The organism is Streptomyces sp. NPDC096132, assembly GCF_044763345.1.
In the GTDB taxonomy this organism is placed as follows: Bacteria; Actinomycetota; Actinomycetes; order Streptomycetales; family Streptomycetaceae; genus Streptomyces.
Window position 1 is genome coordinate 229,042 of record NZ_JBIWGA010000001.1, and the last position, 229,165, is coordinate 458,206.

Consider the following 229,165-nt stretch of genomic DNA (forward strand, 5'->3'; position numbering starts at 1 on the left):
GGACTCCGTCCGGCGGGGAGGGCGTGAAGGTGGGGCTGTGTCTGGGGGGCACCTTTCATGGTTTCCAGCTCACTTGGTGCTCCGCCAGATGCGCCAGCACCGCGTGATTCGCCTCCCAGCCGTCCGGGAACTTCACGAGCGTTCCCAGCTGGACCGGCTCCGTCGACGGGTAGTCGTCGAGCAGGTCGCCCACTCCCGCGCGGCAGACCACGATGCACGCGTGCCGGTGGCGGGAGGCGAGGACGCAGAGGCGGCCCGTCTCCAGGTGGAAGGCGGTGGCGTCGGGGCGGCCGGAGAGGGGGTGGAGGATCACCGTGACGTCGAACTCCATGCCCTGGAGGCGGTTCGCCGTGTCCACGGTCACCTCCGTGACGCCGAGCTCCGCCAGCGCCGCCCGGACCGCGGCCGCCTGGTCCCGGTGGGCCGTGCCGACGGCGATCCGGTCGGCGGTCAGCGGGGTGGGGTCGGGGGAGCGCTCGGAGGTGGCCGCGCCGCCCCGGTCCAGCAGCCGCCGTACGACCACCGCGACCGCCCGTACCGCCTCGGGATCGGTGCGGGGCGTGTGCCGCGCGGGCAGCTCCAGCAGGCCCCAGCCCGACTCCGCCGCCTCGTCGATCACCCGGTCGGGACCGGAGCCGTCCGAGGGGACGCCGAAGGCCAGCCGGCGGTCGCCGTGGCCGGTGCCGCTGCGGAACGGGGTGTACGGGTAGAAGGCGTCGGAGACCAGGGGCGCGGCGGAGGCCGGGAGGCGCCAGGACACCGGCAGGCGGTGCTGGGGCAGCTCCGGGTTGTGCGCCAGCAGTGTCGTCACCGCCGAGGCCGACGGGTCGTACGACAGGCCGGCCCACTGTTCGCTGCCCACGATCGCGAACGGGTCGAGCTGCCCCGGGTCGCCCACGAACAGCGCCCGCTCGAACAGTCCCGCCACGGCCAGCAGCCCGTCCGACCGCATCTGGTACGCCTCGTCCACGATCGCGTGCCGCCAGGGCTCGTCGACCTTCACATGGGCCCACTTGGCCGCCGTCGAGATCACGACCGGAAGGCCGGCCAGCTCCGCCGCCTTCGCCGACTTCTTCACCTGCGGCAGCCCGTCCAGCGCCTTGTCGTACGGGTCGGCGTCACTGCTGTGCAGGCGGCCCACCGGCAGCTCGGGGCTCTTCTCGGCGAGCCGCAGCACCAGGTCGTCGACCTGCGCGTTGGTCTGCGCGACCACCATCAACGGGCGCCCCGCGTCGGCGAGTTCCAGCGCCGCCCGGACGACGAGCGTGGACTTCCCGGCGCCGGGCGGGGAGTCGACGACCACCCCGCGCGCGGTGCCGTCCAGCGTGTCGCGCAGGATCGCGTCGGTGGCGCGGGTCGCGGCGGTACCGGGGTCGAAGACGGCCTCGGTGGTCACAGGAGGTCCTCCTGGGTGACGGAGTCGGGGGCTTCGGGCGTCTGCTCGCCCGGCGGTCCACCGTGCGTCCACGGCGTCTCCTCCGGGTCGGGCAGCTTGGCGCCGCCGCGCTGCTCGTGTTCGAAGAGCGTGAAGCACAGCAGGTCGCCCTTCTCGGGCACCGACCCCTGCTCGGGCTCCTTGCCGCGGCCCATCTTGTCGACGATCCGCAGCACCAGGACGCCCTCGTCCTCGCCGTCCCGCTCCACGAACTCGGCCGCCTGCGGTTTCCCGCCCAGCGACCGGTACACCTTCGCCCGCTCCGCGAGATGCGGCCGGTCGTCCGTGCGTACGGTGACCAGCGGGCGCGGGCTGGGCCGCCTGCCCTCGCTGTACGCCATCACGATGTCGACGACCTCCCCCGCGAACGCCTCCCCGGCCAGCCGCCGCCCCGCCATCACCAGCGGGTCGTCCAGGGCCTCCTGCGCCTCCAGCCGGGCCTGTTCACGCTCGCGCGTGGCCAGCTTGTTCGCGGCGGTCACCGCGTCGTCGCGGCGGGGCTGCGGGGGTTCCCCGGCGGCGACCCGGTCGCGGTGGCCGGTGAACGACCAGCGGTCGCGCGTCCACCGCTCCTCGCCATGCGCGCCCTCGGGCAGCTCCCGCAGCAGGTCGAGGCCCCGCCACACGGCCTCCCAGGTGGGCAGGGTCCGGCTCAGCACCAGGTCACGGACCTCCCGCTCGGCGGCGGTCAGCGCGCCCAGCCGGTCGTCGGCCTCCAGGCCGTCCTCGGCGGCCGCGAGGGCGGTGCGTGCGCGGTCGTAGCGCTCGATGGCCGGGGCGAGCAGCTTGTTGTCGAAGGCGGGGTCGGTGGCCGGACCGGCCGGCGGGCACAGCAGCTGACCATCGGCGTCCCGGGCGAGCTCGGCCCGCTGGGCCGCCCCGGCGCCCGTCTCGCACGAGTGGGGGTCCCCCCGGTCGAGCGAAGCCGAGACCGGGGGAGGGTCGATCCAGGCGAGCAGCGCCCCCAGGTGCTGGTCCTCCAGGCTGGACTGCCCGGTCGCCCAGTGCCGGCCGACGACCTCGGTGAGCGCCAGGAGCAGCGACGACCCGGGGACCCGCGACCGCTCCCCGAAGTGCGTCAGCCACCGGCCGAGCAGCGGCACGCGCGGGGGCGCCGGATGCGGCGTCTCCGGGTCCTGCTCCGCCGTACGCCGGAAGCGCATGGAGCGGCCCAGGAGGCGGACGTAGTCGACGCCCGCGCGGCTCGGCACGATCAGCTGGGGGGCGTCGGCGCACAGCTCGACCTCGACCTTGACGCGTTTGCCGGTCTCCGGATCCGTCTCGTTGCGTTCGGCGGCCTCCACGGCGTCGGCGTAGGAGTCGATGTACGGCAGGACGACATCGGCCAGTTCGGCCAGGAACGCGAACCGCAGGTCGCGGTCGCGGGGCTGCGGGACGACGAGCAGGCGTGGGGCGTCCCTGTCGGTGCCGACCAGCGCGCCGAGCGGGGCGCCGGCCTCACCGGCGGTGGTGAGGGGCACGAAGACCAGCGGCCGGTCGGACAGATGCCGGTGCCGGACGGTGGCGGTGGGCTGGGCGCGGCCGGTGGTGACGGCCTCGAGACGGGCGAGGGTGGCGATCAGCGACACGGGTGCACCTCCGGGCGCGTGGGCTCGGAGCGGACGGCGGGGCTCACCGGGCGGTACCTCCGACCGCCATGGCGCCGAGGGCCTCTGCCGCCCGGGCCCCCAGGGCCTCCGCGCGCAGTGCGGCGGCTCTCCTGAGCGCCGTCACCGCCGGGTCGTCCGGGTCCCCGGCCTCGCCGCGCGCGGCGGCCAGGACGTCCTCGACCGTGGTCAGGCCGCCCAGTTCGGCGCGGACCGAGCGGCCCAGGGTGGTCACCGCGCCGGCCGCGCGGGAGCGGTCACGGCAGTGGAACGCCAGCTCGCACGCGGCCAGGCACTCCGGCGCGTACGTCGCCGGAACCGACTCGACGGCCGCGGTGAGCTGCTCGGCGGGCAGCTCGGGGGAGAAGCAGGTGCCCTCGGGGAGGGCGTCGGCGATGTCCTGGATACGGGTGAGCCGGGCCAACTGGCGGCTGGTGACCGCGCGCTGCTTGCGGATGTCCACGGCGGACGCGGTGGGCAGGTTGGAGAAGTCCTTGGGGCAGACGAGGAGGATCCGGTGGCGGACCTTCGGCGCCGGGTCGAGCCGGGCTGCGACCTCCTCCAGGGCCAGCACGTACACGGCGGCCTGGCGGGCGGCGGCGCCCACCTTCGCCGGGTCGGCCGAACCGTCCAGCATCGGGAAGGACTTGATCTCCACGACCGTCCAGCTGCCGTCCGGGTGCACCACCACCGCGTCCGGCTCGAGGAAGGCCGCGGAGCCGGCGACGTCGAGGGAGAGCATCGGGTGGTCGAGGAACGTCCAGGTGCCGACGGCGTGCTCGGTGGCCTCGCGCAGCGCCAGCGCCGTACGCGCCGTGCGGCCCTCGGGGCCGGAGGCCGCGAGGTCGGGGGTGCTCGCGGTGGCGGGCGGTTCGGCGCCGGGGTCCAGCCGCTCGTGCACCAGTCGCAGCAGCTCCGTGCCGCCGTCCGCCTTCACCTTCGCCTCGAAGGCGTTGCCGCGGGTGAGGGCGAACTGGGACTGTCCGAAGGCCGACGGGGAGCCCAGGGCTCCCGCCAGCGCCGCCTTGTTCACCCCGGCGCCGTCGAGGATGGCGCGCCGCTTGCAGCCCGGGTTCGCGGCGAGGGCCGCGAGGGCACGGGCGTCCAGCGCCTTGGCCGGTACGTCGGGGCCGCGCAGCTCAGCGAGCCGCTGCCGGAGCGCCGTCCCCCGCGTCCGAGGGGGAGGCACCCGGTTCGGTTCCTGGCCCGAACCGTGACTCGCGCTGCCGTGGAATTCGCTCACCCGTCGAAGTCTGGCATCCGCCACTGACAATCGAGGCCGCTGTGTCCCGAGAGGCCACCGGGGCGTCGACCGCGACGGCCGTCCCCGTGCCCTCCGCGAGGGCCGCCGAGGAGGACGGGACGCGGGCCGCGAAGGCCGTCCGGAGCCGGTCCGCGGTCCGCATCACGAGCGGCGTCAGCAGCAGCCCGACCCCCATCACGGCCGCGCCCGCGACAGCGTCGAGGAAGTAGTGGTTCGCGGTGCCCATCACCACGATCGTCGTCAGCAGCGGGTAGAGCACGGCGGCCGTCCTCGCCGTACGGGTGCGGCCGTGGCGCCACAGCATGACCCCGCACCACAGGGACCAGCCCACGTGCAGACTCGGCATCGCCGCGTACTGGTTGGTCATCCCGCCGAGGCCGCGCGGTGCGCTGGCCTCGCCGCCCCACCAGCCCCACGCGCTGTACTGGGCCATCGTGTCCACGAAGCCGTACTCCGCCGAGAGCAGGCGGGGCGGGCAGGTGGGCAGCAGGGTGAAGCCGATGAGGCCCATGAAGGTGGACGTCATCAGCCAGGTGCGGGCCGCCCGGTAGTGCAGGGAGCGGGAGCGGAACAGCCAGACCAGGATCACCGGGGTGACCAGGTAGTGCAGCGACGCGTACCAGAAGTCGGCCGGGACGCCGATCCAGGCCTCGCTCCGGAACAGGCGGTTCAACGGGTGCTCGGCGTTGATGTGGAGGAACTTCTCGACGCGCAGGATCGCCAGGCCGTGGTCGACGGCGGTGCTGACGTCCCCGCGCGCGAGCAGTCGGCCCGCCGAGTAGCAGGCGTACACCAGCAGGATCAGCGGCAGCTCGGTCCACCAGCGCAACCGGATCCTCGGGGCCGCCTCGGTGCCCGGTGTCTCGGTCTGCGGCATCCGATCGCCTCCCCCTTCGTGTCGCTGACTGGTCGCTGCGGCGCCCGCGGCGCGGGACGTGCCACTTTACGGCGTATGTGTGCGCCCACTCGGGGCGCCCCCGGCCCTCAAAGACGCTGAGATCGCCCCCCGGGTTGCCCCTTCACAGGGTGAGCGATGATGGAGGGGTTCCGCCTCCGTTTTCTCCCCTGGTCCGTCCCAGGGTTTTCCCGGAAAGGTCCCCCATGGCACCGCGCATCCTGCTGGCCCGGCACGGACAGACGGAGTGGTCGCTGGCCGGCAAGCACACCGGCAGGACCGACGTGCCCCTCCTGGAGGAGGGCCGCCGGGGCGCGAAGCTGCTCGGTGAGCGGCTGCACCGGGCGCCGCTCGACGGTCTCCCCGGCGTCGAGATACGCACCAGCCCGCTGGCACGCGCGCGTGAGACGTGCGAACTCGCGGGCTTCGGCGAGCGGGCCGCCCACTGGGACACGCTCATGGAGTGGGACTACGGCGCGTACGAGGGCATGACCCCGGCCGACATCCAGGCGGTCCGGCCGGGTTGGCTCATCTGGCGCGACGGCGTCCCGGAGGGGGAGTCCCTCGCCGAGGTCACCGCGCGCGCGGACGAGGTCGTCGCCTGGGCGCGGTCGGCGGACCGGGACGTGCTGGTCTTCGCCCACGGTCACATCCTTCGGTCCATCGGGGCTCGGTGGCTGGGGCTGCCGCTGGACTTCGCGGCGCGGATACGGCTGAACCCGACGTCGTTGTCGGTACTGGGGTGGGCGTACGGGGAACCGGCGATCGAGAGCTGGAACGACTTGGGGCACTTGGCTGCTGCTTAGTCCCATCCCCCCTAGCTGCGGGCAGGCGTGCCGCTGGGGCGGCACGGGGGGGCGCAGCGGCACCCTGCACGCGCGGGCAAGCGACCCACCCCCCCCCGGGCGACAGGGCCGGGCGTCTTGGTCACACCGTTCTCGGGACCGACGCGTGGCGGTCCAGGAACTCCTGGACCCCGCTCGCCCGACGGTGCGGTGCCAGCACTCTCGCCGTGCCCGCCAGCATCCCCTGGATCCGCGAGGACTGGACCTGGTCCAGCAGGTCCAGCACCCGCATCCCGGCCACCGCGGCCTCGTCGGGCCGGCCGCCCCGGGCCAGGTCGTCCGCCAGTTCGGCGGTGTACAGCGCGATGTTCCGGGTGAAGTGCGGGTCCTGCAGCGCCGCCGCCCGCCCCGCGTGCCACGCCGCCCGCGTCCAGTCGCCCAGCGTGGACCAGCACTGCGCCTCGAGGCCCGCCAGTTCGGCCTCGCCGTAGAAGCTCATCCACTCGGGGTCGGCGTCCGTGGCGCCCCGCTCGTAGAGGGCGTGCGCACGGGCCAGGGCCTGTTCGCAGCCGGCCCGGTCGGCGAGCCCCGCCCAGCCGCCCGCCTCGCGCAGCGCCAGGAGCGACATCAGTCGAGGTGACCCGAGGGGGCGTGCGACGCGCTGGGCGGCCTGCGCGGCGCGCACGGCCTCGCGGGGGCGCCCCGCATCGCGCGCGAGGAACGCGGTGTTGCAGAAGGCGTGCGCCTCCAGCGCCTGGTCTCCGGACATCCGCGCGGTGGCGAGGGCCTCCGCGTAGTGGGAGCGGGCGTCGTCGAAGCGGCCCGAGTCGTGTGCCAGCCAGCCGACGGAGATGGCGAGTTCCCCGGCGCCCGAGTGCAGCCGGTCGGCGGTGGCCTGACGGGTGGTGCCGGCGTCAAGGAGCGCGTAGGCCGCGCGGAGCGGGGCGGCCGCCCGCCGGTACAGGCCGTCGGCGCCGTGGCGGTCGTCCAGCAGGCGGATCCTGCGGACCGCTTCTTCCAGGGCACCCGCCTCGCTCGTGCCGACGCGGCGCGCCCGGTGCTCCGCCGCCGAGGCGACGGGGGCCCCGCCGCTCAGGGGGGTCCTCCCGCTCGAGCGGTGCCGGGGGTGGGGGAGGGCGAGCCCCACGGGGCCCAGCGAGGCGGCGGCCACGGTGGCTCCTCCGCCGGTCATGAATGCGCGACGCAGCACGTCGCTCTCCTCGTCGTTGTGGTGCGTGTCGTACGGGTCCTGCGTGTCATACGGCTCACACGCCCCGCGTGTCTCACCCGCCTCCCGCGTCTCACTGGTGGTGAGCGCCAGGCTGGTGGTGTGCGCGCAGGGCGCGTCCCCGGCGGCGCGCGCCCCGCGTCCGCGTACGGATGCGCGGGGCGCGAACCCCAGGTCGGTGAGCGTTCGGCCGGGGAACATGTGCAGGAACACCCGCTCGTACGCGTAGTTGGGGCAGCGAATCTCGCCTGCCTCGACCCGCCCGATGTAGCGCGCGTCGCAGCTGACCCGCTCGCCGATCTCGCGCGCGGCCCGCCGTACCAGTGCGGCGAACTCGGCCGGCGAGCGCTGTCCACGCAGGTGCCGGAAGGCGAGGTTGGGCCGTGGTGGCCGGTCGGGCCGGGGTGGGGTCACCGTTGACGACGCCATGGCCGGGTCCTCTCATGCGAACCGTCGAACCATGCCGGGATCATGGTGAGTTACCCGATTTTCGGAGCTGATCACCCTGATGTCCGGCGGGCAAGAACGTACCTGCTGTGATTGGGTCGCCACGCAGTGTTTGGCTACAAACCGGATATCTCATCCGGGATCTGCCATGAACTGCCATCCTTTGCGGCTGACTTCCGCCGTAGCCGTTGACGCGGTGGTGCGTTGAATGCTGTGGACTACAAGCGGGCTGCGCGGTGGAGGCCGGGATGGAGACCAGCCAGAGCAACGATCCTTGTACGCCGTCGGTGGCGGTCGTGCCGGTTGGTGCGGCGTGCGACCTCGTGACGGTGCCGACCCGGCAGGGACTGGAGGCGGTCGACATCCTGCGCCGGGGTGCGGGGGACGCGGTGGGACCCGTTCTCCACGACGACGGCGACGGCACCCTCGCCTTCCTGGTGCCGCCCGGCACCGCGGCCGCCTGGGACGTCCCGGGGAGCGTCTGCACGGAGACCGACGGGCGCGGACTGAGACCCGACCCCGAGCCCCCGGTGGAGGGCTCGGACTGGCTGCTGCCGCCCGGCGAGGCGGACCTCGCGACGGACCCCGCGGTGCTGCGGCGGGCGTTGGGCGAGGCGGCCCGGATGATCGAGGCGGCGGACAGTTGCCGGTGAGCGCAATCGGCAGTCCATGAGCCCCCGTCGGTCGGCCGTGCGCGAAGTCGCCCCCGCCGCCTGCGAAGATGCCTGCATGGCGAAGTCCAGGAACACCCGGCGCGAGCGCGGCGCCGACGCGGCCGCCGTCGTCGAGACCGTCGACGGTGGGCTCGCGCAGCTCCTGCCCGACCGGGACCGGGCACGGGCCTGGACGCTCCTCATCGACGGGGCACCGCAGTCGCACGTCGACCTCGACGACCCGGCGTACCTCTCCTTCGAGTACCAGCGCCGCCTCGGCCATGTCATCGACCTCGCCGCACCGCCCGGCCGTCCGCTGCACGTCGTGCACCTCGGCGGCGGCGCCTTCACGCTCGCCCGGTACGTGGCCGCCACCCGCCCCCGCTCCACCCAGCAGGTCGTCGAGCGGGACGCGGCCCTCGTCCGGCTGGTGCGCAGGGAGCTTCCGCTGGACCCGGGGGCGCGGATCAGGGTCCGGTCGGTGGACGCGCGGGAGGGGCTCGGCAAGGTGCCCGACGGATGGGCCGACCTGGTCGTCGCCGACGTCTTCAGCGGCGCCCGCACCCCCGCGCACCTCACCTCGACCGAGTTCCTCGACGAGGTCCGCAGGGCTGTGAGGCCCGGCGGTCTGTACGCGGCCAACGTCGCCGACGGCCCGCCGCTCGCCCATCTGCGCGGCCAGATCGCCACCGCCGCCGCCCGCTTCCCCGAGCTCGCCCTGGTCGCCGACCCGACGGTGTTCCGGGGGAAACGGTTCGGCAACGCCGTGCTCCTGGCCTCCGACCTCCCTCTGCCGATCGCCGAACTGACCCGCCGGGCCGCCTCCGACCCGCACCCCGGCCGCGTCGAGCACGGCAGGGCGCTCACCGACTTCACCGGCGGTGCCCTCCCGGTGACGGACGCGGCCGCGGTCGCCTCCCCGGCGCCGCCGCCCTCGGTGTTCCGGTAGCCGGGCGCCGCCTCGGCATGGTGGTTTTTGTCGGTTTCGGTTTCGGATCCCAGGGCGCCGGTTTCGGGTCTCAGAACGTCTGTACGTCGACCCGGGGCGGTCCGTCGTGCCAGGTGCAGAAGACCGAGACCCGCTGGGCGCCCGAGGCGAAGTCCACCCGGATCCAGGACTCCGTCTTCCACACCTGTACCGACCAGCCGGTGGCCGGTGTGGCGGACACGAGGGTCGCGTACGTCTCGGTGAGGTCGAGCACGACACGGCCGCCGTCGGTGTCGTAGCTCTTGACGGTGCCGGAGGGGCCGCTCTTCGACGGGGCCGGTGTGGTGGGTGTGCGGCTCGGCCTCGGGGACGTCGGCGACGGGGCCGTCGGGGGCGGGGTCGACGAGGGGGACGGGCTGGTGCTGGGGGAGGGCAGGGGCCCGGACTTCTGGGCGGTCGAGGAGGCCTCGCCCGCCGTCAGCGGCAGGGCGCGCGGAGGGTCGTAGGCCGTGCCCGCCATCACCGTGTGGACACCCCACCACGACAGCGTGACCGCCGCGCCCGTGGCGAGCGTCCAGGCCAGTACGTGTACGAGTCCTCTGCGCATCGCGGGCCATCTTGCCTCACCCGCCCCACGGGTGTCGCACGGCCGGGCCACCGGTTGTGCACAGAAGGCGAGTTGTCCACAGGCCCCGGCCGGGCTCCTCGGCATGGCGTACGGTGCGGCGCATGGCAAGTGTGCTCGTGGTCGAGGACGACCAGTTCGTACGCTCGGCGCTCATCCGGCATCTGACCGACGCCTCGCACCTGGTGCGCAGCGTCGGGACCGCGCTGGAGGCGCTGCGCGAGGTCGCCCATTTCCGGTTCGACGTGGTGATCCTGGACCTCGGACTGCCCGATCTGGACGGCTCCGAGGCCCTGAAGATGCTGCGCGGCATCACCGACGTGCCGGTCATCATCGCCACGGCCCGCGACGACGAGACGGAGATCGTCCGGCTGCTGAACGCGGGCGCGGACGACTACCTGACCAAGCCGTTCTCGGTGGAGCACCTGTCGGCGCGGATGGCGGCGGTCCTGCGGCGGGCCCGGTCCGGCGCGGGGGAGGCGCCGCCCTCCAGCGTCCTGAGGGTCGGCGGCCTGACCGTCGACCCGCTGCGCCGCCAGGCCGAGTTGGACGGCGATCGCCTCGACCTCACCCGCCGCGAGTTCGACCTGCTGGCCTTCCTCGCAGGGCGGCCCGGTGTCGTCGTCCCGCGCCGTGAGCTGCTCGCCGAGGTGTGGCAGCAGTCGTACGGCGACGACCAGACCATCGACGTCCATCTGTCCTGGCTGCGGCGGAAGCTGGGGGAGACCGCGGCCAGGCCGCGCTATCTGCACACCCTGCGGGGTGTCGGCGTGAAGCTCGAACCACCGGGGGAAGTGGGGCCCGTGCGATGAGATGGGCACTGGTCAAGGTCTGTCTGGCGGTCACCACGATGGTCGTGATCGCGTTCGCCGTCCCCCTCGGTCTCGTCATCAAGGAGATGGCCCGCGACCGCGCGTTCTCCAACGCCGAGCGGGAGGCCGCGGTCGTGGTCCCGGCCCTGTCCATCACCACCGACCGGGACCAGTTGGAGCGGGTGGTCGCCTCCGCGGGCTCGGACGACGGGATGGCCGTGCATCTGCCGGCGGGTGACGGCCGGTCCGCCGTCGACCTGGGCCGGCAGCGCGTCGCCGACGCCGACATCGCCGCCGTACGGAAGCTGGGGCGCGCCTCCACGGCCGAGGTGCCGGGCGGTTCCGCGCTGCTCCAGCCGGTCGCGCTGAGCCTGGGGACCGTGGTCATCGAGGTGTACGTCCCCGAGTCCGAGGTCACCAACGGCGTCGGCACGGCGTGGGCGGTGCTGGCCGGGGTGGGGGCCGCGCTGGTCGTCGGCTCGGTCGCGGTCGCCGACCGGCTGGGCGTCCGGATGGTGCAGCCGGCGCGGCGACTGGTCGAAGGCGCGCACGAGTTGGGGGAGGGGAAGCTGGGGGCCCGGGTTCCGGAGGAGGGTCCGAACGAACTGCGCCTGGCGGCGGTGGCGTTCAACTCGATGGCCGACCAGGTGGTGCAACTCCTGGCGAACGAGCGGGAGTTGGCGGCCGACCTGTCCCACCGGCTGCGCACCCCGCTGACGGTCCTGCGGCTGAACGCGGCCTCCCTCGGCGACTCCTCGGCCGCCGAGCAGACCCGGACGGCGGTGGCCCAGCTGGAGCGCGAGGTCGACACGATCATCCGCACGGCCCGGGAGGCCAAGCCGCAGACGACGGCCCCCGGGCCGGGGGCCGGCTGCGACGCGGCGGAAGTGGTGCGGGAGCGGATGGCGTTCTGGTCGGCGCTCGCCGAGGACGAGGGCCGCAAGGTCCGCACGGCCGGCGTCGACCGCCCGGTCCGCATACCCGTGGCCCGCGCCGACCTGGCCGCCGCCCTGGACGCCCTCCTCGGCAACGTCTTCCGCCACACCCCGGAGGGCACCGCCTTCGCCGTCGACGTCCACAACGGCGAGGACGCGGTCATCGTCCTGGTCTCCGACGCGGGCCCCGGCATCCCCGACCCCGAGGCGGCGATGGCCCGCGGCCGCGGTTCCGGAACCGCGGGCTCGACCGGCCTCGGCCTGGACATCGTCCGCCGCCTCGCCGAGTCGACCGGCGGGGACGTACGGATCGGCTCGTCGGTCCTCGGCGGCACCGAGATACGCATCTGGATCCAACTCGACGGCCGCGAGCCCGTCCGCAGAGGCCACCGGGGCACCGTACGCAGACGCCGCCGGGCGGTGGCCCGATGAGACCCGATGGAGTCCATGTAATTGGTCTCTACCTTTAACCGCCCCCGATGCCTTCCTTAAGCGCGCCCTAAGATCCTCAACCGCCGTCCCTATCAGGCGCTTTGCCCGGTTCGGCCTCGCTAGCGTGCTGCCGCGCCCCGCCCCGGGGAAGCTCCGTGAGCAGTGAAGGCAGGCACGTGATGAGTACGCATCGGCGCAAGGTCAGTGGCAGGAACAAGGTCGTCGGGGGTGTGGTCGCCGCGGCTGTGGTGGGTGGCGGGGCCGTTCTCGTCGCGGGCACCGCGCAGGCGGCCGGGGTCGGGGCCGCGTACACCAGGACCAGTGACTGGTCGACGGGGTACACCGCGCAGTACGTCGTCACCAACAACAGCGGGCAGACGAAGGCGGACTGGAAGCTGGAGTTCGACCTGCCGGCCGGCTCCGGGCTCAGTTCCCTGTGGAACGGCGAGTCCCGGGTGAGCGGGCAGCACGTCACCGTGACCCCGCCGAAGTGGGACACCGACGGCCTGGCCGTCGGGGAGTCGGTCACCGTCGGGTTCGTGGTCAAGGGGGCCGGGGACCCGGTCGGTTGTCGCGTCGACGGGGCGCGGTGCTCGGCGGACGAGGGGGCCACGCCCGAGCCGAGCGGACGGCCGACGCAGTCCGCGACGCCCACCGCCGGCCCGACGCGAACGGCGACGCCGACCCCGACGGCCACCGCCTCCCCGAGCGCGAGCGGCGGTACCGGCACGACCACCTCCGCCCGGTTCGCGCCCTACGTCGACACCTCCCTCTACCCCGCCTTCGACCTCCTCGCGAGCGCCGCCGCGACCGGCGTCAAGGACTACAACCTCGCCTTCGTGACCGACGGCGGCGGCTGCACGCCGAAGTGGGGCGGGGTGACCGACCTGGCGAGCGACGGCGTGGCGTCCCAGATCGGGGCGCTGCGGGCCAAGGGCGGTGACGTCCGGGTCTCCTTCGGCGGGGCGAGCGGCTCCGAGCTGGCCACCACCTGCTCCTCGGCGGACGCGCTGGCGGCGGCGTACGGGAAGGTCGTGGACGCCTACCGGCTCACCAAGGTCGACTTCGACGTGGAGGGCGGGGCGCTGCCGAACACGGCGGCGAACACACGGCGCGCGCAGGCGATCGCGGAGCTCCAGCGGAAGCACCCGGACCTCGACGTCTCCTTCACCCTGCCCGTCATGCCCGAGGGTCTGACCCAGGACGGCGTGAGTTTGCTCTCTGCCGCAAAGGCCAACGGTGTGAAGGTCGCCACTGTGAATGTGATGGCCATGGACTACGGTCCGGCTTACAGCGGTGATATGGGCACATATGCCGAACAGGCGGCCACCGCGACTCAGGCACAGGTCAAGAGCGTGTTCGGGCTGAGCGACAGCGCTGCCTGGAAGACGGTCGCGGTCACCCCCATGATCGGCGTGAACGACGTCGCCTCCGAGGTCTTCCGGGTCGAGGACGCCACCCAGCTCGTCGCCTTCGCGAAGTCGAAGGGGCTCGCATGGCTGTCGATGTGGTCGGCGACGCGGGACAGGCAGTGCCCGGGCGGGGCCAAGAACTCCGCCGACGCCACCTGCAGCTCGATCGTCCAGGGCGACTCCGCGTTCTCGAAGGCCTTCGCCGCCCTCAAGTGATCGCGGGAGGGCGGAGGGGGACGGCAAGTGATCAATCGGGTGATCAAGGCGTGTCGATTACGTTTCGACAAATGAAGCCAGTGCCTCTTGACGCATGACCGGACATACGGCTGTTATTGCGCCACCCCGTGTTCGGTCAAGTTGATTTCTGGTCGATTAAGACCGGAAGTTTTCAGTCAGGCCTCATGGCCGAACCTTGCTGTCAGGAGCCGTACATGCACGACCTCTCCCCCTCCGGCCGCCTCTCCCTCCCCTCCCCGAGCCGCCGCACCCTGCTGCGCGGCATAGGCGGCGCGGCCGTCCTCGGCGCCGGCATACCGCTGCTGTCCGCGTGCGGCGGCAGCGGCACCTCCTCCGACCCGAAGACCGTCACCCTCGGCTCCAACGCGTCCGACGCGGTCCCGAAGAAGGCCTTCGCCGAGATCTACGCGGCCTTCAAGAAGCAGTCCGGGATCGCGGTCGACGTCAACACCAAGGACCACAACACGTTCCAGGAGCAGATCAACTCCTACCTCCAGGGCACCCCGGACGACGTGTTCAACTGGTTCGCCGGCTACCGCATGCAGTTCTTCGCGGCCAAGGGCCTGACCACGGCCATCGACGACGTGTGGGCGAAGATCGGGGACAACTTCCCCGACGCCATGCACAAGCTCAGCAAGGGCGCGGACGGCAAGTACTACTTCGTGCCGCTGTACACGTACCCCTGGGCCCTCTTCTACCGGAAGAGCGTCTTCGAGCAGCACGGCTACACCGTCCCCACCACCTGGGACCAGCTGGTCGCCCTGTGCAAGCAGATGAAGAAGGACGGCCTCGTCCCGATCGCCTTCGGCGACAAGGACGCCTGGCCGGCCATGGGCACCTTCGACCAGATCAACTTCCGGCTGAACGGCTACGACTTCCATGTCGAGCTGATGGCCGGCAAGGCGTCCTGGACCGACGCCAAGGTGAAGGCCACCTTCGACCACTGGGCCGAACTCCTCCCGTACCACCAGGAGGGCTCCCTGGGCCGCACCTGGCAGGACGCCGCCCAGACGCTGGTGTCGAAGAAGGCCGGCATGTACCTGCTGGGCTCCTTCGTCGCTCAGCAGTTCACCAACAAGGCGGACCTGGACGACCTCGACTTCTTCGCCTTCCCCGAGATCAACTCGGAGTTCGGTCAGGACACCGTCGAGGCCCCCACCGACGGCTTCATGGTCTCCAAGGCCCCGAAGAACAAGGACGGCGTCGCCAAGCTCCTGGAGTACCTGGGCACCCCGGAGGCCGAGCAGATCTACCTCAAGGCCGACTCCAGCGTGGTCGCCGCCTCCTCCAAGGCCGACACCTCCTCGTACACCGCCCTGCAGAAGAAGGCGTACGAGATGATCTCGGGCGCCAAGAGCCTGACGCAGTTCATGGACCGCGACAGCCGGCCGGACTTCACCTCCACGGTCATGCAGCCCGCGCTGCAGAAGTTCGTCCGCGACCCCAAGGGGATCGACAGCCTGCTCACCTCGATCGAGCGCCAGAAGAAGACGATCTTCGCGTCCTCGTGAGGCGAGGTCCTTCCAGAAACATGAGCATCGACACCACGAAGACCCGGGAGGCGGCCGCCGTGCCGCCTCCGGGCGCCGCATCCTCCAAGAAGCGGGTTCCGCAGGGCCACCGGCGCCTGCTGACCCGCCGCGACCGGCTCACGCTCGGCCTGATGGCCGGCGTGCCGACGATCCTGCACGTGACCCTCGTCTGGGTCACGGCCCTCGCCTCCATCGCCCTCGCCTTCACCACCTGGGACGGCATCGGCTTCGACTCCATCAAGTGGGTGGGGCTGGACAACTTCAAGGAGCTGTTCACCAACAACCCGCAGTTCTGGCCCGCGGTCCAGCACAACGTCATCTGGTTCGTCGTGCTGATCCTGATCCCGACCCCGCTCGGGCTCTTCCTCGCGGTCCAGCTGGACAAGAAGATCCGCTTCAGCCGCGTCTACCAGACGGCCTACTTCCTGCCGGTCGTCGTGTCGCTGGCCGTCACCGGATTCGTCTGGCAGCTGGTCTACAACCCCGACACCGGCCTGATCAACAGCGTCATCGGGGCGAACAAGCCCGGCCACTACATCGACTGGATCGGCGACCCGAACCTCAACCTGTGGGCCATCCTCGTCGCCGCCTGCTGGCGGCACACCGGCTACATGATGATCCTCTACCTGGCCGGTCTGAAGGGCGTCGACCCGTCCCTGCGCGAGGCCTCCTCGCTGGACGGCGCGAACGAGTGGCAGACGTTCAAGAACGTCATCTTCCCGACCCTGCGCCCGACCAACACGGTCGTCCTGGTCGTCACGATCATCGAGGCGCTGCGCGCCTTCGACCTCGTCTTCGTCTTCAACAAGGGCGCCCAGGGCACGGAACTGCTCTCGATCCTGGTCACCAACAACATCATCGGCGAGTCCAGCCGCATCGGCTACGGCTCGGCGATCGCGGTGGTCCTCCTGGTGATCTCCCTCGCCGTGATCATCCCGTACCTGATCTCGACCTTCCGGAAGGAGCGGAGCGCATGAGCACCCCCACCCTGCCCCTCAAGCAGCGCACCCCCGTCCGCCCCGCCCGGATCCTGCTGCACACGTTCCTCGTCGTGACGGCCCTGGCCTGGCTGGCGCCCCTGCTGTGGGCGCTGTTCGCGGCCCTGCGCCCGTACTCGGAGACCAGCGAGAAGGGCTATGTCTCCTGGCCCGACAAGCTGAGCCTCGACAACTTCACCAACGCGTTCGAGCAGTCGGACATGATGCACTACTTCGGGAACACGCTGCTCATCGCGGTCCCGGCGGTGCTGCTGACCCTGTTCCTGTCGTCGTGCGTGGCGTTCTACGTCAGCCGCTTCGACTTCCGGGTCAACCTCTTCCTGCTCCTGGTCTTCACCGCGGGCAACCTCCTCCCGCAGCAGGTGATCATCACCCCGCTGTACCGCATGTACCTGCTGATCGACCTCCCCGGCATCACGGTCAGCGGCAAGCTCTACGACTCCGCGCTCGGCCTGGTCCTCATCCACGTGGCGTTCCAGTCCGGTTTCTGCGCCTTCGTGCTGAGCAACTACATGCGCTCCCTGCCGCACGAGCTGACCGAGGCCGCCCTGGTCGACGGCGCGTCGGTGTGGCGGCTGTACTGGCAGATCGTGCTCCCGCTGTGCAAGCCGGCGATGGCCGCCCTGGCCACCCTGCTGTCCATCTGGATCTACAACGACTTCTTCTGGGCGATCGTGCTGATCTCCACCGGCGAGAACATGCCGATCACCTCGGCCCTGAACAACCTCTCCGGCCAGTACTTCACCGACCCCAACCTGGTCGCCGCCGGCGCCCTGCTCACCGCGATCCCCACGCTGATCGTGTACTTCGCACTCCAGCGGCAGTTCGTCAGCGGCCTGACCCTGGGCGCCAACAAGGGCTGAGCCCCTTCCGCCGAGCCCTTTCTTCCGAAAGAGACCCCCGTGCACCACCCCTTCACCCCGGTGGCCTCCGTCCCCGTGGACCCGCGGCGTGCCCGCGTCCACGAGGAGGGCTGGCAGTCCTGGAGCCCGAGCGGCGCCTACGCCCTCGACGCGCGCCCCCACCGCCCGGCGAACGCCAACTGGGCGACCGTCTGCTACCGGCCCGGGGTCACCGTCCCGGCCGGGGTCTTCCAGGGCGAGGGGCTGCTCGCCCTCGACCCCGGCGACGGCTCACCGGTCCGGCTGTGGGCCGCGCCCGACCCGGTCCGCGAGGTGCCGTCCATCCGCCTCACCCCGGCCGGACCGGTCGCGGAGATCAGCGCCGACGGTCCGGTGAAGGAGTACACGGGCACCGACATCCAGTCGCTGCTGGCCGAGTGGGCCGCCGGTCTCGGTCTCGCGGCCCCCCGGCCGGCGCCCACCGTCTGGTGCTCCTGGTACGAGTACTTCACCGCCGTCACCGAGGACGACATCCACGAGAACCTCCGCGCGATGGACACCCTCGACCTGCCCGTCGACGTGGTCCAGATCGACGACGGCTACCAGAGGGCCCTCGGCGACTGGCTCACGCTCTCCGGCCGCTTCCGCTCCCGCGAGGGGATCGCGGACGCCATCCGCGCCCGGGGCCGCCGCGCCGGCATCTGGACGGCGCCCTTCCTGGTCGACCCCGGCAGCGAACTCGCCGCCGCACACCCCGACTGGCTCGTGCGGACCGCCGACGGCGGCTTCACCCACGCCGGCCACAACTGGGGCCACGACCTGCGCGTCCTCGACACCACCCACCCCGGGGCGGCCGCGTACCTGACGGACGTCTTCCGCACCCTGCGCACCGAGGGCTACGACTACTTCAAGGTCGACTTCCTCTACGCGGGCGCCCTGGACGGCGTACGGCACGCACCCGTGGACGCGATCACGGCGTACCGCTCCGGGATCGAGCTGATCCGCGAGGCGATCGGCCCGGAGGCGTACCTGCTGGGCTGCGGTGCCCCCATCCTGCCCTCGACCGGTCTGTTCGACGCGATGCGGGTCAGCCCGGACACGGCACCGCACCGCAAGCCCGAGGCCGGCGACTTCAGCCAGCCGGGCCAGGACCCGGCCGAGTTCACCGGCGCCGCCCGCCAGTGGCAGCACGGCCGGCTCTGGACCAACGACCCCGACTGCCTGATGGCCCGCCCGGCGGTGGAGACACGGGAGCGGTGGGCGGCACACGTGGAGGCGACGGGCGGACTGATGGCGTCCAGCGACCGTCTGCTCTCCCTGGACCTGTGGGGCGTGGACACCACACGCCGTCTGCTGTCGGGAGGCGAGTGATGGAACGCGAACTGAAGGTCCCCGGGATCGCGTACGGCGGCGACTACAACCCCGAGCAGTGGCCCGAGGAGGTCTGGGCCGAGGACGTGCGCCTCATGGCCGAGGCCGGGGTGAACATGGTCAGCGTCAACATCTTCTCCTGGGCGCTGCTGGAGCCCGCCGAGGGCGTGTACGACTTCTCGCGCCTCGACCGCATCCTCGACCTGCTGTACACCCACGGCATCGCCGCCGACCTGGCCACCCCGACGGCGGCCCCGCCGGCCTGGTTCTTCAAGGCCCACCCGGAGGCGCTGCCGGCGGACCGGGACGGCCGCGGACTGTCGTACGGCAGCCGCCAGACGTTCTGCCCGTCCAGCCCCGCCTACCGCGAGGCCGCGCTGCGGATCGCCCGCGCGCTCGGCGAGCGGTACGCCGAGCACCCCGCCGTCGTCATGTGGCACATCCACAACGAGTACGGCTGCCACAACGCGGAGTGCTACTGCGACACCAGCGCGCAGGCGTTCCGCCGCTGGCTGCGGGCGAAGTACACGGACCTGTCCGCGCTGAACGACGCCTGGGGCACCACCTTCTGGAGCCAGTGGTACTACGACTGGGACGAGATCATCCCGCCGCGCGCCACGGGCGCGGTGCCGAACCCGACCCACCGGCTGGACTGGCGCCGCTTCTGCAGCGACGAGCTGCTGTCGCTGTGCCGGGCCGAGCGGGAGGTGCTGGCGCAGGCCGCTCCCGCGATCCCCGCCACGACCAACTTCATGGTGATGTACAACTTCGACGCGCTGGACTACTGGCGCTGGGCGCCGGAGCTGGACGTCGTCTCCAACGACCACTACCTGCGGTCCACCGACCCCGAGTCGGAGATCGACATCGCGCTCAGCGGCGACCTGGTGCGCTCCCTCGCGGGCGGGCCCTGGCTGCTGATGGAGCACTCGACGGGCGCGGTGAACTGGCAGCCGGTCAACCGGGCCAAGACGCCGGGCGAGCTGCGGCGCAACGCGCTCGCCCATGTCGCGCGCGGCGCCGACGGCATCGCCTACTTCCAGTGGCGGGCGGCGAAGGCGGGCGCCGAGCAGTGGCACTCGGCGATGCTGCCGCACGCGGGCACGGACAGCGCGATCTGGCGGGACGTGGTGGCGCTGGGCGCGGACCTGAAGGCGCTGGCCGAGGTGCGCGGCAGCATGGGCACCGCCGAGACCGCGATCGTCTGGGACTGGGACGCGAAGTGGGCGCTGGAACTGCCCTCGCAGCCCAGCGAGCAGGTCCGCTTCCTGGAGCTGGTCCGCTCCTGGTACGAGCCGCTGTGGCGGGCGGGCGTCGCCGTGGACTTCGTCCGGCCGGACGCGGACCTGTCGGCGTACCGCCTGGTCCTGGCCCCGAGCCTGTACCTGGTGGACGACGCGGGAGCCGGAAACCTCACCGGTTTCGCCGAGCGCGGCGGCACGCTGGTGGTGGGCTTCCACAGCGGGGCGGTGGACGAGAACTGCCATGTGCGGCTGGGGGGTTACCCGGGCGCGTTCCGCGAGGCGCTGGGGGTGCGGACCGACGAGCTCTTCCCGCTGCTGCCCAGGGAGACGGTCGGCCTGGACGCCGGCGGCCGGGGAGCGCTGTGGTCGGAGCGGGTGCGACTGGCCGGCGCGCAGGCCGTGTCCTCGTACGCCGACGGCCCGCTGACCGGCGTCCCGGCGGTCACGCGCCACGGCTACGGCACCGGCACCGCCTGGTACATGGCGACCCTGCCGGAGCCGGAGACCCTGGCCGCGCTGCTCGGCCGCATCCGGGAGGAGGCGGGCGTGCGCCCGGTGGTGGACGCCGTTCTGCCCCCGGGGGTGGAGGCGGTGCGGCGGCGGGGAACCGACGCCGACTACCTCTTCCTGATCGACCACGGCGGGGAGGGCGCGCAGATCGCCGTCGCCGCCGACGCGGTGGAACTCCTCGGCGGCAAGCCCGTGCCGGACGGCTCGGTGTACGTGCCTCCGGGCGGAGTCGTGGTCGTACGGGAGCCGCGCGCGGAGTAGTACGACGGTGGAAAGGAGGCCCTCTTGTCGTCGGCTCGGGGGCCTCCTACCCTGCTCTTCGCGCATGGGTCACCCGTCGACGAGGGGGAGCTGCGTTGGCCACGGCACCGTCCGACGAAGAGATGCTCCAGGCCGTCGAACGGCGCGTGTCCCGGCCCGGCGTCACCACCCGGCTCACCGTGCCCGGCGCGGCGGCGCTCACCTGGCAGTCGGTGTTCGAGTGCCGGATCGTGCGGTCGGTCGAGCGGCGGACCGAGCGCCGGCGGCGGGTCAAGGGAAGGCAGAGCGGCCTGGCGAACCGGCCGACGTACACACATCTCGGCACCTACCCGGTGGCCCCGCCCGCCGACCCGGGAGCCCAGCGGCGGCTGGAACTCGTCCAGGAGGGATCCCTGGCGGAGGAGCCGTGCGAGGACTGCGTGGACGGCAAGCGGGACTGCGAGGCCTGTGAGGGACGCGGTGGCCGGCCGTGCCCCCGCCACATCGAGTGCGACGCCTGCCACGGCGGCCCCGACGCGTGCTGGGAGTGCGACGGCACGGGCCATCCGCGCACCAAGCGCTCCCGGGCGCCCCGCCCGCGCCCCGAGGGCGCCGAGGCACGGGCCGCCTGCAAACGCTGCCGGCGAGCGGACGTGGCCTGTCCGAAGTGCCTGGGGGAGCGCCAGGTGACCTGCCCCGTCTGCAAGGGCACCGGGACCGCCGGGTGCGGCACCTGCAAGGGCGCGAAACGCCTCCGGCACGAGGAGTGCGGCGGTACCGGCCGCTTCACCGCCTGGACCGAGGGCGTCGTCACCCACACCCCCGCCGCCGAGGAACTCAGGCCCGCGTACCCGCCGTTCAGCAAGCTGCGCAAGGGGCAGTGGCGCACGGCGGTGCTGACCAGCGCCGACGACGACCTCCCCGACTTCCTGGAGGACGCCCACCTCAAGCAGGCCGCGCCCTTCCTGGCGGTCAAGGAGGGCGAGGTCGGCCGCCGGGTGACCCTGCGCTACCTTCCGCTCGCCCGCGTCGAACTCCGCACCGACCCCGACCGCGTCTACTACGCGTTCCCCGAGGCATCCGGGGAGATCGAGGTCATCGGCCGCCCGAGCAGGCAACGCGTGACCGCCCTCGCCTGGGCCGCGTTCGCCGTCATCACCCTCGCGGCCCTGGTGACGCTCACCCTGTTGCGGTGACGCCGTTCCAGTCGACGAGCTGGACGATGACCCCGTTGGGGTCGGTCACCTGGAAGGCGCGCTCAGGGCTCCTCGCGCAGCGGCATCGTGATGGCGACCCCCTCGGCGGTCAGCCGGGCCAGCTCGCCCTCCAGGTCGTCGACGACGAAGGCGAGGATCACCCCGTCGGCGTGGTCGTCGCGCTGGTTCGCGGGGAGCGAGTCCAGGCCGCGCCGCAGATAGATGACGTTCATGCCGGCGTCCTCGCGCGCCAGCGACGCGAAGCCGTCGGCGGCCATCTGCTCGTGGAATCCGAAGTGGTCGGTGAGAAAGGCGCTGGACGCGGCCACGTCGTCGACGTTCAGGGACACGGCGGAGGCGGTGATCGACACAGGGGCTCCTTGGACCGGGATCGGACTGCTCATCATCTCCGTACACAGTACAGTGTACTGCGTACGGAGATGTTCCGCGGGGGTGGGCGCATGAGCGAGGATGGTCCCCGTGCCTGTCGACAGAAGCAGTGCCGGAGACCCGGCCCGCACCCTCGAGTTGCTCTGGCGCGTCCCGGCCGACACCCCGCGCCGCGGGCCGCAGCAGCGGCTGAGCATCGACGCCGTCGTCGCCGTCGCGATCGACCTGGCGGACGCCGAGGGGCTGGACGCGCTCACCATGCGCCGGGTGGCGCAGCAGCTGGGGGTGGCGCCGATGACGCTGTACACCTACGTGCCCGGCAAGGCCGAGCTGCTGGACCTGATGCTGGACGCCCTCTACGCCCGGATGCCCCGGACCGACACCTCCGGCCGGCCCTGGCGGGAGCGGCTGACCGCCGTGGCCGAGGAGAACAGGGCCCTGTTCGAGACCCACCCGTGGGCCGCGACGGTCTCCACCGGCCGGCCGCCGCTGGGGCCGGGGATGATGGCCAAGTACGAGCACGAACTGGCGGCGTTCGACGGATGCGGCCTCGACGACGTCGACCGGGACGCCGCCCTGACCTACCTGCTCGGCTTCGTACAGGCCAACGCCCGCTCGGCCGCCGAGGCCCGCGCCGCCCGCGCGGACAGCAGGATGGACGACGAACAGTGGTGGGCCGCCAACGCCCCGCTGCTCGCCAAGGTCCTCGACCCCCGCACCTACCCCACCGCCACCCGCGTCGGCACGGCGGCGGGCACCGCCCACGGCACCGCCCACAGCCCCGCCCACGCCTACGATTTCGGCCTCGCCCGCGTCCTCGACGGCCTGGCGGCCCTGATCGACCAGCGCGACGGCGCCCCCGGGAACGGCTCCTGAGAACGGCGAACCCTGGAAAAACGCCGGGGCGCGGCACGCCCCCACAGCGTGCCGCGCCCCTCCCCTTCCCCCGGGTCAGGCGGTCTCGAAATCAGGCAGCCTCGATTCAGGCGCTCTCGACGGACGGCAGCGTCCCCGTCCGTGCCGCCTCGCCGTACCACAGCGCGCTCGACTTCGGCGTACGGGCCAGCGTCGCGTAGTCCACGTACACCGCCCCGAACCGCTTCTCGTAGCCGTACGCCCACTCGAAGTTGTCCAGCAGGGACCACAGGTAGTAGCCGCGGACGTCCGCGCCGTCCGCGATCGCGCGGCGGACCGCCGAGAGGTGGCCGTGCAGATAGGCGACCCGCTCGGGGTCGTGCACGCGGCCGTCCGGGTCGGGCTTGTCGTCGTAGGCCGCGCCGTTCTCGGTGATGTAGAGGGGCAGCCCCGGCGCCTCCCGGGTGTACCGCATGATCAGCTCGTGCAGGCCCGTCGGGTCGATCGTCCAGCCCATCTCCGTGCGGTCACCGGGCGTCTGGTGGAACGCGACGTCGTCGGCGCCCGGCCACGGGGAGTGGTCGCTCGCGCCGTGCCCGTCCGTGCGCGGTCCCTTCACGGCCGCGTCCGCCGCCGACACCAGCGTCGGCGTGTAGTAGTTCAGGCCCAGCGCGTCCAGCGGCTGGTTGATCGTCTGCAGGTCGCCGTCGAGGACGTACGACCAGTCCGTCAGGGAGGAGGTCGCCGTGAACAGCGTCTCCGGGTAGGCGCCCCGCAGGATCGGGCCGTGGAAGACGCCGTTGGCGAGGTCGTCGATCTTCCGCACGGCGGCGAGGTCCGCGGGGTCGCCCGGCGACAGCGGGCGGACCACCGAGGAGTTGAGGCTGAGCGCCACCGTGTTGCGGGCCGGCATGACCGAGCGGAGCGCCGAGGTGCCCAGGCCGTGGGCCAGGTTCAGATGGTGGGCGGCCCGCAGGGAGGCCACCGGGTCGGTGCGGCCCGGCGCGTGCACGCCCGACGCGTACCCGAGGAACGCGCTGCACCAGGGCTCGTTGAGCGTGATCCAGTTCTCCACACGGTCGCCGAGCGCCTCCCCGACGATCTGCGCGTACTCGGCGAACCGGTACGCGGTGTCCCGCTCCGGCCAGCCGCCCGCGTCCTCCAGCTCCTGGGGGAGGTCCCAGTGGTACAGGGTGATCGCGGGCTTGATGCCCTTCGCCAGCAGCTCGTCGACCAGCCGGCGGTAGAAGTCCAGGCCCACCTGGACCGCCGGGCCGCGGCCGGTCGGCTGGACCCGGGACCAGGAGATCGAGAAGCGGTACGCCGACAGGCCCAGCTCCGCCATCAGCGCGACGTCCTCGCGGTAGCGGTGGTAGTGGTCGACAGCGATGTCACCGTGCTCGCCGCCGGCGGTCCTGCCCGGCGTATGGCTGAAGGTGTCCCAGATCGAGGGGGTGCGGCCGTCCTCCCGCACCGCCCCCTCGATCTGGTACGCGGAGGTCGCCGCGCCCCAGAGGAAGGCGGGAGGAAAGGTCACCGGGGTGATGGGCTCAGGCATGGAAGCGCTCCCATGTGTGGTCGTCGAGACCGACGAGGTTGGGGGGAAGTCGTACGGAGGGGGCCGGGGCGGCGGTGACCCGGCCCCCTCGGGTCGCAGGGGTCAGCCCTTCACCGCGCCCTGCATGATGCCGCCCACGATCTGCTTGCCGAAGACCGCGAAGACCACCAGCAGCGGCAGTGTGCCCAGCAGCGCACCCGCCATGATCAGGGACTGGTCGGGCGTGTACCCGCGGCCGAGGCCCGCGATCGCGACCTGCACGGTGGGGTTGCCGGTCTGGCTCAGGACCAGGAAGGGCCACAGGAAGTCGTTCCACGTCTGGACGAACGTCAGCATGCCCAGCACCGCCATCGCGGGGCGCGCCGCGGGGAACACCACGTGCCACACCACGCGCCAGCTGCTCGCGCCGTCCACCCGGGCCGCCTCGATGATCTCGTCGGGCAGCGCCTGGATCAGGTACTGCCGCATGAAGAACACACCGAACGCGCTCACCAGCGACGGCAGGATCACCGCCTGCAGCTGATCGGTCCACTCCAGCTTGGCGACCATCATGTACAGCGGGATGATGCTCAGCTGCGGCGGCACCATCATCGTGCCGATCACGATCAGCATCAGCGCGCCCTTGCCCCGGAACCGAAGCTTGGCGAAGGCGAAGCCGGCGATCGTGGAGAGGACCACGATCGTCGCCGCCGACGTCCCCGCCACGATCGTGGTGTTGAGGAAGGCCTTGCCGAGGTTGGCGTCGGTCCAGGCGACGTCCAGTTTCGTGAACAGGTTCGAGCCGAACCACAGCGGCGGGGGCGTCTGCGCCAGCCGGTTGTTGTCACGGGAGGCGGCGATCGCCGTCCACACCAGCGGGAACAGCGAGCCGATCGTGAACAGGATCAGGATGGCGTACGCGATCGGGCCGCCGTGCATCTGGCCGCCCGCCCGCGCGGACCTCGGTCGGCGCAGCCGGCGGGCCGCCGGCACGGCGTCCTCCGGCTCGCTCTTGGTCAGGGTCGTCGTCGTCACGGCCGGTACTCCTTAACTACTGGCGCGCAGCCGGCGCGAGATGACGTAGTTGACGATGCCGACGACGATCAGGATCAGGAACATCGTCCAGGCGATCGCCGAGGCACGGCCCAGGTGCTGGTTCACCCAGCCCTGCTCGTACAGGTACAGGCCGAGGGTCTGGAACTGGTGCTCCGCGCCGCCCGACGCACCCTTGTTCGCGTCGAACAGGAGCGGCTCGCCGAAGACCTGGCTGGCACCGATCGTGGAGACGACGACCGTGAAGAGGATCGTGGGCCGCAGGGACGGCAGTGTCACATGGAAGAACTGCTGCCAGCGGTTGGCGCCGTCCAGTGCCGCCGACTCGTACAGGTCCGACGGGATCGCCTGCATCGCGGCCAGGTAGATCAGCGCGTTGTAGCCGGTCCAGCGCCAGATGATGATCGTGGAGACCGCGATCTGGGACGGCCACTTGTCGTTCTGCCAGTCGATCGCGTCGATCCCGACGAAGTGCAGCGCCCAGTTGATCATGCCGTAGTCACGGCCGAAGAGCAGCACGAACACCAGGGAGGCGGCGGCGATCGAGGTCGCGTACGGGGCGAGCATCGCGACCCGGTAGAAGGTCGAGGCGCGCAGCCTGTAGTTGAGGATGTGCGCGAGCCCCATCGCCATCAGCAGCTGCGGGACCGTCGAGATGATGCCGATGGTGAGGGTGTTCTTCGCCGCGTTCCAGAAGAACTCGTCGTCGAAGATGCGCGTGTAGTTGCGCATCCCCACCCAGGTCATGTCGGTGGGGGCGGTCATCTCCACCTGGTGCAGCGACGCCCAGCCCGTGTAGAGCAGCGGGAACAGACCGAAGGCGAGGAACAGCAGGAAGAACGGCGAGACGAACGCGTACGGGCTCCAGCGGAGGTCCCGCTGCCAGCGGCGGGAGAGCCGGGCCCGGCGCCGCTTCTCCGCCTCCGTGGTTTCCACGGGCGGGCGGCCCGGGGCCGCGCCCCCCTCCTTCACGGGGGGCGCGGCGGTGTCGTGGCGGGTGGCCATACGGGTCACTTGTCCAGGTTGTTGTCGATGGTCTTGGTGGCCGTCTCCCAGGCCTCCTTCGCCGACTTGCCCTTCGTCACGAGGAAGACGCCGTTGTCGGACAGACCCTGCTGGATGATCTGGTCCTTCGGGCCGATCACCTGGACCGGGGCGGTCTTGGCGGCCTCGGCGAAGATCGTGCCGATCGGCGAGTCACCGGTCATCTCGTTCTTGGCACCGGTCACCTCGGCGGAGGTGTAGGTGCTAGGCGCGCTCGGGAAGTTGCCCTGCACCTTGAACAGCTTCGTCTGCTGCTCGGGCGCGGTCAGCCAGGTGATGAGCTCCTCGGCCTCCTTCACGTGCTTGCCGCTCTTCGGCACGGCCAGGAAGGAACCGCCCCAGTTCGCGGACTTGGGCGCGGTGGCCACGTCCCACTTGCCGGCGTCCTCCGGCTTCGCCTTGCCCTTGATGGTGCCGAGCATCCACGGCGGGCAGGCGATGGTGGCGAACTTGCTGTTCGCGATCGTCTGCTCCCAGGTCGGCTGGAACTGGGTCTGGGACTGGACGAGTCCCTCTTCGGCGGCCTTCGCCGTCAGGTCGAAGGCCGTCTTCACCGCCGGGTTCGACTTGTAAATGATGTTGCCGGAGGAGTCGTAGAACTTCTCCTTCTCACTGCCCAGGATGGCGTTGAGCAGACCACCGGGGGAGTCCATGAAGAAGGTGCCCGCCTTGGCCTTCTTCTTGTACTGCTCGCCGGCCTCGACGAACTTGTTCCAGTCGCCCGTCCACAGCTTGGCGACCTCCGCGCGGTCGGTGGGCAGACCGGCCGCCTGGTAGAGGTCCTTGCGGTAGCAGATGGCCATCGGGCCGACGTCGGTGCCGAGACCGATCGTCGCGCCGTCCTTGGTCGTGGCCTGCGCCCACTTCCAGTCCAGCCACTTGCTCTTGTCCACGCCGGAGATCTTCGACACGTCCACGAACTTGTCCGCCTGCGTGGCCACGACCTCGGCGATGTTGCCCACTTCGATGGCCTGGACGTCCATCAGGCCGCTGTTGGTGGTGAGGTGGTTGACGAGTGCGGGGTAGTAGTTCTCGTTCCGCTCGGTGACGTTCTCGGCGATCTTGATGTTCGGGTGGAGCTTCTCGTACTCGGTGTAGAGGCCGGCCTCCTTGAAGCCGAACGTGCCGAAGAGACCCAGCGTGATCGTGGTCTTGCCCTTGCCGCTGCCGGACGACGAACCGTCGGATGCGTCGTCGCCGCCGTCGTCGGCACAGCCGGCCAGCAGCCCGGCGCCCAGCGACACGACGGCCGCAAGGACCACCGCCCGACGGGCGGTACCGGTACGTGCGCGCATTACGTCCTCCTGTTGCCCTGACGTGCCGACCCCCCGGCCAACTGCATTGTTGGGCCCGTGTGTTTCTCGCTGCGGCTCGGGCGGGGAACGTGCGGGATGTGTATGTGTCAGGTACCGTGGGAGCGCTCCCACAAGTGATGTGTTGAAGAGTCGTCGGTTCGGGCGGGGGTGTCAAGGGTGGGGGCACGGAGAGATGCGTTCAGTTATCCGGCTGTTAGCTAACCCCGGAGAGTGGTGCACATTTGGCCCAGTTCGGCACAGAACCGACTGTTGGGCTCGGGGCGGGCCGACCGGCCGGGACTGTTAGATTCCAGGCCAGCGTGATGACGACGGCGGGAAGGCGGAGCCCATGGCAAGCCACGGAGCGCGAGGGCGGAGCGGCGGTCGGCCCACCCTCGAGGAGGTGGCCGCCCGCGCCGGAGTAGGTCGCGGCACGGTCTCCCGGGTGATCAACGGCTCCCCGCGGGTCAGCGACGCGACCCGCGCGGCGGTCGAGGCGGCGGTCGCGGAACTCGGCTACGTCCCCAACACGGCCGCCCGCGCCCTCGCCGCCAACCGCACGGACGCGATCGCGCTCGTCGTCCCCGAGCCGGAGACACGCTTCTTCGCGGAGCCGTACTTCTCGGACATGCTGCGCGGTGTGGGCGCCGAACTCGCCGACACCGAGATGCAGTTGCTGCTGATCTTCGCCGGTAGCGACCGCGAACGCCGCCGGCTGGCCCAGTACCTGGCCGCGCACCGGGTGGACGGCGTCCTGCTGGTCTCCGTCCACGCGGACGACCCGCTCCCCGACCTCCTCGCCCAGCTGGAGATCCCGGCGGTGATCAGCGGCCCGCGGTCCGCCGCGGAGACGCTCCCCTCGGTGGACTCCGACAACTACGGCGGCGGCCGCTCGGCGGTCGAGCACCTCCTCGCCCGCGGCCGCACCCGTATCGCCCACATCACCGGCCGCCTCGACGTCTACGGCGCCCAGCGCCGCGTCGACGGCTACCGCGACGCCCTGCGGGACGCGGGGTACGGGGTGGACGAGGGGCTCATCGAGCCCGGTGACTTCACGGAGGAGGGCGGCCACCGCGCGATGGCGGCGCTGCTGGAACGCGATCCCGCCCTCGACGCGGTCTTCGCCGGCTCGGACGTCATGGCGGCCGGCGCCCGCCAGGCCCTGCGCGAGGCGGGCCGCCGCATCCCCGAGGACGTGGCCCTGGTCGGCTACGACGACTCGGCCATCGCCCGCCACATGGACCCGCCCCTGACGAGCGTGCGCCAGCCGATCGAGGAGATGGGCCGGCGGATGCTGGACCTCCTCCTCACGGAGATCGCCGACCGCCGTCCGGCAGTGTCGCGGGGGCTGGAGCGGCGACAGGTGGTGCTGGCGACGGACCTGGTGGACCGGGCTTCCTCGTAGCGGCGGGTGCCGGCTTCAGAGGGACAGGCGCCAGCGGGTTTCGCCGTCGTGTTCCTCTTCGGTGGGGGAGAGGCCCGCCGCCGTGGCCACGCCTGCCGATGCCCGGTGGTCGGGGTGGATGTGGGCGGTGATCGTGCGGATGCCCTGGCCGCCGAGCCAGGTGACCAGTCCCTGCGCGGCTTCGGAGGCGAGGCGCCGGCCCTGCCACGGGGTGCCGATCACCCAGGCGATCTCGGCGTGGGTGTCGTCGGTCACGGTGGCCTGGACCGTGCCGGTGAGGTGAGCGCCCTCTCGTACGACCCAGTTGTGCCAGGAGACGGCGGGGTCGGGGGAGCCGGCGACGAGGCGTTCGTAACGTTCGCGAAGGGCTCGCGCGGAGCTGGGGGCGCCGCCGATGAAGGCGTGAAGGGCGGGGTCGGAGAGGACGGCGGCCATCTCCTGTGCGTGCTCCACCCGGAGGGGGAGGAGGGTCAGTCGCGCGGTGGTGATGGGCTCGGTACGCACTGGGAACTCCCGGGAAACGCATCAGCCGGCGACCTCCCCTGCGGGAAGTCACCGGCTGATTACTCAGGGTGAGTGACGGGACTCGAACCCGCGGCATCCTGGACCACAACCAGGTGCTCTACCAGCTGAGCTACACCCACCACGACCGGTGGTTGGACTTTCGTCGTTCCCGACCGGCCGAGAAAAAGTGTACAGGGTCCGAAGGGGTGCTCGCGCACGGCTTTTCGCCGGGCGCCCGCGCGGGTCTACTGCGCGGGCAGGACGTGCTTCGCGGCGATCGTCTTCGCGGTGTCCGAGTCCGGGCCGGGCTGCGGCACGAAGACGGCCTCGCGGTAGTAGCGCAGTTCCGCGATCGACTCGCGGATGTCGGCGAGGGCGCGGTGGTTGCCGTTCTTCTCGGGGCTGTTGAAGTAGGCGCGGGGGTACCAGCGGCGGGCGAGCTCCTTGATCGAGGAGACGTCGACGATGCGGTAGTGGAGGTAGCCCTCGAGGGTCGGCATGTCGCGGCCGAGGAAGCCGCGGTCGGTGCCGACGGAGTTGCCGCACAGCGGGGCCTTGCCGGGCTCCTTCACGTGCTCCCGTACGTACGCCAGGACCTGCTCCTCGGCCTCGGCGAGCGTGGTGCCGCCGGCGAGCTCGTCCAGCAGGCCGGACGCGGTGTGCATCTGGCGCACCACCTCCGGCATCGTCTCCAGCGCCTTGGCGGGTGGCCGGATGACGATGTCCACCCCCTCGCCGAGGATGTTCAGCTCGGAGTCGGTGACGAGGGCGGCAACCTCGATGAGCGCGTCGTCGGACAGCGAGAGGCCGGTCATCTCGCAGTCGATCCACACCATGCGATCGTTCATGCGACCACCCTAAAGCTGACACCCCCTTTTGGGATGCCCCACGTCCCTCGGCCCACGCCGGGGGAGGGGACGGGCAAGGGCGGCCGGGGCGTCTCCTCGCCCCGGCCGCCCTGGACCGTGTTCTGCGTGCCGCGTTCTACATGCCGTGTCTACATACCGCTGCGCTGCCCCGGCAGGCTCGCCCGTGCCGCGTACGCCTCACGTGCGTGGTCCGTCGGCAGTCCGGCCGGTGCGCTCATCGCCCCGGACGCCGTACGCCGGATCTGCGGAGGCACCGGGCCCGGCCCCTCCGGATGCAGCGCCGGCGCCGGTGGTGGCGACGACGGTTCGGCCTCCAGTGGACGCTCACCCTGCGGCCGGCGCGCCCGGTACGCCGCCCGGTAGGCGGCCGGGGACGAGCCGAGCTGGCGGCGGAAGTGCCCGCGCAGCGCCACCGGCGAGCGGAAGCCGCAGCGGCCCGCGACCTCGTCCACCGAGTAGTCCGACGTCTCCAGCAGCCGCTGGGCCTGGAGGACCCGCTGGGTGATCAGCCACTGGAGCGGTGCACTGCCCGTCAGCGAGCGGAAGCGGCGGTCGAACGTACGGCGGCTCATGTAGGCGCGTGCCGCCAGCGTCTCCACGTCGAACTGCTCGTGGAGGTGTTCCAGCGCCCAGGCGACGACCTCGGCGAGCGGGTCGGCGCCGATCTCCTCTGGTAAAGACCGGTCGAGATAGCGCTCCTGGCCGCCCGACCGGCGCGGCGGGACCACCAGGCGCCGGGCGAGCGCGCCCGCCGCCTCGTTGCCGTGGTCCGTCCGCACGATGTGGAGACAGAGATCGATTCCGGCCGCGGTGCCCGCCGACGTCAGGACGTCGCCGTCGTCCACGAAGAGCTCTCGTGGATCCACGTGCACCGACGGGTAGCGCTTGGCCAGCGTCGGTGCGTACATCCAGTGGGTCGTGGCCGGGCGGCCGTCCAGCAGGCCCGCCGCCGCCAGCACGAACGCGCCGGTGCACAGGCCCACGATGCGGGCACCCTCTTCGTGCGCCCGGCGCAGCGCGTCGAGCGCCTCCTCCGGTGGCGGAGAAGTGATCGAACGCCAGGCCGGCACGACGACCGTGCCCGCCCGCGAGATCGCTTCCAAGCCATGCGGCGCGGTGAGTTCCAGGCCCCCTGTGGTCCGCAGCGGGCCTTCCTCGCCGCCGCACACCAGCAAGCGGTAGCGCGGCACGCCGGCGTCCTGGCGGTCAATCCCGAACACCGACAGCGGAATGGAACTCTCGAAGATGGGGCCGCCGCTGAACAGCAGCACCGCGACGATCTCCTTGCGGCGTCGCCCGGAAAGCTTCCGGGCCGCGGCTTCCGGCGCGGCAGTGGAGTCGTGGCTCATCCTGCTAAGCCCCCCTCGGTGGTCGCGGCTCCTCGGTTGTGTCGCTCCTGCACGTTTCCCCTCGGTCCTGCACGAGTCCCCCGCCGTAGACAGTCAAGATCGAATCTACTGTGTCGCGTGATGCCGGCGTGGCCAGTTCAGCACCCGGCAGATTGTCGACTTGGCAACTTGGCGTGAAGCATTCGATCACGAAGCGTTGCACTCGGGGAGCGTGCAGGGAAGTGCGCCTCGTCGTGGTGGCCAATCCCCGTAGGGTGCGCAGGGCTTCCGAGGGCTTATCCGCGCAGGTGGCACGGGGGGTGGGGGGTGGTTACGGCAAGGGATGCGCGGGGGGCGGAAGTTGGCTGAAAACCATCGACCCGGTGCGTGAAAACCGGTCAACCGACCGGTGAGTTTCCCCCGGAGTGACGACCGCCACGGTGCGACCCCGTTCGGGTGCGCTGACGGCGCCCCGGGTGGTGCGCGTGCGGCGCGTGTTCCCCGGCGGGTGACCGGGCCGCGCCGCGCTCCGACTGGCGCAGGAGCAGCCGGCAGACGGCCGTGACGGCGGCCAGGCCGAGGGCGGTGCCGGCGGCGCCGGCCAGGGAGGTGCCGTACCAGAGGAGGACCACCGGGACGAGGAAGCAGGAGAAGGCCGCCCAGCGGATCAGCTCGGTGGTGCGCTCGTCGCCGGGGCGGCGGGGGGAGGGCGTGCGCGACGAGGGCATGGGGCGGGCTCCTCCCTGGGACGGCACGGCGGTACACGTGCTCAACGCGGCTACGGGCGGTCGGTCACTCCGGGTCGGCGATCGGTCACCGCGCCGGTCGTCGGTGACGGGTGATAAGTGAATCCTGTGCAAACCGCCTGTACGGGGCAGCAACCATTGCGTTACGGGCGCCTGCTCGTGCATGCTCCCTGGAACCCCCACCGAGGGTGCTCGGGATCTGGGCGTTGGAGGCGTGGCGCCGTACCCTTGGGGGTATGGGGTTGGGAAGACAATTCCCGGACACAGCTCCGCCGCTCACTGCCGTCCAACCCACATAGGATCGATTCGCCGAGACAGTCATGGCCGGTCACGAATTCTTCGAACCCGCGGACCGCAAGCGGCCCGTCGCCGACCCCACGGCGGCCGAGCCCCTGGCGGCGGAAGAGGCACGCCCCACCTGCGATCCCGCCTTCAAGCACGGCGTGGTCGTCGGCTTCGACGGCTCCACCTCCAGTGAACGCGCGCTCGCGTACGCCATCGGCATGGCCCACCGCTCCCGTGCGGGCCTGATCATCGTCCATGTCGCCAACCGGCTGCCGACCACCGTGTGGGCGGGCTGCGAGCCGCCGGTCTTCGTGGACGTACCGGACCACCGCACCGAGGTGCTCGGGCTCGAACTCGCCTGTGCGGACTACCTCGCCGAGGTGCCCTGGATCCTGGTCGAGCGCGGCGGTGACATCTGCCACGAACTCGAAGAGGTGGGGCGGGAGTACGAGGCCGACGCGATCGTCGTCGGCTCGACGCACGGCATCGTGGGGCGGATCTTCGGCTCGGTCGCCGGCCGGCTCGCCAAGCGGGCCAAGCGGCCCGTGATCGTGATCCCGTAGGTCACTTCCCGGCTCTGTCGTCCCACCGGGCTCTCCCCTCCCCGACCTCGCGACTCGCCCGGCAACTCCCTTGTGCGGCGCACGAATCCACCGACCCGTAGAGGTGTTTGTGTCCTTGTGAAGGGCATATATCGGTCACCGCGCACTGCATCACCGTATGAAGGGAGCCCGCCGTGGACAATGACGTCTCCGCGGGAAGCACCACCACGATCGTCGGCCGACTCGCCCTGGGCATCACCCTGTTGGCGTTCGGACTCGGGTACACCGACCTGATCGACGGCGTGACGGCGGCGGACGCCGTATCCATCGCCCACTACGTCGGCGGCGTAGCCCTGTTCGTCGCCGGCCTGCTGGCCCTCCGGGACCGCGACACGGCGAACGGCACCGCCTTCACCGTCCTCGGCGCCCTGTGGTTCACCTGGGCCGTCTCCGCCGGCGCACAGGCCTCCGACAACGCCGCCGGACTCTTCCTGCTTCTGTTCGCCCTTGTGGCGCTCTCCCTGACCGCGGCGGGCGGGGACCAACTCACCCGCGGCACCTACGGGTTGTTCCTGGTCGCGCTCGTCCTGATGGCTGTCGCGCGCTTCGCCGACAACGATTCGCTCACCAAGGTCGGCGGCTGGTTCGCGGTCGCCGCGGGCGCGGTGGCGTGGTACGCGGCGACCGCGGCGATGGCCCACTGGCCCACGGCACTTCCGCGGCGGGCTGCCGGCCGGGGTGTGACGGCCACCGGCTGAAAGGGCAGCCGAAGCCGGGGAGTTGGGCTTCCCCGGCGACCTGGACGGACCCCCGTGACTGGTGGCGTCACGCGGGGTCCGTTCGCTGTCCGCACCGAACCCGTTCCCTGTTCCGCACCGGTCCCGTTCCCTGTCCCACGCCTGGAGTTCACCCCTCCTCCACCTGCGCCATCGGGCCCGTGATCAGGTCTTTTCCAATATGGCGAAGCCCATGACACGACCTGACCCCGGCTTTAGCATCGCGGGATGCGTATCCCCCAGCTCCACGAAGCGAACGCCCGCATGCTGGCCCACGCACCATCCGTCCGGCCGGTCTCCACGGGCGACATCATCCGCACCCACCGCAAGAAGTTCCCCTACCGGGGCTACGTCGAGATCGACTCCCCGTACTGTCCGCCGTTCGTCATGTTCTGCGTGAACGACGACGCGGTCGCCCTGGACACCCTGTGGAACGGGAGGTTCGGCTATGAGCCGGGCAGCCTCGCCACCTGGTCCCGGCTGGCCGCGCGCAGCACGACGATCGCCGATGTCGGCGCACACGTCGGGTACTTCTCCATGATCGCCGCGCTCGCCGCCCCGAAGGCGAGGATCCACGCGTTCGAGCCGGTGGACCAGATCCACGCCCGGCTCTCCGTGAACATCCGGTCGAACGGCGTCCAGAACGTCAGGCTCCACCAGGCGGGCGTGTCCGGCGAGGAGGGATGGGCCGAGATCAGCGTCCGCTTCTCCGGGAACCTCCTGTCGACGGGCTCGACCCTGGAGCACGCGGCCGCCGACGCCGAGCTCAAGCGCATCCGGCTGCGCACGCTCGACGAGGTCTTCGCCGACACCGGACTGGACCTCGTCAAGATCGACGTGGAGGGCCACGAGATGTCGGTCCTGCGCGGGGGACGGCAGGTGCTGAAGCGGGACCGGCCGACGGTCCTGCTGGAGGCGCTGCGGGACGCGCCCCTGGAGACGCTCCTCGCCGAGTTCGACCCGCTCGGCTACGACTGCCACTGGGTCACCGAGGCCGACGGCACGCTCGTCCCCTGGCACGAGCCCCGGCCGCCCAAGACGCGGAACCTGCTCTTCACCCCGCAGGGCTGAGCCCCGGGGGGTGAAGAGCGGCGCCGGATCCCGTCGTACGGCTACTCGACCGTGACCGACTTCGCCAGGTTGCGCGGCTTGTCGATGTCCCGGCCCAGCGCCTTCGCCGTGTAGTACGCCAGCAGCTGCAGCGGGATGCCCATGAGGATCGGGTCGAGTTCGTCCTCGTTCTTCGGGACGACGATCGTCCGGTCGGCCTTCTCCTGGTGCTCGTGGGCCACCGCGAGGATCCGGCCGCTGCGGGCCTTGATCTCCTCCAGGGCCGCGCGGTTCTTCTCCAGCAGGTCGTCGTTCGGGACGATCGCGACCGTCGGGAGCGCCGGCTCGATCAGCGCGAGCGGCCCGTGCTTGAGCTCGGAGGCCGGGTAGGCCTCCGCGTGGATGTAGGAGACCTCCTTGAGCTTCAGGGAGGCCTCACGGGCCACCGGGTAGCCCCGGACGCGGCCGATGAAGAGCATGGAGCGGGCCTCGGCGAACTCCTCGGCCAGTTTCTTGATCTCCTCCTCGTGGGAGAGGATCTCCGCGATCTGCCCAGGCAGCTTGCGCAGCCCCTCGATGATCCGCTTGCCGTCGCGGACCGAGAGGTCGCGGGTGCGGCCGAGGTGCAGGGCGAGGAGGGCGAAGGCCACCGTCATGTTGGTGAAGCACTTGGTGGAGACGACGCAGACCTCGGGGCCGGCGTGGACGTAGATGCCGGCGTCCGCCTCGCGGGCGATCGCCGAGCCGACCACGTTCACGACGCCGAAGACCCGCGCGCCCTTGCGCTTCAGCTCCTGGACGGCCGCCAGCACGTCGTACGTCTCACCGGACTGGGAGACGGCCACGTAGAGGGTGTCGGGGTCGACGACCGCGTTGCGGTAGCGGAACTCGGAGGCGGGCTCGGCGTCGGCGGGGATGCGGGCCAGCTCCTCGATCATCTGGGCGCCGATCATGCCCGCGTGGTACGAGGTGCCGCAGCCGAGGATCTTCACGCGGCGGATCTGGCGTGCCTCACGGGCGTCCAGGTTGAGGCCGCCGAGGTGCACGGTGGAGAAGCGGTCGTCGATGCGGCCGCGCAGCACGCGGTCCACGGCGTCGGCCTGCTCGTGGATCTCCTTGTGCATGTAGGTGTCGTGGCCGCCCATGTCGTAGGAGGCGGCCTCCCACTCCACGGTGGTGGGCTCGGCCGTGGTGCGGGTGCCCTCCGTGGTGTAGGTGCGGAAGTCGTCGGCCTTGAGGGTGGCCATCTCGCCGTCGTCGAGCGTGACTATCTGGCGGGTGTGGGTGACCAGCGCGGCGATGTCCGAGGCGACGAACATCTCCTTCTCGCCGATGCCGAGGACGACCGGGGAGCCGTTGCGGGCGACGACGATACGGTCGTTGAAGTCGGCGTGCATGACGGCGATGCCGTACGTGCCCTCGACGACCCGCAGGGCCTGGCGGACCTTCTCCTCCAGGGTCTGAGCCTGGGAGCGGGCGATGAGGTGGGTGAGGACCTCGGTGTCGGTCTCGGAGAGGAACTCGACGCCGTCCGCCTCCAGCTTGCGGCGCAGGTCGGAGGCGTTGTCGATGATGCCGTTGTGGACGACCGCGACCTTGCTGTCGGCCGACATGTGCGGGTGGGCGTTGATGTCGGAGGGGGCGCCGTGGGTGGCCCAGCGGGTGTGGGCGATGCCGGTGGTGCCCTTGAAGCGCGCCGGGACCTTGGCCTCCAGGTCACGGACCCGGCCCTTGGCCTTGACCATCTTCAGACCGGTGGTCTTCGGGGAGGTGACGACTATGCCCGCGGAGTCGTAGCCGCGGTACTCCAGCCGCTGCAGGCCCTCCAGCAGGAGAGGGGCGACGTCACGCTTCCCGATGTATCCGACAATTCCGCACATGTAAGAGGTATCCCCAAGCTTTCCAGTGCCCGTAGGCGGCGACTCACCCGTAGACGATGCGCCGCAGTTGCCGGAGCGTGAGCTCCGGCGGGGCCACCGCACGGTATTGCAGGTCCGCCCCGATCCGTTCGAAGATCTCCGCGTTCACCAGGCCCTGGGCCTGCAGCTCGCGGTGGCGGCGACGGACGAAGTCCTCGGTCGTCTCGTCGAAGTAGGCGAGCACGTCCTGGATCACCCGCAGTGCCTCGCCCCGCTGGAGGGGCGTGGACCGCATCAGATGATCAACAAGTTCGTCGTGCACCCGGTAGATCCTGAGGTACGCGAGCGGGTTTCGCAAGAATCGTGCCCGATTTCGGGCAGGGCCCTGTTAAGAGGCCTTGGGTGAACCTTGAATGTGTTATGAGCGCCTGTTCGCGAACCGTCCATATGGCGTCCTGCGGTCCGTCGCCAGGGGCGACGAGTTTCAGACGTCATGGACACTCCTCGCATGGGCGTACCCGAGCAGCTCGCCGAGCGCATGAGCATGGCCGAGCAGCACGAGTACCTGCGCGCAAGATTCTCCCGCCGCACGATGATCCGCGGCGGTGCGGTCACGCTGGGCGCCGTCACCGGTGGCGCGTTCGTGACCGGCACCACGGCCCAGGCCGCCGTCCCCACCCGGACCGCGCCGAGCACCAGGACCACGCCGAGCACCGAGACCGTCGACGGCTCCCTCGTCGCCCCCTTCGGCCGCCACCTCGCCTGGGGCAACGACCCCCGCACGGAGATCACCGTCTCCTGGCAGGTCCCCGTCGCCGTGAAGAAGCCCTTCATCCGCATCGGCGCCCACCCCTGGGACCTCTCCCGCAAGATCGAGGCCGAGGTGCGCACGCTGTTCACCCCGGCCGGCGTCGGCGCGAGCGGCAACCACACCCAGTACTACCTGCACGCCAGGCTCACCCACCTGCGCCCCGGGAAGACGTACTACTACGGCGTCGGCCACGCCGGCTTCGACCCGGCCGAGCCGCACCTGCTGGGCACCCTGGGCACCTTCACCACCGCCCCCGCGCACAAGGCGCCGTTCACCTTCACCGCCTTCGGCGACGAGGGCGTCAGCTACCACGGCCTGGCCAACAACAGCCTCCTCCTCGGCCAGAACCCGGCCTTCCACCTGCACGCCGGCGACATCGCCTACGCCGACCCGGCCGGCGCCGGCAAGACCGCCGACACCGGCTTCGACTCACGGATCTGGGACCAGTTCCTCGCCCAGACCGAGTCCGTCGCCAAGTCCGTCCCGTGGATGCCCGCCTACGGCAACCACGACATGGAGGCCTGGTACTCGCCGAACGGCTACGGCGGCGAGGAAGCCCGCTGGAACCTTCCCGACAACGGCCCCGACGCCAAGAACCTCCCGGGCGTCTACTCCTTCGTCTACGGCAACACGGCGGTCATCTCGCTCGACGCCAACGACATCTCCTTCGAGATCCCGGCGAACCTGGGTATCTCCGGTGGCACCCAGACCAAGTGGCTGGAAGCCCAGCTGAGGAAGTTCCGCGCGTCCAAGGACGTCGACTTCGTCGTGATCTTCTTCCACCACTGCGCCTACTGCACCTCCACCGCGCACGCCTCCGAGGGGGGAGTGCGCCAGGAGTGGGTGCCGCTGTTCGAGAAGTACACGGTGGACCTGGTGATCAACGGCCACAACCACCAGTACGAGCGCACCGACGTCATCAAGGGCGGCGCGGTCACCAAGAAGCTCCCGATCGGCGGCACCGCCCACCCCGAGACCGAGGGCGTGGTCTACGTCACCGCGGGCGCGGCCGGCCGCAGCCTGTACGCGTTCACCGCCCCGCTGTCCTACGAGGGCCACGAGAACGAGGTCGACTCCGTCGCCTCCTTCATCAACACCAAGGACGGCAAGGTCAACGAGACGGTCGCCTGGTCGCGGGTCCGCTACCTCGACTACTCGTTCCTCCGCGTCGACGTCACCCCGGCCGCCAAGGGCCGCACGGCCACCCTGACCGTCCGCGGCATCGCCGAGACCGGCGAACAGGTCGACCACTTCACGGTGGCCCGCAAGGCCAAGTAGTCGCACCGTGCGCCCGGAAGGCGGGGCGCACCGGCCTCCTCCCGCAGGCGGTCCGCAGGCGCGTCACATCCGCCTGAGGACCGCCTGTTTGGCCATGGTGAACTCCTCGTCCGTCAGCACGCCGTCCCGGTGCAGGTCGCCGAGTTCGCGCAGGCGGCGCAGGAGGGCGTCGTGGTCGTCCGCGGGGGCCGGGGCGTCCGGCTCGGGTCCGGACGGTGTCAGGGCGGGCCGTACGGTGTCGCCGGCGGCGGAGGGATGCGGCAGCCTGGCCTGTACGGCTGCCGCGACCAGGGCCATCAGCGGGTCCTTCTTGAAGCCCCACAGTTCCACGGCGTTGGGGTCGTACTTCGGCGGGGCCTTCGTGGGCGCGTGCCGTACGCCGAACCGCAGATGGCCGTTCTCCAGGCCGATGGCCGGCTGCCACTCGACGCCCGTGATGTCCTCGACACGGATCGTGCGGGTCCCGGCGGAGGCCTTGGCGTCCTCCGTCTTCCAGTTCCACTCCAGGCGCACATGGTCGCCGTCGAAGCTCGCGGTGCCGTCCCCGGCGGAGAAGGACAGCGGCACGGACGGGCCCGGCAGCAGATACGCGTCCACCGGACCGGCCGGCACCCGGTCCAGGGTCAGCGCGTGGCGCACCTCGTCCACGAAGTACTCGGCGACGCCGTACCGGTCGGACTCGACGACCAGCTGGTACGGGTCGTGCGGCTCGGTCAGCCGGCCCCCGGTCGCGTGCAGCAGCGGATCGGCGCCGTCCCGCAGCCGCAGCCTCAGCCGCCCGGCCTTCTTCCCCTGCTCGAACGAGATCCCCGCCAACGCCCCCAGCGGGACGACCTGTTCACCCAGTTCCTTCCGCAGGAGGTCGACGCCCTTGTCCCGCCCCGGCGTCAGCCGCAGCGCGTCGCCGTCGAAGACCCAGGTGCCGTCCTTCTGAAGGATTTCCGCCATGGGGAAATTCTGGCACCGGCCCGTCACGGCCCGGCGGGATCGGGCCGCCGTCACAGCCCCAGCGCCTTCGCCTCCCCGTCGTCGAGCGCGAAGCGAACCGCCTTGCCGGAACCGGTGGTTGCCCGCATGACGACCTCTCCGGAACGCACCCCGAGCGCGATCCCCGGGTTGTCCTGGCAGACCAGGGTGAAGGTGTCGCCGGCCGCCCGCTCCGGCAGGAACGCCTGGTCCTCCGGGAAGGGCGCGTCGGCGCCCCGCTCGTACGCGCAGGGCCGCTGCTGCATCCCGTCGCCCGCGACGCGCTCGCCCGCGACGTCCAGGCAGAGCCGCGACGCGACGTTCACCAGCGCGACCGCGCCCCGCTCCAGGCGGACGACCCGCCACTGCTGCTTCTCGCCGTCGCCGTCGTCGTCGCAGTCGGCCAGGACGGGGTCGGGCGCGAAGCCGGGGCCGGAACCCGCGGAGCCGCCACCGTCGGGGCCGGTGACGCAGCGTCCGGTGGACACGCTCCGGAGGGTGACCGTGCCGGTGGAGGTGCCGGGCGCGGGCGAGGACGGCACGGACCCGCTGGGCGAGGGCGACGCGGAGGCGCCCGCGCCGGCCTCGGGGCGCTCGGCCCCCTCGGCGGACCCGGAGCCGGGCAACAGCTTCAGCACCCCCGTGGTCAGCACGGCCGTGACGACCACCGTGACCGCCACCGTCAGTACCGGCCGACCGCGTCGGCGGCCCTCCCGTCCGGGACCGAGGTCCTCGGCGGGGGCGGCGAGCGTGACGGTCCCGGCGGCCGCCGCCCGAGGCGCCTGAGCCGGTTCCGCCGACCGGGCCCTGCGGTACGCGGGTCCGCCCCACACCAGCACCTGGTCGACCAGCAGCCGCCGCACCTCCTGCGGACGGCCCGAGGCGAGCGTGCGCAGCAGCTCCAGGTCGTGGGCGCAGAAGCGGCAGGTGTTCAGGTGCTGTGCGAGATCGGCGGGCGCCTCCCGGTGCGTGCCGCGGGCGATGGCGCCGAGCATGCCGCCGTAGTGGACGCAGCGGGCGTCGCAGGTGCGGTCGGCGCGCACCCGCAGGAAGGTGTCGACCAGCCGGCCGCGGGCCGACCGCGCCAGGGTCCGGGCGAACTCCTCCGTCGTGTTCAGGATCCTGGCCGCCGACGCGGTCTCCCCGGCTTCCGCCAGGCACAGCCACAGCGCGGCCCGGGGCTGGTCGGCGAGTTGCTCGAAGGCGGCGAGGAGCACCGAATTGTGCTCCACGCGGCGCAGGGTGTCGGTGGGCCCGAAGGTGTCGGCGGCCCGCTTCGACCAGGCCCGGAACTCCGGGCGCAGCAGCCCGGCGCGCCCGTCGCGCAGCCAGCCGTCGGCGGTTCTTCGCACATCGGCGAGGAGGGCGGTCCGTAAGGAGGGCCCGGGTGTCTGCGCACCACGGGTGAGGATCTGGGCGGCGAGGTCGGTGGCGTCGCCCGGTTTCGCGCAGAAGGCGTCCGCGTAGGCGCGGACGGCCGGGGCGTGTTCCGGAAGCGGGGCTTGCTGTGCGAGGTGCTCGGACATGGTCTCGATTCCCCCCGGGGAGCGGGCACGGCAGGACCGGGACCGTAGTGGCGCTCCCTGTGAGAGGAATGTATGCGGACTGTGCGTTCGGGACGGGGCTCGGGAGGACCGTACTCCCGAGCCCCGTCCGTCGCGATCAGAACCCCGTGACGGGATTTTTCAGGGTTCCGATCAGCTGGAGGGCGCCCGACGGGTCCGCCAGGTCCACCATCTGCTGGTTGTTGCGCAGCTGGAGCCGGTTGAGGCAGGACAGGGCGAACTCGGGGGCGAACATGTCGTACTGGCGGAACTTGTCGGCGAGTTCGGGGTTCGCGTCCTGGTAGGCGCGGGTGACCTCGGCGACCGTGCGCCAGAAGTCGTCCTCGTCCAGGATCCCCTCGCCGGCCAGGCCGGCCGCGAGGAAGCGGAAGAAGCAGTCGAAGACGTCCGTGAAGACGGACAGCAGCTTCTTGTCCTCGGGCACCTCGACGCGGATCCGGCGGACCTCCGGCGGCAGCACCGCGTCCGGGTCCAGGACCGCGATCTCCTCGGCGATGTCCTTGTAGATCGCCCGCTGCACGACCCCGTCCCTGAGCACGAGGATCGTGTTCTCGCCGTGCGGCATGAAGACCAGGTCGTAGGCGTAGAAACTGTGCAGCAGGGGCGTGTAGTACGCCTCGAGGTAGTGGCGCAGCCACGCCACCGGGGTCAGGCCCGACTGCTCGATCAGCGCGCCGGCCACCGACGCCCCCTGGTGGTCCACATGGATCAGGGAGGCCATGGTCGCGAGCGACTCGCCGTCCTGGAGCGTCGGCACCGGGCTCTCCCGCCACAGTGCGGCGAGCATCTTGCGGTACGGCGAGTAGCGGTCCGTCGCCGCCTCGTACTCCAGGTGCCGGTAGCCCACGGCCGCCCGCTCCCGGATGATCGACAGACCGGTCGACTTCAGCACCGGGTCGTTGTCGATGAGCTGGGCCAGCCAGTCGTTGATCGCCGGTGTCGCCTCCATGTACGCCGCCGAAAGGCCGCGCATGAAGCCCATGTTGAGGACGGACAGGGCCGTCTTCACATAGTGCTTCTCCGGGTGGGACCGGTTGAAGAAGGTCCGGATGGACTGCTGGGCCAGGTACTCGTCCTCGCCCTCGCCCAGGCACACCAGGTTCTGCCGCGCGACCTCGGCCGCGAAGGTGACGCTGAGCTTGTTCCACCACTGCCAGGGGTGGACGGGGATGAGGAGGTAGTCGGCGGGGTCCAGGCCCTGGTCGGTGAGCTGCCGCTCGAACCGCTCGACGGTCTCCTCGCCCAGCTCCTGCCGTACGAACGTCCCGTACTCGATCCCGACACCCGCCGTGAACGCCGCCCGCGACCTGTGGGCCGCCAGCCACACCAGCCGGACCGGGCTCGCCGTCTCCGGGGCGTAGGACAGGTACTCGTGGACGCCGAAGCCGAGCCGGCCGTTGTTGGCGACGAAGCAGGGGTGGCCCTCGGTCATACCGGTCTCGATGGCCTGGAAGCCGCTCCGGACCAGGTCCGCCGAGGTGATCTGCGGCTTGGTGAGCTTGTAGCAGGTGCCGGACAGGGTGGAGGAGACCTCCTCCAGGTAGACCGGCAGGATCTCGTCGCTCAGCCCGAGGGCCTGCTTGAGCTCGATGAAGAAGTCCAGTGCGGCGAGCGGGAGTTCGGCGCCGTCACGGGTGCGGGTGATCGAGTCGGCGTCCACCTGCCAGTGGTCCAGGGCACGGCGTACGGCGCTGAAGCGGTAGTACGTCAGCCCGTCGTCGCTGCGGACGACGTACTGTCCGCCCTGTTGCTCGGGCGTGATGAGCCGCTCGTGGGCGAACTCCGCGAGAGCCTTGCGGATCAGCAGACGGTTGGCCTTCTCCCAGCGCTCGGGGGAGAGGTGGGCCACGGCGTCGGAGAGGCTCATGCGGGCACCCCCGTCGCGGCCGGGCTGGGCCTGTTCTCGAACTGCTCCCGGGTGCAGAAGCTCAGCAGTGCCCTCTTCTCCGGCTTCCGGATCTCGCGTGCGGCGACGAAGCCGACGGTCTCGTTCAGGGCGTGGACGGCCGTGTTGGCGACGTCCGGCTCGACGACGACCCGGGAGGTGGCCGGGTCCTCGAAGAGGTGCGCCATCACGGCGGTGATGACGGCACGGGTGAAACCGTGCACGGGAGCGTCGGTCGCCGGGGTGAGGAAGTGCATGCCGACATCACCCGGCAACGGCTCGTACAGACCGACCAGTTCGCGGTGGACGGGGTCGTACTTCTCCATCAGGAAGACCGGGGTGCCGTCCTCGTCGAGGCCGAGCAGCGCGTGGTGGTGCGGGTCGGCGGCGATCTCCATGTAGGCGCGCTCGACGTCCACCAGCGAGGCGTCCTGCATCATCCAGTAGGCCGCTTTGGGATGCGTCACCCAGGAGTGCAGCAGCTCGGCGTCCCGCAGCGGGTCGAGCGGGCGGAAGGTGAAGGTCATACCGAGAACTCCTGGAACGCGATGGTCTTCTCGACCGGGTAGTACTCGCTGCCGAGCAGCTCGCGGATGATGGAGCTGTTGCGGTACGGACCCATGCCGAGGTCGGGGGACGTGATGGAGTGCGTGTGCACGCCGGCGTTCTGCAGGAACACGCCCCGGCCGGTGGTGTCGATGGCGTAGTTGCGGGCCACGTCGAAGCGGCCGTGCTCGTCGAAGCACAGGCGGTCGCGGACCGGCTCCAGGAAGGCCGGCGGCTCGTAGTGGTAGCCGGTGGCCAGCACCAGGCCCTCGGTGGCGATCTCGTACTCCTTGCCCTGCTCGTCCTGGCGGAAGCCGAGCCGGTACTCGCCGTCCTCCCAACGGGCGCTGTTCAGCGAGGAGTTGGTGAGGAGACGGGTGGGGACGGGCCGGTCGCCGTACTCGACGTCCTTCTGGTAGAGCAGATCGAAGATCGAGTCGATGAGGTCCGAGTTGATGCCCTTGAACAGGCCCTTCTGCTGCTTCTCCAGCCGGTAGCGGGTCTCCTCGGGCAGCGCGCGGAAGTAGTCGATGTAGTCCGGGGACGTCATCTCCAGGGTCAGCTTGGTGTACTCCAGCGGGAAGAACCGCGGGGACCGGGTGACCCAGTTGAGCCGGTAGCCGTGAACGTCGATCTCGGCGAGGAGCTCGTAGTAGATCTCGGCGGCGCTCTGTCCGCTGCCGACGATCGTGATGGACTTCTTCGACTGGAGCTCGGCCTTGCGCCGCATGTACTCGGCGTTGTGGAACAGCCCGCCGTCCAGGCCGCGGCAGACCTCCGGGACGTACGGGGTGGTGCCGGTGCCGAGGACGAGCCGGCGGGCGCGGTAGACGTCCCCGTCCGTGGTCCGTACGGCGTACAGCGCGTCGGTCTCGTCGTACGTCACCTCGGCGACCGTCGTCGAGAAGCGCACGCTGCTCAGCTTGCCGGCCGCCCAGCGGCAGTAGTCGTCGTACTCGACGCGCAGCGGGTAGAAGTTCTCCCGGATGTAGAACTGGTACAGCCGCCCCTTCTCCTTCAGGTAGTTGAGGAAGGAGTACGGCGACGTCGGGTCGGCCAGGGTGACCAGGTCCGACATGAACGGGGTCTGGAGGTGGGCGCCGTCGAGGAACATGCCGGCGTGCCACTCGAAGTCGGGCTTGGACTCCAGGAAGACGCCGTCGAGCGCGTTGATGGGCTCGGTGAGGCAGGCGAGGCCGAGGTTGAAGGGGCCGAGCCCGATGCCCACGAAGTCATAGGCGCGGCTGGCTTCAGGAAGCGCGTTCAAGGGACTCTCCCAGGTACTGCTCGGCGTGGCCGGCGATCAGGTCGAGGACGGCGGCGATGTCGGCCGCGGTGGTCTCGGGGTTGAGCAGGGTGAACTTCAGGTAGTGGCGGCCGCCCACCTTGGTGCCCGCGACCACCGCGTCACCGGAGGCGAACAGGGCCTTGCGGGCGTAGAGGTTGGCGCGGTCGATCTCCGAGGGGTCGGTGACGGCCTGCGGGATGTAGCGGAAGACCAGGGTGGACAGCGACGGCTGTACGACGACGTCGAAGCGGGGGTCGGCGGCCAGCAGGTCCCAGCCCTCGACGGCCAGGTCGCAGACCTCGTCGAAGAGCTGTCCGATGCCGTCGGCGCCCATGGTGCGCAGGGTCATCCACAGCTTGAGCGCGTCGAACCGGCGGGTGGTCTGCAGGGACTTGTCCACCTGGTTGGGGATACGTTCCTGCACCATGCGGCGCGGGTTCAGGTACTCGGCGTGGTAGGTGGCGTGGCGCAGCGTGGCCGCGTCCCGGACCAGCACGGCGGACGAACTCACCGGCTGGAAGAAGGACTTGTGGTAGTCGACGGTGACGGAGTCGGCGCGGTCGATGCCGTCGATGCGGCCCCGGTACTTGAGGGAGGCGAGCAGACCGCAGCCGTAGGCCGCGTCGACGTGCATCCAGGTGCCGTACTGGGCGCACAGCTCGGCGATCTCGGGCAACGGGTCGATGGAGCCGAAGTCGGTGGTGCCGGCGGTGGCGACGACGGCCATGGGGACGAGGCCGGCCTTCTTGCAGCGCTCCAGCTCATGGGCGAGCGCGACGGTCTGCATGCGCTTGTCGTGGTCGACGGGGATCGACACGACCGCGTCCTGGCCGAGGCCCAGCAGTTTCGCGGACTTCTTCACGCTGAAGTGGCTGACCTCGGAGGCGAAGATGCGCAGTTTCGCGAGCGAGTCGGTCTTGGCCTCCTCCCGGGCGAGCAGCAGCGCCTGGAGGTTGGACTGCGTGCCGCCGGAGGTGAACACCCCGTCGGCCGCCGGGCCGAGGCCGATGCGCTCGGTCGTCCAGTCGATCAGTTTCCGCTCGATGAGGGTGCCGCCGGCCGACTGGTCCCAGGTGTCCAGGGAGGAGTTGACGGCGGACAGCACGGCCTCGCCGAGGACGGCGGGGATGACGACCGGGCAGTTGAGGTGGGCGAGGTAGCGGGGGTGGTGGAAGTAGATCGCGTCGCGGAGGTAGACCTCCTCCAGCTCGTCGAGCACCGCGGCGGTGTCGTGCAGGGGCTGGTCCAGGTCGATGCCGTCGATACGGGGTGCGAGGGCGTCGACCGTGACGCCGGTGAACGGACGGTCGGTGGCGGCGATTTTGGCGGCCACCCGCTCGACTCCTTCGGTCACGGAGCGGCGGTACTGCTCCGCGGTCGTGTCATTGAGCAGGTGCGAGCGCATGGGAGGGCCCTCCGGGGGTGGGGACGGGTCCGCTGCGGGACGGACTGAGGGGCGGAACCTCGGGTTCAACTTAGGTTAGCCTAACCTAATTAACGCCCGCGAGGCTCCACCCCTCTGGTGACTGTGATCACGTCGGTCACTCGTGCTCGCGGAGCTGTTCCTCCGTCAAACCCTGGCGCCAGTACCCGACGAAGGTGACCCGACGCCGGTCGACCCCGCGCTCCCGCACGAAGTGACGGCGCAACGCCTTCACCGACCCCGACTCGCCCGCGATCCAGACGTACGGGTGCGCGGCGCGGGGCAGTCGGGCCTCCTGCACTGCTTCGAGGGAGGCCCCGGCGCCGACCCAGGTGATCTCGGCGTCCGCCAGGGTCATCAGGTCCTGCACGTTCCCGGGATCGTGCACCTCGATCCAGGCGCGCACCCGCTGCCCCGACGGCAGCGACTCCAGGATCGACGAGATCGCCGGAAGCGCCGTCTCGTCGCCCCACAGCACCACCAGATCGGTGTCCCGCGGCGGCCGGAACCGGATCGCCCGGTTGTCCGCCACGGCGGGCCCGAGCAGCACCACCCGGTCCCCGGCGGCCGCCCGCGCGGCCCACGCGGAGGCGGGCCCGGCGGGCGTGTGCAGCACGAAGTCGATGTCGATCTCATCGGGATCCCGCCGCAGGGCCCGCAACGTGTACGACCGCATCACGGCCCGTACGTCGTCCGGCAGTTCACGCCAGCCCTGCCACCACCCGTCCCCGAGCTCGAAGGGAACAGCGGGCGCGTCCTGCCCCGGGTGCGGCAGAAAGAGGGACAGGGACTGGTCACGCCCGTCGGAGAAGAAGTACTGAAGGTCTTCTCCGGCGAACGAAACCCGGACGAGCGACGAACCGAGCCGCCGAGTCCGAACCACCTGGAGCGAGAAAAACCGGAACGGGGCGGCAACGGCCGTGGTCATGGGGGAACTCCTGAAACGTGGAGCAGATCAACTAACCCAGGGGCGCGGGGCTGCAGCGATATGCGGCTCCGCCGCGTGGGCGCGACCAGCCACAACCGGACCCGCAGCTCGCCCACGACGTCAGGCCACCCTGATCAGGCGACCTTCTTCGCCTTCTCGAGAGCCTCAGCAAGGCTCTCCAGCAACGGCACACACTTCGCGTACGAGAGAATCGGCTCCGGCGACCGCCCGATGACCTGCCCGGCCTTGACGGCAGGCAGCTTCTTCCACGTCGCCTCCGTGATCGCCGAAGGCTGCAGCGCCGAGGTCCGGTCGTCCATCATGATGATGTCCGCCGCGTACTTGTCGACGTTCTCCCAGGACAGCGACTCGTACCAGCCGCCCCCCTCCTTCTTCGCGCTCTCCGGCGGCTCGACGAAGTTCACGCCGAGGGCCTTGAAGTACTCCAGGTCGATGGAGAGGTTGCTGCCGGAGACGTAGAACAGCTCCGCGCTGGCGGACCCGGCCATCACCTTGATGTCGGGCTTCGCCTTCGCCGCGGCGCGCAGCCGCGTCGCCGCGGCCTCGAACCGCTTCTTCGCGTCGGTGACCTCGGCCGCGGTCATGTCCGCGCCGAGCGACTCGGCCAGCTCCCACATCCGCTCCAGGGGAGCGGTGAGCTGACGGTCGTACACGGAGATGCCGACGCTCGGGGCCAGCTTGGCGATCTTGTCCTTGGACGCCTCGGGGACGTACCAGAGGGTGCCGGCGTCGTCGAACATCGTGGAGATGAGGACGTCGGGCGCGAGGGCCGCGTACTTCTCGACGTTGAACTCGTCCCAGACGTTGCCCAGGATCTCGACCTTGGAGATGTCCATGTCGCCGGCCTGGACGTCGGCCTTGCCGTCGGTGGTCTTCGTCGGGCCGAACACGCCCTTGACCTGGATGCCGTAGTCGTAGAGGGCGGCGCCTACGCCGGTGAACGCGACAATGTTCGCCGGGATCCTGTCGAGCTTCACGGTGGTGCCGCGGTCGTCCTTGAAGGTCCAGGGACCGGACTTGGCGGAGGCGCTCGCCGAAGAGTCCGAGCCACTGCTTTTCGCGTCGTCGTCCCCGCAGGCTGCGAGCACGGCACCGAGGCCGAGGGCGCCACCGGCGGCGAGGATGCCGCGGCGGGTGAGGTGGTTGGCTCTGGCGTTGGGCATGAGAGTGGCTGCTTTCGAACGTGCGGATCACCGCCGGACAAGTTCGAAGGTAGGTTAGCCTAACCTCAGATCTTGTCCAGAGCAGGGGTGATGTGATCCCGAACCTGTGGGATGTCTGTGCACGTTCCGGTTCCGCCAACTTGCCTGCTTTGAAGGCAAGTTGGCGGTGTGAGAACAGCTCTTTCCGGTCAGCCGGCCAGGCCCAGCTCCCGGGCGATCAGCATCCGCTGCACCTCGCTCGTGCCCTCACCGATCTCCAGGATCTTGGAGTCGCGCCACATCCGGGCCACCGGATACTCGTTCATGAACCCGTAGCCGCCGTGCACCTGGGTGGCGTCCCGGGCGTTGTCGACCGCGATCGTGGACGAGTACAGCTTCGCCAGGGCCGCCTCCTTCTTGAACGGCTCGCCCGCCACCAGCCGTGACGCGGCGTCACGCCACGCCAGACGGGCCGTGTGGGCCTTCATCTCCATGTCGGCGATCTTGAACTGGATCGCCTGGTTGGCACCGATCGGACGCCCGAAGGCATGCCGCTCCCGCGCGTACTTCACCGACTCGTCCACGCACCCCTGCGCCAGCCCCGTCGCCAGCGCCGCGATCGCGATCCGGCCCTCGTCGAGGATCCGCAGGAACTGCGCGTACCCGCGCCCCTCCTCGCCCAGCAGGTTCGCCGCCGGCACGCGCACGTCGGAGAAGGACAGTTCACGCGTGTCGGAGGCGTTCCAGCCGACCTTCGAGTAGGGCTGGGCGACCGTGAACCCCGGGGTGCCGGACGGGACGATGACCGCGGAGATCCGCGGCCCGCCGTCCGGCTTGCGGCCGGTGACCGCCGTGACCGTCACCAGGCCCGTGATGTCCGTGCCCGAGTTGGTGATGAAGCACTTGGTGCCGTTGATCACCCACTCGCCGGTCTCCGCGTCGAGGCGGGCCGTCGTCCGCGTCGCCCCCGCGTCCGAGCCGCCGTCCGGCTCGGTGAGACCGAACGCGCCCAGGATCTCGCCGGAACACAGCCGCGGCAGCCACTCACGCTTCTGCTCCGGCGTACCGAACAGATGGATCGGCATGGCGCCCAGCGAGACACCCGCCTCCAGGGTGATCGCCACGGACGAGTCGACCCGGGCGAGCTCCTCCAGGGCGATGCCGAGCGCCAGGTAGTCGCCGCCCATGCCGCCGTACTCCTCCGGGAACGGCAGCCCGAACAGGCCCATACGGCCCATCTCGCGGACGATCTCGTACGGGAACTCGTGCCGCTCGTAGAAGTCGCCGATCTTCGGCGCGACGACGTCGTGCGCGAACTGCTCGACCGTACGGCGGAGTTCTTCCAGCTCGGGGGAGAGACGGTGGTCCATGTCGGGTCACTGCTCCTTGTGGGACAGGGCTCGGACGGTGCGGGAGGGGCTGGGTCGGCCCAGTTGTTCGGCCATCCACACGCTGGTGGCGACGAGACGGCCGAGGTCGACCCCGGTGTCGATGCCGAGGCCCTGCAGCATCCACACGAGGTCTTCGGTGGCGAGGTTTCCGGTGGCGGACTTCGCGTACGGGCAGCCGCCGAGGCCGCCCGCGGAGGCGTCGACGGTGGTGACGCCGTGCTGGAGCGCCGCCAGGGTGTTGGCGAGCGCCTGGCCGTAGGTGTCGTGGAAGTGCACACCGACGACGTTCGTCGGCACGCCCTCCTCGCCCAGCAGGGAGAGCAGTTCGAGGACATGGCCGGGGGTCGCGACGCCGATGGTGTCGCCGAGGCTCAGCTCGTCGCAGCCCATGTCCCGCAGCGCCCTGCACACGCGCACGACCTGGTGGAGGGGGACCGCCCCCTCCCAGGGGTCGCCGAAGCACATGGAGACATAGCCGCGGACATGGCCGCCCTCGTCCTTCGCCCGCCGCACGACCGGCTCGAACACGGCGAGCGACTCGTCGAGCGTGCGGTTGAGGTTGGCCTTCGCGAAGGACTCGGTGGCGCTGGCGAACACGGCGACCCGGCGGGCGCCGAGCGCCAGGGCACGGTCCAGGCCGCGCTGGTTCGGCACGAGCACCGGAAGCGCCACGGGCAGCTCGGCGACCTGGGGGAACAGGTCCTCCGCGTCCGCCAGCTGGGGCACCCACTCGGGATGCACGAAGCTCGTCGCCTCGATCGTGGTCAGTCCCGCCTCGGCCAGCCGCCGGATGAACTCGGCCTTCACGGCGGTCGGCACGGCGGTCTTCTCGTTCTGCAGTCCGTCGCGCGCGCCGACCTCGTGGATCCTGACCCGCGCGGGCAGGTCGGGGGCCGGCACGGTCATCGGGAGCCCCTGAACGGTCATTCCGCAGCCTCCTCGTACGGGGTGATGACGGCCAGCACCTGGTCCATGGCGACCGTCGTCCCCGGGGTCACCTCCAGTTCGGCGACCGTGCCGGCGTGCGGGGCGGAGATGACGTGCTCCATCTTCATCGCCTCCACCACCAGCAGACTCTGACCCGCCGTCACCTCGTCGCCGACGGCCACCTTCACGACCGTCACCGTCCCGGGCATGGGCGCGGTGAGCGAGTCGGCACCCAAGTGCGCGGCGCCGGTCAGCGCGGCGGCCACCGGGTCGTGGTCCCGCACGTGCCAGGCGTCGCCGTCCCGGCCGAGCCAGGTGCCGTCCGGCAGTGCGGCGAAGGTGTGGCAGACGCCGTCGAGCCGGAAGGCGAACCGGTCCTCGGCACCGGGCCGCGAGGGCACGCCCCCGGACCCCCGAAGAGGCTTCTCCGCGCCGGGCAGCAGCAGCTCCGTCGCGCCGTCCGGCGTGCGCCGCGCGCGCACGGTGACCGGCTCGTGGCCCGGCACCCGGAGGTGGTGCGGCGTCCACGCCCGCTCGCCGCCCAGGCGCCAGCCGTCCCCGGCCGCGAACGGGTCGGCCCAGCCGGAGCCCTCGGCGGGCACGAGCGCGGCCTGACGCGCCAGCGCCGCCGCCGCGTAGACCTCGGCGGGCACGTCGTCCGTGACGAGCGCGTCCACGTCCCGCTCCACCAGCCCCGTGTCCAACTCGCCCGCCACGACCGCCGGATGGGCCAGCAGCCGCCGCAGGAAGCCCGCGTTGGTCTGCACGCCCAGCGTGACCGTCTCCGCGAGGGCGGCCCGCAGCTTTCTGAGTGCCGTCGCGCGGTCCGGGCCGTACGCGATGACCTTCGACAGCATCGGGTCGTACAGGCTGCCGACCTCGGTGCCCTCGCTCAGCCCGGAGTCGGTACGGACGCCGTCGCCCTGGGGTTCGTACAGCCGCAGCACGGTCCCGCCGGACGGCAGGAAGCCGCGCGCGCCCTCTTTGACGGACACAGTCTCGGCGCAGATACGCGCCTCGATCGCGTGCCCGGTGAGCCGTACGTCCCGCTGTCCGAAGGACAGCGGCTCGCCCGCCGCCACCCGCAGCTGCCACTCCACCAGGTCGAGCCCGGTGACGAGCTCGGTGACCGGGTGCTCCACCTGGAGACGGGTGTTCATCTCCATGAAGTAGTACGAGGAGGGGTCGCCGCCGGGGACGATGAACTCCACCGTGCCCGCGCCCCGGTACCCGCAGGAACGCGCCGCCTGCACGGCCGCCTCGCCCATCGCCGCCCGCGTCCCCTCGTCGAGCAGGACGCTCGGCGCCTCCTCGATCACCTTCTGGTGCCGGCGCTGGAGGGAGCACTCGCGCTCGCCCAGGTGGACGACGTTGCCGTGGCCGTCGGCCAGGACCTGGATCTCGATGTGGCGGGGCCGGTCGATCCACCGCTCGACGAGGAGCGTGTCGTCGCCGAAGGAGGCGCGGGCCTCACGGCGGGCGGCGGCGATCTCGTCGGCCAGCCGCTCCGCGTCCCGCACCAGCCGCATGCCCTTGCCGCCACCGCCGGCGGACGGCTTCAGCAGCACGGGTACGCCGATCTCCCCGGCTGCGGCGACGAGCTGCTCGTCCGTGAGACCGCTGCCGCTCGACCCCGGTACCACCGGCACCCCGGCGGCCCGCACGGTCTCCTTCGCCCGGATCTTGTCGCCCATGAGGGCGATCGCCTCGGCGGGCGGCCCGATGAACACCAGCCCCGCGTCGGCGCACGCGCGCGCGAAGCCCGCGTTCTCCGCCAGGAAGCCGTACCCCGGGTGGACGGCCTGCGCGCCCGTCCGCGCGGCGGCCTCCAGCAGCCGCTCCACCGACAGATAGCTCTCGGCCGCCGGAGCCGGACCGATCCGTACGGCGGTGTCGGCCTCCCGGACGTGCCGCGCGTCGGCGTCGGCGTCGGAGAAGACGGCGACCGAGCGCACGCCCATCGCCCGCAGGGTGCGGATGACCCGGACGGCGATCTCGCCCCGGTTGGCCACGAGCACGGTGTCGAACATCGTCGTCAAGCCCCTCACATCCAAGCCCCTCACATCCATGCCCCTCACATCCGGAAGACGCCGAACCGGGGCTCACCCAGTGGCGCGTTGGCACAGGCGGTCAGCGCGAGGCCCAGCACCTGGCGGGTCTCCAGCGGGTCGACGACCCCGTCGTCCCAGAGCCGGGCGGTCGCGTAGTAGGCGTTGCCCTGACGCTCGTACTGGGCGCGGATCGGGTCCTTGAAGGCCTCTTCCTCCTCCATGGGCCAGGTCTCCCCGCGGGCCTCCAGCTGGTCGCGCTTGACCGTGGCGAGGACGGAGGCGGCCTGCTCGCCGCCCATGACGGAGATCTTGGCGTTGGGCCACATCCACAGGAAGCGGGGCGAGTACGCCCGGCCGCACATGGAGTAGTTGCCCGCGCCGTAGGACCCGCCGACCACGACCGTCAGCTTGGGCACGCGCGTGCAGGCGACGGCGGTGACCATCTTCGCGCCGTGCTTGGCGATGCCGCCGGCCTCGTAGTCCTTGCCGACCATGAACCCGGAGATGTTCTGCAGGAACACCAGCGGGATCCCGCGCTGGTCGCACAGCTCGATGAAGTGGGCGCCCTTCTGGGCGGACTCGGAGAACAGGATGCCGTTGTTGGCGACGATCCCGACCGGGTGGCCGTGGATCCGGGCGAAGCCGGTGACCAGGGTCTGCCCGAACTCGGCCTTGAACTCGGCGAAACGGGAGCCGTCGACCACGCGCGCGATGATCTCCCGTACGTCGTAGGGGGTACGGGAGTCGACGGGCACCGCGCCGTACAGCCCGTAGGGGTCCACCTTGGGTTCCACGACGGGCGCGACCCGCCAGGGGAGCGGTCCGCGCGCGGGGAGCGTGGCGGCGATGTTCCGCACGATCCGCAGGGCGTGCGCGTCGTCCTCGGCGAGGTGGTCGGTGACCCCGGAGACCCGGGAGTGCACCTCGCCGCCGCCCAGCTCCTCCGCGGTGACGACCTCACCGGTGGCGGCCTTCACCAGCGGCGGGCCGCCCAGGAAGATGGTCCCCTGGTTGCGGACGATGACCGCCTCGTCGCTCATCGCCGGGACGTACGCCCCGCCGGCCGTGCACGAGCCGAGGACGGCGGCGATCTGCGGGATGCGGGCCGCCGACATCCGGGCCTGGTTGTAGAAGATCCGCCCGAAGTGCTCACGGTCCGGGAACACCTCGTCCTGCATGGGCAGGAAGGCGCCGCCCGAGTCGACCAGGTACAGACAGGGCAGACGGTTCTCCAGGGCCACCTCCTGCGCCCGGAGGTGCTTCTTCACCGTCATCGGGTAGTACGTCCCGCCCTTGACGGTGGCGTCGTTGGCGACGATCACGCACTCGCGCCCGCTGACCCGCCCGATCCCGGCGATGACCCCGGCGGCCGGGGCCTGCCCCTCGTACATCCCGTCGGCGGCGAGGGGCGCGAGCTCCAGGAAGGGCGAGCCCGGGTCGAGGAGGCCGTCCACCCGGTCCCGGGGCAGCAGCTTCCCGCGCGCGGTGTGCCGCGCCCGCGCCTTCTCGCCGCCTCCCAGCCGGGCGGCGGCGAGCTTGCCGCGCAGCTCCTCGACGAGTGCGCGGTGCGCCTCCTCGTTGGCCCGCCAGGCCTCCGACGCGGGGTCCGCCGCGCTCGTCAGCTCCGGTGCCTGTTCCATCCTGCGGTTCCCCTCACCCAGTGATCGCCTGTTAATGAGCGTTAACCATTTCCATCAGGTTAACGACCGCTAACCTCGCTGTCTAGAATTACCTCCATGGCCACCAGAACCGACGCCCCCACCCGCCGCGAGCAGATCCTCAAGGAGGCCGCGCGGCTGTTCGCCGAGCGCGGTTTCCACGGCGTCGGGGTCGACGAGATAGGAGCCGCGGTCGGCATCAGCGGCCCGGGTCTGTACCGGCACTTCCCGGGCAAGGACGCGATGCTCGCCGAGCTGCTGGTGGGGATCAGCGGCCAGCTCCTGACGGGCGCGCGGCGCCGTCTGGCGGAGGCCGACGGGGATGCGGCGGAGGTGGTCCTCGACTCGCTCATCGAGGGGCACATCGACTTCGCGATCGACGACCGCCCCCTGATCACCCTGCACGACCGCGAGCTGGACCGCCTCCGCGACAGCGACCGCAAGCTGGTCCGCCAGCTCCAGCGGCAGTACGTCGAGCTGTGGGTGGAGGTGGTCCGGGAGATCTATCCGGCCCTCACCGAACCGGCGGCCCGCTCGGCGGTCCACTCGGTCTTCGGCCTGCTGAACTCCACCCCGCACCTGGCCCGCCCCGGCTCCCTCCCGGGCCGCGCGGCCACCGCGGCCCTGCTGCACCGGATGGCGCGGGGGGCGTTCGCGGCCGCGGGAGCGTGACGAGCGTTACGGGCGTCGTGCCCGGATGACTCTGGACGCCTCTCCCTACCCACCGGTACGGTAATCATCTGAGCAAGCGCTTAGATATGGACCCTTTGAGCCAGGTGGAGGTGGCGGCGGTGCGCCGTACGGTGTTCAACGAGGATCACGAGGCGTTCCGGGAGACCCTCCGGGCCTTCATCGAGGCCGAGGTCGTCCCCGTGTACGACGAGTGGTTCGCCGCCGGCCAGGCGCCGCGCGAGTTCTACCACAAGCTCGCCGAGCTCGGCCTCTTCGGCATCACCGTGGGCGAGGAGTACGGCGGCGCCGGCATCGACTCGTACAAGTTCGAGGCCGTGATGTATGAGGAGACCGCCCGCGCGGGCGTCCAGTTCGGCGGCTCCGGCGTCCACGTCCTGCTCGGCCTGCCGTACATCAAGCTGCTCGCCACCGACGAGCAGAAGAAGCGCTACCTGCCGAAGTTCGTCTCCGCCGAGGAGATGTGGGCCATCGCGATGACCGAGCCGGGCACCGGCTCCGACCTCGCGGGCATGAAGACCACCGCCAAGCTCTCCGAGGACGGCACGCACTACGTCCTCAACGGCTCCAAGACCTTCATCACCGGTGGCGTGCACGCCGACCGCATGATCGTCTGCGCCCGCACCGCCGCGCCCACCGCCGAGGACCGCCGCCACGGCATATCCCTCTTCGTGGTCGACACCAAGGCCGAGGGCTACTCCGTCGGCCGCAAGCTCGACAAGCTCGGCCTGCGCACCTCCGACACCGCCGAGCTGGCGTTCGTCGACGTCAAGGTGCCCGTCGAGGACCTCCTCGGCGAGGAGAACAAGGGCTTCTACTACCTCGGCCACAACCTCGCCTCCGAGCGCTGGGGCATCGCCTACGGCGCCTACGCCCAGGCCAAGGCCGCCATCCGGTTCACCAAGCAGTACGTGAAGGACCGCGTCGTCTTCGGCCAGCCGGTCGCCGCGTTCCAGAACACCAAGTTCGAGCTGGCCGCCTGCCAGGCCGAGGTGGACGCCGCCGAGGCCGTCGTCGACCGCGCCACGGAGGCCCTCGACGCCGGTGAGCTGACCGCCGCCGAGGCCGCCAGCGCCAAGCTGTTCACCACCGAGGTCGCCCACCGCGTCATCGACCGCTGCCTCCAGCTGCACGGCGGCTACGGCTTCATGAACGAGTACCCGATCGCCCGCCTGTACGCGGACAACCGCGTCAACCGGATCTACGGCGGCACCAGCGAGATCATGAAGACGATCATCGCGAAGGACATGGGTCTGTAAGGTCCCGGCAATTACTGGCCGGTACAAATAAACGCCATGAGCCAGGCACTTCAGGATCTCCTCGATCTGCTCGACCTCGAGCAGATCGAGGAGAACATCTTCCGCGGCCAGTCCCGCTCCGCCGTCGTCCCCCGCGTCTTCGGGGGACAGGTGGCGGCGCAGGCGCTGGTCGCCGCCGGGCGTACGGTCCCCGCGGACCGGCACGCCCACTCCCTGCACGCGTACTTCCTGCGCATGGGCGACCCGGGCGCCCCCATCGTCTACAACGTCGAGCGGATCCGCGACGGCCGCTCCTTCACCACCCGCCGCGCGGTCGCCGTCCAGCACGGCCGGCCGATCTTCGCGCTGTCGGCGTCCTTCCAGACGTACGAGGAGGGCCTCGACCACCAGGCCCCCATGCCGCCCGCACCCGACCCCGAGACCGTCCCCACCGGACAGGAACGACTGCGCGGCTACGACCATCTCGACCCGGTGATCGTCGAGCGGTTCATCGAGGCCCGCGAGGCGATCGACCTGCGGTACGTCGACGACCCGCCGTACGGCAGGTTCGGCGAGCCGCGCGAACCGCACAGCCAGGTCTGGTTCCGCACCAACGGCAAGCTGGCGGACGACCCGCTGCTGCACGTCGTCCTCGCCACGTACGTCTCCGACATGACCCTCCTCGACTCGATCCTCCTCGCGCACGGGCGCGGCGGCTGGGCCGTCGGGGACGTCGTCGGGGCCTCCCTGGACCACGCGATGTGGTTCCACCGGCCGTTCCGCGCCGACGAGTGGCTGCTCTACGACCAGGAGTCGCCGTCCGCGTCCGGCGGGCGCGGCCTCGGCCAGGCCCGCATCTACACCCAGGACGGACGGCTCGCGGTCTCGGTGATCCAGGAGGGCGTGGTCCGCGTCCCCCACGAGGACTGAGGGACGCGGAGGGGGCCGGGCCTACTCCAGGCCGGCCGCCGCCAGCAGGTACGCCACCATCGGGTCGTAGTGCCGCGGGGTGACGACATGGTCGTCGAGAGGGACCGCCACCTGCACGGTCCCCTCCGATTCCGCGATGAACAGACCGGGGTCGTTGCAGTCGGCGTACCCGACGGAGTCGATGCCGTGCCGGCCCGCGTACCCCGCCCAGCCGTGGTCGGCGACGACCAGGTCAGGCAGCGGGCGCCCCTCGCGCTCCAGCGCCGTCAGGATCGCCTTCATCGGCTCACCCGAGTGGGTGTGCCACAGCGTGGCGCCGTGCTCGAGCACCGCCACGTCCGCGACCTGCCACACATACCCCTCGTCCGTCCGCAGCCCGTCCGGGATGACGACGATCTCGCAGCCGGCCGTGCGCAGCGCGGCGGCGGTGGAGCGGTGCACATCGAGCAGACCGCCCGGGTGGCCGGTGGCGAACAGCACCCGCTGGCGCCCCTCGGCGGCCTTGCGCAGCCGCGCCGCCATCCGGTCCAGACCGTCGACGGTCAGCTCGGGGTCGATGGTGTCCTGCCCGTACCGGTACTCCGGATCGTCGTTGACACCCACCCGCTCCGCCATCACCGCGAGCACGTCCTGCTCGTCGCTCCAGCGGTCGCCGAGTTCCAGGCCCAGCCAGTAGTTGCGGTTGCCGTTCGCGAGCTGGCGGTAGTGGGAGAGGTTGTTCTCGCGCGGGGTCGCGACCTCACCCGCGATACGGGTCTTGACGAGGTGGTCGACGAGCTCGGCGCGGCTGGGGATCCCGGGTATCGGCATGGTCTCCATTGTGGGGCAGCGGCCTCGGCCCGTCGCCGCTGTTCCGAGCGCTGGGACGTGCGTCACTGGTCGGTCACGCGCAGGGCGAACCACAGTTCCATCCGGACGTCCGGGTCGTCCAGATCCGTCCCCAGCAGCGCCGCGCACCTGGCGATCCGCTGCCGCACGGTGTTGCGGTGCACGGCCAGCGCGACCGCCGTCCGGTCCCAGCTGCCGTGCAGGGACAGCCAGGTGCGCAGGGTCTCGGCGAGGGCCTGCCGGCCGGCGAGCGGCGCGAGGAGGGTACGGGCGTGGTCCTCGGCGGCGTCGGGCGGGACCAGGCCCGTGAGGCCCGCGCGGGATCCGTGCCGGACGAGGGGTGTGCGGGTCGCTCGGGCGCGGGCGAGGGCGCGGGTCGCTTGGGCGTCGGCGGCCGCGAGTTGGTGGGGTTCCGTCGCGTCGCTGACGCCGAGGGTCCAGCCGGGCTGGGGTTCTGGTGTGCGGCCGGCTGGTACGAGGATGCGTACGACGTCTTTGTCGAGATCGATCAGAGTTGAGCCGAAGGTGGCGCCTAGCGCGGTGGCGGTGAGCTGGTCTGGCGGGTGCGGGAGCGTTGTGGCTGGTCGCGCCCCGCGGCGGAGCCGCATATCGACAGGGCCCCGCGCCCCTGAGTTGGCCACCTCCCGTTGCGCAGAAGGCGAGGCGTGTACGACGAACCATCGGTCGCCGGTGTCCAGCAGGGGTGTCACCTCCTCCGGTGTCGCTCCCAGCAGTAGGCGTACGAGGGCCGACGTGCGGGCCGTGCCCGAGCCCGTCTCCTGGGCGCCCGTGAGGAGCGTCAGGAGGACCGCCGCCACCGAGGCGATGGTGTGGTCGCCGGGGGTGTGGGCGGGGGTGGCCACCGCCAGGACGAAGTCCTGGCTCAGAGCGTAGGCCGTGAGGTGGGTGCCGTGGGGCGTGGTGGCGCTGGCGGTGGCGGAGCCGCGGGCGGTGAGCTGGTGGGCCAGGTCGGACAAGGAGCCGTCGGTGTCCGGTGGCCCTCCCGCCGTAGCGATCTCCGTGCCCTCCGGTCCGTACAGCACCGCCCGTCCCCCGACCCGCTGGGCCAGCCGGTGCAGGACGGAGGGGACCGGGTCGGGGCGGGCGGCGGCGGAGGCGAGGCTCTGCTGGGCCTCGGTCACCCGGCGCAACTCGGCCGTGCGGGCCCGCTCCATCAGCTGCCAGACCGCGCGGGCCACGGTCGCGAAGGTGGTCCGCGGCGGCACCTCGATGAGCGGCAGCTCGTACGCCTCACAGGCCGCGACCAGCGCGCGCGGCACCGTGTCGTGCACCGGCGCCACCCCGAACCCGAGCGCCGCGCCGCCCGCCGCCACGATCCGCGAGACGTAGTCGTCGAAGTAGGTCCCGGATCCGGCCGCCTCCGGAATGTGCACCCCGGCGGTCAGCAGCAGCTCCCCGCCGAGCAGGTACGGGTACGGATCGGCCATCTCCGAGGTGTGCGCCCCGTGCAGGACCGTACCGGCGTCGGCGGGCCCGGCGATCTGCCGCAGCTCCAGGTCCTCCCGGGCCAGCAGCGCGGCGAGCGGGACCGGCGGGGTGAGGGGAACGGAGGGCTGCTCGGACACGTGTGCGTTCCCTCCACTCCATGGGTACCAGTTGGATGAAACGTACACTTCGCGGTCGCGTTCCGCCCACCTATCGTTGACGCAACCCGCAGAAAGAAGGCATTCGACCATGAGCAGCAACGAGACGCCCCGCGGCCCCGTCGACTCCTCCCGCATCCCGCGGTACGCCGGTCCCGCGACCTTCGCCCGGCTGCCCCGCCTCGACGAGGTCGGCCGCGCGGACGTCGCCGTCGTGGGCGTGCCGTTCGACTCGGGCGTCTCCTACCGGCCGGGCGCCCGCTTCGGCGGCAACGCGATCCGTGAGGCGTCCCGGCTGCTGCGCCCGTACAACCCGGCGCAGGACGCCTCCCCCTTCGCCCTCGCGCAGGTCGCGGACGGCGGCGACATCGCCGTGAACCCGTTCGACATCAACGAGGCCGTCGAGACGGTCGAGGCCGCGGCGGACGAGCTGCTCGGCACCGGCGCCCGGCTGATGACCCTCGGCGGTGACCACACCATCGCGCTCCCGCTGCTGCGGTCGGTGGCCAAGAAGCACGGCCCCGTCGCCCTGCTCCACTTCGACGCCCACCTCGACACCTGGGACACGTACTTCGGGGCCGAGTACACGCACGGGACCCCGTTCCGCCGGGCGGTGGAGGAGGGCATCCTCGACACCGAGGCCCTCTCGCACGTCGGCACGCGCGGCCCCCTGTACGGCAAGCAGGACCTCACCGACGACGAGAAGATGGGCTTCGGCATCGTCACCTCCGCGGACATCTACCGCCGCGGCGCCGACGAGGTCGCCGACCAGCTGCGGCAGCGCATCGGCGACCGGCCGCTGTACATCTCCATCGACATCGACTGCCTCGACCCGGCGCACGCCCCCGGCACCGGAACCCCCGAGGCCGGCGGCATGACCTCCCGCGAACTCCTCGAGATCCTGCGCGGCCTGGCGTCGTGCAACCTGGTCTCGGCGGATGTCGTGGAGGTGGCCCCCGCGTACGATCACGCGGAGATCACGTCGGTGGCCGCGTCCCACACGGCGTACGAACTGACCACGATCATGTCCCGTCAGATTGCCGAGGCCCGCTCGAAGTGACCCACGACCACGACCTGGTGCTCCGCCCGACGGCCGCGCAGACGGAGGCCGCACTCAATCCTCCCCCCGGCCGCATCGGCGGAGACCTGGTCGTGGAGACCCTGGCCGCGCTCGGCGCGACCACGGTCTTCGGCCTGCCCGGCCAGCACGCGCTGGGCATGTTCGACGCGCTGCGCCGCTCCTCCCTCCGGTACGTCGGCCTGCGGGTGGAGAACAACGCGGGCTTCGCGGCGGACGCGTACGGCAGGATCACCGGCGAGGCCGCCCCCCTGTTCCTGTCCACGGGTCCCGGCGCGCTGACGTCCCTGGCCGCGCTCCAGGAGGCGGCGTCCGCCTCCGCCCCCGTCCTGGCGATCAGCAGCCAGATCCCGAGGGCGGGTCTGGGCGGCGGCAGGCACGGCTATCTGCACGAACTGCCCGACCAGTCGGCCTCCTTCAGGGGCGTGGTGAAGTCGGTGCACACCGTCCGCACCCAGTCCCAGATCCCCTCGGCGATCGCGGAGGCCTGGAAGTCGGCGCTGACGGCCCCGCACGGCCCGGTGTGGGTGGAGATCCCCCAGGACGTGCTCCTGGCGGAGACCGCCGTCCCCGTGGTCACGGGCGGGGACGCCTTCCCCGAGGAGCTGCCGCCCCGCCCCGAACTGACCGCCGTGGCCGCCGACCTGCTCTCCCGCGCTGCCCGCCCGGCGATCATCGCGGGCGGGGGAGTGGTGAGGTCGGACGCCTCGGGCAAGCTGAGGCGGCTGGCGGAACTGATCGACGCGCCCGTCGTCACGACCTTCGGCGGCAAGGGCGCGTTTCCCTGGACGCACCCGCTGTCCCTCCGGTCCTGGCTGGAGGACCGCCACACGACCGACTTCCTGGAGGACGCGGACGTCCTGCTGGTGATCGGCTCGGGCCTCGGCGAACTGTCCTCGAACTACCACACCTTCACCCCCCGCGGCCGGGTGATCCAGATCGAGGCGGACCTCGGCAAACTGGAGTCCAACCACCCGGCCCTCGGTATCCACGCGGACGCCCGCCTGGCCCTCCAGGCCCTGCTGGAGACGGTGACTCCCCGCGAGGACCCGGAGGCCCCGGCCCGCGTACGGACCGTCCTGTCCCGCGTCTCGGAACGCATCGCGGCGCAGGAACTCACCCTGGAACAGGACCTGCTGGCGTCGATCCGCAGGGCACTCCCGTCGGACTCCCCGTCGTTCTGGGACATGACGATCCTGTCGTACTGGGCCTGGTCGGCCTTCGATCCCAAGGCCCCCAACACCATGCACTCCGCCCAGGGCGCCGGCGGTCTCGGCTACGCCTTCCCGGCGGCCCTCGGCGCGGCGGCCGCCGACCCGACCCGCCCGGTCCTGGCGGTCTCCGGCGACGGCGGCGCCCTCTACTCGATCGCCGAACTCGCGACCGCCAAGCAGTACGCCCTCCCGGTCACCTGGCTCGTCGTCGACGACGGCGGCTACGGCATCCTCCGCGAGTACATGACGGACGCCTTCGGCGAGACCACGGCGACAGAACTGACCCGCCCCGACTACGTGGCACTGGCGGAGTCGTTCGGCGTACCGGGAACACTGACGTCCCCGCAAACCCTGGAGGCGGACCTGACGAAGGCCCTGACGGCACCGGGTCCGTCGGTGGTCGTCCTCCCGGCCCTGCTGAAAATGTTCGCTCCGACGCACCTCGACTGAGGCATCCTTTGGCCGTGGAATGGGCTGAACTCTCGGGCGCGGACGTACCGGCCGTCGTGGACCTCGCCGTTCGCTGTCTGGCCGTGGACGGGGGGCTGTCTGTCGCCACGTCACCCGGATTCCTCGGGAGGCGGTACGTGGGTGAAGGCGTCGTGGCGATCGGCGCCTTCCGTGACGGGGGGCTGATCGCGTCGGGCTCGGTCCGGGACGCGCGTGGATCGACTGTGGTGACCGGACAGGTCGATCCGTCGTGGCGAGGCCAGGGGACCGGCGGCGCGCTTCTCGACCGGCTGCTGGAGGTGGCGCGGCGGCGGGGCGGGGGGCTCCGGGTGGAGACGGAGTCGCTGACCGCCGAAGCCGACGGGCTGTTCACCTCGCGGGGCCTTCGGCAGACGTTCGCGGAGGACGTCCTGCGGCGCGACCTGGCCGGGGTCCTCCCCGAGGCGGTTCTCCCGGCCGGGGTCGAGGTCGAGGAGTGGGACGACGACAACCAGGGGGACTTCTTCGAGGCCTACGGCGCGTCCTTCGCCGACCGCCCCGGCTTCCCCGGCTGGTCCCGGGACGAGTGGGTCGACTGGACGGCCGGGGACGACGACTTCCGCCCGCGGTACTCCTGCCTGGCCCGCTCCGCCGACGGCTCCCCGCTCGGCTTCGTCACCTGCGCCCGGGACTTCCTCATCCAGGTGGGCACGGTCCCGCCCCGCCGAGGCCACGGCCTGGGCCGCGCCCTCGCACTCACCGCCCTGACCCGCATGCGGGCCGCCGGCGAGCCCGAGGTCTTCCTCGACGTCAACGTGAACAACCCCGCCTCCGCGGCCCTCTTCGAAAGCCTGGACTTCACCCCGGTCGCCCGCAGGGCCCGCTACGAGCCCTGACGCGGACCGGGACGCCGGGCCGAGCGGGCTGCCAGCAGGTGCTGGAGGCCTGCGGGGGCACGCTGAGACGCTGGTGCATGTGCACGACATCGCCGAGGGCGTGGGGGTGGGCTGGGCGCCGGACGCCGGTCTGTGCGACCGGGTGCCTCGCCGGCTCTTTCCCGACGCCCCGACGGACACCGACCGGTGGCCCACCCTGCGGTGGGCCACCGGTCGAGGCGAGAACCCGGGGCACGCGCGCCGCGCGCGGTGGCGCTGGTACGCGGAGCCCCGGAGCGGTGAGCGACAGGCGTCAGCAGCCGCCCGCGCCCACCCCGTCGATGCGGCCGCCGAAGTCGCCGAGGTAGCGGGAGCGCCAGTCGCCGTTGAAGACGTCGCGCTTCTCGACCGGGCCCCAGTTGATGAAGCAGGCGCGGGTGGAGGCGACGAAGGAGCCGACGTGGTCGTGGAGGTTCGGCGGCATGTCGCGGTAGCCGCTGCGGGCCGTCCACTCCCAGCTGCTGCCGCCGAAGTTCTCGCCGCTGTAGAAACAGATCGAGCCGTCGTTGCAGGTCGGGACCGCGGCGGCGGTGGCACTCCGGGCGGGCAGCGCGAGGGCGGTCAGGGCGAGGACGGCGGCGAAGGACCAGGTACGAAGCTTCATGGAGATCTCCGGGAAAGGGAGTCGGGATCGTCCCGGCGGAGCGGCCGGGCGGTCCTCATGCTTCCGGCCGGGCCACGCGACATGCCCGGCCGGAAGATCCACATCACCGGTGTGAGGTAACTGGTCGTTCCATAGGAACAACCTGGGGCCACCTGCGCTCAGCAGAACCAGAAGAAGATCGTGTCGTCCTTGCGCCCCAGGCGCTGTGCCGTCTCCCACTCCTCCGCCTCGAACCGCATCAGCTCGGCGAACCTCCCCGCCGTCTCCGTGAACTCGCGGTCCAGCCGGTTCAGCACCCCCTCGTACGCCTCCGCCAGCGCCCCCGCCCGCTGCGCGGGCAGCACGCCGATCTGCGGCACCATGTCGCCGGGATGCGGCAGCCGCAGCGGCGGGCCGCTGAAGAGGAAGGACGCGGGCCGGATGTCCGCCGGGACGCGGTGCCGGGCGAGTTCGGAGTCCAGTGCGAAGAACCAGGACGGCCGGCGCCACGCCCCGAGGTCCGTGGTGTCGGAGAAGTGCGGGGCCACGACCTCGTGGAAGGCGTACGTGTACGCGGGGCACAGGTCCACGCTGGGCGGGGTGCCCTCGACCAGCTCCTCCAGCGCCCGGCCCACCGACACCTCCAGGTCGATGCCCTGCTCCCGCATCCGCGCGTCGGCCTTCTCGCACCGCTCACGCACGATGGCGAACATCCGCTCCTGCTCCTGCGTTCGCTCCACCGCGGTGAGCAGCCGGATCACGCTGCGCATGTCACCGGTGCTCATCTCCAGGCAGTAGCTCACTGGTTCGTCCTCCCCGTCCCGACGCCGGCCCCGGCGATCATCATGACCATGATCCACCAAGACGCCCATGACACAGGGCCCTCCCGGAAACACTCCGGGAGGGCCCTGTCGTGGGGTATGCGGCGCCGTGTCCTACCAGATGGCCTCGACCCACTCCGGGTGGTCGATGAACGGGTTGCGGTTGTGCTGGTAGGTGTCGTAGATGACCTGGTTGCGCTTCTCCTCGAAGGCGCTCGGCGGGTCCTCGTCGTTCCAGGCCTTGAGGACGGACAGGCGGCCCATGTACGGGTTGCTGCCGTTGCCGACACTGTCGTTGGGCTCCAGGTTCGGCCAGCCGTCGTCGCCCTCGTAGCGCACGGCCATGTAGAGGATCATGCGGGCCACGTCACCCTTGTCCGCGTCGCGCGGCTCGAAGGAGTTGGAGTCGACGAGGCTGCCGCCGCCGTTGGTGACGGTGCTGCCGCCGTTGTCGAAGTCCAGGTTGCCGCGGGTGCTGTTGACCTGGACGTCGCAGGCACGCAGGTGGTGCAGGTCCGTGCCGGGGCCGATCGCCTCGCCGAAGTCGCCGTGGGACTTGGCCCAGGTGTGCTCGCGGTTCCAGTCGCCGACGTCGCCGCCGTTGAGGGACTTGCTGCGCGAGACGCCGCTGTACAGCAGGAGCACGTTGCTGCTGTTGTTCGGGTCCTGGTCGGTGACCTTCAGCGCGTTCCAGACCGCGGAGTACGAGATCTTCGTGACGTTGGCGCTGATGATCGTGTGCAGGGACGACTTCAGGCTCGTACCCGTCTTGCCGACCGCGTTCTTGTAGTACGTCGAGTCGTACGCCGTCGTGGTCGCCGCGGCGGGGGTCGCGGTGAGCGCGGGCACGGTGAGGCCGGCCAGGACGGCAGCGGTGGCAAGGGCCACCGACTTCCATCGGCGTGTGCGTGTCGCCAGCATGTGGGGTGTCCGATCTACGCGGGTTGAATGGAGGCGGCAATCGGGAGCGTGACATGAGCATGCACCCTTGTAAATGGACCGTGCGTGTCCATTCGGTGACCGGGAACGGCAAATCGCCCCTTGTCTACGCGAGTTGACCGTGTGTGAACATACAAAAACGGCCCCTGACGGGATGTCAGGGGCCGTTGGTGCCGTACCGGTCAGCTCAAGTCAGCTCACGTCGGACGGGTCCAGGCGGTAGATCGAGGAGCTGGAAGAGCTGGAGGAGTTGGACGAGCTGGATGCACTGGACGAGTCCGAACCGGACGACGAGTTCGAGCTGTACTCGCTCTCCTTCACCGCCGTCCCGTGCTCCTGCACCCAGCTGGTCAGCTCCTGGTTCTGGCTGTTGTTGCCGCCCATCCCCATACCGCCGCCGAGCTGGATGTAGTGCAGCTCGCCCTTCTTCACCAGTTCCTTGAGCCTGGCCAGGGTCATCGCGTTGTCCGAGCCGGTGAAGCCGAACATCGAGATGACGGGCTTGCCGGTGCTCAGGATCATCTGGCCCGCGCTCTGTGAGTTGGACACCGCGATCAGCCACGTGGCGCCGTCCTGGTGCTTCTCCAGGTACGAGATGAGCTCGCTGTCGGCGCCGCCCATACCGCCGCCGCCCATACCGCCGCCGCCCGTGCCGCCACCGGGGCCACCGCTCGTGCCGCCGCCCGGAGCCGAACCGTTCTCGCCGCCACCCTGGGCGCCGCCGGGGAACTCCCCGTTCATGCCGCCCTGCTGACCGCCCTGACCCCCGCTCGGGGCGCCGCTGGGAGCGCCGCCCCCCTGGGGAAGCTCACCGCTGCCGCCCCCCGGCGTCATCTGGCCGTTGCCGCCGCCGGGGAACTCACCGCTCGCCTGGCCGCCGCCCTGCTGGGTACCGCCCGGCATCTGCCCGCCGGGACCGCCCCCGTTGCCACCGCCGAAGCCGCCCCGGCCGCCACCGCCGCCGGGACCGCCCATGCCGCCCCCGGTGGAGGGACCCGCGGTCGGATTGGTCCCGCCCATCATGCCGCTGGAGCTGCCGAAGGCCGGCGAGGCCGCGTACGCCGTCGGACCGGCGAGCGCCGCCACGATCGCCGCGGCGACGGACGCGCCGAGCAGCCGCAGCCGGGTGCCGGAGCTCGCGGACCGCAGCACGAACAGACCCACGATCGCGAGGACCATGACGACACCGATGACCGGCCACAGCCAGGTGTTCCAGCCGGTGGCCCGGCGCAGCAGCACGATCGCCCAGATGCCGGTCACGGCCAGCCCCGCGGGCAGCACCCACGACCAGCGGGCGTCACCACCGCGGAAGGCGCGCCACAGCATGACCCCGCCGCCACCGGTGAGCGCCGCGATGCCCGGGGCGAGCGCGGTCGTGTAGTACGGGTGCATGGTGCCCTCGGCCAGGGCGAAGGTGAAGTAGTGCAGGACGGTCCAGCCGCCCCACAGGACCAGCGCGGCACGCGTCAGGTCGGTGCGCGGGGCGCGGCCGCACAGCACCAGGCCGGCTACGAGCGCGATGCCCGAGAAGGGGATCAGCCAGGAGATCTGGCCGCCGAGGACGTCGTTGAACATGCGGCCGATGCCCGCCGTCCCGGCGAAGGTGCCGCCTCCACCGCCGCCGCCGCCGCCGTTGCCCTCGCCGCCGAGGACGCGGCCCAGGCCGTTGTAGCCCATGATCAGGTCCCAGGCGCTGCCGTCGGTCGAACCGCCGATGTAGGGCCGGTCGTCGGCGGGCACCAGGGACACGGCCGTCGCCCACCAGAAGCTGGAGACGGCCAACGCCACGGCGGCCAGGGCCAGGTTGACGACCTTCTTCTTCCAGCCCAGCTTCGACGCGTACACGTACACGGCGAAGACGGCGGGCAGGGCGATGTACCCCTGGAGCATCTTGGTGTTGAAGGCGAGGCCGAAGCACACCGCCGAGCCGATGAGCGGCAGCAGCCGGTCGTCGCGGGTCGCGCGCAGCGCGAGGGCGGTACCCGCCACCATCAGCAGGACCAGGATGGTGTCCGGGTTGTTGTCGCGGTTGATGGCGACGGTGATCGGCGTCAGCGCGAGCACGAGCGCCGCGATCGCGGCGGCCGCGTGCCCGAACACCCGCTTCACGCAGGAGTGCAGGATCCAGATCGTGCCCAGCGCCGCAGCGATCTCCGGTGCCATCATCTGCCAGGTACCGAAGCCGAAGATCCGGCAGGACAGGCCCATGATCATGAGCGCGAACGGCGGCTTGTCGACGGTGATGAAGTTCCCGGCGTCGAGCGAGCCGAAGAACCACGCCTTCCAGCTCTGCGTACCGCTGTAGATGGCGGCGCTGTAGAAGCTGTTGAGGCTGTTGCCCGACAGGTTCCAGCCGTAGAGCACCGCCGCCAGGATCATGATCGCGATCAGCGCGGGCAGCGACCAGCGCGGCGCCTTGTCCGGCGGAGGCGCCGCGGGGGCCGTCTCGGCGGGCGTCGGCGGCGGCCAGTCGGGGGACACGGTCGTGTGCGTGGGGAGTGGATCGGTGGCAGATGTCACTCTCCGGATGCTGTACGCCGGTTGTGGGCGGCGGCTGTGCCGAACCTGGCCGCAGCCTGTGAAGACGCACAGGACCCGGTAACGGGTTGCCCAGGCCTTGCCCAATCCCCCGGGCTCGTACAACCATTCCTACGAACTGGTGAGTCAACTGGGCATGACTCACCGCATCCCGAAACGCAGGAGAGGACTGGTCGCCACGGCACTCGGCACCGGAGTCCTCATCACCGCAGTGGCGGCCGCCGCGCCCGCCGCGGCCGCCACCCCCACCGTCAGCTGTACGTCGAACAACGCGACGCTGGCCACCAAGCTGAAGAAGGACATCACGGCCGCCCTCGCCAACCGCAAGGGCACGATCGCGGTCGGGCTCTACGACCGCAGCACCAACACCACCTGCACCCTGCGCGCCTCCACGGCCTACGACTCGGCCAGCGTCGTCAAGGTGACCGTCCTGGCCACGCTGTTGTGGGACGCGCAGAAGACCGACCGCGCGCTGACCAGCCGTGAGAAGTCACTCGCCACCGCGATGATCACCAAGTCGGACAACACCTCCACCTCCACCCTGTGGAGGCAGCTCGGCGTGACGAAGGTCAAGAACTTCCTCACCGCCGCCAGGATGACCCAGACCAAGCCGGGCGCGAACGGCTACTGGGGCCTCACCCAGATCACCGTGACCGACGAGCAGAAGCTGCTCAAGCTGCTGACGGCGCACAACACGGTCCTCACCGACGACTCGCGCTGGTACATCCGCAAGCTGATGGGCTCGGTCATCTCCTCGCAGCGCTGGGGCACCCCGTACGGCCGCCCCTCCGATGTCACCTGGCACGTGAAGAACGGCTGGCTCTCGCGCGCCACGCACGGCTGGCGCGTCCACAGCGTCGGCACCTTCAAGGGCGGCGGCCACGACTACATGATCACCGTCCTCACCCACGGCAACAGCACGATGAACTACGGCATCACGACCATCCAGGGTGTCGCGAAGGTCATCCACAAGGACCTGGCCGCGTTCTGAGCGAGCTTTCACGCCTAGGGGGTGTTGTGAAAGTCCCGCACAGCACCCGCGGCGCCCGGCACGCTCCCTTGCCGCACCACACGTCACCGGCCCCGCCCACGGTGACGCCCATGCGCCTGCGAACCGTACTCGCCACCCTCACCGCCGGCCTGGCGGCGGCCGCCTCCCTGACCGCCGCCGGGACCGCGCAAGCCGACGCCCGGGGCAACAACGCCTGTTCGCCCACGGTCTCCCTCGACCGCTTCTCGGACGTCCTCGACAAGACGACGTACGACGGCACCTTCGTCGGCAACTTCTCCGCCCTCGCCCTGGACCTCCCCCACTCTCGGCTTCGCTCGAGCGGGGGGACCCCCACCGGCTCCCTCGCCGCCCTCTCCGACCGCTCCGCCCTCTTCGGCCTGGACGCGAGAACCCTCGCGCCGAAGTCGGTCGTCCCGCCGGCCGACGAGATCGGCGCCGCGCTCGACAGCGAGGGCCTCGTCATCGACCGGGACGGCACCCGCCTCATCACCTCCGAGACCGAGCCCTCCGTCCGCCGCCACAGCGCCGACGGCCGGATCCTCGACCGCCTCCCGTTCCCTCCTCGCTCCAGGTGGCCCCCGCCGGCCGCGCCACGACCAACCAGACCTTCGAGGGCCTGACCCTCCTCCCCGGCGGCCGCACCCTCCTCGCGTCGATGGAGTACGCGATCTCCGGCGACAGCACGGGCGCCGTCCGCTTCCAGACCTGGACCAGGACCAGGGCGAACCACTTCCGCCTCGCCGCCCAGTACGCCTACCGCACCGACACCGGCCTCGGCGTCCCCGAGGTCCAGGCCCTCCCCGACGGCCGCCTCCTCGTCCTCGAGCGCGGCTTCACCTCCGGCGTCGGTCCGTCACCTGCCCGTCACTCGGAGCGACCGCCAAGCCGGTGCGCGTCTGACGCCATGAGGGCAGCGCCGCCAAGGGGCGCGGGGCTGTATCGATATGCGGCTCCGCCGCGTGGGCGCGACCAGCCACAACGACGCCGCACTCGCCGTACGACCGCACTCACCAATTGTTGCGGCGGGATGAAATCTCCGGCTGTGGACGTTGGTGCCTTCCGGTAGAGCAGGCCAAAAAATCGGAGGGCACCGGCGTGACGGAGAAACGGGGATGGGTACGACGCCTCGCGGGATACGCCTGGCGGTACCCGAGGGACGTCGTCCTCGCCCTCGGCTCGAGCCTTGCCGGCATGGCCGTCATGGCGATCGTCCCCCTGATCACCAAGGTGATCATCGACGACGTCATCGGCGACCACACCCGGGACATGGCCCCCTGGGCGGCCGCCCTGATCGCCGCCGCCGTCCTCGTCTACGCCCTCACCTACGTCCGCCGCTACTACGGCGGCCGTCTCGCCCTCGACGTCCAGCACGACCTGCGGACGGAGATGTTCGGGACGATCACCCGGCTCGACGGCCGCCGCCAGGACGAGCTGTCCACCGGCCAGGTCGTCGGCCGCGCCACCAGCGACCTCCAGCTGATCCAGGGCCTGCTCTTCATGCTCCCGATGACCATCGGGAACCTCGCCCTCTTCGTGATCTCCCTCGTGGTGATGGCGTGGCTGTCCGTGCCGCTCACCCTCGTCGCCCTCGCCGTGGCACCCGCCCTCGCCTGGATCGCCAAGCGCAGCCGCGCCAAGCTCCACCCCGCCACGTGGTACGCCCAGGCCCAGGCGGCGGCCGTCGCGGGCGTGGTCGACGGGGCCGTCAGCGGCGTACGCGTGGTGAAGGGCTTCGGGCAGGAGGACCAGGAGACCGGGAAGCTCCGCGAGGTCGGCCGCCGGCTGTTCGCGGGCCGCCTGCGCACCATCCGCCTGAACTCGAGGTACACCCCCGCCCTCCAGGCCGTCCCCGCCCTCGGCCAGGTCGCCATGCTGGCGCTGGGCGGCTGGCTGGCCGTGCGCGGCCACATCACGCTAGGAACCTTCGTCGCCTTCTCCACCTACCTCGCCCAGCTCGTCGGCCCGGTCCGCATGCTCGCGATGGTCCTCACGGTCGGCCAGCAGGCCCGCGCCGGCACCGAACGCGTCCTGGAGCTGATCGACACCGAGCCGTCGATGACCGACGGCACCAAGGAACTCCCCGCCGACGCGCCCGCGACCGTCGAGTTCGACGACGTCTCCTTCGGCTACGCCGGCGCCCACGGCACGACCAGTCCCGTCCTCGACGGGCTCAGCTTCGAGATCCGCCCCGGTGAGACCCTCGCGGTCGTCGGCTCCTCCGGCTCCGGCAAGTCGACGGTCTCCCTGCTCCTCCCGCGCTTCTACGACGTCACCCGGGGCGCGGTCCTCATCGGCGGCCACGACGTCCGCGAGCTCACCCTCGACTCGCTGCGGGCCGCGATCGGCCTGGTCCCCGAGGACTCCTTCCTCTTCTCCGACACGGTTCGCGCCAACATCGCGTACGGCCGTCCCGACGCGACCGACGAGCAGATCGAGGCCGCCGCCCGCGCCGCCCAGGCCGACCGTTTCATCGCGGAGCTGCCCGACGGCTACGCCACCAAGGTCGGCGAGCACGGACTGACCCTCTCCGGCGGCCAGCGCCAGCGCGTCGCCCTCGCCCGGGCGATCCTCACCGACCCCCGTCTGCTGGTCCTGGACGACGCCACCTCGGCCGTGGACGCGGCGGTCGAGCACGAGATCCACGAGGCGCTCAAGCAGGTCATGCGGGACCGCACCACGCTCCTGATCGCCCACCGCCGCTCCACCCTCAACCTCGCCGACCGCATCGCCGTCCTCGACAACGGCCGGCTCGCCGACCTCGGCACCCACGAGGAGCTCCAGGAGCGCTCGGCGCTCTACCGCCGCCTGCTCACCGACCCGGACGAGCTGGGCGGCGTCTCGCCCGGCCACGCCCAGCCGCCCACCCCGGCGGAGGACACGACCGTACGCGATGAACTGGACGCCGAGTTCGACGCCGAGCGCGGGGTCACCCCCCGGCTGTGGACCGGCGACCGGGAGCCGAAGGACACCGCCCTGGAGGGCATGCCGGCCACGCCCGAGCTGCTCGCCCAGGTGGAGGCGCTGCCGCCCGCGTCCGACACCCCCGACGTGGACGAGATGCGGGCGGTCACCCCCGAGGAGTCGTACGGTCTGCGCCGGCTGCTGCGCGGCTTCGGCGTCCCGCTGCTGATCAGCCTCGGTCTGGTGGCCGTGGACGCCGGGACGAGCCTGCTCCTGCCGGTCATGATCCGGCACGGCATCGACGACGGCGTCACCCGTATGGCGCTGGGCGCCGTGTGGACGGCGTCGCTGCTGGCCCTGCTCGCCGTGGCCGTGCAGTGGGCGGCCACGACGGGCGAGACCCGGATGACCGGCCGCACCGGCGAACGCGTCCTCTACAGCCTCCGTCTGAAGATCTTCGCCCAGCTCCAGCGCCTCGGGCTCGACTACTACGAGCGGGAGCTGACCGGCCGGATCATGACGAGGATGACGACGGACGTCGACGCCCTCTCCACCTTCCTCCAGACGGGCCTGGTCACGGCCTTCGTCTCGGTCGTCACCTTCTTCGGCATCATGGTCGCCCTGCTGGTGATCGACGTACAGCTGGCGCTGGTCGTCTTCGCGACGCTCCCGCCGCTGATCGTCGCCACGTACTTCTTCCGCCGGGCGAGCGTGAAGGCGTACGAACTGGCCCGTGAGCGGGTGTCCGTGGTCAACGCCGACCTCCAGGAGTCGGTGTCCGGGCTGCGGATCGTGCAGGCCTTCCGGCGCGAGGGCGACGGCGGCCGACGCTTCGCGGAACGCAGCGACAGCTACCGCCGCGCCCGCATCCGGGGCCAGTGGCTGATCTCGATCTACTTCCCGTTCGTGCAGCTGCTGTCGTCGGTGGCGGCGGCGGCCGTACTGATCGCGGGCGCGGGACGGGTGGACGCGGCGACCCTCACCACCGGCGCCCTGGTCGCGTACCTCCTCTACATCGACCTGTTCTTCGCCCCGGTCCAGCAGCTCTCCCAGGTCTTCGACGGCTACCAGCAGGCGACGGTGTCGCTGGGCCGCATCCAGGAGCTGCTGCGTGAGCCGACGTCCACGAAGTCGGCCGACGAACCCCTCGAAGTGCTCTCCCTGCGCGGCGAGATCGCCTTCGAGGACGTGCACTTCGCGTACGGCGGGGAGGAAGAGGCGCTCGCCGGGATCGACCTGCGCGTCCCGGCCGGCCAGACGGTCGCCTTCGTCGGTGAGACGGGCGCCGGCAAGTCGACGCTGGTCAAGCTGGTGGCCCGGTTCTACGACCCCACGTCCGGCCGGGTGACGGTCGACGGTACGGATCTGCGTTCCCTGGACATCACGTCGTACCGCCACCGTCTGGGAGTCGTCCCGCAGGAGGCCTACCTGTTCCCCGGCACCGTCCGCGACGCGATCGCCTACGGCCGTCCGGACGCCACGGACGCCGAGGTCGAGGCGGCGGCGCGGGCGGTCGGCGCCCACGAGATGATCGCCACCCTCGACGGCGGCTACCTCCACGAGGTCGCCGAGCGCGGCCGCAACCTCTCCGCCGGCCAGCGCCAGCTGATCGCCCTGGCCCGCGCGGAGCTGGTCGACCCGGACGTCCTCCTCCTCGACGAGGCGACAGCGGCCCTGGACCTCGCGACGGAAGCCCAGGTCAACCAGGCCACCGACCGCCTCACAGGCCGCCGTACCACCCTCGTCGTCGCCCACCGCCTGACCACGGCGGCCCGCGCGGACCGCGTGGTCGTGATGGACCACGGCGGGGTGATCGAGGACGGCACGCACGACGAGCTGCTCCGCCTCGGCGGAAAGTACGCCGTCTTGTGGCGCACCTTCGTGGGGGAGGACGAGCCGGCGGCGGTCTGATCGGCGGCACGCACGACGAGTTGCTCGCGCTCGACGGACGCTGCGCCCGCCGCCGGCGGACGTTCGTCGGGGCGGCCGAACCGGAGGAGCCGGTCGGCGCGTCCAGGTGACGGTCGTGCAACCATCCGACATATGTCGTGCGTCCGTACATCAGTACGGGGATTGCGCGGGGGCGCGCATACGGCGGACGTGGGAGGGGACGGGGACCGTGAGCAGTGGTGCACAGGGTGCGCGGAAGGCGATACGCCGACGGCTGGGGGCCGTGGTGGCCGTGCTGACCGCCTCCGGTGTGCTCGCGCTCGCCGCACCGGGCATCGCCCACGCCGCGCCCCCGTCCTGCGCGGGCATGCGGAAGATCCGGACGCTGACGTTCGACAGCGGTGCCGTGCGCATCCACAAGAGCGGCGGCTGGATGTGTGCCATCACCGTGCAGAACAACCCCGGCACCGAGCGGCGGATCGCCGTCGGTCTGCAGTCGCGCGGCCACGTCGCCGTGAACAAGGCGCGACGGCACACCCGTAGCTCCCCGTGGGCGCGGGTCTACGCCGGACACAGCTGTGTGCGGGTGACGGCAGCGGTGGCCCACGACGAGTACAGCTCCGGCTGGATCTTCTGCTGAGTTCGAGCCGATCCTGGCCGACGCCTCAACCCCCTCTGGTGCGACGGGTGTTGACCCGGATAACTTCCGGTGCACATCTGTCTCACAGGGAAGGGTGCACGCGCATGCGCAAGGCGCTCAGATGGCTGCTGGCGCTCACCGTGCTCATAGGCACGCTGAGCACGGCCGGTGCGGCGACCGCCGCGGAGCCGGAGCCGACGGACATCAAGGACCGGCTTCTCTCGATCCCCGGCATGAGCCTGATCCAGGAGAAGCCGTACCCCGGCTATCGCTACTTCGTCCTGAACTACACACAGCCGGTGGACCACCGGCACCCGTCCGCGGGTACCTTCCAGCAGCGGATCACCGTGCTGCACAAGGACGCGAGCCGCCCCACGGTCTTCTACACCGGCGGCTACAACGTCTCCACCACCCCCAGCCGCCGCGAGCCGACCCAGATCGTCGACGGCAACCAGGTCTCCATGGAGTACCGCTACTTCACCCCGTCCCGCCCCGCCCCGGCCGACTGGTCCAAGCTGGACATCTGGCAGGCGGCGAGCGACCAGCACCGCATCTTCAAGGCGCTGAAGAAGATCTACTCGAAGAACTGGATCTCCACGGGCGGCTCCAAGGGCGGTATGACGGCCACCTACTACGAGCGCTTCTACCCGCACGACATGGACGGCGTGGTGGCCTACGTCGCCCCCAACGACGTCGTGAACGACGAGGACTCCGCCTACGACCGCTTCTTCGCCTCCGTCGGCACCAAGGAGTGCCGCGACCGGCTGAACGCGGTCCAGCGCGAGGCACTCGTCCGCCGCGAGCCGCTGGAGAAGAAGTACGAGGCCTACGCCGCCGAGAACGGCTACACGTTCACCACCATCGGCAGCCTGGACCGCGCCTACGAGGCCGTGGTCCTCGACTACGTCTGGGGCTTCTGGCAGTACAGCCTGCTGTCCGACTGCGACACGATCCCCGCGAACGCCACGACCGCGACCGACGACGAGATCTGGACGTCGATCGACACGATCTCCGGCTTCTCGTTCTACACGGACCAGGGCCTGGAGCCCTACACCCCGTACTACTACCAGGCGGGCACCCAGCTCGGCGCGCCCACCATCAACTTCCCGCACATCGAGAAGAAGTACATCCGCTACGGCTACCAGCCGCCCCGGAACTTCGTCCCGCGCGACATCTCGATGCGCTTCCAGCCCTGGGCCATGCGTGACGTCGACACCTGGGTGAAGCACAACGCCCGCCACATGCTCTTCGTCTACGGCCAGAACGACCCCTGGGGCGCGGAACGCTTCCGCCTCGGCAAGGGCGCGAAGGACTCGTACGTCTTCACCGCCCCCGGCCTCAACCACGGCGCGAACGTCGCCGGCCTGACCACCGACGAGAAGGCCCTCGCCACGGCCCGGATCCTGGACTGGGCGGGCGTCTCGTCCACCGCGGTGGCCCAGGCGAAGCCCCTGGCGAAGTTCGACTCGAAGCTGGACGTCCGCGACGTGGAACGGGAGCCCGCGCTGCGTCCGTGACGTGATTCAGACCGGCCGCGCGCACCCCACCGCGGGGCTGCCGCCGAGCTGGACGTAGAGGGCCGTGGACGCCGGGCAGTTCGCCCGGGTGTCCACGGCCTTCGCCACTTCGTACTGGGGTGCGTGGGTGCCCGAGCCGTCGCAGGCCGTTTCGCGGACCTGGCCGTTTCCCGTGCCGTGGACGCAGTCGCCGACGATGGTGCGCGGGCCGCCGCCGGCGCCCGGGTCGCCGGGGTGCGGGGGCTGGAGGTTGCGCATACAGGCGTAGCCCTGCGCGATGGCGCCGTGCTCGGCGGGCTGTTCGCCGATGTGGAGGACGAAGTCGGTGGTCGGCGGACAGGGCGGACCCGTCCCGGCCTTGCCGTCGTGCCGGGCGGTGACCCGGGCCGCCGCCCGCTCACCGGCGCACGGCACCTCGGTGAAGCTGGTCGTGCCGAAGGAGCTGCACTCGCCGGCGTCGAGGAAGACCCTGCCGAAGCCGGAGACGACCGTCGGCGCGCGGGGTGTGGGGGTCGCGGTCGGCGGGGGCGACGGGTCGTCGTCCGCGGCCGCCTGGCACCCCGTCAGGAGTGCGGCCAGCACCAGCCACCCCGTCCATGCTCCGTCGCGCATCGCAGTCCCCCACGTGCCCCTTCCCGCCCCCGCCCCCCGACCAGCGTGACCCGCACCGCCGGGCGCACGCCACCGGCGTGGGGTGCTTTGCGCGTGGTGCGGGGGGTGCGTCCGACGGACGGCGTACGCCCGGTACGCCCGGTACGCGCGCTGCCCAAGGCCCGTCGCCTCGGCTCGGTACGGGCTCAGTACGTCAGGCCGTGGCCGAGGGGGTACAGCTCGCGGGCGGGGTCGTCCGCTCGCTGGACCGGTACCGGGAGCCTGCCCCGCGGCCGTACCGTGCCGGCGATCACGCGGGCGGCGGCCCGCAGTTCGGCGTCGGACCAGGAGTAGGTCGCCAGACAGGCCCGTACGGACGGGAGGTGGGCCACGTCGTACGGGTTGCGGACGGCGACCGCCACCACTGGGCGGCCGGTCGCCGTGAGCCGGTCCGCCAGGGTGCGCTGCGGGCTCGCCGCGGTGACGTTGCAGGTCGTCGTCACGACCGCGTCGGCCTCGCCCGCCGCCGTCACCGCCCGCGCGATGGTCTCCGCCGAGGGGTCCGTGCCCGTGGACAGGGCCGTCGCCGTGAAGCCCAGTGCGGTGAGGGCGGCCGCCAGGACGCCGGTGGGCGGGCCCGTGGTGCCGGAGGGGGAGACCGGGTCGGCGCCCACGACGAGGAGCCGGGGGTGCGTGCTTGGCGAGAGGGGCAGCAGCGGCCCCTCGTTGACGAGCAGGGTCGTCGTCCGCTCGGCGATCCGCTCGGCCTCCGCGAGATGCTCGGGCCGGCCGACCACCCGGTCCACGGCGTCGGGATCGGTGTAAGGCTCGGCGAGCAGCCCCAGCCTCTCCTTCAGCCGCAGGATCCGCAGCACCGACACATCGAGCCGCTCCTCGGTGAGTTCCCCGTCCTGTACGGCTCGCAGGACCGCGTTCCAGGCGAGGCCGAGGTCGGGCGGGTCGAGGAGCTGGTCCACGCCGGCCTTGAGGGCGAGCACCGGAACCCGTTCGTCGCCGTACTTGGTGCGGACGCCCGCCATGCCGAGCGCGTCGGTGACCACGACCCCGTCGTAGCCGAGGTGTTCGCGCAGGATGCCGGTGAGGACGGGGTGGGAGAGGGTGGCCGGATCGCCGGAGGGGTCGAGGGACGGGACCAGGAGGTGGCCGGTCATGATCGAGTCGATGCCGGCCGCGATCGCCGCCCGGAAGGGGGCCGCGTCCAGCCGCTCCCAGACCTCGCGGGAGTGGGTGATGACCGGGAAGCCGGTGTGGCTGTCGACCGCGGTGTCGCCGTGCCCGGGGAAGTGCTTGGCGGTGGCGGCGACCCCGGCGGCCCGGTAGCCCCCGGCCTCCTCGGCGACCAGGGCGGCCACCGCCTCCGGGTCGGCGCCGAACGAGCGCACGCCGATCACCGGGTTGGCCGGGTTCACGTTCACGTCGGCCACGGGGGAGTAGTTCTGCCGGACGCCCATCGCGCGCAGTTCGCGGCCCGCGATCCGGCCGAGGGTGTGGGCGTCCCGCAGGGATCCGCCGGCTCCCACGGCCATCGCGCCGGGGAACAGGGTGGCCGGCCGGCCGATGCGGCAGACGATGCCGTGTTCCTGGTCGGTGGAGATCAGCACGGGCAGACCGCGGGGCTGCTGGAGGGAGGCGCGCTGGATGCCGTCGGAGAGGTCCGCGATCTGGCGTGGGTCGCGGGTGTTGTGCGCCCAGGCGAAGTAGATGATCCCGCCCGGACGGTAACGGGCGATCAGCTCGGCTGCCGTGCGGACACCGAGTTCCTTCAGGTTGGCGTCGATGTCGGCCTGGTCGGGCTCGGTCGCCGAGTGGCCGTGGACCCGGGCGACGAACAGCTGGCCGACCTTGTCCTCCAGGGTCATCCGGGCGAGGAGGGCGGCCGGTCGGTGCTCGTCCGCGCGGGCCGCACCGCCGACGGCGAGGGCCGCGGTGACGCCCGCGCCGGCGGCGAGGACGGTACGTCTGGAGGGCATGCGCGCTCCTTCCGGAGGGGGTCCGGTGGCGCACGCTACCTGCGAGGGGGCCGCCATCGGCGCATTGGAGGGGGGCGCGCCGATGGCGGCAATGCCGTCGGCCTCCGTGCGGCGGAGAGGGTGGGTCAGCGATCGCAGCCAGCAGCGAGGGCCGACACCGCACGAGGTGACTCTCCGGCGGCTCGCGGGTTGGACGAGCGCGAAGGGAGGCGGGTTCCCACCGGCGTACGGATTCCCGGAATTCGGTACGGGGGTGGAGGGAAGGGGCTGGTGGGGGATCTGAGGCGCGGTCAGCGCGGAGGGCGCGGTCTGGGTGCGGACCGTGTGGTGCGGACCGTGTGGTGCGGACCGTGCGGTGCGGACCGTGCGGTGCGGACCGTGCGGTGCGGACCGTGCGGTGCGGTCAGCGCAGACCGTGCCGGTCGGCCCACGCGGAGATCGCCGCCGCGATCTCGGCCGGCCGGTCCTCCGTCGCGTGGTGTCCGGCGGGACCGCAGTGCACCGTCTCCAGGGAGGCGACGTGCGTGGCACACCAGTGCGCCGTCTCCGGCCCGATGAGCAGGGTGGGCGAGCCCTCGAAGGTCAGCAGCAGCTTCGGCACGTCCTGGCTCTTCGCGAGCCACGCGTCGTACGCCTCGATACGGGTGACCAGTCCGGCCGGTTCCCCGCCGAGCGGCATCTGCCGGGCCCAGGACAGCAGCGGGCGGCGGCTCTCCCGGGTGGGGTACGGCGCGAGGTAGGCCGCCAGGTCGGCTTCGGAGGCCGGGGTGAGGACACCGCCGGTGTACGCCTGCCGTACGAAGAGGTTCTCGTCGAGCATCGCCTCGCCCGCCTCGGACCGGATCGCCTCGGAGCGTGCCCGGGCCTGGGGCGTCAGCTCCTCCCAGGCCAGCGGCTTGACGATGGTTTCGAAGAACGCGATGCCGCGCACCCGCTCCGGGTGCCGCGCGGCCCAGTCGAAGGCGAGCGCGCCGCCCCAGTCGTGACCGACCAGCACCACCCGGTCCAGGCCGAGCGCGTCGCACCAGGCGTCCAGGTGACGGGCGTGGTCGTCGAAGGTGTAGGCGAGGTCGGGCTTGCCGGAGCGGCCCATGCCGAGCAGGTCGGGGGCGAGGAGGCGGCCCGCGCCGATGCCGGGGAGGACTTGGCGCCAGGTGTGCGAGGAGGAGGGGTTGCCGTGGAGGAACACGAAGGCCGTTTCGTCACCGGCCTTCGCGCCGGCTTCCTCGTGGTGGAGGAACGAGTCGAGCACTGGTGTCGTAGGCATGCTCGTTACGGTACATGGATATTATATCCATGGCTACTATTTAGGGGGTTGCTGGTGGGCCGACACCCTCGGCCACCACTCCCGCAGCACCCGTACCGTCTCCGCGATCGCCGGCCGCCGGGCCGCCCCAGCCCGCCACAGCGCGTACAGGCGGCGTACGGGCATCGGGTCGAGCGGGACCTCCACCACCCCCGCCGGCAGTGGGCCCCGGCCGAGCCGTGGGATGAGGGCGACGCCCAGGCCGGCGGCGACCAGGGCCACGAGGGTGGGATTCTCCTCGGCGGTGTGGACGACGTCCGGCTCGTGGCCGGCCGTTCGCAGGGTGCGCACCAGCCAGTCGTGGCAGACCCGGCCGGGCGGCTGGCAGATCCAGCGCTCGCCGACCAGCTCCTCCCGCCGTACGGCCGTACGCCCCGCGAAAGGGTGGCCCTCGGGGACCAGCAGGTCGCACAGGTCGTCCCCGATCACGGCCTGCTCGACGCCTGCCGGGGCGGGCAGCGGGGCGATGTCCCAGTCGTGCGCCACGGCGAGGTCCACCGCGCCCTTCGCGACCAGGTCCACCGACAGATGCGGGTCGACCTCGCCGAGTCGTGCGTCCAGGGCCGGATGGGCGCGGGCGAGTTCGGCGAGGACGGAGGGCAGCAGGCCGCGCGCCGCCGACGGGAACGCGACGATGTCCAGCCGCCCGGCCGGCACCCCGCGCCGCTCCTCCAGCTCGGTCTCGGCGCGCTCGACGATCGCCAGCAACTCCTTCGCCGTGGCGGCGAGCTGGAGCGCCTCGTCGGTGAGGCGGATGCCCCGGCCCTCGCGCTCCAGGAGCACGGTCCTGGTCTCCCGTTCCAGTTTGGCGATCTGCTGGGAGACGGCGGACGGGGTGTAGCCGAGCGCGGCCGCGGCCGCTCCGACCGTGCCGTGGACGGAGACGGCGTGCAGGGCGCGAAGGCGCTGGAGATCGAGCACCGGCGATCCAATCGGTAGCGTTGCTTCATCCGACGATGCAGTAATCATCGCTGGTGCTTCACGGTCGGGGCGGGTGATCCTCGACGCATGCGACCCGCCCACCTCGCCCTCGCCGTGCTCGTCGCCGCCGTCTGGGGCGTCAACTTCACCGTCATCGAGATCGGCCTCGGCCACTTCCCGCCCCTGCTCTTCTCTGCCCTGCGCTTCCTGGTGGCCGCCCTGCCCGCCGTGTTCCTCGTCGGCCGCCCGAAGGTGGCCTGGAAGTGGATCGTGGCGGTCGGGCTGACGCTGGGCGTGGCGAAGTTCGGGCTGCTGTTCGTGGGCATGGACCAGGGCATGCCGGCGGGTCTGTCCTCGCTGGTCCTGCAGATCCAGTCGGTGTTCACGGCGGCCGTCGCCTTCGCCGTACTCGGTGAACGCCCCACCCGTCTCCGGCTGCTGGGCATGGCCGTGGCCCTCGCCGGGATCGGGGTGGCAGCCGTGGACGAGGGGACCTCCGGTCCGCTCGGCGCCTTCGCGCTGGTCGTCGCGGCGGCGGCCTGCTGGGGCGTCTCCAACGTCCTCACCCGCAGGGCGTCCCCGCCGGACCCGCTGAACTTCATGGTCTGGGTGAGCACGGTCCCGGTCCTGCCGCTGCTGGGCCTGTCCCTCCTGACCGAGGGCCCGTCGCGGGACCTGGCCGCCCTGCGCGCCCTCGACTGGCAGGGCGCCGGCACGGTCGTCTACGTCGCCTGGGTCACCACGGTCTTCGGCTTCGGGGCGTGGGGCTGGCTCCTGCGCCGCCACCCCGCCTCCACCGTGGCCCCCTTCTCCCTCCTGGTCCCGGTCTTCGGCATGTCGTCGGCGGCCCTGTTCCTCGGCGAGCCGGTGAGCGTCCTGCGCTGGTGCGCGGCGGCCCTCCTGGTGGGCGGCGTGGCCCTGACCTCCCTGGCACCGGCCAGGACGGCCCCCGCGCCCACCCCGTCGGTCGTCCATCTCGTGGACTTGCCCACATCCGGGGGTTCCCGCACGGGATCATGACGGCATGGCCCTCGTCGACATCCCCGGTTCCAAGTCCATCACCGCCCGTGCCCTGTTCCTCGCGGCCGCCGCCGACGGTGTCACCACCCTTCAGCGGCCCCTGCGTTCGGACGACACGGAGGGCTTCGCCGAAGGACTGACCCGGCTCGGCTACCGCGTCGGCCGCACCCCGGACAGCTGGCAGGTCGACGGCCGCCCGCAGGGCCCCGCCGTCGCCGAGGCCGACGTCTACTGCCGGGACGGCGCGACGACCGCCCGCTTCCTGCCCACCCTCGCCGCCGCCGGCCACGGCACCTACCGCTTCGACGCCTCCCCCCAGATGCGCCGCCGCCCCCTGCTCCCGCTCACCCGCGCCCTGCGCGACCTCGGTGTGGACCTGCGGCACGAGGAGGCGGAGGGTCACCACCCGCTCACCGTGACCGCGAACGGCGTCGAGGGCGGCGAGGTGGCGCTGGACGCCGGCCAGTCCTCCCAGTACCTGACCGCACTCCTGCTGCTCGGCCCGCTCACCCGCACCGGCCTGCGCATCACCGTCACCGACCTGGTCTCGGTGCCGTACGTGGAGATCACGATCGCGATGATGCGGGCGTTCGGCGTGGAGGTCGGCCGGGAGGGCGGCACGTACGTCGTCCCGCCGGGCGGCTACCGCGCCACCACCTACCCGATCGAACCCGACGCCTCCACCTCCAGCTACTTCTTCGCGGCCGCCGCGCTCACCGGCGGCGAGGTCACCGTGCCGGGCCTCGGCGAGGGCGCGCTCCAGGGCGACCTGGGCTTCGTGGAGGTGCTGCGGCGGATGGGCGCGCTGGTGGAGGTCGGCGTGGACCGTACGACGGTGAAGGGCACAGGCGAACTCCACGGCGTCACCGTCAACATGCGGGACATCTCCGACACCATGCCGACCCTCGCCGCGATCGCCCCCTTCGCCTCGGGACCGGTGCGCATCGAGGACGTCGCGAACACCCGCGTGAAGGAGTGCGACCGGCTCGAGGCCTGCGCGGAGAACCTCCGCCGGCTGGGCGTGGACGTGGCGACGGGTGAGGACTGGATCGAGATCCGCCCCGGCACGCCCAAGGGCGCGGAGATCAAGACGTACGGCGACCACCGCGTCGTCATGTCCTTCGCGGTGACCGGCCTGCGCGTCCCCGGAATCTCGTTCGACGACCCGGGCTGCGTCCGCAAGACTTTCCCCGGTTTCCATGAGGCGTTCGCGCGGCTGCGGAAGGACATCGTCGGGTGAGTTTCACACTGCGGGGGCCGGTTCTGGAGGGCGCGCTGGTACGCCTGGAGCCGCTGGAGCACCGGCACGCGGCCGAGTTGGCGGTGGCGGCGGAGGAGAACCGGGGAACGTACGAGTTCACCTGGGTGCCGAGGGCCCACGAGGTGCCCGCCTACATCGACGCCCAGCTCGCCCGCGCCGCGACGGGCCGTCTCGCGCCCTACGCACAGGTGTCCCTCGCCTCGGGGCGGGCGGTCGGCGCCACCTCGTACTGGGAGCCGCGCTGCTGGCTGTCGGAGGACCGGATGGACGCGGTGGAGGTCGGTTTCACCTGGCTCGCGTCCTCCGCCCAGGGCACCGGGGTGAACGCCGAGGCCAAGCTGCTCCTGTTCCGCCATGCCTTCGAGGAGTGGGGTGTCTCCCGCGTCGACCTCAAGACCGACGCTCGCAACAGCCGCTCCCGCGCGGCCATCGAGAGCGTGGGAGCCCGCTTCGAGGGCGTCCTGCGCAACTGGTCGCGCTCCTGGGCCCCGGGCGAGGACGGCCGCCTGCGCGACTCCGCGGCCTACGGCGACCCGCTGGGCCTCCCCACCGAACTCCTGCCCGGCGCCGCCCACCTCGACCTGGACGCCGGCTACGGCTCCTGGCCCTCCGTACTGGAGTGGTGCCTGAACCCGGACACGAAGTTCGGGGTCCGCCCGGAGAACTGACTCCGGACCCGGCCTAGGCCGAGTCGTTCAGCAGCCGGCCGAGGTGCTCCCGTCCGCGGCCCAGCAGCCCCTCCAGCGGCGCGGCGTCCGCGTACCACCGCTTCTCGTACTCCCAGCACAGCCACCCCTCCCAGCCGTGCCGGGACAGCACCTCCACGCAGTCCGCGAGCGGCAGCACGCCCGCGCCCAGCGGCAGCGGGGTGGTGTCCTCGGCCGAGGCGATGTCCTTGACCTGCACATATCCCAGATACGGCGACAGCGCGGCGTACGTCTCCTGCGGCTGCTCACCGCCCAGCCAGGTGTGCATCACGTCCCACAGGGCGCCCACCTGGCGGTGCCCGACCAGCCCCAGCACCCGGATGGCGTCGGCGCCCCTCCGATGGGAGTCATGGGTCTCCAGCAGGATGCGTACGCCGAGGTCGGCGGCGTACTCGGCAGCGGTGCCGAGCCTGCGCGCGGCGACGGCGTCGGCCTCCGCGGGACTCTGGCCGTCGGCCCCGCCGGGGAAGACCCGCACGAAGGGCGCCCCGAGATCACGGGCGAGACCGACGAGCTCCCGCACCTCCTCGATCACCGGCCCGTCCGCCCCGGGTGCGGCCACCCGCGCGTACCCCGCGACCCCCAGCACCTCCACCCCCGCCGCCTTGAACTCGCCGGCGACCTCGGCCCGTTCGCCCGGCCCCAGCCCCGGATGCACCGGCTCCTCCGGATGAGCACGCAGCTCCACCCCGTGATAACCGTGCACGGACGCGAGCCGCAACACATCGGAGAGCGGCAGCCCGGGGACACCGAGGGTGGAGAAGGCGAGTTTCATGCTCACCACTGTCACTCGGGGCCAGGCGATTGGCTACATCTCGGCGGGGTCCGCCTGCCGACGCGGCCCGACTCATCGAGCGTCTCGGGGGCTGGCCTCTCGGCACCGGCCGGCATCATCCAGCCCGTCCGGCGTTCACGGCCGGATCCTGCTGTCCCGATGCCTCGTCCATGCGGAGGGGGCTGGCCTCTCGGCGCCGGTCGGGCATCAGTGCGCCGGTCCGGCGTGCGCGGCCGGGTCTTGCTGTGCCGATGCCTCGTCCATGCGGAGGGGGCTGGCCTCTCGGCGCCGGTCGGGCATCAGTGCGCCGGTCCGGCGTGCGCGGCCGGGTCCCGCCGTCCCGATCCCCCGCCCACCCGTAGGGGCGGTCGCCTCTCGGCGCAGGTCGGCATTAATCAGCCCGTCCGGCGTTTGAGGACGAGGCCCGTTCAGGGCCGAAGCGGGGGACCGGGGGCGGCAGCCCCCGGGGACGGTCACCCCGCACCGGGCGCGGAACGAGAGAGACCGCGCCCTAACCCCGCGGCACCCCCGACGACCCCCGAACCATCAGCTCCCCCCGAACCGTCGCGATCCCACCCGGCGGCGGCTCCTCGCGCCCCATCGCGATGCGCCCCGCCCGCGCACCCGCCTCCGCCAGCGGCAGCCTCACCGTCGTGAGCGAAGGCACCGCGTCGATGCTGAAGGGCAGGTCGTCGAAGCCCGCGACGGACACGTCCTCCGGGATCCGCAGCCCGGAGTCCCGCAGCGCCGCGCACGCCCCGAGCGCGACGGAGTCGTTCGCGGCGACGACGGCCGTCAGCGTCGGGTCCCTGCGCAACAACTCCAGCGTCGCCTCGTACCCCGCCCGCCGGTCGTAGCGCCCGTGCACGGTCCACCGGGGGTCCTCCTCGATGCCCGCCGCGACCAGCGCCGCCCGGTGCCCCTCCAGCCGGTGCCGGGTCGTCGTCCGCTCCTCCGGCCCCGCGATGTAGCCCAGCCGCCGGTGCCCGAGGCCGATGAGGTGCTCGGTCAGCTCCCGCCCGCCCCCGCGGTTGTCGAAGGTGAGCGCGATCGCCGAGGTGTCCGGCGCCGGCGGCCGCCCGCACAGCACGATCCGCGTCCCCGCCTCGCCCAGCTTGCGCAGCTTCGCCGCCACCGCCGCCGCGTGCGGCTCGTTCTCCATGGCCCCGCCGGTCAGCACCACGGCCGCGGCCCGCTGCCGCTGGAGCAGGGTCAGATACGTCAGCTCGCGCTCCGGCGAGCCCCCGGTGTTGCAGACCACCGCCAGCCGCTCGCCCCCGGCCCGCCCGCCCGGTCCCCCGATCTCCGACTGGATCGCGCTCGCCATGATCCCGAAGAAGGGGTCGGCGATGTCGTTGACCAGGATGCCCACCAGGTCGGAGGTCGCCGCCGCCAGGGCGCTGGCGGGCCCGTTCAGCACATAGTCCAGCTCGTCCACCGCCCGCAGCACCCGCTCGCGGGTGGTAGCGGCGACGGGGTAGTTCCCGTTCAGCACGCGCGACACCGTCGCGGGCGAGACCTGCGCGCGGGCCGCCACGTCCGCCAGGGTCACCGTCATTTCGTCGTCCTCCGGTCGCGCATCTCGTCGTACGTCCTCATACGTCCACGTAACTCATACGTCCACGTAAGACAGGCCGGCCGCGGTCACGGTTCCGGGCACACCGAGCGGACCGTTCCAGCGTGTCGAGCAGACCTTAAGGCCGCAGCCCCCGTTTGTTCGCCCCCTCGAACAACTCGAGATGGACACGGTCTTGTCCGGACCGCTGGTCAGAGGCTAGCTTCTTCTTGGATAGAAAGCGCTTGCTGTAACGCTGATCAGGAAGAGGCGTACGCGGCGCGCACAACCGCGTACAACGCCTACGAAGGGACCGACGTGACACGCAAGACGGTGCGTATCGCCATGAACGGCGTGACCGGGCGCATGGGCTACCGCCAGCACCTCGTCCGCTCCATCCTCGCCATCCGTGAGCAGGGCGGACTCGACCTCGGCGACGGCACCGTGCTGTGGCCTGAACCGATCCTCGTCGGCCGCCGCGAGCACGTGCTCAAGGCGCTGGCCGAGCAGCACGGCCTGGAGCACTGGACCACGGACGTGGACGCGGTCCTCGCCGACCCGACCGTGGACATCTACTTCGACGCCCAGGTGACCTCCGCCCGCGAAGAGGCGATCAAGAAGGCGATCGCGGCGGGCAAGCACATCTACACCGAGAAGCCGACGGCCACCGGCCTGGAAGGCGCCCTGGAGCTGGCGAAGCTCGCCGGCGCGGCCGGCGTCAAGCACGGCGTCGTCCAGGACAAGCTCTTCCTCCCCGGCCTGCTCAAGCTGAAGCGGCTGATCGACGGCGGCTTCTTCGGCCGGATCCTGTCCATCCGCGGCGAGTTCGGCTACTGGGTCTTCGAGGGCGACTGGCAGGCCGCCCAGCGCCCGTCGTGGAACTACCGCGCCGAGGACGGCGGCGGCATCGTCGTCGACATGTTCCCGCACTGGGAGTACGTCCTGCACGAGCTGTTCGGCCGGGTGAAGTCCGTCCAGGCCCTCACCGCCACCCACATCCCGCAGCGCTGGGACGAGAGCGACAAGCCCTACGACGCGACGGCCGACGACGCCGCGTACGGCATCTTCGAGCTCGAAGGCGGCGCGATCGCCCAGATCAACTCCTCCTGGGCGGTCCGCGTCAACCGCGACGAGCTGGTGGAGTTCCAGGTGGACGGCACCGAGGGCTCCGCGGTCGCGGGCCTGCGCAACTGCCGCGTCCAGCACCGCTCGGCCACCCCCAAGCCGGTCTGGAACCCGGACATCCCCGCCACCGAGGTCTTCCGCGACCAGTGGCAGGAGGTCCCGGACAACGGCGAGTTCGACAACGGCTTCAAGGCCCAGTGGGAGCTGTTCCTCAAGCACGTCTACGCCGACGCCCCCTACCACTGGGACCTCCTCGCCGGCGCCCGCGGCGTCCAGCTCGCCGAGCTGGGCCTGAAGTCCTCGGCCGAGGGCCGCCGCCTCGACGTCCCGGAGATCGCGCTGTGACCATCCAGCTCCCCGCCCCCGACGGCACGCTGCGGACCTACGAGCCCCGCACCGAACCCCTCGCCGTCACCCCGGGCACCCCCTTCACCTCCCGTACGGTCTTCTCGGCGGCGCACGTCGTCGCCGACCCCTTCGCGGACGTCTCGCCCGACTCACCGGCCGCCGTCGACTGGGACGCCACGCTCGCCTTCCGCCGCCACCTGTGGTCGCACGGGCTCGGCGTCGCCGAGGCGATGGACACCGCCCAGCGCGGCATGGGCCTGGACTGGGCGGGCGCGGCCGAGCTGATCCGCCGCAGCGCCGCCGAGGCGAAGGCGGTCGGTGGCCGTATCGCCTGCGGCGTCGGCACCGACCAGCTCACCGGCCCGGCGTCCCTCGCCGAGGTCCGGGCGGCCTACGAGGAGCAGCTCGCCCTCGTCGAGGCCTCCGGCTCCCAGGCGATCCTGATGGCCTCCCGCGCCCTGGCGGCGGCCGCCTCCGGCCCCGAGGACTACCTGGAGGTCTACGGCCACCTCCTCCGCCAGGCCACCGACCCGGTGGTCCTGCACTGGCTCGGCCCGATGTTCGACCCGGCGCTGGAGGGCTACTGGGGCTCGTCCGACCTGGACGCGGCGACGGACACCTTCCTCGAGGTCATCGCGGCCCACCCCGACAAGGTCGACGGCATCAAGGTCTCCCTGCTGGACGCCCAGCGCGAGATCGACATCCGCCGCCGCCTCCCGCAGGGCGTCCGCTGCTACACGGGCGACGACTTCAACTACCCCGAGCTGATCGCGGGCGACGAGCAGGGCTTCAGCCACGCCCTGCTCGGTATCTTCGACCCGCTGGGCCCGCTGGCGGCGGAGGCGGTCCGCGTCCTGGACACGGGGAACACGGCCGGCTTCCGCACCCTCCTCGACCCCACGGTCGCTCTCTCCCGCCACCTCTTCCAGACCCCCACCCGCTTCTACAAGACGGGCGTGGTCCTCCTGGCCTGGCTGGCCGGCCACCAGTCGCACTTCACGATGGTCGGCGGCCTGCAGTCGGCCCGTTCCCTCCCGCACTTCACCCGCGCCTACGAACTCGCCGACGGCCTGGGCCTGTTCCCCGACCCGAAGCTGGCCGAGGACCGTATGAAGACCCTCCTCGCCCTGTACGGAGTGACCCAGTGACCGGCTCCCTCTCCCGCTTCTCCATCAACCAGATGACGGTGAAGCAGCTGTCGATGCCCGAACTGGTCGCCGCCTGCGGCGACCTGGGCGTCACCAACGTCGGCCTGTGGCGCGAGCCGGTCCAGTCGTACGGCCTGGAGGCCACGGCGAAACTGGTCCGCGACGCGGGTCTGACGGTCACCACCCTGTGCCGGGGCGGCTTCTTCACGGCGATCGACCCGGACGAACGCGCCAAGGCCCTGGACGACAACCGCCGGGCCGTCGAGGAAGCCGCGACCCTCGGCACCGAGGTCCTGGTCCTGGTCTCCGGCGGCCTCCCGGCGGGCTCCAAGGACCTCCACGGCGCCCGCGAACGCATCGCGGACGCCCTGTCGGTCCTCGGCCCGTACGCCGAACAGCACGGTGTTCGGCTGGCCATCGAACCCCTCCACCCCATGTACGCCTCGGACCGCTGCGTGGTCTCCACCCTCACCCAGGCCCTGGACCTCGCGGAACGCTTCCCGGCCCACCAGGTCGGCGTCACCGTGGACACGTACCACATCTGGTGGGACGACCAGGCTCCCGCCCAGATCGCCCGCGCGGGCGCCTCCGGCCGTATCCACACCTTCCAGTTGGCCGACTGGACCACCCCTCTCCCGGAGGGCGTCCTCAACGGCCGGGGCCAGATCGGCGACGGCGCGATCGACATGCGCGAGTGGAAGGCGTACGTGGAGGCGGCGGGCTACACCGGCCCCATCGAGGTCGAGCTCTTCAACGACGCCCTGTGGGCGCGGGACGGCCGCCAGGTGCTGGCGGAGACGGCGGAGAGGTTCCTCCAGCACGCTCTCTGACCTCGCGTCACAGGAACACGCGGACGGCCGCCGGATGTCTGGAAACGTCCGGCGGCCGTCTGACGTCCCGTCGCTTTTGCAATCGCTCATGCGAGAATATGTTCGACGTACTGTGGTGCGAGAGTCGCGAGCGACGGGGGAGCAGGGGAGCCTGGAGGAGGCGGCCTCGGCGGCGGGGACGATCACCCCAAACCCTGCGGTGAACTGCGGTGTCTCGCCTGCCGGCTCGCCGAGTGACTGCGGGACGTCAGGCGGGTCGCGGAGAGCCGGGGAGCGCGGCTGGAGCAGAGGGACGCCGTCCGCCCGAGCTGAGCGGGCGGACGGCATTGCCTCGGATGGCTAGAACCGGTCCACCAGCCAGCTGCCGAGCTCCTCCGTGATCTCGGTGTGCGCGGTGGTGGTCGACGAGCAGAGGAATTCGTCCACGTCGCTCTCGGCCGGATCCAGCGTGTCGATCTTCGCGTACAGGTCGTCCTGCCGGTCGAGGTCGCGGATGGAGACCGCGCTCACCGCCGGTACGAAGCACACGTCCTCGTGCCGCAGGTCCACCACGGTGCCGAGCTTCTCCAGCGCGTCGGCCAGGAGCTTGTACGAGTGCAGCGTGCCGCCGGGCGCCCCGTCCAGCTCGGGGAAGCCGCTGGTCTTGACGGTGTGCTGGGCGGGCGGGAGGTTCCGCTTCAGCTCGGCCACCGTCACGTCGTTGCCCTGCGCCTGGATGTAGAAGGTGGTGCCGGGGTAGAACCGGTCGAGCTTCAGGGCGATGTCGCCGGGACGGAGGTCGGGCAGGCCGACACCGTCGCCGCGGCCGTTGGCGACGGCGAGCAGGCGCGGGATGCGGGGCCACGAGCCGACCCGGCGCAGCGCGTCGAGGAACTCCGTGCGCAGGGGGTCCTCGTGCGGCTCACCGTCGTACGCGTCGACGTGCCGCCAGAGCATCTGGCGCGCGGCCGGGCTCTCGATCTGCCGGCGGAAGTCGTTCGGGAGGGGGATGAAGTACGAGAACGCCTGGAGGCCGATGGGGATGGCCGCGCCGCGGTGGGGGCTGTCGTACGAGAAGTACGTCCGGGTCTGGTGGTCCATCCGCTGGGTCTCCAGCTTGGCCAGCGTGTACCGGGTGATGATGCCGCCCATGCTGAAGCCGCCGACGACCAGCGGTTCGTCGCCGATCCGGCGGCCGATGGCCTCGAAGATGGCGGCCTCGACGGTCCGCGCGTTGTCCAGGAGGGACGCGCTGCGCTCCTCGAAGCCGACCAGGATCACGTCCCGGCCCTGCGAGCGCAGTTCGGAGACGAAGGGGTAGGCGCCGTTCTGGAGGCCCCCGTAGAGCCAGTCGAGGTCGCTCGGGCCGAGGTTGAAGCCGTCGGCCATGATCACGGGGCGGCGGAGTTGTTTGTTGTCCTGGCCGTAGTAGACGTGGGCCTTGCCGCCGGGCAGGGTCCAGGTGTCGTCGGGCCGGGGCGCCGGGGGTGCCGTGGGCACGGAGCCCAGCGGGGTGCCGAGGGTGAACGTGTCGAGGTTCGGCTCGGTCTCCTGGGGCATGGTCGTACTCCTCGTGGGGAGGGGAGAGGGGGACGACCTCATGATGGTGCACATTTCGGGCATATCGCCTGTCGGAAAATTTTCAGAAGCCGTGCAACCCTTCCCGGCCCCCGCGTGTCGTACATGGCGTCGGGACTTCTGGAGGGGGATCTGGGGGGATCGCGGGGGTACCGACAGTTGGAGGGGGCAAGCCGAGGGGCCTGGTCGACGGACCGGGCCCCTCGAAGCATCTCCGGACGAACGGGCCTGAGGGACGGGCCAGAGGAACGGGCTGGAGGACCGGCTAGAGGAACGGGCTAGAAGAACACCCCGCACCGCAGCAGCACGTTCGCGTACGGCCGTGCCTCGCCCGTGCGGACCACCAGCCGCGCCCCCGCCGACAGCACCTTCAGTTCCTCGTGCGAGACGTACGCCAGTCGGGTGAAGTGCCGCTTCAGCAGCGCTGCCGCCGCGGGATTGGCCTCCCGCACCTCCGAGGCCGCCGTCGCGCCCTCCACCACAAGCTCGGAGAGCAGCCCCTCCACCACCTCCGCGAACGACGGCACCCCCGCCCGGAACGCGAGGTCGACCACCCGCGGCCCGTCCGGTATCGGCATGCCGGCGTCACACACCAGCACCCCGTCCCCGTGCCCCAATTCGGCCAGCGCCCCGGACAGATGACGATTGAGGATCCCGGCCTTCTTCACAGGGCCTCACCCCGCCGAGCAGCCCCGGCCGCGTTGTCCGACCCGCGGCCGGGGGTCCGGCCCGTGGCGGAGCCACTGTCGGATGCAGCGTCCCCCGGGACGGCACAGCACAGGGAGTCGACCTCCTCCGCCGTCGGGAACGACTCCTGCGCCCCCCGCCGGGTCACGGCCACCGCGCCGACCCGCGCCGCGTACGCCGCCGCCTCCGCGAGCGACGCGCCCGCGCCCAGCTTCCACGCCAGCGCCGCGGTGAAGGAGTCACCCGCGCCCGTCGTGTCCACGGCGTCCACCTTCACCGACGGGATCCGTACGACCCCTTCCGCCGACGCCACCAGGGAGCCCTCCGCGCCGAGCGTCACCACCACCGACTTCGGCCCCTTGGCGAGCAGGATCCGCGCCCAGTCCTCGGGCCCCCCGCTCGTCCCCGCCTCGCCCATGATGACCTTGGCCTCGTGCTCGTTGACGATCAGCGGGTCGCAGGCCGCGAGCAGCACCGCGGGCAGCGGGCGCGGCGGGGAGGGGTTCAGCACGAAGCGGCTGTCGGGCGACAGGCTCGCCGCCACCGCCACGACCGTCTCCAGCGGGATCTCCAGCTGCGCCGACACCACCCGCGAGGTCTGGAAGAGGCAGGCCGCGGCCCGGACGTCCTCCGGTGTCAGCCGGCCGTTCGCGCCCGGTGACACCACGATGCTGTTGTCGCCCGACGGGTCCACGGTGATCAGCGCGACGCCCGTCGGCGCCCCGCCCACCAGCACGCCCACCGTGTCGACCCCGGCCGCCCGCTGCGAGTCGAGCAGCAGCCGGCCGTGGGCGTCGTCGCCGACCCGGGCCAGCAGGGCCGTACGGGCCCCGAGGCGCGCGGCCGCCACGGCCTGGTTCGCGCCCTTGCCGCCGGGGTGGACGGCCAGGTCGGAACCGAGGACCGTCTCACCGGCCCCGGGCCTGCGCTCGACGCCGATCACCAGGTCGGCGTTGGCCGACCCTACGACCAGTAGGTCGTAGTCGTACATGAGAGAACTCCCCTGATATGTGGCTCGGGGCGGACGGTCGCCCCCGGGTGTCTCCACCCGGGGCGACCGCCCGCCCGCTCGCCGATGTCAGCCGCTGAACCCGGCCACGTTCTCCTTCGTGACCACCTTCACCGGCACCTTCACCGTCTCCTCGACCTTCTTGCCCTGCAGCGCCTTCAGCGCGTTGTCCACGGCGATCCTCCCCAGCTGGGACGGCTGCTGCGCCACGGACGCGTACAGCGTCCCCTGTTCAACGGCCTTGAGCCCGTCGGGGGTTCCGTCGAAGCCGACGACCTGGACGGTCTTCCCGGCCTTGGAGCCCAGCGCCTTGATCGCGCCGAGCGCCATCTCGTCGTTGGCGGCGATGACGCCCTGGACGTCCGGGTGGGCCTGGAGCAGGTTCGACATCACGTCGAGGCCCTTGGTGCGGTCGAAGTCGGCGGGCTGCTGGGCCAGCACCTGGATGCCGGGGTAGGCCTTCAGACCCTTGGCGAAGCCCTCCGCGCGCTCCCGGGCGGCGGAGGTGCCCGCCTGGCCCTGCAGGATCACGATCTTGCCGGTGCCACCCAGCTTCTCGGCGACCGTCCTGGCGGCGAGCTCACCGCCGGCCACGTTGTCGGAGGCGACCAGCGCGTCCACGGTGGCCTTGTTGACGCCCCGGTCGACCGCGATGACCGGGATCTTCGCCTTGTCGGCGGCCTTCACCGAGTTGCCGGCCGCGTCCGAGTCGACCGGGTTGACGATGATCGAGTCGTAGCCGGAACTGGTGAAGTTCTGCAGCTGGTTGGCCTGCTGGGAGGCGTCGTTCTGCGCGTCGGTGACCGTCAGGTCCACGCCCAGCTTCTTCGCCTCGGCCTTGGCGCCGGCCTGGATCTGCACGAAGAACGGGTTGTTGAGCGTGGACAGGGCCAGTCCGACCTTCGGGTTGGACGCCGACGAGCTGCCGCCGTGCAGGAAGGAGGTCGCGCCGACGATCGCCACGGTCACCACGGCCGCGAGACCGTACGTCGCCGCCTGCCGGCCCTTGCCCCCGCCGAGCCCGGCACCGGCCGCCACCGGGGTCGCCCCGGCCTTGCGGCGGACCGTGTCCAGCAGCACCGCCAGCGCGATGACCACACCGATCACGACCTGCTGCCAGAAGGCGGAGACGTTCAGCAGGTTGAGGCCGTTGCGCAGCACCGCCAGGATCAGGGCGCCGATCAGCGTGCCGGAGGCCTTGCCCGTACCGCCCGCGAGGGAGGCGCCGCCGATGACGACCGCGGCGATCGCGTCCAGCTCGTAGCCGTCGGCGGCCTGCGGCTGCGCGGAGGACAGCCGGGAGGCGAGCACGATGCCCGCGACGGCCGCGAACACACCGGACAGGGCGTAGATGGCGAGCTTCTGCTTCTGCACCCGCAGACCCGACAGCCGGGCCGCCTCCTCGTTGCCGCCGATGGCGTACATCGAGCGGCCGATGTACGTCCGGCCGAGCACGAACGCCGCGACGAGCCCCATGACGATCATGACCAGCAGCGGCACCGGCAGCCAGCCGCCGAGCGTGTCACCGAGGTGCGACACCGAGTCGGGGAAGGCGATCGGGGAGCCCTCGGAGATCACCAGCGACAGACCGCGGCCCACCGACAGCAGCGCGAGCGTGGCGATGAACGGCGGCAGCTTGCCGTACGCGATGAGGAAACCGTTCACCAGACCGGCCGCGATGCCGGTCAGCACGGCGAGGACGACCGCTGCCACCACCGGCACGCCGTGCTGTGTGGCGCTCCACGCCAGCACGGTGGCCGACAGGGCCGCCACCGAGCCGACCGACAGGTCGATGCCCGCCGAGACGATCACGAAGGTCGAGCCGAAGGCGAGGATGGCGACCACGGCCGCCTGGACACCCACGTTGAGCAGGTTGTCGGTGGTCAGGAAGTCGCCCGACAGCGCCGACATGGCGATGACGAGGACGATCAGCGCGGTGAGCGCGCCGTTGTCGAGGAGCAGACGGCGGACCGCCGCGGCGCCGCCACCGGCGCCCGTTGTGCTCTTGAGCGTGTCAGCGGCCACGGCCGGCCTCCAGTTCGGTGGTGTCAGTCGTAGAGGGAGCAGAGGAAGCAGCGGGAGCAGAGGGAGTGCTGACCGCGAGGGCCATCACGGCGTCCTGCGTGGCCTCGTCGGCGGAGAGCTGTCCGGCGATCCGGCCCTGGGCCATCACCAGCACCCGGTCGCTCATGCCGAGCACCTCGGGCAGATCGCTGGAGATCATCAGGACGGCGGCACCCTGAGCGGTGAGTTCGTTGACGAGCTGGTAGATCTCGACCTTGGCGCCGACGTCGATGCCGCGCGTGGGCTCGTCGAGGATCAGCACCTTGGTGTCGGCGAGCAGCCACTTGCCGATGACGACCTTCTGCTGGTTGCCGCCGGACAGGGTGCGCACCTGCTGGTGGAGTCCGGCCATCCGCACCCCGAGCTGTCCGGCGATCCGGGCGGCCGCCTCGTGCTGGCCCTTGAGGTCCACCAGCCCGCCGCGGGTGGCGGCGCGCAGGGTCACCAGGCCGAGGTTCTCCTCGACGGACTGGTCCAGCACCAGGCCCTGGCCCTTGCGGTCCTCGGGCACCAGCCCGATGCCCGCGGTCATCGCCGCGTTGACGTCCGACTTGGGGACCGGGGCGCCGGAGACCTTCACGGCCCCCTTGTCGTACGGGTCAGCCCCGAAGACGGCCCGTACGACCTCGGTACGACCGGCGCCGACGAGCCCGGCGATGCCGACGACCTCACCGGCGTGCACCTCGAAGCTGACGTCGTGGAAGACGCCGTCGCGGGTGAGCCCTTCGACGGTCAGCAGGGCGGCGCCCGTCTCGGCACGCTCGCGCGGGTACTGCTGCTCGATGGAGCGGCCCACCATGAGCCGTACGAGTTCGTCCTCGGGCGTGGTGGCGGGCACCTGGCCGACGGACTTCCCGTCCCGGATGACCGTCACCCGGTCGCCCAGGGCCGCGATCTCCTCCAGGTGATGGGTGATGAAGACGATCCCGACGCCGTCCTCGCGCAGCTTGCGCACGATGGCGAAGAGCTTCTCGACCTCCTCGGAGGTGAGCACGGCGGTCGGCTCGTCCATGATCAGCACGCGCGCGTCCAGGCTCAGCGCCTTGGCGATCTCGACCATCTGCAGGCGCGCGATGCCCAGTTCCCGCACACGCGCGCGGGGCGACACGTTCACCCCGACCCGCTCCAGCAGGACGGCCGCGTCGGCCTCCATCCGCTTCCGGTCGATCATCCCGAAGCGGCGCGGCTGCCGCCCGAGGAAGATGTTCTCGGCGACCGTCAGATCGGGTACGAGGTTGAACTCCTGGTAGATGGTGGCGATCCCGAGGCGTTCGGCGTCCTGCGCGCCGTGGATGCGCACCTCCTCGCCGCCGGCCAGGATCCGCCCGGCGTCGGGGCGGTAGGCGCCGGAGAGCATCTTGATGAGGGTGCTCTTGCCCGCGCCGTTCTCACCGAGCAGTACATGCACCTCGCCCCGGCGCAGGTCGAAGTCGACGCCGTCCAGCGCGACGACACCCGGGAAGGTCTTGCGTATGCCCTCGATGCGCAGCAACTCGTCCGCGTTGCTCACGACTGGCTCCTGTTCGTTGCGGGTGACTCCGAAGAAGTCGGTGACTCGCCGCACGACCGGCGCACGACGAGACGGGCGGGGAGGGTGACGGACTGCGGGGGCCGTCCCTCGATGCGGTCGACCAGGGCCCGTACGGCGGCCCGGCCCAGCTCGCCCGTGGGCTGGGCGATCGCGGTGATCGGCGGATCGGTGTGCACGAACCACGGGATGTCGTCGAACGCGGCCAGGGCGATGTCGTCGGGCACGCGCAGCCCACGCGCGCGTACGGCGTCCAGCGCGCCGAGCGCCATCAGGTTGTCGGCGGCGAACACGACCTCGGGCGGCTCGGGGAGGTCGAGGAAGCCGTCGGTGACCCGGCGTCCGCTCTCGGCCTGGAAGTCGCCCTGCCCGGTGTAGGCGTCCGGCAGGGGGAGCCCGTACTCGGCCATGGCGGCCCGGAAGGCCTCGACGCGCTCGCTGCCGGTGGTGGTGGCGGCCGGGCCCGCGATGATGGCGAGCCTGCGGTGCCCCAGCCCGTGCAGATGCGCGACGAGGTCCCGGACGGCCGCCCGCCCGTCGGCCCGTACGACGGGCACGTCGACACCCGGGATCCACCGGTCGACGAACACCATCGGTGTCCCCGCGCGCGCGGCGTCCAGCATGAGCGGGGAGCCGCCGTCGGTGGGGGAGACGAGCAGGCCGTCGATCCGGCGGTCCAGCAGGGTCCGTACGTGGTGGTCCTGGAGGTCGGGCCGTTCGTCGGCGTTGCCGATGATCACGCTGTAGCCGAGCGCGCGGGCCTCCTCCTCCACGGAGCGGGCCAGCTCGGTGAAGTAGGGGTTCATCACGTCGCTGATGACCAGGCCGAGGGTGTGGGTCTGGTCGGTGCGCAGGGACCGGGCGACGGCGTTCGGGCGGTAGCCCAGTGTCTTCACGGCGGCCAGCACGCGTGCGCGTGCGTCCTCGCTGACCGACGGATGGTCGTTCAGGACGCGTGACACCGTGGCGACGGAGACCCGCGCCTCGGCAGCGACGTCCTTGATGCTCGCCATCGCCGCTCCACCTCCTTGTGGACTCGGTTTCGTGAACACGCAATGGAATCGATTACATCGACGTGTACGGAGGATTGGAATCGATTACACGGCGGTAGGCAAGACCCCGAGACCGGATCGTGATGTCAGACCCCGGCGGTACCGTCGGATCATGACCGATCAGGCGGGGGCCTCCCAGGCGGGAGAGCGGCGACTGGCCACGCTGGAAGGCGTGCTCGAGCGCATCACGTATGCCAACGAGGAGAACGGCTACACGGTCGCCCGCGTCGACACCGGCAGAGGCGCCGGCGACCTCCTCACCGTCGTCGGCGCGCTGCTCGGCGCCCAGGTCGGCGAGTCGCTCCGCATGGAGGGCCGCTGGGGCTCCCACCCGCAGTACGGCAAGCAGTTCACCGTGGAGAACTACACGACGGTCCTTCCCGCCACGGTCCAGGGCATCCGCCGCTACCTGGGATCCGGCCTGGTCAAGGGCATCGGCCCGGTCTTCGCCGACCGCATCACCCAGCACTTCGGCGTCGACACGCTGAAGATCATCGAGGAGGAGCCCAAACGGCTCGTCGAGGTCCCCGGCCTCGGCCCCAAGCGCACCAAGAAGATCGCCGACGCCTGGGAGGAGCAGAAGGCGATCAAGGAGGTCATGCTCTTCCTCCAGACCGTCGAGGTGTCCACCTCCATCGCGGTCCGGATCTACAAGAAGTACGGCGACGCCTCGATCTCCGTCGTGAAGAACCAGCCCTACCGGCTGGCCGCCGACGTCTGGGGCATCGGCTTCCTCACCGCGGACAAGATCGCCCAGTCCGTCGGCATCCCGCACGACAGCCCGGAGCGCGTCAAGGCGGGCCTGCAGTACGCGCTGTCCCAGTCCACCGACCAGGGCCACTGCTATCTGCCCGAGGAGCGCCTGATCGCCGACGCGGTGAAGCTGCTGCAGGTCGACACGGGCCTGGTCATCGAGTGCCTGGCCGAACTGGCCCTGCCGGACGAGGACTCCGGCGAGCCGGGTGTCGTCCGGGAGAAGGTGCCCGGCGAGCACGGCGAGGAGGTCACCGCGATCTACCTCGTCCCCTTCCACCGCGCCGAACTCTCCCTCTCCGCCCAGCTGCTGCGGCTGCTGCGCACGGAGGAGGACCGGATGCCGGGCTTCCGTGACGTGGCCTGGGACAAGGCGCTCGGCTGGCTGAAGCAGCGCACGGGCGCCGACCTCGCCCCCGAGCAGGAGGCGGCCGTCCGGCTCGCGCTGACGGAGAAGGTCGCCGTGCTCACCGGCGGACCCGGCTGCGGCAAGTCCTTCACCGTGCGCTCGGTCGTCGAGCTGGCCCGCGCCAAGAAGGCCAAGGTGGTGCTGGCCGCCCCCACCGGCCGCGCCGCCAAGCGCCTCGCCGAGCTGACCGGGGCCGAGGCCTCCACGGTCCACCGGCTGCTGGAGCTCAAGCCCGGCGGCGACGCGGCCTACGACCGGGACCGCCCGCTGGACGCCGACCTGGTGGTCGTCGATGAGGCCTCGATGCTGGACCTGCTCCTCGCCAACAAGCTGGTGAAGGCCGTACCGCCGGGCGCCCACCTGCTCTTCGTCGGGGACGTCGACCAGCTCCCCAGCGTCGGCGCGGGCGAGGTGCTGCGCGATCTGCTCGCCGACGGCAGCCCGGTCCCCGCGGTCCGCCTCACGCGCGTGTTCCGCCAGGCCCAGCAGTCGGGGGTGGTGACGAACGCGCACCGGATCAACGCCGGGCAGCATCCGGTCACCGACGGCATGAAGGACTTCTTCCTCTTCGTCGAGGACGACACCGAGGAGGCCGGCCGGCTCACGGTGGACGTGGCCGCCCGCCGCATCCCGGCGAAGTTCGGCCTGGACCCGCGCCGGGACGTCCAGGTGCTGGCGCCCATGCACCGCGGCCCCGCCGGCGCCGGCACGCTCAACGGGCTGCTCCAGCAGGCCGTCACCCCGGGCCGCCCCGACCTGCCCGAGAAGCGGTTCGGCGGCCGGGTCTTCCGCGTCGGCGACAAGGTCACCCAGATCCGCAACAATTACGAGAAGGGGAAGAACGGTGTCTTCAACGGCACCGTGGGCGTGGTCACCTCGCTCGACCCGGTGGACCAGCGCCTCACGGTACTGACGGACGAGGACGAGGAGGTTCCGTACGAGTTCGACGAACTGGACGAACTGGCCCACGCGTACGCGGTGACCATCCACCGTTCACAGGGAAGTGAATATCCCGCCGTGGTGATCCCCGTCACCACGGGAGCATGGATGATGCTCCAGCGGAACCTTTTGTATACGGCCGTCACCCGCGCCAAGCAGCTCGTCGTCCTCGTCGGCTCGCGCAAGGCCATCGGCCAGGCGGTGCGCACGGTCTCGGCCGGCCGCCGCTGCACGGCCCTCGACTTCCGGCTCTCGGGCCGGTGACCGCGCCGTTCTCGAACGCATCACAAAAAATGATCGATCAAATGAGTCACGAAGGTCACAGAGCACTTCCGCAACCGTGACGAAGGCGGCAGGATGAGCAAGTTGGCGGCACTGAGTGCCGCTGCTAAGCCCAATGGTCGACCCCGAGTGCACTCTCCTGCGCCAAATGGGGGAGGGTAGAGACAGTCAGGGCAACCTCGAAGAAGAGGCACAACGTCGGTGAGGGATGACGTGAGCGACAACTCTGTAGTACTGCGGTACGGCGACGGCGAGTACACCTACCCGGTGATCGACAGCACCGTCGGCGACAAGGGCTTCGACATCGGGAAGCTCCGCGCCCAGACCGGTCTGGTGACCCTGGACAGCGGCTACGGCAACACCGCCGCCTATAAATCCGCCATCACGTACCTTGACGGCGAGCAGGGCATCCTCCGGTACCGCGGCTACCCGATCGAGCAGCTGGCCGAGCGGTCGACCTTCCTCGAGGTCGCCTATCTGCTGATCAACGGCGAGCTGCCGACGGTCGACGAGCTGAGCATCTTCAAGAACGACATCACGCAGCACACCCTGCTGCACGAGGACGTCAAGAACTTCTACAAGGGCTTCCCGCGCGACGCCCACCCGATGGCCATGCTGTCCTCGGTCGTCTCCGCGCTGTCCACCTTCTACCAGGACAGCCACAACCCGTTCGACGAGAAGCAGCGCAATCTCTCCACGATCCGCCTGCTCGCCAAGCTTCCGACGATCGCGGCGTACGCGTACAAGAAGTCGATCGGTCACCCGTTCGTCTACCCGCGCAACGACCTCGGTTACGTCGAGAACTTCCTGCGCATGACCTTCTCGGTCCCCGCCCAGGAGTACGAGCTCGACCCGGTCGTCGTCTCCGCGCTCGACAAGCTGCTCATCCTGCACGCGGACCACGAGCAGAACTGTTCGACCTCCACGGTCCGTCTGGTCGGCTCGTCCCAGGCGAACATGTTCGCCTCGATCTCGGCCGGCATCAACGCCCTGTGGGGCCCGCTGCACGGCGGCGCCAACCAGTCCGTCCTGGAGATGCTCGAGGGCATCCAGGCGAGCGGCGGCGATGTCGACTCCTTCATCTCCAAGGTGAAGAACAAGGAGGACGGCGTCCGCCTGATGGGCTTCGGCCACCGGGTGTACAAGTCCTTCGACCCCCGCGCCAAGATCATCAAGGCCGCGGCGCACGACGTCCTCTCCGCCCTCGGCAAGTCCGACGAGCTGCTGGACATCGCGCTGAAGCTGGAGGAGCACGCGCTCTCCGACGACTACTTCGTCTCGCGCAACCTCTACCCCAACGTCGACTTCTACACCGGCCTGATCTACCGGGCCATGGGCTTCCCGACCGAGATGTTCACGGTCCTCTTCGCCCTCGGCCGCCTCCCGGGCTGGATCGCCCAGTGGCACGAGATGATCAAGGAGCCCGGCTCCCGCATCGGCCGCCCCCGCCAGATCTACACGGGCGTCGTCGAGCGCGACTTCATCCCGGTCGAGCAGCGCTGACGCCTCCGGCGGGGAGCCGCATGGGTTCCCCGTCGCCGGTTCGTCTGTCGTCTGCGGCTGAGTGGGGCTCGTTCGCGCAGTTCCCCGCGCCCCCTGGGTAGCTCGACTCGTCCCACCTCAAGGGGCGCGGGGCTGTGTCGATATGCGGCTCCGCCGCGTGGGCGCGACCAGCGACCGCGTACCCGCACCCGAAGTCGGCCCGTGCCGCCTGCACAGGCAAAGCGGAAGGCGCCCTGACGTCAGTCCCCCCACGGGCCGACGACCAGGGCGCCTTCCCATGTCCCGGTGCGGATTCCCCCCACGGGATCCGGCCGGGCGTTTATGAGGACAGCGCCTGAATTCGCTGTGTCGATATGCGATTGTTCGTGCGATTGTCATGCCTGCGGTTGAGCAGAACGAGCAGAACTCGCCGTACTACCGCAGTGTGCGATCTGCCGGGACGCGCACGCTGGGAGGGCCGCTCAAAGCTTCCCGGTGTACGTGCCCCGGCAACGCATCTCTGAGGAAGTCCCCCAAGACATCCCCAGATGCCGGTCCGCGCCCCCCAAGACGCTTTCCGACACCGTCAACTTAGACCTTCGAACCCCTTCGGTGGTTACGTTCACATCACTGTGATCTGTGTCTCTTGCATATGTCCGTTAGATGCGCAAGAGCCCGGATACAGCGATCGAGGCCCAAGCGTAAGGATGATGCGCGAGCCTTGTGAAGAGCTTATGTGAGGCTCGCGCAGGACTCCAGGGGGTCTCAGTCAAAGGTGCGCAACCTGAGACTGTTCGTCACGACGAACACCGACGAGAAGGCCATGGTGGCCCCCGCGATCATCGGGTTGAGCAGTCCGGCCGCGGCCAGCGGCAGCGCCGCCACGTTGTAGCCGAAGGCCCACACCAGATTCCCCTTGATCGTGGCCAGGGTCCGCCGGGACAGCCGGATGGCGTCCGCGGCCACCCGCAGATCCCCGCGCACCAGCGTCAGGTCGCTCGCCTCGATCGCCGCGTCCGTCCCGGTGCCCATGGCCAGCCCCAGATCGGCGGTGGCGAGCGCGGCCGCGTCGTTCACGCCGTCGCCGACCATCGCGACGACCCGGCCCTCACCCTGCAGCCGCCGTACGACGTCCACCTTGTCCTCGGGCATCACCTCGGCGATCACCTCGTCGATCCCGACGGCGGCCGCCACCGCCTCGGCCACCGCCCGGTTGTCCCCGGTCAGCAGCACCGGCGTGAGCCCCAGCGCCCGCAACTCCCGTACGGCCTGGGCGCTGGTCTCCTTGACCGCGTCGGCGACCGCGAGCACGCCACGCGCGCTTCCGTCCCAGCCGACGACGACGGCCGTACGACCGCCCCGCTCGGCCTCGTCCTTGGCGCGGGCCAGCTCCGGCGGGAGCTCGGTGAAGAGCCTCCCCACCGCGACCTCGCGCCCCTCCACACGCCCCCGCACGCCCCGCCCGGGCACGTTCTCGAAGTGCTCGGCCGGCGGCAGTTCACCGGCGCGTTCCTCGGCGCCCGCGGCCACCGCCCGCGCCACCGGGTGCTCGGAGGCGTGCTCCAGGGCGCCCGCGAGCCGCAGCAGCTCCTCCTCGTCCGTGCCGTCGGCGACGTACACGTCCTGGAGGGTCATCCGGCCGGTGGTGACGGTGCCCGTCTTGTCGAGGACGACCGTGTCCACGCGGCGGGTGGACTCCAGGACCTCGGGGCCCTTGATGAGGATCCCGAGCTGGGCGCCGCGGCCCGTGCCGACCAGGAGGGCCGTCGGGGTGGCGAGACCGAGCGCGCACGGGCAGGCGATGATCAGCACGGCGACGGCCGCGGTGAACGCGGCGACGGTGTCCCCGGTGGCGCCGAGCCAGCCGCCGAAGGTGGCGGCCGCGATCAGCAGGACCACGGGCACGAACACCCCGGCGATCCGGTCGGCGAGCCGCTGCACCTCGGCCTTGCCGTTCTGCGCGTCCTCGACGAGCCGCGCCATGCGCGCGAGCCGGGTGTCGGCGCCGATCCGGGTGGCCTCGACGACGAGCCGCCCGCCCGCGTTCACGGTCGCGCCGGTGACGGTGTCTCCGGGGCCGACGTCCACCGGGACGGACTCGCCGGTGAGCATCGACGCGTCGACCGCCGAGACGCCCTCGACGACCCGGCCGTCGGTGGCGACCTTCTCCCCGGGGCGTACGACGAACCGGTCCCCGACGGTCAATCGGTCGGCCGGGATCCGGGTCTCCCGCCCGTCGCGCAGGACGGAGACCTCCTTCGCGCCCAGCTCCATGAGCGCCCTGAGCGCGGCTCCCGCGCGCCGCTTGGAGCGGGCCTCCAGATAGCGGCCGAGCAGGATGAAGGCGGTGACGCCGGCGGCGACCTCCAGGTAGATCGCGGAGGCACCGTCCGCGCGGGAGACGGTGAGTTCGAAGGGGTGCCGCATGCCGGGCATGCCCGCGTCACCGAGGAAGAGTGCCCACACCGACCAGCCGAAGGCGGCCAGTGTGCCCACCGAGACGAGGGTGTCCATGGTGGCCGCGCCGTGCCGCAGGTTCGTCCAGGCGGCGCGGTGGATCGGCCCACCGCCCCAGACGACGACGGGCGCGGCGAGCGTCAGCGAGAGCCACTGCCAGAAGTCGAACTGCAGAGACGGGACCATCGCGAGCAGCACGACGGGTGCCGAGAGCAGGACGGAGACGAGGAGCCGGTGGCGCAGGGCCGAGAGCTCGGGATCGCTCTCGGCCGCCGTCCCGGACTCCTCGTGGACGGGCTCCTCACGGACGGGTTCCTCGGCCGTGTACCCCGTCTTCACGACGGTCGCGATCAGGTCGGCGACCTCGGTCCCCGCCGGATAGCTGACCTTCGCCTTCTCCGTCGCGTAGTTGACCGTCGCGGTGACGCCCTCCATGCGGTTGAGCTTCTTCTCCACGCGGGAGGCACAGGAGGCGCAGGTCATTCCGCCGATGAGCAGCTCGACCTCGGAGGTCGGTGCGGCTATCGGCGCGTCGATGGCGGTGCTGCTCGTCATGGCCGTGGGGGTGGACGGGTCAGGCCCGGCCGGTCAGTTCGAAGCCGGCCTCGTCGACGGCCGCGCGGACGGCCTCCTCGTCGAGGGCGGCGGTGGAGACGACGGTGACCTCACCGGTGGAGGCGACCGCCTTGACCGACGTGACACCGGGGAGCTCGGAGATCTCGCCGGAGACGGCCCCCTCGCAGTGGCCGCAGCTCATGCCGCTCACCTTGTAGACGGTGGTGACGGAGCCCGTGGTGTCGATCTGAGCGGTCATGTCGTTCTCCTCATGGAGGCGGATGGGGGCGGTGGGGACCAGAGAGGTCTCCCAGTAGCCCCACACTATACCCCTAGGGGGTATTTCTCCAAGAAGGATCCTGGCGTGCCAGCGAGCGCACCCAGGCCACCCCGAGCAGCGCCACGAGGGCCAGTCCGCCGACCGAGAACAGCGTGAACAGGTGCTGCTGCTCGGCGGTCGGCCGAGGGATGCGGCCCTCGGCGAAGAGCCGCCTGTCCAGGCCGGTGGTGGTCAGCCGGGCCACCAGCCAGATCGCGATCCCGTGCGTGGAGTCCCACACAGCGTGCAGCAGCGCGACGCCGGCACAGGTGCCGACGACGGGCGCGGCGAACGGGAAGCGCCCGTTCGGACGTCGGTACTCCAGCAGGACGCCGCCCGCGACCGCCGTCCACAGGCCGTGCCCGAAGGGGGTGAGCACCCCGCGCAGGATCTCGGTCTCCAGCAGCGCCCTGAGATCGATGCCGTCCGTCGAGGCGGCCGCGTCGAAGGCGTATCCGGCGCTCTCCAGCGCCGCGAAGCCGAAACCGACCGTCGCGCCCAGCACCACACCGGCCCGCAGACCCCGCAGCCGGGTCTGCCGGCGCAGCACGAACATCAGCGCGCCGAGCTTCACCGCCTCCTCGATCAGCCCGACCCCGACGAACATCCACAGCGACGGGTGCAGCAGGTGGTACTCCATCACCGACGCGCCGAGCACACCCAGCGTGCCGCCGGTCAGGAAACAGCCCAGGATCACGCCCGCGCCGAGGTCGCGGCCGTGCCGCTCGTACGCCCACAGCACGAAGGAGACCGGCACGAGGAAGCTGCCGAGCAGGATCAGGGTCGGCAGCAGCGTGGTGTTCCGCGTGGCGTAGGTGACCAGCGCGGTGAGCGCCCACAGCAGCAGTCCGCCGCCCAGGCAGCGCTTCCACAGCCCGGGTCTGATCCGCGGGGACGCCGGAGGGGGCTGCTGGGGCCCGGGGATGCGGGCCCGGGGCGGGCCGGGTGGCGGGGAGTGGGTCACGGCAGATCCCCTCGTCGTCAGGGGCTGCTCGGAGAGGCCGATACGCCCGGGGCAGATGTACCGGCACTTTATGTAGATACGTCCCGGGTCGCAGTCCGGGACGTTCGTCCGGAGGAGGCTGCCGTGCGCGTACGAGGGTGAGGGGCGCCGTGTGCCTACGAGGGTGAGGTCGCCGTGTGCCTACGGGGCCGTGGTGGTCGCGGGGCTTCTGCCCAGGCGGTCGCCGACGAGCGGTTCCAGGTAGCGGATCAGCACGTTCTTCAGTTCCTGCACATAGGCCTCGCGCTCGGCGCCCTCGTGGGCCAGGACCAGCTCCAGGCCCGCCTTGTACAGACCCAGGGACATGTGCGCGGTGCGGGCGAGGACGGCGGGCGGGGTGTCGGGCAGGAGCGAGGAGAGCAGGCCCTCGATCCGGGCGAGCAGCGTCGCGTGCAGCGCCTCGTGGTCCTCGGTGAAGCGGCCCGGGACGTCGGAGCCGTGCATCAGGGCGAAGAACACCGGGTGGTCGCAGTTGAAGGCGATGAACCGGTCGACGGCCGAGCCGACGGCCTGCTCCAGCGGGGTCGCCGGGTCGACCGGGGCGAGTGCCTCGCCGTAGGCCTCGCGCATCTGGTGCATGAGCCGGTCGCCCAGCTCGATGGCGATCGCTTCCTTGTTCGGGAAGAACTGGTAGAGCGTGCCCGGTGACACGCCGGCCTCGCGGGCGATGGCGTTGGTGCTCGCGGCGGTGTAGCCGGTGGTGGTGAAGACGGCGGCCGCGGCCTCCAGCAACTGCGCGATGCGCCGCTCGCCCCGCGCCTGGCGGCGGCGCGGCTGTTCCTTCTCCTGGTTCTCGGGCACGCGTTATCCCCAGCTCTTCGAACGCGGTTGACAAACACGAGAGGTCGCTCGCATTCTGGATCCCGGAAACGCGAGCGCTGTCTCGTGTTTTCAATTTTACGGTTTTCACGACTGCTTGCAGGGTGAAGGGGACACCGCACGATGACCGAAGTCAACAGCCCACCCCGTCCCGGAGGGTGGACGCGGTTCGTGACCGCCCGGCCCAGGCTGACTCTGCTCGCCGCCCTGGTCCTCACCCTGCTCGCGGTGCTGGCCGGCAGCGGTGTCGCCGACCGCCTGGGCAGCGGCGGCTGGGAGGACCCGGACGCCCAGTCCACGTACGCGACCAAGGCGCTGGAGCGGGAGTTCCCCGACTCCCAGCCCAATCTGCTGCTGCTCGTCGACTCGGGCGACGCCTCGGTGGACGCCCCGGCCGTCAGGGCCGAGGCCGTCGCACTGACCGCCCGCCTCGCCGCCGAGAAGGGGATCGTGGGCGTCGGCTCCTACTGGGAGGCGGATCCCTCGACGGCGCCGGGCCTGCGCGCCGAGGACGGCCACGAGGCACTGATCGCGGCCCGAATCACCGGCGACGAGAAGACCATGGGCGAGACCCTCGACCGCATCGCCCCCTCCTACCGGGGCGAGCAGGGCCCGGTGAAGGTCAGGATCGGCGGCATCGTCGCCGTGCGGCACGAGATGCAGACGACCATCCAGGAGGACCTGACCCGCGCCGAGATGATCGCCCTGCCGATCACGCTGGTGCTGCTGGTGATGGTCTTCGGCAGCGCCGTCGCCGCCCTGCTGCCGCTCGGCATCGGCATCGTCGCCATCCTGGGCACCAACGCCGTCCTCAGCGGCCTCACCGCGTTCACGGACGTCTCCATCTTCGCGATGAACCTCACCACGGCCCTGGGCCTCGGCCTCGCCATCGACTACGCGCTCTTCATCGTCCGCCGCTTCCGCGAGGAACTGTCCACCGGCGCCGAACCGCTCACCGCCATCGGCACCACCCTGCGCACGGCCGGACGCACGGTCCTGTTCTCCGCGCTCACGGTCGCCGTGTCCCTGGCAGCGATGCTCGTCTTCCCCCAGTACTTCCTGCGCTCCTTCGCCTACGCCGGCATGGCGGTGGTCCTGCTGGCCGCCGCGGCCGCCCTGATCCTGCTCCCGGCGGCACTCGTCCTGCTCGGCGACCGGGTCAACGCGCTGGATCTGCGGAAGACGTTCCGCCGCAGGCGGGGCGCGACCGCCGCGGACACCGGTGCCGAGGGCGGCAAGGGCTGGGCCCGCACGGCGGACCTGGTGATGCGCCGGGCCCCGTTCTTCGCCCTGGCGACGACAGCCGTGCTGGTCCTGCTCGGACTGCCCTTCCTGGGCGTGAAGTTCGGCACGGCGGACGACCGCCAACTGCCCTCCTCCGCCGAGTCCCACGTCGTGCAGCAGCACATCCGGGACGGCTTCCCCGGCAGCCCCGGCGGCGGCCTCGAGGTCCTCGCCGAGGGGAAGGCCACCGAGGCCCAGTACACGGCCTACAAGGAGAGGATCGCGGCGCTCCCCGAGGTGGTCCGCGTCGACGGCCCGCTGGTCAAGGGCGACTCGGCGTACTTCACCGTGCAGCCCGGGGGTGAGGCCGTGGGTGACGCGGCGCAGCGACTGGTCAAGGACCTGCGCGCCACGCAGGCACCGTTCGACACCAAGGTGACCGGCACGGCGGCCGTCCTGGTCGACTCCAAGCACGCGATAGGCAGCCGGCTGCCCTGGGCCGCGGCCTTCGTCGCCGTCGTCACCCTCCTCCTGGTCTTCCTCCTCACCGGCAGCGTGCTCATCCCGCTCCAGGCGGTGCTGCTCAACGCGCTCAGCCTGACCGCGATGTTCGGCGCGGTGGTCTGGGTCTTCCAGGACGGCCACCTCTCCGGCCTGCTCGGCTTCACCAGCCCCGGCTCCATAGAGACCACGCTCCCCGTCCTGATGTTCTGCGTGGCCTTCGGCCTCTCCATGGACTACGGCGTGTTCCTCCTCTCCCGCATCAAGGAGGAGTACGACAGCACGGGCGACCACGAGCGCGCGGTCCGCCTGGGCCTGCAGCGCACGGGCGGGCTGATCACGGCGGCGGCGGTCATCCTGGCCGTGGTGATGGTCGCGATAGGCACCTCGCGGGTCACCAACACCAAGATGCTCGGCCTGGGCATCGCCCTGGCGGTCCTGATGGACGCGATGGTGGTCCGCAGCCTCCTGGTCCCGGCGATCATGCGCCTCACCGGGACGGCGACTTGGTGGGCCCCGGCACCCTTGCGGCGCTTCCACCAGCGGTTCGGACTGAGCGAGGGAGGCGAGGAACCCCCCAGGGGCGCGGGGAACGACGCGACCGGCCACGATGTACCCGCGGACGAAAACGGCGATGGGAGCGCAGATGCGAGCGGTGGTCTACGAGCGGTACAGCGAACCCCTTGAGGTACGTGAGCTGCCCGACCCCCGGCCGACCCCCCACGGAGTGGTCGTCCGCGTGGAAGCCACCGGCCTCTGCCGAAGCGACTGGCACGGCTGGGTGGGCCACGACCCGGACATCGTCCTCCCGCACGTCCCGGGACATGAACTCGCCGGAGTCGTCGAGGAGGTCGGCGAAAGAGTCACCCGCTGGCGCCCCGGCGACAGGGTCACCGTCCCCTTCGTCTGCGCCTGCGGAACCTGCGGAGCATGCGCGGCCGGCGACCACCAGGTGTGCGAGCGCCAGACCCAGCCAGGCTTCACGCACTGGGGCTCCTTCGCCCAGTACGTGGCCCTGGACCACGCCGATGTGAACCTGGTCGCGATCCCGGACGACCTGTCCTACGCCACCGCCGCCTCCCTGGGCTGCCGGTTCGCCACCGCCTTCCGGGCGGTCGTGCAGCAGGGCCGGGTCGCGGCGGGGGAGTGGGTCGCGGTGCACGGCTGCGGTGGGGTCGGCCTGTCCGCGGTGATGATCGCGGCGGCGAGCGGCGCGCGGGTGGTGGCCGTGGACGTGTCGCCCCGCGCCCTGGACCTGGCGCGGAAGTTCGGCGCGGCGGAGTGCGTGGACGCGACGGGCACACCGGACACGGCGGAGGCCGTCCGCGAGCTCACCGGCGGTGGCGCCCACCTCTCCCTCGACGCCCTCGGCTCGCCCGCCACCTGCGCCGCCTCGGTCGACGGTCTGCGCCGGCGCGGCCGCCACATCCAGGTCGGCCTGCTGCCCTCGGCGGACGGCACGACCCCCGTCCCGCTGGCCCGCGCCATCGCCCTGGAGCTGGAGATCCTCGGCAGCCACGGCATGGCCGCACACACCTACCCGCGGATGCTGGAGGCGGTGCGGTCGGGCGTCCTGCGTCCCGACCTGCTCGTGACGTCGACGATCGCACTGGACGCCGTACCGGACGCACTGGCGGCCCTGGGGACGGCACCGGGGGCGGGGGTCACCGTCATCGAGCCCTGGAGCTGAGGAGGGGAGTCAGCCGAGTCTGCGTCCCCGGTTGCCCGGCCGGGAGGCGACCCAGGCGTGGACGGTCTCGGCGTACCAGTAGGGTTTGCCGCCCTCGACGCGGTCGGGCGGGGGGAGCAGTCCGTGCTTGCGGTAGGACCGCACGGTGTCCGGCTGCACCCTGATGTGCGCCGCGATCTCCTTGTAGGACCAGAGCCTTCGGTCGGTCATGAGCCGCACCTCCCTGCGCGCGCGGGACGGCGGCCGGAAGGCCACCCGGGGGAGCCCGGCGCTGCGCTGGCGATCACCAAACGTGTGCCCGGTAACCGACGCAGAGTGACCGTCCGTAAGAGGCTGTCGACAGTGTGTGACGAAAAACCCGCGTATGCGTGACATGTGTGACAGGAAGGGGGTGTTTGTGACAGGCGTGACGCAAAGAAGGGTGTGGGTGGCTCCTCGCAGAGGAGGGCCGAGCCCGCTGCGACAGGCCCGGCCCCACCTCGTCCCCGCCATCCCCCCGGAACAACCGGATCAACTGGCAGGACTCCAGCCTGTATTCAGCCAACGCGCCGGGTCTTGGAAAAATGCGCACCCGGTCCGGACCAATCGTTCGACCGGGCCGGCAGCACCAGACTGGTCGCCTCCCCGCTCATCCGGTCCGCGGCCGGCGACACCGGCGCCGGCAGCCGCCTCGCCTGCGTGAACTCCCTCGGCGTGCACCCCGTCATCGCCTTGAACTCACCGCTGAGATGGGCCTGGTCGTAGAAGCCGCAGAGGGCCGCGGTCTCCGCCGCGCTCTGCCCGGCCGCCAACAGCCGACGGGCGCGTTGCAGCCGCAGGACGCGGGCCGCCGCCTTCGGGCCGAGCCCGATCTGCTCCCGGAAACGGTTCTCCAGGTGCCGTACGCTCCAGCCGACCTCCTCGGCCAGCCGGGGCACCGGAATCGCGCCACCCGTCCGGACCAGCAGCGACCAGGCCCGTGCCACCCGCTCCGAACTCGGCGTACCGGCCTCCCACCAGCGGGCGAACACATCGTCGAGCAACCCGAACCGCTCCGCCCAACCGGGCAGCGCGGCCAGCGCGGCGGCGAGTTCACGGACCGGGGTGGCCAGGGTGTGCGGCAGGTCGTCGGGGTCGACGGTGCGATTGACCAGTTCGTACTGGGGCGTACCGAACAGGGTGAACGCGGCCCACGGCGTGAGCAGCACCTCGATCCCCGAGACCCGGCCGCCGTGTTCCCCGACGGCCGGGGTGGTGGTGGGCCCGCAGTACACGGACACCAGCGTGTCCGGAGCACGGTCCGCCCGGGATATCCGGACGGGCTGATCGAACCCCAGCAGCAGGGTGGCCGCCCCGATCGGCGTCTCCAACCGCCGCCGGGGCCGGTTCATGGCCAGCCGGATCCCGCGATAACTCATCACGCCGGGCCTCAGCCGGGGATGGGGAGCCCCGGTGGCGAACTCCCAGGACCCGCCGGGCCCTTGTCCCGACCGGATGTGCACGCTGCCAGCAGCCATGGGCACCTATGGTGCTACGGCAGGGCAATGCCCTTAAAGGGGCGCGGGGCTGTATCCATATGCGGCTCCGCCGCGTGGGCGCGACAAGCCACACACAAGCCGCACTCGCGCATGCACAGAACCCGGCACCTCAGTAGGCGCGTCTACGCCCCGCACGACCGCAGAAACGCCCGCGTCCGCTTGGCGATCGGCAGCGGAGCGTCCGGCTCACACGGGTACATGTCCTGCTCGACGATCGCGAACAGCTCCACATCCAGCTTCCCCGCCGCCTCCAGCACGGGCCCCAGCGCAGGCACCCCCGTCGGCGGCTCACACATCACGCCCTGCGCCACGGCCGGCCCGAACGGCGTCCCCTTCGCCCGCACGTCGGCGAGGATCTCCGGGTCCACCTGCTTCAGGTGCAGATACCCGATCCGCGAGCCGTACGTCTCGATCAGCTTGACGCTGTCGCCGCCGCAGTACGCGTAGTGCCCGGTGTCCAGGCACAGCGAGACGAGGTCGGAGTCGGTGCCGTCGAGGAAGCGGGTGACGTTCTCCTCGCTGTCGATGTGGGTGTCGGCGTGCGGGTGGACGACGATCTGCAGCCCGTACCGCTCCCGCACCTCCTTGCCCAGCCGCTCGGTCAGCGAGGTGAGGTTGCGCCACTGCTCGGGAGTGAGCGTGTCCGGCTCCAGCACCTCGCCGGTCTTGTCGTCCCGCCAGAAGGACGGGATGACGACGAGATGCTTCGCGCCCATCGCCTGGGCGAGCACCGCGTTGTCCGCGACATGCGCCCAGGTCTTGTCCCAGACGGCCTCGCCGTGGTGCAGCCCGGTGAAGACCGTGCCGGCCGACACCTTCAGGCCGCGCTTCGCCGTCTCCTCGGTGAGGACGGCCGGGTCGGTCGGCAGATAGCCGTAGGGGCCCAGTTCGATCCACTTGTAGCCGGACTGCGCGACCTCGTCGAGGAAGCGCTGCCAGGGGACCTGGGCGGGGTCGTCCGGGAACCAGACGCCCCAGCTGTCGGGGGCCGATCCGATCCGGATGCGGGAAAGTGAGGACTGAGGTGACAACGACGTCATGGCCGCCAGGGTGAGGGCTCCCAGGAGGGGTGTCAAGGGCTGGTCCGAATGTCTGGACAAACTATTGACAGGGTGCGGCAGACGGGACTACAAAGCCGTGGAGAGCCGACACGGGGCCGAGCCGACACGAAGGGAACTCGATGGCGTACGACCTGATCACCATGGGGCGGATCGGGGTGGACCTCTATCCGCTGCAGACGGGTGTGCCACTCCCGCAGGTCACGTCCTTCGGGAAGTTCCTGGGCGGCTCGGCGTCGAACGTCGCCGTCGCCGCGGCCCGCCTCGGCCGGTCCACGGCCGTGATCACCCGCACCGGCGACGACCCCTTCGGCACGTACCTCCACGAGGCCCTGCGCGGCTTCGGTGTCGACGACCGCTATGTCACCCCGGTCGCGGGCCTGCCGACCCCGGTCACCTTCTGCGAGGTCTTCCCGCCGGACGACTTCCCGCTGTACTTCTACCGGCAGCCCAAGGCGCCGGACCTGGAGATCGACGCCCACGAGCTGGACCTCGACGCCATCCGCGAGACCCGTGTCTTCTGGGTCACCGGCACCGGCCTGAGCGAGGAGCCCAGCCGTACGGCGACGCTCGCCGCCCTCGCCCACCGCGCCAAGGCCGGCACCACCGTGTTCGACCTCGACTGGCGCCCGATGTTCTGGACCGACCCGGACGCGGCCCGCCCGTTCTACGCCGAGGCCCTCAAGCACACCACCGTCGCCGTCGGCAACCTCGACGAGGTGGAGGTCGCCACCGGGGTGCGCGAACCGCGGGCCGCCGCGCAGGCGCTGCTGGACGCCGGTGTCGAGCTGGCCGTCGTCAAGCAGGGCCCCAAGGGCGTCCTCGCCGTCAACAGCGGTGGCGAGTCCGCGGAGGTCCCGCCGCTGCCGGTGAACGTCCTCAACGGCCTCGGCGCGGGTGACGCCTTCGGCGGCTCCCTCTGCCACGGTCTGCTCGCGGGCTGGGACCTGGAGAAGATCATGCGTCACGCCAACGCGGCCGGCGCGATCGTCGCCTCCCGCCTGGAGTGCTCCTCGGCGATGCCGACGGTTCAGGAAGTGGAAGCCGCGGTCGAGGCGGGTGCCGTCCTGTGACCGTCGACATCTCCGAACTCGTCCGGCTGCGGGCCGAGCGTCCCGAGGCGATCGCCGAGGCCGCCGCGCGCCGCCCCCGTCGCCCGCTGATCGGCGACTCCGGCCGGCTGATGATCGTCGCCGCCGACCACCCCGCCCGGGGCGCGCTCGGCGTCGGCGGCGACAGGCTGGCCATGGCCAACCGCGCCGACCTGCTGGAACGCCTGATCCTGGCGCTGTCCCGCCCCGGAGTGGACGGTGTCCTCGCGACCGCCGACATTCTCGACGACCTGCTCCTGCTCGGCGCCCTCGACGGCAAGGTCGTCATGGGTTCGCTGAACCGCGGCGGCCTGCAGGGCTCCGTCTTCGAGATGGACGACCGCTTCACCGGCCATCGCCCCGAGGACATCGAGCGACTGAACTTCGACGCGGGCAAACTGCTCGTACGGATCGACTACGACGACCCCGGCTCCCTCACCACCCTGGAGTCCACGGCCCGCGCGATCGACGACATGGCGGCCCGCAGGCTGCCGCTGTTCGTCGAGCCGTTCATCAGCCGGCGCACCCCCGAGGGCAAGGTGAGGAACGACCTCTCCGCGGAGGCCGTCACCAAGTCCATCGCCATCGCCTCCGGCCTCGGCGGCACCTCGGCCTACACCTGGCTGAAGCTCCCCGTCACCGAGAACCCCGACGACATGGCCGAGGTCATGCAGGCCTCCACCCTCCCCGCCGTCCTCCTGGGCGGCGAGGTCGGCGACGATCAGGACGGCGCGTACGAGAAGTGGCGCGGGGCGCTGCAACTCCCCACCGTCCGGGGCCTGGTGGTCGGCCGTTCGCTGCTGTACCCGGCGGACGGGGACGTCGCCGCCGCCGTGGACACCGCCGTAGGACTGCTGTGAGGGCCGCATGACGAACCACCTCTACGTCCCCGAGGGGACCACCGCCGACGCCGATCACGTGCTCACGATCAACCCCGAGCGGGCCGGCTGGACCTACAGCAGCCTGCGGATCGTCGCGCTGGAGCCGGGGGGCACCCACAGCCTCACCACCGGCGACAGCGAGTGGATCGTGCTTCCGCTGGAAGGCGGATGTACCGTGCAAACGGCGGATGAAAAGTTCCAACTCCTGGGTAGGGAAAGCGTTTTCGCGTCCGTAACGGACTTCGCGTACGTTCCCCGGGACGCCCAGGTCACGATCGCCTCCGGCGCGGGAGGCCGCTTCGCCCTGGCAGGAGCGAAGTGCGAGCGACAACTCCCCGCCCGCTACGGCCCCGCGCCGGAGGTCCCCGTCGAGGAACGCGGAAGCGGCAACCAGCTGCGCCACGTGCGCAACTTCGCCTCCGCCGACGCCTTCGACTGCGACAAGCTGATCGCCGTCGAGGTGATCACCCCCGGCGGCAACTGGTCCTCGTACCCGCCGCACAAGCACGACGAGCACCGGCCGGGCGAGGAGGCCGAGCTCGAGGAGATCTACTACTTCGAGATCGACGGACCGCACGGTTTCGGCTATCAGCGCGTATCCCCCTCGCGTGAGGGCGGCTCCGACGTCCTCGCCGAGGTCCGCTCCGGCGACGCCGTCCTCGTCCCCGACGGATGGCACGGCCCCTCCATCGCCCAGCCCGGCCACGCCATGTACTACCTGAACGTCATGGCCGGCCCGGGCGAGACGCGCGAATGGCGGATCTGCTTCCACCCCGCCCACGTAGAAAGCACAGGGGGTTACCGATGACCATCAGGCTTACGGTCGCCCAGGCGCTCGTCCGCTTCCTCGCCGCCCAGTACACCGAGCGCGACGGCTCCCGGCAGCGCCTCATCAGCGCCACCTGGGGCATCTTCGGCCACGGCAACGTCGCCGGCCTCGGCCAGGCGCTGATCGAGTACGGCGACGACATGCCGTTCCACCAGGGCCGCAACGAGCAGTCGATGGTGCACGCGGCGGTCGGCTACGCCCGTCAGTCGGGCCGCCTCTCCACGCACGCGGTGACGACGTCCATCGGCCCCGGCGCGACCAACCTGGTCACCGGCGCCGCCCTGGCCACCGTCAACCACCTCCCGGTCCTCCTCCTCCCGGGCGACATCTTCGCGACGCGCGTGGCGGACCCCGTCCTCCAGCAGCTCGAAGTCCCCTACGCCGGCGACGTGTCGGTCAACGACTCGCTCCGCCCGGTGTCGAAGTACTTCGACCGCGTCACGCGGCCCGAGGCCCTCATCCCGGCTGCCCTCCAGGCCATGCGGGTGCTGACGGACCCGGTGGAAACGGGCGCGGTCACCCTCGCGATGCCGCAGGACGTCCAGGCCGAGGCCTACGACTGGCCCGAGGAGTTCTTCGCCGAGCGCACCTGGGTCGTACGACGTCCGGGAGCCGACCCGACCGAACTCGCCGAGGCGGTCCGTGTGATCCGCTCGGCGAAGCGCCCCCTGATCGTCGCGGGCGGCGGTGTCCACCACAGCCGCGCCGAGGAGGCCCTCGCCGAGTTCGCCGAGGCCACCGGCATCCCGGTCGCCTCCACCCAGGCCGGCAAGGGCTCGCTGCGCTACGACCACCCGCAGGACGTGGGCGGCGTCGGCCACACCGGCACCGCGACCGCGGACGAGCTCGCCCGCACGGCGGACCTGATCATCGGCGTGGGCACGAGGTACACCGACTTCACCACGGCCTCCAACACCCTGTTCCAAGGCGAGGGAGTGCGCTTCCTCAACCTCAACATCGCCTCCTTCGACGGCCACAAGCTCGCCGGCCTCCCGCTGATCGCGGACGCCCGCAGCGGCCTCCAGGAGCTGACCGAGGCCCTCCAGCTGCACGGTCACCGCGTCGCGGACGCCTATGTCACCGAGTACGGCGAGGACAAGGAACGCTGGGAGCAGCGCGTCGACGCCTGCTACGAGGCCGACGAGCCCGACGTACGCCCGACGCAGTCGCAGGTGCTCGGCGCGCTCGACGCCCTCGCGGACGAGTCGGACGTGATCATCAACGCGGCCGGTTCGCTCCCCGGCGATCTGCACAAGCTGTGGCGGGCGCGCTCCCGGGACCAGTACCACCTGGAGTACGGCTACTCCTGCATGGGCTACGAGATCCCGGCGGCCATCGGGGTGAAACTGGCCTCGCCCGAGCGGAACGTCTGGGCGCTGGTCGGCGACGGCACGTATCTGATGATGCCGACGGAGATCGTGACGGCCGTGCAGGAGGGGATCGCGATCAAGATCCTGCTCGTGCAGAACCACGGCTACGCCTCGATCGGCGGACTCTCGGAGTCCGTCGGCGGTGAGCGGTTCGGCACCGCCTACCGCTTCACGTCGGAGGACGGCACCTTCACCGGCGCGCCGCTCCCCGTCGACCTGGCCGCCAACGTGGCGAGCCTGGGCATGCGCGTCCTGCGCGCGAAAACCGTCCGCGAGCTGCGCGAGGCCCTCGCCGAGGCGCGCGCCGCCGACACTCCCACTTGTGTCTACGTCGAGACCGAAACGGCCGACACTGTGTCGGGCCCGCCGCCGGCGCAGGCCTGGTGGGATGTACCTGTGGCCGAGACCGCGACCCGACCGTCCGCGGTGAAGGCACGAGAGCTGTACGAACGGCACGTCTCCACCCGACGCCGCCATCTGTGAAGGAGTACTCGGTCATGACGAAGATCGTCAACCACTGGATCGGCGGCAAGACCGTCGAAGGCGCGTCGGGCACGTTCGGTCCGGTCACGGACCCGGCGACCGGCGCGGTCACCACCAAGGTCGCGTTCGCGACGGTCGACGAGGTCGACGCGGCGGTCGCGGCCGCCAAGGACGCCTACGCCACCTGGGGCACCTCCTCGCTCGCCAAGCGGAGCACGATCCTGTTCAAGTTCCGGGCGCTGCTCGACGCGAACCGGGACGCGATCGCCGAGCTGATCACCGCCGAGCACGGCAAGGTGCACAGCGACGCGCTGGGCGAGGTCGCGCGCGGCCTGGAGATCGTCGACCTGGCGTGCGGGATCACCGTGCAGCTGAAGGGCGAGCTGTCCACCGAGGTGGCCAGCCGCGTGGACGTCTCGTCCATCCGCCAGCCGCTCGGTGTCGTCGCCGGCATCACGCCGTTCAACTTCCCGGCGATGGTCCCGATGTGGATGTTCCCGATCGCCATCGCCTGCGGCAACACGTTCGTCCTGAAGCCGTCCGAGAAGGACCCGTCGGCCTCGCTGAAGCTGGCCGAGCTGCTGGCCGAAGCCGGTCTCCCCGACGGCGTCTTCAACGTCGTCCACGGCGACAAGGTGGCGGTCGACCGCCTCCTGGAGCACCCGGACGTCAAGGCGGTGTCGTTCGTCGGCTCGACCCCGATCGCCCGCTACATCCACACCACGGCCTCCGCGAACCACAAGCGCGTCCAGGCCCTGGGCGGCGCCAAGAACCACATGCTGGTCCTCCCGGACGCCGACCTGGACGCGGCCGCCGACGCGGCGGTCTCCGCGGCCTACGGCTCGGCGGGCGAGCGCTGCATGGCGATCTCCGCGGTCGTCGCGGTCGGCGCGATCGGCGACGAGCTGGTGGAGAAGATCCGCGAGCGCGCCGAGAAGATCAAGATCGGCCCCGGCAACGACCCGACCTCCGAGATGGGCCCGCTGATCACCAAGGTCCACCGCGACAAGGTGGCGTCCTACGTGACCGGCGCGGCGGACGAGGGCGCCGAGGTGGTCCTCGACGGCACCGGCTACACGGTGGACGGCTTCGAGGACGGCCACTGGATCGGCATCTCGCTCCTCGACAAGGTGCCGACGACCGCGAAGGCCTACCAGGACGAGATCTTCGGCCCCGTCCTGTGCGTCCTGCGCGTCGACACCTACGAAGAGGGCGTGGCGCTGATCAACAGCTCCCCGTTCGGCAACGGCACCGCGATCTTCACCCGGGACGGCGGCGCGGCCCGCCGCTTCCAGCTGGAGATCGAGGCCGGCATGGTCGGCGTGAACGTCCCGATCCCGGTCCCCGTGGGCTACCACAGCTTCGGCGGCTGGAAGGACTCCCTCTTCGGCGACCACCACATCTACGGCAACGACGGCACGCACTTCTACACCCGCGGCAAGGTCGTCACCACCCGCTGGCCCGACCCGGCCGACGCCCCCGCGGGCGTGGACCTGGGCTTCCCGCGCAACCACTGAGGCCCGCCGCCCGGTGCCCTGCCTCTTCGGGGGCAGGGCACCGGCGTGTGCCTACCCCTCGTCCCGGGTGAGCCCCTCGACGGCTGCCGTGTAGTCGGCCAGCTGGGAGGCCGGGGGAGCCTTCACCGCGTTCTCGACACCGAACTTCCGGAAGTCACTTGTGGTCGACATGGCGCCGATCTGGTGTGCCGTGCGGACCGGGAGGCCGTCGGCGCCGAGCCAGACGTCCATCGTGATGGCCCTGGCGGAGCTGACGAACGCCTCCAGGACGCTCTCGTCGGGGTAGAGCTTTTGGTACCGGTCCGTGTGCTCCTTGTCGATCACGGCCCGATAGTGGGTGGTGTTCCGCCCGTTCACGGTCTGCTTGCCGAGGTCCTCGACGCGATCCGCGTACGCGAGCGCCTTCATGGAGGTCATCGGACTGCTGCTGCTTCCGTAGGCGGCCGACCCCTGGCCGGCGACTTTGAGCCACTCCTTGCCCTTCAGCGGGCCCGAGGGCTGGGGCTCGATGTCGAAGTAGACGGTGCCGTCCACGTACCGCATGCTCATCTTCGCGGAATCCGTCAGTCCGTCCAACCCGACCTGCTCGGGGTCCACCTGGACGTCAAACGCGTAGGCGTCGCCCCAGGAGTACGCGCCCTCCAAGGTGTTCGGGGTGCTCCCCGCGCCCAGATCCGTCGTCGTCGACACCTCGGCCGACCCGGCGTCCTCCATCCGCTCCGTCGCCCGCTCCAGAGCCGCCTCGGGCCCCCTCACCGGCTCGCTCCCCGCATCGCACGCGGCCGCCCCGAGCACCGTCACGGCCATGAACGCGGTGTACCTCAGCTTCATTCGTCCCCACCCTGTGATCCCACTGTGCGAGCGACTCTAGCCCGGTCCGGATCCCGGACGCCCTGACGTTTTTTTGACGCCCGCACTGCGGTTCCCGTACGCCCCGGGCGGACCGAGCGGACTGGCCGAAACTGCCGTAACCGAAGCTTGCGTGGCCTTCGATCTACGGATTTCGTAGGTAAACGCCTATTGACGCGCTGGTTTTCGTCGGGGTTCGATGCGGGCCACACCACAGCCGCCGGAGGCGATAGCGCTCCCGCCCCTCACCCCGCCGCACGAGTCGATCGGAACCGCCGCATGACCGACACGCTCCGCCCTGTCGAGACCGCCCTCCCTCAGGCGCCCGACAGTCCCCAGAAGCTCAAGCGCTCCATCGGAGTCGTCGGCGGCACCCTCCTCACGCTGTCCTGCGTGACCCCCGCCTCCACCCTCTTCGTCGTCGTCCCGGACCTGTTCGGCTCGCTCGGCACCGCGACCGCCCTCACGATCGCGATCGGCTCACTGCTCTGTATCGCCGTGGCGTTCTGCTACTCGGAGCTGGGCACCCTCATCCCCAGCGCGGGCGGCGAGTACGCCATGGTGTCGACGATGGCCGGGCGGCTCGCGGGCTGGCTGGTCTTCGTCCTCTCCCTCCTCGTCGTGATGATCGTCCCGCCGGTGATCGCGATGGGCACCGCCGACTACCTCGCCCCGGTCGTCCACCTCGACCCGTCCCTCGCGGGCGCCGGCGTCATGCTGCTCGCCACCCTCGCCGGCCTGCTCGACCTGCGCGCCAACGCCTGGATCACCGGCGTCTTCCTGGTCCTGGAGGTCATTGCCGCCGCCGTCGTGGCCGTCCTGGGCTTCGCCCACGGCCACCGCGGCCCCGGCAGCCTGGTCTCGATGCGGGTCGCGGGCGCCGACGGAGGCACCGACACCGTCACCGCCCTGCTGGTCGTCTCCGGACTCGCCATCGCCCTCTTCGTCACCCAGGGCTTCTCGACCGCCGTCTATCTCTCCGAGGAGCTGGAGCACCCGCGCCGCAACGTCGCCCGCACGGTCCTGGCCACCCTCGCCATCTCCTCCGTGATCATCCTGGTCCCGGTCGTCGCCATCACCTTCGGCGCCTCCGACCTCGCGGAGCTGACCGGCGGCGACATCAGCGCCATGGTCACCGCCTGGTCCAACTCCGCCGTCGGCACCTTCGTCAGCCTCTGCGTGGCCCTCGCGATCATCAACGCCGGCATCGTGATGGTCATCCAGAACTCCCGCGTCCTGTTCGCCTCCGCCCGCGACAAGGCCTGGCCCGAGCCGGTGAACAAGGTCTTCTCGAAGCTCGGCCGCTTCGGCTCCCCCTGGGTCGCCACCCTCGCCGTCGGCGTCCCCGGCGCCGCCCTCTGCTTCGTGAACCTGGACACCCTCTACGGCGTCACCGGCGTCTCCGTCACCGGCATGTACCTGCTGGTCGCCGTCGCCGCCCTGCTCTCCCGCCGCGGCCACCACAAGGACACCCCCGCCTGGCGCATGCCGCTGTGGCCCGTCGTGCCGGCCCTGCTGATCGCCGTCCTCGGCTACATCCTCACCCAGCAGGAGACGAGCTACCTCCTGTGGACCGGCGGGATCACCGCCGCCGCCACCGTCTACTGGGCCCTCTACCTCCGCCCCCGCCCCGACAGCCGCTGGCTGGTGACCCTGCCCGAGGACGCCCGGGCCTGATACCGCGCCTGGTGTACGTACGGGGGGTCACGTACGCCCCTGGGAGGGCCCGGAGTTCGGCCTCCGGTCGACAACTCCCCGACAGGTTGACCCCGTACCGTTGAAGCATGGATCTTCGACTGCCCGGTCTGCGAGGACCACGGCGGCCGCGACGGCTCCTCGCCGCCGCGGCCGCCGTCGTCGTACTCGCCGGTGCCGGTACGTGGACGGCCGTCGCCTCGGACGACGACCGGCCCGCGGTGCGCCACACGGACCAGGTGCTGTCCGTGGACGGCGTGCGCCTGGACACCACCTACTTCACCTCCGGCGCCTCCGGGCGCCGCCCCGCCGTCCTCCTCGGGCACGGCTTCGGCGGCACCAAGGACGACGTACGGCAGCAGGCCGAGGACCTCGCCCGCGACGGCTACGCGGTCCTCACCTGGTCGGCGCGCGGCTTCGGCAAGTCCACCGGCAAGATCGGGCTGAACGACCCGAAGGGCGAGGTCGCCGACGTCTCGAAGCTGATCGACTGGCTCGCCGAGCAGCCCCAGGTCCGGCTGGACAAGCAGGGCGACCCGCGCGTCGGCCTGGCCGGCGCCTCCTACGGCGGCGCCATCTCCCTGCTTGCCGCCGGGTACGACGACCGCGTCGACGCCATCGCGCCCTCGATCACCTACTGGAACCTCGCGGACGCCCTGTTCCCCGACGGCGTGTTCAAGAAGCTGTGGGCCGGGATCTTCTTCAACACCGGCGGCGGCTGCGCCAAGTTCGAGCCCGCGCTGTGCGCGATGTACAACCGGGTCGCCGAGGCCGGCAGCCCGGACGCCGCCGCCCGCAAGCTGCTCGAGGAGCGCTCGCCGTCGGCCGTCGCCGACCGCATCAAGGTGCCCACCCTGCTGGTGCAGGGCCAGGCCGACTCCCTCTTCACCCTCGCCCAGGCGGACGCCGCCGAGAAGGCGATCCGCGCGAACGGCGCCCCGGTGGACGTCGACTGGATCGCGGGCGGCCACGACGGCGGCAACCTGGAGACCAGCCGCGTCCAGGCCCGGGTCACCGCCTGGTTCGACCGCTACCTCAAGGACGACAAGAGCGCCGACACCGGCCCGGCCTTCCGCGTCACCCGCACCGGAGGCGTCGACTCCACCGACGGGACCATCCCGCTGCGGGGCGCGAGCGGCGACACCTACACCGGTCTGGAGAACGACCGCAGGAAGATCGCGCTGACCGGCCGCGAGCAGAGCTTCGTGAACCCGGCCGGGGCCAGCCCGCCCGCGATCTCCGCGCTGCCCGGTCTGGGCGGCTCGGGCCTCGGGCAGCTCTCCGCGTTCGGCGTCGGCGTCTCGCTCGACTTCCCCGGCCAGTTCGCCTCCTTCGAGTCGGCACCCGTCACCGGCGACCTGCGGATCACCGGCGCCCCCACCGTCACCGTCAACGTGAAGTCCACCGACGGCCAGGTCGTGCTCTTCGCCAAGGTGTACGACGTCGGCCCCGACGGCACCCAGCAACTGCCCTCCCAACTGGTCTCCCCGGTCCGCGTCGACGGCGCCAAGACCGGCCAGGACGTCACGATCACCCTCCCGGCGATCGACCACGACATCGAGGACGGCCACCGGCTGCGCCTGGTCCTCGCCTCCACCGACCTCGGCTACGCCTCCCCGGCGGCCCCGGCCACCTACACGGTCTCCCTGAAGAGCGACCTGAAGGTGCCCACCGCCCCCGGTGTGACGACCGCGGCCGCACCCCTGCCCTCCTGGGTCTGGTGGCTCCCCCTCGCGGGCGCCGGCCTCGCCCTGGTGCTGCTCCTGACCGGCCGCCGCCGCACCGCGATGCCGGCCCCCGACCCGGAACTGGCCGAGGTCCCGCTGCAGATCGCCGGTCTGAGCAAGAAGTACGCGGGCGGCGACCGCTACAGCGTCCGCGAACTCTCCTTCCAGGTGGAGAAGGGCCAGGTGCTGGGCCTCCTCGGCCCCAACGGCGCCGGCAAGACGACCACCCTGCGCATGCTGATGGGCCTGATCAAGCCCGACGAGGGCGAGATCCGCGTCTTCGGCCACGCCATCCGCCCCGGCGCGCCCGTCCTCTCCCGGGTCGGCTCCTTCGTCGAGGGAGCGGGCTTCCTGCCGCACCTCACCGGCCGGGAGAACCTGGAGCTGTACTGGAGGGCCACCGGCCGCCCGGCCGAGGACGCCCACCTGGACGAGGCGCTGGAGATCGCCGGCCTCGGCGACGCCCTCGCCCGCGCGGTGCGCACCTACTCCCAGGGCATGCGCCAGCGTCTGGCCATCGCCCAGGCCATGCTCGGCCTGCCCGACCTGCTGATCCTCGACGAGCCGACCAACGGTCTCGACCCGCCGCAGATCCGTGAGATGCGCGAGGTGATGATCCGGTACGCGGCCGCCGGACGCACGGTGATCGTCTCCAGCCACCTGCTGGCGGAGGTCGAGCAGTCCTGCACCCACCTCGTGGTCATGGACCGGGGACGGCTGGTCCAGGCCGGTCCCGTCGGCGAGATCGTCGGCTCCGGCGACACCCTCCTCGTCGGCACCACCACCCCCGTGGAGGAGCCGGTCGTGGAGAAGGTGGCCGCACTGCCCGGCATCGCCTCCGCCGTACGCACCGACGAAGGCCTGCTCGTACGGCTCGACGCGGACGGCACCGCCCGCCGCCTGGTCGCCGAACTCGTACGGCTCGACGTGCCGGTCGAGTCCGTCGGCCCGCACCGCCGCCTGGAGGACGCCTTCCTCACCCTGATCGGAGGTTCCGCATGAGCACGCTCACCGAGGTCGCCTCCGGCTACCAGGCAGGCCACACCCTGCCGCTGCGCGTCGAACTGGCCCGCCAGCTCAAGCGCCGCCGCACGATCGTCATGGGCGGCATCCTCGCCGCCCTGCCGTTCGTCCTGCTCATCGCCTTCGCCGTCGGCGGCGAGCCGGGCGGCCGCAACAACCAGCTGACCCTGATGGACACGGCCACCGCGTCCGGCGGCAACTTCGCCGCGGTCAACCTGTTCGTGTCGGCGGGCTTCCTGCTGGTCATCCCGGTCGCCCTGTTCTGCGGGGACACGGTCGCCTCGGAGGCCGGCTGGTCCTCCCTGCGCTACCTGCTCGCCGCCCCCGTGCCCCGGGCCCGGCTGCTGTGGTCCAAGCTCGTCGTCGGCCTCGGCCTCAGCCTGGCCGCGATGATCCTGCTGCCGGTCGTCGCCCTCGCCGTCGGCACGGCCGCCTACGGCTGGGGGCCGCTGGAGCTCCCCACCGGCGGCTCGCTCGGCGCGGGCACCGCGGCACAGCGGCTGGTGGTCGTGGTGGCGTACATCTTCGTCTCCCAACTGGTCACCGCCGGGCTCGCGTTCTGGCTGTCGACGAAGACGGACGCGCCCCTCGGCGCGGTCGGCGGCGCGGTCGGCCTGACCATCGTCGGCAACGTCCTGGACGCCGTCACCGCCCTCGGCGACTGGCGCGACTTCCTGCCCGCGCACTGGCAGTTCGCCTGGGCCGACGCCGTCCAGCCCACCCCCGAGTGGTCCGGCATGCTCCAGGGCACGGCGGTCTCCATAACGTACGCGCTCGTCCTGTTCGCGCTGGCCTTCAGGGGTTTCGCCCGCAAGGACATCGTCTCGTAGGTCAACGGAGGATCACCCACCGGTCTCGACGGGCGGTGTTCGTGCCCTGTTCGAGACGGATCCGCAACACCCCGTGCCGCACGTTCCGGCCCCCTGTCCCGTCACAGTCACACACATCGACGGACACAGGGGGCACGGGACATGAAAACCCACCGGATACCAGGACTGCTCGCCTTCACGGCGGCCACCGCACTCCTCCTCACCGGCTGCAGCGCCGGCGACTCCGCCACGAGCAACGCGTCCGACGGCGCGGCCCACCGCAGCGACGCCTTCCCCGCGCCGAGCGCGCCCGCAGCCGACGAGGACGGCAAGGCGGTGGCCCCCGACCACCTCTCCACCTTCGCCCTCGACGTCGACACCGCCTCCTACGGCTACGCCCGCCGCACCCTCGCCGACGGCGCACTGCCCGACCCGTCGACGGTCCGCCCCGAGGAGTTCGTCAACAGCTTCCGCCAGGACTACGAACGCCCCGACGGCAACGGCTTCTCGGTCACCGTCGACGGCGCCCGCACCGGCGAGAAGAACTGGTCCCTGGTCCGCGTCGGCCTCGCCACCCGCAGCGCCTCCGCCGAGTCCGAACGCCCGCCCGCCGCTCTCACCTTCGTCGTCGACGTCTCCGGCTCGATGGGCGAACCGGGCCGCCTCGACCTCGCCCGGCACGCCCTCGGCACGATGACCGACCGGCTCCGCGACGACGACTCGGTCGCGCTCGTCACCTTCAGCGGCGAGGCCGAGACCGTCCTGCCGATGACCCGCCTCGGCGATCACCGCGGCCGCGTCCACGACGCCGTCGACGGCCTGGAGCCCACCGACTCCACCAACCTCGGCGCCGGCGTCGAGACCGGCTACGAGACCGCCGTCGAGGGCCTGCGCGAGGGTGCCACCAACCGCGTCGTGCTGGTCTCCGACGCCCTCGCCAACACCGGCGACACGGACGCCGACGCGATCCTGGAACGCATCGACACCGCCCGCCGCGACCACGGCATCACCCTGTTCGGCGTCGGCGTCGGCAGCGACTACGGCGACGCCCTCATGGAACGCCTCGCCGACAAGGGCGACGGCCACACCACCTACGTCTCCACCGAGGACGAGGCCCGCGAGGTCTTCTGCACCGACCTGCCGCAGAACATCGACCTGACCGCCCGCGACGCCAAGGCCCAGGTCGCCTTCGACCCCGAGACGGTCGCCGACTTCCGCCTCGTCGGCTACGACGACCGCGCGGTCGCCGACGACGACTTCCGCAACGACAGCGTCGACGGCGGCGAGGTCGGCCCCGGCCACACCGTCACCGCCCTCTACGCCGTCCGCACCAGGCCCGGCGCCGACGGCCACCTCGCCACCGCCACCGTCCGCTGGCTCGACCCCGACACCCGCACCCCGCACGAGACCTCCGGCCAGTTGGAGACCGACGCCCTGCACGACTCGCTGTCCGACGCTCCCGTCCGCTTCCGGGTCACGGCGACGGCCGCCTACTTCGCCGACGCCCTGCGCCACGCGGAGGTCCCCCTGCCGGACGCGCCCTCCCTGGGCGAACTCCGCGAAACGGCCCACGCGCTGGCGGACCGGACCGAGGACAGGGAGGTGGCCGACCTGGCCGAGGCCATCGATGACGCAGGCCGTCTCGACCTCTAGTACCGAGCCTTACTTGTCAGTAAGTTGACCCCCCGACACCTGCCAGCCGACCGGGAGCCGTCGTGGGCGTACGCAAGGATCTGAAGAGGGCGAAGCAGCGCACCGACCTGGTGGCCCGCACCCGGGTCGAGGTCACCAGGGACGCCTCCGGCACCGTACGCGAGGCCCGGACCGCGCCCCTGGTGGAGCCGCCCACCACGGGCAGCATCGCCGACCTCCCCTTCACCAACGCGGCCGAGGCCCCCACCGCGGTGGTCCTGCGCCGCGCACGGCCCGACGGCTGGCACCCGGTCACCGCCGCCGCCTTCGCCGCCGAGGTCACCGCCACCGCGAAGGGCCTGATCGCGCACGGCCTCGCACCGGGCGGCCGGGTCGCGGTGATGTCGCGTACCCGCTACGAGTGGACCCTGCTGGACTTCGCGATCTGGGCGGCCGGCGGCCAGACCGTCCCGATCTACGCCACCTCCTCCGCCGACCAGGTCGACTGGATCGTCCGGGACTCGGGCGCCACGCTCGTCGTGGTCGAGAACGCCGACAACCTCGCCGTGGTCGAGGCCGCGACCAAGGACCACCCGCGGCCCGTGATCGCCCTCCAGATCGAGAGCCACGACCTCGACGACCTCCGCGACCGCGGTCACGGCGTCCCGGACGAGGAGGTCACCGCACGTCGCGAGGCCCTCACCCCCGACACCGTCGCCACCCTCTGCTACACCTCCGGCACCACCGGCCGCCCCAAGGGCTGCGCCCTCACCCACGCCAACCTGCACGCCGAGGCCAGCAACGTCCTCGAACTGCTGTACCCGATCTTCAAGGAGGTCACCGACGAGACCGCCTCCACCCTGCTCTTCCTCCCGCTCGCCCACATCATGGGCCGCACCCTCCAGATCGCCTGTCTCACGGGCCGTATCGAGGTCGGCCACTTCCCCAGCGTCAAGCCCGACGAACTCCGCCCCGCCCTCAAGGAGTTCCGGCCCACCTTCCTGGTCGGCGTCCCCTACCTCTTCGAGCGCATCCACGACACCGGCCGCGCCACCGCCGAGAAGATCGGCCGCGGCGCCTCCTTCGACCGCGCCGAACGCATCGGCGTGCGCTTCGCGGAGGCGTACCTGAACAGGTTCCTCGACCGGGGCAAGGGGCCCGGCCCCGGCCTCTACGCCGCCTGGGCCCTGTACGACCTGCTGGTCTACCGCCGTATCCGCAACGAACTCGGCGGCCGCATGCGCTACGCCATCAGCGGTGGCTCGCCCCTCGACCGCACCCTCAACCTCTTCTTCGCCGCCGCCGGCATCATCGTCTACGAGGGCTACGGCCTCACGGAGACCACCGCCGCCGCCACCCTCGTCCCACCGCTGGAACCCCGGCCCGGCACGGTCGGCCGACCCGTCCCCGGCACCGCCGTCCGTATCGCCGACGACGGCGAGGTGCTGATCAAGGGCGGGGTGGTCTTCCACTCCTACTGGAACAACCCGCCCGCCACCGCCGAGGCCCTCACCGACGGCTGGTTCGCCACCGGCGACCTCGGCGCCCTCGACGAGGACGGCTACCTCACCATCACCGGCCGCAAGAAGGACCTCCTGGTCACCTCCGGCGGCAAGAACGTCTCCCCGGCCGTCCTGGAGGACCGCCTGCGCAGCCGCACCCCGGTCGGCCAGTGCCTGGTCGTCGGCGACAACCGCCCCTTCGTCGCCGCCCTGATCACCCTCGACCCCGACGCCGTCGCCCACTGGCTGTCCGTCCGCAAGCTCCCCGCCGACACCCCGCTGTCGGACCTGGCCCGAGACCCCCGTATGCGCGCCGACATCCAGAAGGCCGTCGACTACGCCAACGAGGCCGTCTCCCGCGCCGAGTCGATCCGGGCCTTCACCCTGGTCGAGGGCGAGTTCAACGAGGCCAACGGCCTGCTCACCCCTTCCTTGAAGGTGAAGCGGCACGCGGTGACGGCGAAGTACGCGCAGGAGATAGAGGCCCTGTACCGCAAGTGACCACCCACGCGAACGGCGGGCCACCGGAGAACCGGTGACCCGCCGTCGCGGTACATCAGTCTGCTGAGCCTCAGCCGTTCTGCGCGCCGTTGCCCGTGAGGAGCGCGAGGTCGTCCACGACGTGCGAGAGCGGGTCGTCGCCGTCCACCTGGGTGGAGTTCTCGACACACTGCTGGTTGTTCGACGACGACAGGATCGGGACGTCCTGGAGGACCGCCCCGGCGAAGGCGCCAACGGTGTAGGCCTTGATCGGCAGGGCGAGGCAGGGCTTGTTCAGCGAACCCTGGATCAGCGAGAGCTGCGGGCTCATGTCGCCGAAAGTGGCCGAGTTGCCGAACGCCTGCGAGGCGCCGTTGCCGCTGGCGGACGTCGGGCCGCTGTCGTCTCCGATGGCCAGGGCCTGGGGAGCGGAGACGACCGCGAGACCGGCCACGGACGCGGCAACAGCCGCGGTTGCCCACAGCTTCTTCATGTTCTTTCCCTTCGAAAAAGCGGGCTCCGGGGGAGGAGCTGCGTGATCGTCAACGCGCCGGCGCAGGCGTAGGTTGCGTACGTTGCCCCGATTGGAGCAGCGCATGGGGTGCCGCGGTCACGCGCCCCTCACCCGCATGCCGAAACAGCGGGTCGCCGATGATTGGCGACCCGCTGTGGAGCTGGGGGGAGCGTGGCTCAGTGGTTGGCCGCGCCGTTGCCCGAGAGGAGCGCGAGGTCGTCCAGAACGTGCGAGAGCGGGTCGTCGCCGTCCACCTGGGTGGAGTTCTCGACACACTGCTGGTTGTTCGACGACGACAGGATCGGGACGCCCTGGAGGGCCGCGCCGACCTCGGCGCCAATGGTGTTGAACTTGGCCGGCAGGGCGATGCAGGGCTTGTTGAAGGAACCCTGGATGAGCGCCATCTGCGGGCTCATGTTGCCGAAGGTGGCCGAGTTGCCGAACGACTGGCTGGCGCCGTTGCCGCTGGCGGAGGTGGTGCCGCCGTCGTTGCCGATGGCGAGCGCCGGAGCTGCGGCAGCGCCGATGGCGGAAACGGCGACCGCGGCGGCGGCCAGAACCTTCTTGATCACTTGCTAGTCCCTTCTGGAGAAACCCCGTCCATCGGAGCGTTCTGGTCAACTGCCCGGGCCGTGTTCGGTTGCCCACCTTCACTCCGATGGCTCATTCCTGCGGGACGTCCGGATTCTTATATGAAGACATCCGGGTGATTCCCTGGCCGCAGACGTTCGCCGAATTCCCTCGCCGTCAATCTCTCGTGTGCAGCCTGCGGGCCGTCAACGAGGCATGGCCGCATAGAAGGGAAATTTTATGAAGAAGAGTGCTGCTGTCGTCGCGGGAGTGATTCTCGCCCTGGGCGGTGCCGCCGCTCCGGCCTTCGCCGACGCCGAGGCCAACGGTTTCACCGTCAATTCCGGTGGCTTCCTGTCCGGCAACGTGGTCCAGGTCGTCAACCACATGCCGATCAACTTCTGCGGCAACTCGACCGGTGCGTTCTCGGTGCTGAACCCGACCTTCGGCAACGTCTGCTTCAACCACTGACGACACGTCACTCCAGCCGTACGGCTGGCCTGAGGCCGGCCCTGGGACAGCTTTCGCGTGTTCCGGGGCCGGCTTTTCCCACTTCTTCAAGCAGGAAGACAACGAGAGTGCGACAGACCCTGAGCAAGGGAATGGTCGCGGCCGCCGCCGCGACCAGCCTCCTGTACCTGTGCGGTGGCGCCGCCGTCGCCGACACGCAGGACAACGGGACGGCCACGAGTTCGCCGTCGGCGGTGTCGAGCACCACCGACGCGAACGACACGGTCAAGGAGACGAGCCACCCCCACGGCACGTCGTCGTACGGCGACGAGGACTCCGGCTACGGGGGCCATGGCGACCACGACCACGGGAAGCCGGATCACGGAAAGCCGGACTACGAGAAGCCGGATCACGGAAAGCCGGACTACGAGAAGCCGGATCACGGAAAGCCGGATCACGGGAAGCCCGACTACAACAAGCCCGACCACGACAAGGGCTACGGCCACGACGAGGGCCCCGATCACGGCAACGGCAACAGCCACGGGGACGACGACTCCAGCCACGGCACGCATCCGCCGCACACCACCCCGCCGCCCCACACGAAGCCCCCGCACACCAAGCCCCCGCACGGGACCAAGCCCCCGCACACGAAGCCTCCGCACACCAAGCCGCCGCACACCAAGCCCCCGCACACGACTCCGCCGTCGCACACGAACCCGCCCCACACCCACCCCCCGTACCACGCCCCTTCGCACACCAAGCCGTCTCACAAGCCGCAGCTGTCCCACACCGGCAGTGAGGCCATGCTGGCCGCTTCCGGCGTCAGTGCCGCGCTGATCGCGGGCGGCGCCATCCTGTACCGGCGAGGCCGCACCGCGTCCCGTCGGTGATCGCGCCGGGTGCCGGACGTCCTCGCCCGGCACCCGCGCCCAGCCGTCCGCGTACCGCCAGGGGCACCCTCCGTGCCGTACGCCTCAGCGGCTGCCCGCCCTCTCGTCGTCGGTCTGTTCCGCCGCGGGGGCCGGTGAGGGCGAGGGGATCCGGCGGATCGTGCCGTCCGGCCGCGGCGCCGGCGCGGCCGGACGGGGCAGCCGGTCCCGCAGGCGCCGGGTGACATGAGCGCACCACAGGCGCCGCATCGCACGCCCCGGGGCGGGGTCGTCACCCGCGTACCAGGCCAGTTCACGCCCCTGCGGGGCCGGGCGCAGCGCGGCGAGCGGCGCGTAGTTCTCCACCACGAACGTCCGCCCCGGCAGCGGCACCCCGGTCGGCAGCGGACGGTGGGTCAGGTCCAGGTGCTGCGCCCGTACGACGTCCAGCCCGCCGCCGTCGGCGAAGAGCCGGAACTGGGCGCCGGGGCGCGGGTTGAAGTCGAGCAGGTGGTACGCGCCCGTGGCCCCGCAGCGACGGAAGTCGAGATCGAGGATGCCCCGGTAGCCGAGGGTGTCGACGAGCCGTTCGGCGAGCTCGCGGACCTGCGGGTTCCCGGTCCACTCGCCCACCGCCGTCAGCCCGGCGCCGCGCGGCCAGGCGCACAGCTTGCGGCCCGGGCCGCCGCCGTGCAGCGCGCCGCAGCGGTCGGCGTAGCCGTGGAAGAACCAGTCGCGGTCGGGGCCCGGCGGCAGGAACGCCTGGAGCAGCAGCCGGCTGCCGGCCTCCTCGGTGCGCAGGTACAGCTCGCGCGCGTCGTGGGCGGAGCGTACGACGACCGTGCTGCGCAGTCCGGTGCCGGCCGACAGCAGCCAGGGCCTGCTCCACTTCGCCACCAGCGGCAGCCCGAGCCGGCCGACGGCGGAGGCGGCCTCCGTGGCGCTGTCGGGGATCACCGTCTCGGGGTGCGGCACGTCCGCCGCCGCGCACAGCCCGGCCAGTTCCGCCTTGTCGGCGACCCGCTCGGGCACCGCGCCGGGCTGCTGCGGCAGCAGATAGGCGGGCGCCAGTTCCTCGCGCAGTCTGCCCACCGCGACCGCTCCCGCGTCGTCCATCGGGATCAGCACGGCGGGCCGTTCGATCCGGGTGGCCACCCGCAGCAGCACGGCGGCGATGTCGGCGGGCGTGGCGCCGGGCGGCGGCGGGGGATGCAGCTGGCGTACGAAACGCGACCTGCTGACGGGGCTTCCCGTCGAGTCGGCGACCACGTGCACATCGATTCCGGCGCGGCCGAGCGAGCGCACCGCGCCCAGCGTTCCGTGGTGAAAGGGGTTCCGGTCGATCCGCAGCAGTACGGCGGGGACGCGGGTGTCGAGTGGCGACTCGGGCATGTGTTTTCTCTCCCGTGCTTCGTTTCGGGTCACCGGTATGGGTGAGCGGGGGAACTCGGACGCCGTAACGGCGGTGGCGGCGCTCCTTTTCGTATGACTCTCATATGACTACGTGTCAGTAATGCGCATGCATCCCCCGTGACACCGTGAGAGCGAAGAAAGGAGCAGGCAATGGCTCCACAGCAGCGACGCGTCCGGTTCCGGCGGTCGGCCGTCGTCGTCGCCACGGCGGCGGCCGCGGTGTCGGTGGTACTGGCATCCGGACCCGGACTCGCCATCGCCTCGCCCGACCCGGTGCCGAGCGCGATGCCGACGCAGACACCCGGCACCCTGCCCCCGCAGGGACCCGGCACGCCGCCCCCGCAGGGACCCGGTGCCGGACCAAGTGCGCCGCCCGCGCAGACGCCCGCACCGGCCTCGTCCCCTGCCGCCGCCCCTACGGCTGACCCTGCCGTCCCCGTCGTCCCTGCCTCCGCGATTCCGGCCCAGGCCACCTCCGACGCCACGACTCCCGAGCCGCCCGCCCCCACCTCCGCGCCCTCCGACGCACCCACCCCCGCCTTCGGCGCCTACCTCGACTACGGGGCTCGCGGCGTGGCCCGGATCGCCCGGCTCAGCGAGTGGCTGGGCGGGGCCGAGCTGCGGGTCGGGCACACCTACCTGCCGGGTGACCAGTGGCGGAACATCGAGGGCCCGCCCGGCTTCCTCGACGTATGGGCGGACTGGCGTCGGCAGCAGGACGACCGGCTGCTCGTCCTCAACGTGCCCATGATGGAGCGCAACGAGGAAGGCGTGTCCGACCCCGAGGTGCGCGACCTGCTCCAGCGGGGCGCGGCCGGGGAGTTCGACCACCACTTCCGCGCCCTCGCCGAGCGGCTGGTCTCGCTGCGGGTGCCGGACACGGTGATCGTGCTCGGCTGGGAGATGAACGGCACCACGTACACCCACCGCTGCGGGCCCGACCCGCAGTCCTGGAAGACGTACTGGAACCGGATCGTCACCACCATGCGCGCGGTGCCGGGCCAGCGGTTCCGGTTCGACTTCACGCCCACCCGGGGCAAGGACGCCGTGCCGTGGACGGAGTGCTACCCCGGGGACGACACGGTCGACATCATCGGCATGGACGCCTACGACCAGCCGTCCGGTCTGTCCTTCGAGCAGCAGGTGACGGAGCCCCTCGGACTGCAGGAGCACATCGACTTCGCGAAGGCCCACGGCAAGCCCGTCTCGTACCCGGAGTGGGGACTCTTCCGCAACGGCGACAACGCGGAGTACATGCGGGGCATGCTCGACTGGATGGACCGGCACAAGCCGCTCTACAACACGCTGACCGACTACTGCCCGCACGGGGTGTGGCAGTGCCGGAGGAACCCGCGGGCGTCCGAGGTCTACCGCTCGCTGCTGTCCGACCGCACGGACGACCGGGGCCCGCTGCAGACGACCCCGGCGTCCTCCGTGTCGTCGGCCGGCTTCCCGGCCGGCACGGCCCCGTGGCTTCCGGCCGACTGCTGGTCGATCGCTCTCGGCGACTGGCTCGAGAGCCGGCTCGGCGGCAGGCCGTGTCTGCGCCTCGACCGGTGGTCGCGGGGCCGGTGAGCCCGGGCGCGCGGGCGGCGGGACCGCCTCAGGTCCCGCCGCCACCGGCACGCTCCTTCCGCTGCTCCCAGCGCAGCAGCAGTTCCTTGCCCCGCCGCCGTGCGGCCACGTCGCAGACGACCGCCGACAGCAGCGGGGCGGTACGCCGCCGGGCCAGCAACAGCCGCTGGTTGACGACCGGTTCGGGCCGCCAGTGCAGCTTGTACGGCTCGTTGCCGCGCAGCAGGCTCAGCGCCGCCCGCCCGCCCTCCCGGGTGTGCTCGGCGCAGGCGTCGAGCAGCATCACCGCGACGTCCGCCTTGCGCTCCCGCAGCCGCGGATGTGCGCCGTAGAGATAGCCGCCCGCCAGCCGGCGCGACAGCAGGGTCAGGTCGACGGCCACCACGTCGTCGTCCAGCCGGAACTCGGTGACCACCGCGTCCCCGGAGCGCACCATCGGCCCGACCGAGCGCACCAGGTGCTCGCAGAAGCGCGGCCGCAGATGCTCGCCCGTGACCTTGCGCCCCTGCCACTGCAGCCGGTGCAGCTCCAGGAGCCGGTGCAGCGCCGCGTCCACCTCGTCGGGCCGTACCGCCTGACGTTCCACGCCCAGCGCGGTCAGCTTGCGCAGCTTGGCGCGGACCCGCTGCTGGGCCTTCGCCGACGGCAGCCGCGCGACCAGCTCGTCCATCGGGACGGCCGGCAGCTCCAGGCACACCGAGTCGCCCACCCGCCGGCGCGGACCGCGCCAGTGCTCGAAGACCTGCTCGACCGCGCCGCCCGGCCGCACTTCACGGAAGTCGATCAGCGCGCTGCGGGCGGCCGCCGCGAGGCCCTCGGTCAGCGCGCCGACGGCCCGCTCGCCGTGGGCGTCGTCGACGAGGACGTCACCGTAGTCGGAGATCGCCCCGCCCAACGGGACCAGTGAGGGCACCGGCCGGCGTACGGCCATCAGCGGGGCGACGGCGACGAGTTCGACGCCGTCGCGGACCAGGAGCAGACGCAGCCGGCCGTGTCTGCCGTAGGACAGCCACCACGAGTGCAGCCAGGCGTGGGTCTGGAACGGGGTGGCCGTGGCGCACCGCTGGTAGAGGCGGTCCCAGGCGGGGGCGAGGCCGGCGAAGGCCTGCTCGTCGGTGACGAGTTCCGTGCTGTAGGGCGGTTTCACAGTGCTCCATGGAGGTCCGCGGCGAGGGCCTGACCCGGTACGGCGGCCGTGACGCCCGACGTCTCGCGGTCCCGCCTCGGCCGCACCAGCAGCACCAGCCCGCCGAGCAGCCCGCCCGCGCTCGCTCCCACCAGGGCGGTCAGCGTCGGGGACGCCGAGGACGGGTCGGTGGGGCGGACCGCGCGGGCGAACTGCTGGAGTTCCACGTTGGTGGTCTTGCGGGTGTTCTTCGCGTGCTCGGTCAGCGAGAGGGAGACCGCGTTGGCCATGTCGGCGGCCAGGTCGGCGCTCGATGCGGTGGCCGTGATCGAGACCATCGGGGCGTCCGGCGAGGTCGCCGTCCGCACACTGCGCTGGAGCGTGCGCACCGGCACGCCCGCCGCCCCCTGGGCGTCCCCGAGCACCGCGAGCTGCGTCGCGACCCGCCCGTAGGCCTGGGCGAAGCCCAGCGCGGACGCGGGGTCGGACTTCTCGGTGGGGACGGCGACGACGTAGGCGGTGGCCGTGTACGCGGGCGGCTGGAAGGCGCCGTACGCGCCGCCGAGGAGGCCGCCGACGACGGCCCCGGCGGCCAGCAGGGACCAGGGCGGGAGCGTCCTGGCGCGGCGCAGGGCGGCGGGACGGCGGGGGTGCTCGGTCATGGGGAACTGACTCCCTGGGGTGTCGGGGAAGGGGAAGCGGAAGGGGAGGAAGCCGCGCGGGAAGCGGCGGACGGCAGGGGGCGTCCGGAGACGGCCGTCGCGTACACGTCCATGAGCCGCTCCGCGCTGCGGGCGATGTCGTAGTGCCGGGCCGCGTCGGGCGCGGTGCGCGGGCCGGGGGGCGCGCCGCGGGCCTCGGTGAGCGCGCGGACGAACGCCCCGGTCCCGCCGGTCACCCGGCGGGCGCCGGGCGTGGGCAGGCCTTCGAGCGCGGGGCAGGAGGAGTAGAGGACGGGCAGCCCGCACGCCAGCGCCTCCACCACCGCCAGACCGAAGGTCTCCTCGGGGGACGGGGAGGCGAGCACGTCCATCGCGCAGACGAGGGACGGCAGGTCGGGGCCGGGGGTGCCGTCGGGGTCGCAGGGGCGTTCGCCGGTGAGCAGGACGCGGTCCGCGACCCCCGCCTCCCGGGCGGTGCGCCGCAGCGCGTCCTCCTCGGCGCCGCCCCCGACCAGCAACAGCCGGCAGTCGTCCGGGAGTTCGGCGAGCGCGCGGACGACGACGTCGAAGCGTTTGGCCGCGGCGAGGCGGCCGATGCCGCCGATGACGTACGCGTCCTGCGGGAGGCCCAGCTGCCGCCGGGTGCGCCGGCGGGAGGCCGGGTCGAAGCGGAAGCGGGCCAGGTCGATGCCGTTGGGCACGACCTCGATCCGGGGCGCCGGGACGCCCCAGGCGCGCAGCCGGTCGGCGACCGCGGGGGACACGGCGACCGTGGCGCGGCCCAGCCGCTCACTGGCGAGATAGAGCGCGCGGACCCCGGCGGACAGCGGGCGGCCCTCCAACTGCGTTCCGCCCAGGGAGTGTTCGGTGGCGACGATCGCCCGCACCCCGGCGAGGCGCGCGGCGGGGCGGCCGTAGACACAGGCGCGGTAGAGGTGGGTGTGGACCAGGTCGTAGCCGCCGGCGCGGATGGTCCGTGCCAGGCGGGGGAGCGCGGCCAGGTCGCGGTTGCCGCGCATGCCGAGGTCGGTGACCCGGACGCCGTCGGCCCGCAGCCCGTCGGCCACCGCGCCGGGGTTCGTCAGCGTCACGACCTCGCAGGTGACCGGCAGATGCCGCAGCAGCAGCCGCAGTTGCTGCTCGGCGCCGCCCACGCCGAGCCCCGTGATGATGTGCAGGACCCTCACCGCGTCCCCTCGACGGGACGGCGGCGCAGCGCGTGCAGCCGGTACTTCAGGAAGAGGCGCGCGGAGGTGTCGTTCTGGCCGACGTGGGCGCGGGGGAAGGCGTGCGGGCCGGTGAGCGGGCCGGGGTCGATCGCGCAGGCGTAGGCGTATCCGGTGTCCCGTACGGCGTCCACGGCCCGCTGGTCGATCGTCCCGTAGGGGTAGCAGAAGCCGGCGGGCGGCGCGCCCAGCAGCTCGGCGAGGGCGGCGCGGCTGTCGGCGGTCTCCGCCTTCAGGGCGAGGTCGTCGGCGCGGGTGAGGTCGACGTGGGTGAGGCCGTGCGAGCCGATCTCGACTCCCTCGGCGGCGGCCTGCCGGATGCCGTCGGCGGTGAGCAGCGGCTTGCGCGGGCCGAGCGGGTCCCAGGCGTTGTCGCCGCCGAGCCGGCCGGGCAGCACGAACAGGGTGGCCGTGCAGCCGTGGCGCCGCAGCACGGGCAGGGCGGCGGTGAGGAAGTCGGCGTACCCGTCGTCGAAGGTGAGGCCGACGAGACCCCTGGGGGTGGGCGCGGCGAGCAGTTCGGCCATGGAGACGCCCCTGAGGCCCCTGCGGGTCAGCCAGGCCAGCTGCCGGTCCAGCCGCTCGGGTGTGACCGTGATGCGGTACGGGTCGTCGGTGCAGTCGGCCACGGAGTGGTACATCGCCACCCAGGGGACGGAGCTGCGTCTGGTGGTGTCAGGAGCGGCCATGGGAGAGCCTTCGGATCGCGGAACGTACGGAACGGAGTGCGCGGGCGACGCCCTGGACGTCCAGGGCCCAGCCCAGCAGGACGAAGACGGCGGTCACGGTGAGCCCGCCGGCGACGAGCCCGGAGAGGGTGCCGGTGCATCGGCCGGCGACGAGGAGTCCGGCCAGGGTGGCGGCCAGGGCCGCCCGTACGGGGCGGCTGAGTTCGAGCAGCACGCCCCAGGTGTGGAGCGGGACGCTGCGGGGGCCGGTCCCGGCCAGCAGGACCAGGGCGGTGAGGGTGATGCCGGCCGCGTTGGCGGCGGCGATCCCGTACACCCCCCAGGGGCCGACGGTCAGTGCGCCGAGGCAGGACGTCACCACGATCCCGGTGGCCATCGCGCCCACCGGGAACCAGCGGCCGCGGCCCCCCGAGAAGTAGGAGCGGACGAGGACGCCCGTCAGGGTCTGGCCGAGCAGCCCCAGCGCGTATACCCGCATCACACCGGCCGTCGCCGCCGTGTCCCGCGCGGTGAACGCGCCTCGCTGGAAGAGGAGTTCGATGATCTGCGGGGCGCAGGCCACCACAGCGGCGGTGCCGAGCAGCACGATGCACGCGGCCAGCGACAGATCCCGCTCCACCCGGGTCCGGGCCCGCTCGGTGTCCCCCTCGGCCAGCGCCCGCGCGACCACCGGGAAGGTGACCGTGCACACCATCACCGACAGGATCATCGGCATCTGCGCGACCTTCTGCGCGTAGTTGAGGTGCGAGATCGCCCCGGCGGGCAGGTTCGACGCCAGGAACCGCTCGATGAGCACCTGCGACTGCCGGCACAGCGCGAACAGCAGCACGGTCACCAGGAGCGCGGTGTCGAGCGGCCGGGGCTCCTCACCGGCCTCCTCCGCGGACGCCGTGCGCTTGCGCAACTGCCGCAACAGGGACGGCAGTTGTACGAGGACCATCAGGCACCCGCCGACCGCCACCCCGGCCGCCGCCGACCGCACCCCCCACGGCCCGCCGAGCACGAACATCCCGGTGATGATGCCGACGTTGTACGCCACGTAGATCGCCGCGGGCGCCGTGAACCGCCGGTGCGCGCGCAGGGCGGCGCTGCAGTACCCGGCCAGCCCGAAGCTCACCACGCAGGTGGCGGTGAGCCGGGTGCAGTCGACGGCGAGCTCCGGGTCGGGCAGACCGGGCGCGAGGACGCCGACCAGCTGGGGGGCGATGCCGGCGAGCAGGGCGCCGATCGCGACGAACGCCAGCGACAGCCGCGGGAGCGTCCCGGCGACCAGGGCGCGGACGGGATCGCCCGCGGCGCCCTGGGAGCGGCGGGCCAGCGCCATGCTGAACGCCGGGATCAGCGCGAACGCCAGCCCGTCCTCGATGAGCAGCGTGGCCGCGAACTCCGGCACGGTCCACGCGACGAGGAAGGCGTCCGTGTCGCTGCCCGCCCCGAACAGCCGGGCCAGCGCCTGGTCGCGCACCAGCCCGAGCAGCGACCCGGCGACGGACAGCGCGGCGGTGACGAGCGCGGCCTTGGCGAGGAAACCCCGCGAGGCCGGGGGGAGCTCGGCGGAGTCCCCGTGGGGGTCGGCGGATTCCCCGTGGAGGGCGACGGGCTGCCCGTGGGGGTCGGCGGATTCCCCGTGGGGGTCGGCGGGCTGCCCGTGGGGGTCGGCGGAGTCCCCGTGGGGGTCGGCGGGCTGCCCGTGGGGGTCGGCGGAGTCCCCGTGGGGGTCGACGGGCTGCCCGTGGGGGTCGGCGGAGTCCCCGTGGGGGTCGGCGGAGTCCCCGTGCGGGCCGACGGGCTCCCCGTGGGGGTCGGCGGACTCGCCGTGGGGGTCGGCGGAGTCCCCGTGGGGGTCGGCGGAGTCCCCGTGCGGGCCGACGGAGTCCCCGTGGGGGCCGACGGGCTCCCCGTGCGGGCCGACGGAGTCCCCGTGGGGGCCGACGGGCTCCCCGTGGGGGTCGGCGGACTCGCCGTGGGGGCCGACGGAGTCCCCGTGGGGGTCGGCGGAGTCCCCGTGGGGGTCGGCGGAGTCCCCGTGGGGGTCGGCGGAGTCCCCGTGGGGACCGACCTCCTCCCCGGACGGCACGGCGGCCCGAGCCGACGGCACGGACCCGTCGTCCTCGCCACGGGGCGTCCGTCGGGACGTCCGGGAAGGCATCAACCTCATCGCGCGCAGGCCTCCCCGGCGTCCGGGGCCTGCCGTGCCTCCCCGACCCCCTCTCCTCCGACCAGCGCCCACCAGGCCCCCAGGCCGAGGACGACGGCGGTCAGGACGGTGGAGGGGCCGCCGATGTCGGCGTACACGAAGTCGGTGAGCTGCCAGACGAGCAGTCCGCAGGCGACGAGGGCGCAGTCGAGACCGGTGCCGGACCGGCGGACCCGGAACAGGCCCCGCAGTGCGCACACGAGCAGCGCCAGCCAGCCGCCCGCGAGGGCGAGCAGCCCCAGCAGGCCCTGCTCGCTCAGGATCAGCAGATACATGTTGTGCGGGGAGAGCAGCGGCTGCCGGACGAAGCCGGAGCCCGCGCCGTCGGTGTCGCTGCCGGAGGACAGGGCGAGCGAGGCGTGCGCGTCGCGGTGCTCGGGGAAACCCTTCAGCCCGACGCCGGTCAGCGGCTGTTCGCGCCACATGCCGACCGCGGCCGCCCACATCGTGTACCGGTCGGTGACCGACTGGTCCGGGGCGTCCGTGACCTGCGTGATGCTGCTGATCCGCTCCTGGAGCATCGCCGAGCCGACGCCGAAGCCGCCGACCAGGACCACTCCGGCCGCGACCGCCACCGCGCCCGCCTTCAGCGCCCGCCGCAGCCCGCCCAGGACGAGCTGGACCACGCAGGTGACCGCGGTCGCGATCCAGGCACCCCGGCTGAAGGACAGCGCCAGCGGGACGAGGAGGGCGAACGCGGCCAGGGCGGCGACTGTCCGCTGCCGTACCGAGGTCCGGCCGAGGGCCAGCCCCACCGCGCAGACCAGACCGAAGGACACGACCGTCGCCATGCCCATCACGTCCTGCGGCCCGAAGGTCCCGACCGCGCGGATCATCTCGCCCTGGTAGGAGGCGCCCGTCCCGGTGACGTACTGGTGGACGCCGACCGCGCCCTGCCAGCCCGCCAGCCCCACGAACGACCAGGCCAGCACCCGCAGATCGCGGCGGCCTCGGACCAGCAGCAGCACGGCGGCCGGGACCAGCACGAACACCTGGAGGTAGCGGCCGAGCCCGGTCAGTCCCTCCCCCGGCGAGGACGCCCCCGCGGCGGCGAGCGCGAGCCCCGCGACCGGCAGGCCCAGGACGACGGCGGCCCTGCGGGACAGGGGGCGCCGCCGCTGCCGTACCAGCCGGACCGCGCAGAACAGGACGACGAGCGCGGAGAGCGCGTCGGCCGGTCCGGCGCCGCCCTCGCCGCCCGGGGAGACGGGCAGGGCCAGCAGGGCGACCACGGCGACGACCGGCAGCACCGGCGACAGGGCCCGGGCGCGGGACAGCGGCACGGGCGGGGCCGGTGCGGGTGCCGGTGGGGACGGGGCGAGGGTCATCGGTCGGTTCAGCTCCCGGTCGGTCGCACGAGGGCGGCCGCGGTGCGCAGCAGGATGCACACGTCCTGCCACAGCGACCAGTTGTCGATGTACGCGTTGTCGAAGCGGGCCCGGTCCTCGATCGAGGTGTCCCCGCGCAGCCCCTGCACCTGGGCGAGCCCGGTGATGCCGACACGCATCCGGTGGCGGGCCGCGTAGCCGGGATGGGCCTGGCTGAACTGGCCGACGAAGAAGGGGCGTTCGGGACGCGGCCCGACCAGGCTCATGTCGCCCCTGAGGACGTTCCACAGCTGGAGCAGCTCGTCCAGCGAACTCCGGCGCAGAAAGCGGCAGAAGGGGTTCATCCGCACCTCGCCGGCCACGCTCCAGCGGGTCGCGGACTCGTGCTCGTCGACCGGGCGGTGGGTGCGGAACTTCAGCAGGGTGAACGGGCGCCCGTCCTTGCCGATGCGCTCCTGGCGGAACACGACCCCCGGCCCCTCGGTGAGCCGCAGCACCACCGCGCACCCCAGCAGCAGCGGGCTGATCAGGAGCAGCAGGGCCCCGGAGACGGTGATGTCGAGCAGCCGCTTGCCGACATCGTCCCGGTGCCCGGGCCCCACGTGCAGACGCCGGCAGGCGAACCCGGCGAGCTGCTCCCGGCTGGTGTACGAGGGCGAGTCGGCGTCGACCTCCCACACCGTGCAGCCCGACGCGGCCAGCGCCCGCAGCAGCGGCCCCTGCTGGGAGCGGACGGCGGGATGCACGCACAGGACCTCCCGGACGCCGTTCTGGATGAGGGCCCGCTGCACCTCCTGGCCGGTGGTCAGCACGGGCAGCCCGTCGGTGTCGTCCGGCCGCTCGGCGACCACGCCCACCGGCTCCACCCCGCAGCGCGGGTGGCGCAGCACGGCGGCGGCGACCCGCTGGGCGGTCGCGGCGGGCCCGATGACGAGCGCGGCGCGCGGACGGCGGGCCAGCGCGCGGCGGCGGCGCAGATGGACCAGCGCCCGCCCGGCGCAGGCGACCAGGGTCTGCGCGGCGAAGCCGGTCAGCAGAGTGCGCGCCGGCAGGGCGTGCGCCGGGTGCCAGGCCGCGGCGAGCGCGCCGAGCGCCAGCCAGGCCACCGCGATGCGGCCGCAGACGGTGGGCAGTTCGTCCAGCACGCCCGTCACCGCCCGCTCCCCCCGGGCACGCACCGCTAAGGTCAGCGCCGCCAGCACGGCCACCAGCGCCGGGTGGCGGCCCACCGCGAGCAGCGCCGCCGCGCCCGCGATCGCGGCGAGGCCGTCGGCGAGCAGCAGCAGCGGCGGCGAGGCCGGCCGGGCCGGGGGACGCCGGGCGGGGAACCGGAAGCCCGTGCCGCCGCTCTCCCGCTGGGTGATGACCGAGCGGGGCGGGTAACCGGGCTGCGCGCCGGGGGAGGTGACGGTGCTTTCCGCAGTACTTTCCGCAGTCACGGGTGGATGGACTCCCTGGACTCGGTGGGCACGACCCGGGGCGCGGGCACCTGGCGGAGCAGTTCGCGGTACACGTCCGCGACCGCCGCGGCCGTGCGCCGCACGTCGTGCGTGGACAGGACGTAACGGCGCCCCTGCTCGCCGAGCGAGGCCCGCAGCGGAGCGTCGGACAGCAGACCGGCGACGGCCCCCGCCAGCTCCGCCGGATCGCCGGCGGGCACCAGACAGTGGGGCGCGAGCGCGTCCGGCAGGCTCTCCCGGGCGCCGTCCACCTCGGTCACCACCACCGGCCGCCCGCAGGCCAGCGCCTCCAGCGGGGCGAGCGCCATGCCCTCCCAGCGCGAGGGCAGCACCACCAGGTCGGCGGCCCGGTACCAGGGGACGGTGTCGTCGACGGCACCCGCGAAGAGCACCGACTCCGGCGCCCCGGCGCGCAGCCGCTCCCCGTCCGGCCCGTCCCCGACCAGGACCAGCCGCGCCCCGGGCACCTCGCGTACGACGTCCGCCCACGCCTCGAGCAGCACGTCCTGCCCCTTCTGCGGGCACAGCCGCCCCACGCACACCACCAGGAGGGCGGCCGGGTCGAGATCCGGGAGGAGGGCCTGCCGTACGGGGCCGGCGGGGGCGGGACGGAACCGCTCGGTGTCGATGCCGTTGGGGACGACGCGCCACCGGCCGGAGATCCCGGCGCCCAGCCCGGTCGCGCGCTCCGCCTCGCTCACGCAGACCACCCGCGTGGCCCAGCGCGCCCCGAACCGCTCCCACCCGAGGGCGAGCGCGGCGGTGGCCCCGCCGACCGCCTCGAAGGACCAGGCGTGCGGCTGGAACACGGTCGGGATCCGCCCCCGCACCGCGAGCCGCCCGGCCAGCCCGGCCTTCGCGCTGTGGGCGTGCACCAGTGCGGGGTGTGTCTCGTCGATCACGCGTGCGAGGCGTCGTACCTCACCCGCGAGTGAGGGGCCCGGGGACCGGCTCGCCTCCCACCGCCGTACGTCCGCGCCCAGGGAGCGCAGCTCGTCGGCGAGGGCGCTGCCGGGGCAGGCCACGGTGACATGCAGCCCGGCCGCGAGCTGGGCCCGCGCCAGATCGGTGACGACCCGGGCGACACCGCCGTCCACGGGCTGGGTGAGATGCAGGACCCGGGTTCCGACGTCGGGTTCTGGCTGGTGCATCGCGCGGTTTCCTCGCTCACGGTGGCGCTCGGGACGGGCGGGAACGCGCTGACCTCTTCGTCCGTGTGTCGACGGCGACGAAGAGCGCCCCGGCCCACGCCGCGTCCCGGTGGGAAACGAGCCGGAACCTCGCCTGGTCACCACCCGGCCGCAAACCCGCGCCGAGATCGAACGTGTCCCCGTCCTGGCCAGGGCCGTCGCTGTGCGCCGGGACACGCGCCGCCGGAGCCGCCCCGGCCCGCTGATCACGGAGTTCAACACATCGTCAGATGGGCAGACCGGGTCGGTAAGCGCCGAGGTGGGCGCGGGGTGGCCGGGGCTCGGTCGATCGCCTGAGCGAATCAGTTCACTCTTTTGGCGGCACAACCCCCGGCGGCGCAGCGCGTTGACACAGCGCCGGGCATCCCCGCCCGGGTGTTTGTGTCAAAACCCCCCAAGGAGCACCTCTCCATGTCGCGTATCGCGAAGGGCCTGGTCCTGACCTCCGTTGCCGCCGCGGCCGTCGCCGGCGCCTCCGGCATCGCCGCCGCCGACAGCGGCGCGAGCGGGATCGCCGAGCACTCCCCGGGCGTGCTGTCCGGCAACGTCGTCCAGGCCCCGATCCACGTGCCGATCAACATCTGCGGCAACACCCTCAACGGGCTCGCCCTGCTGAACCCGGCGTTCGGCAACACCTGCGTCAACAGCTGACGTCACGCCACGTCCTCGTCGAACGGCCGCCCTCCCGCCAGGAGAGCGGCCGTTCGGCTTGCATGCGGCATTTCCTCGAATGACTTACGGAAAGTGACCACCTGTTGCGGAGCGCGATCACTCCTTTCACGGTGGGCTCAAGACCCGATGTACATCGAAAGGAACGCCCATGCGTGATCTGCCCGTACGGCGTATCGCTTCCACCGCTCTCGGCGCCACCCTCCTCCTCGGTGTCGCCGCTCCCGCCGCCGCCGCGGCCGACGCGGTTCATGAGCGCAGCGCCGCGGCGTCCCGTGCGCCCGTCCCCGGCGTGGACGCGCTGCTCGCCCAGATCAAGGGTCTGTCCGGTCCGGGAACCGTGCTCACGCCGGTCACCGATCTCCTCGACACCGCCCTCGAGGCCGACGACGGCGAGCTCACCGCCGAACAGGCGACCCAGCTCGGCGACGCCGTGGAAGCGGCCATCGCCGAGATCACCGCGACGACTCCGGTGCCGGTCCCGTCGCTGCCCACCGACCCGGAGACGGAGGCGCTCGAGACGGTGCAGGACGCGGTGGCCGAGCTGCTCGCGGCCGCCGCCTCCGGCAACGCGACCAGCATCGTGACGACGGCCACGGGCCTCGCGACCGGTCTGGTCGGCCTGGTCGTCGCCACCCTGAACGCCGCGGGCCTGCCGCTGCCGAACCTGCCGAACCTGCCGAACCTGCCGAGCGTGCCCGGCCCGCCGCTGTCGGCGTCCGAAGCGCCGGTCTCGGCGTCCTCGCTCCCGGCCACACCGTCGCTCCCGGACTCACCTCCGGCGCCGCAGGCCGCGAACCTGCTCCCGGCCCCCTGACGGTCGGGGTGCGGAAACTTTCCGTGCACGGGTTTCCGCATCCGAAGGGGATCGTTGTACACGGCGTCACAGCCCCCGAAATCCCCTGGGCATCCCCGGGAACCCCCGGAAATCCCTGAAAGGAACCCGATGAAGTCCCTGAAGGCCGCCGCCGTCGTCGCCGGGTCCGTCGCCCTCGCCGGAGCCGCCGCGCCCGCGTTCGCCTACGACACCGCGGACCTCACCCCCACCAGCCTCAACGGCGCCGTGAACACGCTCGCCAAGGGGGACATCACCGCGCGGGACGCGATGCCGCTGCAGCAGCAGTCGCACGCCCTCGACACCGAGAACGAGGACTCCGTGCTCAGCGCCGTCCAGGGCGCGGCCGACTCGCTCAACCAGCACAGTGGGCTCCTCGGCGGGCTGCCCCTGCACCGCTGACGCGCCCCTTCCGGAGGGCCGGTTCCGCACGGGACGGGACCGGCCCTCGGCGCTGCGCGGGACCGGTGTCCGGCGCTGTGCGGGCCGCGTTCCCTCGTTCGTGTGGAGCGCCGTCGAGACGTCCCCCGGTCGGGTGAGAACGTGCCCGGACGCCCGTAGGGGCGCCGATAGGGTCGCGCGGTGACCTCAACCCCAAGCACAACCCGCCCCTTCAGCGTGGCCGAGTTGGGCACCCTCGTCGTGATGCCGTGGAGCGGCGAGGCCCCCGACGGCAGCGACATGCCCTACCTGCTCGCCTACTCCCTCGGCGACGCCCCGAACGGCGGTGCCGAGACGACCGCCGCCGCCATCGAGCGCCTGCTCGCCGACAACGGCCTGCCCGTCGGCGGCGACCTCGTCGACGGCACGGAACGGCCCAGCCTGCCGGTCACCCTGCTCGTCACGGCAGGCGCGGCCGTCCTGACCATGCCGATGCTCAACGCCCAGTGCGTGCCCCCGCCCGAGTGGCTCGCCGCCGTGGAGAACCGCGGCTACGCCTACCTCGTCTTCACCACCCGCCCGTGGCCCGAGGCCGTCCCCGGCAAGGCCGTGGAGCCCGAGGCACTCGCCGCGTTCGCGGGCGACGAGGAGACCCTCACCGCGGCGGCGCACGTCGTCCTGCCCGCCCGCGGCCTGCGCGCCTGACGCCCGTGCGGAGGGCAGCCGACCCGGGGTCCGGCACGGCGGCGGGCGGCAGCCGCCCCTTCGCCCTGCTGCTCGTCCTCACCGGCGCGGCCGGGCTGCTGGCCTCCTGGGTCATCACCCTCGACAAGTTCAAGCTGCTGGAGGACCCCGGCTTCACCCCGGGCTGCAGCCTGAACCCCGTGCTGTCCTGCGGCGACATCATGAAGAGCGACCAGGCCTCGGCGTTCGGGTTCCCCAACCCGATGCTGGGCCTGGTGGCCTACGGCATCGTCGTCTGCGTCGGCATGAGCCTGCTGGCCGGCGCCGCCTTCCCCCGCTGGTACTGGCTCACCTTCACCGCCGGCTGCCTCTTCGGCATCGGGTTCGTGTCCTGGCTGCAGTTCGAGTCCCTGTACCGGATCAACGCGCTGTGCCTGTGGTGCTGTCTGGCGTGGATCGCCACGACCGTGCTGTTCTGGTACGTCGTCTCCTTCGACGTACGCCATGGATTCCTGCCCGCACCCGCCGCCGCGCGTACGTTCTTCGCGGAATTCACCTGGGTCCTGCCCCTGCTGCAACTCGGCGTCGTGGGCATGCTGATCCTGACCCGCTGGTGGGATTTCTGGACGAGCTGATGAAGCCATGACTACGGCGGCCGGGCGAATTGTGAACTGGTCGCGTTTTCCGGCTCGTTACCCGGTACGGACGCACAGCCCCCAGAACTCCTCCGAAAGGGCCCGTACCCGAGATGAAGTCGACCACCCGAGGAACCCTCGCCGCCGTGCTGACGTGTGTGGCGGCCGCCGCAGGAGCCGCGGCCGCGACCCCCGCCGCGGCGATCGGCACGGTCCCCGTCCCCGTCCCGCTCAACGGCGTCGAGAACTCCCTCGGCATGGAACTGCCCGAGGTCGGCGGCGAGATCCCCCTGCCCTCGTCCGGCTCGCCCGAGGGCCCGCGCCATGTCGAGGGCCGTCTCCTCCCGGAGCGGGCCGTCCCGCGACTCCCCGTCGCCGCCGGCCTGCCCGGCGCCGGCCTGCGGGCACCCCTGCCGGAGGTGCTCGGCGACGGCTTCGACCACGTCGGCCTCGACGCCCCCGCCTCCGACGTGCTCACCCTCGGCCCCGGCGCGGCCCTGGACGCCCCGCTCACCCCGCCCAACCCCGACAACTTCGGCCTGCCGGACCCGAAGCTGCCCCAGGCGGGCGTGCTCACACCGATGCTGCAGGCGGTCCCGGGCGCGAACCTCGGCCTGGGCCCGGGCCGGTAGCCGTCGGCGAGGACTCCAGGAAGAGCAACGGGCCCGGACATCCGTCCGGGCCCGTCCGTGTGCTTCGTGGTGACCAGGCGGGCCGCCGGGCGGTTACCGCTAAGGACACACCGCACTCGTACGAGGAGCACACCATGGTCGTCACCGTCGACGGAGTACCCGTACCCGCGAGGAAGTCGGGACCCGCGAGAGCCAGTACACGACGCGATGCGCTGCGCGGGCTGCTCGGCGTCGCCGCCGGCCTCGCGCTCGTCCCGGTCGTCGCCGCGTCCTGGCCGCCGGACCCGCAGGACGACTCGACCGGCACCGGATTCGACGAGATGTACCGCGGCCGGCGCATCCAGGGCGTCCTCACCCCCCTCGGCCGTTCCGTCGCCGACGGCGCCCAGTGGGAGGTCACGGTCGACGGCCGCCCGCTGCACCTGATGCGCCGGGCCGACGGCACCTGGCTGAGCATGATCGACCACTACCGCTCGTACCGCACCCCGCTGGAGGCGGCCCGCGCCGCCGTGGACGAGCTCGGCCCGGGGGAGAGCCTGCGCGAGAACGACCCGGCGGACGGCGGCCACCTGCGCGACATGGGGGGCCGGCATGGTCTATACGCGTAAGGACGTCAGCACACTGACCGCCGGCGAGCGACGGCGGTTCGTGAAGGCGATGCTGGAGATCAAACGGCGGGGCGAGTACGACGAGTTCGTACGCAGGCACATCGACTACTACGTCTCCGACGGCGAGGGCGGCCTGCGTACGGCCCACATGGCGCCCTCCTTCCTGGCCTGGCACCGGCAGTTCCTGCTGGACCTGGAGAAGGCGCTGCGCCGGGTCGACTCCTCGGTGACCGTGCCGTACTGGGACTGGACGCGCGACCGCGGTACGACCTCCGCGCCCTGGACCAAGGACCTCCTCGGCGGCACCGGCCGCAGCTCCGACCGCCAGGTCACCACCGGGCCGTTCGCCTACGCCACCGGCAACTGGACCCTGAAGGAGAACATCACGGACGGCGTGTTCCTCACCCGGGACCTCGGCCGCTCCGCCAACCCCATCGAACTGCCCACCACGACCGAACTGGAGTGGGCCCTGCGGGACCCGGTCTACGACACCGAGCCCTGGGACTCGACGGTCACCGAGGGATTCCGCAACAAGCTGGAGGGATGGGGGACCGGGCGGGGCAGCGCCTCCTGGCGCAACCACAACCGGGTGCACCGGTGGGTCGGTGGGGAGATGCTGGGCGGCGCCTCCGTCAACGACCCCGTCTTCTGGCTGCACCACGCCTTCGTCGACCTGGTGTGGAGCCGCTGGCAGGCCCGTCACCCCACCCACCGCTATCTGCCCGCCGAACCCCCCGGGTCGGACAGCCGGCAGTACCGCCGGGTCGTCGCCCGCCACGAGAAACTGCCCCCGTGGGACGTGACACCGGACCAGCTGGAGGACGTGTCCCGCATCTACCGGTACGCGTGACCGGTTCCAGGACAGGGGGAGAGCCCCGGCGCTCGAGGTGCCGGGGCTCTCCTGGTGGTGCGTACCGCTGGTGCGTACTGGGGGTACGACCGGCCGCACGGGTGGAACGTACGGACGCCGGTCAGTCGCCGTAGCCGGAGCCACCCTGCTTGTCGCTGGAGGACTTGTCGTGGTCGTACTTGCCGCCGTCGTGCTTGCCGTGACCGTGCTTGTCGTAGCCGTAGTCGTCGTGCTTGTGGCCCTTGCCGTGGTCGTCGATGTTGGCGCACGTGTTGCCGAAGGCCGGGTTCAGCGCGCCGGGGATGTTGACGGTGTTGCCGCAGAGGTTGATCGGCACGTGGATCGGAACCTGGACGACGTTGCCCGACACGAAACCGGGCGAGCCAACGGCCGCACCCTGCGCACCCGCGTCCGCCATGGCCAGGCCGGCCCCGCTGACCACCACGGCGCCGGTGCCGAGGGCAACGGCCGCCACCTTCGCGATGCGAGACATCACGTTCTCCTTTAGTGAATCGGTTCGTGCGGCAGCAGGACTCGCCGTCGCACGCCCCGTTCAACGCGGCCACCCGGGGTGGGTCACGGCACGCCCGTCCGGATCACCCTTTTTGAACAGGAGAGACGTACAGACGGGTGCCTAGCCCGCCCGGAGGTGTGTCGCGACGAAGCCGGCGAGCGTGGCGATGGACTGCAGGCTGTCCAGGCTCAGGTCCAGCGCGGCCACGTCCACCCCGAACCGGGCGTCGATCGCGCCCAGCAGGGTCACGCCGGCCAGCGAGGTGAGGGCGATCTCCGGGCCGAACAGCTCGGTGTCGGCGGGGAGTTCCGCCACCACGTCCGGGTCCAGGCGGGCGGCGTCGGCGATCATCGAGCGCAGTTCCCGCTCCACGGCGGCGAGCTCCTGGGTGTCCGTCACGCCTCGGCGTCCTCTCGGTCGGATACGTGCAGATAAGGGGGCGGCTTCGGGAGGTCGCCGTGCAGCGGCCGGGCGAGGACGGCCGAGTCGGGAGCGGCTCCGGGCGTGTCGTCCGTACGGCGCAGCCCCGCCTGGCGCAGCAGGATCCGCATCTCCAGGTTGGCGTCCGTCGGGCGCAGGGTCACCCGGAACTCCTCGGCGTCGGCCTCGCGGGCCCGGCCCATCAGCCAGAACAGGAAGGCGGCCGCCGCGCCCCGGCCGGCGACCCGGCAGGAGAGGGCGAGCAGCGGGACGGACCAGGCGCCGGGGGCGGTGCGGTCGACGAGGGCGGCGCCGATGACGCCGTACGCGCCGAAACGGTCCGTCATCCGCGCGGTGTACAGCTCGTGCCCGTCCGAGGCGGCCAGCTCGCGCAACCGGTCGGGGGTGAGGCCGGAGGAGTTCAGACGGTGGGTGCGGGCGGCGAGCTCCAGGGCGCGGGGGGTCTCGTCGGGGGTGGCCGCGCCGACGGCGAGCCGCATGGCGCACCAGCGCAGGAACTCCTCGCGGGTGCCCTGGAAGCGTTCGCCCTCGGCCCGGCGGGTCTCCTCGGTGCGGTAGCGGTGCACCCGGTCCCGCGACTCGGGGGTGACCTCCCGGCCCTCGAACGCGGCCAGCAGCGCGGGCACGTCCGCGGGGTCGAGGGTGCGCACACCGGGCAGCAGGGCCTCGACCTCGGCGCGTTCGTAGGGCGAGTCGTCGACCAGGACCAGGGCGTCCACGGCGATCCCGAGGTCCTTGGCGATCCTCTGCAGCGACTCGCTCTTGTCCTGCCAGGACACCTGCGGGGCGAGGAAGCGCTCACGCACCTCCGGCCGGCCGTCGGTGAGCCGGTCGAGCACCGCGGGCGCGCTGCGGCTCGCGATGCTGCTGAGCACGCCGCGGGCCGCCAGCGCGTCGATCGCGGCCAGCATCTCGGGGCGGGGGGTGGGCAGTTCGTCGGTGGGGGACTCGACGGCGATGTCGTCCCAGAAGGTTCCGTCGAGGTCCCACACGACGCACTTGACGCGGTCGGGGTCGAAGGCGGCCAGCGGGTCGAACGCGGTCATCGGTCCCCCCGGGGCAGGAACAGCTTCATCGCCAGGCTGGTGGGGTCGAAGCCGAACTTGCGGTAGACCGTGCGCATCGGGACGTTGCCGACATGGACCCGGCCGGTGACCTCGGTGATGCCGTTGGCCAGGCAGAACTCCAGTCCGGCGGTGAGGAGGAGTTCGGCCACGTCGCTGCGGTTGTCCACCGGGGAGACCGCGAGGGAGCGGAAGTTGGCGTAGCGGTCGCCGGTCATCGCGTTCTGGTTGATGCTCACCCAGCACCAGCCGACGGGGACCCCGCCCGGGCGGTGGGCGACGATCATGCCCTCCTTCGACTTCTCCATGGCCCGCCCCAGCCGGGACGCCCAGCGGGCGGGGTCGTCGATGGCGTCCTCGCCGAAGGAGACCCGCGCGATCTCGGCCTCGAACACCCCGATCGCCGGCAGGTCGCGCTCGTCGGCCTGACGGGTGACATAGGGGTACGCGCGCTTTTCGAGGGCGGCGCGGTCCTCGGGGGCCGGGGAGTGCCAGCCGATGGTGCGGGCGGAGGGGGTGGGGGGCGTGGAGGCGGGGGTCGGTGCGGCGGCCGGTGCGGGTGCGGTGCTTCCGGGCTGCTGGACCGGGGCCGGGGGCTGCTGGACCGGGGCCGGGGGCTGCTGGGCGTAGGCCGTGGACTGCTGGGCGGGGGCCGCGGACTGCTCGGCCGGGACGGGGGATCGCCCCGCCGGCACCGCGGTGCGCTCGGCGGCCGGTGCCGCTGGCTCCTCGGCCGGGACCAGCCGGCCGGGCCGGAAGGGGCCCTTTCCGCAGTTCGGGCAGCCTTCGTCGCGCAGGGCGGCGACCGAGGCCCACCGGGCGCCAGGGCCGACACGGACCTGGGTGCCGCACGCCACGCACGTGTACTCGCGCTGCCGGGTCCGCTTGTCGCCCGTGTACAGGGGGCCGCTGTAGTCGCCCTGCCGGGAGGCGGTCGAGCTGGTGGTGAGGAGGTGCTGGAAGAAGCCGACACCGCCGAGGATGCCGCTGCCCTCGTACTCGTTGAAGTTGCGGATGTAGCCGTTGGTGACCAGGCCGAGGGCCATGATCTCCCGCTGGACCTCGAGCATCTCGTCCGGGCTCTTGCCGCCGAAGGAGAAGAAGACGCTGTGCGCAGGGCCGGGCCGCAGGCCCTCCACCGCGCGGGAGAGGAAGAGCCGGGCGCCTTCCGGGGTGTACGGCGGGTCGGTCATGGCCACGTCGTGCTGCCCGTGCAGCTCCGCGGGCAGGGGCTGCCGCAGATCGTGCTGCACCGTCTCGACGCGGGTGCCGAGTGCCGCGGCCGTCTTCTGGATGTAGTCGAGGATCTCGGCGGAGATGTCGACCACGGTCACCCGCTCGACGATCGGCCCGCCCAGCACGTCGCCCACGACCGCCACGGCCAGTGACACGAGGTCGTCGTCGCCGATGAGCAGCAGCGACCCGCCCGGCAGCGCGCCCGCCGTCAGCAGGGCGAGCACCCGGCGCACCTTGGTCTCGGCCGTGCAGTGCGACTGGTCGATCGCCATGTCGGCGGCGGGACCCGACTCCATGAGCGCCCGCAGCCGTCGTACGGCCTCGTCCAGCACCTCGGGGATCACCAGCTCACGGCCGTCGCAGGTGCGGCAGGTGGCGTCCATGGTGAGGTCCATGCCGAGCTGCGCGACGAGATCCGAGCCGGCCTCGGTCAGCCGGGACGGGCGCTCCTTGGTCACGAGACCACGGCGGCGCAACTCGTTCCCCAGGGCGGCCACGATCGGCACCGGCAGGCCGGTGGCGCGGCTGAGGTCCTTGGTGGAGGCGGGGGCCAGGCGGCGCAACGCACGCAGCACGGACCGCACTCCGGGCGGACCCTCGTGGAGCCGGACGGCGTCCGCGACTTCCGTGAGCAGTTGATCGGCGGTGGTACTCCGAGGATGCCGACGCGCGTTCGTCACAATGCTGCTCCAGGGAAGCTGATGGATTCCGGGGGTATCGAGTATACGGGCTGGTAGCCCCGCCGATCGGACTCGGTGCGACGGCCGAGAATGCGAAGGGACAATGGAAATTCCGGTGATGTTCCGGCGGCAACCCCACGATGTTCCGGAGCCAAAGGTTTTACGTTCCGGTTTCATATTTCTGATCGCTAAGTTTTTCCGGAATTTATCGGGCCGTTTTCCGCCCGAATATGCCCGCGGTCTTCCCGCCCCCTTGACGGGGTGTGCTCGCGAGCCCCGGAGCGCCCCGGATGCTAGGCTGGGCCCCACCGAGCGCCAGTCACCGGCTCTCGAGACCTTTCTCTTCAGCCGCGCGGACCAGCGCAGATCTCTCTGAAAGGAGACGGGGGCAGCGGTTCGTCACCCCCGGTTCCCCATGACCAACTCCGCCAGCCTCGCCACCGAGGGTATAAACGTCGACGATCTGTGCTCTTATGCCGTCGACGTATGGGTGAGCGACCACAGCATCCTGACCGACGAGGAGCGCCTCCTCCAGGTGCTGCGCACGGCCGCCGAAAAGGGAAACGCCACGGTACTCGGTGAGGCGTCGCACGTTTTCCCGAACGGTGCCGTCACCGCCATTCTCCTGCTTTCCGCCTCGCATCTGAGCATTCACACCTGGCCCGAATTCAGCCTGGCCAACGTCGACCTGCTCGCCTACGGCCGACTGAACGGCGAGCGGATGATGCAGAGCGTGGAACTCGGCCTTTCGCCGACGAAGATCAACGTGACGCGCATGCTGCGCGCGGTGCACTAGTCGTTCCCTTGCCGGAGCCGTGTGCCGGTCCCGTGCCGGTGGAGGTCTCGTGGGCGCGCCTGGGCGACGCCCACGACGGTCTGAGGTCCCTGCTCGACCCCGTGGAGCGCGCCCGCCTCGACGCCACCCCCGACCCCGCCACCAGGGGCCGTTTTCTTGTCGGCTGCGCCCTGAGCCGCCTGCTCCTGGGCGAGTTGCTCGGAATGCCTCCCGCCGACGTCCCGCTGCGGCGCGTCTGCCCCCGCTGCGGTGGCCCGCACGGCAAGCCCCGGCTGGACGCACCGGCCGGGTCCGCGGCGTACGACTTCTCCGTCACCCACAGCGGCGCACTGATCGGCGTGGCCGTCTGCGCGGGTGCGGAGGTGGGCCTGGACGTGGAGGACGCCGACGCCGCCCTGGACGTCGATTCCGCCGCCCGCATCGCACTCTCCGCCCGCGAGTCGGCCATCCTGCGCTCCCTCCCCCCGGCCGACCGGAAGCCGGCCTTCCTGCGGATCTGGACGCGCAAGGAAGCGGTACTGAAGGCCCTGGGGGTCGGACTCCACATGCCGCTGCACGCACTGGAGATGTCGCCGCCCGAAGCACCACCGACCGTCCTGGCCTGGCCGGATCACCCGGCGGCCGTGCGGCGCGAACTGCACTTGGCGGACATGGTGGTTGACGGGGTCCATCCGGCGGTGGTGGCGGTGGCGGTGCCTCGGACGGGGTCCGGGGCCGGGGTCGGGCCGACGGGGGTCCGGGTCACCGAGCACGACCGGTCGGGCGCGGTGTCGTCGTACGGCCGCCTGGGGTGAAAAAGCCATCCGGGGGAGGGCGGAGACTTGCGCCAACCCCGGCAGGGCAGGACTCGAACCTGCGGCCAAGCGCTGAGAAGGCGCCTGAGCGGACATCGGGCGGGCGGGCCTGACCTGGCTTTTTCTGGGTGCTGAATCCGCACGATCGGCGACTTCGACACGGATTCCACCGACGACGACACGAACGCGCTTCGGCTACGCCCGCGCCTCCCGGATGCGGGTGGGACGTCAGCGGAACAGCTCTGGCACCGGGCAGCCATCCAACGGCTCCTCCGGCCGGTCGGCCCAGCCCCACCAGACATGCCGCCCGGCACACCTCCACAGCGACCGGCAGACCCGCCGGCCGTCGTCCTCCCGCCTGGACAGTACGGAGCCACCGGACTCCATGGGCTGGCCGCAATCAGGACAGGCCGGGGTGTCGTTGGTCATGCGGCGGACCCTAGCGGAGCAGGCAGTCATGAACTCGCCGATCCTGGGGCGCTGTCATAGTGCTCGGCTACGTTGCACGCATGACTGACAGGGATCCGCTCGTGCCGGCACTCACCGGCATGCTCGTCGATGTCGTGTGGTGGCTGGAGAGCTGCGGGGATGAGGAAGTAGATCCCGATTCCGCGGTGAAGATCATGGAGAGCGTCGGCGGGGAGCTGCTGCGCCTGCCCTCCGGCCAACGCGAGCGGCTCTTGCGGGTGCTCACGGACTTGGCCGATGCGGAGCAGAACCCTGCGAGGCGCGACTTCCTGAAGTCGTTCCCCTTTGCCATCGGCATGGTCGAGGACGAGCAGAGCTGAGGGCGAGGCTGGCCGGTAGTTGTTGGCTCAGCCGTCGTCATGCGTGCGTCGGCTACCGGTTGCCCTGATCGCTGTAGTACGTCCGTCGGGTGTGCGTGACGAGCGCTGCCTTCTGGACGCCGAGTAGCGACGCCTCCTCGGCGGTCGCGTGTTGCGACTCTGGCTGCTCCACGGCGTGGCTGACGGTGATATCGATCGCGGCCATACGGTTCATGACACCCGCCCCGGCGTGCGGCCCTCCCTCGGGGAGGACGACGAGCGTGCCGGCCGTGAGGTCGTACGGCTCCCAACTCGTCGAGAGTTGCACCGGCCTGCCGTTGGCAACGAACGCATACGTGGTCCGGACGCACAGGTCGCCTTCGGCGATCCCGAGCCGCGCCGCGATCTCCGCCGGTGCCGGCACCTTGGCGTCGGTCGATCCGCTCGTGGGGGACGAGAAGGCGCGCTCGGAACGCTTGACCGTCTGAGCGCCTACACGCCTTGGTCGTGGAACTCGACCTGTCACATGAGTGGTCGCAAGGCAGCTACCTGGCGGTTGACCGCCACCGGAGTTTGATGCGGATCTTGCAGTGGAGCATCTCAAGGGGCCGCGGGAGGTCGGTGCACCCTTCTGGGAGATCCCCTCTTAGGGGACGGCTGGGCACATGGTCAGCGGCGGGCCTGGGCGCCGTGCGCGTTCGCGGTCGAGCATGCGGACACCCCGGGCAGGACGCTCGTGGTCACCACCGACCAGCCGCATTCGAGTAACTGGCTTGGTCGCGAGGTTCAGCCTGTTCTGCCGTCAGATGTTGCCGCGGCTGTTCGGCTTGCTCTGCGTGAAGGTTGGGCTCCGACGGCTCCCGATTCCGCGTTCCACCTCGACCAGTCAGCCGGCTTCACACCCTCACCTGAGCGGACCAACGAGAACACGGCCCGGGTTGGCCTGTGCCTCAGCCGACAACAGTCGACAACAGTCGACACGCGCCTCGACGGCAAGCGGGCGGCGGCCTCCCCCCAAGGGAAGGAGCCGACGGCTGTCACCCAGCCCAGTAATGCCGTGGACAAGCGATCGTTGATGAACGCGGACTGCGCTCTGCGACCGGAGGGAACCGTAGCCATGCGAGTGCAGGACGTGACGCTCCCCAGCCCGACGCTGGGGACCAGTGGCGCGAGCTGCTGATCCACGCGGCGACGCCAGAGACCGGCAGGCAATGGACCGACACCGGAGAGATCCACGAGGAACGCGACCTGAAGGGCCGAGCCGAGGGTGAGACGCGCCCCGCGCCGGGGTGTCCCGCCCCTGACGCGCATCCTGCGGCAGTACATCGAGGACGAATAGCTCAAGCCCGGTGACCTGCTGCTTCAAGGGGAGCGGGCGGCATTCTCGCCGGTTTGGTCATCCGCCGGGCGTGGCACAGTGCGCCCAGGTGGCCGAATGGGCCGGGAACAGCGTGCCGGTGCTTGCCGGCCACTTATGCTCGGTGCGTCGAGGGGCAGCTGCCTGACCTGAAAAGGCGCCTCGAGGCCGCCGGGGATCTCCCCGAGCCGCCCGATGGAGATTGCGGCTTCCCGCCGAGAATTTCGACACGTATTCGACACGGCCACCCGCGAAAAGCCGGTGACAGCCGGACAGCCCCGGAAGCTCCCCTTGATCGTCGGGGGAGTGTCCGGGGCTGTGCCGTGGCGCGTGAAACATGTTCTGAACAGCAAAAATGCCCTCCCAAAGGGAGGGCGGAGACTTGCGCCCCCGGCAGGACTCGAACCTGCGGCCAAGCGCTTAGAAGGCGCCTGCTCTATCCACTGAGCTACGGGGGCCGGTGTGGTGGCCTCGTACGTGCTGCCCGGGTGTGGGCTGATCCGTGACGTTGCCGGGGACAAGGATAGGGCTCCCGGTTCCTTGTCCTGGTTGCTTCGCCTCCGTGGCTCAATGTGGAGGTTCGGTGAAGCGGTCCTGATAATCGCAGGCAGGTGCGAATCGTGCATCGCTTTTGGCGTCCCGCGACCCGGGTGTTGTGCACTCGTTATGCCTGGGCTGTGCCTGTGTCCCAGTCGTCCCCTCCGTCCCTTGTGTCCTATCGGCGCGCAGACATGCCTATATGCTTCATAAATCCCCTAAAATTGGGCATTCTTCGCATGTGGTGACCTTGGACGTACGGCCTCAGCTGCTCGACGCACTCTCCGCCCTGCGCGACCGTGTCGCCGCCGCACGCTTCCCGCTGCCCCTGGCGGGGGCGCCACGCGCGCGTGCCAACCGCGACGAACTGCTCGCCCAGCTCGACGACTACTTGGTGCCCCGCCTCAGACAGCCCGAAGCCCCCCTCCTGGCCGTCGTCGGCGGCTCCACCGGCGCGGGCAAGTCGACGCTCGTCAACTCCCTCGTGGGGCGACGCGTCAGCGAGGCGGGCGTGCTGCGGCCGACGACCCGGACTCCGGTGCTGGTCTGCCATCCGGAGGACCATCACTGGTTCAGCGGCATGCGCGTCCTGCCCGGCCTCGCGCGCGTGTGGGTGCCCCACCAGGAGTCGGCGGACGACCTGTTGCCGCCCGGCGAGGACAGCCGGCGCGTCCTGCGCATCGAGACCGCCGAGAGCCTCCCGCCCGGCCTCGCCCTCCTCGACGCACCCGACATCGACTCGCTCATCGCCGACAACCGCGTCCTCGCCGCCGAACTGCTCTGCGCCGCCGACATCTGGGTGATGGTCACCACGGCCGCCCGCTACGCCGACGCCGTGCCCTGGCACCTGCTGCGCACCGCCAAGGAGTACGACGCCACCCTCATCACCGTCCTGGACCGGGTGCCCCACCAGGTCGTCGCCGAGGTCTCGCGGCAGTACGGCGCCCTGCTCACCAAGGCCGGCCTCGGCGACGTACCCCGCTTCACCGTGCCCGAACTGCCCGAGTCCGCCTGGGGCGGCGGGCTGCTCCCGGCGACCGCCGTGGCCCCGCTGCGGACCTGGCTCGTCCACCACGCCCAGGACCCCGGCGCCCGCCACCACGCCCTGGCCCGCACCGCCCACGGCGTCCTCGACTCCCTCAGGTCCCGGATGCCCGAACTCGCCGGCGCCGCCGCCGCGCAGTACGCGGCCGCCCTGCGGCTCACCTCGGCGGTGGAGAAGGCCTACGACAGCGAGTACGCGCGCGTGCGGAGCCGGTTGCAGAACGGCGCCGTCCTCGCCGGGGGCGCGCTCAAGCGCTGGCGGGCCTTCCCGCTGGACTGCACCGCGGGCGAACTCCTGGACGCCCTCGTGGAGAGCCTGGGCGCCCTCCTGCTGTGCGCCGTCACCGCCGCCGACGAACGCGTCGACGAGGCCTGGCGCCGCGAACCCGCTTCCGCCGCACCGGCCCTGAAGGACGCCGAGTCCTCGCCCGAGAACGCCGAACACCGCATCGGGATGGCCGTACGACGGTGGCGGCGCGAGCTGGAGGAGTACGCGGAGGACGAGGTGCGCGCCCTGGAACGCGGGGCCGCGCCCGATCCCGAGGCGGTCGCCGCCCTCGTCGCCACCGCCCTGCTGGGCGGCCGCCGGGCCCGCACCGCGGGCGAGGGCCTCGCCGAACGGCTCGGCGCGCACGGCGCGCTGCGGCTGCGCGACCGCGGCGGACGGCTGCTCACCGAGCACCTGGACCGCGTCCTGCACACCGAACGCGAGCGGCGCCTCGCCCCCCTCGACGGACTCGACGTCCACGCCGAACCCCAGGCCGAACTCATTGCCGCGCTGTCCGTACTGCAGAAGGAGAGGTGACCGGTGACCGCCGTCACTGACGAGGACCACACGGATCACTCGGATCACTCGGATCACTCGGACAACAAGGGGCGCGGGGAGAACGGTCGTCCTCGGGAGGACTCCCCGGCCGGACAGGCCGCCGCGGAGGAGACCGCCCCGGCCCTCGAGGGCGCGGACCACGAGGGCCCCGATCAGGGGTCCGCAGGGGAGGACCGGGATGGCGATCGCGGCGAACCCGGCCACGCGCGGGTGCCCCGCGGTCCGAAGAGCGACGCCCACGCGCGCGTACGTGAAGCAAACGGCCCCGCCGACGATCGTACGGATGCCGCCGACGCCTGGGACGACGGGCTCATCGCGCGCCGGGTGAACGAGGAGTCCGCCTCCACCTCCCTCTCCGCCTCCGCCGCCGAGCCGGCCGCCATGGTCGAGACGCGGGTCGGCGGCCCCGCACCGGCCGGGTCCCCGCTCCTCTACGACGCCCCCCTGCGCTCCCGGCTCGAATCGCTGCGTGAACTCGTGGGCCTCTCCCGCACCCGCCTCGACAACAGGACGCTCGCCGAGGCCGGCCGGGTCCTCGACGAGGCGACGGCCCGGCGCAGGCTCTCCGGGCAGCACACCGTCGTCGCCATCGCGGGCGCCACGGGCAGCGGCAAGTCCCAGCTGTTCAACACGCTCGCCGGGGTGCCCATCTCGGAGACCGGCGTACGGCGCCCGACGACCGCAGCCCCCATCGCGTGCAGCTGGAGCGACGGCGCCGCGAGCCTCATCGACCGCCTCGGCATCCCCGGCCGGCTGCGCAGACGGCCGGCGCAGAGCGCGGAGGCGGAGGCGCAGCTGCGCGGACTCGTCCTGATCGACCTGCCCGACCACGATTCCGCGGCCGTGCAGCACCGCGAACAGGTCGACCGCATCCTGAAGCTCGTCGACGCGGTCGTCTGGGTCGTGGACCCGGAGAAGTACGCCGACGCCGTCCTCCACGAGCGCTATCTGCGGCCCCTGGCGGGCCACGCCGAGGTCATGTTCATCGTCCTCAACCAGGTCGACCGGCTGCCCGGCGAGGCCGCGGAACTGGTCCTCGACGATCTGCGCCGACTGCTCGACGAGGACGGCATCGCCCTCGGCGAGTACGGCGAACCGGGCGCGACCGTGCTCGCGATGTCGGCGCTCACCGGGGACGGCGTCGGTGAACTGCGCGAGCTGCTCGGTCAGTTCGTCGCGGAGCGGGGCGCGCCCGGACGACGGGTCTCGGCCGACGTGGACGCCGCCGCGGGCCGGCTGCGGCCCGTCTACGTCACCGGGCGGCGCACCGGGCTCAGCGAGGAGGCGCGCGACGAGTTCGCCGACCGGCTCGCGGAGGCGGTGGGCGCCACCGCGGCGGGCGAGGCCGCCGAACGCGCCTGGCTGCGCAACGCCAACCGCGCGTGCGGGACGCCCTGGCTGCGGTTGTGGCGGTGGTGCCAGGACAGCGGCCCGCCGGGGACCGGCCGGCTTCCGGTCCGCAGCCAGGCCGACGAGGAGACCACGGCACGGCAGCGCGTCGAACAGGCGGTGCGGACGGTGTCCGAACGGGCCTCGGCCGGGCTGCCCGCGCCCTGGGCGCAGGCCGTGCGGGAGGCGGCCGTACGCGGCTCCCAGGGGCTGCCCGAGGCGCTGGACGAGCTGGCGGCCCGGGCCGGTCTGCCGCCGGGACGGCCGCCGCGGCCGGGGTGGTGGCCGGCGGCCGTGCTGGTGCAGGCGGCCATGACGCTTCTTCAGATCGTCGGCGGGCTGTGGCTGGTGGGGCAGATCGTCGGGGTCATGGCACCGAACCTGGGGGTTCCGGTGCTGCTGATGGTGTCCGGGATCATCGGCGGCCCGCTCGTGGAGTGGAGCTGCCGGATGGCGGCACGGGGACCGGCCCGGCGGTACGGGCAGGACGCGGAACGACGGCTGCGGGAGGCGGCCGCCGGGTGCGGCCGGGCCCGGGTCCTCGATCCCCTGGCGGCGGAGCTGCTGCGGTACCGGGAGGTGCGGGAGCAGTACGGGAAGGTGGTGGGGGCGGGGGTGCGCTGACCTGGGGACGGGCGGGGTGGGTGCCGACCTGGGGACGGCGGGGGCGGGGTGCTGACCCGGGGATGGGCGGGGGAGTGATCCACAAGTGGATCGAGGGGGCTCACTCGTCCGGGTGGCGGAGTTGTCCACAGGCGGGCGGTGGTCCACAGCGCTCGGCGGGGCCTGGTCCGGCGGAGGCAGTCTGGCCGCACGGCGATCGCGACGGACGCGGTCGCTGCGCGGCGCGCCAGACGCAGCCGTACGGAACGGGAGGGGTTCGAGCATGAACGAGACGATGGTGTGCACGGTGGGCAACGTGGCGACGCAGCCTGTCTACCGGGAGTTGGCGGCGGGGCCGTCGGCGAGGTTCCGGCTGGCGGTGACCTCGCGCTACTGGGACCGCGAGAAGAGCGTCTGGACCGACGGGCACACCAACTTCTTCACGGTGTGGGCCAACCGCCAACTGGCCGTGAACGCGGCGGCCTCGCTGAACGTCGGGGACCCGGTGATCGTGCAGGGCAGGCTGAAGGTGCGTACGGAGACGCGCGAGGGGCAGCAGGCCTGGACGTCGGCCGACATCGACGCGGTGTCGATCGGCCACGACATCGCGCGCGGCACCTCGGCCTTCCGGCGCTCGGGCAGGCCCGAGACGGCCACCGCCGGTGTGCCCGCGCAGCCGGAACCCACCTGGGAGACACCCGCGCCGACGGTGGACTCCGGTGAGCCGGAAGCCCGACAGCGGCGTGAGCCCGTGGCGGTGACGTGATGTCGGGCGGCGCCCCGAACTGATCCGGACAACGGCTTATCGGCGGATCCCTCCGCGATTGCCCGGTGGATTTGTCGATAAGACCCGCTCGTGGGCCGCCCGTAGACGATCTTGGCGATAACGATTACGAGTCGGATCGTCCATCCGATGACATGACCGGGAAACCGGGCGCGCGGGCCTCTCTAGGATGCCTCCACGTGGCTCACGGGGCTTCTGAGTCTGCTGGTGGGACCGAACCCACCGCGTCAACGGGTCCTGCTCGAAGGGGAATTGCGTTGATTTCTTCGTTCTCCGCGCCGTTCGCGCGCCGGCGGGGCGTCGCCCGCCTCGCCGCGGCGACGCTGGTGTCCGGACTCGTCGCCGCCGGCGTGCTCGCCTCCGCGGGCGCGGCCGCCGCCGACGGGACCACGCAGACCCAGGGCGGAGCCACCGCGACCATAGGCGGCCTCAAGACGTACGGCGCCGCCGTGATCCACGACGACAGCGGGGACCAGGAGGTCTCGGCGGGCCTGTTCGAGATGTCCGTCGAGGGCGGCGGCACCCTGCAGACCTACTGCGTCGACCTGTACAACCCGACCCAGCGGGACGCCAAGTACCACGAGACGCCGTGGAGCGGCACCTCGCTGGGTGCCAACTCCGACGCGGGCCGGATCCGTTGGATCCTGCAGAACTCCTACCCCCAGGTCAACGACCTCGCCTCGCTGGCGGAGAAGGCCGGCATCGACGGCGGACTCACCGAGCAGGACGCGGCGGCCGGCACCCAGGTGGCCATCTGGCGCTACTCGGACGACGCGGACGTCGACGCCGTCGACCCGCAGGCCGAGCAGCTCGCCGACTACCTCCAGAAGGCCGCCCACGACGTGGCCGAGCCGGAGGCGTCCCTGACCCTCGCCGCGCCGGCGGTCTCCGGGCACCCCGGAGAACTCGTCGGACCGGTGACCGTGCACACCGACGCGAGCACGGTGACGGTGACGCCGCCGCTGGACGCCGACATCAGCGGGGTGCGGATCGTCGGCAAGGACGGCAAGCCGGTCACCTCCGCGCAGGACGGCACCCAGCTGTTCTTCGACGTGCCCGCCGACGCCGAGGACGGCTCCGCCGAACTGACGGTCCAGGCCTCCACCACCGTCCCCGTCGGCCGCGCCTTCACCTCCGAGAGCCGCAGCCAGACGCAGATCCTGGCCGGCTCCAGCGAGTCGACCGTGTCGGCGACGGCCACCGCGACCTGGGCGACGCGGGGTGCCGTACCGGCGCTGTCCGCGGCGAAGAACTGCGCCAAGAGCGGCGTGGACATCACCGTGGCCAACCGGGGCGACGAGGACTTCACCTTCGAGCTGATGGGCACCGAGCACGCCATCCCGGCGGGCACGTCCCGGACGGTGACGATCCCGCTCCAGGAGGACCAGCCCTACGACTTCACGATCAACGGCCTCCAGGGCGCCGAGAGCCGCTTCACCGGCGTGCTGGACTGCAAGACCCAGGCCGCGGAAACCTCCGACCTGACCACCCAGACCCTCAGCGAACCGAGCCCGGCCACGGTCGGCGGCACCACCTCCACCGACACCAACCTCGCCGAGACGGGCGGCTCCAGCGCCACCCCGATCATCGCGGGCACGGCCATCGGCCTCGTGGTGATCGGCGGAGCGGCCCTGCTGCTGGTGGGACGGAAGGAGAACGGGGCACGGGGCTGACGAAGAGGTCGTCGTGCGTCAGGGCCCGTCGTACTCGATCAGCGAGCCGTCCGACCCGAAGGTGAAGAAGCGCGGTGGGCCCATGGCCTCCATGGCCCTGCGCCGCGCTTCCTCCCCCACGGGGTCAGGACCGTGAGGATGCTGGGGGCCTCGACGAAGCGCCGCACTTTCGACTGGCTCCACAGCGAGCAGCTTCCAGTCGCTCCCCAACCGCTTGAGTGATCGACGGGCTGTCGCGTCGACTCCTGCATGAGGACGAACGGTCGATTCCGCGGCCTTCCATGCCCTCGCACGGTAAGTAACACCCCCGTATGAGCGGGGGCCCTGACCTGGGGTTTCGCGGTTGACGGCTGTGGCTCGTCTGTCACTGTGCCCTCATCGGCGACAAACCCGCCGGTGAGCGACTCGTGTTGGGCAGCTTGCGCCGCCTCTGGGCCGTTTCTCAGCTCGGTGCCTCTAGATCGATGAGTCTGAGGAAAGCCGGGCCAGGTCTGCCCAGCCCGAGGAGGCCAGCGCGGGGGCTGAGGCCGCCGTGCGCGAAAGCCCGCCTTTTCAGAGGGCGTTGGAGCCTGTCGGTGGGTCTCCTATGGGTCAGGAGTCGACCACTCCAGTGACCACCTCTGGTGGCAGTCGCCGGCCTGCTTCACTGACAGCGATGGCGTTCGTGAGCCCCGATGGAGCGATGATGGCTGCCTGGCGCCAGGTTGAGAGCAAGCTCTCCGAGATGGTGCCGAACTACGGAGACATGAAGGAGCGCGGCAAGCTGTTCCAGCTGATCACCAGAAGTGAACATTTCTTCCCCCGGGACATCAGCGGAGCACTTCAGGACTTGAAGAAGATGCGCAATGAGGTGACTCACGTAGTTGATCAGGGCCGGATCCCGAGGGCCGAGGCTGCGGCGGAGTACGTCGAGAGCTGCCAAGCCCTCGTTGAATGGCTCGACGAGTACCGACGTAGCCCTGCCTGGGAGAGTGCGGTGGAAAGGCTGCGCCTCCTGCTTGGGTCCGAGTGAGCCTCCTGAGGACGAACGGAAAGCAGCTCGACCGGCAGATCTGCGATATCTTCCACGCTCATCCGCAGGCCGCTGTCATCGAGTCGATGCCCGGCAATCGCCCCATCCTCGGCGCCGAGTTCCTTGTCGCCGCGGGAGACTGGCCGCCTCTCCCGACGCCGGTCACCTCGCCTCCGCCGCCGGCCTGGTCTCCGTCGCCAAAGACTCCGGACGCCGCACCGGCAACCTTCACCGGCCCCAGCGCTACAGCCGCCGCCCCCGAAGAAACGAGCCCAGGGTCGCAAACACATGCCCACCGTTATCGCCCTCGCCCGCCGCCGCGTCGACGTCCTCCGGGCTCTGATCCGCGACAACCGACCCTTCGCCACGAGCCCACCAGCAAGGACGCGCACCACGTGCGGGGTGCATGATGACGCAGTGGAGTCAGCTTCCGATCAAGCGCAGACGACGGGGGAATCGTGGTCTACCGACTCAGCTTCTTCTGCCGCTCTGGAGAGGTCAGAGGCGACGAGGCGCTTGATCGCCTGCTGGACCACCTCCTGGAGAACGGCGACCGTCTGGTGGGCGAGTGGTTGGGGCCGTTCGAGGATTCGGTGGCCGCGTTCAGGCTCGGGACTGGTAGCAGCGACAGCGACAGCCCAGTCGCGGACTTGCTGACGCTGGAAATGCACGTGGGCGTAGCCGAGATCGCAGAGTCTGTGATCGCCGCATCGCCTGATGACGAGCGGGGCATCTGGGGATGCGACCTGCTAGCCACCGTCACTCTCAACGGGGACAACCCCGACTGGGCTCTGGTGCAGCGAATTCGGGCCGCCCTGGTGAGCCTGTGGGGGGCGGTTCCGTGGGACGAGTCCTCCGGGTTCGAGATCGCTGCCAGGACGCCGCAGCTCTGAGCTCTACCAAGATCCCGGCCAGCTGCGGCGCAGGCGACCGATGAGAAGCGGACGCGGAGTCCGTCTGAACGGGAGCAGCGACGAGGCGGCCAGGCGGTCGGTGAACAAGGAGGCGGATGATGGCGCGGTACCTGATCTCGTTCGACGACGGATCGATGAACTTCCCCGAGGAGGACTTCCCGGCGGTCGGCGAGGCATCCCGCCGGGTGGTCCAGGAGGCCAAGGAGGCAGGTGTCTGGATCTTCGGCGCCGGAGTGGAGCGTCAGCAGGCGAGCATCGTGGCCACCGACGGCACGGTCACGGACGGACCGTTCCCCGAGACCAAGGCGGTCGTGGGCGGCTTCTCGATCATCGAGGTCCCGTCGCGTGAGGACGCGCTGATGTGGGCTGCGAAGATCGCCGAGGCGTGCCGGTGCGCACAGGAGGTGCGCGAGATCATGTACGACCCTGAGAGCTGAGCCACCGATCCGGACCAGAAGGTCGTGCCCCATCCGTGCCCGACCTGCCGGGGGAGCCGCGGTGAATACTGGTGCAGCGGCGTACACCAGCAACTCTGTCCGGCCGTCGCACGAGCCGACAGCCGCATCCGGAGCAGGCTCGGATCGAACTCCTGAAGCAGTGATCGGCGTCTCTCGCCCCGGGCCGGGGCCAGTTCGAGGGCTCCGGCCAGCGTCACGGGCCGGCCGTGGCCGCTTGCTCCGGTGGACGACAAACCCCGATGGCGTGATCAGCCCCGGGCCGTCTCTGGGCCGTCCGAGGTCCCCGAGGCCACCCGACAGCGACCGGCAACGACAGACGCCCCGCACCTGTCAACAGCGAACCCCCAGGTCACAGCCCCCCGACCGAACGGGTTTCCCCCCAGGGGTAGCCGTCCGGCAAGATGGGGTGTATCTGCCCACTGCCAGATTTCAAGCTGCCGGACGGTTTCTCTTGGCTGAGTACATCTACACCATGCGCAAGACGCGCAAGGCACACGGCGACAAGGTGATCCTTGACGACGTAACGCTGAGCTTCCTGCCCGGCGCGAAGATCGGTGTGGTCGGGCCGAACGGTGCCGGTAAGTCCACCGTTCTGAAGATCATGGCGGGGCTCGAGCAGCCCTCCAACGGTGACGCGTTCCTGTCGCCCGGATACAGCGTCGGCATGCTGCTGCAGGAGCCGCCGCTGGACGAGTCCAAGACGGTCCTGGAGAACGTGCAGGACGGCGCCGCCGAGATCATGGGCAAGCTCAAGCGCTTCAACGAGGTCGCCGAGCTGATGGCGACCGACTACTCCGACGCGCTGCTCGACGAGATGGGCAAGCTGCAGGAGGACCTGGACCACGCCAACGCGTGGGACCTGGACACCCAGCTGGAGCAGGCCATGGACGCCCTGGGCTGCCCGCCCGGCGACTGGCCCGTCACCAACCTCTCCGGTGGTGAGCGCCGCCGCGTCGCGCTGTGCAAGCTGCTGCTCGAGGCCCCCGACCTGCTGCTGCTCGACGAGCCCACCAACCACCTGGACGCCGAGTCCGTGCAGTGGCTGGAGCAGCACCTCGCGAAGTACCCCGGCACCGTCGTCGCCGTCACCCACGACAGGTACTTCCTGGACAACGTCGCCGAGTGGATCCTGGAGCTCGACCGCGGCCGCGCCCACCCCTACGAGGGCAACTACTCCACCTACCTCGACACCAAGGCGACCCGCCTCAAGGTCGAGGGGCAGAAGGACGCCAAGCGCGCCAAGCGGCTCAAGGAAGAGCTGGAGTGGGTGCGGTCCAACGCCAAGGGGCGTCAGGCCAAGTCCAAGGCCCGTCTCGCCCGCTACGAGGAGATGGCCGCCGAGGCGGACAAGATGCGGAAGCTGGACTTCGAGGAGATCCAGATCCCGCCGGGCCCGCGCCTGGGCTCCATCGTCGTCGAGGTCAACAACCTCTCCAAGGCCTTCGGCGAGAAGGTCCTCATCGACGACCTGAGTTTCACGCTGCCTCGTAACGGCATCGTCGGGGTCATCGGCCCGAACGGCGCCGGCAAGACCACCCTCTTCAAGATGATCCAGGGCCTCGAGGAGCCCGACTCCGGGTCCATCAAGGTCGGCGAGACCGTCAAGATCTCGTACGTCGACCAGAGCCGCGAGAACATCGACCCGAAGAAGTCGCTGTGGGCCGTGGTCTCCGACGAGCTCGACTACATCAACGTCGGGCAGGTGGAGATGCCGTCCCGCGCGTACGTCTCCGCCTTCGGCTTCAAGGGCCCCGACCAGCAGAAGCCGGCCGGTGTGCTCTCCGGTGGTGAGCGCAACCGTCTGAACCTCGCGCTGACCCTCAAGCAGGGCGGCAACCTGCTGCTCCTCGACGAGCCGACCAACGACCTCGACGTCGAGACCCTCAGCAGCCTCGAGAACGCGCTGCTGGAGTTCCCGGGTGCGGCCGTGGTCGTCTCCCACGACCGGTGGTTCCTCGACCGGGTCGCCACGCACATCCTCGCCTACGAGGGTGACTCCAAGTGGTTCTGGTTCGAGGGCAACTTCGAGTCGTACGAGAAGAACAAGATCGAGCGGCTCGGGCCGGACGCGGCACGTCCGCACCGTGCCACCTACAAGAAGCTGACCCGGGGCTGATCGATCTTGCGGCACATCTACCGCTGCCCGCTGCGCTGGGCGGACATGGACGCGTACGGCCACGTCAATAACGTGGTGTTCCTCCGCTACCTGGAGGAGGCCCGTATCGACTTCCTGTTCCGCCCGGAGAAGGACTTCAAGCAGGGGTCCGTGGTGGCGCGCCACGAGATCGACTACAAGCGGCAGCTCGTGCACCGGCACTCGCCGGTCGACATCGAACTGTGGGTCACCCAGATAAGGGCGGCGTCCTTCACCATCGCCTACGAGGTGAAGGACGGCGACCACGTCTACGTCACGGCGTCGACGGTCATAGTGCCGTTCGACTTCGAGGCGCAGCGGCCGCGCCGGATCACGGCGGAGGAACGCGAGTTCCTGAACGAGTACCGGGACGACGCCGAGGAGGCCGTCGCCGCATGACGGTGCTCCACCTCGCCGACGAGGGGGAGGCGGCGGACCTCGCGGCCTTCCTCTCCCGGCTGCTCCACTACGACCGTGGAGCCGCGGTGCGGCTGCAGGCGGCCGGCACCGCACTCGCCGTCTTCGGCCGGCCGCCCTCCTTCGAGGTGCTCGCGATCCGGGCCGTACGGCTGGCGAAGCCCTACGAGAACGGGCTCGACGTCACCCTGGACGCCACCGTGTCCGCGGGTGAGCTGCTGGAGTCGGTGGACGAGACGGCTGCCACGGCCGCCGTACCGCCCGCCGTCACCGGGCCGCCGTGGGCCGGTGTCCTGCCGCCGCGCGGCGGCTGGCGGTCCGAGGAGGGGCTGCCGGAGCCGGACGCCCTGCGGGCGCTCGTCGGCGCGGCCGTCGCCGAGTTCCGGCGCCGTACGGAGGAACTCGCCCCCGAGAGCCGTACCCGCGCCGAACTCGACCGGATCGGACGGGAGATCTGGTCCCGGACGATCGGCGACACCGCCCTTCCGGTACGGGCCGTGCACGCGGCCCAGTCACTGGGGTTCCTGCGGCCCTCCGCGGGGGCCCGGGACCTGGCGCTGCTGTCGCGCGGGGCCTGGCTGCGACTGCGCACGCCGTACGGCTCGGTCGCCGTACGACGTGCGGGGCTCGGGGCGCTGGACGTCAGCGTTCGCTGATCTCCCTCGCCAGGCTGGTCACACCAGGGGCCACAGCGCGGCCGTCAGGCCGAAGCCGATGACGCCCATGGTGGTCGTCAGGACCGTCCAGGTGCGCAGTCCGGAGGCCACGTCCAGGCCGGCCAGCCGGGTGAACATCCAGTAGCCCGCGTCGTTGATGTGCGAGACGGCGAGACCGCCCGCGCCCATCGCCAGGGCCACCAGGGAGAGCTGCCCGGTGGACAGGTCGGCGCGCTGCAGCAGCGGGGTGAGGATGCCCGCCGTCGTGATCAGGGCCACCGTCGTCGAACCCTGGGCCGCGCGCAGGGTCAGCGCCGTCAGGAAGGCCAGGAAGAGCGCCGGGAGACCGGTCCTGTCCAGGACGTCGGCGATCGCGTCGCCGATGCCGCTCGCCACCAGCACCTTGCCGAAGACACCGCCCGCGCCCGCCACCAGGATCACCATGGCGACGGAGGGGAGCGCCGAGCCCATCACGTCCGCGATGTGCGAGCGGTCCCAGCCGCGGCGGGCGCCGAGCAGGTACGCGCACAGCGCCACGTCGATCAGCAGGGCCACCATCGGGGCGCCGAGGACGGTGAGGACCGCGCGGAGCGTGGAGCCGTCGTCGAGGAGGTTCTGGCCCAGGGTGCCGGCCAGGATCAGCAGGATCGGGGTGACGATCAGCGCGAGGACCATGCCGAAGGAGGGGGCGGCAGGGGTCGTGTCCGTGACGGCGGGGGCGGGCTTGGTGAGGACGGCGGTGCCGTGGGCGTCGCCCGCGGGGGTGACGGCGGGGGCGGAACCGCCCGTGGCCCCGGGGGCGGGCTCCTCGCCGTAGACCTCCGCGTACACGGCCGGGTCCATCGGGTACTCGCGGCGGGTCATGCGGCGGGAGACCAGGTGGCCGAGGAGGACGACGACCGCGGTGACCGGGATGCCCAGCAGCAGGACGAGGCCCTGGTCGGCGCCGATCGCCTGGGTGACGGCGACCGCGCCGGGGTGCGGGGGCAGGAAGGCGTGCACCGTGAGCATCGCCGCGCCCATCGGGAGGGCGTAGACGAGGAGCGGCTTGCGGGAGGCGCGGGCGACGCCGTACGCGATCGGCATCAGGATGATCAGGCCGACCTCGAAGAAGACCGGGATACCGAGGACGAAACCGGCGACCGTGAGCGCGAGCGGGGTGCGCTTGGAGCCGAAACGGTCGATGAGGGAGTGGGCGAAGGAGGCCGCGCCGCCGGAGAGTTCGATGATCCGGCCGATCATCGCGCCCAGGGCGATGATGGTGGCGATGTGACCGAGGGTGGAGCCCATGCCCTCCTCGATGGTCTTCACCAGGTCGGCGGCCGGGACTCCGGCGCTGAGCGCGACACCGATGGAGACGACGACCAGGGCGACGAACGGCTGCACCTTGGCCCGCAGGATGAGCAGCAGGAGCGTGGCGACGCCGACGGCCGCGATGAGGAGGAGAGTGGTGTGGCTCATCTGATGCCTCCCTCGGAGGGAACGGGGGTGGTGGGGACTGCGGGGGCTGCGGGGGCTGCGGGGGCCTTTGGGGAGAGGACGGTGACGACCGAGGAGTCGTCGTGGGCGGCCAGGCCGGCGGCCTCGCCGAGGAGGTAGAGCTGCTGGGCGGCGGAGGCGAGCGGGACGGGGACGTGGGCGTCCTTCGCGATGCCGGTGACGATGCCCATGTCCTTCACGAAGATGTCGAGGCGGGACTTCACCTCGGGCGTGGAGCCGTTCGCGTACGTCTCGACCATGCGGGGGCCGCGGTCGGCGAACATGAACGAGCCGGCGGCGCCGTGGCGGAGGCTCTCGACGACCGTGGCCGGGTCGAGGCCGAGGCCCCGGGCCAGGGCGATCGCCTCCGCGGCGGCGGCGATGTGAACGCCGGCGAGGAGCTGGTTGATCGCCTTGAGCGACTGGCCGTCGCCCGGGTTCGGGCCCACGACCGTGAGGGTGGAGGCCAGCAGGTCCAGGACCGGGCGGGCCAGGTCGAGGGCCTTGTCCTCGGCTCCCACGACGATCAGCAGGTCGCCGTTGCCGGCGCGGACCGGGCCGCCGCTGACCGGGGCGTCGACGGTGAGGACGCCCTGCTCGGCGAGGCGGGCCGCCGTGGCGCGGGCGGCTTCTGGGCCGACGGTGCTGGTGAGGACGACGGCGGTGCCGGGGCGGAGGGTCTCGGCGGCGCCGTCCTTGCCGAAGAGGGCGGCGTCGACCTGGGGCTGGTCGCGTACGGCGAGGAGGACGACGTCCGCTGTGCGGGCGGCGTCGGCGGGGGTGGGGGCGGGGGTGCCGTTCGCTGCCGCCAGCTGTTCGAGGCGGGGTTGGGAGATGTCGTAGGCCGTGACGGGGAGGTGGGCGGCCAGGTGGGTGGCCATGGGGAGACCCATGGCGCCCAGGCCGATCACTGCGGTGCGGGGATGCGGGGTCATCGGGGGTGGGGCCTTTCTGGGGAGCGGAGGGTAGGGGTACGGGGGACTCGTGGGGTTACTGGGGAGGTGCGGGGAGTGGGGGCGGGCCGGGGCTGGGTCACGCTCGCCCGCGCTTGCGGGGTGCCGCTGCGCCCACCCGTGCCGCCCCAGCGGCACGATTGCCCGCAGCGGCGGCTGCAGCGGCGGTAGATTTCGGGGTGGGTGACAGCGACTCCCCAGGGGCGCGGGGAACTGCGCGACCAGCCACGACGGCCCGCAGACGAACGACGGGCCCAGCGGCGGTAGATTTCGGGGTGGGTGACAGCGACTCCCCAGGGGCGCGGGGAACTGCGCGACCAGCCACGACGGCCCGCAGACGAACGACGGCCGCAGCTACGTCAGCGTGCTGATCACTCGGGATGCTGCCTCAGTTACGGCGGCTCGGCCTGCCGACCACACGCTCACCGCGTCCGAACCGGGGAGTGCGGAGGGAAGGGCGGCGGCCATCGCGTCGAGGTACGCCCTGCGGAGTTCCGCGTTGACGTTGATCTTGGCCACGCCGCGGGTGAGGGCGGCGCGGAGCTGCGGTTCGGGGACGCCGCTGGCGCCGTGGAGGACCAGGGGGACGGGGACGGCGGAGTGGATCGCGGAGAGGCGGTCCAGGTCCAGGCGTACCGGCTCGGCGGTGAAGCCGTGGACGTTGCCGATCGCCACCGCCAGGGCGTCGACCCCGGTCGCCGCCACGAACTCGGCAGCCTGGGACGGGTCCGTCATCGCCGCCGCGCTCGCCGTCGCGCCCGTCGAGACGTCCTCGTCGCCCGCCAGGGCGCCCAGCTCGGCCTCCACCCAGGCACCGTGGTCACGGGCCCGGCGGACGGCCTCGACGGTCAGGGCGATGTTCTCGGCGAAGGGGAGATCGGAGCCGTCGACCATGACCGAGGTGTAGCCGGCCTTCAGACAGGCGGTGATCTCGTCGAGGTCGCGGCTGTGGTCCAGGTGGACGCCGATGCGGGCGGAGGAGCCGGCCGCCGCGTCGAGGGCCAGGCGCATGAGCGGTTCGCGGCCGGCGTGTTTGAAGGGGCTCGAACCGGCCTGGATCAGGACCGGGTGGCCGGGGTTCGCCTCCGCCGCGGCGACGATGCCCTGCACCGTCTCCAGGTTGTAGGCGACGAAGCCGGGCAGGGCACGCCCGTTCTCGTAAGCCGTGGTCAGGGCTTTGAGGCCGTCGGGGCCGGTCAGCAGCATCGGGCGGCGCTCCTCAGCAGGGTGAGTGCGTCGGCGAGGGCGTCGTCGCCGCCGACGTTCCCCGCGAACACGATGTAGGGGATGCCGGCGGCCGGGCCGTCGGCGGGCTGCCACAGCGAGACGATGCCGGGCAGCAGGGTGCCCCGGGCCCAGGCGCGGCGGATCTCCAGGCCGTGGGTGGCGGTGTCGCTGGAGGTGATGCCGCCCTTGGCGATGACGAAGGCGGGGCGGCGCGCCGCGGTGATCAGACGGACCGTTTCCACCAGCGCGGCCGAGACGCTGCGGGAGATCGCGAGGCTCTCGTCCGGGTCGGCCGCGGTGACGACCGTGCGGGTGGTGCGCACGACGGTGTCGGCCGTGGCCATGGTGGTCGCGGCGGCGTCGGCGATCTCGCGGATGTGCGCGTCCCGGCGGGCGGGGTCGAGGAGCAGGCTGACGTCGAGTTCGTGTTCCGCGATGTCCGTCGTGGTCGCGCGCAGGCGGTTCAGTTGGCGGGTCGTGAGGCCCACGTGTGAGCCGACCACGATCAGGCCGTGCGGGGCGGGGGCGCGCAGGGGGGCGAGTTCGGAGACCGTGAGCGGGGGGTGGGCCGGCTGGCCGGCGCGGGCGCGGACGAAGGAGGGGCCCACCCGGTGGAGGAGCCGGGTGCCCGTCTCCTCCGCCTCGGCCAGGGCGAGGGCCAGGACCCGCAGGTCGTCGTCGCGGACGGCGTCGACGACCGCGGTGGCGCCGTCGCGGAGGCCGCGGAGCAGACCGGCGACGTGAGCGGGGCCGCCGGTGCGCAGGTCGGTGAGGGTGATGCGGAGGACCTTGTCGGCGGGGACGCGGCCCTTCGTCTTCTCCTCCACCCAGTCGGGCAGGGCGGAGGATGTGTAGCCGAAGGTGGCGTCGCGCGCGAACTCGCTCTCGCCGACCGGCAGGAGACCCTCAGGGGTGCGCATCCAGTGGACCGAGTCGACCGTGAGCCGGCCCGCCTCGATGTACGCCGGGACGAGGACGACTCCGTCGGGGGCGGCGCCGGTCGCCGTGAGTTCCTCGGCGAGGACGTCCGTCTCCAGGGGGAAGTGGCCGCGGAGGGTGGAGTCGCCCCGGGAGGCGATGACGTACGGGATGCTCTCGGCCTGTGAGGCCTCGTGCAGGGCGCGGGCGATCTCGCGGTTGCGGGCGGCGGCGTCCTGGGGGGAGAGGCTGCGGGTGTTGGTGAGGACGAAGAAGGCGGGGCTGTTCTGGCGCAGGGCCCAGCGGAGGTCGTCGACCGCCCAGGTGGTGAGGACCGGGATGTCCTTGACGGTCTGGGTGCCGGTGGGGTCGTCGTCGAGGACGGCGAGGCGGGGGGCCGTGCTGAGGCGGGCGGCCACCTCGGAGGGGGCGACGGCCCTCGCTGGTGGGATATGTGCCAGTATTTCGGGCTCGGGGAGGGCATGACGGGGTAGGGACATGGCGGTTCCTGGGATGGGGTCGGCTGCGAGCTGAGCGCTACTGCTGCTTCAGCACGTGGGTGCGGTAGTCCGTCGCCGTCTGGTGCATGTGGGCGTTCATCGCCTCGCGCGCCTTGTCCGGGTCGCCGGATTCCAGGGCGCGCAGGACCTGCTCGTGGTGGGCGATGGCGTTGACGCGGATCTGGGGGACGGCGGAGGTCTCGCGGCGGCCCTCGGCGAGGAGTGCGCCGAAGGGCTCGAAGAGGAGAGGGACGAAGAGGTTGCCCGTCGCCCGCATCACGGTGGCGTGGAAGTCGATGTCGGCCTGCACGAACTTCTCGGTGTCGGCCTCCTCGGCGGCCTCCCGCATGGTGGCGAGATGCTCGCGCAGCTCCGCGAGATGGGTCTCGTCGCGGCGGAGTGCGGCCAGTTCCGTGGCGCCGTTCTCGATCAGACGGCGGGCCTCGATCAGGCGCTCGGACAGGGAGGTGTGGGAGGCGTGGGACGCGGCGCGCACCACCGGCTCGAGCGCCGTCCAGCGGTCCGGTGCGTTCACATAGGTGCCGCGGCCGCGGACGACCCGTACGACGTTCTGCGCGCGCAGCTGTTTCACGGCCTCGCGCACGGTGAGTCGGCTCACGGAAGCCTGCTCGGCGAGCTCGCCCTCCGGGGGGAGGGCGGAGTCCGGCGGGTGGGTGCCGTCGATGATCTCGCTGAGCAGGCGTTCGGCGAGGTCTTCGGAGAGCGACATCGTTGGGCCTCCGGCGGGCGGACGGGTGCGGGTCTGGAGCCACCGTACAGTCGTCGATCCGAGATCTGACGTCAGACATCTGATGTCTCGATGCGGGTAACCATGACACCGGGTCGGGGGTGCGTCAATACCCCTACGGGATTTCTGTCCGGTTACGGCAGGGGATCGCCCGCTGTCGGTCGGCCGTTCAGTCGGCCGTGTTCACCATCGACGCCGCCGCGTACGTCAGGTACTTCCACAGCGTCTCCTCGTGCTCCTCGGAGAGCCCGAGCTCGTCGACCGCGTCCCGCATGTGCTTCAGCCAGGCGTCGTGCGCGGCCCGGTCGACCACGAAGGGCGCGTGGCGCATGCGCAGCCGGGGGTGGCCGCGGTTCTCGCTGTACGTCGTCGGACCGCCCCAGTACTGCATCAGGAAGAGCGCCATACGCTCCTCGGCCGGGCCCAGGTCGTCCTCCGGGTACATGGGCCGCAGGATCGGGTCCTCGGCGACTCCCTCGTAGAAACGGTGGACCAGTCGGCGGAAGGTCTCCTCCCCACCGACCTGCTCGTAGAAGGTCTGCTCCTGAAGCGTGCCGCGCCGAATCTCTTTCACCCCACCATGGTCTCAGACGGGGAGACGGAGGTCTGAGGGCTTAGGACCACGCTCGCCCCGGGGCGGGTTCCGCCGCACAGTGGAGGCATGAGCGGGCACGCGTCCGAGCACGAGCTCGCGGACCTCGCCGCCTCGGCGCGGGCCGCGATGGTGCGTGCCGTCGAGGCGAGCGGGGCCTTCGCCGCCGATCCGCGCTGGCGGGAGGCCTTCGGGGCGGTCCCGCGCCACCTCTTCGTGCCGTACTACTACGTCAGCGGCGTCGGCGGGTTCGAACGGCGCTGGGGCGAGAGCCCCGACCCGCGCACCCGTGAGCGGTGGGTGCGCGGCGCCTACGAGGACACCCCGCTGGCCACCCGGCTGCGCGACGGAGAGCTGCTCTCCTCCAGCAGCCAGCCCTCGCTGATGGCGCTGATGCTGGCCGAGCTGCGGGTCGAGGACGGCGACCGGGTGCTGGAGATCGGGGCGGGGACCGGTTACAACGCGGCGCTGCTGTCGTACCGGCTCGGCGACGACCACGTCACCACCGTCGACCTGGACCCGGAGATCACCGAGTCCGCGCGCCGGCACCTCGCCGCCGCCGGCTACCACCCGACCGTCGTCACCGGGGACGGGGCACGCGGGGTGCCGGAGCGGGCGCCCTTCGACCGGATCGTCGCGACCTGCCGGCTGGCGTCGGTGCCGCGCGCCTGGATCGCCCAGTGCCGGACGGGCGCCCTCATCCTGACCCCGCTGGCCACCGGGCTGGTCGCGCTGACGGTACGGGACCAGGAGCACGCCGAGGGGCGCTTCCTGCACACCCCCGCCTACTTCGTGCCCCTGCGCGGGGGGAGCCTGCCAGAGCCCGAGGCCGTCGCGCTCGGCGGCCTGCCGCGCCGGGCCGGTGAGAGCGACCTGTTCCTCTTCCTGCTGGCCCTCACCCGGGGCACCCTCGACCCCCGGGAGGCGTACGCCCTGTGGGAGCGCGAGGGCATGCCGGACCGGCGGCGCTACGGCATCACGGTCGGCGCGGAGCACGCGTGGGCGTGGCTGGACGAACCGGAGGGGCCGTACGCCTGGCCCCTGCCGAGGGCGTCGGGGGCGCGGCTCGTCGAGCCGTAGAGCCGGGGCCCCCGACCCGGGTCTCAGCCCCGGCGGATCGTGATCGTCGTCCAGGCGCCCACATGGACGCGGTCGCCGTCCTGCAGCGGCACCGGGACGAACGGCTGGATCGGCTCCTCGCCGCCGTTGACGGTCGTACCGTTCGTCGAGTTCTGGTCGACGACCGCCCAGGTGCCGTCCGGCTGCTGGACCAGGACCGCGTGCTGGTGCGAGACGCCCGGGTCCTCCGGCGGCACCGACAGGTCTATGTCGGGGGTCTCGCCGGTGGAGTGCCGGCGGCGGCCGATGGTGACCTGGTTGCCGGTGAGCGTGCGCTGCTGCTCGGGCGAGTACGCGGGCAGGTTGAGCCCCGCGGCCTCCGGACCCGAGCGCTGCATCATCGCCATGAAGTACGCGCGGTCCGGTCCGATGGTCGCCGTCCAGGTCGCCGGCTGCTGCGGGAACGCCGGGCCGGGCGGGGGCGGTGCCTGCGTGGAACCGGGCTGCGGGTAGCCGTAGCCGCCGCCCTGGGGGGCGGAGCCGGGGCCGCCGGGGCCCTGGCTCTGACCGGGGTGCGACGGCGGGGAGATCACCCAGTCGTCGTCGGCGCCGCCGAACGGCCGGCCACCGGGCTGCGGCGGCCGGCCCGTCTCCTGCGGGAAGCCGGGACCGGGGGACTGGAAGGCCTGCGGTATCCCCGGACCACCGGGGCCACCCGGACCGGGCGGCGGCGGGACCGGGCGCGAGGGGTCGGCGCCGAACCCGGAGGGACCACCGGGGCCCCCGGCCGTGCCACCGGGACCGGCGGGACCGGTGGGCTCACGCCGGAAGGGGTCCCCGGCCGGGCCCGAGGGCTCGCGCCCGAAGGGATCGGGGGAGGGCCGGCCACCGGGGCCACCGCCGGGCTCACGTCCGAAGGCGCCGGGGCCACCGGCGGTACCGCCGGGACCGGAGGGGTCACGTCCGAAGGCACCGGGACCGCCCGCCGTACCGCCGGGACCGGACGGCTCACGGCCGAAGGCACCGGGGCCGCCACCGGGCTCACGTCCGAAGGCGTCAGGACCGCCCGCCGTACCACCGGGACCCGACGGCACGTGGCCGAAGGCATTGGGGCCGCCGGGGCCACCGGCAGGACCGCCCGGGCCGGACGGCTCGCGGCCGAACGCGCCCGGACCGCCGGCCGTACCCCCCGGCCCCGGAGGGCGCGGCGGACCCGACGGCTCGCCGCCGAACGGCGGAATCGGTTCGGCGGGACGGTTCACCTGCGACGGCCGGGAGCTCTGGTACTCGAAGGAGTCGCCGCCGCCGAAGGACGGCGGCGGTGCCTGGTAGCGCCCGCCCGGACCCCCCGGGCCCCCCTGGCCTCCCGGACCGCCCGGGCCGGGCGCCGACGGGCGCGGGGCGGCCGGGGTGTACGAGGTCGCCGTGTTGGTCAGGAAGTTCCACCGGCACTCCTCGCAGAACGGCGCGCCGCCCTCACGGGGCGTACGGCACTGCGGGCAGAGTTCCGGCTCGTGGTTCGGCACCGCGGACATCGGCCGTCCACCGGGCGGGCCGGGCTGGGTGTTCTGCGGGGGCGGGAAGCCGTACCCACCGGCGGTGGGCGGGGGCGGCGGGGGCGGAGGTACGGCACCGGCCATGCGGTGACCGCAGACCTCGCACCAGTCGTCGGAACCCGACTGGTGTCCGTTCGGGCAGGTCGGCATGTCGGCGCGTCCCCCTCTCCTTCGGTGACCTAGTGGTTGTCGTACGTCACTTCTTTACACGAACAGTCTTTGTGGACCGGGTCTCGAGAGTCATCTCGTCGGCCTCCGCGACCTTCGCCTTCAGTCGCACAGTACCTGTCGTGGCGTCGACCACGTCCACCACCTTCGCAAGCAGTTTCGCAGTATCGGCGTTGCCCGAGACGCTCGCGAGCTGGACGGCCCGGCCCAGTTTGGCCGTCGCTCCGTCCATGTCGCCCGATTTGCGCAGGTCCAGCCCCTGCTGGATGACCTCCGCCAGTTCGGCCTGACCGGTGTAGTGCGCGACCTGCGGATTGATCGACGTCGAGGCCGCCATGTCGTCGGTCCACACGGCCCGTACGAGCCCCTGCGAGCCGAGGTTCTGGACCGCGCCGCCCGGCTGCGGGACGACCAGCGAGACCCGTGCGGCCAGCATCTCCTGGCCCACGTGAGCGGCCGGGACCTCGACGCACACGTGGTAGTCGCGGGACTCGTCGCCCCAGGAGCCGGTGGGGTAGTCACCCGCGCGCGGACCCGCCTCGGTGCGGCGCTCGGTCAGCTCCTCGACGGTCGGCGCGACCTGCTTGACGAACTTGATGGTGGTGCCCACCGGCGTCCACAGCCGCAGCGCGACGTCCGCGACCTCCTTGCCCATCGCCGTCTCCATCATCTGCGTGAAGTCGGCGGCGAGACCGGTCGGGTCGGCGACGATGTCGGCGGTGCCGAGCAGGGCGGAGGCGATGCCTGTGACTTCTTTCACTTCCCAGTCGGTGCCCACACCGCGGGCGTCACAGGTGAACACGCCGGCGCTGTCGTCGAGCGCGGCCTTGAGGTCGGCCGCCGACTCGTGCTCGTTGCGGCCGTCGGTGAGCAGGATGCCGTGCCGGATGGCGACGTCCGCGGAGGACAGCAGCCGGCCGGCCAGCCGCAGCCAGGTGCCGATCGCGGTGCCGCCGCCCGCGCTGAGCCGGCGCAGGGCCTGCTTGGCCTGCTCGCGGGTGGTGGGGTCGGCGACCGCGAGGCGCCCGCCGCCCGGGTAGACCTCCTTGGCCACGTGCGTCCCGCCGATCACCGCGAAGTGCGTGCCGTCGCGCAGGGTGTCGACGGCGGCGGCCGTGGCGTCACGGGCGTTGCGCATCTTGGTCGCCGGGTAGTCCATCGAGCCGGAACAGTCCACCATGATCGCCACGGCGGCCGACGGGCCCTGGCCGGGCGCGTACAGGTGCGGTGCGGCGGCCGCGGCGCCGACGGTGCCACCGCCGGTCGCGGTCACCGTGACGATCGCGTTGACCTCGCGGCCGCCCTCCGGCAGGTACTCGTTCTGGTAGACGTCCACAGAGAACTGCGGAACGTTCGACTTCGAGAAATTGGCCATGCCTGATCGATCCCCCTCGTGGGTACGGACCGGTCCCCTCCGGTCCGTGGGCGTGTCACCCGTGGATTCCCCGTTTGCGCCCTCAGGCGTTTCCTGCCCCCTGTGGGGGTGCCGGGAACGGCACGACGGCCACTGTTACGTTGTCGTGGCCCCCGCCGTCCAGGGCGTGACCGACGAGGACCTGGGCGCAGTGCAGCGGCCGTACGGCGGCGTCGAGGGGGACGACCTCGGCCATCTCCTCGGCGGCCTCCGCGTAGTTCCACAGGCCGTCGGTGCACACCACCACTACACCCGGACGGTCCGGCTTGAAGGAAGCGGTGTGCGGCTCCAGTTCGTAGGCGTCGGCGCCGAGCCAGCCGGTGATCGCGTGGGCGCGCTCGTCGGCGTACGCCTCCGCCTCGCTCATCAGGCCCGCGGCGACCATCTGCGCGGCCCAGGAGTCGTCCTCGGTGAGCCGGGCCGGGGGCGTGCCGCGGTCGGCCGGGACCCAGTAGACGCGGCTGTCGCCGACCCAGCCGACGACCAGCAGGCCCGAGGTGACGACCGCGCCGACGAGGGTGCAGGCGGGGGAGTTCTGGTGCGGGGCGTGCTCACGGGCCGTGGCGGGCTCGCCGGCCAGCGCGTTGACCGCGTGCGAGGCGGCGACGATCGCCTCGTGCATCGCCTGCTGCGGGTGGGTGCCCTGGGGGAGGGCCGCCATCAGCGACTCGCTCGCCGCCTTCGACGCGGCCATGGAGGCGTCGTCGGGGCGGGTCGCCGAGGAGACGCCGTCGCAGACGATCGCGACGAGCGCGGGGGTGCCGTCGGGCAGCGCGGTGCGGCCGAGGCCGAAGGCGTCCTCGTTGCGATGGTGGCGCAGGCCGCGGTCGCTGACGGCGGCCACCGGGCCCGACTCCAGCTCCATGTGGTCGCGTTCGCGCGGCTGGGCGTGCCCGCAGTTCTCGCAGTACCCGTCGTTGTCGACCCGCCCGGCCCGGCAGGCCACGCAGACCTTGGCGCCCTCGCCCACCGCGACGGCCTCGGCGACCCGCGGGTCGGGTGCCTGCAACGGGTACTCCTCGGGCTCGGAGGGCCGGTCGAACCGCACCCCGGAGACGGGGGAGGACGGTGAACCGGGGAAGCCGGGGGAGTGCACGGGGCCGGACGGCGGGACCGGGGCCGCGGCGGAGCCGGCCGGGACCTGGGCACCGGCAGCGCCCGGCGGGACCGGGGCACCGACGGCGTCCGGCGGGACCGGGACGCCGGCGGGGGCCTGGGCCGGGGGCGTGGCCCAGCCGGCGAGGGCCTCCGGGGGAGCCGGAGCGGCCGCGCCGTTCATCGTGAGGGTCGGGTGGTCCTCCGGGTGGGGCGGTACGACCGACAGGTCGTATCCGCACGCACCGCAGAAGCGGTCACCCGCGTCGAGCGGCTCCGCGCAGCTCGGACACGTCGGCAGGGCGGCCTGCCGGGGCATCTGGGACATCAACTACACCCACGTCCGGGGGCGGTAACGATTGGCACGTTCCACCAGGTCGATCCTCTCCTCACCGCGGGTCGCCAGCCGGGCCAGCGTGCGGTACGAGCGCTCCAGGCCGAACCGGAGCCCCCGTTCGTCGAGTTGGCTGCCGAGCAGCGGCCGCCGGGCGTCCGGGCCGGCGCCCTGGCCACCGGAGAGTATCCAGTCCAGCGCGCAGCCGAGGACTTCCGCGGACAACTGCTCGCGCCGCGTGGGGTCGAGCCCGTACGCGTCCAGCGCCTCGACCTGCTCCGCCGCCGCGGTGAGGTCCTCCTGGAAGGGTACGTCGGCGGCGACCGCCGTCCGCTGCCGCAGCCGCGCCCGTACGGCCGCCACGCGCGCGGCGGTGTAGTGGATGGACGACTCCGGCACCGACTCCAGCGTCCGTACGGCACTACGGCGGTCCCCGGCCGCGAGCTGCACGCGCGCGAGGCCGAACGCGGCGCTCACATAGCTCGGGTCGGTCGACCAGACGAGGCGGTAGTACTCGGCGGCGTTGTCCAGCTGGCCCAGCACCTCCGCGCACAGGCCGAGCGCCAGCTTGGGCGCGGGCTCGCCCGGGAAGGCGTCGTAGATCGCGTCGAAGGCGAGCGCGGCGCCCTCGTGGTCGCCGGTGGCCAGAGAGGCCACGCCTCTGTACCAGACGACCCGCCAGTCGTCGGGCCGTTCGTCCTCCAGGGTGCCGAGGGACTGCAGGGCGGCCTGGTGGTCGCCGTTCTCCAGCCAGGCGCGGACCTGCCGCAGCCGGGTCTCGACGGACGGCGCCGGCGCGGCCGCGAGGGCGGTGATCAGTTCGGCCGGCCCGGAGGTCATCAGACCGGCGAGGAAGCCCGCGTTGGGGTCGGACGGGTCCACGTGCGGGACGGGCAGCGCGAGGCCGGCGGCGGACGCGGGGACGGTCTTCACGAGCTCGCGGGCGACGGCGGCCGGGACGGTGGCGGCGAGGGCGGCCGGAGCCGCGGCGGCGGTGACGGCCCCGCCGGCGGCCGCGGGAGCCGTCGTCGCGGAACTCCCGTTGCTCCGCGGCGAGGTGACGACCCGTGCCCCCAGCCGGGACACCTCCCCGTCCAGCTTCGGGAACAGCTCGCTGTCCGTGACCTTCACCTCGGGCCCGAACAGCGTCGACAGGGCCGGCCGGGCCCGTCCGCTCTGCAGCGAGACGACCTCCCGCAGCACACCCGTGAGCTGTTCCGACATCTCCTGCGCGGAGGCGAACCGGCGGGCCGGGTCGGGGTCGGTGGCGCGGACCAGCAGCCGGTAGAAGGACTCGTACCGGCGGAAGACCTCGATGTTGTCCGGGTCGGGCAGCGAGTCGGCGAAGACGGTCGTGTAGCCCTGGAAGTCGAAGGTCATGACGGCCAGCGTGCGGCCCACCGTGTACAGGTCGGACGCCACCGACGGGCCGACCTCCGCCACCTCCGGCGCCTGGTAGCCGACCGTGCCGTAGATGGCCGACTCGTCGTCGTCCATCCTGCGCACCGCGCCCATGTCGATCAGCTTCAGCTGGTCCTCGGTCTGGATCGCGTTGTCGACCTTGAAGTCGCAGTACAGCAGATTGCGGCTGTGGAGATGGCCGAGCGCCTCCAACGCCTCGATGCCGTACGCGCACGCCTGCTCCACCGGCAGCGGGTCCCGCTTGCCCTCGGCCGTGCGGCGGGCGTTGGCGATCTCCTTGAGGGACTTGCCGCCGACGTACTCCATGACGATGTAGCCGTCGAGCGAGCCGGTCCGCTGGTCGAGGTGCTCGACGAAGTTGTAGATCCGCACGATGTTGGAGTGCTCGATCTCGGCGAGGAAGCGTCGCTCGGAGATGGCCGCGGCCATGGCGTCCTGGTCGCCCGTGTCGAGGAGGCCCTTCAGCACCACCCAGCGGTCCGAGACCGCGCGGTCCACCGCGAGGTAGACCCAGCCCAGACCGCCGTGCGCCAGACAGCCCGCGACCTCGTACTGGCCGTGTACGACGTCGCCGGCCTTGAGCTTCGGGACGAAGGAGTACGGGTTGCCGCACTTGGTGCAGAACCCTTCGGTACGTCCCTCGCGGTCGCCGCGCGAACGGCCCACCGGCGCCCCGCAGTCGGAGCGCGAGCAGAACCGCTTGCGCTCGGGCACCTCGGGGTTCTCGAGCACCATCTCGCGCGGGTCGGGGCGCGGCACCTGCGGCACCGACACCAGGCCGACCCCGAGCCGGGCCCGTCCGGAGGAGCCGGCCGACGAACCGGAGCTGCGCACCGACACCGAGCGGCCCGTCGACTTGCCCGACAGGGAACGCGACAGCCGTCCCGACACCGAGCGGCGCGACTTCGCCGACTGCGACGACGTACGGGAGCTGCGCGCGCTGCGGGAGCTGGGGGCGCTGCCGCCGCTGCCCCGTGTGCCCCCGGTGCCGGGCGAGCCGTCCAGGCTTCCCGCCGCGACGACGGGCGCGAGCCCGCATGTGTCGCAGTACAGTTCACCGCCGCCGACGTCCTCGTACGATCCCTCGCAGTCCGGCCGCTGACACGTCTGCCCTGCCTGACTCATGGCTCCCGCTCCCCCCTGTGGTCCTGAGGCCCGCCCTGGTCCGGCACGCGCGGGGCGGACAGCAGTTCGGCGGCCGCGTGCTGGTAGCGCAGGACCGCCTGTTCGGCGACACGCAGATCGCAGGGCGCGCTCCACAGCATGCGGCGCGCCATGTCGTAGCGCTCGATGAGGAACGGGTCCTCGGCGAGGCCGTGCCGGGCGACCTTCGCCTTGTACGCGTCGAGGCGGCCGCGCAGCTCCGCGCGGACCGCCAGCGGCGCGGTGACCGCGGTCAGCGACTCGCGGGCGCGCAGCAGTTCGTCCTCGGCCTTCTGCTCCAGGGACTCCAGGAGCGGGGACAGCCGGTGCCACTGCGCGTGTCTGCGGTACTCGGCGGCCGTCGCCAGCTGCTCCTGCAGCGCGGTCGGCGGGCCGCTGACCACCGGCACCTCCGTCGCGGCGATCTTCGCGAGCACTTCCCCGCGCGCGGTGCGCGCCTCGGCGAGCGTGCGGTCGGCGCGGCTGAGGACGTCCCGCAGCTTCACCAGCCGCTGCTCGGCGTCCTGCCGGACCGTCAGCACGGCGTCGATCTCCCGCCGTACGTCCTCCAGCGCGCGTGCCTCACGGTCGTACACCGTGGTGTCCGGGCGGCCGCCGCCGGGCGCCGAACTGCCCTGCGTGGGCACCCAGTACGCCAGCGGGTCCGACACCACCTCCTCGCGCAGTCGGGTCAGCGTGTGCGTGATCCGCTCCAGGTCGTCGCCCGCCGGGTGCTCGCCCGGGCGTACGCCCACGGAGTGCGCGAGCCGGCGGGTGCGCTGGAGCTCCGCGGCCAGTAAATCGATCCGCGCGGGCAGCGCCGACCACACCGCGTCGGCGGCGACGACCATGTCCAGCGACGAGGCGTACAGCTCGTTCATCCGGTCGACGAGGGTGGTGAGGGAGAAGCTCTGGCTGAGCTTGCTCGTGCCGAGCAGGGTGGGGGCGTTCGCCGTGGCGGTGGCCGAGCCGGCGACCGTGACGGACTCGCCGCGCAGCAGCTCCGTCAGCTCCAGCAGGTCCTCGCGGCTGGACCAGCGGCGCCGCGAGCGGATCTCACGCGCGGAGCGCAACGCGTCCGTGTACGCGTCGAAGTACGCCCACAGCAGGGTGATCGACGCCTCCGCGGACGTCCAGCGCTCCTTGGTGACACCGGTCAGCCGGGCGCCTTCCAGAAGCCTGCGGCCCGCGTGGTCCTGCAGGGCGAGGAGCGAGGTCTCGATCGCCTCGTGCTCCGCGCCGAGCCGCGCCAGCGCACGGTCGACCTCGTCCCGGTCCATCACCGGCCCGGGGGGTCCCGTGACGCCCATCGATCACCTCTCCGCTTCTGTGTCGGTCGTTGGTTCGGTACGTCGCCTGCCTGTCGGTCCGTCAGCTCTTGCGCAGGTACACGGGAGCGGGCGGCTTCGACGGTCCCGCGTCACGGCCCAGTGTCGCCGACAACCACCTGTCGTACGAGTCCTGCCAGCCGTTCGCGCGGTACTCCACGAGGATCTGGTTGACCCGGCGGACCAGGTCGTCCGCGTCCTTGTTCATCGCCACGCCGTAGTACTCGGTCGTGAACGGCTCGCCCTTGAGCCTGACCGTGGGGTCCTGCGCGGCCTGGCTCGCGGCGAGCGCGCCGTCGGTGACCACCGCGTCGACCTCGCCGAGCTGCAGCCGTACCAGGCAGTCGAGTTGGTTGGGGACGACGGTGTCGAGGTTGACGCTCGCGGGGATGCGGCCCGAGTCCCGGTCGTCGTTCAGTTGCTCGTTGGCCGTCGAACTGGCCGCCGTGCAGACCTTCTTGTCGGCGAGGGTGTCGTCGTAGCCCTTGATCGTCGAGGACGCGGGGGCGAGGACCTGCTGGCCGGTCTTGAAGTAGGGCGCGGAGAACGCGACCTGCTTGATGCGGTCGCAGTTGATCGTCATCGTGCGGACGACCATGTCGACCCAGCCTTTCTGGAGGGCCGGGATGCGCTGGTTGGTCGGGATGGCCTTGAACTGGACCGCGTCCGGGTCGCCGAGGATGTCCTGGGCGATCCTGTGCACCAGGTCGATGTCGAAGCCCTCCAGCTGCGCGCCCGAGTTGTTCGGGTCGCGGTAGCCCCAGCGGTAGCTGTTCTGGTCGACGCCGACGATCAGCTTGCGCTTCTCGCCCTGCCGGGCCTTGATCTTGGCGATCGTCGTGCCGTCCGCGCCGGAGGGCGACAGGGTCTGCTTCTCCGGGTCCGTGCACGAGGCGTCGGCCGCCGCGGTCCCCTCGGCGATCCGCGGACCGCCCAGGCCCGTCGAGCCGTCGCCCCGGGAGCCGGTGGTCAGCGGCAGCAGCAGCACGCAGGCCAGCGCGAGGGCGCAGAGGACCGCCATAGCCCCTACTCCACCCCAGCCCTTCAGACCGTCCCGCACACGTCGTGCACGCATCGTCACGCCCCCTCTCACCGGTACTCCGACAGCCTGCGGCCGATGCCGAGGACCGCGCCCGCCGCGCCCAGCACCGCGAGGACGGCCGCGCCGGCCGACAGACCGGTCATCGCGTCCAGACCGTCCCCGGCCGCCTGCTGGAACTCCTTCTGCTCGTGCTGGAGCGCGTTGTCCAGGTTCTTGTCGACGCCGTCGAAGCACTGGGCGGTGGCACCCTTGGCGCCGATCACCAGGGCGAGCGCCTGCTCGTAGTTGCCGTTGTTGTCCTGGTCGCGGGCCGCGGAGTGGCGCTCCTTCCACTCGGCCATGTTGCCCTCCGCCGAGGAGACCGGCTTCTCGCCCGCCTGGTCGTCGGCGAGCTTCGCCGCCTGCGCGAGCCCCTTGCCGAGGGCGCCCATGTCGGTGGTGAACTCATCGTCGTACTTGTCGACCGTGACCTCTTCGCCGTCGACGGTGACCTTCTTCGTCTCGGCGCCGCGGGCCACCAGCGTGAGGTTCTCGTTGCCCCGCGCCTTCAGGGACGCGATCCGGGCGTCGTGCAGCACGTTCAGCGAACGTACGCCGTGGTCGTAGGAGTCGTTCAGCCCCGCGCGGGCCACGCTGTGGCCGATGACGAGCCACAGCAGCACGACCGTGGCGGTCGCCGTCGCCGCGACCAGCCCGTGGTTCAGGACCCGGTTCGTACGGCGGTAGTTGCGGTGCTGCGCCCAGGCCAGACCGGCCAGCGCGAGGACGCCGAGCGCGATCGCCGCCCACGGGTAGGGGGTGGCGTCGGCGTAGTCGTCCTCGAGGCGCTGGTTCTCCTTGGTGTAGAGCTTCTCCGCCTCCGGGAGCATCTCGTCCTGCATCTTCTGGTTGGCGTACCGCAGATAGGCGCCGCCGACCGGGAAGCCCTGACGGTTGTACGTCCGCGCGCGCTCGACCAGGCCCTTGTACTCCGGGAGCAGGGTGTTCAGCTTGGTGATGGCCTTGGCGGACGGGGAGCCCGGGTCGGAGCTGTTGGCGGCCTTCACCAGCTCGGCGGCCGCGTTGTCGATGTCCTTCTCGTAGCGTTCCCGGGACTCGGCCGTCTCCTGACCGCCCGCCAGGAAGCCACTGGACGCCGCGGTGTTGGCGTCCGCGAGGGAGCGGTAGATGTCGGCCGCGGCCGCGCTCAGCGGCTGGCTCTGGTGCAGCACGTCGTCGGCGGCCGCCTCGCGGTCGGCCGTCTGCCAGGCGGTGACGGCGCCGAACGCGACCACGAGGAGGGCGAGGAGGGCGCCGATGACACGGAGCCGGCCCGGCTCCGTGGTCGCGGCGGCGCGGGCCCTGTCGACGCCCTCGGCGAATGCCGTCCGGCGGGTGGGCGGCGTTGGCGGTGGTGCGGTGCTGGTTGCCTGGTCTGCCACGTTTCTGACCTCCCCCATGGTCATGCCTCGCCGCAAGTATCGCTGGCGGGAGTGACATTGCACACCGGACTTCACTGGATCTTGATCAGATCGCAGTCACCCCTGCTCATGAATACGCGGGGAGTGTGTGTTCGGTTCCTTCGTGGGGGCTTGTCGTTGTTCTCGGGGTGCGGGTGCGTCGTGGCTGGTCGCGCAGTTCCCCGCGCCCCTTCAGGTCGGCACGCTCACCTGTCGAAAAAGGCTCGCGTTCTCTCCTGTGCTTTCGCCTTTGCTTCCAGCCTGTCCAGGCCCAACAGCGCCGCGCCCAGTACGGGGCGGGCCCGTACCACCTGTGCCACCGCCTTCGGTGCCCTTGCCGCCAGGCGTTCGCGTACTCCGTCGTCGAGTTGGTCGTGGCCGGCCGTCAGGACGCCTCCGCCCAGGAGGACCGGGGTCTCCTCCTCCAGCAGGTCCAGGCGGGTCAGGGCCACCGTCGCCATCGTCACGACCTCCTCCGCCAGGCGGTCGACGATGGCGCGGGCCGGCTTGTCGCCCTGTGCCGCGGTCGCGAAGAGGACCGGGGTCAGTTCGTGGCGGCGGGCGTCCGGGATGTGTTCCAGGTGGAGGGCCTCGATGAGGGCGTACATGTCGGGCAGGCCGAAGTGGGCGGGCAGGGTGCGGGCCAGGGCCGTGTCGCCGCCCCTGCCGTCCTCCGCGCGGGCCGCGTGCCAGATCGCCTCCTCGGCCAGGCCCCAGCCGCCGCCCCAGTCGCCGGAGAGGCGGCCCAGGGCCGGGAAGCGGGCGGTGCGGCCGTCGGGGTGCATGCCGACGCAGTTGATGCCGGCGCCGCAGACGACGGCCACGCCCCGCGGGTCGGGCACGCCGGCGCGGAGGATGGCGAAGGTGTCGTTGCGGACCTCCACGGTCGTGCCCCACGCGCGCGCGTGCAGGGCGGCCGCCAGCTGCTCCTCCTCCACCGGCAGGTCGGCGTTGGCCAGGCAGGCGGAGACATGGGCCACCGAGGTGACGCCGGCGGACGTGTACGCGCGCGTGACGGTCTCGGCGAGGGCGTCCACGGCCGCCGTGACGCCCACCGCGGGCGGGCGGAAGCCGCCCCCGCGGGCGGTGGCGAGCACCTCCCCGTCGGCCGCCACCACCGCCACGTCGGTCTTGCTGTTGCCCGCGTCGATGGCGAGGACACTTGCGGTCAGGCCCACGCGAGGTGCTCCCGGTTGTGTGCGATCAGTCGGTCGGTCAGTTGCTCGGCGTACTCGTACTGGGCGATCAGCGGGTGGGCGAGGAGGGCCTTGAAGACGCGGTCGCGGCCGCCGTGCAGGGCCGCCTGCAGGGCCAGGTCCTCGTACGTCGTCACGTTCGCCATCAGGCCCGCGTAGAGGGGGTCCACGGCGGCCACCGGGAGCGGGGACGGGCCCTTCCGGCCCACCGCCGCCTGTACTTCGATCACCGCGTCGTCGGGGAGGAAGGGGAGCGTGCCGTGGTTGAGCGTGTTCACCACCTGGTACGGGCTTCCGGAGCCCGTGAGCAGCGCGGCCGCCAGGTCCACAGCGGCCTCGGAGTAGTAGGCGCCGCCCCGCCTGGCCAGCAGCTCCGGCTTCTCGTCGAGCGCCGGGTCGCCGTACATCTCCAGCAACTGTCGTTCCATCGCCGCGACTTCGGCCGCCCTCGACGGCTTCGTACGCAGCTCTCGTACGACCTCGTCGTGGGCGTAGTAGTAGCGCAGGTAGTACGACGGGACCACGCCGAGGCGGTCCAGGAGGGTGCGGGGCAGGTGCAGGTCGGCGGCGATCCGCTCGCCGTGGTCGGCCAGGAGCCCCGGCAGAACGTCCTCGCCCTCCGGGCCGTTCAGGCGTACGCCGGTCTCCCAGGTGAGGTGGTTGAGGCCGACGTGGTCGAGGTGGACGTCGGCGGGGGTGACGTCGAGCAGTGCCGCGAACTTGCGCTGCAGGCCGATCGCCACGTTGCACAGGCCGACCGCCTTGTGGCCCTCCCGCAGCAGGGCGCGGGTGACGATGCCGACCGGGTTGGTGAAGTCGACGATCCAGGCCTGCGGATTCGTACGGCGGACCCGTTCGGCGATGTCCAGGACCACCGGGACCGTGCGCAGAGCCTTGGCCAGGCCGCCGGCGCCGGTGGTCTCCTGGCCGACGCAGCCGCACTCCAGGGGCCAGGTCTCGTCCTGCTCGCGGGCCGCCTGGCCGCCGACGCGGAGCTGGAGCAGCACCGCGTCGGCGCCATCGACGGCCTTGTCCAGGTCGGAGGTGGTGACGATCCGGCCGGGGTGGCCCTGGCGGGCGAAGATGCGCCGCGCCAGTCCGCCGACCAGTTCCAGGCGTTCGGCGGCCGGGTCGACCAGGACCAGCTCCTCCAGCGGGAGGGTGTCCCGCAGCCGGGCGAAGCCGTCGATGAGTTCGGGGGTGTAGGTCGAGCCGCCGCCGACCACGGTGAGTTTCATAGCGAGTTCAACCCTTTACTCCGGTCAGGGTGACGCCCTCGACGAACGCCTTCTGTGCGAAGAAGAACACGAGGATCACCGGGGCCATGACCAGCACGGTGGCCGCCATGGTGAGGTTCCAGTCGGTGTGGTGCATGCCCTTGAACGACTCCAGGCCGTACGACAGGGTCCAGGCGCCGGGGTTCTCGGACGCGTAGATCTGCGGGCCGAAGTAGTCGTTCCAGGCGTTGAAGAACTGGAAGAGGGCGACGGCGGCGATGCCGGGTTTGGCCATCGGCAGGATGATCTTCAGCAGAGTGCGCAGATCGCCGCAGCCGTCCACCTTCGCCGCGTCCACGTACTCGTTGGGGATGGTCATCAGGAACTGGCGCAGCAGGAAGATCGAGAACGCGTCGCCGAACGCCAGCGGGATGATCACCGGCCACAGGGTGCCCGACAGGTCCAGCTGCTTCGCCCAGAACAGGTACATCGGGATGACGACCACCTGCGGGGGCAGCATCATCATCGAGATCACCAGCATGAGCGCGAGATTGCGGCCCCGGAAGCGGAACTTGGCCAGCGCGTACGCCACGGGGATCGAGGAGACGACGGTGAGGACCGTTCCCAGTCCCGCGTAGAGCAGGGTGTTCTTCCACCAGGTGAGGAAGCCGGGCGTGTCGAGGACCTTGCGGTAGTTGGCCCATTCCCAGGTGTGCGGGATCAGGTCCCGGCTGAGCGCCTGCGAGTCGCTCATCAGCGAGGTCAGGAACACGAACACGAAGGGGAGCGTGAAGAAGAGCGCGGCCGCGACACCGAGGGAGTGGACCGCGATCCACTCCAGCAGCGCCTTGCGGCGGGCCGTGCGCGCGGCGGGCGAGGCCGGCGCCTTCAGCTCCACGGGGCGGTCCAGCACTTGGGTCATGTCAGTCACCTGCCTGGATGAGACCGCCCCGGCGCCGCATCAGAAGCGCGGTGAACGCCATCGACAGGGCGAACAGGACCAGGGCCACGACACACGCCGAGCCGTAGTCGAAGCGCTGGAAGCCGAGGTTGTAGACGAGCTGGGGGAGGGTGAGTGTCGAGTGCTCGGGGTAGCCGGGCTGGAACATGGTGCCCGCGCCCTGGATCACGCCCGAGGCGACCTTTCCGGCGACCAGGGGCTGGGTGTAGCACTGCATCGCCGCGATCACGCCGGTGACGACGGCGAACATGATGATCGGCGAGATGTTGGGAAGGGTGACGAACCGGAACCGCTGCCAGGCGGACGCGCCGTCCAGCTCGGCCGCCTCGTACTGCTCCTTCGGTACGTCGAGCAGCGCGGCCATGAAGATGACCATCAGGTCGCCGACGCCCCACAGGAACATCAGCGTGAGGGCCGGCTTGGACCAGTCCGGGTCGTTGAACCAGCCCGGCGCCGGGATGCCGATCTTCGCCAGGATCGAGTTGACCGGGCCCGTGCCGGGGTTGAGGAGGAAGGCGAAGGCCATCGTCGCGGCCACCGGCGGGGCCAGGTAGGGCAGGTAGAAGAGGGTGCGGAAGATCCCCGTACCCGTCTTGATCTTCGTGATCAGCATGCCGATCCCGAGCCCGAACAGGACCCTCAGGGTCACCATGATCACGACCAGCCAGAGGGTGTTGCGCAGGGCCGGCCAGAAGAAGGGGTAGGACTCGAAGACGTATGTCCAGTTCTTCGTCCCGCTCCACGTCGGCGGCTTGAAGCCGTCGTAGTGCATGAACGAGAAGTAGACCGTCGAGATCATCGGGTACGCGAAGAAGACCGCGAAGCCGATCAGCCAGGGCGACAGGAAGGCGAGGGTGCGAAGCGCCGACCGGCGGCGCTTCGACCTCAACGTGACGGCGCTCATCGCTACTTCGCCTGCGCGATGTCCGTGTCGATCTGCGCGGCCGCCTTCTTCAGACCGGACTGCAGGTCGGTGACCTTGCCGCTCTCGTAGTCGTAGCCGAGCTCCTGGACGGTCGTGAGGTAGACGCCGCCGTTGATCGAGGACGGCGCGGTCGTCGAGTTCGGGTTCGCGGCGATGTCGAGGAAGGTCTTGAAGCGCGGGTCGTACTTCAGCTTCGGCGACTTCAGGGCGGCCAGCGTCGAGGGCACGTTGTGGATGGCGTTGGAGAAGCCCACCACCGCGTCGGTGTCGGTGGAGATGTACTTGACGAACTCCCAGGCCGCGTTCTGCTTCTTGCTGGTGGCGGCGATGCCGGCGATGGTGCCGGTGATGTAGCCCTTGCCGTACTGGTCGGCCTGGTCGTCGGGGACGGGCAGGGGGGCGACGCCGATCTCGAAGTCGGGCTTGGTGTCCAGGGCCATCCCGAGGCGCCACTCACCGTCCAGCTGCATGGCCACCTGGCCGGTCTGGAAGGGGTGCTTGGGGCCCCACTCGTCGCCGAGGCCGGAGCGGTACTTCTCCAGCTTCTTGAAGCCGCCGAGTTCGTCGACGAGCTTCTTCTGCAGCGTCATGGCGTCGGCGACGGCCGGGTCGGTGGCGACCGTCGACTTGCCGGACTTGTTGAAGTAGGTCGGCGAGAACTGGCCCATGTAGTGCTCGGTCGTCGTCTCCCAGCCGTGGTAGTTCGGCATGAAGCCGAGCTGCTTGTACGAGTCGCCCTGGGTGATCGTCAGCTTCTTGGCGTCGGCCTCGAACTCGGACCAGGTCTTCGGCGGGCTGGTGATGCCGGCCTTCTCGAACGCGGTCTTGTTGTAGTAGAGGCCGTAGGCGTCGCCCAGCAGCGGAACCGCGCAGCGGTTCAGGTCGTACTGGGTGTACTCGTTCATCGCCTTCGGGAAGGTGGTGTCCGGGTCGATGTCCGACTTCTTGAAGAACGGGTTGAGGTCGACCAGGGCGCCGGAGGAGCAGAACTTGCCGACGCTGTTGGTGGTGAAGGACGAGATCACGTCGGGCGCCTTGCTGCCGCCCGCCCGCAGCGCCTGGTTGATCTTGTCGTCGGTCATGTTGCCGACGACGTTCACATGGATGTTGGGGTGCGCCTTCTCGAAGCCGGCGACCAGCGCCTTCACGGCCTTGACCTCGTTCGGCGCGCTCCAGGCGTGCCAGAAGGTGATGGTCTGCTCCTTGGACGCGTCGTCGCTCGCGCCGGAGGACGACGCCTGGCCGGTACAGGCGGTGGTGGTCAGGAGCAGGGCCGTCGAGGCGGTCAGGGCAAAAGCCGCCTTTCGGGCGACTCCGGGTATGCGTGTGGACATGGCGGGGCCTCCTGGGGACAGGGCAGGGTGAGGTGAGGAGTGCTGCGGGGTGAGGTGAAGGGTGCTGCGGGGTGAGGTGAAGGGGTGCGTCTAGCGCGAGGTGTCGAAGACCTCGTCGCGGGTGGCCGCCAGCGCGCTCTCCAGCGCGCCGCGCAGCACGGGCCGTTCGGTGACGTCGCCCAGGACCAGCTTCGGCCGGGACGCGGCCAGCTCCTCCAGTTCGGCCTGGACGAGGCTGCGCAGCACCTCGCCGCCGGCGGTCAGGGAGGCGCCGCTGAGGACGACGAGTTCGGGGTCGAGGACGGAGACGAGCGAGGCGAGACCGGTCGCGAGCCGGGTCGCGTAGGTCTGGAGCAGCAGCTGGTGCAGGACGGTGTCCTCGGCGGCGGCCCGCTCCAGAGTTGCGGCGGCGACCTCGGCGTACGGCCCGTCCGGGATGCCGGTGAGGCCGAGTTCCCGGGCCAGCCGGGGGATGGCCTGGGAGCCGGCCAGCTCCTGGTAGCCGCCACTGTTGGCCTTCGTCACCTGCCGGACGAGGGGTGCGCCCGGCACAGGAAGGAAACCCACCTCTCCCGCGCCGCCGGTCCAGCCGCGGTGCAGCCGGCCGCCGAGGACCAGGGCGGCGCCGAGACCGCCCTCGTTCCAGAGCAGGACGAAGTCGTCGTGTCCCCGTGCCGCGCCGAGCCGTTGTTCGGCGACGGCGACGAGGTTGACGTCGTTCTCGTACTCGACCGGCATCGGCAGGGCTGCGGCGAGTTCGTCGAGCAGCGCGGGCGAGTGCCAGCCGGGGAGGTGGGAGGCGTAGCGCAGTCGGCCCGTGGTGGGGTCGAAGGCGCCGGGGGTGGCGACGACGAGCCGGCGCACGTCGTCCCGGGTGAGGCCCGCGGTCTTCACCGCGCCGTCGAGGGCCTCGGTGACCTGTCGTACGACGGCCCCGGCGGTCTTCCTGGCGGGGGTGGGCACTTCGTAGGTGCCCACGGTCCGGCCGGTGACGTCGGCGACGGCGGCGAGGACGCGCTCGGGGGTGACGTCCAGGCCGGCGGCGTAGGCGGCGGCCGGGTTGACCTCGTACAGCTGGGCGTTGGGGCCGGGTCGTCCCTCGGTAGTGCCGGTGGCGAGGACCAGGCCCGCCGCCTCCAGCCGGGCCAGCAGCTGGGAGGCGGTCGGCTTGGACAGGCCGGTGAGCTTGCCGATGCGGGTGCGCGACAGCGGGCCGTGCGCCAGGAGGAGGTCGAGCGCGGCGCGGTCGTTCATGGCGCGCAGGACGCGCGGGGTGCCCGGCGTACCGGCGGTTCCTGCCATGGGTCGACACCTGCCTCTCTGAACTGCACAGCTTCCCAGTGACTTCGGGAAGGAGTCCACTTCCGGCCACTGTTAGGAAACTTTCCTATCGGCTGGAAGGGAAGGTAAGCCCGTCACGAAGGGGTCGTCAAGGCAAGAAAACGGAAACCGCCCCCGAGGCAACGCAGTCGTTACCTCGGGGGCGGTGGACGCAACAGTGGGGGCCGTCGGGCGGCCCGGCCGGGCTACTTCACGTCGACGTAGTCGCCGGCGGCCGTCTTGGCGGCGGTGGTGGCGGTGCCGGCGAAGGTGAAGCGGTAGTAACCGTCCTTGCTCGCCTTCACGGTGGTGGAGAGCGCGCCACCGGTGCCGGAGGTGATCGTCTTCACGGTCGTGTAGGCACTGGCACCCTTGGCCCTGAACTGGAGGGTGACCTTCTGGCTCGCGTAACCGCTGTACTTGCCGAGTTCCCAGTTCGCGCGGGTCAGCCTGCCCTTGACGGTGAGCGTCCTGCCCTTGACGACGGGCTCGGGCGTGGCGTTGACGGTCAGCTTGGCGGCGCGCTTGATCTTCGCGGTCGCCGCGTTGGCCCACATGTCGTAGCCGAACTCGAAGCTGATGTGGCCGTCGGAGTCGTCGAGGTCCGTCGCGCCGTGGCCGTAGAAGCCCGCGCTCTTCCAGGTGCCGGCGTCCGCCGCCTCGTACAGGTTGTCCCACGGGTCGATGACCAGGGTCTCGGTGCACGACTCGATCACCCGGGTGTCGCTGGTGGCCGTCGTGGTGCAGACCGGCGCGGCGTCCGGCTCGATCGAGTTGTCCTGCTCGGCCAGGGAGCCGCGGTAGAGCAGGACGCCCGCGAAGTTGTTCTTGTAGTCGATCGTCAGGTCCGCCGGACGCGACAGCGTGTACGTCACCGGCACCTTCACCTTGGCGGTGGTGCCCACCACGATCGCCTTGCCGCCGTTGACCTTCACGTTGGTGAACGCCAGGTCCACCGAGTCCGCCGAGGCGGAGGGCGCGGTCAGAACCCCCAGGGCCAGGGCACCGGACAGGGCGGTGCCTATGGCGAGTTTTCTCATGTATCCCCACATTCGAGCGGGCCCCTGGGCGTTGCGCTCCAGAACAAGGGCCCGATATCAGAGTGACGATATGGGGTGGTGTGACGCGGGGGAAGGGTGGGACACCTGTGAAGATCATGGGGATCGGGGCCGGCCGTTCACAGGTTTCCGCGTGTGCCCGCCGTACGCACCGTGTGCCCGCCACACGCACGAGGAGGCGGCCCCCGGAGCCCGGGTGCCGCCTCCCGCGTACCGCCTACTTCGGGGTGGGTGCCGCCGCCACGGCCCGCTGCGGAGCGATCGGGGACGCCGCCGCCGACTGCGGGGAGTCCGCGTTGGAGAAGACCGACGGGGCCGCGACCGCCGCCGCGGGGTCGGCCGCGTCCTCCTCCGCCGGGGCGGTCGCGCCGCCGACGATGCGGATGTCCGCCGCGTCGAACGCCCGCTTGATGCGCCAGCGCAGCTCGCGCTCCACCGTCAGGGCCTTGCCCGGCATCGTCTTGGCCGAGACGCGGACCACCATCGAGTCCAGCAGCACGCTGTCCAGGCCCAGGACCTCGATCGGGCTCCACAGGAGCTCGTTCCAGGGCTCTTCCTTGCTCATCTTCTCGGCGACCTCGTCCAGGGTGGCCTTGACCCGGTCCAGGTCCTCCGTCGCCTTCACGGTGACGTCGACACCGGCCGTCGCCCAGCCCTGGGAGAGGTTGCCGATCCGCTTGACCTCGCCGTTGCGGACGTACCAGATCTCGCCGTTGTCGCCGCGCAGCTTGGTCACCCGCAGGCCGACCTCGATGACCTCGCCGGTGGCGACGCCCGCGTCGATCTGGTCGCCGACGCCGTACTGGTCCTCCAGGATCATGAAGACGCCGGAGAGGAAGTCCGTGACCAGGTTGCGCGCGCCGAAACCGATCGCCACACCGGCGACACCGGCGGAGGCCAGCAGCGGGGCGAGGTTGATCTCGAAGGCGGAGAGGGCCATCAGGGCCGCCGTGCCCAGGATCAGGAAGCTCGCCATCGAGCTGAGCACCGAGCCGATCGCCTGCGAGCGCTGCCGGCGTCGCTCGGCGTTGACCAGCAGACCGCCCAGCGTGGAGCCCTCGGGCGACTCGACCGTGCGGTTCATCCGCTCGATCAGCTTGGAGATCGCCCGCAGCACGAACTTTCTCAGCACCGCCGCGATCACCAGGATCAGCAGGACCCTCAGGCCGATCGCGAGCCACGTCGACCAGTTCTGCTCGACCCAGCTGGCCGCGTTCGTGGCGCTCTCCTGGGCGTCCTGGAGCGACGGGACGGTCACGGTCGGCGACCCCGAGGGAGTCGGCGACGGCGAGGAGTCGGCGGCCAGTAGGACGGCGGGCAAGGACACGACAGGTACCTCCAGGTGCAGCGGTCCGCCTCCGGTGCGATGGTCAAGGTCGTCAAGGTCACGAAAGGGTCACCGGACGGGCAGAACCACCACACTAACGGGGCATTGTGTGTGGGTCCGTCCGATGCGGCAAGGAGAGACGGTGCTCACCCGCGCTTGAACAGGCCATGATCCGGGGGATGTATCGGGGTGTGGTCGAAAACACTCCCAGCCCGTTACCGGGACATGGTGGCGCGTCCACCAGGCCAGAGGAGAGACTGACTGCAGATCGTCCCGGCGCGAGCCACGCGCCGCCGACGCCCAAGGAGGCATCCGTGCCGCATGTCCTGGTCCTCAACGCGTCGTACGAGCCGCTCGGCGTCGTACCGCTTCGCCGCGCGCTCGTCCTCGTCCTGGAGAACAAGGCCGTCTCCCTGGAAGAGTCAGGCGCCTTCATGCACAGCGCAACCGTCACAGTCCCCGCACCCAGCGTGGTCCGGCTCAAGCGATTCGTCCGGGTTCCCTATCGGGGGCCCGTTCCTCTGACCCGTCGTGCGCTCTTCGCGCGGGACGGGGGCCGGTGCATGTACTGCGGTGGCGTCGCAACCAGCGTCGACCACGTCATCCCGCGCAGCCGCGGGGGCAAGCACGTGTGGGACAACGTCGTGGCGTCCTGCCGTCGCTGCAATCACGTCAAGGCCGACCGGCACCTCGTCGAGATCGGCTGGCGGCTGCGTCACAAACCCGCTCCCCCCTCCGGCCTCGCCTGGCGCATCATCGGCACGGGCCATAGGGATCCGCGCTGGCTGCCCTACTTGCAGCCGTACGGCGCGGACGACGCCTTGGCCCGGATCGACGGCATCTCCGCCTGACGATCCGGGCTTCTTCATGCCCCGTGGCACCGGCGCCCGGCCGGGCCGGCCACGGGGCCCTTCGGGGCGCACGGCCCCACCGGCTCAGCCCCGGATCCCCTCGGAGCGCGCTCCTCGTGCGGCGTACAGGGCCGTGCCCAGGACGAACGCGCCCGTCGCCATCACCCACGCCGCGCTCACGTGCCCCGGCTGCGTCGGCCAGGCCCACACCGTGACCGCGCGTCCGTGTGCTCCGTCCGACGCGAGGTACACCGCGCTGACGTAACCGCACGCGGGCAGCCAGCTCAGCCGGGCGCCGAGCAGACAGGCCGAGGCCGCGGTGAGGCCCGTACAGCCCAGCACGTTGCGTAGGACGGCCGGTGCGTCCCCGAGCACCGCGAGCGGCAGCACCGCCGCCGCCACCGCCGTGAGGCCGAGCAACTGGGCCAGTCGGCGCGGCCACCAGGGGCGCACGGCGGTGCGGTCCAGTTCGTCCGAGGCGGAGTACAGGCTCGTACCGATCACCGCCGCGGCCACCGGCGGGACCAGGGTCACCACCGGCAGCAGCCGGTCCGGATCCGGGCCGGAGCCCGTCCGGGCCGCCGCCCACAGGGCGAGGACGGCGGTCCCGGCGAGCAGGACGAGCGTGCCGGGGACCGCCCGGGACCGGGCGTACAGACGGACTCCGCTCAGGGCACGCGCATCACGCGGCAGCACATCGCTCACAGGGCCGGCACCTTCCCCGGGTCGCAGTCACCGGCCGTCGCGAAGTACGCCGACAGCCATTCCCGGCGGGCGTCGGCCTCCATCGAGGCCAGCCGCTCCCGGGCCGCCTGCCGCTTCGCCAGCCCGCTGCGGCGCTCCTCGTCCCCCGTCGCGTCCAGCCTGTCGAAGGTCCCCTCGGCAGGGCTCGGCGCGAGATAGTGCTCCACGGCGTCGTCCGCCAGGCCCAGGCGTGGGTCACGCGTGTCGCAGTCCGCCCGGTCCTGCAGCATCGCCACCGCCTCCCACGCGTACTGCTCCGGATCGGTCAGCCGCCCCCGCACCACCGACCAGCCGATCGGCGTGAGCATCGGCAGCTGCACCTCCCCGGCACGCGGCTCACCGGGACGGTCCTCGAACCGGACCGGTAGATTCCGTACCCCTTCCAGCCGGTCGGTGACCCCCGACAGGGCGGCCGTGACCTGCGGCAGCAGCGCGCCGTAGCGGGCGTTGACGCACACCTGCGGGGTGGTCGACGTGTCGCACACCTGCCGGCTCTCGGCCGGATTCGCCCGCCACAGCGCGCCGCCCGTCTGCACCAGCAGCCCGCCCGCCGCGAGGGCCGCCACCAGCGGCAGCAGGGCCGTCCACCGGCGCCGCGCCGCGTACGCCAGCACGGCGGCCGTCGCGAGACCCGCGACCCACACCGCCATCGCGGCCTGCTGCCGTCCGACCGGGACGTCCCAGTAGCTCACCGGGAAGGCCGGGTTCACGAAACGGCCCGCACCGTCGTCCGACGCCACCGACAGCCCGAGCACCGCGTACCCGGCCGGCGCCAGCAGCGGCGCCACCGGCCGCCAGGGCACCAGCCGCCCCACCACCTGCCCGGACACCGAGGCCGCCGCGACGGCCACCACGTCCACCGGCAGCAGATCGAGATACGGCCGGTCGCCCCGGGCGTACGGCCAGGTCGCCAGCAGTGCGCCCGCCGCCGCGAGCGCGTACCCCGCCACCAGCCACAGCGCGAGCGGCAGCGCCGACGCCAGGAACCGGGCCAGCGGCCCCCGTACGGCCGTCCCCCACAACTCCTCCGTACCGCGCCGGCGCTCCCGCCCGCCCAGCCAGCAGCCCGCGGCGGCCGCCAGCGGGAGCAGCACCAGCAGCAGATCGTGCAGCTCGGAACGGGTCTCCACCCAGCCGCCCTGCCAGCGGTCCGCCGTCGCGCCCAGCACCACACCCAGCATCAGCAGCACCGCGACCCCGGCGAGGGGCGCGAAGCCGCGGGTGGCCTCCGCGCGCAGGGGGTGCGCGGGCCCCTGCCGCCCGGCCTTTCGCTCCGCCACGAGGGTCATCGCGTCGCCTCCCGCGGGGTGCGGTCGGCGCGGTGGGCGCGCAGCGCCGCTGTGTAGCCGCGCTCGATCGGGTTGTCGCCCACGCCGTCCTTCCCCTCGCCCAGCCCGGTCAGGGACACGGGAGTGCCCCGGTAGGCGACCCGGGCCGCGTCCAGGAGCGTGACCTCCGTGCAGGCGGCCGCCACGTCCTCCACCAGATGGGTGGAGACGATCACGGTCGCGGTGGAGCCCAGCTCGCGCAGCAGCGCACGGAACTCCACCCGCTGTTCCGGGTCGAGGCCCGCCGTCGGCTCGTCGAGCAGCAGGACGTCCGGGTCGTTGACGATGGCCTGCGCGATGCCGACCCGGCGGATCATGCCCCCGGACAGCGTCTTCACCTTCGCGTCGATCCGGTCCCCGAGGCCGACCCGCTCGACGGCCCGCTCCACGGCGGCCGGGGTCCCGGCCACGGGCATCTCCTTCAGCCACGCCACGTACGCGACGAACTCGCGCACGGTGAAGCCCGGGTAGTAGCCGAACTCCTGCGGCAGATAGCCGAGCCGGGCGCGGACCGTACCGCGCCGCCGCGCTTCGCCGACGTCCTCGCCGAGGATCTCCACCCGGCCGGCGTCCGGGCGCGCGACCGTGGCCAGCACCCGGATCAGGGAGGTCTTCCCGGCGCCGTTGGGGCCGAGCAGGCCGTGCACGCCGAGGCCGAGGTCGAGATCCACGGTGTCCAGGGCGACGGTTCTGCGGTGGCGGACGCGCAGTCCGCTCACCCGTATGGTGCTCACGTTCGCTTCTCCAGGTCTTCCAGAGAGGGGCTGCCGGGTCCGGTTCCTCACCGGGCCGGCAGGTGGTCGTAGGCGGAACGGCGGGCGGCCAGCAGTGCCGCGCTCAGCACGGCGGCGGCCGCCCAGCCGCCCTGGGCGAGGGGGCCGTCCAGACAGCGGTCGAGCTGCTCCGCGAGCCCGGCGAGCGCGGGGCCGCGGGTGGTGGCCAGCGCCGGGACGAGGACGGCGCACAGCCAGCCCCCGCCGGTCACCGCCGTGGCGGCACGGCAGCCGACGAACCCCGCGAGGGCCAGCGAGGCCAGGGTCAGCGCGAGGCCCGGCAGCAGCCAGGCGGCCGCGCCCGGGGCGCCGGAGGCGGGCAGCAGCAGACCGGTGACGGTGAGCAGCGGCAGGCTGACAGCGAGGACGGCGGCCGTCCGCGTCAGCACCAGCCGCAGCCCGCCGGAGCGGGTGGCCGCCGCGATCTCGTGCAGGGGATCGGCGTACTGCCCGTAGGACAGGGCGACCCCGGCGACGGGGACGACCGGCGCGAGGGCGAGGAGCAGCGGCCGGGCACCCTCGACGTCCGCCCCGTACGCGAGGCCGAGCGCACCCAGGGCGACGAGCAGCACGGCGGGCAGCCACGCCCCGCGCACGGCGGGCCCGGCGGCCCACAGGGCACGGGCGAGGAAGGAGGACCAGAGACGGGCACGGGGGGCGGGCGGCGCGGGCTGCCGTACCCCCTCCGGGACGGTCTCGCGTGTGTCCCGCACGTCCTTGAGTACGGCCTCCCGTACCTCCGCGAGGGCCACTCCGGGCGCCGGCAGCCGCCGTACGGCCCCCGAGACCCGCACCGCGCACTCCCCGCACCGTTCCAGATGGCTCTCCAGGGACCAGGCGTCGGCCTCCGGGAGGGTGCCGTCGGCGTAGCGGGCGGCGAGGTCGTCGGACGCGTGCCACTGATCGTTTCTCATCCGACCGGTGCTCATGCCAGGCCTCCCGGGGCCGGTGCGGGGCTCCACTCGGGGCTCCACTCGGGGCTCAACTGGGCGAGGGCCGTCCGGAGTTCCGCGCGGGCGCGCATCGCGCGGGTCTTGACCGTGCCCTCGGGTATGCCGAGCAGCCGGGCCGCCTCCCGGGTGGTGAGCCCGTCGACGACGGTCGCGCGCAGCACCTCCCGCAGCTCGGGCGAGATCCGGTCCAGGGCGGTGCCGACGTCGCCGTACTCCAGCCCGGCCAGCACGCGCTCCTCGGCGGAGGGCGCCTCGGCGGAGGCGGGGACGGAGACGGCGGCGCTGTCGAGGGGCGCGGTCTCGATCCTCCCGGCCCGCTCCTGCACCCGCCGCGCGTCGACGAGCCGCCGGGCGGCGATGGTCCACAGCCAACCGCCCGCCTCCCCGCCCCGGTGCCCGGACGCCGACCGCCACACGGTCACGAAGGTGTCCTGCACCACCTCCCGCGCCACCTCGGCATCGGCGCACCGCCGGAGCAGCCGGGCGTACAACCACCCCGCGTGCCGGTCGTACAGCGTGCCCAGGGCCCCCGCGTCCCCGTCGGCCACGGCCCGCAGCAGCGCCGCGTCCGTGTCGCTCTCCCCGTGGCCCCTCATGGGGCGGAACAGTCTCACACCCCGTCTATCGACCGGCCGCGCGCCGGCGGTTCACGCGGCCGGGCCGACGGCTCGCGCAGGCGTGCGGCAGCGTGGTACGAGGTGAGGACGTCTGTCCTCGCGTCCGCTGGGTAGGCCTGCGATAACCGGACCGCACCCCACAAGGAGGCCACCGTGATCGCACCGGCCCACTCCAAACGCCCGGCGGAACCCTCCGCCGCCCCCTTCGACGAGCCCGACCTGCGCGCTTTCAGCGCCGAAGGCGCCTGCACCGAGGCCCCACTGACCAGCGAGCCTCCCCTGCCCGACGCCGAACCCCTCACCAGCGAGCCACCCCTCGCCGCCCCGGACTCCCACTCCACGAGGCCCTGAATGACCGCACCCCTCGGCGAGGAACTCGTCCGGCTTGCCGGCCTGCATGGTGTCGCCACCGCCTATCAGCCCTCGCCGGACCGTACGGTCACGGCCTCGCGCACCGCCGTCGTCCGTGCGCTCGCCGCGCTCGGTGTCGACGCGGCCACCCCGCGGGCCGTCCGGGAGGCGCTCGACGCGCGCGAGCGGGAGCTGGCCGGGCGGTTGCTGCCGCCGACGGTGGTCGGCTGGAGCGGCGGCCCGTGCGCCGCGCTCGCCGGCCTCCCCGAGGGCACCCGGCTGCGCATCGAGACCGAACAGGGCGAGACCCGGGACAGCGCCGAGGACCTGCCGCACGGGGTCCACCGGCTGACGGCCACCGCCCCCGACGGCCGCACCGCCCGCGTCCACCTCGTCGTGGCCCCGCCCCGGCTGCCCACACCGCCGGGACGCTCGTACGGACTCCTCGTCCAGCTGTACTCCCTTCTCTCCCGCCGCTCCTGGGGCATGGGCGACCTCGGTGACCTGCGGGAGCTGGCCGACTGGGCCGGGCGGGTGCTCGGGGCCGGGTTCGTGCAGGTCAACCCGTTGCACGCGGCCGTGCCGGGGGCGCCGACCGATCCGTCGCCGTACCGGCCGTCCTCGCGCCGCTTCCCCGACCCCGTGCATCTGCGCGTCGAGGACGTGCCCGAGTACGCGTACGTCGACGACGACCGGCTGCGCCTCCTGACCGAGCGGGCCGGACGGCTGCGCGAGGCCGTCCTGGAGAAGGGGGAGCTGATCGACCGGGACGCCGTGTGGGAGGCCAAGCGGCAGGCCCTGGAGCTGGTCGCCGCGGTACCGCTCGGGCCCGGGCGGCGCGCCGCCTACTGCGACTTCCTCGCCGCACAGGGGCAGGCCCTGGAGGACCACGCCACCTGGTGCGCCCTCGCCGAGGTGCACGGCGCGGAGTGGAACCGGTGGCCGGAGGGGCTCCGGGATCCCCGCTCGGCCGAGACCGCCCGCGCCCGCGGCGAGCTGATGCACCGCGTCGACCTCCACTCCCGCCTCGCCTGGCTCACCGACACCCAGCTCACCGCCGCCCAGCGCACCGCGCGCGAGGCGGGCATGGGCGTGGGCGTCGTCCACGATCTCGCGGTCGGCGTGCATCCGGGAGGAGCGGACGCCTGGGCACAGCAGGAGTACTTCGCCGCCGGGATGTCCGTCGGCGCCCCGCCGGACGCCTTCAACGCGCGCGGCCAGGACTGGGGACTGCCGCCCTGGCGCCCCGACCGGCTGGCCGCGTCCGGCTACACCCCCTACCGGCGGCTGCTCAGAGGTCTCTTCCGCTACGCCGGCGCCCTGCGCGTCGACCACGTCATGGGGCTGTTCCGGCTCTGGTGGGTGCCGCAGGGAGAGGCGCCGACGGAGGGGACGTACGTCCGTTACGACGGCGAGGCGATGCTCGCCGTCCTGGTGCTGGAGGCGTCCCGGGCCGGTGCCGTGGTGATCGGCGAGGACCTGGGCACCGTGGAGCCGGGGGTGCGTGAGGCGCTGCGGGAGCGCGGGGTGCTCGGGACGTCCGTGCTGTGGTTCGAGCGCGACTGGGACGGCGACGGGCGGCCCCTGCCCCCGGACCGCTGGCGCGCCGACTGCCTCGCCACCGCCACCACCCACGACCTGCCGTCCACGGCCGCCCGCCTCAGCGGCGAACACGTCGAACTGCGCGACCGGCTCGGCCTGCTGACCCGCCCTCTGGAGGAGGAGCGCGCCGAGGCCGCCGCCGACACGGTGGAGTGGCTGGACCTGCTCACCCGGCTCGGTCTGCTGGCGGGCGCGGCCGGGGGCGGCGACCGCGCTTCGGAGGAGGCCGAGGTCCAGGCCGTCCACCGCTTCCTGCTGCGCACCCCCGCCCGCATGATCGGCGTCTGGCTCCCGGACGGCGTCGGCGACCGCCGCCCCCAGAACCTCCCGGGCACCTGGGACCAGTACCCGAACTGGCGGCTGCCGATCGCCGACGGGGAGGGCCGGCCGGTGACCCTGGAGGAGCTGGCGGCGTCGCCGAGACTGCACGCGCTGATCGACGTCCTGCGGGAGGGCCCGGGGGGTGCGCGGGCCCCGGCGGTCCCGGACGGCGCGCGGGTCCCGGAGGTCCCGCAGGGGTAGGCGGCCGGGCGGGGCGTCCTCGTACGGCACCCCGGGCGCGCGGCCCCGCAGGGCGTTCGCTACTTTTGCTCTGTGGACAAGAAGAACGCCCTGCGCGCCGGCGCCCTGGCCGCCGGTACGACGCTGATGATGCTGCTCATGTCGTCCCCCGCGCTCGCGCTGACCCGCGACGACGGCGACGACCCCGGCGACGGCCTGAGCGTCGCCGCGACGCTGGGCCTCTACGTCGTACTCCCGATCGCGCTGTTCGCGCTGATCACCGGCCTGGTGATGGTCCTCGACAAGTCCAAGACCGAGCACCGCGTCCTGAAGCCCAAGGCCAAGGCCAAGGCCTGACGGCAGTTCCACCGAACGACCTCTCGAGGGCGCCGTCCCTGCCCCGCGCACGCTGTGTGCCGCGGGGCGACGGGCGGCGCCCTTTCGTGTCCGGGGCCGGGGATATGACACAGGCTCTGAGGGTGGTTCAGACGGCCGGGGCGCGTGGATGGACCGGCAGGGCCGTCAGGGACAGTGCCGCCGCCAGGACCAATGCCGCCGTCGGCCCCAGGGCGTCGGCCGCGCGGCCACCGGCGAACGCGCCGACGGCTATCGCCGTGTTGAACAGTCCGGCGACCAGCGCGGAAGCGGCCTCCCGGGCGGCCCGGGGCACGGTCGCCGACAGCCAGGCCTGGGCGGACACGGAGACACCGCCGTAGACCAGCCCCCAGAGCAGCAGCAGGACGGTCGACGCGGGCAGCGAGGCCGCGGCGGGGATCAGGAGCGCGACGACCGTGCCCAGCGCCGCCGCGATGACGCGGAACGCGCGGAGCGGATCGCGGGCGGCGAGGACACCCGCGACGAAGGTCCCGACGACGCCGACGAGGCCGTACCCGAGGAGGAGACCGCTCATCCCGCCCGCGCCCAGCCCCGGCACCCGTTCGAGGACCGGCCGGACGTAGGTGTACGCGGCGAAGTGACCGGTGACGAGCAGCGCCACGGAGAGCAGCCCGCGCCGGATCGGCGGGTCGGCGACGAGAAGGCCCAACTCCCGTATGCGGACGGGTCGCTCGGCGGGCAGGGGTGGGAGGGCGAGGGCGAGCGCGCCGGCCACGGCGAGCGCGAGACCGGCCGGCGCGGCGAACGCCCAGCGCCAGCCGGCCACCGCCCCGAGGAAGGTGCCGGCCGGCACGCCGAGCACGGACGCGACGGCGATCCCGCTGAAGACGACCGAGGTGGCCCGCCCGACCGAGGCCGCCGGCACGAGCCGTACGGCGAGCCCGGCCGCGACCGCCCACACCCCGCCGATGCAGACGCCGACCAGGGCACGGGCGGCGAGCAGGACGGTGATGCCGGGGGCGAGCGCGGACAGCAGGTCGGCCGCCGCGAGCAGGAGCAGCAGCGCGCACAGCACCTGCCGCCGGTCGGCCCGCCGCAGCACGACCGGCAGCAGCGGCGCGGTGACGGCGGCGACCAGCCTGGGCAGGGTGAGCGCCAGTCCGGCGGTCCCGGCGGAGACGCGCAGCCCGTCCCTGAGCGAGGTGAGCAGACCGACGGGCAGCATCTCGGTGGTGACGACGGAGAAGGTGGCGCCGGCCAGGGCGAGGACGGCCGCCCAGGAGCCGACGGGGGTGGGGGAGGTGCCGTCCGGGGAGACGGCGGTGGGGGTGGTGGAGGACATGCCTCCACCATTCAGCGCCATGCGGAAGCTTCCCATCCCCGTCCCGCTGGACGGACGGCGCCGCACGCCGCCCCGCCCGTAACGTCGTCGCCCCACACACCCCTCCCGTGGAAGGATGGCGCAACCCACACATAACGAGGAGATGACCGCGTGCCTGGCACAAACCTGACTCGCGAAGAGGCGCAGCAGCGGGCGAAGCTGCTCACCGTTGACTCGTACGAGATCGATCTCGACCTCTCCGGCGCGCAGGAGGGCGGCACCTACCGGTCCGTGACGACGGTGCGCTTCGACGTGTCCGAGGGAGGCGCGGAGTCCTTCATCGACCTGGTGGCCCCGACCGTCCACGAGGTCACGCTCAACGGCGACCCGCTGGACGCGGCGGAGGTCTTCAACGACTCCAGGATCGCGCTGGAGGGCCTGCTGCAGGGCCGCAACGTCCTGCGGGTCGTCGCCGACTGCGCCTACACCAACACCGGTGAGGGCCTGCACCGGTTCGTCGACCCGGTCGACGAGCAGGCGTATCTGTACACGCAGTTCGAGGTGCCGGACGCCCGTCGCGTCTTCGCGTCCTTCGAGCAGCCGGACCTCAAGGCGACCTTCCAGTTCACGGTGAAGGCGCCGAACGGGTGGACGGTCATCTCCAACTCGCCGACGCCCGAGCCCAAGGACGACGTCTGGGTCTTCGAGCCGACGCCGCGGATCTCCAGCTACATCACCGCGCTCATCGTGGGGCCGTACCACTCCGTCCACAGCGTGTACGAGAAGAACGGGCAGAGCGTCCCCCTCGGGATCTACTGCCGTCCCTCCCTCGCCGAGTTCCTCGACTCGGACGCGATCTTCGAGGTGACGCGGCAGGGCTTCGACTGGTTCCAGGAGAAGTTCGACTACGCGTACCCGTTCAAGAAGTACGACCAGCTGTTCGTACCGGAGTTCAACGCGGGCGCGATGGAGAACGCGGGCGCGGTCACCATCCGCGACCAGTACGTCTTCCGCTCCAAGGTGACCGACGCGGCGTACGAGCTGCGCGCCGAGACCATCCTGCACGAGCTGGCGCACATGTGGTTCGGCGACCTGGTCACCATGGAGTGGTGGAACGACCTGTGGCTGAACGAGTCGTTCGCCACCTACACCTCCATCGCCTGCCAGGCGTACGCCCCCGAGTCGCGCTGGCCGCACTCCTGGACGACGTTCGCCAACTCCATGAAGACGTGGGCCTACCGGCAGGACCAGCTGCCGTCCACCCACCCGATCATGGCCGAGATCCGCGACCTGGACGACGTCCTCGTCAACTTCGACGGCATCACCTACGCCAAGGGCGCGTCCGTCCTCAAGCAGCTCGTCGCGTACGTCGGCATGGACGAGTTCTTCAAGGGCGTCCAGGCGTATTTCAAGGCGCACGCCTTCGGCAACACCCGCCTCTCCGACCTTCTCGGCGCGCTGGAGAAGACCTCGGGCCGTGATCTGAAGGCCTGGTCGAAGGCGTGGCTGGAGACCGCCGGCATCAACGTCCTGCGCCCCGAGATCGAGACGGACGCGAACGGTGTCATCACCTCCTTCGCGATCCGCCAGGAGGCCCCGGCCCTCCCGGCCGGCGCCAAGGGCGAGCCGACACTCCGCCCGCACCGCATCGCCGTCGGCCTGTACGACCTCGACGACGACAGCGGCAAGCTGGTGCGCGACGAGCGCGTCGAGCTGGACGTCGACGGCGAGCTGACCGCCGTACCGCAGCTGGTGGGCAGGCGCCGCCCGGCCGTGGTCCTCCTCAACGACGACGACCTGTCGTACGCCAAGGTCCGCCTCGACGAGCAGTCCCTCGCCTTCGTCACCGAGCACCTCGGCGACTTCGAGTCCTCCCTGCCCCGCGCCCTGTGCTGGGCGTCGGCCTGGGACATGACCCGCGACGCCGAACTGCCCACCCGCGACTACCTGTCCCTGGTGCTGTCCGGCATCGGCAAGGAGTCCGACATCGGCGTGGTCCAGTCGCTGCACCGTCAGGTCAAGCTCGCCGTAGACCTGTACGCCGACCCGACCGCCCGCGAGGCCCTCCTCACCCGCTGGACCGACGCCACCCTGGCCCATCTGCGGGCGGCCGAGGCGGGCGGCGACCACCAGCTGGCGTGGGCGCGCGCGTTCGCGGCCACGGCCCGTACGCCGGAGCAGCTGGACCTGCTGGAGGCCCTGCTGGACGGCTCGCAGACGATCGAGGGCCTGGCCGTCGACACCGAGCTGCGCTGGGCGTTCGTGCAGCGCCTCGCGGCGGTCGGCCGGTTCGACGAGACGGAGATCGCCGGCGAGTACGAGCGCGACAAGACGGCCGCCGGTGAGCGTCACGCGGCGACCGCCCGGGCCGCCCGTCCGACGCCGGAGGCCAAGGCGGAGGCGTGGGCGTCGGTCGTCGAGTCCGACAAGCTGCCCAACGCCGTCCAGGAGGCCGTCATCGGCGGGTTCGTCCAGACGGACCAGCGTGAGCTGCTCGCCCCGTACACGGACAAGTACTTCGAGGTCGTCAAGGACATCTGGGACTCCCGTTCGCACGAGATCGCCCAGCAGATCGCGGTCGGCCTCTACCCGACGATCCAGGTCTCCCGGGAGACCCTGGACAAGACGGACGCCTGGCTGTCCTCCGCCGAGCCGAACGCGGCCCTGCGCCGCCTCGTCTCCGAGTCCCGCGCGGGCGTCGAGCGCGCCCTGAAGGCCCAGGCGGCCGACGCGCGGTAGTCGTCCGTGCAGTCGTTCCTACGGTGGTGAGGGCGCCCGGTGTCGCACCGGGCGCCCTCGCTCATGTCCCGGTGAGGTGGCTGCGCGCGCACGCGCGGAAGGCGGTCACCAGGCGGCTCCGGTCGCCGGACCGGGTGGCGAGGGCGACCTGGCTGGGCTCGACGCCGTGCAGCGGGACGGTGGTGAGGTCGGGGCGCAGATGGTGGCCGCGGATCCCGGCCGTGATGACCAGGGCCCGGCCCTCGGCGACGACCTCCAGCTTGTCCTCCAGGGCCTGCACGAAGGGGCCGTCGGGCGCCGGACGGCCGTCCGGGCGGGGGTCGATGCGCCAGAAGGCGCTCCACTCCGGATCGGCTCCTCTCACCTGGGGCAGCGGTTCGTCGGCGATGTCGTCGACGGTGACGGACTCCTTGCCGGCCAGCCGGTGGTCGAGCGGGACGACCACGACCCTGGGCTCCTCGTAGAGGACGGTCATGTCCAGCCCGTCGCCGGGGAAGGGCAGCCGGACCACCAGCGCGTCCACCGTGCGGTCGAGCAGGGCCGCGCGTGCCTCGGTCCAGTCCAGGTGCATGGTCCGTACGTCCGCGTCCGGGTGCCGGCGCCGCAGTTCGCGCACCGCCGGGGTGACGATCAGCCCGCTGGAGAACCCGACGGTGATCCGGCCGGGCTCGGCCGCCGCCCGGGCCTGCGCGGCGGCCTGTGCGGCGGAGCGCAGCAGTGCCCGGGCCCCGGGCAGGAACACCTCGCCCGCCTCGGTGAGCCGGGTGCCCCGCGGAGTGCGGTCCAGGAGGCGGGCGCCCAGTTGCTGTTCGAGCCGGCGGATCTGCCGGCTCAGTGAGGGCTGGGTGATGTGCAGGGCCTCGGCGGCGCGGCCGAAGTGGCGGTGCTCGGCGACGGCGGCGAAGTACCGGACCAGCCGGAGATCGAGGTCGGCCATGTCTCCAGCCTATCCACCTGCCGTGATGCCCAAAGCGTATTGCGCCATACGAAAGAGGCTTTGGACGCGCGGGGCCGCTCCTTCCGAGGATGGAGTCACCGCCACTCACTTCCTCTTCGAAGGGCTTCGCCATGCGTGTGTTCGTCACCGGTGCCACCGGTTTCATCGGTTCCGCCGTCGTCCGTGACCTCCTCGACGCGGGTCACCAGGTCACCGGGCTCGCCCGCTCGGACAGGGCCGCGGCGGCATTGACGGCCGCCGGGGCCGGGGTGCACCGCGGGGACCTCTCCGACCTCGACAGTCTGCGCGCGGGGGCGGTCGCGGCCGACGGCGTCGCCCACCTCGCCTTCATCCACGACTTCTCGGACTTCGCCGGAGCGTGCGCGACCGACCTGCGGGCCGTGCGGGCGATCGGGGCGGCGCTGGAGGGCTCGGGGAAGCCCTTCGTGATCTCCTCGGGGACGGCCGGCCTCGCCCCGGGAACGGTCGGCACGGAGGAGGACAGCGTGGACTCCGAGTCGTTCGGCGCGCTCCGGGGCCGGGCGGAGACCGCGGTGCTGGAGCTGGCCGGGCAAGGGGTGCGGACCTCGTCCGTCCGCTTTCCCCCGTCCGTGCACGGCCGGGGCGACCACCTCGGTTTCGTCCCGCAGTTCATCTCCCTCGCCCGGGAGAAGGGCTTCGCGGCCCACATCGGTGACGGCGCCAACCGGTGGCCCGCCGTGCACGTCTCGGACGCGGCCCGTCTGGTCCGGCTCGCGCTGGAGTCGGCACCGGCGGGCAGCCGGCTGCACGCCGTCGGCGAGGAGGGCCTACCGCTGCGCGACATCGCCGCCGTCATCGGCCGACAGCTGGACCTGCCGGTCGCCCCCGTCGCCCCCGAGGACGCGCCGGCGCACTTCGGCTGGTTCGCCATCGCCACCGCTCTCGACGTGCCGGCGTCGAGCGCGCTGACGAGGAAGTGGCTCGGCTGGGAGCCGACGGGGCCGGGGCTCCTCGCGGACCTCGAAGAGGGGCACTACTTCAACGGGAACCGGTGAAGAGCGACAGGCTCGCCTTGATGCCGTCGGCCTCGGGCATGCCCAGCTCGGAGTAGAGAACCAGCGCCCGCTCGTAGCACCGCACGGCCGGGTCGGTGTCGTCGAGGGCACGGTGGGCGTCGCCGAGTCCGCTGTGGGCGCGGGCCTGCTGGCCCGGGTTGCCGATGTCCTCGGCGATGGCGAGCGCGTCGGTGTGGTGGGTGAGCGCGTCGGTGTGCCGGCCGTCGGCACGGGCGGCCTCGCCGAGCCCGTTGAGCGCCCTGGCCTCGCCGTCCCGGTCGCCGTTGCGGCGGTAGAGGGTGAGCGCCTGCCGGTGGTACTCGGTGGCCTGTTCGGGCTGGTCGAGGCGGGTGTGGATGGTGCCGAGGCTGTGCAGTGCCCCGGCTTCGCCGTACCGGTCGCCGACCTGGCGGAACAGGGCCAGGGCCTGCTCCTGGTGGTGGGCGGCCGGCCCGTACCGGTCGAGTCGCGTTTCGACGATGCCGAGGTCGTTGAGCGCGTGGGCCTCCAGGTACTGGTTGCCGGTTCGCCGCAACAGGGTCAGAGCCCGCTGAAGATGGTCGGCGGCCTGTCCGTAACGGCCCAGCCGCCGCTCGATCGTGGCGAGGTTCTTCAGGGCGAGCGCCTCGCCCCGCTCGTCGTCGGCGTCCCGGTACAGGGCCAGCGCCTGTTCCACATACGCGCAGGCCGGCCCGTAGCGCCCCAGCCGCTCGGCGACGAGACCGAGGTTGATCAGGGCGCGGGCCTGGCCGATCGCGTCGCCGACCCGCCGGAACAGCGTCAGCGCCTCCTGGTAGTGCCGGCCCGCCGGCTCGTGCCGGGCCGACTGCCAGTGGGCGGTGCCGAGACCGAGCAGGGCCTGGGCCTCGCTCGCCGGATCCGCGGTGCGGCGGGCGGCGTCCCGGGCGTGGCCGTGGATCGCGAGTCCGTCGGAAGGGTGACCGCCGATGAGGTGGCGGTGCAGGGTCTGGGCGAGCCGTATGGCGTGGGTCGGCCGACCGTGGGTGGCGGCGTGTGCGACGACCGCCGTCAGACACGCCCGCTCGGTGTTCAGCCAGGCGCGCGCGGCCTCCGGATCGGACAGGTCGGGGGCGGGGGTGGCGGCCTCGGGAGCGGCGGGCCGCAGGTGGGCCTCGGCCGGGTGGAGGGAGTTCATGGCGGCGGCCGCGGCGGCGAGGTAGTGGTCGAACAGCCGGTCGAGCGCGGCCTCGCGGGCCTCCGGCGCGTCCTCGGCCGTGGCGAGGCGGGTGGCGTAGGCGCGCAGCAGGTCGTGCATGCCGTACCGGGCGCCGTCCACACGCTGGACCAGACAGGCGCGGGCGAGGACGTCGAGGACACGCCGGGCCTGCGCCGGACCGCTGTCGCTCAGCGCGGCGACCGCGTGGGCGTCGAGGTCGGGGCCGGGGTGCAGGCCGAGCAGCCGGAAGGCACGCGCCGCGTCCGCCGGCAGATGCCGCAGCGACCAGGAGAACACCGCGGCGACGGCGGCACGGGGATCGCCGTCCGCGTCGAGCAGATCCAGTCGCCGCTGCTGGTCGGCCAGTTCGGCGACGAGATCGGCCAGGGGCGTGGCGGGGCGGGCCGCGGCGAGTTCCGCGGCGACCCGCAGGGCGAGCGGCAGCCGGGCGCACTGGGCGGCGAGGGCGTCGACCGCCTCGGGCTCGGCGTCGGCGCGGGCGCCGACGAGCCGGCGCAGCAGGGTGCGGGCCGCGGCGGCCGGCAGCAGGTCGAGGTCGAGGCGGTGGGCGCCCTCCCGCGCGACCAACCCGGCCAGACTGTCGCGGCTGGTCACGAGCACCGCGCAGGTGCCGGAACCGGGTAACAGCGGGCGGACCTGCTCCACGGTGGCGGCGTTGTCCAGCACGATCAGCATCCGTCGGTCGGCGACCTCGGTGCGGTAGCGCGCCGCCCGGTCGTCCACGTCCAGTGGGACGTCCTGCCCGGACACCCCGAGCGCGGTCAGGAACCGGACCAGCGCGTCGGCGGCGGTCATGGGCTGGTCGGGGTCGTAGCCGCGCAGGTTCACATACAGCTGGCCGTCGGGGAACCGGTCCCGGGCCCGGTGCGCCCAGTGCACCGCCAGTGCCGTCTTGCCCACCCCGGCCGTGCCCGACACCGCCGAGACCACCACCGCGGCCGGCCGCTCCGCCGCCGCGCCCAGGACCTTCTCCAGCCGGGCCAGTTCCTCCTCGCGGCCGGTGAAACCCGCTGCCTGCATGGGGAGTTGCGCGGGGACGGCCCGGACACCGGCGCCGGCGCCAGTGGTGCCGGTCCCGGGCGGTGTACGGCGGGCGGCCGGTGCGGCGGCGCCTTCGCCGCTCAGGAGCGCCTGATGCTCCCGCCGCGCCTCGGCGCCCGGGCCGGTGCCGAGTTCGTCGGCCAGCCGCTTCTGCAGGGCGGCGTAGCAGGACAGTGCCTCCGGAGCGCGCCCGGCGGCGTGCAGGGCCCGCATCAGCGCCACGGCGAGCGGCTCGATCAGCGGGTGTTCGGCGACCAGGACGGACAGCGTGTCGACCACTCCGAGGTGCCCGCCGACGCGGAGTTCGGCGTCCGCCCAGGCCACGACCGCGTCGATGTGCTGGTGCCGCCAGCTCTCCCGGGTACGCGCCGCCCACTCACCGGGCAGGCCGGCCAACGGCTCGCCCCGCCACAGCCCCGTCGCCTCCCTCAGCAGCGCCACCCGCGCCGCGTCGGAGCCGCCGGCCCGACGGGCCCGCGTGACCAGACTCCGGAACCGGTGCGCGTCGACCAGGTCCGGCGGGATGTCGAGCCGGTAGCCTCCCGAGCCGCGCAGCAACGGTGGCGGCATGGTGGGCGAGCCTTCGGCACCGCCGGAGAGCTGCGGGACCGCGTCGGCGAGGACCCGGCGGACCCGCGCGATGTGGGCGTAGAGCGTGGGACGTACCTGCGCGGGCGGGTCCTCGCCCCAGACCCGGTCGATCAACGTCTCGGCGGACACCCAGCGGCCCGCGTCCACCAGCAGCGCCGCCAGGACCGTACGCCGCTTGGCGGGGCCCAGATCCACCGAGTGGCCCGCAACCCGTAACTCCACGGGCCCCAGCAGCCGAAATCCCGTCACGCGGCCTCCCCTGCGCACGCCGACCTGCCCCCCGGGCGTCAGAAAACCATCCGGCCACCTGCGAGGCAAGATTCACGCAAGCTTCTCGCCCACCTCCCCACTCCATCGTGTCCATGGCAACGCTCCGCGCCACGGACGACTCCCGTCCCGTGGGCGGGGCCCGAGTGATGGAGGAACACAGAGAATGAAGCGGATCCTGGCCAAGGCCGGCGTCGTCCTGGGAAGCGTGGCCCTGGCCACCACCGGCGCGGTCGTCACGGCCGCCCCCGCGAACGCGGCGTGGTCCTGTCCTTCCGGAGCGCTGTGCGCCTACACCGCCCCCGACGGCGACAGCGCCTACGGCGACGTCTACGCGGACAACTCCGACCTCCTGAGGTTCACCAAGTTCGACAACGCCGAGTCGCTGCGCAACAACGGCAACAACTGCAACGTCCGCGTCTACTCGGGCCTGAACTACACCGGCTCCAGCTTCGTGATCCCCCGGGGCTACTACGTCCCCACCCTGGCGAACACCGTGTACTGGCACAACGTCGCCTCGAACGACTGGTGCGTGTGAGCGCATCCACGGCGCGGCGGACACTCCTCACGGTGCTCCTTGCGCTGACCGCGGCCGGCTGCTCCCCCGACGGGGGGCCCGGCCGCGGGCCGGCCGCACTCGACGTGCGGCCCCTGTCCGGGGCCACCGCGCTCAGCTACGCCGACGCCGTACGCCTGCACGACCGTGAGGAGCGTGCCGTCGCCGCCTGCATGACCTCTCGCGGCCAGAGCTACACGGCACAGCCCCGGACCGCCTCCGCCCGCAATGAGGAGACCAACCCCTACGGGTTGCTCACCCCGGAGAAGGCGGCCCAGGACGGGTACGGGCTCGTCGGCGAGTACCTGTACCGGCGGTCCACTCCCGCGCCGGCCGACGAACCACGCAAGGCGGCCTGGCAGCAGGCCCTGACCGGCACGTCGGCGCACCGGGTGAGCCTGCGGCTGCCCGACGGTGTCAGCCTCGAGTACTCCACCGACGGCTGTGTCGCCCGGGCCCGCACCGAGGTGTACGGGGCGGACTGGAACACCGTGGCTCCCGTCACCGTGGCCCTGGCGAACCGTGTGATCGGCGCCGTCGAGGCGGACTCCGGCTACCGTGCCGCCGTCCGGCGCTGGTCCTCGTGCATGACGAAGGCGGGGCATCCGGCGAAGGACCTCCAGGCACCGCGCGAGGCGGTCGACTCGCGGCTGCGGAAGGCCGCGGCGGACGAGGACACCCTGCGCGCACTCGGCCGCGACGAGATCCGCACGGCCCGCGCCGACGCGGACTGCCAGGTCGAGACCGGACTCTCCCAAGCCGTCCGCGATGTGCAACGGGGCGTCGAGAAGCGCCTGCTGACGGCGAGTGACAGAAAGACCGTGGCGAGCTACGCGGCGGACCGACGCAAGGCACTCGCCGCCACGGAAGTATGAGCGGCAGCGTGCCGTACGGGGGACGGCACGCTGCGCCCGTCAGCCGACGTGGGCGGCCAGGGCCGCCTCGATGGCGCTCGCGTCGGCCGTGTCGGAGGCCCAGGCCACGTAACCGTCGGGCCGCACGAGGAGAGCCGTACGCCGGTCGCTCGCCCAGCGCTCCACGGTGAGCCGGTCCTTGCGGGCGGCACCCCGCTCGTCGTCGTACCCGCCCGGGGTGATCAGGACGAACCGGCCGCCGCGCAGGGCCTCGTAGAGGCGGCCGCCGCCGGCCAGGGCGACGTCCGGGACGCGGGCGCCGGTGAGAGGGTGGGCCCCGCGCGGGGCGGGGTAGCGGTAGCCGATGCCGGTGATCTGGCCGACCGCCCTGCGGCGGGCGGGGGCCGCGGTGTCGAGGAAGGTGGTGAGGGCGGAGCGCAGGGCCAGCGTCCAGGGCCGCTTGGCCATGGCGAGGCGGACGATGCCGCCGCTGCTGCGCAGCACGGCCCTGCCGACCGGGTGGCGTTCGGCCTGGTAGGTGTCGAGCAGCTCCGGGCCCGCGTGGCCGTGGATCACCTGGGCGAGCTTCCAGCTCAGGTTGGCCGCGTCCTGCAGCCCGGTGTTCATGCCCTGGCCGCCGGCCGGGGTGTGCACGTGCGCGGCGTCCCCGGCCAGGAAGACACGGCCGACGCGGTAGGCGGGGGCCTGGCGTTCGTCGCTGTGGAAGCGGGACATCCAGCGGGCGTCGTGCATCCCGAAGTCATGGCCGAGGGCGAGCCGGGTGACCTCCTTGACCTCCTCGAGGTCGAGGGGTTCGCTGTCGGCGACGTCACGGGCGCGGTTCCAGCCGATCACCCGGTGGTAGCCGTCGCCGAAGGGCGCGAGGAAGGCGAAGGCGTCGCCGACGGCGTTGACGGTGAGCAGCGTCTCGGGCTCCTCGGCGAGCCGGACGTCCGCGAGGACGACGGAGCGGATGGCGGAGCGGCCGGGGAAGTCCAGCCCCAGGGCGTTCCGTACGGCGCTGCGCATGCCGTCCGTGCCGACGACGTACCCGGCGCGCAGCTTCTCCGTCTCCCCGGCGGGGGTGCGGACGGTGACGGTGACGCCGTCCGCGTCCTGGTCGACGCCGGTCGCCTCGGTCTCGTGGCGGAACTCCACCCCGGCCTCCACCGCGCGCCGCTGCAGCGCCTTCTCCACCTCGTACTGGGGGATGACGAGGAGATGGTTGAAGCGGGAGGGGAGGGTGTCCAGGGCGATGGTGAGACGGCCGAAGAGACGCAGGCGGTCGAGGCGCCGGCCCACCGCCTCCACCTCGTCGGCCAGGCTCCGCGGAAGAGGTGCGCGCGAAGCGCGTCCGTTGAGGGCGGTGGTGGGAGACGGGCGGGCATCGAGCTGTTCGAGGGTGCGGGCGTGCAGGACGAAGGCGCGGGAGAGGTTGCTGAGGGTGGCCGGGCGCTTCTCGAGGAGCGTGACGTCGACGCCGGCGGTGGCGAGGTCTCCGGCGAGGAGCAGGCCGGTGGGGCCGGAGCCCACGACGATCACGGGGCGGGAGGTGGTGCCGGTGCTGTCGGTGGTGCCGGTCATCTTGCCTCCTGGGATGCCGATGCTTGCCGGTCGCCGCAGGGCGGCCCGCCTCGACGTCCGGATTCCGCCGGTGCCGTGCGGCGTCCGGCGGCAGGGTGGGCCGTATGAGTGATGCGACCACCATGAGTGATGCGACCGCTACAGAGGCTGTCTACACCACGCGGCCCATTCCCCGGGAGGTGCTCGGGGAACTGCGTGTCGTCGACGACGCCGGGCGGGCGGCCGTGCCCTTCGTCGACGGGGAGGGCGGCGCGCCGTTGCGGTGCTGCCTGCGGCGCGGCGCGCCGGGGGAGACCGTCGCGCTCGTGTCGTACGCGCCGCTGCGGCGGTGGGCGGCCCGGACGGGGGCCGAGCCCGGGGCCTACGACGAGCAGGGGCCGGTCTTCGTGCACGCGGAGCCCTGCCCGGGGCCGGCGGCCGCTGACGGCCCTCCCTTCGCGAACGCCCACCGCACGGTCCGCCGCTACTCCTATGACGGCCACATCCTGGGCGGGGCTCTCGTCGAGGTCGGTGGGCTGGGCGAAGCCTTCCGGAATGCGTTCGACGACCCGGACGTGGCGTTCGTACACGTCCGGGCCGTCGAGTACGGCTGTTTCCTCTACGAGGTGGGCCGCTGAGCCGCCGAGATCAGCCGCCCAGCTCCGCCGCGACCAGTTCCGCGATCTGCACCGCGTTCAGCGCCGCGCCCTTGCGCAGGTTGTCGTTGGAGACGAAGAAGGCGAGGCCGTGCTCGACGGTCTCGTCGCCGCGGATGCGGCCGACGAACGACGGGTCCTTGCCGGCCGCCTGGAGGGGCGTCGGGATGTCGGTGAGGACGACGCCCTCGGCCTCGGACAGAAGCTCCGTCGCGCGCTCCGCCGACAGCGGACGCGCGAAGCGGGCGTTCACCTGGAGGGAGTGGCCGGAGAAGACCGGGACGCGCACACAGGTGCCGGAGACCTTCAGGCCCGGGATCTCGAGGATCTTGCGGGACTCGTTGCGGAGCTTCTGCTCCTCGTCGGTCTCGTTCAGGCCGTCGTCGACGATCGAGCCGGCCAGGGGGATCACGTTGAAGGCGATCGGACGCTTGTAGACCTGCGGCTCGGGGTAGTCCACCGACTCGCCGTCGTGCGTGAGCTTGTCCGCGTCGGCGACGACCTTCTGCGTCTGGCCGTGCAGTTCGGCCACGCCCGCGAGACCGGAGCCGGACACCGCCTGGTAGGTGGCGACGACCAGCGCCTCCAGGCCCGCCTCCTCGTGCAGCGGCTTCAGGACCGGCATCGCGGCCATCGTCGTGCAGTTCGGGTTGGCGATGATGCCCTTGGGGCGGTTCGCGATCGCGTGCGGGTTCACCTCGGAGACCACCAGGGGTACGTCCGGGTCCTTGCGCCACGCCGACGAGTTGTCGATCACGACCGCGCCCTGCGCGGCGACCTTCTCCGCCAGCGCCTTCGACGTGGCGCCGCCCGCCGAGAACAGGACGATGTCCAGACCGCTGTAGTCGGCCGTCGCCGCGTCCTCCACCGTCACGCCGTCCAGCTCCGTGCCCGCCGAGCGGGCCGAGGCGAACAGGCGCAGCTGCGTGACCGGGCCAAGGGGGGAAGACGCAGCCCGCTCCTTGAGGATCCTGCGCATGACCGTGCCGACCTGACCGGTGGCTCCGACGATTCCGACCCTCACGGCGACTCCCTCTGTCTCGTTACGTACACATTGCCTGGCCGCTGCTTTTCCATCATGCGGCCGACACCGGCCCGCCTGTCCAATTCTTTGACCGCCATGCCCGAGGACTGGGACGGCCCGCCGTGATCAACGGTTGCGGAACTTCCCCCCACACCCCGCTGAGCTGGAGAAATTCCCCCTACGGCGGCCCCGCACCGCAAGCTGTGCTGCCCCGTGCACCGGTGTGACGTACGCCTCTGCGGGTTTTCCGGAGAATCCTCGCGCCGGCACCGAACGTTTCCGCCCCCTGCGGCGTCGTAGGAGAAACGCGGCTGGGGGAGGGGTGTCTGTGCTGCGCAGAATGACCCGCCGCGGCCAGGGGGACGACGCCGGACACGGTGACCCCCTGGACGCGGCGCAGGAACGCCGGGTGCGGGCGGTGCTCGCGTTGGGCGGGGTGCCACAGGCGGACCTGCTGGACGGGGTACAGCAGGTCCGCCTGCGGCTGCTGGAGCGGGCCGCGAAGGGGTACGAGGCACCGCGCGACGTCTCCGCTTGGGCGGCGGTCGTCGCCTCCAACCTCGCGATGGACTGGCACCGCGCCAAGCGCCGCCAGGAGCGCCTCGGTGAGCGGCTGGCCTCCCTGCGCCAGCACGAGTTCCCCTCCGGCGAGGACACCAGCGTGCTCTCCCTCGCCGTCGCCCAGGGCCTGGACGACCTGCCGGACACCCAGCGCCAGGTCCTCGTCCTGCGCTTCTTCGCCGACCTGCCGGTGCGCTCGATCGCCCAGGAGCTCGGAGTCCCGGAGGGCACGGTCAAGAGCCGCCTGCACACGGCGGTCCGGGCCCTGCGCGCCCGCCTGCACGAGGACGAGGTGGTGTGACATGCCCGGACACGAGCACGACAAGCCCGAGAGGTACGGCGGCATGGATCCACTCATGGCCGCGATCACCGGCGACCCCGTCCCCGACGAGGCCCGCGCCGACCCCCGGTACCTGGCCGCCCACCGGTCCGCCACGGCCGACGTGGCGCTGCTGAGGGAGCAGCTGGGCCTCATCGCGGACGCCCTGACGGAGTCCGCCGCCGAGGAGCCCGCACCGGCCGTCGTACGGCCCCTGCGGCAGCCCCGGCGCCGGTTCCTCCCCGGCGCCCTGCGTGCCGTGGGCGTCGCCGCCGCCGCTGTGCTGGTCGTCGGCGGCGGGTGGCTGGTCCTCGAGGCCGGCTCGGGCGTGGCCGGCATCGGCGCGTCCAGCGGTTCCGACGACAGCGGGGCCGACGAGAAGCAGGCCCAGGCGGACGCCGGCGGCCCCTTGGGCGACCCCGGCTATCTGGCCTGCGCCCGGCTGATCGTCGAGGGCGACGTGACGGCGATCGCGCCGGTGCGCGGCACGGACGAGGAGCGGGTCACCCTGCGCGTGACCCGCTCGTACAAGCCGGCCAAGAGCCCGGGGACGGTCGAGTTCGTGATGGAGGAGGACGTGGACCCGCTGCTCGCCGAGGGCGACCACGTCCTGGTCGGCTTCGCGAAGGGGGCCGCCGCCCCGGACGTCTGGGCGGCCGGCGAGGCCGACATCGCCCCCGAGCGGGAGGCGCTCACCCGCACCCTGCCGGTGGCGCAGGGCATCGGCTGCGAATGACGAAGGGGCGGGTGTCCCCCCGGACACCCGCCCCTCGGTCATCTCATACGGCTGTCACGGGGTGACCTTCTCGATCGCCACGTTGCCGAGTCCCGTGACGGTGCCACGGGCGTTCACCAGCTGGACCTGGCCGAAGAAGGCCCGGCCCTCCGGCGCGGCGGCCGCGGGGGTGACGATCGCGGAGACCTGCGCCGAGGCGCCCGTGGCCAGCTTGACCGGCGTGGACTCGTCGACGGAGACGGTGCCGAGCGTGGACGAGTAGAACACGTCGACGTAGTCGTACGCCGTCGTCCCGGCCGGGACCGAGTAGCCGGAGACCACGATGGTGTAGGTGCCGGCGGCGGGCGACGGGATGGAGACCGCCTCCTCGGAGTCGCCGTCTGCGGAGATCCCCACCTGGGTGCCGTTCGCGTCCAGGACCACCAGGTCGAGGTCGGCGGAGGCGTCGGAGACGTCACCGATCCGCACGTCGAGGGACTTGGCGCCCGCGGGGACGTCGACCGTGGTGGTCTGGTCCTCACCGTTCGCGATGGTCGGGCGGGTCGTCTTGGACGAGCCGAGCGGACCGCCCACCAGCTTGCCGTCGATCGCGGCGAAGTTGTTCGTCACCTTCCAGGAGGCGGCGGCCGGCTCGCCGACCTTCGCCTCGGGCACGGTCACGGTCGCCGGGTCGAACGCGGCACCGTAGACGGTGACGTCCAGCTTGTACGGGTTGTCGAGCAGCGGCGAGGTGCGGCGCGACTCGACCTCGATCTCCCAGACGCCCGGCTGCGGGTCGGCGTAGGAGCGGACGTCCGGCTTGCAGCCGTTGCCGTCGAGGTAGTTGTTGTAGCAGTAGATGGTGGAGCTGTCCTCGACCGCGACACCGTACGGGTGGATCGAGATGAACCGGGTCTGGCTCTTGTCCTTCAGCCCGCCGATCGCGACCTCCAGCGACTTCGCGCCCTCGGGCACGGTCAGGAAGTAGTGCTGCGAGCTGTTGCGCTGCACGGTGTTCGACGCGTGGAACGTGTAGTTCACCGGGGTCGACACGACGACCGTGTTGAGGACCTGCTTGTCGATGCCCTCGGTCCTCGGGTCGTCGACCTCGAGGATCGCGCTCTTGAGGCCCGCGGACCGCGGCTTGGCCTGGATCTTCACCGTCACCGGCGTGTTCAGCGGCAGCTTCACCTCGTCCGGGCCGAGGATCCTGAAGGTGTCCGCCGCGTTGTTCGCCAGGTGCAGCTCGTGGCGGACCGCCTTGTCGGCGCCGGTCGTACGGGTGATGGTGACCTCGTAGGTCTTCTTCTGGCCGGCCTTCAGGCCGCCCTCACGGTCGTAGATGCCGGTGCCGAAGCCCGGCGTCTTCAGCGCCTGGTCGAGCGCGGTGTCGACCGGGGCCTTGACCGTGTACTCGTGGGCGGTGGCGCCCTTCTTGATGGACTTCCAGGCGTCCACGATGTTGATCGCGCCCGCGCCCTCCTCGTAGGCCTGCAGGCCCTTGATGTGGTCCGCGGTCGAGGTCAGCGCGGTGCGCAGGTCCGCCGGGGAGAGGGCGATCTTCTTCTGCTTGGCGGCCGAGATCAGCAGCGCCGAGGCACCCGCGGCCTGCGGGGAGGACATCGACGTGCCCTGCAGCATCGAGTAGCCGGCCGGCAGGGTGTAGCCCGACTCGGCGACCGGGGCGCCCGGCAGCCAGGTCTGGGTGGTGTTGATGGCGGCGCCGGGGGCGACGAGCGTCGGCGTGAAGCCGCCGTCCTCACGCGGGCCGCGCGAGGAGAAGGGCAGCAGCGCGTACTTCTTCGTCACCTGCGAGCCGTAGTTGGCGGCCCAGGTCTCCTTGGAGATGGCCGCGCCGACCGAGATCACCTTGTCGGCCAGACCGGGGTCGCCGATGGTGTTGGCACCCGGGCCCTCGTTGCCCGCGGAGATCACGAGCTGGACGCCGTAGGTGTCGATGAGGCGGGTGTACAGCTCGGCGCGCGCGTTGTTGCCGTCGTTCAGGCCCGGCAGACCGCCGATCGACATGTTGACGATGTCGACCCCACGGTTGACGACCAGGTCGATCATGCCCTCGGTGAGCGCGACGTTGGTGCAGCCCGGGCCGAAGACGCAGGCGCGGGACGAGACGAGCTTCGCGCCGGGCGCGGCGCCGTTCATCCTGCCGCCGAACAGGCTGTTGGCGGCGGTGATGCCGGCCACGTGGGTGCCGTGCTCGCTGGAGATGATGCCGATGTTGACGTAGTCGGCCTTCGCGCCGGACGCGTTGTAGACGACGTCCTTGCGGGTCTCGATGACGAACGGGATCCGCTCGGCGACGTCGGTCGCCGGGTTGTCCGTGCCGAAGTAGCCGACCTGGTAGCCGTCCTTGTACGGCTTCATCGGCGCGTCGTCGGTGAAGTCCTGGTTGTCGTTGGAATCGACCCGGACGGTGCCGGTCGCCGCGTCGTACAGCACACCCCAGGCGTCGGTGGTGTCGCCGTCGCGGTTGACGTCGCCCTGCTCGTCGCCGGCGGCGGTCACGGACTCGTAGAAGTAGTTGAACTTGTACGAGCCGGCCGGCGCCTTGAAGGTCTCGGGGACGCCCGTGTTGGCGGGGGTCCCGGTGAACTGCGGGCCGTCCACGGAGGTGAGCATCCGGCGCCAGGAGCCGTCGCCGTCGGAGACCGGGTCGGTGGCCGTCACCCAGTCGACGATCTTGCGCTCGCCGGTGGTGGTCTTCTGCAGCGCCGGGTGCGCCAGGTCCACACCGGAGTCGAGGATGCCGATGGTGACGCCGCGGCCGTCCGCCTTCGGGTTCTTCTTCACGAAGTCGACGGCGCCCGTCTCGAAGGACGGGTTGTACGGGTTCTCGGCGGGGGTGTTCTTGTTCGGCCCGGAGTAGGTCTTCGCGGTGGCCGCGGACCTGGCGCCCTTCGCGGTGTCCGCGCTCGGCGTCGGGTCGTCCAGCGCGATGTCCTGCCGCAGGTCGATGGCGTGCACGGAGGACAGCTTGGCGGCGGCGGCGATCGCGGCGTCCGCCTTGGCGGTGGGGACGGTGGCGCGGACGTAGCCGACCTTGTCGAAGGTCCGGCCGACGATCCCGCCGCCCACCGCGTCCAGCTGCCCGGCGACCTGCTCGGTCCTGCCCGGCGCGGTCGCGACCATCATCGTGACGGTCTTGTCGCCGTCGGCCTTGGCCTCGGCGAGCAGGTCGGCGTCGTCGGAGCCGAGCTTGTCGTGGGCGGACTTCACGCCCGGGTCGGCGGCGGCCGCGGCCTGGCCGGCGTCGGCGGAGAACGCCAGGGGGATCGGTCCGGCCGCGGACAGCGCGGCCACCAGGCCCGCGGCCACGGCTATGCGGGCCGCCCGTCTGGCGCCCGATATCGGTTCGCGCTGGGGGGTGGAGGTCATCGGCATCCCTTGTTGGTAAAGGAACAGGCAACCGGGCTGGTCATGCCCGATCGCGAACGTCCGGGACGCGGTCCCGGACGACCGCAAAGCCTTACGCAAGAGACGGTTGTTTGGGGAGTGTTGACCGAAACGATATGGATCTATGGGGAAAACCCTCTACGAGAACCCTGTGTGCGGAATATTCGTCCGCTGTGGACGATCTCCGGGCTAACGTCGTTGTGTGCGACAGAAGTTGAGGGTGGCGGCCTACGCCGTTGTCGTCCGGGACGGCCGGATCCTGCTCGCCCGTTCACCGGCGCCCGGCGGAGGCCACGAGTGGGTGCTGCCCGGCGGCGGCATGGACCACGGTGAGGACCCCCTCGACACGGTCGTGCGCGAACTGGACGAGGAGACCGGCTACCGCGTCGAGGTGACGGGCCTGCTCGGGCTGGACTCCTTCCGCCACGTCTTCCGCCGCGAGGGACTGCAGGGCCCCGTCGACCACCACGGCCTGCGGATCGTCTACGAGGGCCGGGTCGTCGGCGGCGAGCTGCGCAACGAGGTGAACGGCTCCACGGACCTGGCCGCTTGGCACGACCTCGACGCGGTGTCCGGCCTGACCCGCGTACGGCTGGTCGACATCGCCCTGAAGCTGTGGCGGGAACGCCCCGTGAACGGACGGGTGTTCGTCCCCGAGGAGCGCTAGCCGGTCTCCCTCCGGGAGCCGCCCCGGCTCCCCGGACCCTTCCGGTTACCCCGTCAGATGAACGCGGAGTGACCGGTTCCCGGCCGTGCGAGGAGCAGCCGAGGGCGGTCCAGGGTGCCCGTGATCCACGTACGGCGATCGGCGCTTCACGTTGCGGAAGCGTTCACGCGCAGGCCATACCCGGTGTCGAGCATCCGGTACGAGCGGGACGTTCGCGGCTGCGACCGACCCGCGTCCACTGCCGACGCGTTCGCACTCGGGGAGATCGCGCCATGTCGCGCACACGCTCTGTCACGTCCTCCGTGCTGGGGGTCGACCGTCGTACCGTCCTCGCCGCCACCGCGGCCGTCTCCGTCTCCGCGGGCGTCGGTTACGCCCTGCGGCCCACCGACAGCCAGGCCGCGGCCGCCACCGTGCCGGCCGGGTCACCTGCCCCGGCCCGGGAAGCCGCGGCGGTGCCCGCCGGCCCCGCCGCCCCACTCGCCCCCTACACCAAGGGCACCACCCTCGCCTCCGTCGCCGCCCCGCGCGCCGGCTCCGGATACCGCCGCCTCGGCAGCGCCGGCGGCTGGCAGCGCGTCGTCCGCTCCGACCTCGCCGCCCCCAAGTCCGGGCGCGCGGGCCGCCGTACGACACTCGCCGCCTTCGTCCAGCTCACCGACCTGCACCTGATCGACAGCCAGCACCCGCTGCGCCTGGAGTACCTGAGGGCCGCGAGCGAGATCTCCTGGCGTCCGCACGAGGCGCTGACCGTGCAGGGCGCGGTGTCGCTGGTCGAACGGGTCAACTCGCTGCGGGCCGCCCCCGTCACCGGCGCCCCGCTGGACTTCGTCGTCACCACCGGCGACAACACCGACAACAACGCCCACACCGAGCTGGACTGGTACCTCACGGTGATGAGCGGCGGCCGGATCGCCCCCAACTCCGGCGACCCGCGCCACTACGAGGGTGTACAGAACAGTGGGATCCCCCTGTACTGGCAGCCCGACGCCACCTCCCGCGACGCCTACAAGCAGCGCGGCTTCCCGCACCTGGACGGCTTCCTCGCGGCCGCGATCCGCGAGGTGAACAGCCCCGGCCTGACCCTTCCCTGGTACTCCACCGTCGGCAACCACGACGCGATGCCGCTCGGCTGCTACGCCCACGGCGACTCCTGGCTCGCCGAGTTCGCGGTGGGCGGCCGCAAGCTGATGGAACTGACCGCCGCCGAGGCGACCCGGCTCCAGCAGAGCATCAGCCAGGACAAGGACCCCCGGGGCACGGTCATCCGCGACCTGCTGAAGTCCAAGACCCGCGCCATGCGCACGGTCACCCCGGACGAGCGCCGCGCCCCCTACACCGCCGCCGAGCACGTCAGGGCCCACCTGGACCCGGCGTACAAGGGAGCGGGCCCGGTGGGCCACGGCTACACGGCCGGCAACCTGGCCGCGGGCACGCAGTACTACACCTTCCCCGTGGCCGAGAACGTCATCGGCATCAGCCTCGACACCACCGACCCCGGCGGGCACTACAACGGCTCGATCGGTACCGCCCAGCTGAAGTGGCTGGACGCGACCCTGCGTGCCCACAAGGACGCGTACGCGATCGTCTTCAGCCACCACACCAGCGAGAGCATGTCGAACACCCGCCCCGACCCGGCCCGCCCGCGGGAGCGGCGGCACACCGGCGCCGAGCTGACGGCCCTCCTCGGCCGCCACCGCAACGTCGTCGCCTGGGTGAACGGCCACATCCACCGCAACGACATCACGCCCCACCGGGGCACCGCCGGCACCTTCTGGGAGATCTCCACGGCCTCCCACGTGGAGTTCCCCCAGCTGGCCCGGGTGATCGAGCTGGTCGACAACAAGGACGGCACCCTCTCCCTCCACACCACCCTCGTGGAGTCCGCCGCCCCCCACCGCACCGACTTCACCGACCTCTCCCAGACCGGTCTGGCCGCCCTCTACCGCGAGCTGTCGGCGAACGCCCGCTTCGACGGGGCGCGGCTCAGCGGCGAGGCGAAGGACCGCAACACGGAACTGGTGCTGAAGAAGAGGTGACGAAAGGGGTCCGGATCCGGCGGTGATCTACCGTAAGAATTCCGCCGGAACCAGCCCGCCGGAAGTGATCCATCCGGGCCGTCATCGATCGGACGAAGACATGTGACGTCACGTTCACGCGTACGAAACGTCCGTACCGCCTCATATCGGCTAGCCCGCGCGTCGCGGGGGTGGCTGGATATCGGTGCAAGGTGGTGATCGTGTGCGTACGGGACGCGGACTTCGGGTGCTGTCGGTCTATGAAGGGTTCTTCTCCGGAGGGGCCCGGATCGTGCACAGCGATGTGGTGCTGGGACTGCGGGAAGGCGGCCAGCACCACCAGGTGCTGTGCATCCACGGCGAGGTGCACCGCGAGGCCACCCGCCAGCGGATGGAGGACGACGCCTGCTACAAGGCGCTCACCGGCGCCGACGTGGGCGTCACCTCGCTCGGCCGTACGTTCGGAATCGGGGGTACGGATCCGGCCGTGTTCAGCGGGCCGGAACTGGCCGACACCGCTCGGGCGACGGCCGGCGCCGACGTGATCCTCTCCCTCAAGGAGCAGCCCCTCGCGCTCCTGCGCCAGGCGGGCCTGCCGCGCCGCCCCGTCGTGGTCTGTCTGCACCGCTCCGACCCGGAGAACCAGGGCCGCGCCCTGGGCGACCTCAAGGCCGCGATCGCCGACGGCACGGTGGCGGCGGCCGTGTGCTGCGCCGAGTCCACCCGGGCGGCGTACGAGGCGGCCGGCGTCCCGGCCGGCCTGCTCCATGTGATCCCCAACGGTGTCGACCTGATCCGCTTCCGCCCGGACCCGGCCCGCCGCCTGGCGGTGCGCACCTCCCTGGGCGTCCCGGCCGACGCCCCGGTGGTCGTCTTCGCGGCCCGCTACGACGGCATGAAGAACGTGCCGCTGTTCCTGGCGGCGGCCAGGGAGTGGCTGGGCTCCGTGCCCGGCGGGCACGTCCTGATGTGCGGGGCGGGCATGACGGCGGTGAACCCGGGCCTGACCGCGGACATCGCGGACGCGTTCGGCGGGCAGGACCGGGGCCGTCTGCACCTCCTCGGCGTGCGCCACGACATGGAGACGGTGTACGCCGGCGCCGACGTGGTGGCCCTGACCTCCTCCTGGGGCGAGGCGGCCCCGCTGTGCCTGATCGAGGGCATGATGTGCGGCGCGGTCCCGGTCGCCACGGACGTCGGCGACAGCGCGGCGATCGTGGCCGGCCACGGCCTCGTGACCCCGCCGGACCCGGGGGCGATCGCGGCGGCCTGGACGGAGGCGGTGGCGAACCGGGACACGTACGCCCCCGCGCTCACCGCGAGCCGCGAGCGCTTCAGCCGTACGAGGATGATCGCGTCCTACGCCGCGCTCATCGACCGGGTGTACGCGGGCGACGCGCTGACGGTCGGTTCCCCGGAAGAAGGGTGAACGCACGAAGAGGGGCCGACGGTCACCGGCGGCCCCTCTTCTCCCCTCCTGATTCCGCCCCGGTCCCTCACTAGCGGGGCAGCACCACGACATACGCGGCAGGATCGCGGTCCCCCGAGGCCATCAGGGCCGTGCGGATCACCGCGGCCTGCTGTTCCATCGCGTCCCGCAGCTTCTTCGGTGTGATGTACACGACGGTGATGCCCAGCCGCTCCAGGTGCTCACGCTTGCGGGCGTACTCCGACCACAGCGCGTCGTCGTCCTGCCGATGACCCTGCCGAGGTGCGCGGGTGTCCAGCTCGACCGCCACCGCCTGCTCCGGCCAGTACGCGTCCAGGCCGCCCAGGTGCGGTCCGCCCGGCAGCCGCAGGTCCACGTTCCAGACCGGGTCGGGCAGGCCGTACTCGATCACCATCCGGTAGAGGCGGTCCTCCGCGATCGCGCGGCCCTCGGCCAGCAGCGAGTCCACCGCGTCCACCACGTGCGGGCGGCTCAGCAGCTTGGCGTTGTTCAACTCCCGTACGACGGAGGCCGGTTCGCAGTGCCACCCGCGCACCGCCTCCGACAGCAGCCGTCGTACCGCCCCGGCG

The 229,165-nt window shown here is 71.9% G+C and carries 189 protein-coding genes, 2 tRNA genes and 4 pseudogenes (1 of these 195 cut by a window edge); 89 read left to right on the forward strand and 106 right to left on the reverse strand.

The features are described 5' to 3' along the window. Window positions 1-55 precede the first annotated feature (55 nt). From ACIRF9_RS01060 to ACIRF9_RS01075, 4 genes are read right to left on the reverse strand one after another with little or no spacing between them, the layout of a single operon-like run. Window positions 56-1,396 carry an AAA domain-containing protein gene (locus ACIRF9_RS01060; RefSeq protein ID WP_403814363.1) on the reverse strand — a complete coding sequence of 447 codons (1,341 nt, stop codon included), beginning with the start codon at window positions 1,394-1,396 and terminating at the stop codon, window positions 56-58. Continuing rightward, window positions 1,393-3,024, reverse strand: a complete 1,632-nt coding sequence (locus ACIRF9_RS01065) for a hypothetical protein (RefSeq protein ID WP_403814366.1) — start codon at window positions 3,022-3,024, stop codon at window positions 1,393-1,395. The genes ACIRF9_RS01060 and ACIRF9_RS01065 overlap by 4 nt, the downstream gene beginning before the upstream one ends. A gap of 43 nt (window positions 3,025-3,067) precedes the next feature. After that, window positions 3,068-4,231, reverse strand: a complete 1,164-nt coding sequence (locus ACIRF9_RS01070; RefSeq protein WP_403814369.1) for a hypothetical protein — start codon at window positions 4,229-4,231, stop codon at window positions 3,068-3,070. Beyond that, complete coding sequence (locus ACIRF9_RS01075) at window positions 4,182-5,183, reverse strand: phosphatase PAP2 family protein (protein ID WP_403814371.1); 1,002 nt, start codon at window positions 5,181-5,183, stop codon at window positions 4,182-4,184. The genes ACIRF9_RS01070 and ACIRF9_RS01075 overlap by 50 nt, the downstream gene beginning before the upstream one ends. 224 nt (window positions 5,184-5,407) lie before the next feature. Here ACIRF9_RS01075 and ACIRF9_RS01080 point away from each other — a divergent pair, with 224 nt between their 5' ends. Further along, window positions 5,408-6,007: a histidine phosphatase family protein gene (locus ACIRF9_RS01080; protein WP_403814373.1), complete on the forward strand. Its 600-nt coding sequence runs from the start codon at window positions 5,408-5,410 to the stop codon at window positions 6,005-6,007. A 121-nt stretch (window positions 6,008-6,128) separates the two neighbouring features. On the opposite strand, the gene ACIRF9_RS01085 is transcribed toward ACIRF9_RS01080, so the two are convergent. Beyond that, window positions 6,129-7,643: a hypothetical protein gene (locus ACIRF9_RS01085; RefSeq protein WP_403814376.1), complete on the reverse strand. Its 1,515-nt coding sequence runs from the start codon at window positions 7,641-7,643 to the stop codon at window positions 6,129-6,131. Window positions 7,644-7,909: 266 nt separating this feature from the next. Between ACIRF9_RS01085 and ACIRF9_RS01090 the strand changes: the two genes are divergently transcribed. Together ACIRF9_RS01090 and ACIRF9_RS01095 are read left to right on the forward strand one after the other, a co-directional pair. Beyond that, window positions 7,910-8,314, forward strand: coding sequence for a hypothetical protein (locus ACIRF9_RS01090; RefSeq protein ID WP_403814379.1), 405 nt, complete (start codon window positions 7,910-7,912; stop codon window positions 8,312-8,314). A 76-nt stretch (window positions 8,315-8,390) separates the two neighbouring features. Next, on the forward strand, window positions 8,391-9,263 hold the full coding sequence (locus tag ACIRF9_RS01095) for a spermidine synthase (RefSeq protein ID WP_403814382.1): 873 nt from the start codon (window positions 8,391-8,393) through the stop codon (window positions 9,261-9,263). A gap of 70 nt (window positions 9,264-9,333) precedes the next feature. Here ACIRF9_RS01095 and ACIRF9_RS01100 read toward each other — a convergent pair whose 3' ends face one another. Beyond that, complete coding sequence (locus tag ACIRF9_RS01100; protein ID WP_403814384.1) at window positions 9,334-9,849, reverse strand: hypothetical protein; 516 nt, start codon at window positions 9,847-9,849, stop codon at window positions 9,334-9,336. A gap of 122 nt (window positions 9,850-9,971) precedes the next feature. Between ACIRF9_RS01100 and ACIRF9_RS01105 the strand changes: the two genes are divergently transcribed. The 9 genes from ACIRF9_RS01105 (at window position 9,972) to ACIRF9_RS01145 (ending at window position 21,625) form a co-directional block, all read left to right on the forward strand. Next, window positions 9,972-10,679 (forward strand): response regulator transcription factor, encoded by a 708-nt coding sequence (locus ACIRF9_RS01105; RefSeq protein WP_403814387.1) that lies wholly within the window; start codon window positions 9,972-9,974, stop codon window positions 10,677-10,679. Then, a complete protein-coding gene (locus ACIRF9_RS01110) occupies window positions 10,676-12,046 on the forward strand; it encodes an ATP-binding protein (protein ID WP_403814390.1) in 1,371 nt (456 codons plus the stop codon). The genes ACIRF9_RS01105 and ACIRF9_RS01110 overlap by 4 nt, the downstream gene beginning before the upstream one ends. Before the next feature lie 179 nt (window positions 12,047-12,225). Then, on the forward strand, window positions 12,226-13,674 hold the full coding sequence (locus ACIRF9_RS01115; RefSeq protein ID WP_403814392.1) for a cellulose binding domain-containing protein: 1,449 nt from the start codon (window positions 12,226-12,228) through the stop codon (window positions 13,672-13,674). Between the two features lie 215 nt (window positions 13,675-13,889). Further along, window positions 13,890-15,206 (forward strand): ABC transporter substrate-binding protein, encoded by a 1,317-nt coding sequence (locus tag ACIRF9_RS01120; RefSeq protein ID WP_403814395.1) that lies wholly within the window; start codon window positions 13,890-13,892, stop codon window positions 15,204-15,206. A 20-nt stretch (window positions 15,207-15,226) separates the two neighbouring features. Beyond that, complete coding sequence (locus ACIRF9_RS01125; protein ID WP_403814398.1) at window positions 15,227-16,204, forward strand: carbohydrate ABC transporter permease; 978 nt, start codon at window positions 15,227-15,229, stop codon at window positions 16,202-16,204. After that, window positions 16,201-17,088, forward strand: a complete 888-nt coding sequence (locus ACIRF9_RS01130; protein WP_403814401.1) for a carbohydrate ABC transporter permease — start codon at window positions 16,201-16,203, stop codon at window positions 17,086-17,088. The genes ACIRF9_RS01125 and ACIRF9_RS01130 overlap by 4 nt, the downstream gene beginning before the upstream one ends. Before the next feature lie 39 nt (window positions 17,089-17,127). After that, entirely contained in the window at window positions 17,128-18,438 is a 1,311-nt protein-coding gene (locus tag ACIRF9_RS01135; protein WP_403814403.1) for a glycoside hydrolase family 36 protein, read from the forward strand. Then, on the forward strand, window positions 18,438-20,450 hold the full coding sequence (locus tag ACIRF9_RS01140) for a beta-galactosidase (protein ID WP_403814406.1): 2,013 nt from the start codon (window positions 18,438-18,440) through the stop codon (window positions 20,448-20,450). The genes ACIRF9_RS01135 and ACIRF9_RS01140 overlap by 1 nt, the downstream gene beginning before the upstream one ends. 95 nt (window positions 20,451-20,545) lie before the next feature. Then, window positions 20,546-21,625, forward strand: coding sequence for a hypothetical protein (locus ACIRF9_RS01145; RefSeq protein ID WP_403814409.1), 1,080 nt, complete (start codon window positions 20,546-20,548; stop codon window positions 21,623-21,625). Here the strand turns inward: ACIRF9_RS01145 and ACIRF9_RS01150 are convergent. Next, window positions 21,609-21,996 (reverse strand): annotated as a pseudogene (locus ACIRF9_RS01150) (VOC family protein). The gene ACIRF9_RS01145 and the pseudogene ACIRF9_RS01150 sit on opposite strands and share 17 nt — an antisense overlap. 109 nt (window positions 21,997-22,105) lie before the next feature. On the opposite strand from ACIRF9_RS01150, the gene ACIRF9_RS01155 reads away from it, so the two are divergent. Beyond that, window positions 22,106-22,891, forward strand: a complete 786-nt coding sequence (locus ACIRF9_RS01155) for a TetR/AcrR family transcriptional regulator (RefSeq protein WP_403814412.1) — start codon at window positions 22,106-22,108, stop codon at window positions 22,889-22,891. Between the two features lie 106 nt (window positions 22,892-22,997). Here the strand turns inward: ACIRF9_RS01155 and ACIRF9_RS01160 are convergent, their stop codons facing one another. From ACIRF9_RS01160 to ACIRF9_RS01175, 4 genes are all read right to left on the reverse strand, one after another. Further along, the gene (locus ACIRF9_RS01160; RefSeq protein ID WP_403814413.1) at window positions 22,998-24,428 is read right to left on the reverse strand and encodes a GH1 family beta-glucosidase; all 1,431 of its coding nucleotides are present in this window, start codon (window positions 24,426-24,428) and stop codon (window positions 22,998-23,000) included. Between the two features lie 102 nt (window positions 24,429-24,530). Then, the gene (locus ACIRF9_RS01165; protein WP_403814415.1) at window positions 24,531-25,442 is read right to left on the reverse strand and encodes a carbohydrate ABC transporter permease; all 912 of its coding nucleotides are present in this window, start codon (window positions 25,440-25,442) and stop codon (window positions 24,531-24,533) included. A 12-nt stretch (window positions 25,443-25,454) separates the two neighbouring features. Further along, complete coding sequence (locus ACIRF9_RS01170) at window positions 25,455-26,465, reverse strand: carbohydrate ABC transporter permease (RefSeq protein WP_403816063.1); 1,011 nt, start codon at window positions 26,463-26,465, stop codon at window positions 25,455-25,457. Between the two features lie 5 nt (window positions 26,466-26,470). Further along, window positions 26,471-27,799: an ABC transporter substrate-binding protein gene (locus ACIRF9_RS01175; protein WP_403814417.1), complete on the reverse strand. Its 1,329-nt coding sequence runs from the start codon at window positions 27,797-27,799 to the stop codon at window positions 26,471-26,473. Between the two features lie 349 nt (window positions 27,800-28,148). On the opposite strand from ACIRF9_RS01175, the gene ACIRF9_RS01180 reads away from it, so the two are divergent. Beyond that, a complete protein-coding gene (locus ACIRF9_RS01180) occupies window positions 28,149-29,204 on the forward strand; it encodes a LacI family DNA-binding transcriptional regulator (protein ID WP_403814419.1) in 1,056 nt (351 codons plus the stop codon). A 15-nt stretch (window positions 29,205-29,219) separates the two neighbouring features. Here ACIRF9_RS01180 and ACIRF9_RS01185 read toward each other — a convergent pair whose 3' ends face one another. From ACIRF9_RS01185 to ACIRF9_RS01205, 5 genes are all read right to left on the reverse strand, one after another. Further along, window positions 29,220-29,708 carry a GNAT family N-acetyltransferase gene (locus ACIRF9_RS01185; protein ID WP_403814422.1) on the reverse strand — a complete coding sequence of 163 codons (489 nt, stop codon included), beginning with the start codon at window positions 29,706-29,708 and terminating at the stop codon, window positions 29,220-29,222. A 67-nt stretch (window positions 29,709-29,775) separates the two neighbouring features. Then, window positions 29,776-29,848: transfer RNA gene (locus tag ACIRF9_RS01190), tRNA-His, on the reverse strand. Window positions 29,849-29,953: 105 nt separating this feature from the next. Then, the gene (orn, locus tag ACIRF9_RS01195; protein ID WP_403814425.1) at window positions 29,954-30,556 is read right to left on the reverse strand and encodes an oligoribonuclease; all 603 of its coding nucleotides are present in this window, start codon (window positions 30,554-30,556) and stop codon (window positions 29,954-29,956) included. Between the two features lie 149 nt (window positions 30,557-30,705). Further along, window positions 30,706-31,926 carry a helix-turn-helix domain-containing protein gene (locus ACIRF9_RS01200; protein ID WP_403814428.1) on the reverse strand — a complete coding sequence of 407 codons (1,221 nt, stop codon included), beginning with the start codon at window positions 31,924-31,926 and terminating at the stop codon, window positions 30,706-30,708. A 377-nt stretch (window positions 31,927-32,303) separates the two neighbouring features. Further along, the gene (locus tag ACIRF9_RS01205; RefSeq protein WP_403814431.1) at window positions 32,304-32,633 is read right to left on the reverse strand and encodes a hypothetical protein; all 330 of its coding nucleotides are present in this window, start codon (window positions 32,631-32,633) and stop codon (window positions 32,304-32,306) included. Between the two features lie 338 nt (window positions 32,634-32,971). Here ACIRF9_RS01205 and ACIRF9_RS01210 point away from each other — a divergent pair, with 338 nt between their 5' ends. The 3 genes from ACIRF9_RS01210 to ACIRF9_RS01220 all read left to right on the forward strand — a co-directional run bounded on the left by ACIRF9_RS01210 (window position 32,972) and on the right by ACIRF9_RS01220 (window position 35,325). Beyond that, window positions 32,972-33,499: a universal stress protein gene (locus ACIRF9_RS01210; RefSeq protein WP_133911316.1), complete on the forward strand. Its 528-nt coding sequence runs from the start codon at window positions 32,972-32,974 to the stop codon at window positions 33,497-33,499. 173 nt (window positions 33,500-33,672) lie between these two features. After that, window positions 33,673-34,236: a GPR1/FUN34/YaaH family transporter gene (locus tag ACIRF9_RS01215; RefSeq protein WP_403814434.1), complete on the forward strand. Its 564-nt coding sequence runs from the start codon at window positions 33,673-33,675 to the stop codon at window positions 34,234-34,236. Window positions 34,237-34,482: 246 nt separating this feature from the next. Next, the gene (locus tag ACIRF9_RS01220; protein WP_403814437.1) at window positions 34,483-35,325 is read left to right on the forward strand and encodes an FkbM family methyltransferase; all 843 of its coding nucleotides are present in this window, start codon (window positions 34,483-34,485) and stop codon (window positions 35,323-35,325) included. A 41-nt stretch (window positions 35,326-35,366) separates the two neighbouring features. On the opposite strand, the gene glmS is transcribed toward ACIRF9_RS01220, so the two are convergent. Next, the gene (gene glmS / locus ACIRF9_RS01225; RefSeq protein ID WP_403814440.1) at window positions 35,367-37,184 is read right to left on the reverse strand and encodes a glutamine--fructose-6-phosphate transaminase (isomerizing); all 1,818 of its coding nucleotides are present in this window, start codon (window positions 37,182-37,184) and stop codon (window positions 35,367-35,369) included. 43 nt (window positions 37,185-37,227) lie between these two features. Further along, window positions 37,228-37,485: a hypothetical protein gene (locus ACIRF9_RS01230; RefSeq protein ID WP_403814442.1), complete on the reverse strand. Its 258-nt coding sequence runs from the start codon at window positions 37,483-37,485 to the stop codon at window positions 37,228-37,230. 186 nt (window positions 37,486-37,671) lie between these two features. Between ACIRF9_RS01230 and ACIRF9_RS01235 the strand changes: the two genes are divergently transcribed. Continuing rightward, complete coding sequence (locus ACIRF9_RS01235) at window positions 37,672-39,252, forward strand: purple acid phosphatase family protein (RefSeq protein WP_403814445.1); 1,581 nt, start codon at window positions 37,672-37,674, stop codon at window positions 39,250-39,252. A gap of 63 nt (window positions 39,253-39,315) precedes the next feature. Here the strand turns inward: ACIRF9_RS01235 and ACIRF9_RS01240 are convergent, their stop codons facing one another. The 12 genes from ACIRF9_RS01240 to ACIRF9_RS01295 all read right to left on the reverse strand — a co-directional run bounded on the left by ACIRF9_RS01240 (window position 39,316) and on the right by ACIRF9_RS01295 (window position 55,025). Beyond that, a complete protein-coding gene (locus ACIRF9_RS01240; protein WP_403814448.1) occupies window positions 39,316-40,200 on the reverse strand; it encodes a DUF4429 domain-containing protein in 885 nt (294 codons plus the stop codon). Between the two features lie 50 nt (window positions 40,201-40,250). Further along, window positions 40,251-41,744 (reverse strand): RICIN domain-containing protein, encoded by a 1,494-nt coding sequence (locus ACIRF9_RS01245; protein WP_403814451.1) that lies wholly within the window; start codon window positions 41,742-41,744, stop codon window positions 40,251-40,253. Window positions 41,745-41,880: 136 nt separating this feature from the next. Then, entirely contained in the window at window positions 41,881-43,650 is a 1,770-nt protein-coding gene (locus tag ACIRF9_RS01250) for an IucA/IucC family protein (RefSeq protein ID WP_403814453.1), read from the reverse strand. After that, window positions 43,647-44,195, reverse strand: a complete 549-nt coding sequence (locus tag ACIRF9_RS01255; protein ID WP_403814456.1) for a GNAT family N-acetyltransferase — start codon at window positions 44,193-44,195, stop codon at window positions 43,647-43,649. Before ACIRF9_RS01255 ends, ACIRF9_RS01250 begins: the two co-directional genes overlap by 4 nt. Beyond that, window positions 44,192-45,481: a lysine N(6)-hydroxylase/L-ornithine N(5)-oxygenase family protein gene (locus ACIRF9_RS01260; protein WP_403814459.1), complete on the reverse strand. Its 1,290-nt coding sequence runs from the start codon at window positions 45,479-45,481 to the stop codon at window positions 44,192-44,194. Before ACIRF9_RS01260 ends, ACIRF9_RS01255 begins: the two co-directional genes overlap by 4 nt. Next, window positions 45,465-46,907, reverse strand: a complete 1,443-nt coding sequence (gene desA / locus ACIRF9_RS01265; protein ID WP_403814462.1) for a lysine decarboxylase DesA — start codon at window positions 46,905-46,907, stop codon at window positions 45,465-45,467. Before desA ends, ACIRF9_RS01260 begins: the two co-directional genes overlap by 17 nt. 136 nt (window positions 46,908-47,043) lie before the next feature. Further along, entirely contained in the window at window positions 47,044-47,853 is an 810-nt protein-coding gene (locus ACIRF9_RS01270) for a siderophore-interacting protein (RefSeq protein ID WP_403814465.1), read from the reverse strand. 134 nt (window positions 47,854-47,987) lie between these two features. After that, window positions 47,988-49,037: an ABC transporter substrate-binding protein gene (locus ACIRF9_RS01275; RefSeq protein ID WP_403814467.1), complete on the reverse strand. Its 1,050-nt coding sequence runs from the start codon at window positions 49,035-49,037 to the stop codon at window positions 47,988-47,990. 188 nt (window positions 49,038-49,225) lie between these two features. Continuing rightward, the gene (locus tag ACIRF9_RS01280; protein ID WP_403814470.1) at window positions 49,226-50,386 is read right to left on the reverse strand and encodes an acyl-CoA dehydrogenase family protein; all 1,161 of its coding nucleotides are present in this window, start codon (window positions 50,384-50,386) and stop codon (window positions 49,226-49,228) included. A gap of 6 nt (window positions 50,387-50,392) precedes the next feature. Next, window positions 50,393-51,334, reverse strand: coding sequence for a hydroxymethylglutaryl-CoA lyase (locus ACIRF9_RS01285; RefSeq protein WP_403814473.1), 942 nt, complete (start codon window positions 51,332-51,334; stop codon window positions 50,393-50,395). Next, window positions 51,331-53,364, reverse strand: coding sequence for an acetyl/propionyl/methylcrotonyl-CoA carboxylase subunit alpha (locus ACIRF9_RS01290; protein ID WP_403814476.1), 2,034 nt, complete (start codon window positions 53,362-53,364; stop codon window positions 51,331-51,333). The genes ACIRF9_RS01285 and ACIRF9_RS01290 overlap by 4 nt, the downstream gene beginning before the upstream one ends. A gap of 44 nt (window positions 53,365-53,408) precedes the next feature. Further along, the gene (locus tag ACIRF9_RS01295) at window positions 53,409-55,025 is read right to left on the reverse strand and encodes a carboxyl transferase domain-containing protein (protein WP_403814479.1); all 1,617 of its coding nucleotides are present in this window, start codon (window positions 55,023-55,025) and stop codon (window positions 53,409-53,411) included. Between the two features lie 96 nt (window positions 55,026-55,121). On the opposite strand from ACIRF9_RS01295, the gene ACIRF9_RS01300 reads away from it, so the two are divergent. The 3 genes from ACIRF9_RS01300 to ACIRF9_RS01310 all read left to right on the forward strand — a co-directional run bounded on the left by ACIRF9_RS01300 (window position 55,122) and on the right by ACIRF9_RS01310 (window position 57,901). Beyond that, on the forward strand, window positions 55,122-55,715 hold the full coding sequence (locus tag ACIRF9_RS01300) for a TetR/AcrR family transcriptional regulator (protein ID WP_403814482.1): 594 nt from the start codon (window positions 55,122-55,124) through the stop codon (window positions 55,713-55,715). A 119-nt stretch (window positions 55,716-55,834) separates the two neighbouring features. Next, a complete protein-coding gene (locus ACIRF9_RS01305) occupies window positions 55,835-56,992 on the forward strand; it encodes an acyl-CoA dehydrogenase family protein (protein ID WP_403816066.1) in 1,158 nt (385 codons plus the stop codon). A 36-nt stretch (window positions 56,993-57,028) separates the two neighbouring features. After that, window positions 57,029-57,901 carry an acyl-CoA thioesterase gene (locus ACIRF9_RS01310; protein WP_403814485.1) on the forward strand — a complete coding sequence of 291 codons (873 nt, stop codon included), beginning with the start codon at window positions 57,029-57,031 and terminating at the stop codon, window positions 57,899-57,901. Between the two features lie 21 nt (window positions 57,902-57,922). Here the strand turns inward: ACIRF9_RS01310 and ACIRF9_RS01315 are convergent, their stop codons facing one another. Both ACIRF9_RS01315 and ACIRF9_RS01320 read right to left on the reverse strand, forming a co-directional pair. Next, on the reverse strand, window positions 57,923-58,711 hold the full coding sequence (locus ACIRF9_RS01315; protein WP_403814488.1) for a phosphatase: 789 nt from the start codon (window positions 58,709-58,711) through the stop codon (window positions 57,923-57,925). A 62-nt stretch (window positions 58,712-58,773) separates the two neighbouring features. Then, window positions 58,774-60,315 (reverse strand): helix-turn-helix domain-containing protein, encoded by a 1,542-nt coding sequence (locus tag ACIRF9_RS01320; protein ID WP_403814491.1) that lies wholly within the window; start codon window positions 60,313-60,315, stop codon window positions 58,774-58,776. Between the two features lie 109 nt (window positions 60,316-60,424). Here ACIRF9_RS01320 and speB point away from each other — a divergent pair, with 109 nt between their 5' ends. From speB to ACIRF9_RS01335, 3 genes are read left to right on the forward strand one after another with little or no spacing between them, the layout of a single operon-like run. After that, complete coding sequence (gene speB / locus ACIRF9_RS01325) at window positions 60,425-61,393, forward strand: agmatinase (RefSeq protein ID WP_403814494.1); 969 nt, start codon at window positions 60,425-60,427, stop codon at window positions 61,391-61,393. Continuing rightward, window positions 61,390-63,075 carry a thiamine pyrophosphate-binding protein gene (locus tag ACIRF9_RS01330; protein ID WP_403814497.1) on the forward strand — a complete coding sequence of 562 codons (1,686 nt, stop codon included), beginning with the start codon at window positions 61,390-61,392 and terminating at the stop codon, window positions 63,073-63,075. The genes speB and ACIRF9_RS01330 overlap by 4 nt, the downstream gene beginning before the upstream one ends. 14 nt (window positions 63,076-63,089) lie before the next feature. After that, the gene (locus ACIRF9_RS01335) at window positions 63,090-63,950 is read left to right on the forward strand and encodes a GNAT family N-acetyltransferase (protein WP_403814499.1); all 861 of its coding nucleotides are present in this window, start codon (window positions 63,090-63,092) and stop codon (window positions 63,948-63,950) included. A 292-nt stretch (window positions 63,951-64,242) separates the two neighbouring features. Here the strand turns inward: ACIRF9_RS01335 and ACIRF9_RS01340 are convergent, their stop codons facing one another. From ACIRF9_RS01340 to ACIRF9_RS01355, 4 genes are all read right to left on the reverse strand, one after another. After that, window positions 64,243-64,593: a peptidase inhibitor family I36 protein gene (locus tag ACIRF9_RS01340; RefSeq protein ID WP_403814502.1), complete on the reverse strand. Its 351-nt coding sequence runs from the start codon at window positions 64,591-64,593 to the stop codon at window positions 64,243-64,245. 158 nt (window positions 64,594-64,751) lie between these two features. Continuing rightward, window positions 64,752-65,357, reverse strand: coding sequence for a hypothetical protein (locus tag ACIRF9_RS01345; RefSeq protein WP_403814505.1), 606 nt, complete (start codon window positions 65,355-65,357; stop codon window positions 64,752-64,754). Window positions 65,358-65,507: 150 nt separating this feature from the next. Next, window positions 65,508-66,314: an endonuclease I family protein gene (locus ACIRF9_RS01350; protein ID WP_403814507.1), complete on the reverse strand. Its 807-nt coding sequence runs from the start codon at window positions 66,312-66,314 to the stop codon at window positions 65,508-65,510. A 210-nt stretch (window positions 66,315-66,524) separates the two neighbouring features. After that, window positions 66,525-68,852: a glycosyltransferase family 39 protein gene (locus ACIRF9_RS01355; protein ID WP_403814510.1), complete on the reverse strand. Its 2,328-nt coding sequence runs from the start codon at window positions 68,850-68,852 to the stop codon at window positions 66,525-66,527. 154 nt (window positions 68,853-69,006) lie between these two features. On the opposite strand from ACIRF9_RS01355, the gene ACIRF9_RS01360 reads away from it, so the two are divergent. The 5 genes and pseudogenes from ACIRF9_RS01360 to ACIRF9_RS01380 all read left to right on the forward strand — a co-directional run bounded on the left by ACIRF9_RS01360 (window position 69,007) and on the right by ACIRF9_RS01380 (window position 76,830). Next, window positions 69,007-69,861: a serine hydrolase gene (locus tag ACIRF9_RS01360; protein WP_403814513.1), complete on the forward strand. Its 855-nt coding sequence runs from the start codon at window positions 69,007-69,009 to the stop codon at window positions 69,859-69,861. A gap of 110 nt (window positions 69,862-69,971) precedes the next feature. Beyond that, window positions 69,972-70,732 (forward strand): annotated as a pseudogene (locus ACIRF9_RS01365) (esterase-like activity of phytase family protein); the annotation flags it as partial. A gap of 245 nt (window positions 70,733-70,977) precedes the next feature. Next, window positions 70,978-74,694 carry an ABC transporter ATP-binding protein gene (locus ACIRF9_RS01370; RefSeq protein ID WP_403814516.1) on the forward strand — a complete coding sequence of 1,239 codons (3,717 nt, stop codon included), beginning with the start codon at window positions 70,978-70,980 and terminating at the stop codon, window positions 74,692-74,694. Window positions 74,695-74,902: 208 nt separating this feature from the next. After that, window positions 74,903-75,313, forward strand: a complete 411-nt coding sequence (locus ACIRF9_RS01375) for a hypothetical protein (RefSeq protein ID WP_403814519.1) — start codon at window positions 74,903-74,905, stop codon at window positions 75,311-75,313. Window positions 75,314-75,417: 104 nt separating this feature from the next. Then, window positions 75,418-76,830, forward strand: coding sequence for a S28 family serine protease (locus ACIRF9_RS01380; protein WP_403814522.1), 1,413 nt, complete (start codon window positions 75,418-75,420; stop codon window positions 76,828-76,830). A gap of 6 nt (window positions 76,831-76,836) precedes the next feature. On the opposite strand, the gene ACIRF9_RS01385 is transcribed toward ACIRF9_RS01380, so the two are convergent. The 4 genes from ACIRF9_RS01385 to ACIRF9_RS01400 all read right to left on the reverse strand — a co-directional run bounded on the left by ACIRF9_RS01385 (window position 76,837) and on the right by ACIRF9_RS01400 (window position 81,639). After that, on the reverse strand, window positions 76,837-77,442 hold the full coding sequence (locus ACIRF9_RS01385; RefSeq protein ID WP_403814525.1) for a hypothetical protein: 606 nt from the start codon (window positions 77,440-77,442) through the stop codon (window positions 76,837-76,839). 185 nt (window positions 77,443-77,627) lie between these two features. Further along, complete coding sequence (locus tag ACIRF9_RS01390; protein WP_403814528.1) at window positions 77,628-79,412, reverse strand: glycoside hydrolase family 3 protein; 1,785 nt, start codon at window positions 79,410-79,412, stop codon at window positions 77,628-77,630. A 403-nt stretch (window positions 79,413-79,815) separates the two neighbouring features. Beyond that, window positions 79,816-80,679: a haloalkane dehalogenase gene (locus ACIRF9_RS01395; RefSeq protein WP_403814531.1), complete on the reverse strand. Its 864-nt coding sequence runs from the start codon at window positions 80,677-80,679 to the stop codon at window positions 79,816-79,818. A 36-nt stretch (window positions 80,680-80,715) separates the two neighbouring features. Further along, window positions 80,716-81,639: a LysR family transcriptional regulator gene (locus ACIRF9_RS01400; protein ID WP_403814534.1), complete on the reverse strand. Its 924-nt coding sequence runs from the start codon at window positions 81,637-81,639 to the stop codon at window positions 80,716-80,718. 87 nt (window positions 81,640-81,726) lie between these two features. Between ACIRF9_RS01400 and ACIRF9_RS01405 the strand changes: the two genes are divergently transcribed. Genes ACIRF9_RS01405 through ACIRF9_RS01415 form a run of 3 tightly spaced genes read left to right on the forward strand, consistent with a single transcriptional unit; the run spans window position 81,727 to window position 84,588 of the window. Next, window positions 81,727-82,659 carry an EamA family transporter gene (locus ACIRF9_RS01405; RefSeq protein WP_403814537.1) on the forward strand — a complete coding sequence of 311 codons (933 nt, stop codon included), beginning with the start codon at window positions 81,727-81,729 and terminating at the stop codon, window positions 82,657-82,659. A gap of 4 nt (window positions 82,660-82,663) precedes the next feature. Continuing rightward, window positions 82,664-83,899: a 3-phosphoshikimate 1-carboxyvinyltransferase gene (aroA, locus tag ACIRF9_RS01410; RefSeq protein WP_403814540.1), complete on the forward strand. Its 1,236-nt coding sequence runs from the start codon at window positions 82,664-82,666 to the stop codon at window positions 83,897-83,899. Further along, window positions 83,896-84,588 carry a GNAT family N-acetyltransferase gene (locus ACIRF9_RS01415; protein WP_403814543.1) on the forward strand — a complete coding sequence of 231 codons (693 nt, stop codon included), beginning with the start codon at window positions 83,896-83,898 and terminating at the stop codon, window positions 84,586-84,588. Before aroA ends, ACIRF9_RS01415 begins: the two co-directional genes overlap by 4 nt. Before the next feature lie 13 nt (window positions 84,589-84,601). Here ACIRF9_RS01415 and ACIRF9_RS01420 read toward each other — a convergent pair whose 3' ends face one another. Then, complete coding sequence (locus ACIRF9_RS01420) at window positions 84,602-85,402, reverse strand: sugar phosphate isomerase/epimerase family protein (protein WP_403814546.1); 801 nt, start codon at window positions 85,400-85,402, stop codon at window positions 84,602-84,604. Between the two features lie 511 nt (window positions 85,403-85,913). Next, on the reverse strand, window positions 85,914-86,960 hold the full coding sequence (locus ACIRF9_RS01425) for a LacI family DNA-binding transcriptional regulator (protein ID WP_403814548.1): 1,047 nt from the start codon (window positions 86,958-86,960) through the stop codon (window positions 85,914-85,916). A gap of 315 nt (window positions 86,961-87,275) precedes the next feature. Between ACIRF9_RS01425 and ACIRF9_RS01430 the strand changes: the two genes are divergently transcribed. Genes ACIRF9_RS01430 through ACIRF9_RS01440 form a run of 3 tightly spaced genes read left to right on the forward strand, consistent with a single transcriptional unit; the run spans window position 87,276 to window position 90,408 of the window. Next, window positions 87,276-88,427, forward strand: coding sequence for a Gfo/Idh/MocA family protein (locus ACIRF9_RS01430; RefSeq protein WP_403814551.1), 1,152 nt, complete (start codon window positions 87,276-87,278; stop codon window positions 88,425-88,427). Continuing rightward, window positions 88,424-89,578 carry a dihydrodipicolinate synthase family protein gene (locus ACIRF9_RS01435; RefSeq protein WP_403814553.1) on the forward strand — a complete coding sequence of 385 codons (1,155 nt, stop codon included), beginning with the start codon at window positions 88,424-88,426 and terminating at the stop codon, window positions 89,576-89,578. Before ACIRF9_RS01430 ends, ACIRF9_RS01435 begins: the two co-directional genes overlap by 4 nt. Before the next feature lie 32 nt (window positions 89,579-89,610). Next, a complete protein-coding gene (locus tag ACIRF9_RS01440; RefSeq protein ID WP_403816069.1) occupies window positions 89,611-90,408 on the forward strand; it encodes a sugar phosphate isomerase/epimerase family protein in 798 nt (265 codons plus the stop codon). 339 nt (window positions 90,409-90,747) lie between these two features. On the opposite strand, the gene ACIRF9_RS01445 is transcribed toward ACIRF9_RS01440, so the two are convergent. From ACIRF9_RS01445 to ACIRF9_RS01470, 6 genes are all read right to left on the reverse strand, one after another. Continuing rightward, window positions 90,748-91,947 carry a lipase family alpha/beta hydrolase gene (locus ACIRF9_RS01445; RefSeq protein WP_403814556.1) on the reverse strand — a complete coding sequence of 400 codons (1,200 nt, stop codon included), beginning with the start codon at window positions 91,945-91,947 and terminating at the stop codon, window positions 90,748-90,750. 296 nt (window positions 91,948-92,243) lie between these two features. Further along, the gene (gene rbsD / locus ACIRF9_RS01450; protein ID WP_403814559.1) at window positions 92,244-92,633 is read right to left on the reverse strand and encodes a D-ribose pyranase; all 390 of its coding nucleotides are present in this window, start codon (window positions 92,631-92,633) and stop codon (window positions 92,244-92,246) included. After that, window positions 92,630-93,643 carry a ribokinase gene (locus tag ACIRF9_RS01455; protein WP_403814562.1) on the reverse strand — a complete coding sequence of 338 codons (1,014 nt, stop codon included), beginning with the start codon at window positions 93,641-93,643 and terminating at the stop codon, window positions 92,630-92,632. The genes rbsD and ACIRF9_RS01455 overlap by 4 nt, the downstream gene beginning before the upstream one ends. A gap of 87 nt (window positions 93,644-93,730) precedes the next feature. Continuing rightward, window positions 93,731-95,686, reverse strand: coding sequence for a substrate-binding domain-containing protein (locus ACIRF9_RS01460; protein ID WP_403814565.1), 1,956 nt, complete (start codon window positions 95,684-95,686; stop codon window positions 93,731-93,733). Beyond that, window positions 95,676-97,235, reverse strand: coding sequence for a sugar ABC transporter ATP-binding protein (locus tag ACIRF9_RS01465; protein ID WP_403814568.1), 1,560 nt, complete (start codon window positions 97,233-97,235; stop codon window positions 95,676-95,678). Before ACIRF9_RS01465 ends, ACIRF9_RS01460 begins: the two co-directional genes overlap by 11 nt. After that, a complete protein-coding gene (locus tag ACIRF9_RS01470) occupies window positions 97,232-98,266 on the reverse strand; it encodes a LacI family DNA-binding transcriptional regulator (protein WP_403814571.1) in 1,035 nt (344 codons plus the stop codon). The genes ACIRF9_RS01465 and ACIRF9_RS01470 overlap by 4 nt, the downstream gene beginning before the upstream one ends. Before the next feature lie 151 nt (window positions 98,267-98,417). Here ACIRF9_RS01470 and ACIRF9_RS01475 point away from each other — a divergent pair, with 151 nt between their 5' ends. Beyond that, on the forward strand, window positions 98,418-100,670 hold the full coding sequence (locus ACIRF9_RS01475; RefSeq protein ID WP_403814574.1) for an ATP-dependent RecD-like DNA helicase: 2,253 nt from the start codon (window positions 98,418-98,420) through the stop codon (window positions 100,668-100,670). Window positions 100,671-100,901: 231 nt separating this feature from the next. After that, complete coding sequence (locus ACIRF9_RS01480; protein WP_403814577.1) at window positions 100,902-102,191, forward strand: citrate synthase; 1,290 nt, start codon at window positions 100,902-100,904, stop codon at window positions 102,189-102,191. A 744-nt stretch (window positions 102,192-102,935) separates the two neighbouring features. Here the strand turns inward: ACIRF9_RS01480 and ACIRF9_RS01485 are convergent. The 4 genes from ACIRF9_RS01485 to ACIRF9_RS01500 all read right to left on the reverse strand — a co-directional run bounded on the left by ACIRF9_RS01485 (window position 102,936) and on the right by ACIRF9_RS01500 (window position 107,305). Beyond that, window positions 102,936-105,182 (reverse strand): heavy metal translocating P-type ATPase, encoded by a 2,247-nt coding sequence (locus ACIRF9_RS01485; RefSeq protein ID WP_403814580.1) that lies wholly within the window; start codon window positions 105,180-105,182, stop codon window positions 102,936-102,938. Window positions 105,183-105,201: 19 nt separating this feature from the next. Further along, window positions 105,202-105,441 carry a heavy-metal-associated domain-containing protein gene (locus tag ACIRF9_RS01490; protein WP_399103562.1) on the reverse strand — a complete coding sequence of 80 codons (240 nt, stop codon included), beginning with the start codon at window positions 105,439-105,441 and terminating at the stop codon, window positions 105,202-105,204. Window positions 105,442-105,514: 73 nt separating this feature from the next. Further along, window positions 105,515-106,465 (reverse strand): PrsW family intramembrane metalloprotease, encoded by a 951-nt coding sequence (locus tag ACIRF9_RS01495; RefSeq protein WP_403814583.1) that lies wholly within the window; start codon window positions 106,463-106,465, stop codon window positions 105,515-105,517. A 180-nt stretch (window positions 106,466-106,645) separates the two neighbouring features. Next, complete coding sequence (locus ACIRF9_RS01500; protein ID WP_403814586.1) at window positions 106,646-107,305, reverse strand: TetR/AcrR family transcriptional regulator; 660 nt, start codon at window positions 107,303-107,305, stop codon at window positions 106,646-106,648. A gap of 141 nt (window positions 107,306-107,446) precedes the next feature. On the opposite strand from ACIRF9_RS01500, the gene ACIRF9_RS01505 reads away from it, so the two are divergent. Together ACIRF9_RS01505 and ACIRF9_RS01510 are read left to right on the forward strand one after the other, a co-directional pair. After that, entirely contained in the window at window positions 107,447-109,735 is a 2,289-nt protein-coding gene (locus ACIRF9_RS01505; protein WP_403814589.1) for an MMPL family transporter, read from the forward strand. Next, window positions 109,695-110,738: a zinc-dependent alcohol dehydrogenase family protein gene (locus ACIRF9_RS01510; protein ID WP_403814592.1), complete on the forward strand. Its 1,044-nt coding sequence runs from the start codon at window positions 109,695-109,697 to the stop codon at window positions 110,736-110,738. The genes ACIRF9_RS01505 and ACIRF9_RS01510 overlap by 41 nt, the downstream gene beginning before the upstream one ends. A 9-nt stretch (window positions 110,739-110,747) precedes the next feature. Here the strand turns inward: ACIRF9_RS01510 and ACIRF9_RS01515 are convergent, their stop codons facing one another. From ACIRF9_RS01515 to ACIRF9_RS01525, 3 genes are all read right to left on the reverse strand, one after another. Next, window positions 110,748-110,948 (reverse strand): helix-turn-helix transcriptional regulator, encoded by a 201-nt coding sequence (locus ACIRF9_RS01515; RefSeq protein ID WP_403814595.1) that lies wholly within the window; start codon window positions 110,946-110,948, stop codon window positions 110,748-110,750. 326 nt (window positions 110,949-111,274) lie between these two features. After that, complete coding sequence (locus ACIRF9_RS01520) at window positions 111,275-112,108, reverse strand: helix-turn-helix domain-containing protein (protein WP_403816072.1); 834 nt, start codon at window positions 112,106-112,108, stop codon at window positions 111,275-111,277. 269 nt (window positions 112,109-112,377) lie between these two features. Beyond that, window positions 112,378-113,295 carry a sugar phosphate isomerase/epimerase family protein gene (locus ACIRF9_RS01525; RefSeq protein WP_403814598.1) on the reverse strand — a complete coding sequence of 306 codons (918 nt, stop codon included), beginning with the start codon at window positions 113,293-113,295 and terminating at the stop codon, window positions 112,378-112,380. A gap of 140 nt (window positions 113,296-113,435) precedes the next feature. Here ACIRF9_RS01525 and iolC point away from each other — a divergent pair, with 140 nt between their 5' ends. The 5 genes from iolC to mmsA are packed head-to-tail and all read left to right on the forward strand — an operon-like array spanning window position 113,436 to window position 119,484. Next, complete coding sequence (gene iolC, locus ACIRF9_RS01530; RefSeq protein WP_403814600.1) at window positions 113,436-114,386, forward strand: 5-dehydro-2-deoxygluconokinase; 951 nt, start codon at window positions 113,436-113,438, stop codon at window positions 114,384-114,386. After that, window positions 114,383-115,264, forward strand: coding sequence for a deoxyribose-phosphate aldolase (locus ACIRF9_RS01535; protein WP_403814603.1), 882 nt, complete (start codon window positions 114,383-114,385; stop codon window positions 115,262-115,264). Before iolC ends, ACIRF9_RS01535 begins: the two co-directional genes overlap by 4 nt. Before the next feature lie 7 nt (window positions 115,265-115,271). Further along, window positions 115,272-116,093, forward strand: a complete 822-nt coding sequence (gene iolB, locus ACIRF9_RS01540) for a 5-deoxy-glucuronate isomerase (protein WP_403814606.1) — start codon at window positions 115,272-115,274, stop codon at window positions 116,091-116,093. After that, window positions 116,090-117,967, forward strand: coding sequence for a 3D-(3,5/4)-trihydroxycyclohexane-1,2-dione acylhydrolase (decyclizing) (gene iolD / locus ACIRF9_RS01545; protein ID WP_403814609.1), 1,878 nt, complete (start codon window positions 116,090-116,092; stop codon window positions 117,965-117,967). Before iolB ends, iolD begins: the two co-directional genes overlap by 4 nt. Before the next feature lie 14 nt (window positions 117,968-117,981). Beyond that, entirely contained in the window at window positions 117,982-119,484 is a 1,503-nt protein-coding gene (gene mmsA / locus ACIRF9_RS01550; protein WP_403814611.1) for a CoA-acylating methylmalonate-semialdehyde dehydrogenase, read from the forward strand. 51 nt (window positions 119,485-119,535) lie between these two features. Here the strand turns inward: mmsA and ACIRF9_RS01555 are convergent, their stop codons facing one another. Further along, window positions 119,536-120,315 (reverse strand): hypothetical protein, encoded by a 780-nt coding sequence (locus tag ACIRF9_RS01555; RefSeq protein ID WP_403814614.1) that lies wholly within the window; start codon window positions 120,313-120,315, stop codon window positions 119,536-119,538. 297 nt (window positions 120,316-120,612) lie between these two features. Between ACIRF9_RS01555 and ACIRF9_RS01560 the strand changes: the two genes are divergently transcribed. From ACIRF9_RS01560 to ACIRF9_RS01580, 5 genes are all read left to right on the forward strand, one after another. Then, window positions 120,613-122,010, forward strand: coding sequence for an APC family permease (locus ACIRF9_RS01560; protein WP_403814616.1), 1,398 nt, complete (start codon window positions 120,613-120,615; stop codon window positions 122,008-122,010). 107 nt (window positions 122,011-122,117) lie between these two features. After that, complete coding sequence (locus tag ACIRF9_RS01565; RefSeq protein ID WP_403814619.1) at window positions 122,118-124,757, forward strand: alpha/beta fold hydrolase; 2,640 nt, start codon at window positions 122,118-122,120, stop codon at window positions 124,755-124,757. Next, the gene (locus ACIRF9_RS01570) at window positions 124,754-125,608 is read left to right on the forward strand and encodes an ABC transporter permease (RefSeq protein WP_403814622.1); all 855 of its coding nucleotides are present in this window, start codon (window positions 124,754-124,756) and stop codon (window positions 125,606-125,608) included. The genes ACIRF9_RS01565 and ACIRF9_RS01570 overlap by 4 nt, the downstream gene beginning before the upstream one ends. Before the next feature lie 141 nt (window positions 125,609-125,749). Next, complete coding sequence (locus ACIRF9_RS01575; protein WP_403814625.1) at window positions 125,750-127,240, forward strand: von Willebrand factor type A domain-containing protein; 1,491 nt, start codon at window positions 125,750-125,752, stop codon at window positions 127,238-127,240. Window positions 127,241-127,302: 62 nt separating this feature from the next. Continuing rightward, the gene (locus ACIRF9_RS01580) at window positions 127,303-129,222 is read left to right on the forward strand and encodes an AMP-dependent synthetase/ligase (protein ID WP_403814627.1); all 1,920 of its coding nucleotides are present in this window, start codon (window positions 127,303-127,305) and stop codon (window positions 129,220-129,222) included. Window positions 129,223-129,292: 70 nt separating this feature from the next. Here the strand turns inward: ACIRF9_RS01580 and ACIRF9_RS01585 are convergent, their stop codons facing one another. Together ACIRF9_RS01585 and ACIRF9_RS01590 are read right to left on the reverse strand one after the other, a co-directional pair. Then, complete coding sequence (locus ACIRF9_RS01585) at window positions 129,293-129,694, reverse strand: rodlin (RefSeq protein WP_403814629.1); 402 nt, start codon at window positions 129,692-129,694, stop codon at window positions 129,293-129,295. A gap of 197 nt (window positions 129,695-129,891) precedes the next feature. Beyond that, on the reverse strand, window positions 129,892-130,287 hold the full coding sequence (locus ACIRF9_RS01590) for a rodlin (protein ID WP_403814632.1): 396 nt from the start codon (window positions 130,285-130,287) through the stop codon (window positions 129,892-129,894). A 238-nt stretch (window positions 130,288-130,525) separates the two neighbouring features. Here ACIRF9_RS01590 and ACIRF9_RS01595 point away from each other — a divergent pair, with 238 nt between their 5' ends. Next, window positions 130,526-130,756: a chaplin gene (locus tag ACIRF9_RS01595; protein ID WP_403814635.1), complete on the forward strand. Its 231-nt coding sequence runs from the start codon at window positions 130,526-130,528 to the stop codon at window positions 130,754-130,756. A 107-nt stretch (window positions 130,757-130,863) separates the two neighbouring features. Beyond that, window positions 130,864-131,625, forward strand: a complete 762-nt coding sequence (locus ACIRF9_RS01600) for a hypothetical protein (protein ID WP_403814637.1) — start codon at window positions 130,864-130,866, stop codon at window positions 131,623-131,625. An 84-nt stretch (window positions 131,626-131,709) separates the two neighbouring features. On the opposite strand, the gene ACIRF9_RS01605 is transcribed toward ACIRF9_RS01600, so the two are convergent. Continuing rightward, window positions 131,710-132,996 carry an ATP-grasp domain-containing protein gene (locus ACIRF9_RS01605; protein WP_403814640.1) on the reverse strand — a complete coding sequence of 429 codons (1,287 nt, stop codon included), beginning with the start codon at window positions 132,994-132,996 and terminating at the stop codon, window positions 131,710-131,712. 171 nt (window positions 132,997-133,167) lie between these two features. Between ACIRF9_RS01605 and ACIRF9_RS01610 the strand changes: the two genes are divergently transcribed. Next, window positions 133,168-134,592, forward strand: coding sequence for a glycoside hydrolase family 26 protein (locus ACIRF9_RS01610; RefSeq protein ID WP_403814643.1), 1,425 nt, complete (start codon window positions 133,168-133,170; stop codon window positions 134,590-134,592). A 28-nt stretch (window positions 134,593-134,620) separates the two neighbouring features. On the opposite strand, the gene ACIRF9_RS01615 is transcribed toward ACIRF9_RS01610, so the two are convergent. Genes ACIRF9_RS01615 through ACIRF9_RS01650 form a run of 8 tightly spaced genes read right to left on the reverse strand, consistent with a single transcriptional unit; the run spans window position 134,621 to window position 144,431 of the window. Next, the gene (locus ACIRF9_RS01615; RefSeq protein WP_403814646.1) at window positions 134,621-135,739 is read right to left on the reverse strand and encodes a GNAT family N-acetyltransferase; all 1,119 of its coding nucleotides are present in this window, start codon (window positions 135,737-135,739) and stop codon (window positions 134,621-134,623) included. Continuing rightward, window positions 135,736-136,380 (reverse strand): lipopolysaccharide biosynthesis protein, encoded by a 645-nt coding sequence (locus ACIRF9_RS01620; protein ID WP_403814649.1) that lies wholly within the window; start codon window positions 136,378-136,380, stop codon window positions 135,736-135,738. The genes ACIRF9_RS01615 and ACIRF9_RS01620 overlap by 4 nt, the downstream gene beginning before the upstream one ends. Next, the gene (locus ACIRF9_RS01625; RefSeq protein WP_403814651.1) at window positions 136,377-137,567 is read right to left on the reverse strand and encodes a glycosyltransferase; all 1,191 of its coding nucleotides are present in this window, start codon (window positions 137,565-137,567) and stop codon (window positions 136,377-136,379) included. The genes ACIRF9_RS01620 and ACIRF9_RS01625 overlap by 4 nt, the downstream gene beginning before the upstream one ends. Next, window positions 137,564-138,295: a polysaccharide deacetylase family protein gene (locus tag ACIRF9_RS01630; RefSeq protein WP_403814653.1), complete on the reverse strand. Its 732-nt coding sequence runs from the start codon at window positions 138,293-138,295 to the stop codon at window positions 137,564-137,566. The genes ACIRF9_RS01625 and ACIRF9_RS01630 overlap by 4 nt, the downstream gene beginning before the upstream one ends. After that, window positions 138,282-140,393, reverse strand: a complete 2,112-nt coding sequence (gene murJ, locus ACIRF9_RS01635) for a murein biosynthesis integral membrane protein MurJ (protein ID WP_403814656.1) — start codon at window positions 140,391-140,393, stop codon at window positions 138,282-138,284. The genes ACIRF9_RS01630 and murJ overlap by 14 nt, the downstream gene beginning before the upstream one ends. Window positions 140,394-140,449: 56 nt before the next feature. Next, window positions 140,450-141,820 (reverse strand): O-antigen ligase family protein, encoded by a 1,371-nt coding sequence (locus tag ACIRF9_RS01640; RefSeq protein WP_403814658.1) that lies wholly within the window; start codon window positions 141,818-141,820, stop codon window positions 140,450-140,452. Between the two features lie 8 nt (window positions 141,821-141,828). Further along, window positions 141,829-143,259: an exopolysaccharide biosynthesis polyprenyl glycosylphosphotransferase gene (locus ACIRF9_RS01645; protein WP_403814660.1), complete on the reverse strand. Its 1,431-nt coding sequence runs from the start codon at window positions 143,257-143,259 to the stop codon at window positions 141,829-141,831. Further along, window positions 143,256-144,431, reverse strand: a complete 1,176-nt coding sequence (locus ACIRF9_RS01650; protein WP_403814662.1) for a glycosyltransferase — start codon at window positions 144,429-144,431, stop codon at window positions 143,256-143,258. The genes ACIRF9_RS01645 and ACIRF9_RS01650 overlap by 4 nt, the downstream gene beginning before the upstream one ends. A 450-nt stretch (window positions 144,432-144,881) precedes the next feature. Between ACIRF9_RS01650 and ACIRF9_RS01655 the strand changes: the two genes are divergently transcribed. From ACIRF9_RS01655 to ACIRF9_RS01690, 8 genes are all read left to right on the forward strand, one after another. Continuing rightward, window positions 144,882-145,121: a chaplin gene (locus tag ACIRF9_RS01655; protein WP_403814664.1), complete on the forward strand. Its 240-nt coding sequence runs from the start codon at window positions 144,882-144,884 to the stop codon at window positions 145,119-145,121. A gap of 169 nt (window positions 145,122-145,290) precedes the next feature. Further along, complete coding sequence (locus ACIRF9_RS01660) at window positions 145,291-145,956, forward strand: hypothetical protein (protein ID WP_403814665.1); 666 nt, start codon at window positions 145,291-145,293, stop codon at window positions 145,954-145,956. A 129-nt stretch (window positions 145,957-146,085) separates the two neighbouring features. Further along, window positions 146,086-146,376, forward strand: a complete 291-nt coding sequence (locus ACIRF9_RS01665) for a hypothetical protein (RefSeq protein ID WP_403814667.1) — start codon at window positions 146,086-146,088, stop codon at window positions 146,374-146,376. 180 nt (window positions 146,377-146,556) lie between these two features. Next, complete coding sequence (locus ACIRF9_RS01670) at window positions 146,557-147,060, forward strand: DUF5949 family protein (protein ID WP_403814669.1); 504 nt, start codon at window positions 146,557-146,559, stop codon at window positions 147,058-147,060. A gap of 5 nt (window positions 147,061-147,065) precedes the next feature. Further along, window positions 147,066-147,674: a vitamin K epoxide reductase family protein gene (locus ACIRF9_RS01675; RefSeq protein ID WP_403814671.1), complete on the forward strand. Its 609-nt coding sequence runs from the start codon at window positions 147,066-147,068 to the stop codon at window positions 147,672-147,674. Window positions 147,675-147,787: 113 nt separating this feature from the next. Then, a complete protein-coding gene (locus tag ACIRF9_RS01680) occupies window positions 147,788-148,306 on the forward strand; it encodes a hypothetical protein (RefSeq protein ID WP_403814674.1) in 519 nt (172 codons plus the stop codon). A gap of 134 nt (window positions 148,307-148,440) precedes the next feature. Then, the gene (locus ACIRF9_RS01685; protein ID WP_403814677.1) at window positions 148,441-148,914 is read left to right on the forward strand and encodes a tyrosinase cofactor; all 474 of its coding nucleotides are present in this window, start codon (window positions 148,441-148,443) and stop codon (window positions 148,912-148,914) included. Beyond that, window positions 148,898-149,764: a tyrosinase family protein gene (locus ACIRF9_RS01690; RefSeq protein WP_403814680.1), complete on the forward strand. Its 867-nt coding sequence runs from the start codon at window positions 148,898-148,900 to the stop codon at window positions 149,762-149,764. Before ACIRF9_RS01685 ends, ACIRF9_RS01690 begins: the two co-directional genes overlap by 17 nt. Before the next feature lie 121 nt (window positions 149,765-149,885). Here the strand turns inward: ACIRF9_RS01690 and ACIRF9_RS01695 are convergent, their stop codons facing one another. The 4 genes from ACIRF9_RS01695 to ACIRF9_RS01710 all read right to left on the reverse strand — a co-directional run bounded on the left by ACIRF9_RS01695 (window position 149,886) and on the right by ACIRF9_RS01710 (window position 153,699). Further along, a complete protein-coding gene (locus ACIRF9_RS01695) occupies window positions 149,886-150,257 on the reverse strand; it encodes a chaplin (protein ID WP_403814683.1) in 372 nt (123 codons plus the stop codon). 141 nt (window positions 150,258-150,398) lie between these two features. Next, a complete protein-coding gene (locus tag ACIRF9_RS01700; protein WP_403814686.1) occupies window positions 150,399-150,677 on the reverse strand; it encodes an acyl carrier protein in 279 nt (92 codons plus the stop codon). Next, a complete protein-coding gene (locus ACIRF9_RS01705) occupies window positions 150,674-151,765 on the reverse strand; it encodes an HAD-IIIC family phosphatase (protein ID WP_403814689.1) in 1,092 nt (363 codons plus the stop codon). Before ACIRF9_RS01705 ends, ACIRF9_RS01700 begins: the two co-directional genes overlap by 4 nt. After that, window positions 151,762-153,699 (reverse strand): GNAT family N-acetyltransferase, encoded by a 1,938-nt coding sequence (locus ACIRF9_RS01710; protein WP_403814692.1) that lies wholly within the window; start codon window positions 153,697-153,699, stop codon window positions 151,762-151,764. The genes ACIRF9_RS01705 and ACIRF9_RS01710 overlap by 4 nt, the downstream gene beginning before the upstream one ends. Window positions 153,700-154,114: 415 nt before the next feature. Between ACIRF9_RS01710 and ACIRF9_RS01715 the strand changes: the two genes are divergently transcribed. From ACIRF9_RS01715 to ACIRF9_RS01725, 3 genes are all read left to right on the forward strand, one after another. Beyond that, window positions 154,115-154,495: an S-adenosylmethionine decarboxylase gene (locus ACIRF9_RS01715; RefSeq protein WP_352343553.1), complete on the forward strand. Its 381-nt coding sequence runs from the start codon at window positions 154,115-154,117 to the stop codon at window positions 154,493-154,495. Window positions 154,496-154,527: 32 nt separating this feature from the next. Continuing rightward, window positions 154,528-155,289, forward strand: coding sequence for a 4'-phosphopantetheinyl transferase family protein (locus ACIRF9_RS01720; protein WP_403814695.1), 762 nt, complete (start codon window positions 154,528-154,530; stop codon window positions 155,287-155,289). Between the two features lie 509 nt (window positions 155,290-155,798). Next, the gene (locus ACIRF9_RS01725; RefSeq protein WP_403814697.1) at window positions 155,799-156,077 is read left to right on the forward strand and encodes a hypothetical protein; all 279 of its coding nucleotides are present in this window, start codon (window positions 155,799-155,801) and stop codon (window positions 156,075-156,077) included. 61 nt (window positions 156,078-156,138) lie between these two features. On the opposite strand, the pseudogene ACIRF9_RS01730 reads toward ACIRF9_RS01725, so the two are convergent. Then, window positions 156,139-156,492, reverse strand: a pseudogene (locus ACIRF9_RS01730) (UTRA domain-containing protein); the annotation flags it as partial. A gap of 1,306 nt (window positions 156,493-157,798) precedes the next feature. Beyond that, window positions 157,799-157,871: transfer RNA gene (locus ACIRF9_RS01735), tRNA-Arg, on the reverse strand. Between the two features lie 320 nt (window positions 157,872-158,191). Between ACIRF9_RS01735 and ACIRF9_RS01740 the strand changes: the two genes are divergently transcribed. From ACIRF9_RS01740 to ACIRF9_RS01790, 11 genes and pseudogenes are all read left to right on the forward strand, one after another. Continuing rightward, window positions 158,192-159,799, forward strand: coding sequence for a dynamin family protein (locus ACIRF9_RS01740; RefSeq protein WP_403814699.1), 1,608 nt, complete (start codon window positions 158,192-158,194; stop codon window positions 159,797-159,799). A gap of 3 nt (window positions 159,800-159,802) precedes the next feature. After that, window positions 159,803-161,833, forward strand: coding sequence for a YfjP family GTPase (locus tag ACIRF9_RS01745; RefSeq protein ID WP_403814701.1), 2,031 nt, complete (start codon window positions 159,803-159,805; stop codon window positions 161,831-161,833). A gap of 262 nt (window positions 161,834-162,095) precedes the next feature. Continuing rightward, window positions 162,096-162,578: a single-stranded DNA-binding protein gene (locus ACIRF9_RS01750; RefSeq protein WP_403814704.1), complete on the forward strand. Its 483-nt coding sequence runs from the start codon at window positions 162,096-162,098 to the stop codon at window positions 162,576-162,578. 275 nt (window positions 162,579-162,853) lie between these two features. Then, window positions 162,854-164,269: a TQXA domain-containing protein gene (locus ACIRF9_RS01755; protein WP_403814706.1), complete on the forward strand. Its 1,416-nt coding sequence runs from the start codon at window positions 162,854-162,856 to the stop codon at window positions 164,267-164,269. 655 nt (window positions 164,270-164,924) lie between these two features. After that, the gene (locus tag ACIRF9_RS01760; protein ID WP_403814709.1) at window positions 164,925-165,281 is read left to right on the forward strand and encodes a hypothetical protein; all 357 of its coding nucleotides are present in this window, start codon (window positions 164,925-164,927) and stop codon (window positions 165,279-165,281) included. Between the two features lie 23 nt (window positions 165,282-165,304). After that, window positions 165,305-165,671, forward strand: a pseudogene (locus ACIRF9_RS01765) (transposase); the annotation flags it as partial. A 68-nt stretch (window positions 165,672-165,739) separates the two neighbouring features. Next, on the forward strand, window positions 165,740-166,174 hold the full coding sequence (locus ACIRF9_RS01770; protein WP_403816141.1) for a hypothetical protein: 435 nt from the start codon (window positions 165,740-165,742) through the stop codon (window positions 166,172-166,174). Between the two features lie 119 nt (window positions 166,175-166,293). Then, the gene (locus ACIRF9_RS01775) at window positions 166,294-166,632 is read left to right on the forward strand and encodes a YciI family protein (RefSeq protein WP_403814711.1); all 339 of its coding nucleotides are present in this window, start codon (window positions 166,294-166,296) and stop codon (window positions 166,630-166,632) included. Between the two features lie 472 nt (window positions 166,633-167,104). Continuing rightward, window positions 167,105-168,769, forward strand: coding sequence for an energy-dependent translational throttle protein EttA (gene ettA, locus ACIRF9_RS01780; protein ID WP_403814714.1), 1,665 nt, complete (start codon window positions 167,105-167,107; stop codon window positions 168,767-168,769). Window positions 168,770-168,775: 6 nt separating this feature from the next. After that, window positions 168,776-169,186, forward strand: coding sequence for an acyl-CoA thioesterase (locus ACIRF9_RS01785; RefSeq protein WP_403814717.1), 411 nt, complete (start codon window positions 168,776-168,778; stop codon window positions 169,184-169,186). After that, the gene (locus ACIRF9_RS01790; protein ID WP_403814720.1) at window positions 169,183-169,860 is read left to right on the forward strand and encodes a hypothetical protein; all 678 of its coding nucleotides are present in this window, start codon (window positions 169,183-169,185) and stop codon (window positions 169,858-169,860) included. The genes ACIRF9_RS01785 and ACIRF9_RS01790 overlap by 4 nt, the downstream gene beginning before the upstream one ends. Window positions 169,861-169,878: 18 nt before the next feature. Here ACIRF9_RS01790 and ACIRF9_RS01795 read toward each other — a convergent pair whose 3' ends face one another. The 6 genes from ACIRF9_RS01795 to ACIRF9_RS01820 form a co-directional block, all read right to left on the reverse strand. Continuing rightward, entirely contained in the window at window positions 169,879-171,321 is a 1,443-nt protein-coding gene (locus tag ACIRF9_RS01795; RefSeq protein WP_403814723.1) for an SLC13 family permease, read from the reverse strand. Beyond that, window positions 171,318-172,274, reverse strand: a complete 957-nt coding sequence (locus tag ACIRF9_RS01800; protein ID WP_403814726.1) for an NAD(P)-dependent oxidoreductase — start codon at window positions 172,272-172,274, stop codon at window positions 171,318-171,320. The genes ACIRF9_RS01795 and ACIRF9_RS01800 overlap by 4 nt, the downstream gene beginning before the upstream one ends. A gap of 372 nt (window positions 172,275-172,646) precedes the next feature. Further along, window positions 172,647-173,498: a class II fructose-bisphosphate aldolase gene (locus ACIRF9_RS01805; protein ID WP_403814729.1), complete on the reverse strand. Its 852-nt coding sequence runs from the start codon at window positions 173,496-173,498 to the stop codon at window positions 172,647-172,649. Beyond that, entirely contained in the window at window positions 173,489-174,937 is a 1,449-nt protein-coding gene (locus tag ACIRF9_RS01810; protein WP_403814732.1) for a four-carbon acid sugar kinase family protein, read from the reverse strand. The genes ACIRF9_RS01805 and ACIRF9_RS01810 overlap by 10 nt, the downstream gene beginning before the upstream one ends. A 37-nt stretch (window positions 174,938-174,974) precedes the next feature. Next, the gene (locus ACIRF9_RS01815) at window positions 174,975-175,667 is read right to left on the reverse strand and encodes a FadR/GntR family transcriptional regulator (protein ID WP_403814735.1); all 693 of its coding nucleotides are present in this window, start codon (window positions 175,665-175,667) and stop codon (window positions 174,975-174,977) included. A 187-nt stretch (window positions 175,668-175,854) separates the two neighbouring features. Next, entirely contained in the window at window positions 175,855-176,259 is a 405-nt protein-coding gene (locus ACIRF9_RS01820; protein ID WP_403814737.1) for a globin, read from the reverse strand. Between the two features lie 87 nt (window positions 176,260-176,346). On the opposite strand from ACIRF9_RS01820, the gene ACIRF9_RS01825 reads away from it, so the two are divergent. Further along, window positions 176,347-177,357 (forward strand): methyltransferase domain-containing protein, encoded by a 1,011-nt coding sequence (locus ACIRF9_RS01825; RefSeq protein ID WP_403814740.1) that lies wholly within the window; start codon window positions 176,347-176,349, stop codon window positions 177,355-177,357. A gap of 23 nt (window positions 177,358-177,380) precedes the next feature. On the opposite strand, the gene ACIRF9_RS01830 is transcribed toward ACIRF9_RS01825, so the two are convergent. The 15 genes from ACIRF9_RS01830 to ACIRF9_RS01900 all read right to left on the reverse strand — a co-directional run bounded on the left by ACIRF9_RS01830 (window position 177,381) and on the right by ACIRF9_RS01900 (window position 197,615). Next, window positions 177,381-179,042, reverse strand: coding sequence for an FHA domain-containing protein (locus tag ACIRF9_RS01830; protein WP_403814743.1), 1,662 nt, complete (start codon window positions 179,040-179,042; stop codon window positions 177,381-177,383). Window positions 179,043-179,088: 46 nt separating this feature from the next. Next, window positions 179,089-180,435 carry a VWA domain-containing protein gene (locus ACIRF9_RS01835; RefSeq protein WP_403814746.1) on the reverse strand — a complete coding sequence of 449 codons (1,347 nt, stop codon included), beginning with the start codon at window positions 180,433-180,435 and terminating at the stop codon, window positions 179,089-179,091. Window positions 180,436-180,517: 82 nt separating this feature from the next. Further along, the gene (locus ACIRF9_RS01840; protein WP_403814749.1) at window positions 180,518-181,897 is read right to left on the reverse strand and encodes a protein phosphatase 2C domain-containing protein; all 1,380 of its coding nucleotides are present in this window, start codon (window positions 181,895-181,897) and stop codon (window positions 180,518-180,520) included. A gap of 3 nt (window positions 181,898-181,900) precedes the next feature. Beyond that, window positions 181,901-184,450, reverse strand: coding sequence for a tetratricopeptide repeat protein (locus tag ACIRF9_RS01845; protein WP_403814752.1), 2,550 nt, complete (start codon window positions 184,448-184,450; stop codon window positions 181,901-181,903). Next, the gene (locus ACIRF9_RS01850; protein ID WP_403814755.1) at window positions 184,447-185,778 is read right to left on the reverse strand and encodes a hypothetical protein; all 1,332 of its coding nucleotides are present in this window, start codon (window positions 185,776-185,778) and stop codon (window positions 184,447-184,449) included. Before ACIRF9_RS01850 ends, ACIRF9_RS01845 begins: the two co-directional genes overlap by 4 nt. Before the next feature lie 61 nt (window positions 185,779-185,839). Further along, on the reverse strand, window positions 185,840-186,871 hold the full coding sequence (locus ACIRF9_RS01855) for a glutamate ABC transporter substrate-binding protein (protein WP_403814757.1): 1,032 nt from the start codon (window positions 186,869-186,871) through the stop codon (window positions 185,840-185,842). 14 nt (window positions 186,872-186,885) lie between these two features. Next, the gene (locus ACIRF9_RS01860; RefSeq protein ID WP_403814760.1) at window positions 186,886-188,277 is read right to left on the reverse strand and encodes a hypothetical protein; all 1,392 of its coding nucleotides are present in this window, start codon (window positions 188,275-188,277) and stop codon (window positions 186,886-186,888) included. 206 nt (window positions 188,278-188,483) lie between these two features. Then, window positions 188,484-189,455, reverse strand: a complete 972-nt coding sequence (locus ACIRF9_RS01865; protein ID WP_403814763.1) for an N-acetylglucosamine kinase — start codon at window positions 189,453-189,455, stop codon at window positions 188,484-188,486. Further along, on the reverse strand, window positions 189,446-190,711 hold the full coding sequence (locus ACIRF9_RS01870) for a 6-phospho-beta-glucosidase (protein ID WP_403814765.1): 1,266 nt from the start codon (window positions 190,709-190,711) through the stop codon (window positions 189,446-189,448). The genes ACIRF9_RS01865 and ACIRF9_RS01870 overlap by 10 nt, the downstream gene beginning before the upstream one ends. Window positions 190,712-190,718: 7 nt before the next feature. Further along, entirely contained in the window at window positions 190,719-191,612 is an 894-nt protein-coding gene (locus ACIRF9_RS01875) for a carbohydrate ABC transporter permease (RefSeq protein WP_403814768.1), read from the reverse strand. A 1-nt stretch (window position 191,613) separates the two neighbouring features. Continuing rightward, window positions 191,614-192,555, reverse strand: coding sequence for a carbohydrate ABC transporter permease (locus tag ACIRF9_RS01880; protein ID WP_403814771.1), 942 nt, complete (start codon window positions 192,553-192,555; stop codon window positions 191,614-191,616). 2 nt (window positions 192,556-192,557) lie between these two features. Further along, window positions 192,558-193,910 carry an ABC transporter substrate-binding protein gene (locus tag ACIRF9_RS01885; RefSeq protein WP_403814774.1) on the reverse strand — a complete coding sequence of 451 codons (1,353 nt, stop codon included), beginning with the start codon at window positions 193,908-193,910 and terminating at the stop codon, window positions 192,558-192,560. A gap of 90 nt (window positions 193,911-194,000) precedes the next feature. Then, a complete protein-coding gene (locus ACIRF9_RS01890; protein ID WP_403814776.1) occupies window positions 194,001-195,212 on the reverse strand; it encodes an ROK family transcriptional regulator in 1,212 nt (403 codons plus the stop codon). 224 nt (window positions 195,213-195,436) lie between these two features. Beyond that, window positions 195,437-196,270, reverse strand: a complete 834-nt coding sequence (locus tag ACIRF9_RS01895) for a hypothetical protein (protein ID WP_403814779.1) — start codon at window positions 196,268-196,270, stop codon at window positions 195,437-195,439. Between the two features lie 235 nt (window positions 196,271-196,505). Then, the gene (locus tag ACIRF9_RS01900) at window positions 196,506-197,615 is read right to left on the reverse strand and encodes a mechanosensitive ion channel family protein (protein WP_403814781.1); all 1,110 of its coding nucleotides are present in this window, start codon (window positions 197,613-197,615) and stop codon (window positions 196,506-196,508) included. Window positions 197,616-197,929: 314 nt separating this feature from the next. Between ACIRF9_RS01900 and ACIRF9_RS01905 the strand changes: the two genes are divergently transcribed. After that, a complete protein-coding gene (locus ACIRF9_RS01905) occupies window positions 197,930-198,466 on the forward strand; it encodes an HNH endonuclease (RefSeq protein ID WP_352343479.1) in 537 nt (178 codons plus the stop codon). Window positions 198,467-198,550: 84 nt separating this feature from the next. On the opposite strand, the gene ACIRF9_RS01910 is transcribed toward ACIRF9_RS01905, so the two are convergent. Genes ACIRF9_RS01910 through ACIRF9_RS01930 form a run of 5 tightly spaced genes read right to left on the reverse strand, consistent with a single transcriptional unit; the run spans window position 198,551 to window position 202,860 of the window. Beyond that, window positions 198,551-199,171, reverse strand: a complete 621-nt coding sequence (locus ACIRF9_RS01910) for a hypothetical protein (protein WP_403814784.1) — start codon at window positions 199,169-199,171, stop codon at window positions 198,551-198,553. Further along, complete coding sequence (locus ACIRF9_RS01915) at window positions 199,168-200,499, reverse strand: hypothetical protein (RefSeq protein WP_403814787.1); 1,332 nt, start codon at window positions 200,497-200,499, stop codon at window positions 199,168-199,170. The genes ACIRF9_RS01910 and ACIRF9_RS01915 overlap by 4 nt, the downstream gene beginning before the upstream one ends. Then, the gene (locus ACIRF9_RS01920) at window positions 200,496-201,272 is read right to left on the reverse strand and encodes an ATP-binding cassette domain-containing protein (RefSeq protein ID WP_403814790.1); all 777 of its coding nucleotides are present in this window, start codon (window positions 201,270-201,272) and stop codon (window positions 200,496-200,498) included. Before ACIRF9_RS01920 ends, ACIRF9_RS01915 begins: the two co-directional genes overlap by 4 nt. 47 nt (window positions 201,273-201,319) lie before the next feature. After that, entirely contained in the window at window positions 201,320-202,225 is a 906-nt protein-coding gene (locus ACIRF9_RS01925) for a zf-HC2 domain-containing protein (RefSeq protein WP_403814793.1), read from the reverse strand. 11 nt (window positions 202,226-202,236) lie between these two features. Beyond that, window positions 202,237-202,860 carry an RNA polymerase sigma factor gene (locus tag ACIRF9_RS01930; protein ID WP_403814796.1) on the reverse strand — a complete coding sequence of 208 codons (624 nt, stop codon included), beginning with the start codon at window positions 202,858-202,860 and terminating at the stop codon, window positions 202,237-202,239. Window positions 202,861-203,034: 174 nt separating this feature from the next. Here ACIRF9_RS01930 and ACIRF9_RS01935 point away from each other — a divergent pair, with 174 nt between their 5' ends. The 3 genes from ACIRF9_RS01935 (at window position 203,035) to ACIRF9_RS01945 (ending at window position 205,692) form a co-directional block, all read left to right on the forward strand. Then, window positions 203,035-203,232: a hypothetical protein gene (locus tag ACIRF9_RS01935; RefSeq protein WP_403814799.1), complete on the forward strand. Its 198-nt coding sequence runs from the start codon at window positions 203,035-203,037 to the stop codon at window positions 203,230-203,232. Continuing rightward, window positions 203,233-205,356, forward strand: coding sequence for a 4-alpha-glucanotransferase (gene malQ, locus ACIRF9_RS01940; protein WP_403814801.1), 2,124 nt, complete (start codon window positions 203,233-203,235; stop codon window positions 205,354-205,356). Window positions 205,357-205,428: 72 nt separating this feature from the next. Continuing rightward, window positions 205,429-205,692: a hypothetical protein gene (locus ACIRF9_RS01945; RefSeq protein WP_403814804.1), complete on the forward strand. Its 264-nt coding sequence runs from the start codon at window positions 205,429-205,431 to the stop codon at window positions 205,690-205,692. A 127-nt stretch (window positions 205,693-205,819) separates the two neighbouring features. Here ACIRF9_RS01945 and ACIRF9_RS01950 read toward each other — a convergent pair whose 3' ends face one another. Continuing rightward, the gene (locus tag ACIRF9_RS01950; protein ID WP_403814807.1) at window positions 205,820-207,013 is read right to left on the reverse strand and encodes an MFS transporter; all 1,194 of its coding nucleotides are present in this window, start codon (window positions 207,011-207,013) and stop codon (window positions 205,820-205,822) included. Between the two features lie 150 nt (window positions 207,014-207,163). On the opposite strand from ACIRF9_RS01950, the gene pepN reads away from it, so the two are divergent. Continuing rightward, window positions 207,164-209,731, forward strand: coding sequence for an aminopeptidase N (gene pepN, locus ACIRF9_RS01955; RefSeq protein ID WP_403814810.1), 2,568 nt, complete (start codon window positions 207,164-207,166; stop codon window positions 209,729-209,731). Window positions 209,732-209,792: 61 nt separating this feature from the next. Here the strand turns inward: pepN and ACIRF9_RS01960 are convergent, their stop codons facing one another. Beyond that, a complete protein-coding gene (locus tag ACIRF9_RS01960) occupies window positions 209,793-210,668 on the reverse strand; it encodes a LysR family transcriptional regulator (RefSeq protein WP_403814813.1) in 876 nt (291 codons plus the stop codon). Window positions 210,669-210,799: 131 nt separating this feature from the next. On the opposite strand from ACIRF9_RS01960, the gene ACIRF9_RS01965 reads away from it, so the two are divergent. Further along, on the forward strand, window positions 210,800-211,705 hold the full coding sequence (locus ACIRF9_RS01965; protein WP_403814816.1) for an SDR family oxidoreductase: 906 nt from the start codon (window positions 210,800-210,802) through the stop codon (window positions 211,703-211,705). On the opposite strand, the gene ACIRF9_RS01970 is transcribed toward ACIRF9_RS01965, so the two are convergent. Continuing rightward, entirely contained in the window at window positions 211,689-214,784 is a 3,096-nt protein-coding gene (locus ACIRF9_RS01970) for a tetratricopeptide repeat protein (protein WP_403814819.1), read from the reverse strand. The genes ACIRF9_RS01965 and ACIRF9_RS01970 overlap by 17 nt on opposite strands. Before the next feature lie 184 nt (window positions 214,785-214,968). On the opposite strand from ACIRF9_RS01970, the gene ACIRF9_RS01975 reads away from it, so the two are divergent. After that, complete coding sequence (locus ACIRF9_RS01975) at window positions 214,969-215,340, forward strand: peptidase inhibitor family I36 protein (protein WP_403814822.1); 372 nt, start codon at window positions 214,969-214,971, stop codon at window positions 215,338-215,340. A gap of 32 nt (window positions 215,341-215,372) precedes the next feature. Continuing rightward, on the forward strand, window positions 215,373-216,233 hold the full coding sequence (locus ACIRF9_RS01980; RefSeq protein WP_403814825.1) for a hypothetical protein: 861 nt from the start codon (window positions 215,373-215,375) through the stop codon (window positions 216,231-216,233). 39 nt (window positions 216,234-216,272) lie between these two features. Here ACIRF9_RS01980 and ACIRF9_RS01985 read toward each other — a convergent pair whose 3' ends face one another. Further along, window positions 216,273-217,796: an FAD-dependent monooxygenase gene (locus ACIRF9_RS01985; RefSeq protein WP_403814828.1), complete on the reverse strand. Its 1,524-nt coding sequence runs from the start codon at window positions 217,794-217,796 to the stop codon at window positions 216,273-216,275. 104 nt (window positions 217,797-217,900) lie between these two features. On the opposite strand from ACIRF9_RS01985, the gene ACIRF9_RS01990 reads away from it, so the two are divergent. Next, entirely contained in the window at window positions 217,901-218,413 is a 513-nt protein-coding gene (locus tag ACIRF9_RS01990) for a DUF1203 domain-containing protein (RefSeq protein WP_403814831.1), read from the forward strand. Between the two features lie 10 nt (window positions 218,414-218,423). On the opposite strand, the gene ACIRF9_RS01995 is transcribed toward ACIRF9_RS01990, so the two are convergent. Next, window positions 218,424-219,455: an aspartate-semialdehyde dehydrogenase gene (locus ACIRF9_RS01995; protein ID WP_403814834.1), complete on the reverse strand. Its 1,032-nt coding sequence runs from the start codon at window positions 219,453-219,455 to the stop codon at window positions 218,424-218,426. A 328-nt stretch (window positions 219,456-219,783) separates the two neighbouring features. On the opposite strand from ACIRF9_RS01995, the gene ACIRF9_RS02000 reads away from it, so the two are divergent. Together ACIRF9_RS02000 and ACIRF9_RS02005 are read left to right on the forward strand one after the other, a co-directional pair. Then, window positions 219,784-220,317 (forward strand): sigma-70 family RNA polymerase sigma factor, encoded by a 534-nt coding sequence (locus ACIRF9_RS02000; protein ID WP_403814837.1) that lies wholly within the window; start codon window positions 219,784-219,786, stop codon window positions 220,315-220,317. Window position 220,318: 1 nt separating this feature from the next. Further along, window positions 220,319-221,071 carry a hypothetical protein gene (locus tag ACIRF9_RS02005; RefSeq protein WP_403814840.1) on the forward strand — a complete coding sequence of 251 codons (753 nt, stop codon included), beginning with the start codon at window positions 220,319-220,321 and terminating at the stop codon, window positions 221,069-221,071. 54 nt (window positions 221,072-221,125) lie between these two features. On the opposite strand, the gene ACIRF9_RS02010 is transcribed toward ACIRF9_RS02005, so the two are convergent. Further along, complete coding sequence (locus ACIRF9_RS02010; RefSeq protein ID WP_403814843.1) at window positions 221,126-224,443, reverse strand: S8 family serine peptidase; 3,318 nt, start codon at window positions 224,441-224,443, stop codon at window positions 221,126-221,128. Window positions 224,444-224,663: 220 nt separating this feature from the next. Between ACIRF9_RS02010 and ACIRF9_RS02015 the strand changes: the two genes are divergently transcribed. The 3 genes from ACIRF9_RS02015 to ACIRF9_RS02025 all read left to right on the forward strand — a co-directional run bounded on the left by ACIRF9_RS02015 (window position 224,664) and on the right by ACIRF9_RS02025 (window position 228,575). Continuing rightward, entirely contained in the window at window positions 224,664-225,128 is a 465-nt protein-coding gene (locus ACIRF9_RS02015) for an NUDIX hydrolase (RefSeq protein ID WP_403814846.1), read from the forward strand. A 272-nt stretch (window positions 225,129-225,400) separates the two neighbouring features. Further along, complete coding sequence (locus ACIRF9_RS02020) at window positions 225,401-227,167, forward strand: TIGR03767 family metallophosphoesterase (protein ID WP_403814849.1); 1,767 nt, start codon at window positions 225,401-225,403, stop codon at window positions 227,165-227,167. A 226-nt stretch (window positions 227,168-227,393) separates the two neighbouring features. Further along, the gene (locus ACIRF9_RS02025; RefSeq protein WP_403816075.1) at window positions 227,394-228,575 is read left to right on the forward strand and encodes a glycosyltransferase; all 1,182 of its coding nucleotides are present in this window, start codon (window positions 227,394-227,396) and stop codon (window positions 228,573-228,575) included. 70 nt (window positions 228,576-228,645) lie between these two features. Here the strand turns inward: ACIRF9_RS02025 and ACIRF9_RS02030 are convergent, their stop codons facing one another. Beyond that, window positions 228,646-229,165, reverse strand: partial view of a hypothetical protein gene (locus ACIRF9_RS02030; protein WP_403814852.1) — the end only. It continues 548 nt past the right edge of the window; the window shows 520 of its 1,068 coding nt (coding positions 549-1,068); its start codon lies off the right edge, out of view — the gene reads right to left on this strand; it ends in the stop codon at window positions 228,646-228,648.

Bases quoted from the DNA above. Each gene is read 5' to 3' on its own strand.
- ACIRF9_RS01475 (WP_403814574.1), top strand. From the start codon at position 98,418: ATGACCGATCAGGCGGGGGCCTCCCAGGCGGGAGAGCGGCGACTGGCC.
- ACIRF9_RS01890 (WP_403814776.1), bottom strand. From the start codon at position 195,212: ATGGCAGGAACCGCCGGTACGCCGGGCACCCCGCGCGTCCTGCGCGCC.
- ACIRF9_RS01205 (WP_403814431.1), bottom strand. From the start codon at position 32,633: ATGCCCTCGTCGCGCACGCCCTCCCCCCGCCGCCCCGGCGACGAGCGC.
- ACIRF9_RS01660 (WP_403814665.1), top strand. From the start codon at position 145,291: ATGCGTGATCTGCCCGTACGGCGTATCGCTTCCACCGCTCTCGGCGCC.
- ACIRF9_RS01805 (WP_403814729.1), bottom strand. From the start codon at position 173,498: ATGCTGCTGACCGGCCCCGACGGCCTCAAAGCCCTGACCACGGCTTAC.
- mmsA (WP_403814611.1), top strand. From the start codon at position 117,982: ATGACGAAGATCGTCAACCACTGGATCGGCGGCAAGACCGTCGAAGGC.
- aroA (WP_403814540.1), top strand. From the start codon at position 82,664: ATGGCCCTCGTCGACATCCCCGGTTCCAAGTCCATCACCGCCCGTGCC.
- ACIRF9_RS02020 (WP_403814849.1), top strand. From the start codon at position 225,401: ATGTCGCGCACACGCTCTGTCACGTCCTCCGTGCTGGGGGTCGACCGT.
- ACIRF9_RS01420 (WP_403814546.1), bottom strand. From the start codon at position 85,402: ATGAAACTCGCCTTCTCCACCCTCGGTGTCCCCGGGCTGCCGCTCTCC.
- ACIRF9_RS01290 (WP_403814476.1), bottom strand. From the start codon at position 53,364: ATGTTCGACACCGTGCTCGTGGCCAACCGGGGCGAGATCGCCGTCCGG.
- ACIRF9_RS01520 (WP_403816072.1), bottom strand. From the start codon at position 112,108: ATGAACCGGCCCCGGCGGCGGTTGGAGACGCCGATCGGGGCGGCCACC.
- ACIRF9_RS01915 (WP_403814787.1), bottom strand. From the start codon at position 200,499: ATGACCCTCGTGGCGGAGCGAAAGGCCGGGCGGCAGGGGCCCGCGCAC.
- ACIRF9_RS01180 (WP_403814419.1), top strand. From the start codon at position 28,149: ATGGCAAGCCACGGAGCGCGAGGGCGGAGCGGCGGTCGGCCCACCCTC.
- ACIRF9_RS01665 (WP_403814667.1), top strand. From the start codon at position 146,086: ATGAAGTCCCTGAAGGCCGCCGCCGTCGTCGCCGGGTCCGTCGCCCTC.
- ACIRF9_RS01800 (WP_403814726.1), bottom strand. From the start codon at position 172,274: ATGACCCCGCATCCCCGCACCGCAGTGATCGGCCTGGGCGCCATGGGT.
- ACIRF9_RS01110 (WP_403814390.1), top strand. From the start codon at position 10,676: ATGAGATGGGCACTGGTCAAGGTCTGTCTGGCGGTCACCACGATGGTC.
- ACIRF9_RS01760 (WP_403814709.1), top strand. From the start codon at position 164,925: ATGGCGTTCGTGAGCCCCGATGGAGCGATGATGGCTGCCTGGCGCCAG.
- ACIRF9_RS01220 (WP_403814437.1), top strand. From the start codon at position 34,483: ATGCGTATCCCCCAGCTCCACGAAGCGAACGCCCGCATGCTGGCCCAC.
- ACIRF9_RS01835 (WP_403814746.1), bottom strand. From the start codon at position 180,435: ATGGCCAATTTCTCGAAGTCGAACGTTCCGCAGTTCTCTGTGGACGTC.
- ACIRF9_RS01885 (WP_403814774.1), bottom strand. From the start codon at position 193,910: ATGTCCACACGCATACCCGGAGTCGCCCGAAAGGCGGCTTTTGCCCTG.
- ACIRF9_RS01240 (WP_403814448.1), bottom strand. From the start codon at position 40,200: ATGGCGGAAATCCTTCAGAAGGACGGCACCTGGGTCTTCGACGGCGAC.
- ACIRF9_RS01485 (WP_403814580.1), bottom strand. From the start codon at position 105,182: ATGACGAGCAGCACCGCCATCGACGCGCCGATAGCCGCACCGACCTCC.
- ACIRF9_RS02010 (WP_403814843.1), bottom strand. From the start codon at position 224,443: ATGACCTCCACCCCCCAGCGCGAACCGATATCGGGCGCCAGACGGGCG.
- ACIRF9_RS01235 (WP_403814445.1), top strand. From the start codon at position 37,672: ATGGGCGTACCCGAGCAGCTCGCCGAGCGCATGAGCATGGCCGAGCAG.
- ACIRF9_RS01505 (WP_403814589.1), top strand. From the start codon at position 107,447: ATGACCGAAGTCAACAGCCCACCCCGTCCCGGAGGGTGGACGCGGTTC.
- ACIRF9_RS01245 (WP_403814451.1), bottom strand. From the start codon at position 41,744: ATGTCCGAGCACCTCGCACAGCAAGCCCCGCTTCCGGAACACGCCCCG.
- ACIRF9_RS01575 (WP_403814625.1), top strand. From the start codon at position 125,750: ATGAAAACCCACCGGATACCAGGACTGCTCGCCTTCACGGCGGCCACC.
- ACIRF9_RS01120 (WP_403814395.1), top strand. From the start codon at position 13,890: ATGCACGACCTCTCCCCCTCCGGCCGCCTCTCCCTCCCCTCCCCGAGC.
- ACIRF9_RS01695 (WP_403814683.1), bottom strand. From the start codon at position 150,257: ATGTCTCGCATCGCGAAGGTGGCGGCCGTTGCCCTCGGCACCGGCGCC.
- ACIRF9_RS01360 (WP_403814513.1), top strand. From the start codon at position 69,007: ATGACTCACCGCATCCCGAAACGCAGGAGAGGACTGGTCGCCACGGCA.
- ACIRF9_RS01950 (WP_403814807.1), bottom strand. From the start codon at position 207,013: ATGTCCTCCACCACCCCCACCGCCGTCTCCCCGGACGGCACCTCCCCC.
- ACIRF9_RS01525 (WP_403814598.1), bottom strand. From the start codon at position 113,295: ATGACGTCGTTGTCACCTCAGTCCTCACTTTCCCGCATCCGGATCGGA.
- ACIRF9_RS01630 (WP_403814653.1), bottom strand. From the start codon at position 138,295: ATGGCCGCTCCTGACACCACCAGACGCAGCTCCGTCCCCTGGGTGGCG.
- ACIRF9_RS01640 (WP_403814658.1), bottom strand. From the start codon at position 141,820: ATGACCCTCGCCCCGTCCCCACCGGCACCCGCACCGGCCCCGCCCGTG.
- ACIRF9_RS01810 (WP_403814732.1), bottom strand. From the start codon at position 174,937: ATGTCCCTACCCCGTCATGCCCTCCCCGAGCCCGAAATACTGGCACAT.
- ACIRF9_RS01875 (WP_403814768.1), bottom strand. From the start codon at position 191,612: ATGACCCAAGTGCTGGACCGCCCCGTGGAGCTGAAGGCGCCGGCCTCG.
- ACIRF9_RS02005 (WP_403814840.1), top strand. From the start codon at position 220,319: ATGCCCGGACACGAGCACGACAAGCCCGAGAGGTACGGCGGCATGGAT.
- ACIRF9_RS01125 (WP_403814398.1), top strand. From the start codon at position 15,227: ATGAGCATCGACACCACGAAGACCCGGGAGGCGGCCGCCGTGCCGCCT.
- ACIRF9_RS01825 (WP_403814740.1), top strand. From the start codon at position 176,347: ATGAGCGGGCACGCGTCCGAGCACGAGCTCGCGGACCTCGCCGCCTCG.
- ACIRF9_RS01115 (WP_403814392.1), top strand. From the start codon at position 12,226: ATGAGTACGCATCGGCGCAAGGTCAGTGGCAGGAACAAGGTCGTCGGG.
- ACIRF9_RS01095 (WP_403814382.1), top strand. From the start codon at position 8,391: ATGGCGAAGTCCAGGAACACCCGGCGCGAGCGCGGCGCCGACGCGGCC.
- ACIRF9_RS01275 (WP_403814467.1), bottom strand. From the start codon at position 49,037: ATGCCCAACGCCAGAGCCAACCACCTCACCCGCCGCGGCATCCTCGCC.
- ACIRF9_RS01855 (WP_403814757.1), bottom strand. From the start codon at position 186,871: ATGCGTGCACGACGTGTGCGGGACGGTCTGAAGGGCTGGGGTGGAGTA.
- ACIRF9_RS01565 (WP_403814619.1), top strand. From the start codon at position 122,118: ATGGATCTTCGACTGCCCGGTCTGCGAGGACCACGGCGGCCGCGACGG.
- ACIRF9_RS01620 (WP_403814649.1), bottom strand. From the start codon at position 136,380: ATGACCGAGCACCCCCGCCGTCCCGCCGCCCTGCGCCGCGCCAGGACG.
- ACIRF9_RS01490 (WP_399103562.1), bottom strand. From the start codon at position 105,441: ATGACCGCTCAGATCGACACCACGGGCTCCGTCACCACCGTCTACAAG.
- ACIRF9_RS01080 (WP_403814373.1), top strand. From the start codon at position 5,408: ATGGCACCGCGCATCCTGCTGGCCCGGCACGGACAGACGGAGTGGTCG.
- orn (WP_403814425.1), bottom strand. From the start codon at position 30,556: ATGAACGATCGCATGGTGTGGATCGACTGCGAGATGACCGGCCTCTCG.
- ACIRF9_RS01515 (WP_403814595.1), bottom strand. From the start codon at position 110,948: ATGACCGACCGAAGGCTCTGGTCCTACAAGGAGATCGCGGCGCACATC.
- ACIRF9_RS01075 (WP_403814371.1), bottom strand. From the start codon at position 5,183: ATGCCGCAGACCGAGACACCGGGCACCGAGGCGGCCCCGAGGATCCGG.
- ACIRF9_RS01790 (WP_403814720.1), top strand. From the start codon at position 169,183: ATGACGGTGCTCCACCTCGCCGACGAGGGGGAGGCGGCGGACCTCGCG.
- ACIRF9_RS01880 (WP_403814771.1), bottom strand. From the start codon at position 192,555: ATGAGCGCCGTCACGTTGAGGTCGAAGCGCCGCCGGTCGGCGCTTCGC.
- ACIRF9_RS01090 (WP_403814379.1), top strand. From the start codon at position 7,910: ATGGAGACCAGCCAGAGCAACGATCCTTGTACGCCGTCGGTGGCGGTC.
- ACIRF9_RS01255 (WP_403814456.1), bottom strand. From the start codon at position 44,195: ATGACCTTCACCTTCCGCCCGCTCGACCCGCTGCGGGACGCCGAGCTG.
- ACIRF9_RS01830 (WP_403814743.1), bottom strand. From the start codon at position 179,042: ATGCCGACCTGCCCGAACGGACACCAGTCGGGTTCCGACGACTGGTGC.
- ACIRF9_RS01280 (WP_403814470.1), bottom strand. From the start codon at position 50,386: ATGGACCACCGTCTCTCCCCCGAGCTGGAAGAACTCCGCCGTACGGTC.
- ACIRF9_RS01345 (WP_403814505.1), bottom strand. From the start codon at position 65,357: ATGAGCACCGGTGACATGCGCAGCGTGATCCGGCTGCTCACCGCGGTG.
- ACIRF9_RS01680 (WP_403814674.1), top strand. From the start codon at position 147,788: ATGAAGTCGACCACCCGAGGAACCCTCGCCGCCGTGCTGACGTGTGTG.
- ACIRF9_RS01985 (WP_403814828.1), bottom strand. From the start codon at position 217,796: ATGACCGGCACCACCGACAGCACCGGCACCACCTCCCGCCCCGTGATC.
- ACIRF9_RS01105 (WP_403814387.1), top strand. From the start codon at position 9,972: ATGGCAAGTGTGCTCGTGGTCGAGGACGACCAGTTCGTACGCTCGGCG.
- ACIRF9_RS01990 (WP_403814831.1), top strand. From the start codon at position 217,901: ATGAGTGATGCGACCACCATGAGTGATGCGACCGCTACAGAGGCTGTC.
- ACIRF9_RS01170 (WP_403816063.1), bottom strand. From the start codon at position 26,465: ATGGCCACCCGCCACGACACCGCCGCGCCCCCCGTGAAGGAGGGGGGC.
- ACIRF9_RS01405 (WP_403814537.1), top strand. From the start codon at position 81,727: ATGCGACCCGCCCACCTCGCCCTCGCCGTGCTCGTCGCCGCCGTCTGG.
- iolD (WP_403814609.1), top strand. From the start codon at position 116,090: ATGACCATCAGGCTTACGGTCGCCCAGGCGCTCGTCCGCTTCCTCGCC.
- ACIRF9_RS01655 (WP_403814664.1), top strand. From the start codon at position 144,882: ATGTCGCGTATCGCGAAGGGCCTGGTCCTGACCTCCGTTGCCGCCGCG.
- ACIRF9_RS01510 (WP_403814592.1), top strand. From the start codon at position 109,695: ATGCGAGCGGTGGTCTACGAGCGGTACAGCGAACCCCTTGAGGTACGT.
- malQ (WP_403814801.1), top strand. From the start codon at position 203,233: ATGACCGCACCCCTCGGCGAGGAACTCGTCCGGCTTGCCGGCCTGCAT.
- ACIRF9_RS01560 (WP_403814616.1), top strand. From the start codon at position 120,613: ATGACCGACACGCTCCGCCCTGTCGAGACCGCCCTCCCTCAGGCGCCC.
- speB (WP_403814494.1), top strand. From the start codon at position 60,425: ATGAGCAGCAACGAGACGCCCCGCGGCCCCGTCGACTCCTCCCGCATC.
- ACIRF9_RS01270 (WP_403814465.1), bottom strand. From the start codon at position 47,853: ATGACCACGGCCGTTGCCGCCCCGTTCCGGTTTTTCTCGCTCCAGGTG.
- ACIRF9_RS01140 (WP_403814406.1), top strand. From the start codon at position 18,438: ATGGAACGCGAACTGAAGGTCCCCGGGATCGCGTACGGCGGCGACTAC.
- ACIRF9_RS01555 (WP_403814614.1), bottom strand. From the start codon at position 120,315: ATGAAGCTGAGGTACACCGCGTTCATGGCCGTGACGGTGCTCGGGGCG.
- ACIRF9_RS01085 (WP_403814376.1), bottom strand. From the start codon at position 7,643: ATGGCGTCGTCAACGGTGACCCCACCCCGGCCCGACCGGCCACCACGG.
- ACIRF9_RS01300 (WP_403814482.1), top strand. From the start codon at position 55,122: ATGGCCACCAGAACCGACGCCCCCACCCGCCGCGAGCAGATCCTCAAG.
- ACIRF9_RS01210 (WP_133911316.1), top strand. From the start codon at position 32,972: ATGGCCGGTCACGAATTCTTCGAACCCGCGGACCGCAAGCGGCCCGTC.
- desA (WP_403814462.1), bottom strand. From the start codon at position 46,907: ATGCGCTCGCACCTGCTCAATGACACGACCGCGGAGCAGTACCGCCGC.
- ACIRF9_RS01685 (WP_403814677.1), top strand. From the start codon at position 148,441: ATGGTCGTCACCGTCGACGGAGTACCCGTACCCGCGAGGAAGTCGGGA.
- ACIRF9_RS01795 (WP_403814723.1), bottom strand. From the start codon at position 171,321: ATGAGCCACACCACTCTCCTCCTCATCGCGGCCGTCGGCGTCGCCACG.
- ACIRF9_RS01775 (WP_403814711.1), top strand. From the start codon at position 166,294: ATGGCGCGGTACCTGATCTCGTTCGACGACGGATCGATGAACTTCCCC.
- ACIRF9_RS01705 (WP_403814689.1), bottom strand. From the start codon at position 151,765: ATGACCGCGTTCGACCCGCTGGCCGCCTTCGACCCCGACCGCGTCAAG.
- ACIRF9_RS01175 (WP_403814417.1), bottom strand. From the start codon at position 27,799: ATGCGCGCACGTACCGGTACCGCCCGTCGGGCGGTGGTCCTTGCGGCC.
- ACIRF9_RS01895 (WP_403814779.1), bottom strand. From the start codon at position 196,270: ATGAGAAAACTCGCCATAGGCACCGCCCTGTCCGGTGCCCTGGCCCTG.
- iolB (WP_403814606.1), top strand. From the start codon at position 115,272: ATGACGAACCACCTCTACGTCCCCGAGGGGACCACCGCCGACGCCGAT.
- ACIRF9_RS01690 (WP_403814680.1), top strand. From the start codon at position 148,898: ATGGTCTATACGCGTAAGGACGTCAGCACACTGACCGCCGGCGAGCGA.
- ACIRF9_RS01310 (WP_403814485.1), top strand. From the start codon at position 57,029: ATGAGCCAGGCACTTCAGGATCTCCTCGATCTGCTCGACCTCGAGCAG.
- ACIRF9_RS01350 (WP_403814507.1), bottom strand. From the start codon at position 66,314: ATGCTGGCGACACGCACACGCCGATGGAAGTCGGTGGCCCTTGCCACC.
- ACIRF9_RS01445 (WP_403814556.1), bottom strand. From the start codon at position 91,947: ATGCCCCAGGAGACCGAGCCGAACCTCGACACGTTCACCCTCGGCACC.
- ACIRF9_RS01455 (WP_403814562.1), bottom strand. From the start codon at position 93,643: ATGTACGACTACGACCTACTGGTCGTAGGGTCGGCCAACGCCGACCTG.
- ACIRF9_RS01130 (WP_403814401.1), top strand. From the start codon at position 16,201: ATGAGCACCCCCACCCTGCCCCTCAAGCAGCGCACCCCCGTCCGCCCC.
- ACIRF9_RS01385 (WP_403814525.1), bottom strand. From the start codon at position 77,442: ATGCGCGACGGAGCATGGACGGGGTGGCTGGTGCTGGCCGCACTCCTG.
- ACIRF9_RS01815 (WP_403814735.1), bottom strand. From the start codon at position 175,667: ATGTCGCTCTCCGAAGACCTCGCCGAACGCCTGCTCAGCGAGATCATC.
- ACIRF9_RS01610 (WP_403814643.1), top strand. From the start codon at position 133,168: ATGGCTCCACAGCAGCGACGCGTCCGGTTCCGGCGGTCGGCCGTCGTC.
- ACIRF9_RS01395 (WP_403814531.1), bottom strand. From the start codon at position 80,679: ATGCCTACGACACCAGTGCTCGACTCGTTCCTCCACCACGAGGAAGCC.
- ACIRF9_RS01725 (WP_403814697.1), top strand. From the start codon at position 155,799: ATGACTGACAGGGATCCGCTCGTGCCGGCACTCACCGGCATGCTCGTC.
- ACIRF9_RS01160 (WP_403814413.1), bottom strand. From the start codon at position 24,428: ATGCCTGAGCCCATCACCCCGGTGACCTTTCCTCCCGCCTTCCTCTGG.
- ACIRF9_RS01930 (WP_403814796.1), bottom strand. From the start codon at position 202,860: ATGAGGGGCCACGGGGAGAGCGACACGGACGCGGCGCTGCTGCGGGCC.
- ACIRF9_RS01440 (WP_403816069.1), top strand. From the start codon at position 89,611: ATGACGGTGAAGCAGCTGTCGATGCCCGAACTGGTCGCCGCCTGCGGC.
- ACIRF9_RS01285 (WP_403814473.1), bottom strand. From the start codon at position 51,334: ATGACCGTTCAGGGGCTCCCGATGACCGTGCCGGCCCCCGACCTGCCC.
- ACIRF9_RS01315 (WP_403814488.1), bottom strand. From the start codon at position 58,711: ATGCCGATACCCGGGATCCCCAGCCGCGCCGAGCTCGTCGACCACCTC.
- ACIRF9_RS01200 (WP_403814428.1), bottom strand. From the start codon at position 31,926: ATGAGCCACGACTCCACTGCCGCGCCGGAAGCCGCGGCCCGGAAGCTT.
- ACIRF9_RS01870 (WP_403814765.1), bottom strand. From the start codon at position 190,711: ATGAAACTCACCGTGGTCGGCGGCGGCTCGACCTACACCCCCGAACTC.
- ACIRF9_RS01750 (WP_403814704.1), top strand. From the start codon at position 162,096: ATGAACGAGACGATGGTGTGCACGGTGGGCAACGTGGCGACGCAGCCT.
- glmS (WP_403814440.1), bottom strand. From the start codon at position 37,184: ATGTGCGGAATTGTCGGATACATCGGGAAGCGTGACGTCGCCCCTCTC.
- ACIRF9_RS01965 (WP_403814816.1), top strand. From the start codon at position 210,800: ATGCGTGTGTTCGTCACCGGTGCCACCGGTTTCATCGGTTCCGCCGTC.
- ACIRF9_RS01425 (WP_403814548.1), bottom strand. From the start codon at position 86,960: ATGACGGTGACCCTGGCGGACGTGGCGGCCCGCGCGCAGGTCTCGCCC.
- ACIRF9_RS01390 (WP_403814528.1), bottom strand. From the start codon at position 79,412: ATGCCCTCCAGACGTACCGTCCTCGCCGCCGGCGCGGGCGTCACCGCG.
- ACIRF9_RS01925 (WP_403814793.1), bottom strand. From the start codon at position 202,225: ATGAGAAACGATCAGTGGCACGCGTCCGACGACCTCGCCGCCCGCTAC.
- ACIRF9_RS01570 (WP_403814622.1), top strand. From the start codon at position 124,754: ATGAGCACGCTCACCGAGGTCGCCTCCGGCTACCAGGCAGGCCACACC.
- ACIRF9_RS01470 (WP_403814571.1), bottom strand. From the start codon at position 98,266: ATGGCGAGCATCAAGGACGTCGCTGCCGAGGCGCGGGTCTCCGTCGCC.
- ACIRF9_RS01595 (WP_403814635.1), top strand. From the start codon at position 130,526: ATGAAGAAGAGTGCTGCTGTCGTCGCGGGAGTGATTCTCGCCCTGGGC.
- ACIRF9_RS01960 (WP_403814813.1), bottom strand. From the start codon at position 210,668: ATGGCCGACCTCGATCTCCGGCTGGTCCGGTACTTCGCCGCCGTCGCC.
- ACIRF9_RS01340 (WP_403814502.1), bottom strand. From the start codon at position 64,593: ATGAAGCTTCGTACCTGGTCCTTCGCCGCCGTCCTCGCCCTGACCGCC.
- ACIRF9_RS01840 (WP_403814749.1), bottom strand. From the start codon at position 181,897: ATGTCCCAGATGCCCCGGCAGGCCGCCCTGCCGACGTGTCCGAGCTGC.
- ACIRF9_RS01100 (WP_403814384.1), bottom strand. From the start codon at position 9,849: ATGCGCAGAGGACTCGTACACGTACTGGCCTGGACGCTCGCCACGGGC.
- ACIRF9_RS01715 (WP_352343553.1), top strand. From the start codon at position 154,115: ATGACCAACTCCGCCAGCCTCGCCACCGAGGGTATAAACGTCGACGAT.
- ACIRF9_RS01860 (WP_403814760.1), bottom strand. From the start codon at position 188,277: ATGGGGGAGGTCAGAAACGTGGCAGACCAGGCAACCAGCACCGCACCA.
- ACIRF9_RS01585 (WP_403814629.1), bottom strand. From the start codon at position 129,694: ATGAAGAAGCTGTGGGCAACCGCGGCTGTTGCCGCGTCCGTGGCCGGT.
- ACIRF9_RS01650 (WP_403814662.1), bottom strand. From the start codon at position 144,431: ATGCACCAGCCAGAACCCGACGTCGGAACCCGGGTCCTGCATCTCACC.
- ACIRF9_RS01295 (WP_403814479.1), bottom strand. From the start codon at position 55,025: ATGGAACAGGCACCGGAGCTGACGAGCGCGGCGGACCCCGCGTCGGAG.
- ACIRF9_RS01380 (WP_403814522.1), top strand. From the start codon at position 75,418: ATGCGCAAGGCGCTCAGATGGCTGCTGGCGCTCACCGTGCTCATAGGC.
- ACIRF9_RS01975 (WP_403814822.1), top strand. From the start codon at position 214,969: ATGAAGCGGATCCTGGCCAAGGCCGGCGTCGTCCTGGGAAGCGTGGCC.
- iolC (WP_403814600.1), top strand. From the start codon at position 113,436: ATGGCGTACGACCTGATCACCATGGGGCGGATCGGGGTGGACCTCTAT.
- ACIRF9_RS01605 (WP_403814640.1), bottom strand. From the start codon at position 132,996: ATGCCCGAGTCGCCACTCGACACCCGCGTCCCCGCCGTACTGCTGCGG.
- ACIRF9_RS01845 (WP_403814752.1), bottom strand. From the start codon at position 184,450: ATGAGTCAGGCAGGGCAGACGTGTCAGCGGCCGGACTGCGAGGGATCG.
- ACIRF9_RS01250 (WP_403814453.1), bottom strand. From the start codon at position 43,650: ATGAGCCTCTCCGACGCCGTGGCCCACCTCTCCCCCGAGCGCTGGGAG.
- ACIRF9_RS01850 (WP_403814755.1), bottom strand. From the start codon at position 185,778: ATGGGCGTCACGGGACCCCCCGGGCCGGTGATGGACCGGGACGAGGTC.